Below are 228,260 nucleotides of genomic sequence, written 5' to 3'. Positions count from 1 at the left end.
CGCGGTGTGACCGCGGTGCTCGGGCCGACCAATACCGGCAAGACCCATTATGCTATCGAGCGCATGGTCGCGCACGGGACCGGCGTGATCGGCCTGCCGCTCAGGCTGCTGGCGCGCGAGGTCTATACGCGGGTGGTGGAGAAGGTCGGGGCGCAGAATGTGGCGCTGGTCACCGGTGAGGAAAAGATTTCGCCGCCGAATGCGCGTTTTTCGGTCTGCACCGTCGAGGCGATGCCGCGCGAGACCAAGGCCGCCTTCGTCGCGATCGACGAGGTGCAGCTCGCCGGCGATCTTGAGCGCGGCCATATCTTCACCGACCGCATCCTGCATCTTCGCGGCCGCGAGGAAACGCTGCTGCTCGGCGCGGCGACGATGCAGCCGATCCTGCAGCAGCTCCTGCCCGGCATCACGATCGTCGAGCGGCCGCGGCTTTCGCATCTGTTTTATGCCGGGCAGAAGAAGATCACCCGGCTGCCGCAGCGCTCGGCCATTGTCGCCTTCTCGGCCGACGAGGTCTATGCCATCGCCGAGCTCATCCGCCGGCAGCGCGGCGGCGCGGCGGTCGTGCTCGGGGCGCTGAGCCCACGCACCCGCAACTCGCAGGTGGCGCTTTATCAGGCGGGCGATGTCGAATATCTGGTGGCGACCGATGCGATCGGCATGGGCCTCAACCTCGATGTCGATCACGTCGCCTTCGCCCAGGACCGGAAATTCGACGGTTACCAGTTCCGCAATCTCAATCCGGGCGAACTCGGCCAGATTGCCGGGCGCGCTGGTCGGCACGTGCGCGACGGGACCTTCGGCGTCACCGGACAGGTCTCGCCCTTCGACGAGGAGCTGGTGCAGCGCATCGAGGGGCACGAATTCGACAACGTCAAGGTTTTGCAGTGGCGCACGACCGAGATGGACTTCTCCTCGATTCAATCCTTGCGGACAAGCCTCGAGGCAGGGCCGCGCGTACCGGGTCTGACGCGGGCGCTGCCTGCGGTCGACCAGCAGGCGCTGGAGCAGCTGTCGCGCTATCCCGAGATCATCGGTCTTGCCGACAGGCCGGCCCGCGTCGAAAAACTCTGGGAGGCTTGCGCGCTTCCCGACTATCGGCGTATCACCCCGGCACAACATGCCGATCTTATCTCCACCCTCTTTTCCGATCTCGTCCGCTATGGCACGGTGAACGAGCAGTTTCTCGCGGAGCAGGTTCATCGCTCCGATCGGACAGATGGGGAAATTGACACGCTTTCGGCGCGAATCGCGCAGATAAGGACCTGGACCTACGTTTCGAATCGGCCTGGTTGGCTTGCCGATCCGACACATTGGCAGGAAAAGACGCGGGAAATCGAAGATCGATTGTCCGATGCGTTACATGAGAGGTTGACGAAACGCTTTGTTGATCGCAGGACATCTGTGCTCATGAAGCGCCTGAGAGAGAATGCGATGCTGGAAGCTGAAATCAGTGTGAATGGCGATGTCTTCGTTGAAGGACATCATGTAGGGCAATTGAGCGGATTCCGTTTCACGCCGGTGGCGGGAACGGACGGACCGGATGCCAAGGCGGTTCAGGCTGCGTCGCAGAAAGCGCTCGCGCTCGAATTCGAGGCCCGCGCGGCGCGAATTCACGCCGCCGGCAACAGCGACCTGGCGATCGGGGCGGACGGGTTGATTCGTTGGATCGGCGACCCGGTGGCGCGGCTTTCGGGCAGTGATCACATCATGCGTCCGCGCGTGATCTTGCTCGCCGACGAGCAGTTGACGGGCAATGCCCGCGATCATGTCGCCGCCCGCATCGAGCGCTTCGTCAATCATCATATCAGCACGGTGCTGAAGCCGCTCGACGATCTGTCGCGCGCCGAAGACCTGCAGGGTCTCGCCAAGGGGCTGGCCTTCCAGCTCGTCGAGAATCTCGGCGTGCTGTTCCGCCGCGACGTCACCGACGAAGTGAAGTCGCTCGACCAGGAGGCCCGCGCCTCCATGCGCCGCTACGGCGTGCGCTTCGGCGCTTATCATATTTTCGTTCCGGCACTGCTGAAGCCGGCGCCGGCCGAGCTCATCACGCTTCTCTGGGCGCTGAAGAACGACGGTTTGGACAAACCGGGCTACGGCGATCTCATTCCGGTGCTGGCTGCCGGCCGCACCTCCGTCGTCACCGATCCGAGCTTCGAGCGAATGTTCTACAAGCTCGCCGGCTTCCGGTTCCTCGGCAAGCGTGCCGTGCGCATCGACATCCTCGAACGACTTGCCGATATCATCCGTCCGCTGCTGCAGTGGAAGCCCGGTCAGAGCAACCGCCCGGAGGGCGCCTATGACGGCCGCCGCTTCACGACGACGACGGCGATGCTGTCGATCCTCGGTGCGACGCTCGAGGACATGGAGGAAATCCTCAAGGGTCTCGGCTATCGTGCCGATGCGGTGAAGGCGGAAGAGGCATCGGCCCATCTTGCGACGCAGGATGCGGCCTCAGTGCCGGCTGCCACTGAAACGCCTGCGGACGAGACAGCCGAAAAGGCCGATCACGACGACGCCGACGGGGCGGCGGAAGAGACTGCTGCCGAGCCATCCGCGGCCGCGGCGGTTGCGGCTGTTGTCGACACGGCTGTGACCGAAGCGGTCGAAACCCCCGCTCCGGCCGAAGCCTCGGCTCCGACGGAGGCTGCATCCGCTTCCGAGGAAGTGGTGTCGACGTCTGGGGAAGCGGTGTCCGCTCCCGAGGAAGCCGTGCCTGCTTCCGGGGAAGCCGGCGAGCCGGTGGAACCGAAGCCGGTTCTTCTTTGGCGTCTCGGCGGCCGCAACGACAATCAGCGCCAGGCGCGCGGCGGGCATGGCGAACGCCGTGGCGGCCAGGGCGAGCAGCGCAGTCAGAACCAGGAACGCGGCGACCGCAATCGCCGGCCGGGCGGTGGTGAAGGCGGCGAGGGCAATCGCGGCGGCGAAGGCCGCGATAATAATCGTCACAATCGCGGCAAGGACGGCGGCAATCGCGATGGCGCCCGGCCGCAGCAGGCAAGAGGCGACCGCAACAACCAGCCACGGGGCGACCAGCCGCGCGGCGACCGGCAGGACCGTGGCGATCGCAAGGACCGCGGTGACCGCAACGATCGTAACGACCGCAACAACAATCGCGGCGGTTCGCAGCCGCTGCGCTTCGAGGCGAAGCCACCCCGCAAGGAGAAGCCGATCGATCCGGATTCACCTTTCGCCAAGCTCGCGGCTCTCAAGGAGCAGATGAAGAAGTAATCATGAGCGGGGAGACACAGCCGACAAGCGGTTCGCGCCAGCGCATCGACAAGTGGCTGTTCTTCGCGCGCATGGCGAAGTCGCGGTCGTTGGCGCAGAGCCATGTCCAATCGGGCCATGTGCGCATCAACGGCGAGCGTTGCAATCATCCGAGCCAGATGGTCAAGCCGGGCGACCGTGTCGAGCTGACGCTGGAGCGGCGGGACGTGGTTCTCGTCGTGCGCCTCGCCGGCGAGCGACGCGGGCCGTACGAGGAGGCTCGCCTGCTCTACGAGGACCTCTCGCCGCCGCCCGATGAGGCAAAACGTCTCACGCCCTACGAGCAGGCGATCCGGGCGACCGGCTCCGGCCGTCCGACCAAAAAGGAAAGACGCGCAATCGACAGGCTGATGTCGGACGAGGATTAGAAAACTCTCTCTGCTGTGGCTGCTTTTGCAGATCGTTTATCCTTGAAATCCGGCGCCAAAGCCGATAGGTCACTGACAACCTGCCGGAAGCGTGCTTGCCTCCCAAGCCTGTCCACGCTTTTCCTCCGGCACGGGGATAGGCGCGACGTTCCAGGTTGGCCGGCCCCATCCGCATGGAAATCCTGGAGTTCTTCATGACCTATGTCGTGACCGACAATTGCATCAAGTGCAAATACACCGATTGCGTGGAAGTCTGCCCTGTCGACTGCTTCTATGAGGGCGAGAATTTCCTCGTCATCCATCCCGACGAATGCATCGATTGCGGCGTCTGCGAGCCGGAATGTCCCGCCGAGGCGATCAAGCCCGATACCGAGCCGGGTCTCGACAAATGGCTGAAGATCAATACCGAATATGCCACCATCTGGCCGAATATCACGGTCAAGAAGGACCCATTGCCCGAGGCCAAGGAAATGGATGGCGAGACCGGAAAATTCGAGAAATATTTCTCCGAAAAACCCGGCTCCGGCGATTGAGACTGCGCCCACATTCGGTCGCCGAATTCGGGCGGCCGCGGCGCAAAACGTTTTAAAAGCTGCGTGAGGCATATGGGTGACATGTGTTGCCCGCATGACTCAAGCGAAGCAAATTATTGATTTCCTCATATTTTTATGATAGGTTTTGTCTACTGTTCCATTTGTGGCATGACGCATGCCCAAAACCATCACGAAAGCAAAACAAATCCGTACGCGGTTTCCGTGACATATCAACGCTTTGAGCGCCGGGTCCCAAGTCGTGCGCGAGAAGTTCTTTGCTTTTGCCCGATGGGATCAGAGTGAAGTCACCCGACGGATACTACCGTCTCACCCGGGCCTGACTGACCCGGCTCCGGCCGCCGCCGGAAGCGTAACAGGGAGTTTTTGAATAGAATGACGACTCAGCAGAAAAAGCCTTCTACAGCACGCCATGGCTTCAAGACCGGTGAATCGATCGTCTACCCCGCTCACGGCGTCGGTACCATCACCGCCATCGAAGAGCAAGAAGTTGCCGGCATGAAGCTCGAACTTTTCGTTATCGATTTCGAAAAGGACAAGATGCGGCTGAAAGTTCCGGTCGCGAAGGCGATGAGCATCGGTATGCGCAAGCTTTCGGAAACGGATTTCGTCGAGCGTGCATTGAAGGTGGTGCAGGGCAAGGCGCGCGTCAAGCGCACTATGTGGTCCCGCCGCGCCCAGGAATATGATGCCAAGATCAATTCCGGCGACCTGATTTCCATCGCTGAAGTCGTGCGCGATCTCTATCGTGCCGAAAACCAGCCCGAGCAATCCTATTCCGAGCGCCAGCTTTATGAGGCTGCGCTCGACCGCATGGCGCGCGAAATCGCCGCCGTCAACAAGATGTCGGAAACCGAAGCCGTCCGCCTCGTCGAGACCAATCTCAACAAGGGTCCGAAGCGCGGCAAGGTGATCGAAGAAGACGATTCGCAGGACGAAGCCGCCTAAGGCGATCCTGTTTTCCCATCCAAAAAACCCGGCCTTCAAGCCGGGTTTTTTTATTGGAACTTTTTCCCGACTGCCGCGTTTAACACACGTAATTGCGGACTGCTCGCCGGGCGCTGCCTCGACGGGCGAGTTGCTATTCCGTCAATGTTCGATGAGGAGCGGATCATGCCTTTTCAATATTGCCCATCCGGCAACGTGAAGAAACAGGTCCAGCCCAGCCGTCTTAACGGCACATGATGTGAAATAGGGCCTCCCTCTGAAAAGTCCAGGGGCGAGGTTTTTATGCATTCAGAACCCCTTTCAATCCGGACAGCGATGTTCCGGGGGGTGAGTTTTATTGTTCATTTAGGGCGAGAGGCCTGTTTCAGGAGATCGAAATGAAGAACATGTCTGCAGATCGGCGCATGATCAAAATCGCGATGGCCGCCCCTTATCTCGCCCGTCAGGAAGAACACGATCTGGCCATCCGCTGGAAGGATCATGACGATCGCGGCGCGCGCAACCAGATCGCCATGGCTCATATGCGCCTCGTCATCTCCATGGCGGGCAAGTTCCGCAATTTCGGCCTGCCGATGAGCGACCTCGTGCAGGAGGGGTATGTCGGCCTTCTGGAGGCCGCCGCCCGCTTCGAGCCGGAACGCGATGTGCGCTTTTCCACTTATGCCAGCTGGTGGATCAGGGCTTCGATCCAGGATTATATCCTGCGCAACTGGTCGATCGTGCGCGGCGGCACGAGCTCGGCGCAGAAGGCACTATTCTTCAATCTGCGTCGTCTGCGCGCCAAGCTCGCCAAGGGTGACACGCAGCTGACGCTGCAATCCATTCACCAGGAAATCGCCGCGGCGCTCGGCGTCAGCCTCGCCGATGTACAGACCATGGATGCCAGGCTTTCCGGCAACGACGCCTCGCTGCAGGCGCCTTCGGTCTCCGGCGATGCCGAGAGTGCGGAGAAGATGGACTTCCTCGTCAGCGACGATCCACTGCCGGACGAGCAGGTTTCCAACATGATAGACGGCGAACGCCGCCGCGTCTGGCTCGCCTCGGCGCTGAAACATCTCAACGAACGCGAGATGAAGATCATCAGCGCCCGGCGTCTGGCGGAAGACGGTGCCACGCTCGAAGAACTCGGGGCCGATCTCGGCATTTCCAAGGAACGTGTGCGGCAGATCGAAAGCCGGGCGATGGAGAAGCTCCGCAGTGCGCTCGTCAGCGCCGATCCGCATATGGCCGCCTACGCCTGAATCTAAAACAACTCCAGGAAAACCGCTTCGCACTTTTTCCGGAGTTGTTTTACGCATGTCGTTCTCGCAAAACGGCTGACAGTTTTGCGCGACATATTCCCTCCAGCAGCACAGACTGCCCGGCGCCAGCCGGGCTTTTTTTACTCGGCGATGATTTTGACGCGATCGCCGGGTGAAACGGCTGCACCCGTGGGCAGGGCGTTGATGAGTTTGAAGAGATCGAGCTTGCGGTCGGTGCCCATCATGCGGGCGGCGAGCGTCGAGATATTTTCACCCGGCCGGACGGTGACGACGCGGATGCGCAACGGCTTCAGCGAGGCCGCCTCTGCCGGCGTCATGCGCCGGAAACTCGCACGCAGGACATTGGCCGTCGGCTCAAGGGCGTCGCTGCCTTTCGGCACGGCGGTCAGGAAACGGAAGATCTGCGCATTGTTGCGGATCACGGTGACATCGAAATCCCAGCGGTCGGCGCTGGCGCGCGCGGTCGCTGCTTCCATGCCGTTGATGGTGATCGGCTGAATGGTCGACGGGTCGAGGCCGGTCACCCAGCCGCTGGAGATATAGTTGGTGAGGCTCTGGTTCTGATTGTCGGCGACGCCGTCGAAGCGGACGGCGATGTCGTTCGGGCCGGTCGCCATCACGGCTTCGACCTTGTTGTCGATGTGGAAATCCGGCGGCACGTCGAAGCGGATGCCCAGGCCGCCGTGCAGGAAGGTCTGACCGCGCACATAGCCTTCTTCCGGGCTGTCGCCGTAGAGCAGGCCGTCTATGCCGTCGAGATAATAATCGCGGCCCTTGTCGCCGACCGCGCCTTCCTGGCCGAAGGCGCGGGCATGGGCGCGGGCAAGCTCGATGCGTTGGGCGGAGTTCGGGTGGCTCGACAGGAAGTCGAGGCTCTGGTCGGCTTCGGGATCGACCGACATGAAGCGGCTATAGGCCGCCATGGAATCGAGGAAGCGGGCGGCGGAATACGGATCGTAGCCGGCTTCGCCGAGCATGCGCACGCCGATGACATCGGCCTGCAATTCCTGCTGGCGGGAGAAGGCGGCGAGCCGCAGCTTGCCGCGGGCGAGCGCCTGCTTGCCGGCGATGTCGCTGGAGAGCACCTCGGCGACGACGCGGCTGGCGATGACCTCAGCCTCTTCGCGCTTCTGCCGCTCGATGCCGTGATTGGCCGTCACATGGCCCATCTCGTGCGACAGCACGGCGGCGACCTCAGAGGCGTCGTTGGCCAGGGCGAGCAGGCCGCGAGTGACATAGAGATAACCGCCCGGCAGGGCAAAGGCGTTGATGGCAGGAGAATTCAAAATGGTGATGCGGTAGGACTGGCTCGGATTTTCCGACACCGCCGTCAGCGCGCCGGCGATGCGGGCGACGAGGCGCTCGGTCTTGGCGTCCTTGTATTCGCCGCCATAGCTTGCCACGATGCGCGGATGCTCACGGGCGCCCATCGCCGCGCGCGGGTCGTTCTTCTGTACCTCGTCGACGATCTGCGGATTGGAAGAGGGGGAGACTGTCGGCTGATAGGATTGCTCGATCAGCGGCTGGCAACCAGTCATTCCCATAGTGATGGACGAAAGCAGCATCAGGCGACGCGCGAAGCGCCGCGGCGCGGAGATGGCATCACTGGAAAGCGCGGGCGATTTCCACGTCGTCAAGCTATCCAGTCTGGTTCTCCGCATCATGTCGCTATATTGCCGGTTTACCGCAGGTTCGGACCGACCGTGGCAAGGAGAATTCAACGGGTGCGCACCCCTGATCTCGCGCTGCACAATCGGCCGATACAAGTCCTTGCTGTAGCTGATTTACGCATCGGTTGCATAGCGAGACTCTGTTTAAATGTGGCGCCGTTGCATTTTGGCAAGCCTCGGGCAGTGAGGCCTCCCTTCGCTCGGATGAAATTATGGCGAAAGTTCCGTCACAAAGCGGAGATTCGTCCATGGCGCGGAAAAAGAACGGACCGATTGAAGTAACCGGCCCGTTGGCGGCAGTCGTGCGAGAAAATTGCAACCCCTGATCATTGTCTTGCGGAAAGAACGCCTTTTGATGAAGTATTCCGCGTGTACGATTCGGGTTATTCCGCGGCTTCCGCCGTCGTCGCTTGCGGCATCTTCGCCTCGCCGGCGCGGGGCAGCTGCACAGGTTTCAGCATGATAGCAGCCACAAGGCCGATCAGCGCGATGGCGCAGGCAGTCATGAAGAGCGGCGAGAAGGCGGCGGCATAGAGATCGGCGACGGCCTGGCGGCTCGGCTCGGGAAGGGCAGCCATCATCTTCGGCGTCAGCTGTTCGATATCGGCGACACCGGGAATGGAGACGCCGACCTTGCCGAGCCCGGTGGCGATGATGGCGCCATAGATGGAAATGGCGATCGACGCGCCGCCCATGCGCGACAGTGTCACCGAGCCGGTGGCGGCGCCGACGTCGCGCGCCGGTGCTGCATTCTGGACGCCGATGATGGGAACCTGCTGGGCAAGGCCGATGCCGATGCCCTGCAGCATCATGATCGCGCCGATGAAGGCGATCGGCGTTCCCGCATGGACCTGCGACAACAGCGCAAAGGCGGTGGCGCTGCAGGTGAGGCTGGCGATGGCGAAGGGCTTGTAGCGCCCCGTCTTCGAGATGATGCGGCCTGCCGTCAGGGATCCGCAGACGAGGCCGCCGGTGAGAAGAATGAAGAGCAGACCGGCAGCAGAGGGCGACAGGCCGGTGGTGGTCTGCAGGAAGAGGGCGAGATAATTGACCATGCCGATGGCGATGGCGCCGCCCATGATCGAGATCACCAGCAGCAGGCTGAAGGTCGAATTGCGGAAGAGCTGCAGGGGAACGATCGGCTCCGGCGCGCGGCGCTCTGTGAATACCCAGGCGACGGCGCAGACAACGCCGAAGGCGACGATGCCGATACTCTGGGGTGAGATCAACGCGCCGAACAGTTCGCTGCTGTCGGTAGCAAGCACAATGCTGGTCGTCGTCAGTGCGAGCAGGAGCGCACCGGCATAGTCGATCTTAGGGCGGCGATGCGGTTTTCGGTACGGCAGCATGAAGGCGAGACCGGTGAGCACGATGAAGCCGATCGGCACATTGACGAGGAAGATCGACCGCCAGCCGAAGAGATCGCTCATCGTGCCGCCGAGCACGGGCCCGATCGCGCCTGAGGCCATCAGCACGAGGCTGGAATAGCTTTGATAGCGCGCCCGCTCGCGCGGTTCGAACAGATCGGCGTTGACGGCGAAGATCGACACCATGATGCCGCCGCCGCCAAGACCCTGCAGCACGCGGGCGGCAATCAGCGTGTTCATCGAAATTGCAAGGCCGCAGACCGCCGAGCCGACGGTGAAGATGGTGATCGCCGTCATCATCACATATTTGCGGCCGAAGAGATCGCCGAGCTTGCCGTAGACCGGCATGACGGCGCTCAGCGACAGGAGATAGGCCGAGCCGATCCAGCCGAAGCGCTCGAGATGGCCGAATTCGCCGACGATCGTCGGCAGCGCCGTGGAAACGATCTGATTATCCAGCGTCGCCATGAACATGGCCGTCATCAGGAAGAAGAAGAGGATGAGCCGGCGACGAGGATCCGTCACGAGCGGCGCAGGCGCGAGTTGCATGTCCATGGGAGCATCATTCCGGGTTTGCCGCTCTTTTATGTGCTAACAGCATATATCTGTCAATGGCACATTAATGACATTGGCATATTCAAATTCCGAAACGGCTCTGTTATAGTTCCGTGATGAGCGACGTGCTGACCAAGACTCCCACGCAACCGGTAGAGCCGGATGAGGAAAACGTGCCTCGCATCGGTCGGGCCATGGGTCGTATGCGGTTGATGACCGGACGACGGCTGATCGGCCGGCTGGCGATCCAGAGCGCCGCACCGGGTCTCGAGCTTTCGCATCTCGATGTGCTCGATGCGGTCCGCCGGGCGCAGCCTGCCGGCGAGGTCACGGTCGGCATGATCGCGGAAATGCTGCGCATCGACCCGTCACGGGCAAGCCGGGTGGTGGCCGAGATGGTCGGGCGAAACGTGCTGCGCCGTGAGGCTTCGCAGGCCGATGCGCGGCGGATTGTCGTCGTCATGACCGAGGTCGGCCAGAATTTGCTTGCCGAGATCGTCGCGCAGAAACTGGCGATCATCTCCGAGATCGTCTCCGACTGGCCGGAGCAGGATATCGAGCGCTTCGCAGCGCTTTTCGAGCGTTTCATCGGCGGTTACGAGGCGGTCTTCCTATCGCGTGACAAGGATACGCCGGGCTAGAGCAATTCCAGCAAAAGTGTGCAGCGGTTTTGCGTTCGGAATTGCGTCAAAACAAAGAGATAGAGCATTTTCGTGAATCGAAGAAAAACGGAAATGCTCTAGCGCATAATCGTGAAAAGAAGACGCACGGCGCTGTAAAGCAAACGACGCCGATCGCTGGCGCCCCTTCCCCTCGACCCCCGGTTTGCGCTAAGGGCAATGCCCATGAGCCCATCCACCTTCACCATCCTCCTTGGCGGCGAACTCAGCCTGACGGAGCGCCTGCGCCATGCCGTCGGCGACAGCCGGTTCATCGCGGCCGATGGCGGCATGCGGCATGCGCTGGCACTCGGCATTACGCCGGAGCTCTGGGTCGGCGATTTCGATTCGACGCCTGATGATCTCGAAGGTGCATTTCCCGATGTGCCGAAACAGCCCTATCCCGCAGCAAAGGCGGCCACCGACGGCGAAATCGCCGTGTCGGAAGCGATCGCGCGCGGCGCGCGGCGGCTGATCCTGGCCGGCGCGCTCGGCGGCGAACGCTCCGACCATGCGCTTCAGCATCTGCTGTCGGCCGTCAGCCTGGCGGAAGAGGGCTTCGATGTCCTGCTGACCTCGGGCAAGGAAGAGGCCGTGCCGCTGCTTGCCGGGACGATCGAGCTGGATCTTCCCAAGGGCAGTCTGTTTTCGGTGCTCGGGTTCAGCGAGCTGACCGGGCTTTCCATCGAGAATGCGCGTTATCCGCTGGCCGATTTCCATCTGCCTTTCGGCTCGTCGCGCACCATTTCCAACGTCGCGGAAGGCAAGGTTTGCTTTTCGCTCCGCAGCGGCCGGGCGATCGTGCTCGCCCGGCCCTATGATCTTTCCGGAGTCTGATTTTTGGCCCCTCCCATTCTGAAACTCGACGATATCTTCCTGAGCTTCGGCGGCGCACCGCTTTTGGCGGGGGCTAGCCTGCAGATCGAGCCCGGTGACAAGATCTGTCTCGTCGGGCGCAACGGCTCGGGAAAATCGACGCTCTTGAAGATCGCCGCCGGCCTGGTCGAGGCGCAGTCCGGCGAGGTCTTCCGCCATCCCTCCGCGACGGTGCGTTATCTCGAACAGGCGCCTGACTTTGCCGGCTTCAACACGGTGCAGGCCTATGCCGAGGCCGGTCTCGGGCCGGGCGACGACCCTTATCGCGTCACCTATCTGCTGTCTCATCTCGGACTGACCGGCGAGGAGGATCCCAAAAATCTTTCCGGCGGCGAATCGCGTCGGGCCGCCCTTGCTCGCGTGCTGGCGCCGGAGCCCGACATTCTGCTGCTCGACGAGCCGACCAACCATCTCGACCTGCCCACAATCGAATGGCTGGAAGGCGAGCTGCAGAAGACGCGCAGCGCTTTGGTGCTGATCTCGCACGATAGACGTTTCCTCGAAAAGGTCTCGACGGCAACCGTCTGGCTCGACCGCGGCACCTCGCGCCGGCTCGACAGAGGCTTTTCGCATTTCGAGGCCTGGCGCGACCAGGTGCTGGAGGCCGAGGAGTTGGAGCAGCACAAGCTCGGCAAGGCGATCGAGCGCGAGGAGCACTGGCTGCGTTATGGCGTGACGGCACGGCGCAAGCGCAATATGCGCCGCCTCGGCGAGCTGCAGACGATGCGCTCGCAATATCGCGGTCACAAGGGGCCGCAGGGCACCGTTCAGGCGACGGCTTCGGACGCGCAGGAATCCGGCAAGCTGGTGATCGAAGCCGAGAAGATCACCAAGAGCTTCGGCAAGAGGGCCATCGTCACGCCCTTCTCGATCCGCGTGCATCGCGGCGATTGCATCGGTCTGGTAGGGCCGAACGGCGCGGGCAAGACGACACTGTTGAAGATGCTGACCGGGCAGCTTTCGCCCGATAGCGGCACGATAAAGCTCGGCACCAATCTGGAGATCGCGACACTCGACCAGAAACGCGAGGATCTCGATTCCGAGGATACGCTCGCCAACTATCTGACGGATGGGCGCGGCGAAAACCTGCTCGTCAACGGCGAGCAGCGTCATGTTACCGGCTATATGAAGGAATTCCTGTTCCAGCCGGAACAGGCGCGTACGCCGATCAGGAGCCTTTCCGGCGGCGAGCGCGCGCGGCTGATGCTGGCGCGCATCCTCTCACGCCCGGCGAACCTCTTGATCCTCGATGAACCCACCAACGACCTCGATATCGAGACGCTCGACCTCCTGCAGGAAATCGTCGCCGGCTTTCCCGGCACGGTCATTCTCGTCAGCCACGACCGCGATTTCCTCGACCGTACCGTCACTTCGACGATCGCACCCGCCGTGCCGGATGCGCCTGACGGACGCTGGATCGAATATGCCGGCGGCTATTCGGACATGCTTGCGCAGCGCAAGGGCGCGCTCGAGGAGCGCAAGCGGGCAGAGAAGGCGGCGGAGAAGCCGAAGACGCAGGAGGCAGCGCCCTCCGCAGGGAGTGCCAAGAGCAAGCTCTCCTTCAAGCAGAAATTCGCGCTGGAAAATCTGCCGAAGGAAATGGCGAAAGCCGAGGCCGAAATCGCTAAGCGCGAACAGGTGATGGCCGATCCCAATCTTTTCACGCGTGATCCCGCAGCCTTCAACCGGCTTGCTGGCGAGATGGAGAAATTGCGCGCCAGCCTGACCGACATGGAGGAGGAGTGGCTGGAGCTCGAAATGTTGCGCGAAGAACTGGAAGGCTGAGCTTTGCAAACTTGTCGGCTCACCTTTCCTTGATTGGCCAATGTATCGCTGCGCGGCATAGGGTGCGCTCCGGCAGCAAATCCAAGTGTTACAGCGTCCTTTTTGCGCATCTGAAAAAACGCGCGGCGCTGTAGGGATATTGCCGATCGCAAGGGCGACAAGGAAAAGTCATATGTCTCGCAAGCCTCATTCCAGAATTCTCATGGCACTTGCCGCTGGCGGCCTCGCCGCGCTTGCCGCATCGCAGGCCGTACAGGCACAGGATAGCAACCGTGTTCGCGTTCGCGGCGCCATCGAAAGCCTCAGCGGCGATAAGCTCGTCGTCAAGACGCGCGAAGGCAGCGATGCGACGATCACGCTGAAAGTCGGTTGGAAAGTCGGTGGCGTCAAAAAAGCCTCGGTCGAGGATATCAAGCCCGGCGATTTCGTCGGCGTCGCCTCGCTCCCGAAAGGTACTGGTCCGGATGGCGCGATCGAGGTGCTGATCTTTCCGGCGTCGATGAAGGGAACCGGCGAGGGCAATCGCCCCTGGGATGCGCAGCCGAACAGCCAGATGACCAACGCGACCGTCAGCAATGCCGTCAAATCCGTCGACGGACACACGATCACGCTGACCTATCAGGGCAAGGAAAAAACCATCACGATCGCCGAAGCGACACCGATCGTGACCTTGGCACCGGCGACCAAAGATGATCTGAAGAGCGGCGCCGGCGTCATCGTCACCGGTGAGAAGGCGGCGGACGGCAGCATCTCGGCCAGCCAGGTGGCCGTCGGTCTCAATGGCATCACGCCGCCGATGTGATCGGCCGGCTTAGAGCGCCGGCGCCGGGACGGCAGCAGCGCCTGCACTGGCGCTGGCGCCGGTCTGGGCGACAGGCGGTTCCTCGGATTTTGACGGCAGCGCCTGCAGATGCAAGACGCGCGGCTTCAGCGCCTCGAGATAGGCCTCGGAACGGCCGATATAGATCATGCCGCTTTCAGGCAGTGTGGTGAGCAGTTTGGCCATGGTTTCCTGCCATTCCGGCTCCATGCCTTCCAGCACTTCGTCGAAAATGATCCAGCGCGGGCGCACGAGCAGCAGGCGGGCGAAACCGATCGCCTTCTGCTCGTCGCTGTCGAGCAGCTTGTCCCAGCGGGCGCGGGTATCGAGCCTTGCGATCAGCGAATGCAGGCCGGCCTTTTCGAGAGCCGCCTCGATATCCGCCTTCTGATAGGCATCAGCACTTTCGGGGAAGGCCAGCGCCTCGCGCAATGTGCCGCCGGGAACATAGGCGATCTGCGGAACGAACAGCATGTCGTCGATCGGCGGCAGGCCCATCGTGCCGCTGCCGCACGGCCAGAGGCCGGCCATCGCCTGGAACAGCAGCTTGCGGTTGACGCTGTGATCGCCGTTGATCATGATCTTTTCGCCGGCCTTGATCACGACATCGGTTTCACGCAGACGGAAGCCGCCGCATTCGTCGATCTCTTCGCCGATCTTGGCGACGATGACGATATCCTTCAGCGTCAGCGTGTCGGCCGCGGTGTTTTCATAGGCGATGCTGTCCTTGAGGTCGAAGTCCTCTTCCATGTCGACCAACGCCTGGCGGAAATCGGTGACGCGCATCAGCGTGGCCCGCCATTCGGCGATCGGGCCGAAATTGGCGACGTACCAGCGCAGCGCCGTATTGACCTGATTGAAGGCGCCGACCGACATCATCAGCTGGCCGAGGGTGAGGCCGCCGGAGAAATAGGCAGGGGCGGCGACGATGATCGGGATGACGATCACCAGCCAGCCATAGCCGGCCGAAACCCAGGTGAGGTTGGTATTGGCCATGGCGAGCCGCTTGACGACCCTCAGCACCGAGCTGATGTCGGTGTTGATGCGCCGGCGCTCATTCTCCTCGCCGCGGGCGACGGTGATAGCCGGCATGTTTTCGTTGGCGTGCATCAAGGTGAAGCGAAGCTCGGCCTCCTTCGAGAAACGGTCGGCATTGAGCTTCACCAGCTTGCGGCCGACGACCTGGCTCAGCACCGAGGCGGAAGCGGCATAAAAAATCGCCGCCCAGACCATGTAACCCGGAATGGAGAAGCTGTGGCCGCTGATCCGGAAGATGAAGCCGCTCGAAAGCTCCCAGAGCACGCCGATGAAGCTCACCAGAAGAATGGTCGATTGCAGCAGGCCGAGAACCAGCCCTGTCGTGCTTTCGGCGAGATTGCGGGAATCCTCGTGCAGGCGCTGGTCCGGATTGACGCCGATCAGGCCGCTGGAGGCGAGCCGCAGCGCCCGCTTGCGCTTCAGCCACTGATCGACGAGATCGCGCGACAGGCCCTCGCGCATATAGAGCGCGGTCATCTGATTCAGCCAGGCTTGCAGCACGTTGAGCAGCAGCAGCGTGCCGGCGATCATCGCAAAGATTTCAAGCTGGTGGAAGAACTCGCCGAGGTCGCGGCGCTCCAGCGAATCGTAGAAGGGCGCATTCCATTCATTGAGGATGACCTGGCCGTAGGACGTCGCCAGGATAACAAGGATCAGCACGGTCGCCAGAAACAGCACCTTGCCCCGCACTTGCGAATTCCAGAACGCTGAGAACATCACCCCGAGGCGATATGTCAGGCTGAGATCATACCCTACCCTATCCTGCCTCCGGATTCCTGGCCTCCCCTCGGTCTTATCTGCCATTACGCTTTTCCAAATCGCCCATGCCCCTATTATTAACATGGTGGCGTTACCGGTCTATCAACAGATTCTATCAGTCATTAAAGTGTGATGATGCTTGCACGAGCTGCGCCTGCATGCATTCGCCATTGATTCGCGGTCCGACTGGAGCTAATTAAAGTGCTCCGTGGTGATTTGGCCGGCCGGCTTGCAGCCACGTTAAAAAAGTCGCTAAAGGGCCGCGTGCGGACCGGTAGCGATTTTTTTCGCCGCCGGTTTTTTATTTTTGATCGAGTGACCGCAATGCCCATCAAGATCCCCGATACGCTGCCCGCCTTCGAAACCCTGGTTCAAGAGGGTGTGCGGGTGATGACCGAGACGATGGCGATCCGTCAGGACATCCGTCCGCTGCAGATCGGGCTGCTCAACCTCATGCCGAACAAGATCAAGACCGAGTTGCAGATGGCCCGCCTCGTCGGCGCCTCGCCGCTGCAGGTGGAACTGTCGCTGATCCGCATCGGCGGCCACAAGGCGAAGAACACGTCCGAAGACCATCTGCTTTCCTTCTACCAGACCTGGGAAGAGGTGAAGCAGCGCAAGTTCGACGGCTTCATCATCACTGGGGCGCCGATCGAGCTTCTGCCCTATGAGGACGTCACCTATTGGGCGGAAATGCAGCAGATCCTCGACTGGACGGAAACGAATGTCCATTCGACGATGAACGTCTGCTGGGGCGCGATGGCGGCGATCTATCATTTCCACGGCGTTCCGAAATACGAGCTGAAAGAGAAGGCCTTCGGCGTCTACCGCCACCGGAACCTGAAACCTTCCTCCATCTATCTCAACGGCTTTTCCGACAATTTCGAAGTCCCGGTGTCGCGCTGGACCGAGGTGCGCCGCGCCGATATCGAAAAATCCGAAAGCCTGGAGATCCTGATGGAATCAGGTGAGATGGGCGTCTGCCTCGTGCACGAGAAGAAGGGCCGGCGGCTCTACATGTTCAACCATGTCGAATATGATTCCACCTCACTGTCCGACGAGTATTTCCGCGACGTCAATGCCGGCGTGCCGATCAAGATGCCGCACAACTACTTCCCGCATAATGATCCCGCACTTGCGCCGCAGAACCGCTGGCGCAGCCATGCGCATCTTCTGTTCGGCAATTGGATCAACGAAATCTACCAGACGACGCCCTTCGATGTGGAGGAGATCGGCACGGATCTCTGAGTGTGGCAGAGCGGATGCCGCAGCGTCACCGCTGCGGCATTTCTTTCTGATCCCACGGTTGCGGTTTGGAGCAAATGCGGGCAGGTTCCGCTCCTAAAGCGCGTCGCGATCTTTCAGATTCGCTCTCCGCGCTTTAAGTCTTTGTTTTTACGCATGTCGTTATCGCAAAACCGCTGTACACTTTTGCGCGACATGCTTAAACCCCAGGAATAGAACGGACGGTCGATCATGTCGGATAAGTTGGAGCGGGAAGTTTTCGGACAGACGAAAGCAGGCGAGACGGTCTATCGCGTCGAGATCAAGGGCGGCGGGCTGACGGCCAAGATCATCACCTGGGGGGCGGTCATCCAGGATCTGCGCCTTGAGGGACATGAGGCGCCGCTGCAGCTCGGCTTCGACGACTTCGACAGCTACCCCCTCCATTCGGCCTATTTCGGCGCGACACCCGGCCGCTGCGCCAATCGTGTCGGTGGCGGTAAATTCACGCTCGACGGCAAGGACTATCAGCTGGAGCCGAATGAAAACGGCGTGACGCATCTGCATGGCGGCAGCGACAATATCGCCAAACGCAACTGGACGATCGTCGAGCATGACGTCGACCGCGTCGTGCTGAAGATCGTCGATCCCGATGGCCGCGCCGGCTATCCCGGCAATTGCACGATCCAGGCAACCTTCCGGGTGCACGGCAACGGCGAACTGTCGGTGACTTACGAATCGACCAGCGATCAGCCGACGCTCGCCAATGTCTGCCAGCACGCCTATTTCAATCTCGATGGCCGTGAAGATGCGCTTGGCCACGACATCATGATCGCTGCCGATCACTATCTGCCGACCGACGAGAGGCAGGTGCCGACCGGTGAGATCCGTTCCGTCGCGGGCACCGAATTCGATTTCCGCGAGATGGCGCCGATGAAGCGTTTCGTCGGCAGCGAGCAAGCTTTGTACGACCATAATTTCTGCCTGTCGCCCGAGCGCACCGCCAAGCGCAGCGTCGCGCTCGCCCGCAGTCTCTATTCCGGTGTGTCGCTGGAAGTGCGCAGCACGGAGCCAGGCGTGCAGTTCTATGCCGGTTTCAAGCTCAATACCGGGGCGCCCGGCCTTGGCGGGCGTAAATACGGTCCCTTCGCCGGCTTCTGCCTGGAGACGCAGGTCTGGCCGGATGCCATCAATCACGAAGGTTTCCCGAATGCGGTGCTGCGCCCCGGCGAAGTGCTGCGCCAGGAGACGGACTATATCTTCACCAAGAGCTGACGGTCTTTTCAGACGCACGGCTGTCAGATTTGATCGCTATGAACCTCTCCGGTCCCCGGGGAGGTTTTTTCTTGTCGGCGTGCGATTCCGTCTTGCTGATTGGTTCTAGATAGGTTCTATTACGTGCCTATGGATAGAACCAGTCTGATAGCGGAGCTGAGCAGCCGCGGCCTGCGTGACCAGGCGTTGACCGGCCCGCTCTACAAGCGGCTGGCGCAGGCGCTGACCGGCCTCATTCAGGAAGGCCTGCTGAAGCCCGGCACGGCGCTGCCGGGAGAGCGCGACCTCGCCGAGGCTCTGAAACTTGGTCGTGTCACCGTGCGCACGGCCTATCGCGATCTGATGGCGTCGGGCGCACTGGAATCGCGCCACGGAAGCGGTACGTTCGTCTCGAGCAGGGTGGAACGCATGGAGCAGTCGCTCTGGCGGCTTTCCTCCTTCTCCGCCGACATGCGCTCGCGCGGGCGCCTGCCGGCTGCGCGGGTATTGTCGCGGGCGGTCAATAGGCCGTCGCCGGAGGAATCCTTCCTGCTCGGTCTCGGCGGCGACGAGCCGGTGCTGCGGCTCGACCGGCTGCGTCTCGCGGACGGCCTGCCGCTGGCGATCGAACGCGCCGTGGTGCCGATCAAATTCCTAGGCGACGACGCCGGTGGCGAAGGATCGCTCTACGATGCGCTGACGGCCAGCGGCCACCGGCCGGTGCGGGCACTGCAGCGGTTGACGGCGGTCACGCTTGATCCGTCCTCGGCGGCGATCCTGAACGTCAACTCGGGCGCGCCGGCGCTTCTGATCGAACGCGTCTCGCGCCTGGAAGACCAGCGCGTCGTCGAATACACCCGCTCGCACTACCGCGGGGACGCCTATGATTTCGTTGCAGAATTGAGAATCGGAGATGACCTATGAGTGAGAACCAGTCGCTGATGCTGCAGGAAGCCGGCCAATCGCCCGAGGTGGTGGCCACCCTTCTCGAAAAGGAAAAGCCGGTCTTTGCCGAGATCGCCCGGTTGTTTTCGTCGGCCCGCCCGAGCGTGGTGACGACGGCGGCGCGCGGCTCCTCGGACCACGCCGCCACCTTCTTCAAATATCTCTTCGAGATCACCTGCGGCGTTCCGGTCGCATCGGTGGGTCCGTCGATCGCTTCGGTCTATGGTGCCGCGCTGCACCTGAAGGGCGGCGTCCACTTCACCGTTTCGCAGTCGGGGGCCAGCCCCGATATCGTCGCGCTTCAGGAAGCGGCGAAGAAGGGCGGGGCGACGACGATCGCCGTCGTCAACGTCATCGACAGTCCGCTTGCAAAACAGGCCGATATCGTTCTCGGTCTCAATGCCGGCACGGAAAAGAGCGTCGCGGCGACGAAGTCCTTTATCGCCTCCGTCGCCGCCCTGTCCGGGGTGACGGCCGCGATCGGCGGCGCGTCAGACCTGCAGGCGGCACTCGGCAAACTGCCGGAGGCGCTTTCGGCAACCGCCGGGATCGACACGGCGGCAGCCGAAGACGTTCTCTTCAACGCGACCTCGCTCTATACGGCCGGCCGCGGCCCCGCCTTCGCGATCGCGCTCGAAGCGGCGCTGAAGGCCAAGGAAACCTCCGGCCTGCATGCCGAGGCCTTTTCGCTGGCGGAACTGATGCACGGTCCGATGCGCCTGGTGCAGCCGGGCTTTCCGATTGTCGCCTTTGCGCCCGACGATGCGGCCTTCGCCAACAACAGCCAGGCCCTGGAGCGTTTGCAGAAGCTCGGCGCCACCACCGTCGGCTTCTCGGCACAGCCGCTTTCCGGCATCAATCTGCGCGTGCCGACGACGGGCAACGGTCTGGTCGATCCGCTGGTATCGCTGCTCGTCTATTACCGACTGATCGAGTCGGTGACGCGCCGCAAGGGCTTCGATCCCGACAGGCCGGCGAACCTGCTCAAGGTGACGGAGACGGTCTGATGGCCCGCAAGATCTTCCTCGGCGCCCGCATCTTCGACGGCGAACGCTTCCATGACGACAAGGCGCTTCTCGTTGCCGACGGCCGTGTCGAAGCCATCGTCGGGAGAGGCGATCTGCCGGATGGCGAGACGGTAACGCTTGCCGGCGGTGTCCTGTCGGCCGGCTTCATCGATGCGCAGGTCAATGGCGGCGCCGGGCGGATGCTGAACGACGAGCCTTCCGCCACCTCGATGGAGATCATCGCCGGCGGGCACCGGCCGTACGGCACGACGTCGCTGCTGCCGACGCTGATCACCGATACATCGGAGGCCTCCATTGCCGCGATCGAGGCGGCCAAGGAGGCGGTGAAAGCAAAGCGCGGCGTTGCCGGTCTGCATCTGGAAGGCCCGCATCTGGCGCCGGCGCGCAAAGGCGCGCATCTCGCTGAACTGATGCGGCCGGTCGAGGATCGCGACGTCAAAGCCTTCATCCAAGCGCGCGAGGCGATCGGCACGCTGCTCGTCACGATCGCCGCCGAGCAGGTGACGGTTGCCCAGGTGCGCGAACTTGCAGAAGCCGGCGTCACGGTCAGCATCGGCCATTCCGATTGTTCGAGCGAGGCGGCGGAGGAACGTTTCGATGCCGGCGCGCGGGGCGTCACGCATCTTTTCAACGCCATGAGCCAGATGGGGCATCGCGCGCCGGGTCTCGTTGGCGCCGCGATCGATCATCCCTCGGTCTGGTGCGGCATCATCGCCGACGGCCATCACGTCGACCCGAAAGCCTTGCGCACGGCGTTGCGTGCCAAACGCGGCGAAGGCAAGCTGTTCTTCGTCACCGATGCCATGTCGCTCGTCGGGTCCGAGAAGGACTCGTTCACGCTGAACGGGCGCACCGTCCGGCGCGAAAGGGGCGGCTTCTGCTCGAAGCTGGTGCTTTCCGATGGGACGCTGGCCGGTTCCGACGTCGACATGATCTCGACGATCCGTTACGGCGTCACCTATCTCGACCTGACGCTCGCCGAGGCTTTACGCATGGCGACCCTTTATCCCGCGCGTTTCCTGAGGTTCGCCGATCGCGGCCATCTCTCACCGGGCGCGCGCGCCGATCTCGTGCATCTCACAGATGCGCTTGCCGTCACCGCCACCTGGCTTGGCGGCGAGGCGGCCTGAACTCAAGGAGAAGCGGGATGACCGACATTACCGATGCCTATTTCGCCAATCTGATCGGCCGGCTGGAGGAACTGAAGCAGGCGCTTGCCGAGCCGATGGCGCAGGCAGCGGCAGTCATCCTCGATGCTGCCCGCGGCGACAAGCGCGTCTATGTCTTCGGTACCGGCCATTCGCACATGCTGGCGGAAGAGGTGCATTATCGCGCCGGCGGGCTCGCCTTCACCGTGCCGGTGCTCGTCGGCTCGGCCATGCTGCATGAGGGTGCGGTCATCAGCTCGGTCTATGAGCGCACACAGGGCCTAGTGCGGCCGATGTTGGAACGTTACGGCATGCAGCCGGGCGATGTCATCGTCATCGCCTCCAATTCGGGCGTGAACGCCGCGCCGATCGAGGCCGCCGATTATGCGCGCGAAATCGGCGCAAAGGTGATCGCCATCACCTCGATCGCCTATTCCTCGGCGATCGCCAATGGCCGCCGGCGGCTCGCCGACGTCGCCGATGTGGTGCTCGACAACGGGCTGCCGCCGGGTGATGCCGTTATCGATCTCGAAGGCACGGGACTTCGGGTCGGGCCGGTCTCGACGGCGGTCGGGGTAACGGTCATCAATGCGATCTTCGCGGAGGTCGCCTCGGAACTTTCGAAATCAGGCGATGCGCCGGTCTATCTCAGCGCCAACATGCCGGGTGCTGCCGAGATCAACCAGAAGCTCGTGCGGAAATACCGGCCGCGCAACCCGCATCTTTGATATTGGCGGATACAAAAAAGGCCGGTCGGAACCGGCCTTCTGTAGAGATGCAAACCAGGGATCAATCCTTGGCGCGTTCGACGTAGGAATTGTCTTCCGTGGCGATGACGACGCGGGTGCCGGCATTGATGTGCGGCGGCACCATGGTGCGCACGCCGTTCGACAGCATGGCCGGCTTGTAGGAGGACGATGCCGTCTGGCCCTTGACGACCGGTTCCGTCTCGGTGATTTCGAGCGTGACATGGCGCGGCATCTGGATCGCCAGCGCAATGCCTTCATGCATGGACAGAACGCAGGTCATGCCTTCCTGCAGATAAGCCTTATCGTCACCCATCGTCTCGACATCGACGACGACCTGATCGTAGTTTCCAGGGTTCATGAAGTGAAAGCCTTCGCCGTCCTCGTAGAGGAACTGATGGTTCACGTCTTCGACGAAGGCGCGTTCGACCTGTTCGGTGGTGCGCCAGCGCTCGGAAACCTTCACCCCGTCGACGATGCGGCGCATGTCGACCTGGGTGACCGGCGTGCCCTTGCCCGGATGAAAGTTCTGGGCGGTGAGGACGACGTAGAGCTTGCCGTCGACGTCGAGAACGTTGCCCTTGCGGACTGAAGAGGCGATGACCTTGACCATAAGACTTCCTTGTAACTCGGCTTTCGGCGTCGTAGAGGACTGTCGAGCCTCCAAGACGGAAATATTTTTCTTTGGGGCGCAACTAACCTAAAATCCGGGAAATAGCCATCCCCATACCGGCTTCTCCGGCGAAGAAAGCTTGGAATGAACTCTTCGGCCAAAGCGTCCCCCTGGTGGACCCCGTCCGTGCATGCCGATCGCCGTGCCTTTCTGCTCGGGCGCAATGCGATCCAGGCGGCGTTGCGCGGTTTTTTTGCGCGCGAGGATTTCATCGAGGTGGATACGGCGGTGCTGCAGGTCTCTCCGGGCAACGAGGCGCATCTGCACGCCTTCGCCACCGAAGCGCTGACGACGGACGGGCAGAAGGCGCCGTTCTACCTGCACACTTCGCCGGAATTCGCCTGCAAGAAGCTGCTTGCGGCGGGCGAAGAACGCATTTCGTGTTTTGCCCATGTCTATCGCAATCGCGAGCGCGGGCCGCTGCATCACCCCGAATTCACCATGCTCGAATGGTATCGGGCCGGCGAAAGCTATGAGAGCCTGATGATGGATTGCGTGCGGATCCTGGCGCTTGCGGCCGAAACCGTGAAGACCGGGACCCTTGCCTATCGCGGCGGCGAGAGCGATCCCTTCGCCGGGCCGGAGCGGATCAGTGTTGCCGAAGCCTTCGAGCGGCATGCCGGCATCGACCTTCTCGCCTCGGTCGCCGCCGACGGTTCGACCGATCGCGATCATCTCGCCGCCGAGATGAAGCGCGTCTGCATGCGTGTTGCCGATGACGATGGCTGGGCCGATCTTTTCAGCCGGGTGCTGGTCGAAAAGATCGAGCCGCATCTCGGCTTCGGCCGTATCACCATCCTCGACGAATATCCGGTCTCGGAGGCGGCACTTGCGCGTCCCTCGGCGCGCGACCCCCGGGTTGCCGAACGTTTCGAGCTCTATGCCTGCGGGGTCGAGCTTGCCAACGGCTTCGGCGAGCTGACCAATGCTGGCGAACAGCGGCGGCGCTTCGAGGTCGAGATGGCCGAGAAGGCGCGTGTCTACGGCGAGACCTATCCGCTCGACGAGGATTTCCTCGCTGCGCTGTCGCTGATGCCTGAGGCAAGCGGCATCGCGCTCGGCTTCGACCGGCTGGTGATGCTGGCGACGGGCGCAGCGCGCATCGATCAGGTGCTCTGGGCGCCGGTTGCGGAGTACGGAAGATGAATGCCGTCAAGCCGATCAAGAGTGTCGACGATCTCGTGAAGGCGGGGCTTGCCGCGCCGGCCGATCGCGCGGCGCTCGAGGCGGTTGCCGCGCGTTACGCGATCGCCCTGACGCCTGTCGTCACCAGGCTGATCGATCGAGCCGATCCTGATGATCCGATCGCACGGCAATTCGTGCCCGATGCCGCCGAACTCACGGTCGCGCCCGAAGAACGCGCCGATCCGATCGGCGATCATGCCCATAGCCCGGTCGAGGGCATCGTCCATCGCTATCCCGACCGCGTGCTGCTCAAGGCCGTGCATGTCTGCCCGGTCTATTGCCGTTTCTGCTTCCGACGCGAAATGGTGGGGCCGCAGGGCCTCGGCACGCTCGATGCGGCGGCGATGCAGGCAGCCTTCGACTATATCAGCAGCCATCAGGAAATCTGGGAGGTCATCCTCACCGGTGGCGATCCGCTGGTGCTTTCCCCGCGCCGGCTCCGCGAGATCATGGAGGTGCTTGGGGAAATCGCGCATGTGAAGATCGTGCGTTTCCACACCCGCGTTCCCGTCGTCGATCCCGGGAAGATCGATGCGGCACTGATCGCGGCGCTGAAGGCGAGCGGCAAGACGGTTTATGTGGCGCTGCACGCCAATCATGTCAGCGAACTGACGAGCGACGCGCGCGCGGCCTGCGCCCGTCTCGTCGATGCCGGCATCGCCATGGTCAGCCAGTCGGTGCTGCTCAAGGGCATCAACGACGATCCCGACGTGCTTGCAGAACTGATGAAGGCTTTCGTCGAAATCCGCGTCAAACCCTATTACCTGCATCATCCTGATCTGGCGCCCGGCACCGGTCATTTCAGATTGACGATCGAGGAGGGGCAGAGGATCGTCGCCGCGCTGCGCGGGCGGATTTCCGGCCTCTGCCAGCCGACCTACATCCTCGATATCCCCGGCGGGCACGGCAAGGCCGTCGTCAGCGGAAGCACCGTTCGGGCGATGGGTGAGGGATGTTATTCCGTCTCGGACTATCGCGGCGGCGAGCATTCCTACCCGCCCGCCGATTGACATGAAGCGGTGCTTTCCGTGTCATTTCTGTACTCGTGAGGCCCGAAATCGCGTCGAGCGCCGACGACAAGTCGGCTTTAAAGAATTGGAATATAAGAGATATTTTCACCTTTGGCTCCGGGATCGCTAAAATCCTAACTATGGGCAACAGTCATATTTAACCAGACAAATTAGCGGAATGTTCTGTTTTCCGCACTAAAAGAACGCTCATGACAAGGCGATGAACGCCGGTTCGGGATCATGAGAATCTTGGAGTGATGGGATGAATACGACAATCCGCGACCTCGTAGCCAAATTCGGCAAGCTTCCTGTCGCGATCGACCAGGTCGCCGACGACGCCGATCTTTATGCGGCAGGTCTGACCTCCTTTGCCTCAGTACAGCTGATGCTCGGCCTCGAAGAGGCGTTCGACATCGAATTTCCCGACAATCTCCTGAACCGCAAATCTTTCGCGAGCATTTCGGCCATCGCCAAGACCGTCGATCTCATCCAGGACAGCCGGAAGGTCGCCTGATGAACTTCCCCGTCAAGATCATGCAGGACGGTCTTGTCGCAAGGGTCGCTCGTGTCGCCGAAATCGCGGCCAAACATGCCGATGCCGTCGATCTCGAAGGCCGTTTCCCTCGGGAAGCCGTGGATGCGATGAAGGCCGAAAGGCTGCTCGGCATCCAGGTGCCGCGCCATCTCGGCGGTGAATCCGCCTCGATCACCGAGATCGCCGAATTGTGCTCGATGCTCGGCCAGGCTTGCGCGGCAAGCGCCATGGTCTTCGCCATGCACCACATCAAACTGTCGAGCCTCGTCGAACACGGCGCCGACAGCGAATGGCATCGCAGTTTCATGCACGCCATCGCTGCCGACCAGCTGCTGATCGCGTCCGCGACCACCGAAGGCGGTATCGGCGGAAACCTGCGCAACAGCATTTGTGCGGTCGAAGTCGACGGCGATACCTGCCGCCTCGAAAAGGACGCGACCGTGATTTCCTACGGTTCGCATGCCGATGCCATCCTCATCACCTCGCGCAGCCATCCGCAGGCAGCGTCCTCCGATCAGGTGCTGACGGCCTTCCTCAAGGACCAGTACACGCTCGAGAAAACGCATGCCTGGAATACGCTCGGCATGCGCGGCACCTGCTCCGACGGCTTCCTTTTCAAAGGCGAAGCGCCGGCGCGTCAGATCCTGCCGAAGCCTTTCGCCGAGATCGCGGCGCAATCGATGCTCGCCTCTTCGCACCTGTTGTGGAGCGGCGTCTGGTACGGCATCGCGGTCGATGCGGTCGCCCGCGCCCAGGCTTTCGTGCGCGCCGCCGCCCGCAAGGCGCCGGATGCCCAGCCGCCGGGTGCGTTGCGCCTTGCCGAAGTTTCGAACCTGCTGCAGATGGTCAAATCCAATGTGGTTGCCGGCTTGAAGGCCTATGAGGATGCCAAAGCCGATAATGACAGGCTGTCCTCGATGGGCTTTGCCGTGGCGATGAACAACGTCAAGATCGCCTCGTCCGAGACGATCCTGGAGATCGTCAACCATGCCATGCTGATCTGCGGCATCATGGGTTACAAGAACGGCACGCCCTTCAGCCTCGGACGCCATCTGCGCGACGCGCATTCCGCGCAGCTCATGATCTCGAACGACCGCATCCTCGGCAATACGTCGAGCATGCTTCTTGTCCACAAGCAGGACACTAGCCTACTGGGGTGACAGTCATGGATATGCAGACCTCGTTTCTCGACCGGCTTTTCGAAGCCGGCCTGCTGATCGATACGGGCATCGACGGGCTCTATGGTCGCAGCGGCCAGTTCGAAGAGGTGATCGCTGCCTTCGAGCGCCTGATCGACAAGGTCGGTGGCGCCGACGGTGCGGAGGCCATGCGCTTTCCCCCCGGCATGAACCGCGCCTTCTTCGAAAAGAGCGGCTACATGAAGAGCTTTCCGCAGCTTGCCGGCACGGTGCATAGCTTCTGCGGCAGCGAACTCGATCATGTCAGCCTGCTGCAATGCATGGAAGTCGGCGAGGACTGGACCAAGGGGCAGGAGGCGACCGACATCGTGCTGACGCCGGCAGCCTGCTATCCGCTCTATCCGACGATCGCCAAGCGCGGCAACCTGCCGAAGACCGGCGGCCTGTTCGACCTGCAATCCTATTGCTTCCGCCACGAGCCGTCGAAGGATCCGGCCCGCCAGCAGCTGTTTCGTATGCGTGAATACATCTGCATGGGCACCGAGCAGCACGTCACCGATTTCCGCCAGCGCTGGATGGATCGCGGCGTCGAGATGATGAAGACCGTCGGTCTCGACGTGACGATCGATATCGCCAACGATCCGTTCTTCGGCCGCGCCGGCAAGATGCTCGTCAACAATCAGCGTGACCAGAACCTGAAGTTCGAACTGCTGATCCCGATCACCTCGACCGCCAATCCGACCGCCTGCATGAGCTTCAACTACCATCAGGATGCCTTCGGCACGAAATGGGGTCTCAATCTCGAAGACGGCAGCGTCGCGCACACGGCTTGCGTCGGCTTCGGACTGGAACGCATCGCGCTTGCGCTGTTCCACCATCACGGGCTCGACGTGAAGGAATGGCCGGCCAGTGTGCGGAAAACGTTGTGGGGCTGAGCCGGTCGATGACATCGGTATTTTCGGGTATCGACCCGGAAACCTATCGGGCGCATGCGCTGCATGCCGGCGAGCGCGCCTGGCCGGAAACCAATTGCTATGCCGATCTCTGGATCGAGGTGCTGGCATCATCGGGTGTCGCGCCTGAGGCGATGCTGGGTTTTACCCTGACGCAGGATTTCGAGGGCGACCAGTTCACCTTCTTCAAGGTGCCGCTCGAAGACCTCGAAGCGCTCTACGGCATCCGCGCCACCGAACTTGCCATCTATGACCGTGTCGAACGGCACGTCGAGGTACAGATCGCGCGGGGTCGTCTCTGCCTGATCGAGATGGATTCCTTCTACATGCCGGATACGCGCGGCACCGCCTACCGGCAGGAGCACGGCAAGACGACGGTTGCGATCAACCGGCTGGACATTGCGGCCAAGCGCGTCGATTATTTTCACAATGCCGGTTATTTCCGCCTTGAAGGCGAGGATTTCGACGGGCTGTTCCAGCTGCACCTGACGGAAAACGATCCGCCGTTCCTGCCCTATACCGAATTTGCGCGGTTCCCGGAAAAGCCGGCGGATGAAGCGCATCTGCGGGAGACCGCGCGGCGGCTCGTGGGCATTCATTTTGCCCGGCGCCCCGGCGAAAATCCGATCCGCGCCTTTGCAACCGTCTTTCCGCAGCAAGTGGAAGCGGTGGCGGAACGGCCGTTCGGCTTTTTCCACAAATACGCCTTCAACACGCTTCGCCAGGTGGGCGCCAATTTCGAGCTGGCGGCCGATCACCTCACCTGGCTTTCCCCCGATGAATTCGCTGAAGCCGCCGAGCATGCCCGGCGCATTTCGGACGCGGCGAAATCCGTGCAGTTCCAGCTTGCCCGCGCCATTGCCCGCAGGAAGTTCGAGCCGCTGCAGGCAGCCCTTGATCCGGCCGCCGATGCATGGGATGCCATGATGGCGTCGCTTGCGGGGCGAATCTGAAGCCGGAGATCTGACCATGCGGGGGCGTTTGGCAAGCATCGGTTCCGAGGAAAGTCTGCTTTCCGAAGGCTGGAACCTCATCCTGACGGAGCCGGGCGCCTGCGCGGTGCCGCACGACATTCACCTTTCCGCGCAGTTCATTCCCGCGCCCGTTCCCGGCACTGTCGCCGCGGCACTCGAAAGGGCCGGTCTCTTCGACCGGGAAAATCCTGAGCCGCTGAACACCAGAGATGCCTGGTATCTTTGCCGGCTGTTCGATGCCGAACCCGGCGAGGCGATCCTGCGGTTTGCAGGGCTTGCCACACTTTGCCATGTCTTCCTCAACGGCCAGGAAATCCTCTTTTCCGAAAGCATGTTCACGGCGCACGAGATTCCGGTGACGCTGACGGGCGGCGACGAGCTGGCGCTGTGTTTCCGGGCGCTCGGCCCCCGCCTGTCAGAGCCCGGCCCGCGCGCCCGCTGGCGGCCGCAGATGATCACGCCGGCGGGTCTCAAGAATTTCCGCACGACGCTGCTCGGCCATATGCCGGGCTGGTGCCCTGACATTCATGCCGTCGGGCCATGGCGACCGATTTCGCTGGTGCGGCGCAATCCCGTCTCGATCGACAATGTCTCCATCCGCGCCGTGTTGGACGAGAGCGGCGTCGGCCGCCTCAGCGTCTCCCTCCACAGCAATGCCGAAGAGCCGGCAATGCTGCTGCGCTGCGGCGGCATGGAGCAGCCCTTCGAGAAGATCGGCGACAATCATTACTCGGCTATCCTCAAGCTTCCCGATATCGAACCCTGGTGGCCGCATACGCATGGCGTCCCGCGTCTCCATGAGCTGACGCTCATTTCCGACGGCGTGGAATATCCGCTCGGCACAACCGGCTTCCGGCGGATCGACGTCGACCGCGGCGCCGATGGCGACGACTTCGCACTCACCGTCAACGGCGAACGCATCTTCTGCCGCGGCGCGGTGTGGACGACGGCCGATATCGCGCGGCTGCCGGGCGGGCGGGCCGATTATGAGCCGTTCCTGCGGCTTGCGGCGCAAGCCGGCATGAACATGATCCGCATCGGCGGCACCATGGCCTATGAGACATCAGATTTCTTCGCGCTCTGCGACGAGCTCGGCCTGCTCGTCTGGCAGGATTTCATGTTCGCCAATTTCGACTATCCGCGCAACGACAAAGCCTTTCTCGGCCATGTGCATGCGGAGGTCGAAGAATTCCTGCACGGCGTCCGGGCGTCGCCTTCGCTCGCCGTGCTCTGCGGTGGCAGCGAAGTCCATCAGCAGGCGGCGATGCTCGGCCTGCCCATGGAATTCTGGAGCGGGCCTGTTACCGATGAGGTCATCCCGGCCATTGCTACGCGCATGCGTCCCGACGTGCCCTATGTGCCGAACTCGCCCTATGGCGGAGCGATGCCCTTTTCACCGAATGCCGGTATCGCCCATTATTACGGCGTCGGCGCCTATATGCGGCCGCTTGCCGACGCGCGCCGTGCCGACGTGCGGTTTGCGTCCGAAAGCCTCGCCTTTGCGCATGTGCCGCAGCAAAGGACGCTGCAGCGTCATCTCGATGTGCCGGCTGTCCATAGCCCGCTCTGGAAGGCCCGGGTGCCGCGCGACCGCAGTGCCTCCTGGGATTTCGAGGATGTTCGCGATTTCTACCTGCAGCTTCTCTACGGTTTCGATCCGGCTGAGCTGCGCCGCGAAGATCCGGAACGCTATCTCGATCTCTCCCGCGCCGCGACCTGCGAGGTGATCGAGGAGACTTTTGCTGAATGGCGGCGCAAGGGCTCCGCCTGCAATGGCGCACTCGTCTGGACCCTGCAGGACCTGCTGCCCGGCCCCGGCTGGGGGGTGATCGATTCCACCGGAGAGCCGAAGCCGGTCTGGTATGCGATGCGCCGTGCATTCCGGCCGGTTCAGGTGGTCTTCACAGACGAGGGAACCAACGGTCTCGACGTGCATGTTCTGAACGAGACGGATGCCGCACTCGACGTGGAACTCGAAGTCGCCTGCCTGCGCGCGGGAAAACAGCAGGTCGTCAGCGGCAGCCGGGCCTTCAAGCTGGCGGCAAGGGACACGGAGCGTCTGGCCTGCACCGCACTGTTCGGCGCCTTTTTCGATACGACCTATGCCTTCCGTTTCGGGCCGCCGTCGCATGATGCAAGTGTCGCACGCCTGCGCTCGCTGACAGACGGCGCCATTCTGGCGGAAAGCTTTCACTTTCCCTGCGGACGGGGAAAGGCGCTGCATGACGCAGCTATCGAAGCAACACTCGGCAGAGACGGCGAGGATTGGTTCGTCGATCTGAGGACCGACCGGCTGGCGCAATCGGTGCATATCGACGCCGAAGGCTACCGCGCCGACGACGACTGGTTCCATCTCGCTCCCGGCGCATTGCGGCGCGTGAAGCTTCATGCGCTCCCTGGCGCGGAGAACGATATCCCGCCTGCGGGCGAGATCAGAAGTTTAGGCAGTTCGCATCGCGTCGCGCTCTAGAAAAGAGATAGAGCATGCTGTCGTCCGAAAACCGCGCAGACTTTTCGGCATCATGCTCTGGGGGTGACGCCCCCGCCAATGACGATGCCGATCCATTGAGAAAGACCGTGATTTGAGAACGATATACCGCTTTCTCCGTGCCCACCTCCTGCAGCGGCTGATCCCACGCTCGCCTCTTGCCTTCAATCCGCGCAAGCCGGTGGAAATCGTCGGCTATCTCTCGATGGCGGTCGGCGTGGGCGAATCGGCAAGGCTTTGCGCCGGCGCTCTGTCTGAGGTGGGGCGGGCGATATCGCTCTCCGATGTCAGCACGCATCCCGACGCCAATGCCTTCGCCGGATGGACGCCGTCGCCTCTCGCCACCGAGCCGCCGGGAAGCCGGATCTGGCACCTCAATCCGCCGATGCTGCCGCGCGCCATCCTGAAGAAGGGCGCTGGAAATTTCACCCACGCCTTCAATATCGGATATTTCGCCTGGGAGCTTGAAGTCGCGCCGGCGGAATGGCGCAATGCGATGCACTACATGAATGCCGTCTTCGTGCCGTCCGAATTCACCCGCCGGGCGATTGCGCCGCTCACAAAGGCGCCCGTCATCGTCGTTCCGCATCCGGTGACCGAGGCGCCGGCGACGGAAGGCATGCGGGAGAGGTTCGGCATCGAGAAGGACGCTTTTCTCGTCAGCTTCATCTTCAGCGCCGGCTCCTCGATCAACCGGAAAAATCCGCGGGCCGTCATCGAGGCCTTCAGGATATTTGCCGCCGAATGCCCAAGCGCCTTCCTGTTGATGAAGGCCAGCGGTGATGTGAACAAGGATGAAGGCCTGCGGGAATTGGTCGATTCGGTCGCCGGCAACAGCCGGATCAGGATCGTCACCGACAGGTTGTCGAACGCCGATATCAACGGCCTCATCCGTTCTTCCCAAGCCTATCTTTCGCTGCATCGTTCTGAGGGTTTCGGGCTGACGGTTGCCGAGGCGATCATGCAGCGCACGCCGGTTATTTCCACGGCTTGGTCGGGAACAGTGGATTTCTGCGATCCTGATAATAGCTGGCAGGTCGCCTCTCCCCTCATTCCTGTGGTCGACACCCACCCGGAATTTGCCGGGCTCGAAGGCGCGGTCTGGGCCGATCCCTCTCCGCAAGCGGCGGCCGCGCATCTCCGGGATATCTTCCGCGCGCCCGAGCTTGCACGGGAGAAGGCCGAGAAGGCGCGGGCGTTTCTGCTGCGATACCTCGCGGAGAACAGCTATGACAAGGCGCTCCAGACGCTGGCGGCGATGCAGGCCAGCTAAGCTGAGGTCGCTACTCCGCTTTATTTTAACATTTTCGCATTAGAGATGGCGGGTAGCCTGCTTTAGGCCGATCCTGGCGGATGGATAGATGTCGAAGGGTATTATCGCAAATTCGGTGATGAATGCGGCGGCGGGCATGCTGCTGCTTCTGACGGGCTTCGTGTCCTCGATCATAACCGCGCGGCTGCTCGGGCCGGAAGCCAACGGCATCGTCGCTTTTTCCCTCTGGCTGGTGGTCACGGGCGCCTCGATTGCCGAGCTCGGCTCCAGCATCACGCTCTTGAAGACCCTGCCGCAGCTTTCGGCGGAAGGTTACGACGCACGCCGCCGGCGGGGGTTTGCCGCCATCCTCGTCAGCTTCATGATGTTTTCGACCGTCGCGCTGTTGGCGCTCTATGCCCTGTTCTTCCTGACTTCCGAGAAGATGCACTGGGCGGAGACTGCGCCGTCCGTCGCTCTGGTCACCGGCGTGTTGTTCTTCATCCAGGCGATCGGATCCTTCGTCAAATTCTACCTGATCGGCGAAAAAAAACTCGGCGCCTTCTTCAAGCTGACGGTCGCCGTCTCGATCGTGCAGCTTGCCGGTGTTGCCGCCGGCGCCGTTTTCTATGGCGTCGAGGGCGTTCTCGTCGGTTATGCGCTCGGCCAGCTCGTGCTGTTTTTCGCCACGCTGCCGATCCTGCTGGCGCGGCGCGACTGGTGCGGGGTCTCGCTGAAATATCTAGCCTCCTCCTCCGTCATCCTGTCGATCCAGTTCATCATCGATTCGATCTTCCTCAACCGGCTCGAACTGCTCTTCCTGCAGCAATTCTGGTCGGTGGAGATGGTCGGCTATTATGCCGTCGGCCTGTCGATCGCCAATATCGCCCTGCAACTGCCGATCCAGATGACCGGCAGCCTGCTGCCCTATTATTCCGAGCGGCGCCACAACAGCGACGATTCGACCTTGCCGGTCGAGGTTTTTGCCGCGGTCACCCGCAGCATGGCCTATATCGTGCTGCCGATGAGCCTCGGGCTTGCCGCGATCTCCAGCGAACTGGTGCTGGTGGTGTTCGGCGAAGCGTTCCGCCGCAGCGGAACGGTGGTGGCGCTGCTTGCGCTGGTCGCGCCCGCCTATACTTTCATGCAGATCCTCAGCCTCTATCTGCTGTCGATGGACCGGGCCCGCTCCCGCCTCAAGATCAGCGTGATAGGTGGCCTGCTGATGGTAGCGGGTTGTTTACTGATCGTACCTAGGCTTGCCGCAGAAGGTGCCGCATTCGTGCGCATTCTCGTCTTCGTTGCAATGTCGGTGATGATGATCAGACAGACAGGATTCGGATCCCAGCTCTCGAGTCTCTACACAAGCCTGACGAAGGTGATGCTCGCCTCCGTGCTCTGTGCTTGTGGAGCGATCTCCGTGCTGGAATTCGTCCAGGGTCCGATCGGCCTCGTCGCCGCGATCATCGCCGGCACATTCTGCTATTTCGCCGCACTGCGCGTGTTGCGCGCCGTGCCGGCCGAGGATGTCGAGGTCATGCGCGCCATTCTCGAGAAGATGCCGCCCGTGCTGCGGCGGCCTGTGGGACACGCGATCAATTTCATCGCGCCGCGGCTTCCCGGCGATCCCGACCGCGCCAAGGTCGCGCCGGGCGAATTTTCGCTCGACCCGGCCGAGGGCGCCGGACGCAGCGCTGCCCTGCCTGTCGTCTTCGCCGGCACGATCGGGCTGTTCATGCCCGAAAATCCCGAGGTCAACAAGCGTTCGGCCGCCGTGCTGTTCGTCAGCCCCTGGGGTTTCGAGGAAATGTGCAGCCGCAAATTTTTCCGCGTCGCGGCCGAGCATTTCGCCGATATCGGCATGCCGAGCCTGCGCTTCGACTATCGCGGCACCGGCGATGCGCTCGATTTCGGGGCGCTGCCGGCACGGCTGGAAACCTGGGAAAATTCGATCCGCGCCGCCGCCGCCGAGCTGAAATCGCTCTCCGGCTGCGACCGCATCATCCTCATCGGACAGGGCCTCGGCGCTACGCTTGCCCATCGCATCGGCGCCTCGATCGAAGGTGTCGACAGCCTCGTCATGCTGGCGCCGGTGCTGAGCGGCCGGGCCTATCTGCGCGAACTCAACATGTGGTCCAAGATCATCGATGCCGATCTCGGCCTCGGCAAGGAGCATGTCCAGACCGCGAAGGTGCAGATTGCCGGGCTGGTCATGCCCGAGGAGATCGCCGCCGAACTTGGCAAGCTTAACATCGCCTCGCCGCAGGGGCTTGCCGCGTCGCGCTATCTGATCCTCGAGCGTCCCGCCAGGGCCGATGATAGCGGCTTTGCCGATGCGCTGAAGGCGCTTGGCGCCGACGTCGAACAGACGGTTTTCGAAGGTTATGACGAGCTCGCCACCAATCCGCTGTTTGCCAAGACGCCGACCGGTGTCGTCGAGCGGTTGAGGGCCTGGCTGGAGGCGACGACGACGGAGACATCCGCCCCCCACTCGCCTGATGTGATCGAGAGCCCGCCGCTTGCCGGCGAGGGTTTTACCGAAACGCCGGTGCGTTTCGGCAGCCACGATCATCTGGTCGGCGTCGTCAGCCGGCCGCTCGGCGAGATCAAGGGCAATGCCGTACTCTTCCTGTCGACGGCCTATGACCGGCATGCGGGCTGGGGACGCACGACGGTGGATATGGCGCGCGAACTCGCCCGCCAGGGCGTCGTTTCGCTGCGCTTCGATTCCGCCAATGTCGGGGACAGCCCGCCGCGGCCGGATGCGCCGGAACAGGTGCTTTATTCGGATACGCAGACCGCGGATGCGGTCGCCTCGCTCGATCTGCTCGAAAGTATCGTCGCCGGTCCGATCATGGTGGCCGGCCGATGCAGCGGCGGTTATGTCGCCTTCCGCGCCGGCGTCACCGACGAGCGCTTGAAGGCGGTCGTCTCGATCAATCCCTTCGTCTATTACTGGGACCCTGAGATACCGGTGCGCAAGGAGCATGTCGTCTCGGTTCCCCGCAGCCTCGATGATTACGGTCAGCGCCTGGCGCGGATCGACACGCTGAAACGGCTCATCAGCGGTCAGGTGGATGTGGTGTCGGCGGTGCAGAATATCGTCATCGCCGGCGGCCGGCGTCTGTCGCCGTGGATCGCGCCGCTGCTCGAGCTGCTTCCCGACCGGCGCCATATTGCCCGCGAAGTTCGGCATTCCTTCGCGCTGTTTACCAAGCGCAAGGTGCCGCTGACGCTGATCTACAGCGAGGGTGATGTCGGGCTCGACCACGTCTATTTCCATTTCGGGCCGCGCGGCGCCAAGCTTTCCCGCTATCCGAATGTACGGCTGCTGATGCTGCCGGATGCCGACCACAATCTGACGCCGCCGCAATCGCGCAAATTCGTGCTCGACGAGATCATCCGCTTAGCGATGGCGTGAGGGATTTTAGGATCAGATCCGGTCGGCGGCGGTGACGTTCAGCGACCGATAGAGATCGATGTAACGCCCGGCAACGATGTCCCAGGAATAGCCGCGGGCGGCGTCGAGAAGCTTGGTTCGGACGACGTCCGGTTGGCGTGCGAGAGCGTCATAGGCCGCTTCGATAACTGTCGCGGCGGTCTCTGGATTGGTGAAATCGGCAAGCCGGATGACTGGATGCCGGCCGGCAAGCGTGGTAAAGGCGTCGTTGGCGTTCAGCACCGGCAGCAGGCCGGCGCTCATCGCCTCCAGCGCCACCAGGCCGAAACCTTCATATTCCGAGGCGGAAGCAAAGAGCGAGGCCTCGGCGATGATGCGCCGGATGGCGCCGTTGTCGGGTGAGACGTGCAGGGTGACGCGGCCGGAAAGCTTGCGGTCTTCGATCGCGGCTTCGACATCGGCCCGGTTCAGGTCGGATTCGGCCCCGACGATGTCGAGATGCCATTCCGGGTCACGGGTCTTCAGCACGCCCATTGCATCGAGCAGGTGGTCCAGCCGCTTGTTCACCGAGAACCGCCCAATGGTGACGACGCGGCGTTTTGGCCGGCGCGAAGCGGCGTCGGCGAACTTGCCGATATCGGCGCCGTTTTCGATCAGCAGGCTATCGGGAACGATTTCGGCAAATTGCTTGAGGTCGGAGGCGCTGCAGCAGACGACGCGCCGATAGGCCAGCGCCGAAGCGCGAGTCAGCGTCCGGAACCAGATCTTCTTGATCGTCGCGTATTTCCTGGTGTGGAAGAAGCCGCCATGGGTGGTGACGATCATCGGCTTGCCATGCAGTAACCGGCCCCAGGCGAGCGCATCGAAGAAGAAGTCGATGGCATGGACATGCACGAGATCGGCATCGCCGAGATGGCGGAAAACCTGCGGCGCCAGCGGATAACGGCTGCTGCCGGACCAGGGAATGCGCACCACCTCGATGCCGTTGATATTCTCGCGCGGCGGCAGCCTGTCTTCAGGCGCGGTGAACAGCGAATCGAGGGTGACGACGCGGACGCGATAACCGCGGCGCACGGTCTGGCGGCCGAGATTGGCGACGACGTCTTCCAGGCCGCCACGGTTGGGTAGGAACTGGCGCACGATATGGACGATCAGCGGCGCCGTTTCCGGCTGCAGCCTCTCGCGCACCGTATCTGCCTCGACGATCGCCATTTTCCACCTATCGCTGCGCACGCCGCCTCATGTCGAGGCGGGACTCTTATAGCAACGAGCAGATATCTCAGGCGTTAAGCTGCGGTTTAAGCGGTATCCTGAAAGGCGATTCTTCGCGAAAAAGGTTAACCGCCTCTGACGGAGATCAGAAGGCCTTGAAGGTCAGCGTCGTCAGCGAGCGGACGATGCCTGATATATTGGCAATGTTGTCGTTGATGAACTTGCCGATATCCTGGCCTTCCTCGATATAGACCTTCAGCAGCAGGTCGTAGTCGCCGCTTGTGGAATAGAGCTCCGAGACCAGTTCGGTCTGGTAGATGGCGTCGGCGACCTCATAGGTCTTGCCGGGGGCGCATTGGAGCTGGACGAAGATCGGCTTCATGGGGATTTCCTGCAAAGTTGTTTGGCCGGCATAATGGTCGAAAGCGCCATGCCGATGCAAGCCGTTCGTCACGCCGCCGGGTTGGCGGCGGCTTCCGCGACGATCCAATCGCGAAAGGCGGCAAGCGGCGCATAGTCGGCACGCTCTCTGGGAAAGGCGAGATAATAACGCTCGCGGCTCTCCATTTCACGGTCGACGGCGGCGACGAGATCGCCGCGCCTGATCTCCTCCTGCATCAGGAATGTCGGCAAGAGGGCGACGCCGAGACCGGCGATCGCCGCCTGCGCGGCGGTGGCGAACTGGTCGAACAGCATGCCGTGGACGTTTTCGAAGGAAACGCCGTTGCCGGCAAACCATTGTTCCCAGGCATCCGGGCGCGTCGTCAGGTGCAGAAGCGGAACGGCAAGCAGATCCTGCGGCCCGGAGATCGCGTATTGCTTCAGAAAATCCGGACTGCAGGCCGGTACCGTGCGCTCGGACATCAGAAAGGCGAGTTCGGCGCCCGGCCAGTGCGGGTGGCCGAAATGGATGGCGGCGTCGATCGAATCAAGTCGGAAATCGAAGGGCGAAAGCCGGGTCACCAGATTGATGGTGACACCGGGATTGGCAGCGAGGAAGCGGCCCAGACGCGGCGCCAACCAGCGGGTGCCGAAGGTCGGCAGGATGGCGAGATTGAGCGTGCCGCCATGCGGATTGGCGCGCAGGTTCAGCGAGGCGCTCGATATGCGCCGCAGCGCCTCGCGGATTTCGCGGGCATAACTGTCGCCGGCCAGCGTCAGTCGCATGGTCTGGCGCTCGCGCAGGAAGAGCTCGACGCCGAGCTGCTCCTCCAGCGCGCTCACTTGGCGGCTGACGGCGCTCTGCGTCAGATCGAGTTCGCGCGCGGCCGCCGTCACGCTGCCGGTGCGGGCAACCGCCTCGAAGGCGGCGAGATGTGAAATCGACGGCAGAAAACGCCTTGAAGCGAACATGTTCATTCCATTTCAGAATGAGCTATTTCCGAATTGTCGATATTTCCGGCTTTGTGGCTGAAGTAAAGAGGTTCATCCTGCAAAAACGGAATGAGCCGGAGTTCTCAGATGCCGCAATCCTTCGTGTCCACAGACCGTATCCGCTCCCTGTTCACTGAAGCGATGTCGCAGATGTACCGGGCGGAGGTGCCGCAATATGGCACGCTGATCGAACTGGTGGCGGATGTGAATGCCGGCTGCCTTGAAAACGATCCTGATCTGCGTGAGCGTCTGACCCAAGCCGGCGAGCTGGAGCGCATCGACGTCGAGCGCCACGGCGCCATCCGGCTCGGTACGGCAGAGGAGCTTTTTACCATCCGCCGCCTGTTTGCCGTCATGGGCATGCAGCCGGTCGGCTATTACGATCTCTCGGTCGCAGGCGTGCCGGTTCACTCCACCAGCTTCCGGCCGATCGACGAGGCGGCGCTCAACGTCAATCCGTTCCGGGTCTTCACCTCGCTGTTGCGATTGGAATTGATCGAGGACGAGGGACTGCGCGTTGAAGCCGAAGCCATTCTGGCCGCGCGGCGCATCTATACGCCGCGTGCCGTCACGCTGGTCGAGCGTCACGAGCAGAATGGCGGCCTGACCGAGGCGGAAGCGCGGGAATTCGTCGCCGAGGCGCTTGAAACCTTCCGCTGGCACGGCGAGGCGACGGTCAGCGCCGAGACCTATAAGCGGCTGCACGATGCGCACCGGCTGATCGCCGACGTCGTCAGCTTCAAGGGACCGCACATCAACCACCTGACGCCGCGCACGCTCGATATCGACGCGGTCCAGGCCCGCATGCCGGAACGCGGCATCACGCCGAAGGCCGTCATCGAAGGGCCGCCGCGCCGTCATTGCGATATCCTGCTGCGGCAGACGAGTTTCAAGGCGCTGGAGGAAACGATCATCTTTTCCGGTGACGCGGATGCAGTTCAAGGGACGCATACCGCCCGTTTCGGCGAGATCGAACAGCGCGGCGTGGCGCTGACGGCCAAGGGCCGGGCGCTTTACGACCGGCTGCTCGCCTCGGTTCGCGGCGAAGTGCAGGTCGGCGCCGGCGGCGCCAAGGCCGGCGCCTATGACCAGGAACTCGCCGAGCGCTTCAAGGCGCTGCCGGACAGCTGGGATGAGCTGCGCAGGCAAGGTCTGGCCTTCTTCCGCTATTCAGCGACGCCTGCGGGCATTGCTGCGGCAGCTGGGGGCACGCTGCCGAGCGATCCTGAGGCGCTGATCGCCAAGGGTTATCTTGCCTTCGCACCGATCGTCTATGAAGACTTCCTGCCCGTCAGCGCGGCCGGCATTTTTCAGTCGAATCTCGGCACCGATCAGCAGCAGAATTATGCGACGCATTCCAACCGCGATGCCTTCGAAGCGGCGCTCGGCGCCACCGTTCAGGACGAGCTGGCGCTTTATGCCGAGCGCCAGGCGACCTCGCTGGAAGCGGCGATGGAAGCGCTCGGTCTCGCAGGCCCGCAGTTGAAGACCGTTGCCTGAAATGCCGGCTTCAACACCTGGCTTTATGGGTTAGAGTAGCGCAATTTCGATCCGATCGGACCAAACCATGCTGAATGATCCGCGCTCCCACGGCCTCTGGGAAAAGACCGCCCCCGAACCGCCGGCCACCACACCTCTCGAAGGCGTGGTCTCGGCCGATGTCGTCATCGTCGGCGGCGGTTACCTCGGTCTCTCCTCCGCCCTGCATCTTGCCGAAGCCGGCTCGAAGGTGGTGTTGCTGGAGGCGAAGGAGATCGGTTTCGGCGGCGCCGGGCGCAATGTCGGCCTGATCAATGCCGGCATGTGGGTGATGCCTGACGATCTGCCCGGCGTGCTCGGCCCGGTGCATGGTGAACGGCTGCTCGATCTGCTCGGCAATGCGCCGAAACTGGTCATGGCGCTGATCGACAAGCATGGCATCGCCTGCGAACTCGAACGCAACGGTACGCTGCATTGCGCCGTCGGCGCCGACGGGCTGAAGGAGATCGAGGAACGCGCGGCGCAATGGTCTGCGCGCGGCGCACCCGTGACGCTGCTCGATGCGGCGGAGACGGCCAAACGCATCGGCAGCGATGCCTATACCGGTTCGCTGCTCGACAAACGTGCGGGAACGCTGCAGCCGCTTGCCTATGCTCGCGGCCTTGCCCATGCCGCCGTCAAGACCGGGGTCGCCATTCATACGTCAAGCCCCGTCATCGCAACGGAGCAAAACGGCAGCCGCTGGATCGTGAAGACGGCAAACGGCGCGGCCAGCGCGGACTGGATCATCGTTGCAACCGATGCCTACAGCACCGGTCCTTTCGAGCAGGTGCGCAACGAACAGATCTATCTGCCCTATTTCAATTTCGCCACCGCGCCGCTCGGCCATAATCTGCGTCAGTCGATCCTGCCGGGGCGGGAAGGCGCATGGGATACCAAGGAAATCCTCTCATCCTTCCGCATGGACCAGGCCGGCCGTCTCGTTTTCGGCAGTGTCGGGGCGCTGCGCAATACCGGGCTTGCCGTACACAAGGGCTGGGCGAAACGCGCATTGAAGCGGCTCTTTCCTGTTATCGGCGATGTCGAATTCGAGTGTGAATGGTATGGCCAGATCGGCATGACCGACAATGCGCTGCCGCGCTTCCACAAATTCGCGCCTGGGGTTGTCGGCTTTTCGGGTTACAATGGCCGCGGCATAGCGCCCGGCACGGTCTTCGGCCGGACGCTGGCGGAGCATATCCTTGGCCGGCTCACCGAAGCCGATCTGCCGCTGCCGCTGACTTCACCGACCGAACCGAGCTTCCGTGCGCTGAAAGAAATATGGTACGAAGCCGGCGCTCAGGTCGCCCATTTCGCCGATGCCCGCTTCTGAGAAAATAAGATTGGAACCACGACAATGACCATCGCCGTCCTCGATCTCGCCACCGAAACCGCCAAGCTGCTCGCCGAACTCGGCGTCGATGCCGGCCGCTATCACGGCGGCACGCTGTCCGTCACCTCGCCTGTTACCGGCAAGGAAATCGGCAGGCTCAGGGAAGCTTCCGTTTCCGAGACGAAAGCGGCGATCGAAGCGGCGCACCAGGCCTTCCTCGAATGGCGTGCCGTGCCGGCGCCGAAGCGCGGTGAACTGGTCCGCCTGCTCGGCGAGGAACTGCGCGCCTCCAAGGCGGCCCTCGGCCGCCTCGTCTCGATCGAGGTCGGCAAGATCACTTCGGAAGGTCTGGGCGAAGTGCAGGAGATGATCGACATCTGCGATTTCGCCGTCGGTCTTTCCCGCCAGCTCTACGGCCTGACGATCGCCACCGAGCGCTCCGAGCACCGGATGATGGAAAGCTGGCATCCGCTCGGCGTGGTCGGCATCATCTCCGCCTTCAATTTCCCGGTCGCCGTCTGGTCGTGGAACGCGGCGTTGGCGATGGTCTGCGGCAATTCCACCGTCTGGAAGCCTTCGGAAAAGACGCCGCTGACGGCGCTTGCCGTGCAGGCGCTGTTCGAGAAGGCGCTGAAGCGTTTCGTCGCCGAGGGCGGCACGGCGCCTGCCAATCTGTCAACGCTGATCATCGGCGGGCGCGATGTCGGCGAAGTGCTGGTCGACCATCCGAAGATCCCGCTCGTTTCCGCCACCGGCTCGACGGCCATGGGCCGCGCCGTCGGTCCGGGCCTGTCGCAGCGTTTTGCCCGCGGCATTCTCGAACTCGGCGGCAACAATGCGGCGATCGTCTGCCCGAGCGCCGATCTCGACCTGACGCTGCGCGGCGTTGCCTTCTCCGCCATGGGTACGGCCGGCCAGCGCTGCACGACGCTGCGCCGTCTGTTCGTGCATGAAAGTGTCTACGACCAGCTGGTGCCGCGCCTGCAGAAGGCCTATGGCTCCGTCACCATCGGCAATCCGCTGGAGAGCGGCACGCTCGTGGGACCGCTGATCGACGGCCAGGCTTTCGAGAAGATGCAGGCAGCGCTTGGCGAGGCGAAATCGGCCGGCGGCACGGTGACCGGCGGCGAGCGCGTCGGCAACGGTTTGACCGATGCTTTCTACGTTCGCCCGGCGCTTGTCGAAATGCCTGATCAGACCGGCCCGGTCGAACACGAGACCTTCGCGCCGATCCTCTATGTGATGAAATACAGCGATTTCGACGCGGTACTGGCGCTGCACAATGCGGTGCCGCAGGGACTGTCGTCGTCGATCTTCACCAATGACATGCGCGAGGCCGAAACCTTCGTCTCCGCCCGTGGTTCGGATTGCGGCATCGCCAACGTCAACCTCGGGCCGTCGGGTGCCGAGATCGGCGGCGCCTTCGGCGGCGAGAAGGAGACCGGCGGCGGCCGTGAATCCGGTTCGGATGCCTGGAAGGCCTATATGCGCCGCGCCACCAACACGATCAACTACGGCAGGACCCTGCCGCTGGCGCAGGGCGTCAAGTTCGACGTCGAATAGGCGGTTGCAAGGGGAAAGGCGGCGCCTGCCGAGCGTCGCCTATTGGCCGGATAGAGATTTATTCCCGGGTAATATGAAATATTTAGTCAAGATATTGTGATTGCTTTTCTGCGAACACGAAACTTGAAATCGTCAGTCAAGAAAAATATACGCCTCCTACCACCCTCGGGAGCCGGGGTGGACATTGCCATGGAGGCCATCATGAATATCGCTCTTAACCGTTTCTCCCGCGCATTTGCGCTTGCCGCTTCGCTTCTCTCCGCCACCGCGCTTGCAGGCAGCGCCAATGCGCAGGGGACCGAAGGCCTGGTCGTCTACAATGCCCAGCACGAAAGCCTGGGCCGCGAATGGATCGACGCCTTCACCAAGGAGACCGGCATCAAGGTCACCATGCGCCAGGGCGGCGACATGCAGTTCGCCAACCAGATCATTCAGGAGGGCGATGCCTCTCCGGCTGACGTATTCCTGACCGAGAATTCGCCGGCAATGTCTCTGGTCGATGGCGCGGGCCTCTTTGCCCCCATCGAAAAGGAAACGCTGGATCAGGTTCCGGATCAGTATCGCCCCGCCGACGGCATGTGGACCGGCATTGCCGCCCGCACCACGGTTTTCGCCTATGACAAGACGAAGCTCAGCGAAGACAAGCTGCCGAAGTCGCTGCTCGATCTTGCAGATCCGGCCTGGAAGGGCCGCTGGGGCGCGTCGCCCGCCGGCGCCGACTTCCAGGCCATCGTCGCCGCCCTGCTGCAGCTCAAGGGCGAAGACGCCACCAAGGCGTGGCTGAAGGGCCTGAAGGACAATGCCACGCCCTACAAGGGCAACAGCGTCGCAATGAAGGCCGTCAATGCCGGCGAGGTCGAAGGCGCAGTCATCTATCATTATTACTGGTTCGGCGATCAGGCCAAAACCGGCGAGAACAGCAAGAATGTTGGCCTGCACTATTTCAAGAACCAGGATCCGGGCGCTTTCGTCAGCGTTTCGGGCGGCGGCGTCCTGAAGTCCACGCAGCATATGAAGGAAGCCCAGGCTTTCCTGAAGTTCATCACCAGCAAGGCAGGCCAGGCCGTGCTCAAAGACGGTACGTCCTATGAATATGCCGTCGGCAAGGATGCGTCCTCCAACGACAAGCTCACTCCGCTTGCCGATCTCAACGCGCCGAAGGTCGAAGCTTCGACCCTCGACAGCAAGAAGGTCGTGGAGCTGATGACGGCCGCCGGTCTGATCTGATTTTCTGCCGCAGCCTTCCTGCGGCCAAAACTATTGCTTTTGGCTCAAGAAAACCTTAGGGCATGACGAAATCCGGCAACCGCTCTTGAAAGCGGTTGCCTTCCTTTTTCAGCGTGTGAAGGCATTGGCCTTGCTGCAGGACAACAGATTGCTCGCATCCGGCAACGCGGCGCCGGTCGCGCCGAAGGCCGCGCGAATGGTTTTGCTGCGCGGGCGCATGCCGCATGCATCCGTAATGCTTCTCGCCACCGTCGTCGCGATCTTCAGCCTCGTGCCGCTCGGCTTCATCGGCTGGGTAACCTACGATGTCGGCTGGGAAACGGTGAAGGCCCTGGTCTTCCGCCCGCGCGTCGGCGAACTCCTGGTCAATACGGTTCTGCTGGAATCGATCACCATTCCGCTGTCGATCGCCCTTGCCGTGACGCTCGCCTGGCTGACCGAACGGACGGACATCCCTTTCCCGCGGCTCTGGGCCTGGCTTGCAATTGCTCCGCTCGCCGTGCCCGCCTTCGTGCACAGCTATGCCTGGGTCAGCCTCGTTCCCGGCATGCGCGGCCTGCAGAGCGGCGTCTTCGTCTCGGTCATCGCCTATTATCCCTTCCTCTACCTGCCGGTCGCCGCAGCATTGCGCCGTCTCGATCCGGCCATCGAGGATGCCGCAGCCTCTCTGGGCCTCAATCCCTGGCGGGTGTTTTTCCGCGCCGTGCTGCCGCAACTCAGACTCGCCATCTGTGGCGGCTCGCTGCTGATCGCGCTGCATCTGCTGTCGGAGTACGGCCTGTTCGTGATGATCCGGTTCGACACGTTCGCGACTGCCATCGTCGACCAGTTCCAGTCCTCCTACAACAGCCCGGCCTCCAATATGCTCGGCGGCGTGCTCGTCGCCTGCTGTCTTTTTCTGCTCGGCTTCGAGGTGCTGGTGCGCGGCAACGAACGTTATGCCCGCGTCGGTTCCGGCTCGCCGCGTCCGGCGGACCGCCGCCGGCTGGGCTGGTTCGTGGTGCCGGCCGTTTTGCTGCCCATCATCCTGGCGGTGCTGACGCTCGGCGTGCCGTTGGTGACGCTTGGCCGCTGGCTCTATCTCGGCGGCGCCGACATCTGGCGCATCGAAGTCGGTAGCGCTTTCCTGCAGACAATTGTGCTTGCCATTGTCGGCGGCGTGCTGGCGACGATTGCCGCGGCACCGATGGCCTGGCTTTCGGTGCGGGCGCCCGGCCGGTTCCAGCGCGTGCTCGAGGCCTGCCATTATTATGTCGGCTCGCTGCCGGGCGTCGTCGTGGCGCTGGCGCTGGTGACGATCACCGTGCGTCTCGTGCTGCCGCTCTATCAGACCTTCGCCACGCTCATTATCGCCTATGTGATGCTTTTCCTGCCGCGTGCCATGGTCGGGCTGCGTGCCAGCATCGCCCAGGCTCCGGTGGAGCTGGAGCGCGCCGCGATGGGCCTCGGCCGCACGCCGGGCCAGGCGGTACGGCAGATCACCATGCGGCTTGCAGCACCGGGAGCTGCTGCCAGCGTGGCGCTCACCGCACTTGGCATTACCAATGAACTGACGGCGACACTGATGCTGTCGCCCAACGGCGTCGATACGCTGGCGACGAAATTCTGGTCGCTGACCAGCGAGATCGATTACGTCTCGGCTGCACCCTACGCCTTCATGATGGTGGTTCTGTCGCTGCCGCTCACCCTGACACTCTATACCCAATCGAAACGGACCGTCGGCCAATGACGCTGCTTACGATCGAAAACATCAGCAAGCGCTATGGCCCCGTGCAGGCGCTGAAGGATATTTCGCTCGACGTCTCGGCGGGCAGCCGCACCGCCGTCGTCGGCCCGTCCGGTTCGGGCAAGACGACGCTGCTGCGCATCATTGCCGGCTTCGAGCAGCCCGATGTCGGCCGGGTGACGCTGGATGGCGAGGTGCTGGCAGACGGTGCGGCGACAGTACCGGCGCACAAGCGCGGCATCGGCATCGTCTCGCAGGATGGCGCACTGTTTCCGCACCTGAGCGTTGCCGAGAATATCGGCTTCGGGTTTGAGCGCGGGGCAGCCGATCGCGACCAGCGCATCCTCGATCTGCTCGATATGGTCGAGCTCGACCGCGGCATGCTGGTGCGGCGCCCGCATCAGCTGTCCGGCGGCCAGCAGCAGCGCGTGGCGCTCGCCCGTGCGCTCGGCCGCAAGCCGCGGCTGATGCTGCTTGACGAACCTTTCTCGGCCCTCGATACCGGGCTGCGTGAGAATATGCGCAAGGCGGTGGCGCGCGTGCTGCAGGCGGCCGGCATCACCACCATTCTCGTCACCCATGATCAGGAAGAGGCGCTGACCTTTGCCGATCAGGTGGCGGTGCTCAGGGAAGGACGGCTGATCCAGGCCGGGTCGCCGCAATCATTGTATCTGCATCCGCGCGATCGCGAGACGGCGTTGTTTCTCGGCGATGCCGTGCTGCTTCCTGCCATCATCCGCAACGGTCTTGCCGATTGCGCCCTCGGCCACGTTGCCGTCGAGGGCAGCCGGCAGGGCAAGGCGGAGATCATGCTGCGGCCCGAGCAGATCCGCGTCGTTGCCGATGATAGCGATCGCAGCTACGGGGGCCGTGTCGTCGAGGTGGAATTCGGCGGCGCGGTCTGCACCGTTGCGGTTTCGCTGGACGGCGTTGCCCTGCCGCCGATCCTGATCAAAACCTCGAGCGTTGCGCTGCCGGCGCGAGGCGACCTCGTTCGTCTCGATATCGCAGGCAAGGCGCATGTCTTCGAGAGCTGAGTGAGAGACCCGGAAATCAATTTCGATTACCGGGATTATGTTTTAGCCGAACTTGCGCACCACTTCTTCCGGCTCGATCCCTTCGAGCCAGCCGCCGGTAAAGCCGGCGCGCTCGAGCCCGAGGCGGAAGACCGGCGATTGGCGCATCAGCTTCCAGATGAAGTCGGAGCGCTCGTTCTCGATCGTCATGACGACAAGACCCTGATCGATGCCGACGGTGCGGTCGTCGACCCAGCCTTCCGGCCGCTTGGTCTTGACCGTCGGATTGAAGCCGCCGGGAAAGCCGCCTTCCAAGAGCAGGTTCGGATAGGTAGTCAGAAGCGCCTTGGTGCCGTCGAGAGCGGCCTGCTTGTCATAGGGCAGGCAGGCGAGGGCGGCCCAGGGCGCAATCGTACCGTCATCGGGGCCGAGCGGGGCGCCGCGGGCGGCATAACCCAGAACCTTCGGCTGGCGGCCGCCGCGCATGCGCCGTGTCGGCGGCGGACCGTCGCAGGCGGAAAATCCCCATATATTCCTGTTGTAGCCGACGAACTGGCCGGGATTGCGCTCGGCATAATCACGCTGGACATTGATGACAACCTGCGTGTTGCGGAAATAATCCCAGTTCCGCTCCGCCATCGGCTTGTCCCGAATGCCGCGGAAATCGATCCAGGCGTGCGAGAAGAGATGGATGAACAGCGGCCCGGCATAGAGATAGGACTGTTCGCCGTGCAGCATCCAGGAATAGCTTGACGTAAAGGCATCGTAGCATGATTGCGGGATGGGGTGCGTCGGCGAGCCGAGCGCCAGCGCATAGAGGATGATCGCCTCATCGAAGCCGTGATAGCGCCAGCGCAGGAAGCCGGAAGAGGGCTTCCAGCCCATGGCAATGGTGTCGCCCTTGTTCAGCGCCCAGCGCCAGTCGACGCGCTCGTAGATGAAGGTGGCGAGCTCCCGGATTTCGGTTTCCGTCTCGTCGTCTTCGCGATTGAAATATTGCGCTGCCGTCAGGATGCCGGCGACGAGCAGCGCCGTATCGATGGTCGAAAGCTCGCTGTTCCAGGCGCGGTGGCCGGTATCCATGTGCAGGAAGTGGTAGAAGAAGCCGCGGTGGCCGGTCGCGTGGCGCTCTTCGCCCTGGCGCGCTTCGGCAAAGAAACGCAGCGTATTGACCGTGCGCTCGGCTGCTTCCTTTCGGCTGATCCAGGAGCGCTCGACACCGACGGGATAGGAGGAGAGCGCAAAGCCGACGGCTGCGATGCTCGCCGGCACGCCGCCGATCGAGGTATCGGCCACCAGGCCATTTTCGGGGTTGGAGTATTTCAGAAAGTACTTGAATGCCGAATGCTGCAGCCTGTCGACCAGTGCTGCATCAATGTCTTCAATCCGTTGCAGCATAGGCTCCTACCCAACTGTTGCATCGCCCCATGCTCAACATGGTGGCCGTCCCCGGGCAAATCAAACCTTTTTGATTCGTAGGGATAAGAGAACACAAATGGGCGGAACTGGTCGTTAATAATATTTGGTGAAATAATATCTAGCAGAAGTCATATAAGCGCTGCAGCAAAAAGCAAGGCCCGCTCCGGGCCGGCACAGGTTATTTTCCCGCAATACTTGTTCTCTCCGGCGCGCCTTGAAAGCGGCCGACGAAGCCTTGGGGCGCTATCGTCCGACCGCATAGGCCTGCATTAGGCGTGGGGTCGCTGCGGCGCGCATCAGTCCGTCGGCATCGCGCCGCGCCGCGGTCAGCCGGCCGATCGTCCATTCATCGGCCACCGTCAGCTTGTGGCCCCTGCGGGCGAGCGCCGCGAGCACATCGGTGCCGAAATTCGCTTCCACCATCAGGCTGCCGGGCTCGCGGGTGCGGGGATAGAAGGAGCTCGGGAAATGCGACGTGTGGAAGAGCGGCTGGTCGATCGCTGCCTGCAGGTTCAGCTTGTGGTGCACATGCCGCAGGAAGAAGGAGAGCTGCCATTGCTCCTGCTGGTCGCCGCCCGGCGTGCCGAAGGCAAGCGTCGGACGGCCCTCGTAGAAGCCGAGCGAAGGCGTCAGCGTCGTGCGCGGCCGTTTGCCCGGGGCAAGCGAGGTCGGCAGGCCTGATTTCAGCCAGAACATCTGGGCGCGGGAATTCAGGCAGAAGCCGAGGCCGGGCACGGTCGGCGAAGACTGCAGCCAGCCGCCGGAGGGCGTGACGGAGACCATGTTGCCGTCGCGGTCGATCACGTCGATATGCACGGTGTCGCCACGCTTTTCGGAAAGATGCGCCATGGTCGGCTCGTAGACGGTGCCGGTCCTGGAATCTTCGCCGAGCATCTTCATCGTCAGATCATGCTGCGCCTCGAAGCCGGGCACGATACCGGGGCGAAGATCGAAGCTGGCATCCGCACCGACGAGTTTGCGGCGCTCGACGGCATAGGTCTCTGATAGTAGATGCGCGACTGGTACCTCGGAAAAATCCGGATCTCCGTAATAAACCTCGCGGTCGGCGAAGGCGAGCTTCATTGCCTCGGCGACGGTATGGACGAAATCGGCGCCGGCCGGGTCCATCGCGGCGAGATCGAAACCCTTGAGGATCGATAGGGTCTGCAGGAAGACCGGACCCTGGCCCCAGGGGCCGGTCTTGGCAATCGTCCAGCCGTGATAGTCATAGGTCAGCGGCCCCTCGATCGTCGCCGACCAACTCGCCATGTCGTTTGCAGTCAGCACGCCCTTGTGGCGGCTGCCGCTCGCATCCATCACCTCGGCGGTCTTGAGATAGTCGTCGATCGTCTCGGCGATGAAGCCGCGATAGAAGGCGTCGCGGGCCGCTTCCACCTGCGCTTCCCGGCCGCGTTTCGTCTCCGCTTCGGCTATGACACGCTTCCAGGTTTCGGCAAGCACCGGGTTCTTGAAATTGGCATGTGCCGCGGGGACTCTGCCGCCGGGCAGCCAGGTCTCGTAAGAGGTCGGCCATTCCTTCTCGAAGAAAGACGCCAGCCCTTTGATGGTGGCGGAAACACTAGGCAGCAGGGGATGGCCGTGCTCGGCATAGTAAATCGCCGGTTCCAAAACCTCGCGCACGCTCATCGAGCCATAATCGCGCAGCATCAGCATCCAGCCGTCGAAGGAGCCGGGGATGACTGACGCAAGCAGCCCGTCGCCGGGAATGAGTGTCAGGCCTTCCCCAGTATAGTGCTCGATGGTGGCGCCGGCGGGGGCCGGTCCCTGCGCGCAGATGACCTCGACCTTGTCCTTCCTCTTCGAATAGATCACCGCCGGCAGGTCGCCGCCCGGGCCGCAGAGATGCGGCTCGACGATCTGCAGCACGAAGCCCGCTGCCGCTGCGGCATCGAAGGCGTTGCCGCCCGTTTCGAGAATGCTCATGCCGACCGCCGAGGCGATCCAGTGCGTCGAGGTGACGACACCGAACGTGCCGAGGATTTCTGGACGGGTCGTGAATGCGGTCATGCGGAATGTCCTTTCCGGGAAATCAGATCTCGTTCGGATCGGTCGAAGCTCAGGCGCGCGCGGAGAGGAAGACCTGCGGCTCGAAGGCAAAGTCCTTGTCGAAGGGATAGGTCGGATGCTGCTTGCGCAGCCGCGGCAAGCGCTCGACGAACTGGTCGACGACCCCGGTCGACAGCGCCATCAGGTTCGGATTGGCGATCGGCGCCAATTCCGGCGAGAGATAGCCCGACTTGACGACAATAATCCTTGCCTTGTGCGGATCGAGGCCGAGCCGGGTGAAATCGACGATATTGTGATAGGGCCGGCGTTTGGCGCAGAGCACGAGATCGATGCCGCCGGTGGAAACCACTGCTTGGCGGTCCGTCGGATCTGCGGTCTCGTGCAGGAATTTGACCGTGAAGCGGGCGGTAACCGGCTTGCTGCCCTTGGTGTCGAGCGAGGCGCCGACGCCGAGCTCCCGTTCCGCGCCGATGCCGGCGGCATAACAGGCCTCGGTCGCCGCCTTGTCGGTGATGCCGGCGAAGATGACGCCGGCAGCACCCCTGGCGATCAGTTCGGCCAGCACATCGGCCCGGTCCCCGACGCCGCCGCCTGTGGGGTTGTCGCCGGATTCGGCAAGCACCACCGGGCCGGTCGGGCTTGCGATGGCTCTCGCGACACATTCCTCGACCGAGCCGGTTTCACAGCCGAAGACGAAATCTTCGCGCGCATCCCAATAGGCCTTGCCGAGACGTTTGGCCTCGCGCGTGAGCACGGCGCGGTCGGTGCCGGTCAGGATGGCGGCGGCCGTGGCACGCGGTTCGTCGGCCCAGACATAACCGACCATCAACGATGCATCCCAGATGCCGTCGATCGCATCGATGCCAGGCAGAAGCGCATAGAGGCTCTTAGCCGGCTCATCGACGGTGCTGGTGCGCTCGCCTGGTAGTACGACCGGGATCGGTGCCCAGAGGATGACCGGCCTCTCGCCGGTTTTCAGGCTCTTGACCAGCATGGAGACCGAGCGGCGCATCGTCTCCTCGACATCGATATGCGGCGCGGTGCGATAGGTTGAATAGATGTCGAGCGCATCGATGATGCGCTGGGTGACGTTGCCGTGCAGGTCATAGCTGGCCGAAACGGTGCAATCCTCGCCGACCAGCGCCCGGGCCGCGCTGATCCAGTCGCCCTCGGCATCCTCCATGCCCTCGACATACATGGCGCCGTGCATGGCGAGATAGAGGCCGTCGAGCGGCAGCAGCGGCTTCAGGCGCTCGAGGAATTCACCCTTGAAAGCCTCGTAGGTGGCGCGCGCAACCGGCCCGCCGGCGATGGCGCGGGCATGGATCGTCGGCAGGAACTCGGCGTCGTAGTCCCCGAGGAAAGCGAAGTAGGGTGATGCCAGCAGCGCCTCGCCACGCACCACGCGGAAATCTCTCTCCTCATTCAGGACGGGGTTGTATGTGCTGCATTCGATATGAATGCCACCGACGGCGATGCGCATGAGGAACCTCGGTTGGTGTGGGGAGCAATCAGGACGTTATGGGGCTGGCACCCCGGTTCGAGCCCCGGCGTCGACGCGCTGGGTGCGGATCGGTGTCGCTCGAGGGAGTTGGTGCTGCGATAAACTGACCATTCGAGATCCGATCCGAAGACGCGTCCTTTTGCTTCGACAATAAGTTTACAAACGAACCAATCAACCAAAATAAATTACAATTTAAAGCCGACGTCGAGGTGGAAGATGCCGATATCGGTGAGCCTCCGGCCGACTCGGTTTTTTCCGTCGGATGCCGCGGGCCGATTGCTGCCGACAAAGCAGTCGCGGCGCCATAAGAAAAAATCCCACTTCGGATTCCCGAAATTCCCTCGCTTCGTGAGGTCGGCGAAGCATTTGCTGCTGCATCAGGATTTCAAGATGCAATCTGGATTCGGAGAAGCAGGAGTTTCGGAGCCGATATGGTCCCTTGCCGTGCCTGGCACAAAGGCGCCTATCGCGGCGCTATGCAAACATTTAATTTTCTGGGAAAACTGGAGCGGGCGAAGGGATTCGAACCCTCGACCCCAACCTTGGCAAGGTTGTGCTCTACCCCTGAGCTACACCCGCTCAATCCGCATCGGTCCGGGGTAGTTGTTGGACCGTGGGCGCCGCCTTGTGGCGACGGGCGCTATATGGCCTAACGGATTTTCAAATGCAACAGGGAAATGACGAAGAGGCGAAGAAAAATTCTGCTGCGCGCAGAGGCCGAGTGAAAAGGCCGCAAATGTGGGGGTAGAGCGTCGGTGGCGAAGATTGCCAAATGACGTGGGCGGACTTAATCAGGGGCCTCGACTTTTCCCTCCTGCAATGGATTGCCCGATGCCCGAAAATACCCCGAAGACAAGAGACGAATTGTTTGCCTTTCTCGACGGGCTCGGCATTGCCCACAAGACGGTCGATCATGCGCCTGTCTTCACCGTGGCCGAATCGGTTGCTCTGCGCGACGAGATCCCCGGCGGGCATACCAAGAACCTCTTCGTCAAGGACAAGAAGGACAGGTATTTCCTGCTGACCGTGGAGGAAAATGCCGAGGTCGACCTCAAGCAGGTGCATAATTTGATCGGCGGGTCCGGCCGGGTCTCCTTCGGCAGGGCAGAGAAGCTGATGGAATATCTCGGTGTCGTTCCAGGAGCGGTCACCGCCTTCGGCGCGATCAACGATACGGCAGGGAATGTCACATTCGTGCTCGATGCCGATCTGATGGGCGAGGAGATCGTCAACTGCCATCCGCTTTCCAATGATGCGACGACCTCGGTTGCGAGCAGTGATCTCATCCGTTTCATGGAAGCGACCGGACACAAGCCGCTTGTCTTGAAAGTGACGTCCTGACATACGATTTTAGCGCTAAAGCGCGTGAGGATCTTTTCAGTTCGCTTGCCGCGCTTTAGCCTTTGGTTTTGTGCATGTCTTTATCGCAAAACCGCTACACTTTTGCGCGACATGCTTTAGCAAAGACGCCGGCAGGATCGGCGCGGCGGGAGACACCTATGAGCGGCAGCGACAACCCCTATAACGGTTCCTTCGGAAATCAGATGACGGCGACGACAAGCTTCGGCGCAGCGCCGGCACCCGCGGCTGCGGCCGGCAGCTACATCACGGACACGACGACGGCGAATTTCGGCAAGGACGTCATCGAGGAATCGCGCAAGCAGCCGGTGCTGGTCGATTTCTGGGCGCCTTGGTGCGGCCCGTGCAAGCAGCTGACGCCGGTATTGGAAAAAGTGGTCAATGAAGCCAAGGGCCGTGTCAGGCTGGTCAAGATGAACATCGATGACCATCCCTCGATCGCCGGCCAGCTCGGCATCCAATCGATTCCCGCCGTTATCGCCTTCGTCAACGGCCGCCCCGCCGACGGCTTCATGGGTGCAGTGCCGGAAAGCCAGATCAGCCAGTTCATCGACCGTATCGCCGGCCCGGCCGGTGCCGACGAGGCGGCCGAGATCGAAGCCGTGCTGACCGAAGCGGCAGAATTGCTGGCCGCCGGCAATATCAACGAGGCCGCCCAGCTCTACGGCGCGGTGATGCAGGCCGATCCCGAGAACGCCAGGGCGCTGGCCGGCATGGCCGAATGCATGATCGCCGCAAACCAGCATGAGCGGGCGCGCCAGGTGCTGAGCGAGCTGCCGGAAGAGCTTTCGAAAGACGCCGGCATCCAGGCGGTGCTGAAGAAGCTCGAACAGATCGAGGAAGCGCGCAAGCTCGGCGATCCCGTTGCGCTCGAACGCGACCTGGTTGCCAATCCCGACGACCACGAGGCGCGGCTGAAGCTCGCCAAGATCCTCAATGTCGAAGGCCGGCGCGACGAAGCGGCCGAGCACCTGCTGCTGATCATGCGCAAGGACCGCGCCTTCGACGATGACGGCGCCCGCCGCCAGCTGCTGCAGTTCTTCGAGGTCTGGGGGTTCAAGGATCCGGCGACGGTTTCCGCCCGGCGCAAGCTTTCGGCGATGCTGTTCTCCTAAGTTTAGGAGATCTGCCCTTGCGTTTTCGGGCGGGGGCACCACATTCTCGTCAGAACGGGCATGCCCGTTTACAAGAATGCGGGACGGTTTCATGCAAGTCGGTAATGCCAGATACCTGAAGCCGGGCGATCTGCCTGATACGATCGCTGTCTTCCCCCTGACCGGTGCCCTCCTTCTGCCGGCCGGGCAGCTTCCGCTCAACATTTTCGAGCCGCGTTATCTGGCGATGCTGGATGCGGCGCTGACCGGAAACCGGCTGATCGGCATGGTGCAGCCGGCGCTCGGCGAACACGAGGACAAGGGCGGCGAGCCCAGCCTTGCCGCCGTCGGCTGCCTTGGCCGCATCACCTCCTTCGCCGAGACCGGCGACGGGCGCTATATCGTCTCGCTGACGGGCGTCTGCCGCTTTCGGCTGCTGGAGGAGAAGACGACCAGCGATCCGTTCCGCACCTTCCGTATCGCCCCGTTCATCGCCGATCTCTCGGCTGCGAACGAGGAGGAGGCGGTCGACCGCGCAGCACTTCTGACCGCCTTCAAAGCCTATCTCGATGCCAACAAGCTGGAGGCCGACTGGGAAAGCGTCGAGCGGGCGAGCAATCTGACGCTCGTCAATTCGCTGGCGATGATGTCGCCGTTCGGGCCGGCTGAAAAACAGGCGCTGCTGGAGGCGCCCGATTTGAAGACGCGGGCCGAAACGCTGATCGCCATCACCGAGATCGTGCTGGCGCGGGTCTTCGGTGACTCCGACACGGTTCTGCAGTAGGTTTCGGCCATGGACGAAAAACTCAGCCGCGTCGATCCGAAACTGCTCGAACTCCTGGTCTGCCCGCTCTCCAAGGGGCGGCTTTCCTATGATCGCGAACACAATGAACTCGTTTCGGAAAAGGCGCAGCTCGCTTATCCGATCCGCGACGGCATTCCGATCATGCTGGTGTCCGAAGCCCGCCGCCTCGACGAATAGCGCCTCTCACCAGAGCATTTTCGTTTTTTCTTTGAATCACGAAAATGCTCTGTCTCTTTGTTTTCACCCAATTCGCTGCAAAAGCGCTTCGCGCTTTGCCTGGCAAGACCGCTGCCCACTTTTGCTGGAATTGCTCTAGCGTCTTTAAATCGTCTCCCCAGCCAGCAAGCGCGGGTTGTCCTTGGCCGTCGTGCCAGCCGCCTGGCCGATGAAGAAGGATTTGAGGCGCGGCAGCCGGTCGACGATGCCGAGGCCGATGTCGCGGGCGATGCGGATTGGCGTCGCGTCGTTGGAAAACAGCCGGTTCAAAACGTCAGTCGTCATGCCCATGCGGAACGTGTCGAAGCGCCGCCAGGTCTGGTAACGCTCGAGAATATTGATCGAACCGATATCGAGGCCGAGGCGATCAGCCTCGACAATCGTTTCGGCGAGTGCCGCCACATCCTTGAAGCCGAGATTGAGGCCCTGCCCGGAAATCGGGTGAATGCCGTGGGCGGCGTCACCGGCCAGGGCAAAACGCGGTGCGACGAAGGCGCGGGCCAGCGTCAGGCCGAGCGGAAAGGCGCGCTTATCGCCGATGACCTTCAGCGTGCCGAGCTTGTGGCCGAAGCGGCGTTCGAGCTCTTCCTCGAAGACCAGATCGTCGGCGGCGACCAGCCGCTCTGCATCATGCGTCCGCTCCGTCCAGACCAGTGAGGAGCGATTGTTCTTGAGCGGCAGGATGGCGAAGGGGCCGGCCGGCAGAAAATGTTCCTCGGCGCAGCCGTCATGCGGCCGCTCGTGTTCGACCGTTGCAACGATGCCGGACTGGCCGTAGTCCCAGGTGACGGTCTTGATGCCGGCGAGATCGCGTAGCGTCGAGCGCACGCCGTCGCAGGCAACCAGCAGCCGGCTCTCCAGCGCGCTGCCGTCCGAAAGCGTGACGGTGACATGGGTGTCGTGGGTCTTCAGCTCGGTGGCGCCAAGCCCGTGGCGGATGTCGATGTCGAGCCGCTCGCAGACGCCGCGCAGCGCTGCGACCATCGCAACATTCGGGATCATGTGGGCGAAGGGCCGGCCCTCGGCCACTTCGCCGTCGAAGGTCAGAAACACCGGCCGCACCGGATCGGAGGTCTTGGAGTCGGTGACGATCATTTTGGTGATCGGCTGGGCTTCCGGCTCGATCTCGTTCCATATGCCGAAGACCTCGAGCATCTTCGCTGCCGCGGCGATGACGGCGGAAGCGCGCGTATCGTTTTTCCAGACATGCTCGGGCGCCGCCTCGACGACGGCGACGTTCAGATGGGGTGCTGCCTGTTTGACCGCGACGGCAGCGGAAAGGCCGACATAGCCCCCGCCCACAACCAGCATATCAAGCATCGCGCCGCTCCCGTACCTTGTGCCTCAGATGTGATCTATATAGATCATCGCAACTTCACTTCCTACCGCCGGGAGGCATACAAAATGACGCGCGAGACATCAGGGCCTTCGGCAATGGAGACGCTGCTTTCGACGCTCGACCTTGAGCCGATCGAGGTCGATATCTTCCGGGGGCGCAGCCCGCAGGCCGGCTGGCAGCGGGTCTTCGGCGGCCAGGTGATCGGCCAGGCGCTGATGGCAGCGCAACGCACCATCGAGGGCGAGCGTTTCGTGCATTCGCTGCATGCCTATTTCATGCGCCCCGGCGATCCCTCGGTGCCGATCATCTATCAGGCGGAGCGGATCCGCGACGGATCGAGCTTCAACACGCGGCGTGTCGTTGCCATCCAGCATGGCAGAGCAATCTTCGCGCTGTCGGCTTCCTTCCAGATCGAGGAGCCGGGCTTCGACCACCAGATCGCAATGCCCGAAGTCCAGATGCCGGAGGCGCTGCTCGGCGAACAGCAGATCAAGGAGCAATATCTCACGCATGCGCCGGAGGCGATCCGAAAATATTGGCAGCGCGAGCGGCCGATCGAGATTCGTCCCGTCTCGCTGACGCATTATTTTTCCGACAAGAAGCTCGACCCCAAACAGGACGTCTGGGTGCGCGCCACCGGCCCGGTTCCGGACGACCGGCTCTATCAGGCGGCAGTGCTTGCCTATCTCTCGGATATGACGCTGCTTGATACCTCGCTCTATGCACACGGCACGTCGATCTTCGACCAGAGCCTGCAGGTGGCGAGCCTCGATCATTCCATGTGGTTCCACAGACCCTGCAAGCTCGAAGACTGGTTGCTCTATACGCAGGACAGCCCGTCGGCTTCGGGCGCCAGAGGGCTGACCCGGGGCAGTCTCTTTACCCGATCGGGTGAGCTGATCGCCTCTGTCGCGCAGGAGGGTTTGATTCGGAAAAAGGCAAATGAATAAATAATGTGCATCTTTGAAAATTTGCGCTTTATTTGTGCGCTTATTGGCCGATCATTTGCCTGTTTATTGGCATAAATTAATATAATTGTTATTTTTCAATAAGTTATATCTCGTCACGAATCTGGCACGTCCTTTGAATGTATATCGCCGGTCGCTGTTCAGGAACGTCAGCGGCAAGGAGAGTCGGCTCCGTGCCGAGGATAACGAAGGATGGGAAACCAGATGAAAATTGTGATGGCTATTATCAAGCCGTTCAAGCTCGATGAGGTCCGCGAAGCTCTTACGGCGATCGGCATTCAGGGGCTGACCGTGACCGAAGTGAAGGGCTATGGCCGCCAGAAGGGGCACACCGAAATCTATCGCGGCACCGAATATGCAGTCAGCTTCCTGCCGAAGCTCAAGATCGAAATCGCGGTTGCATCGGAACTCGTCGACAGGGCCGTCGAAGCCATCGCGGCCTCGGCCAAGACCGGCCAGATCGGCGACGGCAAGATTTTCGTCTATTCGATCGACCATGCCGTACGCATCCGTACGGGCGAAACCGATTCAGAAGCGCTGTAAGCGGCAGATCAAGGAGCCTTTTCCAATGTCAATTTCGAAGTTTTCTTCCAGCTTTGCGCTGATTGGCGCAGCAACGGCCGCGCTTCTGGCGCCGGCTGTCGCTTTCGCGCAAGAAGCAGCGCCAGCCGCTGCCGCTGCTGCTGCTGCTCCTGCCTTCACCATGGACAAGGGTGACAATACCTGGATGCTCGTCTCCTCGGCGCTCGTCCTGCTGATGACCATCCCCGGCCTTGCGCTTTTCTACGGCGGTCTCGTCCGCGCCAAGAACATGCTCTCGGTGCTGATGCAGGTCTTCATGATCACGGCCGTCGTGGCGCTGATCTGGGTGACCTATGGCTATTCGCTCGCCTTCACCGACGGCGGCTCGCTGAACAGCTTCGTCGGCGGCTTCTCCAAGGCGTTCCTCGCCGGCGTCAACACGTCGTCGCTCGCCGAAACCTTCTCGAAGGGCGTCGCCATTCCGGAATACACCTTCATCGTGTTCCAGATGACCTTTGCCTGCATCACGCCCGGCCTGATCGTCGGCGCATTCGCCGAACGCGTCAAGTTCTCGGCCGTCATGCTCTTCGTCGTACTCTGGGTCACCTTCATCTACTTCCCGATGGCGCACATGGTCTGGTTCTGGGGCGGCCCGAGCTCCTACACCTCGCCGGCCGGCCTGATCTTCTCCTACGGCGCAATCGACTTCGCCGGCGGCACGGTCGTTCACATCAATGCCGGTATCGCCGGCCTCGTCGGCGCCATCATGCTCGGCAAGCGCACGGGCTATAAGAAGGAAATCATGGCTCCGCACTCGATGACGCTGACCATGGTCGGTGCCTCGCTGCTCTGGGTCGGCTGGTTCGGCTTCAACGCCGGCTCCAACCTCGAAGCCAATGCCTATGCCTCGCTTGCCTTTATCAACACCTTCGTCGCAACGGCTGCCGCCGCTGTGTCCTGGTGCATCGTCGAAACCCTCACCCGCGGCAAGGCTTCGATGCTGGGTGGTGCTTCCGGCGCCGTCGCCGGTCTCGTTGCGATCACCCCGGCGGCAGGTTTTGCCGGCCCGATGGGCTCGATCGTTCTCGGCCTTATCGTCTCGCCGGTCTGCTACTTCTTCGTCGACGTCGTGAAGAACAAGTTCAACTACGACGACAGCCTTGACGTCTTCGGCGTGCATTGCGTCGGCGGTATCCTCGGCGCGCTCGGCACCGGTATCCTCGTCAATCCGGCGCTCGGCGGTGCAGGCATCGTCGATTATTCCACAGCCGATTTTGCTGCCTCCTATGCCGGGACGGCAACCCAGGTTCTGGCCCAGGCTAAGGGCGTGCTGACGACGCTGCTGTGGTCGGGCATCGGCTCGGCGATCCTCTACAAGATCGTCGACGTCGTCATCGGCCTGCGCGTCACCGTCGAAGCCGAGCGCGAAGGTCTCGACCTTTCGACCCACGGCGAAGCCGCCTACCACTCTTCCTGATCACAGGGTTTGCGGCGCCGGCAGAAGGGCGCCGCTGCACAGCCCGTCGCGGCCTATCTAGAGCTTTTCCGGGTTAGACCCGGAAAAGCTGCCATAGACCGCATTTGGCCCGGACCTTCCAAGGTTCGGGCCTTTTTTCATTTGCCTGCTCGGAATGCACGTCCAGGGATGCATGGTTAACATCGCTTTAACCCGGCTCTGATTAGGTAGAGCGGACGCATTTTGGCAAGGCGAAGCTTCGGTGATTCGCCTGCCCTCAGGCATTGGACGGGTTAGACACATGGCAAGAAGCACGTCGCCGGCGATGGATGGCCGTCCGGATCGGTTCTCCTTCTCGGCATTTATGCTGCGGCAGATCCAGGCGCTCATCGGCTTTGCGATCTTTCTGTTGCTGGCACTCTGCGTCGCGGCGCTGGCGACATGGAATGTCGCCGATCCGAGCTATTCCTATGCCACCGCCAACCTGCCGACGAATATCCTCGGTTACAGCGGGGCTGCCTTTGCCGATATCGTCATGCAGTTCCTCGGCCTCGCCAGCGTCGTTTCGATGCTGCCGATCGTCGCCTGGGCGCTGACGCTGATCTCGGGCCGCCGCTTCAGCCGTATCCCCGCCCGTGCCGGCGCCTGGCTTGCCGGCTCGGTGCTTTCCTCCGCCGTCATCGGCTGCTTTCCGCCGCCGCTCACCTGGCCGATCCCGAACGGCATCGGCGGCGTCGTCGGCGATATGATCCTGCGTTTTCCCGCACTCTTCGTCGGCACCTATCCCACCGGCACTTTTGCCATGGTCGTCGGCTGCATCTTTGCAGCACCCACCGCCTGGATGATGCTCTTTGCGTCGGGTCTCGTCGGCCGCAGCGAAGCCGAGGAAGAGACCGAGGAAGATTACGTCGGCACAACAAGCAAGGCCCGCGTCGTCGGAGATGAGGACGAGGACGACGAGTCGCGCTGGGTCGCTCTCAGCGGTGCGATGACGCATGCCTGGTACATGAGCCAGGGCCGGCTGCGCCGGCTCTTCGGCATGGGGCCGCGCAAGCGCCGCCAGGGCGATTTCGAATCACCCTATGATTTCAACGATGACGAGTTCGGCACGCTGAACGAACCGGTGCGCGCCAAGGCGCCGACTGTCCGCGGCGAGCGCATGGAACCGTCGATGGAGCCATCGATCGGGGCAAGGGCGACGTCACCGCGGCGCATCGTATCCGCGCCGTCGCTTTCCGTCGATGACGACGATGACGACGACGATCTGCCCTTCGATGCCGACATGCCGCCGCGCCCGGCCGATATCCTCCCCGACGATGATGACGACGACTGGATGATCCGCGCACCGGCCAAGGCGGCCGGCAAGCCGGAACCGCGCGTCGTTCCCGTGGTCGCGCGTCCGAAGCCCAGCGCCCGCATCGAGCGGGAGGCGCAGGGCTCATTCATTCGTCCCGAGGGTTTCCAGCTTCCCTCGATGCATCTGCTCGCCGAACCGAAAAATGTCGTGCGCGACTCCACGCTTTCGGCCGATGCGCTGGAGCAGAACGCCCGGATGCTCGAAGGCGTGCTCGAAGATTTCGGCGTCAAGGGCGAGATCATCCATGTCCGCCCCGGTCCCGTCGTCACGCTTTACGAACTGGAGCCGGCCCCCGGCATCAAGTCGTCGCGCGTCATCGGTCTTGCCGATGATATCGCCCGCTCGATGAGCGCCATTGCCGCCCGCGTTGCCGTCGTGCCCGGCCGCAACGCGATCGGCATCGAATTGCCGAACCAGACGCGCGAAACCGTCTATCTGCGTGAACTCATCGCCTCCCGGGATTTCGAAGGCAGCAAGGCGAAGCTCGCCATGGCGCTCGGCAAGACGATCGGCGGCGAAGCCGTCATCGCCGACCTTGCCAAGATGCCGCATCTGCTCGTCGCCGGCACCACCGGCTCGGGCAAGTCGGTCGCCATCAACACCATGATCCTGTCGCTGCTTTACCGCATGACGCCGGAACAGTGCCGGCTGATCATGATCGACCCGAAGATGCTCGAACTCTCCGTCTATGACGGCATCCCGCATCTGCTCTCGCCTGTCGTCACCGATCCGAAGAAGGCGGTCGTCGCGCTCAAATGGACCGTGCGCGAGATGGAAGAGCGCTACAAGAAGATGTCGAAGATCGGCGTGCGCAACATTGACGGCTTCAACAGCCGCGTCGAGCAGGCCTTGTCGAAGGGCGAGGCGATCTCGCGCACGGTGCAGACCGGCTTCGACCGCCATACCGGCGAGGCAATGTACGAGACCGAAGAATTCGACCTCAGGCCGATGCCCTATATCGTCGTCATCATCGACGAGATGGCCGACCTGATGATGGTTGCTGGCAAGGATATCGAAGGCGCCGTGCAGCGTCTGGCGCAGATGGCGCGCGCCGCCGGCATCCATGTGATCATGGCGACCCAGCGCCCGTCGGTCGACGTCATCACCGGCACGATCAAGGCGAACTTCCCGACCCGCATTTCCTTCCAGGTGACCTCGAAGATCGACAGCCGCACCATTCTCGGCGAACAGGGCGCCGAACAGCTGCTCGGCATGGGCGACATGCTCTACATGGCGGGCGGCGGGCGTATCCAGCGCGTCCACGGTCCGTTCGTTTCGGATGTCGAGGTGGAAGAGATCGTCTCCTATCTCAAGACCCAGGGCTCGCCGCAATATCTCGATGCGATCACCGCCGATGACGACGAGGATGGCGATTACGCCGGCGGTGGGGGCGGCCCGGCCGGCACATCAAACCTTTCGGATTCGGAAGATCCTTACGATCAGGCCGTCGCCATCGTGCTGCGTGACGGCAAGGCCTCGACCTCCTACGTCCAGCGCCGGCTCGGCATCGGCTACAACCGGGCCGCCTCGCTGATCGAGCGGATGGAGAAGGAAGGCATCATCGGGCCGGCCAACCACGCCGGCAAACGCGAAATTCTCGTTCCCACCGAAGGCGACATCCTCGACCGCTGAAATAATCGGCATATATTTCCGATAGGGCCGCTTTTGCGGAAACCTGACGGCATCGAAGCCGTTACCTCTGGCGGGCCGATCGCAACGCCTTGAAGACGCCGCCTTTCGGCAGCATGCAGATCGCATAAAGGAGATTTAGATGAGTCACTCCGATACCTTCCTCTCCGGTCTGGCGATGACGCGCCGCGATCTGCTCGGCGCCTTTGCCGTCGCTGCGATGGCGAGCGCCATTCCCCTCGGTGCTTACGCGCAGGCGGCAGCCCCCGCCTCCGGCACCGCGCAGGCGATCGCCGATCATTTCTCCGGCGTCACGACGATGCAGGGCGAATTCGTGCAGTTCGGCCCGCGCGGCGAGCAGACCGGCGGCAAGTTCTTCATCCAGCGTCCCGGCAAGCTGCGCTTCAACTATGACGACCCGTCGCCGATGCGGGTGATCGCCGACGGCAAAAACGTCGCCATCGGCAATACGAAGCTGAAAACCTGGGATCTTTATCCGCTCTCCAAGACGCCGCTCAGCCTGCTGCTGGCGCAGCATATCGACCTGTCGGCCGGCATGGTGAAGGGCGTGAAGGAAGAATCGGACCTGACGACGATCGCGCTCGGCAACAATACGGTGTTCGGCAACTCGACCATCACCATGATGTTCGACCCGAAGACCTACGACCTGCGTCAGTGGACGATCACCGACAATCAGGGCAAGGACACGTCGGTGATGATCTTCAACGTCAAGACGGGCGTGCAGTTCGACGATCGCGTGTTCCGCGTGCCCTATGAGACCATTCCGGGCACGCCTCAGTCCCGCGACTGAGCTTTTCGGTTGATCACCGGCCGCTCTTGCACGCGACCGGTTCCCTCGCGTCCGCCTTTGTTTTAAAGCCCTTTCATGAAAGCGTGAGAGGGTATGGGGCATGAGCTTTTCGATCACCACCTGGAACATCAATTCGGTGCGGCTGCGCATGCCGATCGTCGAGCAGCTCGTACTTAAGCACAGGCCGGATATTCTCTGCCTGCAGGAAACCAAGGTGCCGAACGAGCTGTTTCCGGCGGCACCTCTGCGGGCGATGGGCTACGACCACATCATCATCCACGGCCAGAAAGGCTATCACGGCGTGGCGATTGCCTCGCGCCTTCCGCTGACGGAAGATCACCGGCAGGATTATTGCGGGGTCGGCGATGCCCGCCACATCTCGGCGATCGTCGAGCGCGGCAATCGTCGTATCCGGCTGCATAATTTCTACGTTCCGGCCGGCGGCGATGAGCCGGATCGTACGATCAATCCGAAATTCGGCCACAAGCTCGATTTCATCGAGGAGATGAAGCAGCTGAAAGCCAATGGCGAGGCGAATACGTCGGCGATCCTTGTCGGCGACCTGAACATCGCGCCGCTCGAGCATGATGTCTGGTCGCACAAGCAGCTCTTGAAGATCGTCAGCCATACGCCCGTCGAGACCGACGGGCTGCTCGAGGTGATGAAGCGCGGCGGCTGGCACGATCTGATGCGCCAGCATGTGCCGGAAAGCGAAAAGCTCTATACCTGGTGGAGCTACCGCGCCAAGGACTGGGAGGCTGCCGATCGCGGCCGTCGTCTCGACCACATCTGGTCGTCACCGGATCTCGGGCCGCATCTCAAGCGCATCGAAATCCTCAAGGAGGCGCGCGGCTGGGACCGCCCTTCCGACCACGTGCCGGTGACGGCACATTTCGATTTCTGATGCAGCGCTCTAACGCGGATCAGCTGAAGCGGTAGAACTGGCTTGCGGCCTTTGCCGCAAGTTCGGCGAGATTGTCGCGGATGCGGTTCTCGATCAGCCGGGCTGCGTCCGGATATTCTTCGATCAGCCGGTGGAAGAGGGCACGGGTGATGCGGATGATGCTGGTGTCTTCGCGCGCTACCGCGGTGAACTTGCGCTCTACGAGCGTCACCAGCGCCAGCTCGGAAACCAGGGTTCCGGGACCGGCGATCCCCTCTGTCCTCTGCATGCCGTCGCTGCTCGTCGCGCTCAGCTCCAGGCTGCCGCTGAGGATGACATAGGCACTCTCGGCGGGTGAGCCCTGGCGAAACAGCATCTGGCCGGCAGCGATCATGCGCCGGTCGGCGCCGAAGGCGATCAAGCGCAGCTGATCCTCGCTCATGTCCTTGAACAGAGGAAGCTGCGCGAGCAGGTGGATGTCGTCGGTCAGCGCCATGCGGGCTTTTCGCCTTAGAGCCATTCCAGCAAAAGTGCCTGGAGGTTTTACGTGAAACGTTTTTGCCGGGAATTGCGTGAAAACAAAGAGATAGAGCATTTCCGTGGTTCGGAGAAAACGGAAATGCCCTAGGGTATGATCTTGTAGCCGCCGTTTTCCGTCACGAGGATTTCGGCATTGGAGGGATCGCGCTCGATCTTCTGGCGCAGCCGGTAGACGTGGGTTTCCAGCGTATGCGTCGTCACGCCTGAGTTATAGCCCCAGACCTCTTCGAGAAGCACGTCGCGGGTGACGACCTTCTGCTCGGCGCGGTAGAGATAGCGGATGATCGCCGCTTCCTTTTCCGTCAACCGGATCTTCTGGCCGTTGTCGGTGGTGAGCAGCTTCTGGCTCGGCTTGAAGAGATAGGGGCCGACGGTGAAGGTCGCGTCTTCGCTCTGCTCATGCTGGCGCAGCTGCACACGGATGCGCGCGAGCAGCACGGCGAAACGGAAGGGCTTGGTGACATAGTCGTTGGCGCCGGCTTCGAGGCCGAGGATCGTGTCCGAATCGGTATCGTGGCCGGTCAGCATGATGATCGGCGCCTTGAAGCCGCCCTTGCGCAGCAGCTTCACCGCTTCGCGGCCGTCCATATCGGGCAGGCCGACATCCATGATCAGCAGATCGACGGGTGTCGAGCGGGCGGTCGCAACACCCTTGCCGGCATTGGCTTCCTGCAGAACCGAAAATTCCTCATACAGCGACAATTGCTCCGTCAGGGTCTGACGAAGGTCGTCGTCGTCATCCACCAGAAGAATGGTGCGTGCGGTCATGCCGTTGCGTCCTCATGTTAAGTTCCCTAGTCCTACGCCAAATTCCTGGTTTGGCAAGGATCGGGCGGCGGACTGTTGCCGCACAGGTTTTCATATGATTTCAATTGGAGTCCCAGACAATCCAAGACATGCGAGAAAAATGGAAAAAACAAGGCGGGAGCCGGGGATGATGCCGTCGACGATCGTCGTGCGGCCCGCGCCGGGAAAGAAGAGCCGAGCCATCGTCCGGCTCGGCGCGATCACCGTGCCTGCGGCGATCGGCCGGTCCGGCCGCACCGTGATCAAACGCGAGGGCGACGGCGCCACGCCGATCGCCGCGATGAGGCTGCTCTCCGGTTTCCGGCGTGGTGAGCGGAACGGCCGGCTCGCCACGTCCCTTCCCATCCGCCGCATCCGCCCCGACATGCTCTGGTGTGATCAGCCTGACAATGCCAGCTACAACCGCCTCGTCAGAGCGCCATTTGGCGCAAGCCATGAGGAGATGCGGCGCAGCGACGGGCTCTACGATATCTGCCTGGTGATGGACTGGAATATTTCCTCGCGAGCCCGTTATCGCGGCTCGGCGATCTTCTTCCATCTGATCCGGCCAGGCTACGAGCCGACTGCCGGCTGCGTGGCGGTGAGTCTGCGCGACATGCGCCGCCTGCTGCCGCACATTCGAAAGGGAACGATTGTCCGGGTGCTCTGATTGTCTTCCGGATGCGGCTGCCTATATGCTTTCCGTGACCGAGCGCTCCGGCTGAAAAGCGTTCCGGGACGTCCGCGCATGCGCGGGCGCAATTCATGCCTCGTCCAATTCTTCAAACTCCCGGAGATATATTGTGACCGCTCAACCCATCATCACTTTCCATGACGGACATTCCATTCCCCAGGTCGGCCTCGGCGTCTGGCAGACGCCGCAGGAGATCGCCGCTCCCACCGTGCGCACGGCGATCGCCGCTGGCTACCGCCATATCGACACGGCGTCCGGTTACGACAACGAAGAGGGCGTCGGCGAAGGCATCCGCTCCTCCGGCCTCGACCGCAAGGATATCTTCGTCACCACCAAGCTCAAGAATACCGACCAGGGCTTCGACAATGCGCTGCGCGCTTTCGACGGCAGCCTGAAGAAGCTCGGCTCCGACTATGTCGACCTCTATCTCGTTCACTGGCCGTCGCCGCATCGCGGCCTTTATACCGAGACCTGGAAGGCCTTCGTGCGCATCCGCGAAGAGGGCCGCGCCCGCTCGATTGGCGTGTCGAATTTCAATCCTGAGCATCTCGATCGCATCATCGGCGAGACCGGCGTTGTTCCGGTCATCAATCAGATCGAGCTGCATCCCGACTTCCAGCAGAGGGCGGCGCAGGAAGCGCACAAGAAGCTCGGTATCATCACCGAATCCTGGAGCCCGCTCGGCCAGGGCAAGTTCATCACCAATGCCGTTATCGGCGAGATTGCCGGCAAACATCGGAAGACGCCGGCCCAGGTCATCATCCGCTGGCACATCGACACCGGCCTCGTCGTCATTCCGAAGTCGGTGACGCCGTCGCGCATCGAGGAGAATTTCCAGGTGTTCGGCTTCAAGCTCGATGCCGACGACATGGCGGCGATCGCCAGGCTCGACAGCGCCGGCGCCCGCATGGGACCGGACCCGCTGACGGCAACCTTCTGACCGTCTTTGCGCTCATCAGAGCGACTGCACGCCTTTGTGCGATGTTCTAAGTCAGCCGATCAGCGGCCGCCCCTGAGGAGAGATCATCCGGGGCGGCGATGGCCTTCCTGTCAATAATTGCAGTTCGAGGATCCGTTGGTCGGCGTAAAGCCATGGTCGCAGCTATCGTTCAGGCGCTGCGGCCGTCCGATCGAGCCGGTATAATAATCGTTGAAGGCGCGCGTCGGATACCAATAGCCGTTCGAGCTCTTGATATAGCCGGAGCGGGGGCTGCTATAGCCCCGATATCCGTTGAGATAGGGTATCTTGCTTTGCGCGATCGGGTGCAGCAGGCCGGAAGAGGCCACGACCGGCGGTATCGTCGGATGGATCGGCGCGGCGGCGCCGGCGTCGATCGATGCCTGCGATGCAAACACGATCAGGCTGGCTTGCAGTAAGCTCCGTACTATTTTCCGCCTCATGGCCAGTACCCCGATGGCGCGGTGTTCGCCGGAGCCTGAATGGTATCAGTCGCGTATCGCGCTCTATATCAATGAGGCCACAGGCGTTGCCGGATGTCGATTGCCCGAAAGGATGAAATCGGAAAGAGGGCCACGCACAAACGGGCTCATCCGCTCAATCATAACTATCGGCGAGCGAAGCAGAGGCGCCATGAAATACGAAACCGCCCGATGCATCCGGAGCGCATCGGGCGGCTTTCACTCATTTCTGTCGGATGACAGATCAGTTCCACTCGCGGATATCGACGAAGTGACCGGCGATCGCGGCAGCTGCCGCCATTGCCGGCGAGACGAGATGCGTGCGGCCCTTGAAGCCCTGGCGGCCTTCGAAATTGCGGTTCGAGGTCGAAGCGCAGCGCTCGCCCGGCTTCAGGCGGTCATCGTTCATGGCAAGACACATGGAGCAGCCCGGCTCGCGCCAGTCGAAGCCGGCGGCCTTGAAGATCTTGTCGAGGCCTTCGGCTTCCGCCTGTTCCTTGACGAGGCCGGAGCCCGGAACGATCATCGCGTCGACGGTGGCGGCCACCGTCTTGCCTTCGACGACCTTGGCGACTTCGCGCAGATCCTCGATGCGGCCGTTGGTGCAGGAGCCGATGAAGACGCGGTCAAGCGTAATGTCGGTCATCTTGGTGCCCGGCTTCAGGCCCATATAGTCGAGCGCGCGCCACTTGGAGGTGCGCTTGGTCTCGTCCTGGATATCGTCGGGGTTCGGCACGATGCCCTGGACGGAGATGACGTCCTCGGGCGAAGAGCCCCAGGAGACGATCGGCGGCAGGCTGGCGGCATCGAGCACGACGACGCGGTCGTAGTGAGCGCCTTCGTCGGTCTGCAGCGTCTTCCAATAGGCGATCGCCTGTTCCAGCGCCTCGCCCTTCGGCGCGCGGGGCTTGCCCTTGATGTATTCGAAGGTCTTTTCATCAGGCGCGATCAGGCCGGCGCGGGCGCCGCCTTCGATCGTCATGTTGCAGATGGTCATGCGGCCTTCCATCGACAGCGAGCGGATCGCTTCGCCGGCAAATTCGATGACGTGGCCGGTGCCGCCAGCGGTGCCGATCTCGCCGATGATGGCAAGGATGATGTCCTTGGCGGTGACGTGCGGCGGAAGCAGGCCGTCGACACGCACCAGCATGTTCTTCGCCTTCTTCTGGATCAGCGTCTGGGTCGCCAGCACATGCTCGACCTCGGAGGTACCGATGCCATGCGCCAGCGCGCCGAAGGCGCCGTGCGTCGAGGTGTGGCTGTCACCGCAGACGATGGTCATGCCGGGCAGGGTGAAGCCCTGTTCCGGACCGACGATATGGACGATGCCCTGGCGTTTGTCGCTTGCCGAATAATATTCGACGCCGAATTCGGCGGCGTTGGTGGCGAGCGCCTCGACCTGGATGCGGCTTTCCTCGTTCTTGATGCCGAGATGGCGATCAGGCGAGGTCGGTACGTTATGGTCGACGACGGCGAGCGTCTTTTCCGGCGCGCGAACCTTGCGGCCGGTCATGCGCAGGCCTTCGAACGCCTGCGGCGAGGTGACTTCATGGACCAGATGGCGGTCGATGTAGAGAAGACAGGTGCCGTCTGCCTGTTCGTCGACCAGATGATCGTCCCAGATCTTGTCGTAGAGGGTACGCGGTGCGCTCATGGCGTTAAGTCCGTTTTTTGGAAGCTTTGGAAAATCGAGAATGCGGATCAGGCTCCGCGGCCGTCATTCGATCAACGAAGTCGGCTGTTGAGCGCACCGGACACGCACGCAAAAAACCGCGCCGGCAGGCGATAATGGTCCTGCAGCACGAAAATATGCGCGCCTGTGCATCTGAACTTGGATTCCATGGCGCTGGATATAGCGATTTTTGATCGAAACGGCAATTCGAATCGTGAGGCGGCTAGAGCGGTTCAGCTTTTCATGGAAATCGGAGAACCGCTCTAGGTTTTTATTTTTACGCAATTCCCGGCAAAAGCGCTTCGCGCTTTGCCTGGGAGAACCGCTGCGCACTTTTCCTGGAATTGCTTTAGCGCCGCGGCATCTGCTTCATCTTCTTCTCGATCCGCCGCAGGAAAAGCGACAGACCGATCGTCAGGAGCAGGTAGATATAGGTGACGATCGAATAGGTTTCGAAGAAGCGGAAGGAGCCGGAGGCATAGACCTTGCCCATCTGGGTGATGTCGGCGACGCCGAGAACGGAGACGAGCGACGAATCCTTCACCATCGAGACGAAGTCGTTGGAGAGCGGCGGGAAGATGACCCGGATCGCCTGCGGAAAGACGACGAGCCGGAAGCGGCGGTAGCGCGACAGGCCGAGCGACTTGGCCGCCTCGATCTGGCCGATATCGACCGACTGGAAGCCGGCACGGAAGATTTCGGCGATGAAGGAGGAATAGCCGATCATCAAGGCGAAGATGGCGCGCCACATCAGCGACAGGTCACGCACGAGGATCGGCTCGGCAACACCTGATTTCACCAGGGGCGTGATTGCGAAGTTATAGGCTGCAACAAAACCCGGCGCGCCAACAAAGGCGACGTAGAAGAGCAGCACCAGCATCGGGATGCCCCGGATGATCTCGATGTAGAAACGAGCGATCTGGCGCAGCACGAGGCTGTCCGCCAGGCCGAGCAGCGCAATACCGAGGCCAAGCACTGTCGCCAGCACAAAGGCGACGAGCGTCACGAACACGGTAATGCCGGCGCCGTTGACCACGGTCCGGAAGACCTGCGTGTAAATGTCGTTGGTGATGATGACGGCGGCGAGGACGATGCCGATCAGGATAAGGACGACCAGCCACCAGGGGCGGTCGTCCTTCCCGTGTCGCGCGGACGGTGGTAGTGCCATCTGCGATCGCTCGGGGATTATTCGCCCATCTTGTAGTCGAGGAACCACTTCTTGTTCAGCGCATCGAAGGTGCCGTCCGCCTTCAGCGCGGCAATGGCGGCATTGACGGGAGCGACGAGATCGGAGCCCTTCGGGAAGATGAAGCCGAAATCCTCGGTGCCGAGCGGTTCGCCGACCACCTTCAGGGCGCCGTTCGAGGAATCGACATAGCCCTTGGCAGCGACGCTGTCGGTAAGGACGAGATCGACGTCGCCTGTTTTCAGAGCCTGCACGGTTGCCCCGAAGGTTTCGAAAAGCTTGATGCGCGGGTTCTGCTCATTGCCGTCGAGGATTTCATAGACGGCAGTGTAGAAAGGCGAGGTTCCGGGCTGGGCGCCGATCAGGCCGTCGTTGAGGGCGGCAAAGGACTTGGCGTCGGTGAAGCGCTTCTCGTCGCCGCGCACCAGCATGAACTGCTGCGAGCGCAAATAGGGGTCGGAGAAATCCACCTTCTGCTTGCGGTCTTCCTTGATGGTGATGCCGGTCATGCCGATATTGTATTGGCCATCGGACACCGCCTGGATCATCGCGTCCCAGCTGGTGTTCTGATATTCGACCTTGAAATTCAGCCGCTTGGCGATCTCGTTCATCGCATCATATTCCCAGCCGATCGCCTTGCCGGATTTCGGGTCGACGAATTGCAGCGGCGGATAGGCATTCTCGGTGACGACGACGACGCTCTTGCCGCCGAGATCCGGCAGCTCGGCGGCCGATGCGGCGAGGGGCAGAAGAGCAAGGGCGGCGAGGCTCGCAAGAACGGTACGACGAAACAACATTGAATGGTTCCCAAAAATTGAACGGCAAAATTGTCACGGAAGATAGGCCCGAGGCAAGGCCGCCGGCTGCGTGACCAAGCAAAAAATAGAAAAGGCGACCCGAAGGCCGCCTTTCCAAGCGAAGAATTTTGCTTCAAGCAAAGAATTTTGCGTGGCGCAAATCTTATTCTGCTGCCGGCTCCGCTGCAGCGGCTGCTGCTTCTGCGGCGGCCTTTTCAGCAGCGGCCTTGGCTTCCGCAGCTTCGGCTGCTGCCTTCTCGGCGGCGAGCGCCTGAGCGGCTGCGACCTTCTCGGCTTCGATGCGTGCCTTTTCCTCGGCAATGGCGGCGCGCTCGGCGTCGTTGAGCTTGCGGGCGCGGACGCCGGTGTCTTCAACGATACGGGCAGACTTCCCGCGACGGTCGCGGAGGTAATAGAGCTTGGCGCGGCGGACCTTACCGCGGCGAACGACGTCGACGCTTTCGATCATCGGCGAGTAAACCGGGAATACGCGCTCGACGCCTTCGCCGTAGGAGATCTTGCGGACCGTGAAGTTTTCCTGCAGGCCGCCGCCGGAGCGGGCGATGCAGACGCCTTCATAGGCCTGAACGCGGGTACGGTTGCCTTCCGTGACCTTCACGTTGACGCGGACGGTGTCGCCCGGGGAAAATTCGGGAAGCGTGCGCTTGGCTTCGATCTTGGCGGCCTGTTCGGCCTCAAGCTGCTGAATGATGTTCATCGTCTTAACCTTTGGTTCTTCTGAAACAGCCAGAGCGCTCGACACTGATCCTTTGGAACTGGCCTCAGGACTTTGCCCTTAACGGGCGGGAGCGGGTTCGCCATTCTTTGTTTGCTGGCAGACGGGGATAACCCCATTTCCGCGTGCGCCAATACACGAAAGACCGGGGCTTGTCATCCCTCGCACGACATTTTTGTGAAGGGGAGGGTGGAATCAGCCGCTTTTCTCGGCTTTAGCCCTTTCGAAGAGGTCCGGCCGCCGCTCCCGCGTCAGCCGCACCGCCTCTTCGTATCGCCATTTGTCGATGGCGCCATGGTTGCCCGACGTCAGGATGGAGGGGATTTCCCGGCCTTCCCACGCCTGCGGCCGGGTGTAATGGGGATGTTCCAGCAGCCCGCCTTCGAAGCTTTCGTGCAGGCCGGAAAGATCGTTGCCCATGACACCGGGCAGGATGCGGATGATGGCATCGAGCAGGATCAGTGCGGCCGGCTCGCCGCCTGACAGCACATAGTCGCCGATCGAAACCTCTTCCAGTCCACGCGCCTCGATCACCCGCTGGTCGACGCCCTCGAAGCGGCCGCAGACGATGATGATGCCGTCGCCGGACGCAAGCTCGCGCACGCGTTCCTGTGTCAGCGGCCGGCCGCGCGGGCTCATCAGCAGCCGCGGACGGGCATCATTTTCCGAGGTGCTGTCGATGGCGCGGGCAAGAACGTCTGGTTTCAGCACCATGCCGGCGCCGCCGCCGGCCGGGGTGTCGTCGACGGTGCGGTGCTTGTCGGTGGCGAAATCGCGGATCTGCACCGCGTCCAGCGACCATTGCCCACGCTCCATAGCCTTGCCGGCGAGCGAGAAGCCCAGATGCCCCGGAAACATTTCCGGATAAAGTGTCAGCACGCTCGCCCGGAAGGCCATCACTTCTTCTTTTTCGGCTTGTCCGCGGTGAATTTCGAAAGCTCTTCGGGATCGTCGACCAGTCCTGCCGCCAGCGGATCGATCAGCAGCGTGCCGGCCTCGAGGTCGATCTCCAGCACCGAAACTTCGGAGAAGGGGATCAGCACCGGGCGCTTGCCCGGGCCCTTGAGCTCCAAGAGATCGCCGGCGCCGAAATCGAAGACGCCGGTGACCGTGCCGTAGCTGACACCCTTGTCGTCAAGTGCTTCGAGCCCTTCGAGATCGGCGTAGTAGAACTCGTCGTCCTCCAGCTCCTCGTCCGGCAGGTTGTCGCGCTCGATATAAAGTTCAAGGCCGTTCAGCGCCTCGGCGGCATTGCGGTCGTTGACGCCGCGGAAGCGGACGACGACGACATTCTTGGTCTCACGGATTTCGAGGACTTCGAAGCTGCGGCCGTCCATGCTGTGCAGGTGGCCGTAGTCGCCAAGGGCGCCGGGATCGGCCGTGTAGGCCTTGGCGCGCACCTCTCCCCGGAGGCCTTGCGCACCGCCGATCGTTGCCATCAGAACGGGGTTTTCAAGCTTTGTCATGGGTTCCTTCATGTGAAGCCGGAAGACAGGTTTCTCATAAACGAAGTGTGGGCGATTGGAAACGAAAACGGGCGGCATGTCGCCATGCCGCCCGTTAGAAAGGGGGGGTCCCGATTATTCCGCGGCGTCGGCGGCAGCAGCGGCGGCGTCAGCGATCTTCTGAGCCTTTTCTGCGGCGCGTTCCTGGGCGCGCTTGCCGGGCTTTGCCTTCTCAGGGTTGTTCTTGGCTTCGCGCTTGGCAACGCCGGCCTCATCGAGGAAACGCAGAACGCGGTCGGTCGGCTGGGCGCCGTTTTCGATCCAGTGCTTGATGCGCTCGGCGTTGAGCTGAACGCGCTTCTCGTCGTCCTTGGCGAGCATCGGGTTCCACGAGCCGAGGTTTTCGAGGAAGCGGCCGTCACGCGGGCTGCGCGCATCGGCGAGAACGACGTGGTAGTACGGGCGCTTCTTGGAGCCACCGCGGGCGAGACGAATTTTCAGTGCCATGTTCTTTACTCCTTAGGCTTTTCTTGACCGCTTCATGGGCGGTAATGACTATCGGGCTGCGGCGCTCTGTTCAGCGTGATCCGCAGCGATCTGCTCATGATGCCGGATGACTTCCTTGATGACGAAGTTCAGGAACTTCTCGGCGAAATCCGGGTCCAGATGCGCATCTTCGGCAAGCTGACGAAGACGAGCGATCTGGTATTCCTCGCGCGCCGGATCGGCCGGCGGCAACTTGTATTTGGCCTTCAGCACGCCGACCTCTTTGGTGCAGCGGAAGCGTTCGGCCAGAATGTGGACGAGCGCCGCATCGATATTGTCGATCGACTGGCGGTAGCTCGAAAGCTGGGCTTTGACGTCTGGATCAATCATGGGGCAGGCGATCCTTTCACTTCTTCTTGGGCAATCCGGGCAGGCCCGGGAAACCACCACCGAGGCCCGGCAGCTTTGCGCCGCCAAGACCGGGCAATCCGCCCGGCAAGCCTCCGCCTAGACCGGGCATACCCCCACCCGGCTTTCCGAGACCCGCGGCTTCCGCCTGCTTCTGCAGCGCTTCAAGCTGCTTCGGGTCGATATTCGAGAGATCGGGCATGCCGCCCATACCGCCGCCAAGTCCCATCTTGCCGGCAAGGCCGCCCATCATCTGCTTCATCATGCCGCCTTTGCCCTTGCCGCCCATCATCTTCATCATGTCGGCCATTTGGCGATGCATCTTCAGAAGCTTGTTGATGGCGGCGGCATCGGTGCCGGAGCCGGCGGCGATGCGCTTCTTGCGCGAATGCTTGAGCAGGTCGGGGTTGGCGCGCTCGGCTTTGGTCATCGACTGGATGATGGCGATCTGGCGGCCGAAAAGCTTATCGTCGAGGCCGGCTGCGGCCATCTTGTCCTTCATGCCCGCCATGCCCGGCATCATGCCCATGATGCCGCCCATGCCGCCCATCTTCTGCATCTGGCGCAGCTGATCGGCGAGGTCGTCGAGGTCGAACTTGCCCTTGGCCATCTTGGCGGCCATGGCGGCCGCCTTTTCGGCGTCGATATTCTCCGCGGCGCGCTCGACGAGCGAGACGATGTCGCCCATGCCGAGGATGCGGTCGGCGATGCGGCGGGGATGGAACTCCTCGAGCTCGCTCATCTTCTCGCCGACGCCGATCAGCTTGATCGGCTTGCCGGTGACGGCGCGCATCGAAAGGGCGGCACCGCCGCGGCCGTCGCCGTCCATACGGGTCAGCACCAGGCCGGTGATGCCGACGCGTTCGTCGAAATTGCGGGCGAGGTTGACGGCATCCTGACCGGTCAAGCTGTCGGCGACCAGCAGGATTTCATGCGGGTTCGAGCGCTTCTTGATGTCGGCCATCTCGACCATCAAGGGCTCGTCGATATGGGTGCGGCCGGCGGTATCGAGGATGACGACGTCATGGCCGCCGAGTCTGGCCGCCTGCACGGCGCGGGCAGCGATATCTGTCGGAGACTGGCCTGCGATAACAGGGAGCGTGTCGATGCTCGCCTGCGCGCCGAGCTGGCGAAGCTGCTCCTGGGCTGCCGGACGGCGCGTGTCGAGCGACGCCATCAGCACTTTCTTCTTATCGCGCGTCGACAGGCGATGGGCGATCTTCGCCGTCGTCGTCGTCTTGCCGGAGCCCTGCAGGCCGACCATCATGACGACGACGGGGGCGGCCGCATGCAGGTCGATGCCCACCCCTTCGCCGCCCAGCATCTCGATCAGTTCGTCATGGACGATCTTGACGACCATCTGGCCGGGCTTGATCGACTTCAGGATCTCGGCGCCGACGGCCTTTTCACGCACGCGGTCGGTAAAGGAACGTATGACGTCGAGCGCGACGTCGGCCTCCAGCAACGCACGGCGAACCTCTCGCAGCGCTGCGGAAACATCGGCTTCCGAAAGCGCGCCACGGCCTGTCAGTCCATTCAGAATGGATCCAAGACGGTCCTGGAGGTTTTCAAACATCGGCTCTTCCTTGATACGTTTCGGGCGGGTTCGATATGCCCGGAAACGTCGTGCTTTTCCTTGACGAAAACAAGACGCAAAGCCAAAAAGCACCCGAGGGCGCATCGCGCTGTCGGGTGTTGACCTCCGGGATATCAGGGTCCCGGTCGGCGGCTCGGAGTCATCAGGCTCGTCGCGGATTGGGCGCGATAAACAGGAAAGCAGTGGGAAAGTCAAGGCGAATGCGTCGAATGACCGCGTGGCGGGCTTGTCGGAAGCGCTGCGACCTGGCGCGAGCGATTAAAATTCCGGCCGACAGTCCAAATTCGCGATATAGGCCAGTTGCAAAATATTCCACTTATGATTCTACTTTCTACTTAAGTGCATCCTGTAAAATGATTCGTAAATATCCTTGATGCCGAATGATTCGGCGGAGATATCGAATGATAAATCCTGATATTGAGAGCTGGGCGCTGGCACGGGCTCACCATATTGTCCTGAATGAAGGCCTGAACCTTGCTAAGGCGGCACAGGACCTGGACCGCAAACGGTCCCGCTCGCTGGTCTACGAGCTGAGAAAAGTCATCACCGCCGCTATCGTCGAAGCACATGCGGCGTCTTTCGATTCCGACGGTGCGCGGCGTTAAAGGCTGAACTGCCTCGAAAGGGCAGCCGGCGGCAAACCTGCCCGGCACTCACCCACTGGTAATTCCTTCGCATTTCCGCCATATACAGCGGAAAGACGGACGGAATGATATCATGAGCGCAACGGTCGAATTCGCGAGGATGAACGGGCTTGGCAACAAGATCCTGGTCGTCGACATGCGCGGGCGGCCGGATAAGGTGACGCCGGCGGCGGCGGTCGCACTCAATGCCGATCCGCAGACCGAGTTCGATCAGATCATGGCGATCCATGATCCGAAGGCCGACGGCACCGATGCCTTCATCGATATCCTGAATTCCGACGGCTCGAAGGCGCAGGCCTGCGGCAATGGCACGCGATGCGTCGTGCAGGCGCTTGCCGCCGAGACCGGCCGAAAGGCCTTCACCTTCCAGACGGTTGCGGGCATCCTCAATGCGGTCGAGCATGAAGACGGCACGATTTCCGTCGATATGGGCCGGCCGGTCTTTAATTGGGACAGGATCCCGCTGGCGGAAGAATTCCACGATACCAGCCGCATCGAACTGCAGATCGGCCCGATCGACAATCCGGTGCTGCATTCGCCGTCGGCGATGTCGATGGGCAATCCGCATGCGATCTTCTGGGTCGACAGAGACGTGATGTCCTATGATCTCGCCCGTTTCGGACCGCTGCTCGAAAACCATCCGATGTTTCCCGAGCGCGCCAATATCACGCTGGCGCAAGTGACCTCACCGACATCCCTGACGACGCGCACCTGGGAGCGCGGTGCGGGATTGACGCTTGCCTGCGGCTCGGCCGCCTGTTCTGCCGCCGTCAGTGCTGCGCGCACCGGCCGTACCGGCCGCACTGTGACGATCAATGTGGCGAGCGCCAAGCCGCCGGCCACGCTTTCCATCGAATGGCGCGAGCGCGACGACCATGTCATCATGACCGGCCCGGCCGAATGGGAATGGTCGGGCAGGCTCGATCCGTCGACGGGTCTCTGGTCGCGCGAGGATACCCGAGAGGCGGAGGCGCAGTGAGCGGCGTCGAGGTCATTACCTTCGGCTGCCGCCTCAACACATATGAATCCGAAGTGATGAAGGCGCAGGCTGAAAAGGCCGGGCTCAACAATGCCATCCTGGTCAATACCTGTGCGGTGACCGGCGAGGCCGTGCGCCAGGCACGCCAGGCGATCCGCCGGGCGCGGCGCGACAATCCGCATGCCCGCATCATCGTCACCGGCTGTGCCGCGCAGACGGAAAAACAGACCTTTGCCGAAATGGCGGAGGTCGATGCCGTGCTCGGCAACGAGGAGAAGCTGACCAGCGCCTCCTATCGCAGCCTGCCGGATTTCGGCGTCTCGGCCGAAGAGAAGCTCCGCGTCAACGACATCATGAGCGTCAAGGCGACGGCGCCGCAGATGGTCAGGCATATCGACGGCCATGTGCGCGCCTTCATCCAGGTGCAGAACGGCTGCGACCATCGCTGCACCTTCTGCATCATCCCCTATGGCCGCGGCAATTCCCGCTCGGTGCCGATGGGGGCGGTCGTCGACCAGGCCCGCAAGCTCGTCGACGGCGGCTATTGCGAGATCGTGCTGACCGGCGTCGACGCCACCAGCTATGGCGGCGATCTGCCCGGCGCCCCGACGCTCGGGCTTTTGGCGAAGACGCTGCTGAAGCAGCTCCCCGATATCCGCCGCCTCAGGCTTTCCTCGATCGACAGTATCGAGGCCGATGCCCATCTGATGGATCTGATTGCCGACGAGCCGCGCTTCATGCCGCATCTGCATCTCTCGCTGCAGCACGGCGACGACATGATCCTAAAGCGCATGAAGCGCCGGCATTTGCGCGCCGATGCGCTGCGTTTCATCGAGGAGGCACGCCGCCTTCGCCCCGAGATGAGCTTCGGCGCCGATATGATCGCCGGCTTTCCCACCGAAACCGAAGAGATGTTCGGCAATGCCGTGCGGCTGGCCGAAGAGGCTGATATCGCCCACCTGCATGTTTTCCCCTACAGCCCGCGTCCCGGCACGCCGGCCGCCCGCATGCCGCAGCTCGACCGGTCGCTGGTCAAGGATCGCGCCGCCAGGCTGCGCGCCACTGGACATAGGCTGCATCAATCCCATCTCGACGGCATGATCGGAACCCGGCAATGGCTGCTTGTTGAAAACAACGGCCTGGCGCATACGGAAAACTTCACGCTGGTTGCCGCGCCCGGCCTTCGTCCCGGCGAACTTGTGCCGGTCACGATCACCGGCCACAATGGCAAGCATCTCGACATGCAATTGACGGCCGCTGCCGCGGCCTGACTTTCACGGAATCCCCATGGCGCTCAGTTTTATCAAAAAGGTCTTCACCTTCGGCAAGCCGGCTGAAGAGCCTGTGCCTGCAGCCGTGGAAAAGGAGCTGGGGCCGCGTTCGCGCGACGAAGATCTGCCGGTTGCTGACGATTGGGTGGTGACCGAGGAAATGGATACGGCCGGCGGGCCGGCTGCCGATATTGACGAGGCCGGGATCGAGGCGCCGGTTGCTAAAGATGATGTCGAAGCCGCAATTCTGCCCGCCGCCGACCGGTTGAGCGACATGGGCGTCGTGCCGCTTTCATTGCTGGAAGCCGAGGCGGAGGCCGCGCAAGATACCCCCCCTACCCTGCCGGGCGTCCCCCCCACAGGTGGGGGGACTGAACGCGCGGATACCGATCGCCAGGCAATCGATGGCGAAGATCAGGCTAATACTGCCTCACAGGATTCAGAGGATGCGGCGGAAGACATCGCCACGAGTCTCCCCCCATCTGTGGAGGGGATGCCCGGCAGGGTAGAGGGGGAGGCCGCGGATCGCGACATTTCAGCCGAAACGCCCCTCCCGTCACCGGAGTTGGTCGAATCGGCGCAGTCTGACCCCATCCTCCCAAAAGGCTTCGCCACCGGCCCGAAGATCGCCGAACCCGAGCCCGTTGTCCTCCAGCCGAGGCTCAGCTGGTTCCAGCGCCTGCGCAACGGGCTTGCGCGCACCTCCTCGCAACTGACCGGCCAGATCGCCGCGCTCTTCACCAAGCGCAAGCTCGATGACGAGACGCTGCAGGATCTCGAAGACCTGCTGATCCAGGCCGATCTCGGCGTCGAGACCGCGCTGCGCGTCACCGACACACTCGCGTCCGAGCGCTATGGCAAGGACGTCACCGGCGAGGATGTCAGCCGGATCATGGCGTCCGAAATCGCCAAGGTCCTGAAGCCGGTCGCCAGGCCGCTGCAGCTCGACCTCTCGCACAAGCCGCATGTCATCCTCGTCGTCGGCGTCAACGGCACGGGCAAGACGACGACGATCGGCAAGCTGGCGGCGAAGCTTTCCGGTGCCGGGCTGAAGGTGATGCTGGCCGCCGGCGATACTTTCCGTGCGGCGGCGATCGAGCAGCTGAAGATCTGGGCCGAGCGGACCAATTCCGAATTCATCGGCACCAAGCTCGGCGCCGATGCCGCAGGCCTTGCCTATGATGCCTTCGAACAGGCGAAGGCAAAAAAATGCGACGTGCTGATCGTCGATACCGCCGGCCGCCTGCAGAACAAGGCCGAGCTGATGGCCGAACTCGAGAAGATCGTGCGCGTGCTCGGCAAACTCGATCCCGATGCGCCGCATACCGTGCTGCAGACGCTCGATGCCACGACGGGGCAGAATGCGCTCAGCCAGGTCGAGATCTTCCGCAATGTTGCCGGCGTCAACGGGCTGATCATGACAAAGCTTGACGGCACGGCGCGGGGCGGCATCCTCGTCGCCATTTCCGCCAAGCACAAGCTGCCGGTCTATTTCATCGGTGTCGGCGAAGGTGTCGACGATCTCGAGCCGTTCGAGGCCGAGGATTTCGCGCATGCCATTGCCGGACTTGGGCAATGATGCCACAGATATGCCGCCGAAAGCCTGCAAGGCACGGCCGGCCCGCAGGTTTCCAGGAAGAACAGGTTTGAAGAAGGCATGAGCACCGAAAGCGATATCACCCCGACCGCGGCTGACCGGCATCACCCGCTGCTGAAACTGGCGCTGGAACTCGGACCGCTGCTGATCTTCTTTTTCGCCAATCTGCGCGGCCAGTGGCTGGTGGAGAAGTTTCCGGCGCTTTCCGAACTGGGTGGACCGCTGTTCGTGGCGACCGGGCTCTTCATGGCGGCGACGATCATCTCGCTGATCGTTTCGAAGATCGTGCTCGGCCATCTGCCGATCATGCCCTTTGTCTCCGGCATCGTCGTCGTCATTTTCGGCTCGCTGTCGATCTGGCTGCAGAACGAGACCTTCATCAAAATGAAGCCGACCATCGTCAACGCGCTCTTCGGGGTGGCGCTGCTCGGCGGGCTTGCCTTCGGCCGCTCGCTGCTCGGCTATGTCTTCAATGCCGCCTTCCAGCTCGATGCCGAGGGCTGGCGCAAGCTCACCATCCGCTGGGGCATCTTTTTCCTCTTCCTCGCCGTGCTGAACGAAGTCGTCTGGCGCAATTTTTCCGACGGCACCTGGGTCGCCTTCAAGGTCTGGGGCACGATGCCGATCACCATCATCTTCACGCTGGCGCAGATGCCGCTGGTGCTCAAGCATAGCATCAACCTGGAAACGGACGGCGAGAAGTGAGTGCGGCAGACGTTGAATATCGTGTGAAACACCAGACCTACTGGTTCGTCGCCTGCCTTGCGGTGCTGATCGCCCAGATCGTCGCCGAATATATGATGGGCCGCGTGCCGATCTGCGCCTGCGGTTATGTCAAACTCTGGGAGGGCGGGGTCAATACCAGCGGCAATTCGCAGCACCTGTCGGACTGGTACACGCCGTCGCACATCATCCACGGCTTCCTGTTCTACGGGCTCGGCCATCTCGTCCTGCGCCGCAAGCCGCTGGCGGCACGACTGCTGTTGGCGCTGTTCATCGAATCCGGCTGGGAGCTGCTCGAGAATTCACCTCTCATCATCGACCGTTACCGCACGGCGACGATCGCCCTCGACTATTACGGCGACAGCATCCTGAATTCGGCGATGGATACCGTCTTCATGTGCGTCGGCTTCTTCTTCGCATCGCGCGCGCCGGTGGCACTGACGGTGGCGATCGCCATCTTCTTCGAAATTTTCACCGGCTATGTGATCCGCGATAATCTGACGCTCAATGTGGTGATGCTGATCTGGCCAGTGGAGGCGATCAAGGTCTGGCAAAGCGGGCTTTAATGCTTCTTTGTCCCGGAAAGACCCCTCGCTAGGAAACCGGCTTGCCCAATGCCTTTTCCATCGCCGGAAACAGCCCTTCCTTCAGGCTGACATCGTCGAACGGGCCGACGCGCTTGTAGAGAATCGTGCCGTCGGGGGCGACCAGGTAGCTTTCCGGAATGCCGTAGACGCCCCAGTCGATCGCCGCCTTGCCGTTCGGATCGATGCCGATCGCTTGGTAGGGATTGCCGAGCTCACCGAGGAAACGCAGGGCGTTGTCGCTCTGGTCCTTGTAGTTGATGGCGACGATGTTCAGCCGTCCGTCTTTTGCCAGTTCTTTCAAAACAGGATGTTCGTCGCGGCAGGGAATGCACCAGGAGGCGAAGACGTTGACGAGGGTGAGCTTGCCCTTGATCGCTGCATCGGTCAGCGCCGGCAGGTTGGCGCCATCGAGTGGCGGAAGGTTCAGCGTCGGCGCCTTGGTGCCGATCAGGGCGGAAGGGATTTCGGTGATGTTCTTGCCGTGAAAATCCTGGTCGTAGAGCATCTTCGCGGCAGTTGCCGCAATGCCGCCGAAGACGATCAGCGGCAGAAGCGCCAGCACGAAGCTGCCGCGCCCTCGCTGCTTGGCGGGCGGGATTTCCGGCGTCTCGCTCATTGCCCGTCCCCAGTGCGTGCCGAGCGGCGGCGAATGCCCGCGGCTTCGAGGCTCGCGAGTTCCCGGCGGCGCGCCCGCCCGTCGGCCCAGGTCCAGAGCGTGACGGCGACCGTTACGAGGGCTGCGAAGCCGTAGGAGGCGTAGACGTAGAAGGCGTGCGTCAAGTCTGTTCCTCGCGGCTGGCCATGCGGGCGGCGAGGCGGCGCTGGGCGGCGATGCGGCGGCGCCAGATCTCGTTCCTCATCGCCATGATATGCAGGGTGAAGAAGAGCAGGGTGAAGGCGATCGCCATGACGAAGAGCGGCCGCAGGAATTCCGGATCGATCGCCGGGCCGTCGAGACGCAGCACGCTTGCCGACTGATGCAGCGTGTTCCACCATTCCACGGAGAATTTGATGATCGGGATGTTGACGAAGCCGACGAGGATGAGCACGGCGCTGACGCGTGCGGCCTTCGACGGATCGTCGATGGCGCGGCTGAGCGCAATCAGCCCGAGATACATCAGAAAGAGAATGAAGACGGAGGTCAGCCGCGCATCCCAGACCCACCAGGTGCCCCACATCGGCTTGCCCCAGAGCGAGCCGGTAACGAGGGCAAGCAGGGTGAAGGCGGCGCCGAGCGGGGCTGCTGCCTTGGCCGAGACATCGGCCAGCGGATGGCGCCAGACGAGCGTGCCGATCGCCGATATGCTCATGATCGTGTAGCACATCATCGAAAGCCAGGCCGAGGGCACATGGATATACATGATGCGCACGGTCTCGCCCTGCTGATAATCGCCCGCGGTGGCGAAGCTCAGATAGAGGCCGACGATAAAACAGAGGGCGGTGATGCCGGCCAGCCAGGGAATGGCGCGCGCCGCCAGCGCCAGAAACCGCGTCGGGTTGGCGAGATCGCTGAATTTGCTGATGGCAAGGCTCGTTTCGTTCATGACCGTTCCTTACCTTGATCCGGCTTTTCCCGCAATCGAATGGCTGGTCAATCCGCCGTGTTTCGCAGCGCCAGGGCAGCGGCGGCCGGACCGATAACGGCAAAGAAGAGTGTCAGCGCGATCAGGATGAGAAAAGGCGGCAGGAAGGGGGCCGGATCTTCGACCGCAGCATAGGTGGCGCTGACGCCGAAGATCAGCACCGGGATGGTCAAGGGTAGCACGAGGATCGAGACCAGCAGGCCGCCACGGGGCAGCGCCACGGCGACGGCGGCGCCGACGGCGCCGATGAAGGTGATGGCCGGCGATCCCACAAGCAGCGTCAGCATGGTCGCACCGATCGCCGTCTCGTCCATATTCATGAAGAGGCCGAGCAGCGGCGAGGCGATGACGAGCGGCAGGCTGGTGGCCGTCCAGTGGGCGAGGCATTTGACCAGCACGGTAAGGACGAGCGGCGTTTCCTGCATCAGCATCAGGTCGAGCGATCCGTCGTCGCGCTCGGCCTGGAACAGGCGGTCGAGGCCGAGAAGGGCGGCAAGCAACGCGCCGATCCAGACGATGGCGGGACCGATGCGCGACAGCAGCTTGAGATCAGGACCGACGCCGAAGGGAATGACGGCGACGATGGTCAGGAAGAACAGCACGCCGATCAGAGCACCGCCGCCGGCGCGGATCGAGAGCTTGAGGTCGCGGAGGAAGAGGGCGGTCATGCGGGGCGCTCTGAAGAGGTGTGTTGAAAAGACCCCTCCCCAACCCCTCCCCACAAGGGGGAGGGGCTAAGTTGCGGTGCGCGGCAGTGGCCAAAAGCAAAGATCTGGCAGGCTGTTACCGTCCCGCTGACTGCAACGATGAGGTTTGCATCGGACGGCGCGGCAAAGTAGCCCCTCCCCCTTATGGGGAGGGGTTGGGGAGGGGTCTTGCCCTCAAACTCTGACAAATACCCACAGACCATCATCCCCATACCCCATGATCCACGCCGGCAAAGCCCGTCATCTTCATTTGCTGCACATTCTCCAGCCCCAGCGGCTGATGCGTTGCCGCCAGCACGATGCCGCCCTGTGCCAGATGCGCTGCGATCAATTCGGCCAGCAGCCGGTCGGCGCTGGCATCGAGTGCGGCTGTGGGTTCGTCGAGGATCCAGACGGGGCGGTGGGCGACGAGCAGTTTGGCGAAGGCTATCCGGCGCTGCTGGCCGGCGGAGAGATAACCGAAGGGAAGGTGGGTGATTCCTGAGAGGCCGACGGCCTCAGCGGCTTCTTCAAGCGGGAGGCCGGCAGTGCCGGGGTGGCCGAGAAAGGCTCGCCAGAATTCCAGATTCTCTGCAACTGTAAGTTCATTCTTCATCGCGTTTCGATGGCCAAGGTAGTGGCTGGCTTCGCCCGGATGCCGGTCTTTCCAGCCCTCTCCGTCGCGGAAGATGACGGTGCCTTTTTCCGGCTTGAGAAGGCCGGCGATGACACGCAGCAAAGTGGACTTTCCCGATCCATTTCTGCCCGTCAGCACAAGCGCCTCGCCGGCTGCCAAGTGAAAGGAAATGTTAACGAAAATCAGATCCTCACCGCGCCTTGCGGCCAGATTTTCGGCGGTGAGATGCATACGTCGGGTCTTTCCTGGTTTCGGCTTCCGGAGGGGTCAAAAAATGTCCGGTTTTGACTGCGTTCGGGTATGGCAAGTTTTTAGGAAATTATCTATAAGACCTGCAACCACGCCAGCGGTCGGCGTGAATTTCATCCTTGCGCCGAACTTGGAGCGTCTGTTCCACGTGCGGACAGCGGAAATGGCCGTACCCGCATCCTGATGTGCATTAAGTGCATAGGCGTTCGCACGACTGTGTTGGCTATCAGAAACGGGGTCTCTCGTGTCTAAATCTCTTGACAGTTTCAATTGTCGTTCCACGCTTTCCGTGAACGGAAAAGACTATGTCTATTACAGCCTGCCCAAGGCTGAGGCAAACGGTCTGCCCGGCGTCTCGAAGCTTCCCTATTCGATGAAGGTGCTGCTCGAAAACCTGCTGCGCTTCGAAGACGGCCAGTCGGTCACCAAGGAGCACATCCTGGCCGTCGCCCAATGGCTTGATAATAAGGGCGCGGTCGAAAACGAAATCGCCTATCGCCCGGCGCGCGTGCTGATGCAGGACTTCACCGGCGTTCCCGCCGTCGTCGATCTTGCCGCGATGCGCGACGCGATGGTGTCGCTCGGCGGCGATCCCGAGAAGATCAACCCGCTCGTTCCCGTCGATCTCGTCATCGACCACTCCGTCATTGTCGACGAATTCGGCACGCCGCAGGCTTTCGCGAGGAATGTCGAGCTGGAATACCAGCGCAACGGCGAGCGCTACCGCTTCCTGAAGTGGGGCCAGCAGGCCTTCAAGAATTTCCGCGTCGTGCCTCCCGGCACCGGTATCTGTCATCAGGTCAATCTCGAATATCTCGGCCAGACCGTCTGGACCAAGGAAGAGGACGGCGAGACGATCGCCTATCCCGATACCTGTGTCGGCACCGACAGCCACACGACGATGATCAACGGTCTCGGCGTTCTCGGCTGGGGTGTGGGCGGTATCGAAGCGGAAGCTGCGATGCTCGGCCAGCCGGTCTCGATGCTGCTGCCCGAAGTCATCGGCTTCAAGCTGACCGGCAAGCTCAAGGAAGGCGTCACTGCAACTGACCTCGTTCTCACCGTCGTGCAGATGCTGCGCAAGAAGGGCGTCGTTTCCAAGTTCGTCGAATTCTTCGGCCCCGGTATGGACAATATGCCGCTCGCCGACCGCGCGACGATCGGCAATATGGGCCCGGAATATGGCGCCACCTGCGGCTTCTTCCCGGTCGACGGCGAAACCATCAACTACCTTACCATGTCCGGCCGCACGCATGACCGGATCGCTCTCGTCGAAGCCTATTCGAAGGCCCAAGGCATGTGGCGTGAGGGCGACGGTTCCGAGCTCGTCTTCACCGACACGCTGGAACTCGATCTTAGCGACGTCGTGCCGTCGATGGCCGGCCCGAAGCGTCCGGAAGGCCGCATTTCGCTCGAGAACATCGCGACCGGTTTTGCCGGCTCGATGGACACGGATTACAAAAAGCCCGGCCAGCTCAACAACCGCTATGCGGTCGAAGGCACGGATTTTGATCTCGGCCATGGCGACGTGGCGATCGCCGCCATCACGTCCTGCACCAACACTTCCAATCCGTCAGTGCTGATCGCCGCCGGCCTTCTTGCCCGCAACGCCGTTGCCAAGGGCCTGAAGACGAAGCCGTGGGTGAAGACCTCGCTGGCACCGGGAAGCCAAGTCGTCGGCGAATATCTCGCCAAGTCGGGCCTGCAGGCCGATCTCGACAAGCTTGGCTTCAACCTCGTCGGCTTCGGCTGCACCACCTGCATCGGCAATTCCGGCCCGCTGCCGGCGCCGATCTCGAAGACGATCAATGACAAAGGTCTCATCGTTTCCGGCGTTCTTTCCGGCAACCGTAACTTCGAAGGCCGTATCTCGCCCGACGTGCAGGCGAACTACCTCGCATCCCCGCCGCTTGTCGTCGCTTATGCGCTTGCCGGCACGGTGCAGAAGGATCTGACCAGGGAGCCGATCGGTGAGGACCAGAGCGGCAACCCGGTCTATCTCAAGGACATCTGGCCGACTTCGAAGGAAGTCCAGGAATTCATCCTGAAATACGTGACCCGCGAGCTCTACGAATCCAAGTACGCCGATGTCTTCAAGGGCGACGTCAACTGGCAGGCCGTCCAGGTTCCGCCGGGCCAGACCTATGCCTGGGACGACAATTCGACCTATGTTCAGAACCCGCCCTACTTCGTCGGCATGGGTAAGAAGGGCACTGGCGTTTCCGACATCAAGGGCGCCCGCGTTCTCGGCCTGTTCGGCGACAAGATCACCACCGACCATATTTCCCCGGCCGGTTCGATCAAGGCGGCATCGCCGGCAGGCGCCTACCTGCTCGGCCACGAGGTCGCCGTTGCCGACTTCAACCAGTACGGTACGCGTCGCGGCAACCATGAAGTGATGATGCGCGGCACCTTTGCCAATATCCGCATCCGCAACCACATGCTCGGCCCGAACGGCAAGGAAGGCGGCTACACCATCCACTACCCGTCGAAGGAAGAGACCTCGATCTACGACGCGGCGATGCAGTACAAGGCCGAGGGCGTGCCGCTGGTGATCTTCGCCGGCGTCGAATACGGCAACGGCTCCTCGCGCGACTGGGCTGCCAAGGGTACCAACCTGCTCGGCGTCAAGGCGGTGATCGCCCAGTCCTTCGAGCGCATCCATCGCTCGAACCTGGTCGGCATGGGCATCATTCCCTTCGTCTTCGAAGAGGGCACGACCTGGCAGAGCCTCGGCCTCAAGGGCGACGAACTCGTCACCATCGAAGGTCTGGAAAAGATCAAGCCGCGCGAGAAGAAGATCGCCAAGATCACCTATGGCGACGGCACCGTGAAGGAAGTTCCGCTGCTGTCGCGCGTCGATACGCTCGACGAGGTGGTCTACCTCAACAATGGCGGCATCCTGCAGACGGTTCTGCGCGATCTCGCTGCCTGATTTTTAAGAGACTCGACTGATAATGGCCGCCGGAGAGCAGTTTCCGGCGGCTTTTCTTTGCGGCGACAGTAATTTGGCCAGCTCACGATGATTTGTTTTCCGCGGGTTCCGGCAGCGCTGCGTCTCACCCGTTCGTGACTTTTCGTTTGGACCCGGAAGGATTATTCGTACGTTCATATGTCAGAGCCTCCGGTTCCAACACGCCGTCGGCGCTGAAAAAGAGGTGCAGGTGAATGTCCCCCCGTTTTTTGATTCCGCTGATCGCCGGCGTTGTTCTCTCAGGCCCCTTGCAGGCCGAAGACGGCACGCCGAAAGGTGTCGTCGAACTGTTCACGGCGCAGGGCTGCTCTTCCTGTCCTCCGGCTGATGCCGCTTTCCGCAAGCTGGTGAACCAGGGCGATGTCATCGCGCTCGCCTATCATGTCGATTACTGGAACTATCTCGGCTGGGCCGATACGCTGAGCTCCAAGGAAAACACCGAGCGGCAATACGGCTATGCCAGAACGATGGGCCGCAGCAACGTCTACACGCCGCAGGCCATCGTCAACGGGCGCGGCCATCTGGCCGGCGCTGATCTCAACGGCATCAACGGCAAGATCGACACCTATAGCAGCGAAGGCAACGGGCTGACCGTCCCGATCAGCGCGGCGATGCGCGGCGACGAGCTGGAGATCAAGATCGGCGCGGGGCAGGGCAAAGCCAATGTCGTGATGGTCTATTTCGACAAGGAAAAGACGATCGACGTCGAAAAAGGCGAAAACAGCGGGAAGAAGCTGTCCTATCTGCACAGCGTCACCAATGTCGAAACGGTCGGTATGTGGGACGGCAAGGCGACCAGTCTGACGCTGCCGGCGAGCGTCCTGCAGCGGCCGCAGCTCGAAGGCTGCGCGATCCTGCTACAATCGGCGACCGACAACGGCGATCCGGCTGCGATCCTTGGCGCGACCGTGGTGATGGCTGGAAAAAACATCTGAGATTTCATCCGGTTGCGGATGAAGTACCGGGCGGCCCGGCTGAGCGTATTCGGGGCTGGGGTTAAGGTCGATACGCTCCGCCGGGCCCTTTGGCGCGCTGGCGCCAAACCGGGGATTCATAATTCTCCTGCAAATGAGGCGCTGTTTTGACTGAAATGCGGCGCTGCAGAGAAAGCGTTAGCGCTATCAGACTGCGGCCGAATGTGACGGGCGGTACTCTTGCAATTTGCGGCGGGTCGGGCACACTGTCACTCTCCTGTCACAAGCGGAGGCCTTGGGAGACCTGATGACAGATCAGCCGGATTTGCGACACGGCGAAAGCCGTTCCGTCGACAATAGTTCCTCAGTCGTCGTCGATCTCAGGGAATACAAACAAAGCAAGGACCCGCTTCCGGTGACTTTTCATCGGCGCGAACTGGACGCGATCCTGTGGATCTACGGCCGCATGGTCGGCGACGGCGAATGGCGCGACTACGCGATCGATCACCTGAAGGACAAGGCGGTCTTCTCCGTCTTCAAGCGCTCCGGCGAAATGCCGCTCTTCCGCATCGAGAAAAATCCGAAGATGGCGGCCAAGCAGGGCGCCTATTCGGTGATCAATATCCACGGCACGATCCTGAAGCGCGGTCACGAGCTGAATCAGGTGCTGAAGGTGTTCGACAAGGCCCTGAAGCTCGTCGACAAGTAGGCCGTATCAGCCGGCAAACAGCGTGCCGGGATAGGTGGACGGATCCGGAGCGGTTGTCATGCCTTCGCCGAGGGCGCGCTGCATGACCATCGTATCCAGCCAACGGCCGTGCTTGTAGCCGGTGCCCCTCATCAGGCCAACCTCCACGAAGCCTGCCTTGAGATGAAGCGCGATCGAGGCAGGGCTGGCACCGCCGATGACGGCGGTCATTTGACGGAAACCGAGATCGGTGCAGCGGTTGATCAGTTCGGCCATCAACAGTTTGCCGACGCCGCGTCCGCGCGCCTCAGGGGCCAGATAGATCGAATCCTCGACCATCCAGCGATAGGCGGGGCGCGTGCGAAAGGCCGAGGCGTAGGCATAGCCGAGCAGACCTCCGTCGGCATCGACGGCGGCGATATAAGGATAGCGCTGGCTGACGATCGCCGAAAAACGCTGCGCCATCTCGGCCTCGGAAGGCGGCACGATCTCATAGCTCGCCACGCCGTTCAGGACGGATTCGCGATAGATATCGGCAATGGCGGGAATGTCGGCTTGCGAGGCATCGCGCAGGAGGAAGGACATTTCGGGGGCTGGTCCATCGGAATGAGAGGGCTTACCTAAAACCACTGCTGCGAAACCGGCGCAACAAAAAAGGCGGCCGAAGCCGCCTTTTCGATCTCAGTCCGTCCTGCTTATTTGCGGTTGCCCATGAACTGCAGCAGGAACATGAAGAGGTTGATGAAGTCGAGATAGAGCGTCAGTGCGCCCATGATCGCCTTGCGGCCGGCGACAGCGACGTCATCGGCTTCCAGGTACAGTTCCTTGATCCGCTGTGTGTCGTAGGCGGTGAGGCCTGCGAAGATCAGAACGCCGAGCACCGAGATCGCGAACTGCACGGCCGACGAAGCCAGGAAGATGTTGACCAGCGAAGCGATGATCAGGCCGAACAGACCCATGATCAGGAACGAGCCCATCGCCGACAGGTCACGCTTCGTCGTGTAGCCGTAAAGCGACAGCGCGCCGAAGGAGGCGGCGGTGACGAAGAAGGTCTGCACGACGCTCTGGCCGGTGTAGATCAGGAAGATCGACGAGAGCGACAGGCCGACAAGCGCGGCATAGATCGCGAACGTCGTCTGGGCGGCGCTCACCGTCATGCTATGGATCCGGAAGCTCAGGAAGAACACCAGAGCCAGCGGCGCCAGAATGACCACCCACTTCAGCGGGCTCACATAGATCGCCTGGCCGAAAGCGGTCAGTTCGCCGTTGGCGAAAGCGAATTGGAACGACAGATATGCGGCCACACCGGTGATCGCCAGACCCAGCGCCATCAGGTTGTAGACCTTGAGCATATAAGCGCGCAGGCCTTGATCAATCATCTCGCCGGTCTGAGCGCGGCTTTGATAGTTACGAAGATCAGCCATAGTTTCCTCTTACAAGCTCCGATGGAGATACGGTGTCGGGGTTTTCGACCCGGGCGCCGCTGCGGAGCTCCAGCATGCCTGCGGATAATATGAGGCTTTCGCCCCTCGCAAACAAGAGCCTTGCGAGGGCTCGGCCGGTTAAATCGCCGTAAGGTGAAGGGTTTGGGTGCCGCTGCCGGCTCAAAGCTCGCGCAAGACAGGTGCCGCTTTCTGCCCGAGGATGCGCCAGGTGCCGATCAGGCCGATGCCGACGGTCAGGACGAGCGCGGTCACCAGCGTCAGCCCTGCGACGTCGGGCAGAAAGGTCGAGGGCAGGCGCATGATGCGGGCGACGATGAACCAGGCGGCGACGCCGCCGGCGATCAGCGCGAAGATTGCGGTCGCGAGCCCGAGGATCAGATATTCGTAGCTGAAGGCGCGGATCAGCATGGCGCGGGTGGCGCCGAGCGTCTTCAGCACCACCGCGTCATGGGTGCGCGCCCTGTTTCCGGCGGCAAGCGCGCCGGCAAGGACGAGGATCGAGGCGATGAGGGCGACGGAGGCCGCGGCGCGGATCGCGGTCGCCAGCTGCGCGACCAGCTGATTGACGATATCGATCGCATCCTTGACGCGCACGCTGGTGATCGTCGGATAGGTGTTGGTGACGGATTTCAGGATCGCCGCATCTTCGGCCGGTGTCGAGGAGGGATCGGTCAGGGTCGCCAGCCAGGCATGCGGGGCGCCGCGGAAGGTGTTCGGCGAGAAGACCATGACGAAATTGATCGACAGCGATTCCCATTGGACGCGGCGCAGATTGGCGATCTTCGCGGTGATATTGCGGCCGAGCACGTTGACGGTCACCTTGTCGCCGATCTTGAGGCCGAGTTCATGGGCCTCTTCCGAGGAGAAGGAGACGAGCGGCTCGCCGCTGTAATCCTTGTCCCACCAGCTGCCTTCGGTGAGGGCGGCGTTTTCAGGCAGAGTGTTGGCATAGGTGATGCCGCGGTCGCCGTTCAGCACCCAGCGGCCGGCCGCCGGCACGTCCATCTTGGTGACGTCCTCGCCGTTGAAGGCGACGATCCGGCCGCGCAGCATCGGCACTTCGACGAGCTTTCCCTGCGGCGCCTGCGCCTGGACGAGATCGCGGAAGGCGTCGACCTCGGCGCTCTGGATATCGACGAAGAAGAAGTTCGGCGCACCCTCGTTCATGCGGCCGGTCAGCTGCTGGCGCAGGTTCCCGTCGATCAGGGTCAGCGTCACCAGCAACGCCAGGCCAAGGCCGAGCGAGAGCACGACCGAGGGCGTCAGTGCGCCGGGGCGGTGGATGTTGCCGATCGCAAGCCGCAGCGCCGGCGAATTGACGCGCGGGCTGCGGCGCGCAAGCCAGGCGATCGCTGCTGCGACGAGGCGCAGGACGACGAAGGCGAAGACGATCGCGCCGACGAAGACGACGGCGATGAAGCGGTCATAGGCGGTGAGGACGGCGAGGCCGGCGAGAGCGGCCATGAACAGCGCGGCAAGCAGGATATAGGGCCAGGACGGCAGGCGGCGGGCTTCGAAGCCCTGCTCGCGAAAGAGTGCGGTCGCCGGCACTTCGCGGGCATGGCCGAGCGGCAGGATGGCGAAGGCCAGCGTCGTCAGGATGCCGAAGAGCGTCGCAAGCAGTAGGGCGCCGGGATAAAGGGTCGGCGTGGTCGAGACCGGCAGGAATTGCGCCAGGAACTGCGCGGCGAAGATCGGCGACAGGGCGCCGATGATCAGACCGATCAGGATGCCGCCAAGCGCGATGATAGCGATCTGGAAGAGATAGATCAGCACGACGACCTGCGCCGGCGCGCCGAGACATTTGAAGGTGGCGATGGTGGTGCGTTTGGCATCGAGGAAGGCGCGCACGGCATTGGCGACGCCGACGCCGCCGACGATCAGCGCGGTGAGACCGACCAACGTCAGGAACTGCGAGAAACGGGTGATGTTTTCGGTGAGCGAGGGTGCGGCGCGGTCGCTGGTGCGGATCGCCCAGCCGGCGGAGGGGAATTCCTTGGCGGCACGCGCCTGGATGCCCGACATCGCGGCCTTGTTTTCCAGCCGGATCTTATAGGCATGCTCGACCAGGCTTCCCGTCTGGATCAGCCCGGAGGCTTCGAGCGCCCGGCGGCTGACGAGCAGGCGCGGCGCAAAGCCGAAACCTTCCGACAGCGCATCCGGCTCGGTTTTAACAGTGCCTGTTATGCTGAGCTTGACATTGCCGAGCAGCAATTCGTCGCCGACCGCAAGGCCGAGCCGATCGAGAAGCAGCGGCGCTGCGACCGCGCCATAGGTGCCGCCCTGGCCTGAAAGCAGGGCTGCGAGCGGATAGTCCGGCTCGGCGACGAACTTGCCGTAGAGCGGGTAGGCGTCGTCGACCGCCTTGACCTCGACCAGCGCCTGGTCGGAACCGTCAGGCTTGCGGGCCATCGAGCGCAGGCCCGTCGAGACCGACACCGTGCCCAGGCCTTCGAGGAAACCCAACTCCTGAGGCGTGGCTTCGCGGTTGTTGAGCTCGAAGCGGACGTCGCCCGCCAGCAGCTCCTGCCCCTGCGAGGCGATCGTGTCGGTGATCGACTGCGAAACGGAATTGACGGCGGCGATCGCGCCGGTGCCGAGGGCGATGCAGGCCAGGAAAATGTAGAAGCCGCGGATGCCGCCGCGCAGCTCGCGCAGCGCCAGGCGAAAAGCGAGCGACACGCGCGGTGTGATGATCCTCATGCGATCGCAGCCTCGCTGCGGCGGGCGGCGCTGTCGCCTTCGATCCTGCCGGAACGGACGCGGATCTGGCGCGAGCAGCGGTTGGCAAGCGAGACGTCGTGGGTGACGAGAAGCAGGGTCATGCCGCGTTCTGCCTGCTTGGCGAACAGAAGGTCGGCGATCTGGCGGCCGGTCTCGGTGTCGAGATTACCGGTGGGCTCGTCGGCGATCAGCAAAGCGGGCGAGGGGGCGAGCGCCCTGGCGATCGCCACGCGCTGCTGTTCGCCGCCGGAAAGCTGACCGGGATAATGGTTCAGCCGTTCACCGAGGCCGACCGAATTCAGCTCGCGATGGGCGATCTCGAAGGCGTTGCCGACATTGGCGAGTTCCAGCGGCACGGCGACGTTCTCCAGCGCTGTCATATTGGCGATCAGGTGGAAGGACTGGAAGACGATGCCGATGTTGCGGCCGCGGAAATCCGCCACCTGATCCTCGCTCAGCGCGTGGAGCGGCGTGTCGTTGATGTTGATTTCGCCGCTGTCGAGCTTCTCCAGACCGGCAAGCACCATCAGCAGGGTGGACTTGCCGGAACCGGACGGGCCGACGATGCCGACGGATTCGCCGGCCGCGACATCGAGATCGATGCCCTTCAGCACATGGACGGAGGCGGCCGCACTGCCAAGGGTGAGATCGGCACCCTTCAACTCGATGATGGTTTTTGCCAACAGAAATCGCCCTATATAATCCGTAATCGAATGGCCGCATAACAGCACTTCGCCAATCTAGGGAAGCCAGGATGAGATTTAAAGTTGCCGCGCTTCAATTCACCGTCATCGCCGTTTCGCTGATCTTTGCCGCTGCAGCCAATGCCCGGACGATCAATCTCGTCGGTTTTGGGGACAGTTTGATGGCGGGCTATCAGCTGCCGCCCGGCGACGGTTTTCCGGAAAAGCTGCAGGCGGCCCTGAAGGCAAAGGGTCTCGACGTCACCATTGCCAATGCCGGGGTCTCCGGCGACACGACGACGGCAGGTCTTGCGCGCATCGACTGGTCGGTGCCCGACGGCACCGATGGGGTCATTCTCGAGCTTGGCGCCAACGATGCGTTGCGCGGCGTCCCGCCGGAGGAGAGCGAGAAGAATCTCGATCAAATGATTACCCGGCTAAAGGAGCGTGGGATTGCCGTGCTGCTCGCCGGTATCATAGCGCCGCCGAACATGGGAGCGGATTATGCCGCACGATTCAATCCGATCTATCAGAAACTCTCGGAAAAACATAAGCTTCCACTCTATGCCTTCTTTCTTGACGGCGTCGCGCTGGAGGCTGGGTTGAAGCTCGACGACGGCATGCATCCAAATGCGAGAGGGGTCGACGTCATGGTCGAAAAGATGGAGCCTGCTGTCACAAATTTCGTCGAAACGATTTCTTCTGTGAAGAAATAGGGGCTTGCGCGGTTGTTGATTGCGTGATTCCGTGTGAGCACCTGCAAAAGATTCGGGGAGTGCTCGTGATGCCGAGACTGTTTACCGCCCTCGAAATTCCGCGCAATGCGGCGATGAGCCTTTCATTGCTGCGCGGTGGCCTCCCCGGAGCACGATGGATCGATGTGGAGAATTACCACATCACCCTGCGCTTCATCGGTGATGTCGACGGCCGCACGGCCGATGAAATCGTCGAACGCCTCGACCGGATCGACCGGCCGGAATTCCAGTTCAGGCTCGAAGGTATCGGTTCCTTCGGCTCGAAGAAACCACATTCGGTCTGGGCCGGCGTTTCGCAATCGCCTGAAATGTATGCCCTGCAGGGTGAGATCGAGCGCATCTGCCAGCGCATCGGCCTGCCGCCGGATCCGCGCAAATTCACGCCGCATGTGACGCTGGCCCGGCTCAAATCCTCGCGGCTCGACGATGTCGTGCAATATCTGGCGGGTCGCGGCAATTTCCATACGGCGACCTTCACTGCGCCGCGCTTCGTGCTGCTGTCGTCGCGCGAATCGGTCGGCGGTGGTCCTTACCTCACCGAGGAAGTGTTTCCGCTGCACGAGGCGCGTTCGACGCCCAGCGTTTCGAGCAGACTGCTGCAGCCGGCCAAGAGCCTGGTATAGACCAGCTCGAAACCTTCCGGGCCGCCATAATAGGGATCGGGAATATCCTCTCCCGTTCTCAGCGCGATCTCACCAAAGAGATGGATGTTTGCCCCAGGTCGTGCGCTCTTGCCGAGCGCCGCCAGATTTTGCCGGTCCATGGCCAGGATCAGGTCGAAATCCGAGAGGTCGCTCGGTCTGATGCGGCGGGCGCGCTGTCCTGATATATCGATACCGTGGCTTTTCGCGGTGGCGATCGAACGCCGGTCGGGCGGCTCACCTTCATGCCAGCCGCCGGTGCCGGCCGAATCGACCGTAAAATGGCCGGTCAACCCTGCTTCGGCGACGAGCTGACGAAGAATTCCCTCCGCGAGCGGAGAACGGCATATATTGCCCATGCAAACGAAGAGGATGCTGATGCGTTTCATCGGTAAACCTGTCGACAGATGAGAGGACGATCGCATGAAAATGGAAAAACTGGAACGGACGGCGGTCGAGGCTGAGCTGGCCGGGCTTGCAGGCTGGGCGCTCAACGATGCGGCCTCCGCGATCTCGAAGACATTCAAGTTTTCAAATTTCATCGAGGCTTTCGGATTCATGGCGCAGGCAGCACTCGCCGCCGAGAAGCTCAACCACCATCCCGAATGGTTCAACGTTTATTCCCGAGTGGATGTGACGCTCAACACGCATGATGCCGGCGGACTGACGGAGCTGGATTTCAAGCTCGCCAAAGCCATGGAGAAGGCTGCGGCGCGACGTGTCGTTTGAAAGTGGGGCCGATTGAAAGCCGGTCCGCCATCACCATATGTTCGCTTGGACGAAAGGGATGCAGGGATGGACGAGGTTAAATTCGGGGAAATCCTCTTGCCGGGCGACGACGACACCCAGAGCCGGCGCGAGAAGACCGTAAGGCAGAAATTCTGGCCGACGTTCCGGCGGGCGGTGCGACAGATCCCGTTCTCGCGCGATGTGGTCGCCGGTTTCTATTGCGCGCTCGATCCGCAAACGCCGACCAAGGTGCGCGGCGTGCTGCTTGCAGCGCTCGCCTATTTCGTCATGCCGATAGACATGATTCCCGATGTTTTCGCCGTCATCGGCTTTTCCGACGATATCGCCGTGCTCTCGGCTGCCTTCGCCATGGTGCGCGGCCATATCCGGCCCGGCCATTACGAAGCGGCCGACCGCGTTCTCGCCGACCGGCCGGAAGCGATGAAGACGATCTAAAGCGCCGCACGGTTTTGGGCGATATGCGTCAGGCGATTTCGCGTTCCAGCACCTTGCGAAGCTTGCCGAAAGCAAGCCGGATGCGCGATTTCACCGTGCCGAGCGGCAGCCCGGTTGATTCGGCGATCTCCGAATGCGATTGGCCGAGGAAGAAGGCGGCGCGCAGCATGTCGCGCTGCTCCTCCGGCAATTGGCCGACGGCGGCGCGTATCTTGGCGTCGCGATCGTCATTGGCGATGATGTCTTCCGCGCCGATCTCGGCCGGCGGCTGCAGGGCCGGGTCGGTCTCATCGAAGATGCGGGTATTGGTGCGGCGCTGCAGGTCGATGCGGCGATTGCGGGCAATGCGGAAAAGCCAGGTCGAGAGTGAAGCTCGCGTCGCATCGTAGAGATCTGCCTTGTGCCAGAGCACGATCATGATCTCCTGCACCAGTTCCTCGGCCTCGCCCGACGTCATTTTCTGGCGCATCAGCCAGGCCTTCAGGCGGGGGGCGAAATAGTCGAACAGGATGGAAAAGGCCTGCTGGTCCCGATCCCTGGCGACGGCCTTCGCGAGGGCAGCGAAACGCTGTCTTTCCTCGGCATCCATGTCTCCTCACGAGCCCCCTGCGGCGAAATTTCGTCTCGGATTTCCAAGTCTTAATGAGGTACAACGGAAATGGGAAAGGTCAAACTCTTGCCTGAATCTTTGTGTCTTAAATTCAGCCGAACGGACGGCCAGTGCCATCGGGGCACCGTGTCGCGGCCGATACCGTCAAAGGGTCGAAAATGACATTCGAGCTGAAATGACACAGGCAAATACAAATCGCAGCTATTGTTGACCATTTGGTAACCTGAATTAAGTCAAAATAAAGCAGATCGTGATTATGCGGCGCCCGCTATGATCGCTTCGGGCCTTGAATCGCAAGAACCGGCAGGAATCCATGTTTGTAAAAAGTATCGTATCCGCTCTCGCACTCACCCTTGTTATGGCCGGAGTTGCGACAGCGCAGCAGGCCGCGCCGAACCGCATCCAGCAGTTCCAGGCATGGGGCGCCTACTCCTACAAGTCGGGCAACAGCACCGTCTGCTACGTGCTGTCCGTTCCGACGGCAAAGCAGCCGGCAAGTGTCGACCATGGCGACAACTTCTTCATCGTCTCGCAGCGTCCGGGCCAGAACATCTCCTATGAGCCGCAGGCGATGATGGGCTATACGGTGAAGGAAAATTCGAAGATCAATGTCGTCATCGACAACAAAACCTTCGTGATGTTCACCAAGGACAAGGCCGGCTGGGTCGAGAATGCCGCGCAGGAGCCGGCCCTGGTCGCCGCGATGAAGACCGGCCATTCGATGACGGTGAATGCCGTCTCGCGCAAGGGCACCGGCACCTCCTACAGCTATTCGCTCTCGGGCATCTCGGCGGCGCTGAAGCAGATCGAAAGCTGCAAGTAAGCAGCGTTTCGTCGACAGAGTTCAAAAGGCCGGCCTTGCGCCGGCCTTCGTTATTTCCATCTATAGAAGACTCCGAGCCGTCTGCCTGTGCGACCACTAGAGCAATTCCAGGAAAAGTGCGCAGCGGTTTTCCGTCCGGAATTGCGTAAAAACAAAAAGTTAGAGCGGTTCTGCGCTTCCATCAAAAGCTGAACCGCTCTAAGTATTCAAGAGTAGTCCCGATCGCGACACGGGGCCATCCCGTCGGTGGAATAGTGCGTGCTGCCGCAAGCCTCCATAATCACGACAGCAGGAGGTAGTGCTGCCATGAACTGGCGGATTGCTGACGCGAAACTTCTCATGCCCCGCCATCGACGCACCATGAATCTGGAAAACAGTTTTTGCGAGATCCACCGATCTACCCCTATCATCGTATCTTTCGTCACGGTTCCCGTCCTTTCCGCTCGTGGGCTTTCACCCACTATTCTGGCACATCGCGATGCCGTCTGAAGTGGGTGGCGACCCCATCTTGTTCCGGCCCCAAAGAGCCGCCGTCCTCGGTGTCACGGTTCCGGTTGGTCGAGACCCTGGGCAGCATGCCACGATGGCAGTCGTTTTGAGTCTAGAGCATTTTCGTTTTTCTTCGAATCACGAAAATGCTCTATCTCTTTGTTTTAACGCAATTCCGGACGCAAAACCGCTGCACACTTTTGCTGGAATTGCTCTAGTCCCTCAACAATCCGCCTGCAGCGGTCACCGCTTCGGGTGTGTCGACGTCCAGATGTGCCGCGTCGCCGATATCGACGTCGATGATTGGCAGACCGGATGTCTCGGTGATATGCCGTGCGCCGACGTCGCCCTCAAGCCGGAAGATGGCTGCGCGCAACGAATGCGGCAGGATGACAGGATTGCCGCGCTTGCCACGAGACACCGCGCGAACGATGGCGCGACCCTCGCACTCGCGAAAGGCGGCAATCAAAGCATTGAGATCAGCAGCTGAGACGAAAGGCATATCGGCCAGCATGACCAGAACGCCATCAGCATCGCGCGCGTCCTTGGCGGAGAAACCGGCAATCAGCGAACTTGCCATGCCGGATCCGTAGTCAGGATTTTCCACAGCCGTAATGGCAAGCCCCGAGAGCGCGGCCTCTATCTCTGCTCTGCGATGTCCCGTGACGACCGCAACAGATGCCGCATCTGACTCGAGGGCCGTCATGGCAGAGCGCCGGACCAACGGCAATCCCCCAAATTGCGCCAGCAGCTTGTGCGCGCCGCTTTCACCCATCCGGCTCGCCTTTCCGGCCGCAAGAAGCACAATGGCGACGCATGCCTCTGCATAGCGCCGCTCGCGCCCGTCACGCGGCCGCGGCCGGGTCTCAATTTCCGACAACAGCCCTCCGACACCCAGGCCGGTCACATCGGCGCTATCGGGCTTTTCGCCCGCTAGTATACGGTGCAGCATCCAATCGAAGCCGTTCTCTCTTGGGCTGCGCGCGCAGCCCGGCGCGCCGACGACATAGGTCTCGCCGATGCGGCCGAGCACCATGAGATTGCCGGGATCGACCGGCATCCCAACGCTGAGCACTTGGCCTCCCGCCCGACGGATCGCCTCGGGAATGACATCCGCTTCGTCGATCACCGCCGAAGCGCCAAAGACGATTATGAGCTTCGGCGGCTTGTCTTCGATAGCGATTACCTCCTTAATCGCCCCGGCCAACGCATGGCGCTCATGCGACACACGTTTCTCCCGGAAAAGTCGGTTTCCGAAAGCAGCCAGCCGCCGCCCCAGTATTCCGGCCGTCTTGTCCATCACCGAGGTTTTCAGCGACGGAAGCTCGGTCGCGATCAGAGAGACGGCGTGCTCTAGAAAGGGCTTCATCTCGAAGGCCGTTCCGTTGCGCAACGCCGCGCATGCGGCCTGCACCTTGGAGTCCGGCACGGCGAGCGGAATGATCTTGAACGTCGCCACCATGTCGCCAGCATTGACCAGCGAATGATCAGCAAGACAAGCGACGGTAATGGCAGGGTCAACGCGGTTCACCCGATCGACAACTTCCTTGTTCACAATGAAGAGGCCGCGTGCCCTGGCATAGACATTGACGCGCCCAGTCGCGGCTTCCGAAAAGCACAAGCGATCAGACCTGATCGCTTGTGCCAGACGTAACGCAGCCTCATCCTCGCTGAGATCGCCATCCTCGATGCGGGCGGCGACGATCCGCTCGATTCCCGCCCGAGCGAGCCTTACGATATCGTCTACCGCGACGGCTTGGCCTTTCTGAAGCGTGCCATCCGGCAGCTTGATCGAATGGGCAAGAACCAATCCCTCGGCTTCGGCGACGGGGAACTCGCCGAACTTCATCGTTTGTCACCCTTCGGTGAGGTCGCGTCGCGCGAACGCAGCGCCTCGATGACCTGCGCCAATATCGCAACGGCGATCTCTGCCGGACTTTCAGCGCCGATGTTGAGGCCGATCGGACTGTTGATCCGCGCAAGCTCGGCACCGGCAAAGCCTTCTGCTTTCAACCGCTCCAGGCGCGCAGTATGGGTCTTCGTGCTGCCGAGGGCGCCGACATAGAAACAGCCTGTGCGGATTGCTTCGGCGATTGGGAAGTCATCGATCTTTGGATCATGCGCTACAGCGACAAGCGCGGTGTGAACATCGAGCTTACCCTTCTTCAGTGCATCCACGGGCCAGTCTACCCTTAGATCGATACCAGCAAAGCGCTCGGGGGTGGCAAAAGCAGTGCGGGGATCGATAATCCTCACGTCGAAGCCTGCAAGTGCCGCAAACTGCGCCAGCAGCTGGCTGATGTGCACGGCGCCAATAATGACGATCCGTGGAGGCGGAAGATAGACATTCAGGAAGAACAACTTGCCATTCGCTTCGACGATCCCCGAGCGGCCTGAACGGAACACACTGGCAATCGCCGCGGTGATCGCACCATCGAACCCGTCGCCCTCTGCGACAAGGCGATGGGTGCCTGTCTCAAGATCGGTGACTAGCACCACGGCGACCCGGGAAAGCCGGGCGGCGTTGAGACGGGCCAGATGGGTGACATCCATTAACCGAGCCTTTCGACATAAACACGGATGCGACCGCCACACGAAAGACCGGCACGCCAGGCCGCTTCGTCGGCAACGCCGAATTCCAGCATCTTCGCCTTGCCGTCGCCGATGACGTCGATTGCTTCAGCGATCACTGCAGTTTCGACGCAGCCACCTGAGACCGAGCCTTCGAAATTACCTTCTCTGTCGATCGCAAGATGGCTGCCGACCGGGCGTGGCGCCGAACCCCAGGTTTCTATCACGGTCGCAATCGCGACGTCGCGGCCGTTCATCTTCCACTCTTCTGCCGTCATCAGCGGATCAAGCACGAGAGACGTTTTGCTCATAGCAAGCCTCACTTTTTGTCGAGCAACGCCGCAGCACGGTCGCAGGCAGCTAACGGCGCAGCTTCTCGCCAATCGTTCCTGTAAAGGCGGCAACAATGACAATGAAACCGATGATGACGGATTGCAGCGACCCGTCTATCTGCGCAAGATTCATCCCTACGGACACGATCGTCACAAGCAAGGCACCAAGGATCGGGGCCTGCACGGAACCGACGCCGCCGCGCAACGAGGCCCCGCCGACGACAGCGGCTGCGATGCTGTTGAGCACGAGGCTCGTTCCCAGGTTCGGCTCGCCGGATCCCGTTCCGGCAGTCATCATCAGCCCAGCCAGGGCCGCGATCGCACCGCAACCCGAATAGGCGAGGAACAGGTGCAGCTTGACATTCCTTCCGGCAACCATGGCTGCTCGAGCGTTATCGCCGATCAGATAGAGTATCCGGCCGAACGTCGTTCTGGTCAGGAGCAGGTGCAAGAGCGCAGCAAGTGCAATCGCCGCCACCAGCGGGGCCGGTAGCCCCAGAGGCCGGGACTGATTGAACACATATGTGAACGCCTCGGGGACGCCGAACACCGGGAAGCCGTTTGAGATTGTCGTTGCCAGACCGGTGAGGATGCTCATCGTCCCGAGCGTGACGACAAAGGGATTGATTTCGAGATAGGCGATCAGAAGCCCGTTCACAGCGCCGATGGCGCAGCCAATCGCGAGCGCCACCAGCACCGCGGTCGCGATCGAGACCTGCGCGTGCTCCGGCATCGCCACCATGACCATACAGGAAACAACCGAGACGAGAGAAACATTGGCTCCGACCGAAAGATCGAACCCGCGGCAGATCAACACCAGGAGCTGGGCTGCGGCCAGCATGAACAGAAGTGATGTCTGCTTGAGCAGGTTCTCTAGGTTGGCAAAGGATGCCATGGCGGGTTGCAGAAGCGCGAATAACGCAAACAGTGCCAGGATCACTATCGGCATGCCTAGGGCACGGATCGGGCTCGACGGGATCAAATCAACCGCTTTCATAGATTTGTGCTCCGCAGGCGTTTGAAGTTGTCGAGCGCGGCCGCTGCAATGACGATCGTGCCAACGAGGATCACCTGATAGCGGCTGTCGACGCGAATGAGATTCATGCCATTGGCAATCACCGATAGAAACGACGCGCCCAGGATCACCATCGACAGGCGCCCGGAGCCGCCTTTGAGAGAAACGCCCGCCAGGATGGCGGCGGCAATACTGTCTAGCATCATCGAGCTTCCAAGCGTCGCCTCGCCCGAGCCGACACGTGCGGTCAGAAGCAGCCCCGTCGCCGAGGCCAGAAGACTGCTCAGTCCGTACGCGAGAATGATATGGAGCGGCACGTTTACACCGGAGAAATGCGCGCCACGCTCATTGCCACCGACGGCATAGAAGCATCGCCCCGTTCTGGTCGAGGTGAGCACATAGCCGAGGATCGTCACGATGACCGCAGCGATTAGCAGGACAATTGGTACGCCGTGAATGCGACCGCGACCAATCGTGTCGGTGAAGATTTCCGGAAGCCCGTAAAGCGGCGTGCCGCCCGACAGATATTCGGCAAGGCCAACTGCGATCGACATCGTACCGATGGTGACGATGAATGGAGGCGCGCGCAGGATCGCAACGCAGACGCCGTTCGCCAGACCGATCAGGCCGGCGATCAGCATGCCGGCAACGCAGCCGAATACGATGCTGGTGATGGTGAAGTCCGGCAGGACGTCGAGGAAATGGACAATCGACAAGGTGCTGATGACGCTTGTCAGGGCGATGACGGCGCCCACAGATATGTCGAAGCCGCCGACTACGATGACGAGCATCTGGCCGGCCGCGATCACAGAGAGATAGGACGTATTGCGCAGGATGTTCATGATATTCTCGAACCGAATGAATTTGGGTTCGATCATGGCAAACAGCAGACATGTCGCCGCAAGTAGAAGGGGAAGAGCAGGGGGGGTGCCGAGCTTGCCCCGGAGTGTTCGGTTTTGAGCGAGAGTGTTCACCAAATTACTCCCTTCCCAGGGCGTTCGCCTTCGATGGCATGGGGCCGGTTAACCGGATGGTCAAAGAACGATGTCAGCAGCGCCTCTTCAGAGATGTCGTCGCCTTCCATTTCCGCCACGATCCTGCCGCTGCGCATCACCAAAAGACGGTGAGAGATATGGATGACTTCGGCCATGTCGGACGAACAGACCACAACGGCCTTGCCGGCTTCCGTCAGTTCCTTGATGAAGTTGTAGATTTCGACCTTGGCTTGCACGTCAACGCCAACTGTCGGCTCGTCGAACAGATAGATATCGAGCTCACGTGAAAGCCCCCGCGACAGCAGGACCTTCTGTTTGTTCCCACCGGACATGCTCTCGATCGGCGCCTGCACACTGCGGGCTTTGATATTGAGCCGGTTGATGATGCGCTGGGCGAAATCCCGTTCCGAACGATGGCGGATCCATAGGTTGCGTTTTGAAAAAGCGCTGTCATCAAGGGCGGCGATCGTTGCGTTCCAGCCGAGGCTCTGGCGCATGGAGAGCCCTTCGGTCGCCCGGTCGGACGGGAAATAACAGAGTTTGCGGCCGAGCATGGCGTTCGGCATCGGGCTCACCACCGGCTGGGCGCCGAGCGTGATCGTGCCGTCGGTGATCTTTTCCAGGCCGTAGATTGCCCGGATCAATTCGGACTTGCCGCAGCCGGCGAGGCCAGCGATCCCTAGCACTTCGCCACGGCGGATCTCGAAATCGACCTGGTCGACCAAGCCGTTGGCGGCGGTGAGATTTTTGACCGCCACGGCGGTCGAGGAGACGTTCCGCGCGATCTTCGGGTAGAAGCTCTCGAAACTCCGCCCGGTCATCGACTTGACAAGCGTCGAATGGGTTATGTCCTCACGCGCGAGGGTGCAAATGTTATTTCCGTCACGCAGCACGGTGACCCTATCGGCGAGGCGATCGATTTCAGCCATGCGATGGGTGATGTAAACGATCCCAAGCCCCCGGTCGCGCAAGGACCCGATTAGGTCGAACAGCGCAGCAGCCTCCTGGTCGGCGAGCGAGGCCGTCGGTTCGTCGAAGATTATCACCTTGGCATCGTGCAGCAGCGCCTTGGCGATCTCGACCATCTGCATATGAGCACGCCGCAGGGTAACGATCCTGGTGTCCGGATCGAGCGGGAAGCCGAGCTTGGCGAGGATGGCGACGGTCGCCTTGCGCATGGCGGCCTTGTCCAGCCGGCCGAAGCGCATCAATTCGCGTCCGAGGAAGATATTTTCGGTGACGGTCATTTCGGGGATCAGGCTGAATTCCTGAAACACGGCGGAAATGCCGGCATGCTGCATCCTGGCCGGCGTGACACCCTCGACCGTCTTGGAAAGCAGTTGGTACTCGCCTTCATCGGCCTGCAAGACGCCGGCCATGATCTGGATCAGGGTCGATTTCCCGGCACCGTTTTCGCCGAACAGGACATGGACTTCGCCGGCTTCAAGGTCGAAATCGACGCCCGACAGGGCTGCAAAGGCGCCGAACCGTTTGACGATGGCCCGCATCGAGAGGATGGGGCTGGGCGATACGGGCCGCTCCGGGCCCGTATCGCTCCTATTGTCCGTCTTCATCAACATGACCATCAATCGACCGAATAGACCGGCTTCCAATCGGCAGGCGCAAAGGAACGGGTCAGGTCCATACTATCGATATTGTCCTTGGTCACAATGCTCATCGCCGGATTGAGATGCTTGTAGTGCTCCTTCTTTTCAAGAATGCGGACAGCGAGGTCCACGGCGATGCGGGCTTCCATCACCGGCGATTCCGTGACGGTGGCGCTGACTTCGCCCTTCTTCACGAGATCGACGATGCCCTCGTTGGAATAATAGGAGGCAACCGTGATATCCCGGTCGACGCCGGCTTCCTGCAGCGCCTGCTTGGCGACTTCGGCGGTGACCGCCGTGCCGTAGATGATGCTGATATCGTCATAGGTCTGCAGCGCATCCTCCACCAACTGCAACTGGATGCTCTTGCCGGTGTCGCCATACTTGGCGTCCAAAAGGTCGATTTTCGAGCCTTCAATGCCGCGCTTGACGCCCTCGGTCGAGGCTTCCGCCCAGCCCGATCCCTGCGGCCCGGGGAAATGCAGCAGCTTGACGTGGTCGGCATTGCCCTTGAACTTGTCGGCGAGGAATTTCGCGCCGGCTTCGGCCGCGACATCGTAATTGGCGTAAATCTTGGCGTCGGCCACGTCGCCCTGCAGCGGATTGATCACGCCGACCTGGACGATGCCCTTTGCCTTGCCCTCGGTCATGCTCTTGGCGAGACCAGCTTCCGAAATCGCGCCGATGACGATGGCGTCGACGCCGAGCGCCACGCAGTCATTGTACTGCGCCACCTGCTTGGCAGCTTCGGTGTAACCGCCCGCCTGAAAGATCGTTGCCTTGATGCCGAGCTGTTTCGCCTGGTCGGCGATACCGTAGTCGACGCCGACCCAATAGCTGTCCTTCATATGCGGGAACAGCACGCAGATGTGCCATTTCTTCGACGCCTTATCGAGGCCCTGATAGGGAACGGTCTTGCCGGAGACGACATCCGTCACGTCGAACGGCCAGATATCCCCGGCATAGGACAGAGTGGGGTGGAAAAGTGCCAGGAGACCTGACAACATCACCTTATTCATACTTGTGCGTTTCATGTGTTCCACCTATTTTATTTTGAATTATATTTATGTGCATCAATTTTCACTAAGCGTGCGGAAAGTATAAAATGCCTTCCCTGGCATTCGCACGTCAAAGTGCGGTTGACGAATTCGATACCGTCATCACCATGTGCAACGCTTGCTAGCCTAGCAGAGAGCCCGTGAAATACATCATTGCTGCGCGAACAAACTCTGGTTCGAATGCGCACAGCCGCATGGGCCGGTAGGCCCGGTTTGGCCGTCTATACTGTCCGGATTTATGAATAGATATACGCGCGCGTGAGATTTACCTATCAACAGGCGGTGTATCGGCCGATCTGCAATTTTCGGTACTGAAGTTGGGCTCCAATCGCCGTTCAGGCGGCGGAAATGGCCGTCCATATGCCAAGATCGCCGAGATTTAATGCGCATAGCGACAAGACACCAAGCAAATACATGTTATCGTCGGGGCAACAAGAATGGGAACAATATCGGTGAGACCGGCAAAGCCGGCCGCCGCCTTCGCACAGGAGGATGAGGCAATGCTGTTTTCGACGGCCAATTCCAGTTCGCTGGCTCGCGGAAGCTATTGGCAGGATGTTATCTCCAATACTTATTTCCCGCTCGACCTCAAATATCGTGACGAGGATCGGTTCACCGGCGATCTGCAATGCTGGTCGATGGGGAATTTATCGCTGTCGCGGATCAAATGCGAGGCGATCCTCTATAAGCGCCACGAGCGCCAGATCGTCGCCGAACGCGAAAAGAGCTTCCTGGTCACCATTCCGGATATTGCCAGCATCAACTTTGCCCAGGACGGGCGCGAGGTTTCCTGCGCACCTGGAGGCTTCGTGCTCGAACGCGGGGATGCCCCTTACGAGTTCAGTCATCCGGGCCCGAATGCGGTATGGGTCCTGAAAGTGCCGAGCTCGACGCTCCGGGCCCGTGTCGGGCCGCCGGAACGGCTTACGGCGCTTTCCTTCGATGCCACCAAGGGCGTCGGCGCCTATTTTGTCGATGCAGTGCGGTCGAGCGCCCGCCGCTTGAACGAGATGGACGGGACCGCGCATGAAGTGGTCGGCCAGCATCTGGTCGATTTGCTGTGTATGGCGATCCAGGGCGACGAGCGCGTGCTCAGCAGCAATCTCAGCTCCGTCCGGTCGGCGCATCTCTTCCGGGCCGAGCAATTCATCCGCAACCAGCTCCACAAGCAGGAACTGCTGCCCCAGGACATCGCTGATCGCTGCGGGATCTCGCTGAGATATCTGCAGCGGCTGTTCACCGACAGCGGAAGGTCGATCTGCGAATGGATCCGCGAACAGCGGCTTCTGATGTGCGATGAGGAACTACGCAAGAAGAGTTCGCAGCTGACGATTTCGGAAATCGCCTATAATTGGGGCTTCTCCGACCAGTCGCAGTTTTCCAAGCATTATCGGTCTTATTTCGGCCGCTCGCCGAGCGAGGCGCGCCTGCAATATCGGCAGAACGCCATCTGTTGACCATGATACCTAGCTGACCGCCTGCCGGCGGTCCCCTGCCAAAATCGAAATTCTGCATGCAAGCGGCACAGGTTGCGCCAGCGATGGCAGACGCTTGTCCATTGAAAGGAAGATAAAATGGAAAATATCCGCGTTGCGGTGGATGTCGGCGGTACGTTTACCGACATCTGCATCCTCGACGAAACGACAGGCGAGATCCGCATCGAGAAGACATCCTCGACGCCGGATCCGATCGACGGGATCATATCCGGCGTGGAACATGCCAAGGTCGACCTTTCGCAGGTCTCGATGTTCTCGCATGGCACGACCGTCGCCACCAATGCGCTGATCACCCGCCGACTGCCACGCACCGCCATGATCTGCACCGAGGGCTTCCGCGACGTGATCGAGATCCGCCGCGCCAACAAGCAGGATCTCTGGGATGCCTATAAGGATGTCGCCAAGCCCTATGTGCCGCGCAAGGACCGCCTGACGGTTTCCGAACGCGTCGATGCGGCCGGCAAAGTCGTGACACCGCTCGATGAGGAGGATGCACGGCGGGTGGCGCGCATCCTCAAGCGGCGAGGCGTTAAGGCGGTGTCGGTCTGCTTCATGAACGCCTTCGTCAATGGCGAGAACGAGCGCCGCATGCGCGCCATCATCCGCGAGGAGATCCCCGGCTTGCCCGTCTCGATCTCATCCGAAGTCATGCCCGAGATCTTCGAGCATGAGCGCTTTTCGACGACGGTGGCCAATGCCGTGCTCAGTCCTGTTGTCGTCGACTATACGACGAGGCTCGGCGACAGTCTGCGCAGAAAGGGTTACAAACGCGACTTGCTGCTGCTGCACACCGGCGGCGGCGTGATGACGCCGAAGAGCGTGCAGGATTTCGCCGCCCGCCTTGCGGGCTCGGGCATCGCCGCCGGCGCTATTGCCAGCCGCTATATCTCGACGCTCTGCGGCTATCCCAATTCCATCGGCCTCGACATGGGCGGCACCTCGACCGACGTCTCCATGGCCTATGAAGGCGAATCCCGGATCAGCAAGGACTGGTATATCGAGTTCGGCTATCCGATCCGTTTTCCGAGCATCGAAGTACTGACGATCGGCGCCGGCGGCGGCTCGCTGGCCTGGCTCGATGAGGCTGGGTCGCTCCGCAACGGTCCGCAGTCCGCCGGCTCCCAGCCAGGGCCGGCCTGCTACGGCAAGGGCAATGTCGTGCCGACCAACACCGATGCCAATGTCGTGCTCGGCCGGCTCGGCACCAGCCTTGCAGGCGGCAAGCTGACTCTCCGTCCCGAACTTGCGGAAGAAGCCGTCCGCACCGGCGTTGCCGAACCCTTCGGCATCGATCTCCACACCGCGGCGGAATCGATCATCCAGGTCGCCAATGCCAATATGGCAAATGCCGTCCGGCTCATCTCGATCAGCCGCGGTTACGACCCGCGCGATTTCGCTCTGGTCGCCTTTGGTGGCGCGGGTGCCCTGCATGGCGCGGCGGTCGCCCAGGAGCTGGCCATTCCCGTTGTCATCGTGCCGCCCAATCCCGGGGTGACATCGGCGCTGGGCTGCCTGCTGGTCGATATCCAACACGATTTCTCAGACAGTTTCATGGCCGATGCGGCTGCGACGAAGCCCGAGGATATCGAGGCAGCCTTCCAGCGGCTGGAGAAGGAAGCCCTGGAGCGCCTTGAGCATGAGGGCGTGGCGCACAAGGACATCGTGATGCAGCGCAGCGTCGAAATGATGTATCAGGGCCAGTGGCGCTCACTTGCCGCATCTGCACCGACCCCCATCGTCGACGTCAAGGCGCTCGTCGAAGGCTTCCATCGTGAGCATGAGCGCGAATATAATTTTCGCCGCGACGATGCGCCCGTAAGCCTGTTCCGCGTCGCCCTCAAGGCAATCGGCACGGTGCCGAAGGCGCAACTTTCCGAACACAAGCCCAGCATGGAAAAGCCCGGACCGCGGTCCCGGCGCGCGGTCTGGTTCGAAGGCGAGCCGCACGACACGCCGATCTTCGAACGCAACGACCTGCCGGCCGGCTTCACGATCGCAGGCCCGGCGATCGTCGAACAGTTCGACTCGACCGTCGTCGTGCCGCCCAACACCACGGCAGTGGTGGATAAATATCTCAACATTCTCATTCACCTCTAAGGAGACCCACGATGAACAACGTCGACAAGTTGGACGGGCTCGATCCCGTCACCTTCGAGGTGCTCAAGAATTCCTTCATCACATCGGTCGACCAGATGGCCGAACAGATGCTGAGAACCTGCTATTCGTTCGTGATCTACAATCGCGATTTTTCCAACGGACTGCACGACGCCGAAGGCAATTCGGTGGCCCAGGGCACGCAGGATATCGCAGTGCATGTTGGGACCCTGCATTTTACCTGCAAGGAAGTGATTCGCGCCTTCGAGGGCGACATGCTGCCGGGCGACGTGTACGCCATCAACGATCCCTATGCGGGCGGCACCCATTTCAGCGACGTCCGCCTGATCCGGCCGATCTTCGACGAGGATGAGCTGATCGGCTTCAGCCAGTCGAACGGCCACTGGTCGGATCTCGGCGGCAGCGTGCCGGGCTCCTTCGATGTCTCGGCCAAGGATATGTTCCGCGAGGCAGTGCGCATCACGCCGGTGCGCCTGTTCAATGGCGGCCGCTTCTGCAGCGATGTCGCTAATCTGATCGCGGCCAACACCCGCGATCCGCGCTCCATCATCGGCGATATCCACGCCCAGTCGCAGGCCACCCACGTGGCGGAACGCGACCTGTTGCGGCTCGTCAAGAAATATGGCCGCAAGACGGTTACCGACGGCATGGCCGCCGTTCAGGATTATGTCGAGCGCGCCATGCGCCAGCGCATCGCCGCCCTGCCTGACGGCACCTGGGAAACTGTCGACTATATCGACCGCGATCCGGCCGCGGGCGAGGGCATGATCCCGATCCGCATCAAGATGACGATCAAGGGCGACAAGGTCTATTACGATTTCACCGGCAGCCATCCGACCATCGGATCGATCTACAATTCCGCGCCGGGCGCCACCTTCTCGGCGGTGGCCGCCGGCATGAAGACCTTCTTCCCGGATCTTCCGCTCAACAGCGGCTTCTACCGCATTTTCGAGATCGTCAGCCCGCCAAACAGCGTCGTCAGCGCCCAGTGGCCGGTCGCCGTCACGGGCTTCCTGATGCCGTTCGAGAAGATCATGAACTCGATCTTCGAAATGTGGTCGAAGATCATCCCGGAACGGGCGATCTCTTGCTCGTTCAATCTCGAATATCTGCTCACCGGCGGCCATGATCTCCGCCATGCCGAAAAGCCGATCTTCATGTTCTACGACTGGCTTCCAGGCGGCTGGGGTGGCCGCAACGGGCTCGATGGCTGCAATGCCACGACCGCCTGCTTCGGAACCGGCCTGATGGCCCAGCCTGTGGAAGGCCAGGAGCGGGTCAACCCCGTCCTGACCACGCGTTTCGAGATCAAGCAGGACTCGGCCGGGCCTGGCAAATTCCGCGGCGGTGTCGGTGTCGAGAAGACCTCCATCCTGCTCGAAGCCGAGAAGTCGGTCATTTCCTATATCTGCGACCGCGAGAGGGCGGTGGTCTGGGGCACGCATGGTGGTCTGCCATCCATGCCGCATGGATTGACCATCCGCCGCGCCGGCGAAGAGCAGGATGAATGGCTCGGCTCGGTATTTTCCGACGTGCCGCTTCGCACGGGCGACATTTTCTCTCGGCCGACGGCAGGCGGCGGCGGCTTCGGCGACCCTCTGGAGCGCGATCCCGAAAAGGTACGGAAGGATGTGGAAAACGACTATGTGTCGATAGATCGGGCCCGCAAGGATTATGGCGTCGTGCTTACGGTCGTCGATGCGGACCTCGCCGAATATGCAATCGATCTCGGGGCGACGGAGCGCGAACGGGCTTCCATTCGCGCCGCGCGCAGGGGCTGGGCCGCCACCGATCCGGCAATCGTGTCGGAGATGTACAAGTCCGGCCAGATCGATGTGCTCGATGTCGTCAGGCACTATGCCGTCATCCTCGATTGGGGCAATGGCGCCGAGCTTCCCGAGACCACTCGCCAATTCCGCGAAATGCACGAAAAGCGGACAGTCTCACACTGGAAGTAAGCATCGTGCCACGGCGCCGTCTCCCGAGCGCTGTGGCTTTTCGAATGGATCGAATACCGGTTGAGGGTGAAGTCGGCGGTTACGGATGGGAAATCCCGGATGACGACAAGAGAGTTCATATCCGCAACGAGCGTGGACCAGGCGGTATCAGCGCTGGCCGACCATGCCGGCGGCGCGAAGCTGTTGGCCGGGGCGACCTGGGTGATGCGCGCGCCGCTCCGCGGCGAATATCTGCCGAGGGCGGTGATATCGATTTCCGGCATCGCCGAACTCGGCGAGATCAGAATTGGGCCTGATCGCCTATCGATCGGTGCCTGCGTCAGCCATGCCCGTCTCGCCGACGCTCTTGCCGCGACCGATGAATTCGGAGGGCTTGCCGATGCCGCGCGCCTGTCGGCCAATCCGGCCATTCGGTCGGTGGCCACGGTGGGCGGCAACCTCTGTGCGGCAGGTTTTGCGGCTGCCGATCTCGTGCCGGCGCTGCTCGGTCTCGAGGCGACGGTCGAATACCGCTCCGTGGTCAGCGCCTTATCGATGGGCATGGAGGAATTTCTCCGCATGCGGACGACGCTTGGACCGGGGCTGGTCACCCGGATACATGTGCCGCGTGGTAAATTCCGTTCGGCGCATGCCCGCCTGCCCTTGCGCAAGGCGGGCGACTATCCGGTTGCCATCGTCTCCGTGAAGACGGACCGGCATTCCGACGGCTCTTTCCATGGCGTGTGCATTGCGGTCGGCTCTGTCGAGGCGACGGCGCGCCGTTGGCACAGGCTCGAAGCCTCGGTCGAGGGGCAGGCGCTGGCGCCTGTGGAGATCGGCACGCTCGCCGAGGAGATGTCAAAGGAGTTTTCAGGCCGCGGCGGCATCGAGGCGCCCGGCTGGTACCGCATCCAGGTTCTGCCGGTGCTGGTGCGCCGCGCCTTCGAAGACCTCGTCGGACAGGAGACCAATTGATGGCCATCCTGTTGAACGTCAATGGTGAGGCGCGTAGCTATCACGGCGATCCGATGACGCCGCTGGTCGATGTGCTGCGCAACGACCTGCTGCTGACCGGCGCCAAGTCGGTCTGCGGCGAAGGCTTCTGCGGCGCTTGCATGGTGCATGTGGAAGGCCAGCCGACGGTCTCCTGTCTTTGCCCTGTCGGACTTGCGGCGGGCCGAAGCGTGGCGACGATCGAGAGCCTCGCGGTCGATGGCGTGCCCAATTTCATCCAGCAGGCTCTCGAAGACCTCGATGCCGTCCAATGCGGTATGTGTTTTCCGGGCATGGTGATGACGCTGACCTCCTTCCTCGACCAACATCCAGATGCGGACCGCACGACGATCAAGGCGGCGCTGTCGGGCAATATCTGCCGCTGCACGGGTTATGAGCGGATCGTCGATGCCGCCCTTGTGGCGGTGATGCACAAGGAGCGCCCGGAATGAATATGGCAATTCCTCCCATGGGCGCGGTGATGAATCTCGCTCGGCGTGATGCCCGCGACAAATTGAGCGGCCGGACGCGCTACACGATCGACCAAGCCGGGCCGGGCACCCTGCAGGCGGCCATTCTGCGGTCGGAAATCGCTTCGGCGCGGATCCTGCGCGTCGATGTCTCGAAGGCGAGGACCATGCCCGGCGTGCGGGCAGTGGTCACCGCCGAGGACGCCCCTGGAAAGCACGGCATCGGCGTCATCGACCACCCGCTGTTTGCCCGCGACGTCATCCGCTATTTCGGCGAGCCAATCGCCGCTGTCGCTGCCGATACGCTCGACCAGGCCCGGGCGGCGGCGGCGGCCATCGAGGTGGAGATCGAGCCGCTCGCACCGATCTTGACCATAGCCGACGCGCTGGCCCCCGATGCGCCCCTGGTGCATGCCGATTGGAAAAGCTACGAAGTGCAGCTGGATGGCGTGGCGCGAGCGGGTAATGTCGCCTGGGAAGCCAAGGTCGTCCGCGGCGATACCGACGCCGCCTTTGCGCGGCCCGATGTCACCATCGTCGAGAGCTGTTACACCGTCGGTCGCCAAAGCCATGTGCCGTTCGAACCGCGTGCCGCGATCGCCACCTTCGAGGACGGCCGGTTTCACATCATCGCTTCGACGCAGGTGCCGTGGACGGTGCGCAAGGTGACGGCCGAAGTTCTCGGCATTCCCTCATCGCAGGTGCGCGTGACGGTGCCTCCCGTCGGCGGCGCTTTCGGTCTCAAATTCGATTGCACGATCGAGCCCATGGCGGCGCTCTTGGCGAAGAAGACAGGCCGTCGCGTCGCCGTGATCAATTCCCGCTATGAGGAAACAATCACCTGCCTCTGCCGTGAGAATGCGGACATCCGCATCCGGTCCGCCGTGACCAAGGACGGCGAGATTATCGGGCGCGAAGCGACTGTGCTGATGGATTGCGGAGCCTATGGCGGTGAGCAGATCTTCCTGACGACGATGACCGCGCACACGCTGGGCGGCAACTACAAGCTCGGCTCGGTGCGCCTCAACAGCCGCGTGGTCTACACCAACACCGCACCCAACGGCGCCTTCCGAGCTTGCAACGGCGTCTACAACACCTTCGCGCTCGAACGGCACACTGATGAGATTGCCGTGGCGATTGGAATGGACCCGCTCGAATTCCGGCGGCGCAACGTGCTCGGTGATCAGGACATCGGCGCCACCGGCCAGGTGTTCGAAGGTGAGGTCCTGCGTCCGATGTTGGAGCGCATGGAGGCCTTGAAGGCGAGCCTGCCCTCGAAAGCGCCGCTTGCCGCCGGCAAGCTTTACGGCCGTGCGACGACGGTCGGCACATGGTTCATCTTCGTCGGCCCGTCTTCGGCCACCGTCAATCTCAATGCCGATGGCAGCGCGACGCTCGTCACATCAGGCGTCGAGATCGGCTCCGGCACGATGGTGCAGTCGCTGCCGCAGATCGTTGCGGCCGAACTCGGCATCCGTCCGGAAGAGGTGGTGGTCAAGGCGGCGGACACGGATGCGGCCGGGTTGGATCTCGGCGTTGGCGGTGGCCGGACGACAGTCTCGATCGGCGCGGCGAGCCTCAAGGCCTGCGAGGAAATCCGCAACAAGATCCTGCCGGTCGCCAGCGAAATGCTGCAGACCCCCACAGACCAGCTGACGCTCGCCAATGGCCGCGTGGAAATCGCCGGCCGCAAGGGGGCGGGAATGACGATCGCCAAGGTCGTCGAGCGCGTTCAGCAAGTTTCCGGACCAGTCTCGGGAACCGGCGCCTTCACCAAGCCCGGTGTCCAGGCAATGGCGGGCTGCGCCATGGCGCATTTCATCGACGCGATCGACATTCCGGTATTCGCTGTTCACGATTGTGAGGTGGCAGTAGATTCACAGACTGGGCACGTCGAGATACTCTCCTATCAGGTGGTGCAGGATGTCGGCAGGGCGCTCAATCCACGTGCGATCCACGGCCAGATCCAGGGCGGGGTAGTACAGGGGCTCGGCTATGCGCTGCACGAGGAAGTGACCATCGACGAGCAGGGACGCATCGCCCAGTCCGGTTTTGAAACCTACCGGCTGCCGTTGGCCCAGGACGTCGTGCCCGTGACGATCGATCTTTACGAGGGCGCGCCGTCGATTGGCCCGCTCGGTACAAAAGGTGCCGGCGAAGTGCCGATCCTCAATGTCGGCGCCACGGTTGCCTGCGCTGTGGCGAATGCCACCGGCAGGAGCGTGTGCAGGCTGCCGCTCACGCCACCGCGCGTGCTCGAGTTGATAACCGGAGTCAATCCGCCGCTCGATCTGGCCCATATCAGCAGCAGGTGGCCGGAAAATACCATCTGGTAAAGCCGTTTCCGCTCGTGCCCTGCCAACGCTCGAAACTGCTAAGAATGGCCTGGGAGGCCGGTCATGAACGATCAAATCGCTCGCATATCCGACATAGACGTGGCGCACCATCTCCACTCCTATACCGACGCACGCCGCCATGAGAACGAAGGGCCGCTGCAGATCTCCCGGGCGGAGGGTATCTACGTCTTCGATCCAGAAGGTAGGCGTTATATCGAAGGCATGGCCGGCCTATGGAGCGTTGCTGTCGGCTTCAGCGAAGCGCGACTTTTGCGTGCTGCTGCCGAACAGATGGCCGTATTGCCCTATTATCATACCTTCACGGGACGGACGAATGCCGCGGTGGCGAAACTAGCCGAAAAGCTGATCAGCATAGCGCCGGTGCCGATGTCCAAGGTTCTTTTCACCAACTCCGGCTCTGAGGCCAACGATACGGCCATCAAGCTTGTCTGGTACCGCGCCAATGCGCTCGGCATGCCGAAAAAAAAGAAGGTCATATCACGGCTGAAGGCCTATCATGGGGTGACCGCGCTGAGCGCAAGCCTCACCGGCCTCCCCAATAACCATCTCTCGTTCGACCTCCCTTTTGATTGTATACTGCACACGTTGACCCCGCATTACCGGGCGGGCTCGAACGAAACCGAAGAAGCTTTCGTCCAGCGATGTGCTGCCGAACTTGAGGCTTTGATCTTGCGCGAAGGCCCCGAAACGATCGGCGCTTTCATCGGCGAGCCGGTGATGGGGGCGGGCGGGGTCATCGTGCCGCCGACCGGTTATTGGAAAGCGATGCAGGATGTGCTGGCCCGCCACGATATTCTCCTTATTGCGGATGAAGTGATCTGTGGCTTCGGCCGCACGGGCAGCATGTTCGGTTGCGAGACCTACGACATCAGACCCGATATCATGACCGTGTCAAAGCAGTTGTCGTCCTCCTATCAGCCGATCGCCGCTGTACTCGTCAACGACAGGGTCTATCAGCCTATTGCGGATGAAAGCCATCGGATCGGCGTGTTCGGGCATGGATACACCGCCAGCGGTCATCCCGTCGCAGCCGCCGTAGCGCTGGAAAACTTGCGGATCATTGAGGCGGATCGTCTTGTGGAAAATGTACAGGCGCTTGCCCCGTTGTTTGGCGCGTGCCTCGATGAACTTGCCACACGGCCGGGCGTGTTCGAATCCAGGAGCGTCGGGCTAATCGGCGCATTGGAGTTCGAGCCGCGCGACGGACAGGCACAAGGCGTAATCGGAACGCAGTTCAGCCGAGCCCTGCTGGAAAGCGGTCTTATTTGCCGGAGTATCGGCGATGCCATAGCGCTTTGTCCGCCCATGATAATAACCGAAGATCAGATTAAGGTTATCTTCGATACATTTGCTCAATGCCTTGATACATTCGGTCAATAAACCGCGCGCGGGTTCCAGTCGTTAGGCGGCGGCCATCACGCCACGCTTAACAGCGCCTTGTAAAATTCAAGTTCTTCATACGTTCACGTCTACCGTATGAATTTGAACCGTTCTAGTTCCGGCCCCCACTCACCGACGCCTGCGCGAATAGTGTCCCATCTCGTGTTGTGCGACGCGACGAGCGAGTTCCCATGCTTTCATAATTAGCAGATAGTTAGCCAATTTATCGAAGTTGCCACCGGTTCGAATATGTTCAAGAGCGACAATCAAATTCCTGAATTTCGAGCGAAAGCAACATCTCTTCCGGCGGTCGCAACGACAAACACAGTGTGGCTCGCGCCGCGAACGACTACCCAATCGGATGTCTAGCTAACGCTCTCCGCGATCCTTCAGACTCGCCTGCCCGTTTTAGGTCCTTGGTTTCCGCATGTCGTTTACGCAAAACCGCTGCACACTTTTGCGCGACATGCTTTGTAGTGACGCGCGAGCAAAATGATGCTAAAGGCCGCGCAAACAGCGGACAGATCGCGATGTCAGTCGCCGTCCGCCATCAATTTCTGCCAATGTGCCGTCATGCGCCCGCAAGTCTTCCGGATCAGACCCTGAAGTCCGCGGCTTGCGAAACGGTTACGTGTTCGAATTCAGGATGAAAGACTATGTCCGTGATGGATGCGATCGTCGTCAACAAGCCCCAGGCCGCGCGCCTCTCTTCCGGTGTCGAGAAGCCGTCGCTGATCGGGCTGTCGCGCGAGGAGATGGCGGCAGCACTCCGGGAAAGGGGCGTGGCCGAGAAGCAGATCAAGATGCGCGTCGCGCAGCTCTGGAACTGGATCTATGTGCGCGGCGTCTCCGATTTCGACCATATGACCAATGTCGCCAAGGACATGCGGGAGATGCTCAAGCAGCATTTCACCATCGAGCGTCCCGAGATCGTCGAGGAGCAGGTCTCCAATGACGGCACGCGCAAATGGCTGCTGCGTTTTCCCGCCCGCGGCGCAGGCCGCCCGGTCGAGATCGAAGCCGTCTATATTCCGGAAGAGGGCCGCGGCACGCTCTGCATCTCAAGCCAGGTCGGCTGCACGCTGACCTGTTCCTTCTGTCATACCGGGACACAGCGGCTGGTGCGCAACCTGACGGCCGAGGAAATTCTGTCGCAGCTGCTGCTTGCCCGCGACCGGCTCGGCGACTTCCCGGATCGCGAAGCGCCGCAGGGAACGATCATGCCTGCCGAAGGCCGTAAGGTCAGCAACATCGTCATGATGGGCATGGGTGAGCCGCTGTATAATTTCGATGCCGTCAAGCAGGCATTGCTGATCGCCACCGATGGCGACGGCCTGTCGCTGTCCCGGCGCCGCGTGACGCTTTCCACCTCGGGCGTCGTGCCGGAGATCTTCCGCACCGGCGAGGAGATCGGCGTCATGCTGGCGATTTCGCTGCATGCCGTGCGCGACGACCTGCGCGACATTCTAGTGCCGATCAACAAGAAGTATCCGCTGAAGGAATTGATCGATGCCTGCCGGGCCTATCCCGGCCTTTCCAACGCCCGGCGCATCACCTTCGAATATGTGATGCTGAAGGACGTCAACGACAGTCTCGAAGACGCCAAGGGGCTGATAAAGCTGTTGAAGGGCGTGCCGGCGAAGATCAACCTCATTCCGTTCAATCCCTGGCCGGGCACCAATTATCAGTGTTCCGATTGGGAGCAGATCGAGAAATTCGCCGATTTCATCAATTCGGCAGGGTATGCCTCGCCGATCCGCACACCGCGCGGCCGCGATATTCTTGCCGCCTGCGGCCAGCTGAAATCGGAATCCGAACGCATGCGCAAAACCGAGCGTCTGGCCTTCGAGGCGATGATGATTGCCAATCACGGCGCCGACGACTGATCAGCAAGTTTGATCCTCGCTACAACTCTCCTGCATTGATTTAAGCATGCGCTTTTCCTAATAGTGCCGCCAAAATCATTCAGGAGGACACCCATGCGCCCGATTCTGCTCGCTCTTGCCGCCACTTTGGCCCTTTCCCTGCCCGCAAAGGCTGACAATGTGACGGTTGCCGTGACGGCGATCGTCGAGCACCCGGCGCTGGATGCAGCCCGCAAAGGCGTTCTCGATGCGCTGACGGCTGCCGGCTACAAGGAAGGCGAGAACCTGAAATTCGTGTTCGAGTCGGCGCAGGGCAATCCGGCCACCGCTGCCCAGATCGCCCGCCAGTTCGCCGGCGACGAGCCCAATGTCATCGTGCCGATCTCCACGCCCTCGGCCCAGGCGGTCGTTTCCTCGACGCGTGACATTCCGGTCGTCTTCACCGCCGTCTCCGATCCGCTCGGCGCCCAGCTCGTCAAGAACATGGACAAGCCCGGCGGCAACGTCACCGGCCTTTCCGACATGTCGCCGGTGGCCGAGCATCTGGCGCTGATCAAGGAAATCGTGCCGAACGCGAAAACCATCGGTTATCTCTACAATTCCGGCGAAGCGAATTCCGTTTCGCTGCTCACTGTCTTGAAGGCCGAGGCCGAAAAGGCCGGACTGACGGTTGTGGAATCGGCCGCCACCAAGTCGGCCGAGGTCCAGGGCGCAGCACGCGCTCTCGTCGGACGCGCCGATGTGATCTACGTCCCGACCGACAACACGATCATCTCGGCGCTCGAAGGTGCTGTCGCGGTTGCCGAAGAGAGCAAGCTGCCGCTCTTCACCGCCGATACGGATTCGGTTTCGCGCGGTTCGATCGCCGCCCTCGGCTTCAACTATTACGATGTCGGCAAGCAGACCGGCGACATCGTCGTGCGGGTGCTGAAGGGCGAAAACCCCGGCGACATCGCGGTCAAGACCGCCGCCGGTAGCGACCTCGTCGTCAACAAGGCCGCAGCTCAGAACATGGGCGTCACCCTGCCGCAGAGCGTGCTTTCGCGCGCCAACAAAGTCATCGAATAATCGGCCATAATTTCATCGGCTTATCCGCATTCAGCCGCCCCCGTTTGCACGGGGGCGGCTCCCTGTATTAAAAGGCTCCGGTTTCGCGACGGGCGGAACGGACACAAAAAGGGGCTGAAAGCCTTGAGCCAAATCGCATTCTGGGGAGCCGTCGAGCTCGGCCTGGTTTATTCCTTCGTCGCTCTCGGCGTTTATCTCGCTTTCCGCGTTCTCGACTTTCCCGACTTGACGGTGGACGGTTCCTTTCCGCTCGGTGCGGCGGTGACCGCCGTGCTGATCATATCAGGCGTCAATGCCTGGCTCGCGGCGCTGATCGCGATGGCGGCCGGTGCCGGCGCCGGCATGGTGACGGCGCTGCTCAACGTGCGCTTCAAGATCCTCAATCTGCTCGCCTCGATCCTGACGATGATTGCGCTGTTTTCCGTCAATCTCAGGGTGATGGGTAAACCCAATGTCGCCCTTATCAATGCCGATACGATGATCAGCCCGTTCTTCGGCCATGGCCTGCGTGATTTCTACGTGCGGCCGCTCTTCGTCGGCGTGCTCGTGATCGTCGCGCTCATCCTGGTCTGGCGCTTCCTGGAAAGTGATGCCGGGCTTGCCATGCGGGCGACCGGCGCCAATGCAAGGATGGCCCGCGCCCAGGGCGTCGATACCAACCGGCAGATCTATCTCGGCATGGCGATCTCCAATGCGCTGGTCGCCTTCGGTGGTGCGCTGTTTGCTCAGACGAACGGCTTTGCCGACGTCACCTCAGGCGTCGGCACGATCGTCGTCGGGCTTGCCGCCGTCATCATCGGCGAGACGTTGCTCGGGCGGCGCGGTCTGCTGATTGCGTTGATCGGCTGCGTGCTCGGCTCGATCCTCTATCGCATCGCGATCCAACTGGCGCTTTCGAGCGATGTCATCGGCTTGCAGGCATCCGACCTCAATTTCGTGACGGCGGTGCTGGTGACCGTGGCGCTCATCCTTCCCCGTCTTCGCGGAGGTGCCGCATCGTGATCAGCGTCAAGGACATCAAGGTTGTCTTCGGGCGCGGCACGCCGCTGCAGAAGCAGGCGCTGAACGGCGTCAGCCTGACCATCGAGCAAGGCTCCTTCGTCACCGTCATCGGCTCCAACGGCGCCGGCAAATCGACATTGCTCGGCGTGCTCGCCGGCGACGTCATTCCGAGCGAAGGGCAAGTGCTGATCGGCAAGCACGAGGTCACACGCAAATCGACGGCGGCGCGCGCCGGCCTGGTGGCGCGTGTCTTCCAGGATCCGCTGACGGGAAGCTGCGGCGCCTTGTCGATCGAGGAAAATCTCGCTCTGGCGGCCCGGCGTGGAGAGAAGCGCGGACTTGTATCGGCGCTCGGCAGCAAGCGGCGCGACTATTTCAAGGAACGGATCGCCGAGCTCAATCTCGGTCTGGAGAACCGCCTGAAAGACCGCATGGATCTGCTCTCCGGCGGGCAGCGGCAGGCCGTTTCTCTCGTCATGGCGACGCTGGCGGGCTCGGAAGTGCTGTTGCTCGACGAACATACGGCAGCACTCGATCCTGGGATGGCTGAGTTCGTGATGAACCTGACGCAGAAGACCGTTGCCGAGCGCAAGCTGACGACGATGATGGTGACGCACTCGATGCGGCAGGCGCTGGATTACGGCCACCGCACGATTATGCTGCATGGCGGCGAGATCGTTCTCGATGTGGCGGGTGACAACAGAAAGAACCTGCAGGTCGAGGACCTGATCGCCATGTTCCGCAAGATGCGCGGCCAGACGCTCGATGACGATGCGTTGCTGATCGGCTAGCTAACGCCGACAGCGTGCGGATCGCTTCGCGACCGCGGGATCGGCTGATTATCTGGCCTGGGTGAGCAGGATCTTGGCAGCGAAGATCGAGAAGACGCCGGCGAAGGTATAGTCCATGCCGCGCAGCACCTTCCTGTTGTTCTGCAGCCAGGAGGCCAGCCAGTCGGCGGCAAAGACCACGCCGGCATTGACCGGCATACCGATCAGGATGAAGCAAAGCCCAAGGAAAAGCAGCTTCTGCGTGACGGCGGGATCGCCGGCGCTGACGAATTGCGGCAGGAAGGTCATGAAGAAGATGATGACCTTGGGGTTCAGAAGATTGACCCAGAAACCCGACGAGATGTTCGAAAGTGCGGTGCCCTTCTGCTCTTCGACCTTGGCGACGGTGAGCTTGGAGCCGAAGCGGATCGCCTGTAGCGCCAGCCAGAACAGATAGGCAGCACCGCCGGTCTTCAGGATCAGGAAGGCGGTCGGTGAGGCGGTGATCAGCGCCGAAATGCCGAAAGCGACCAGCATGGTGTGGACGACGATGCCGAGGCTGGTGCCGACGACGACGAAAAGGGCCGCTTTCCTGCCCTGGGCCAGCGAACGGCTGATCGACAGCGTCATGTCTGGACCCGGGGTCGCCGCCAGCAACAGCGTCGCGGCGGCAAAGGCCAAAAGGGTCGGCAGGCTGGGCAGGAAATCCATGACACACTCTGAAAGCCGGGAAGATCGAAGGATTTCTTACCCGGCTTTCAGAAAATTACCAATCAAACCTTCTAATAGCGCCGATCACTTCTGTTCCAGGTAGGCCTTGAACTTCTCCGCATAGTCCTTGTGCCAGCGTGACAGCGGCGGACGGTTCTCGATGATATCGCCGGCGGCCCAGGCCATGCGGCGTTCGTCGACCGGGCGCGCCACGTCATTGTCGGGGCAGAGAATATAGAAATCGCCGCGTTCTAGGCTCTCGACCATGAAATCGACCGTCTGCTCCGGCGTCCAGGCGGCGGCCGGTTTTTCCGAGCGGTCGCCCTTGGTGAGGCCGGTGAAGACGAAGCCGGGAATGAGAAGATGGGCGGAAATCTTCCCGCCCTCGATGTTGCGAAGTTCATGCTCCAGCGCTTCGGTGAAGACTTTCACGCCTGATTTGGAGATGTTGTAGGCGGGGTTGCCGGGCGGCGTGGTGATGCCCTGCTTGGAGCCGGTGTTGATGATCAGGCCGGGCTCGCCATGCGACAGCATTTTCGGACCGAAGGTGCGGGTGCCGTTGATCACGCCCATCAGGTTGACGGCGAAGATATGGTCCCAGTTCGCCTGCGGGCTGAAGATCGAGGTTTCCGGGCCGATGCCGGCATTGTTCATCAGCACGTGCACACGGCCGAAACGCTGGAGCACGGTGCGTTCGAGCGCTTCCAGGGATTCCTTGACTGCGACGTCGGTCTCGACCGCCATCACATTTTCCTCGCCGGCAATGGCCTTGAGTTCGTCGGCGGCATGGGCCAGCCGATCGCCGCCGAGATCGGCGATCGCCACGCTCATGCCGCGTCCGGCGAAATATTTCGCCGCGGCAAGGCCGATGCCGGAGGCGCCGCCGGTGATGACGGCAACATTGGACTTCTTGAAAATGTCTTGAATATTGGTCACGGGCAGCCTCTCCTCGAGCATTGTTCGGACGCTGGCGAATATGGTAGTTTCGATGTGCAAGTCAAACCTGCGAGGTACCCGCGCGTGGCCAAGGTCGTGTCCATCAGAATCGATGATCACATGGAAGAATTTATCGGCAATCAGCTCGATCAGGGAACTTATGGCTCTGCAGACGAGGTGATCGACGCCGGTTTGAGGCTTTTGCAGCGCGAGGCGGAGCTTGCAGCAATCGAGGCAGCCATTATCGACGGTGAGAAATCCGGCAAGCCACGGCCTTTTGATTTTGATGCTTTTATCGAGGGAAAGCGAGCGCGCCGCAGCCGCCAATGAAAACGCTTGTTCTCTCGCCAGCCGCTGCCGACGATATCGACAGGATTTATGACTATACCGAAGAGGGGGGCAGGATCAAGCGGAGGACTATATCCTTGCACTCCGGGATGACTGCGGGGCGCTTGCAGCACAGACAAAGCGTGGCCGCAAAATCATTGGATTGAGGAGCGGCTACACCGCTCTGGCGTTTCGCTCGCATTTCATCATTTACGCTGAGACCGAAGAAGCGTTGATAGTTATTCGCATCCTGCATCGGCGCATGAATATCGCGGCCCATCTCTAAACTGGGCTTGTGGTGTCCGGCTTGCCCTTGCGTCACGCGCCAATCTCGCTAAAAGTGCCGCGATACCGGGTTTTCGCCGGCCTTTTATGCAACGGACCTCATCATCATGGCATCATACAAAGACGTGAAGAAAGTCGTTCTCGCCTATTCCGGCGGTCTCGACACCTCGATCATCCTGAAGTGGCTGCAGACGGAACTCGGCGCCGAAGTCGTCACCTTCACCGCCGATCTCGGCCAGGGCGAAGAGCTGGAGCCGGCGCGCAAGAAGGCCGAGATGCTCGGCATCAAGGAGATCTATATCGAGGATGTGCGCGAGGAATTCGTGCGCGATTTCGTCTTCCCGATGTTCCGCGCCAATGCCGTCTACGAAGGCGTCTACCTGCTCGGCACGTCGATCGCCCGGCCGCTGATTTCCAAGCATCTGATCGATATCGCCCGCAAGACGGGCGCGGATGCGATCGCCCACGGTGCGACCGGCAAGGGCAACGACCAGGTCCGCTTCGAACTCTCCGCCTATGCGCTGAACCCCGACATCAAGATCATCGCGCCGTGGCGCGACTGGGCGTTCAAGAGCCGCACCGACCTGCTTGCCTTTGCCGAGCAGCATCAGATCCCGGTTGCCAAGGACAAGAAGGGCGAGGCGCCGTTCTCCGTCGACGCCAACCTTCTGCATTCCTCTTCCGAGGGCAAGGTTCTCGAGGACCCCGCTCAGGAGGCGCCGGAATATGTGCATATGCGCACGATCTCGCCTGAGGCTGCGCCCGACAAGGCGACGGTGATCAAGGTCGGCTTCCGCAAGGGCGATGCGGTCTCGATCAACGGTGTCGAGATGTCGCCGGCGACGCTGCTCGCGACACTTAACAATTACGGCCGCGACAACGGCATCGGCCGTCTCGATCTGGTCGAGAACCGCTTTGTCGGCATGAAGTCGCGTGGCGTCTACGAAACACCCGGCGGCACGATCCTGCTCTCGGCGCACCGCGCCATCGAATCGATCACGCTCGACCGCGGTGCTGCCCATCTCAAGGACGAGATCATGCCGCGTTACGCCGAGCTGATCTATTACGGCTTCTGGTTCTCGCCGGAGCGCGAGATGCTGCAGGCGCTGATCGACAAGAGCCAGGAGCATGTCGAAGGCGAAGTGACGCTGAAGCTCTACAAGGGCAATGTCATGGTCATCGGCCGCGAGAGCGAAAAGTCGCTCTATTCCGACAAGCTCGTCACCTTCGAGGACGACCAGGGCGCCTACGACCAGAAGGATGCGGCCGGCTTCATCAAGCTCAATGCGCTGCGCCTGCGCACGCTCGGCAAACGCAACCTCGCGAAGTAATCACGCTGCGCCTTCGAATTCGACAGGAGCCCGCCGGCATGCCGCGCGGGCTCTTTTATTGCGCCGCGATTCGCGCGGCATCGACATCCACACACAGCCTGACATTGCCGCGGCGCGGTCCCCAGCTTTCGGCGGAGAGCGGCAGGCCGACAAGCTCCGATATGCGCGCTGCCGCTATGGCAGGATCAAGCCGCATTGCCTCTCCGCGATCCGTCACGGCAAAGCCATCGTCGGCCTGATCGAGGCAGGTCACCGCCAGCCCGGCGCTGACCGTGATACCGCCGCGCTCCAACGCCAGATCGGGGGCAATGGCGTCGCGCAACACGCCGAGATCGAGCGGGGCGAGCCTGAGGCTACCCTGCCACTCGTTTGGCGCGTTGGTGGGATCAACGACTTTGATGCCGGGCAGGGCGGAAATTTCCCCTTTGAGGGGGCCCGCGCCGTGCCGGGTGGTATAGCAGCGCGTCGCATATGTTGCGTTGAGCTCGGTGATGCCGGCCTCGGCTGATATAGCGAGCATGTTTGAGAGCCCGGTATTCGAGCGGGTGACATGGGGAAAGCCGCCGCCATCCTGATCGAGCAGCAAACCTTGGGCGGCCTCGAAGATCACAGCGCCGCGCTCGCACAGCCGTCGGTCGGGCCAGAGCGTGACGCGGTCGAGATAGGCGGCGCAATCGGCCTCGAAGCGGGCGATGGTGGTTTCGTCAGCCAGTGCGGCGGCAAGTTCCGCGGGCAAGGCGGTGATGCCGAGCGCGGCAAGCCGGACCGGCACCCAGGCGTCGCGGATGGAGACCAGGCGGTCGTGCAGATCGGGGCGGAACAGATCTTTCGTCGACAGGGCGAATTCCGGGCGCAGATTGCGCTCGACGGTCTCGCCGAAGCCGAGGCCGCAACTGCCGTGACGGGCGGCGCCGCGCGCCAGCTCCAGGGCCTGATTGATGATGATGTCGAACGGCGTCGTCACCGAGGCGCGCGGATCGCTGCTGATGTCGGGCTTGACATCAAGCGCATCGAGGGCCGCCAATTCGTCGAGCAGCAACATCGGATGGGCGACGAAGAAGCGGCTGAAATGGCTGGCGGCCCCGGCAAAGCTGCCGGAGCCGATATGGTGAAAGACATGGCGGGCGCCGGCCTCACCAACCACCGTGTGGCCGGCTTGCGCACCGCCGTTGCTGCGAACCACCACGGCCGCCGGTGTCGCCGCGGCAAGGCGATCGACCATCAGTCCCTTGCCTTCGTCGCCGTAAAGCGCGCCGATCACGGCCTGTGCTTGGGTACTCATTATTCCGCTCCTCAAAAAGGGCGCCCGAAGCGATCGCGCCGGGGCTCTTGGAATATCTGATTTAGAAGAAAGGCAGCAGACGCCGCTTCGGGCGTTCGCCGATGGCTTTAGCGACGACTGCGGCTGCCGCACCGGGCCAGCTGGCGGCCACGTCGCCGGGGTCGCGACCCTCGGTGATCTCGATGATCGACACCACCAACTCGGCAATACGCCTGTAATCATCGAGCACGAAGGTGCGGCCGGGCAGCAGCTGCTGCCAGCTCGCGAGCACCCGGTCGAGCCTGGTGGCCGCATAGCCTTCGCGGATGACGATGTGGAAGACTTCGTAGGATCTCTGCGCCATCGCGAGGCATTCCCGGGCGCTCAGACCGCGTGGCGCTTCGATGCCGAAGATGCGGGCGATCTGATGGGCGGCCAGGCCATTGTGCACCGGCTCGTCGCCGATGGTGAAGAGATAGCCCTTGCGGCCGCGTCTTTCGAAGGCATCGGTCGAGGTCTTGAGAGCCGCCAAAAGATGGGCGGCGCTGTAGCTCTCGCCGTCATTGCCGCCGCCATTGCCTTCCAGCCACAAGGCGCGGATCTGGCTGGCAAGCGAGATATCGGCCTCGAACTGGGTGGCCTGCAGAGGTGCGGCATCGGTAAACGCATCTCCGACCGCCGCCACCATGATGTGCGGATCGGATACCGGGCGGCGGTCGTAGATCTCCGATGTCAGGGTGATGAGCCCGCCGCGCATCAGCTCGTGGGCGATCATGCCCATCGAGCCGGTCACATCAGAAGCCAGAATGATCGGGGTCGATTGCGGATTGTAGGCGCTGTCGCGGCTCTCGCGGGTGGCAAAACGCGCCGGGTCGAATTGCGGATCGATGCCGGTGGCGCCAAAGACTTCGGACCGGCTGCGGCCATCCACATGGCGTGCATTGTAGGCGGCCCAGTCGGCCGTGCTGAAACGTCCCATACCCATGGCGTCACTCCTTTTGCTTTTGCCCTGGCGATTCGGCGTGGGCGTCACCCGCTGCCGTTCGATGTCCATGATATAAACTTGCAAAGTGCATTTTGCAAGTTGCTATTTGCAAATTGTTATTTTTATGGTTGGCCGCTATGAGAGCCGGAACATGCAAGCGGGGAGATGCTGATGGCAGAGGCTGAATTCGCACGGCCGATCGTGACGCTCGACATCGTCCTGCTGACGCTGCACGAGGGGCGGTTGTGCGCGGCGCTGCTGCCGCGGTCCGCCGAGCCGTTTGCCGGCGTTCCGGCGCTGATCGGCGGCTATGTGCATACGGACGAGGACGTCGATGCGGAGGCAGCCGTGCGGCGCATCCTCAAGGTCAAGGCCGGGCTCGAGGGCATATTCTTCGAGCAGCTCGGGACCTTCGCTTCGGCGCGGCGCGACCCCCGCGACTGGTCGGTGTCGATCGCCTATTTTGCCCTGGTCCCACGGGGAGCGCTGACGGGCGGCGCCGGCCCCCTCGAATTACGGCCGGTCGAGGCGGTTGGCGAATTGCCCTTCGACCACAATGCGATCGTCACCGCCGCCCTGGAACGGCTGCGCGGCAAGGGCGCATATTCGACCATTCCGGCGAGGCTGCTTCCGGAGATCTTCACCATGTCGGAACTGCAGGCAATTTATGAAACGGTGATGGGCGAACGGCTGGACCAGAGCGCTTTTCGCCGCAAGATCAACGATCTCGATCTGCTTGAAACGGTCGAGGGCGAAAAACGGCAGACCGAGCGGGCGCGGCGACCGACGACGCTCTATCGGCTGAAGACGCCATTGGCCCTGTTCGACAGGAGAATCTGAGCGAAATATTCGCTTCGCCCGGAAGCTGGCACTGGCGGCATCTCCCTTTTCGCCGCGGTAGACGGCCTTGACGGATACCAATCTTGACGGATGGCTGGGATCGCTTACTCTGCCGTCATCATCCTCCGGAGCATTTCCATGACGCAGTCTTTGCTCTTCGGCGCCTTTCTGGCGGCGCTCTTTTACGTGCTCATTCCGGGACCCGCCTTCCTGCAGCTGCTCGGCATCGGCGCCGGGCAGGGCCGCAAGGCCGGCGCCTTCTTCATGATGGGGCATCTGGTCGGGGATCTCATCTGGTCGTCGCTGGCGCTGATCGCGATCGTCGGCGCAAAGACGATCGGAACCTTCGTCTTCGACCTGCTCGGCCTTGCCTGCGGTTTCTACCTCGCCTGGATCGGCTGGAGCGCCGTCAATGCCAAGCCGAAAGCGGAGGGGCAGGCGCTTGTTGTAGTCGAGCGGCCGTTTCGCCGCGGTCTGATCTTCGGCGTCACCAATCCGAAGGGTTATCCGGTGGCGCTCGCCACCTTCACCGCACTCGTTGCAGGCTCGGCCGGCGCGCTCGATTTCGAGGCGTTGCCGGTGCTGCTCGGCGTGTCGTTCGTCGGTTTCGTGACGGCCGACATCATCCTGATCGGTATCATTGGTGCCGGTACGGTGCGGCGCTTCTATCGCGCCCATGAGCGGCTGATCGTGCGCTGCTCCGGCGTGCTTTTCATGGGATTTGCCGCCCAGGCGCTCTGGCACGCAACGCCCGGCCTGCTCGGTTGGCGCAAGGCCTGATCTAGACTTTCGGCATCATGCTCCGATCAGCCATCGAGGAAATTGACGATCGATTTCAGCGTCTGGACCTCGTCAGCATCGCCGATCGACATGGCGACCTGCAGCTGGTTCTTGTAATAGTCGAGGAAATTGAAGCTGGTGCCGTCGGTGACGCTGGAGAGATCGATGACGTTGCCGAGCGGATCGATCGCATGCATCGGCAGCGGCTCGGAGATCGCGGCGTAGGTGTTCTGATCGATCAGGCCGCTGTCGAAACTCTGGCGCGCGTAATTGCGCAGTTCTCCAGGGCTGACCGCGGTGAAATCCGGCCCTTCGTCAACATTGTCTTCGATCTGGAACGAGGCCGGGGCCGGAGCTTTGGTCTCGATTGCAATATCAGAGGTCTTCGAATTTTTTGCGTTATTAGGATTGTTTTTAAACAGCAAACTCTGAGAAGACCGCACAGAAAAAATTTCCATGGCGCATGTCCCCTTACAAGAAGAACATCGGAAAACTAGCGCCTGCGCGTGATTCGCGTCAATCGTTAACGATTGGTTAATTTTCACGTATCAATTGTTGTCCACCAGATTTGGCAGGCGCCCGCCAAATTCGGCGGGCGAGGCAAAAGGTCCTTGTCGGCAACATACCAATTCTACGGCAGCCCGCCTATATTGACGATCCATCTGCATGCCAAAAGGAATTCTCCGATGCCCTCTCCACATGATTTCAATCCGGCGCTGGTGACCTGGGACGGTCTTCACGGCCTGCCGCGTTTCGATGCGGTTGATGACGGTGATTTTGCCGCCGCCTTCGAAGCCGCGCTTGCCGCGCATGAGAAGGAGATCGACGAAATTGCCGGAAACGGCGATGCGCCGACTTTCGAGAATACGGTCGTGGCGCTGGAGATTGCCGGCGATGCGCTGTCGCGTGTCTCGGCGCTGTTCTGGAACAAGGCCGGCGCGCATACCAATGATGTGATCCAGGCGCTGGAGCGGGAGATCTCGCCGAAGATGTCGCGTCACTATTCGAAGATCGGGATGAATGCAGCGCTTTTTGCCCGCATCGACACGCTCTGGGAGAATCGCGAGAGCCTTGGCCTGACGCTCGAACAGACACGCGTGCTGGAACGCCACTGGAAAGGCTTCGTCAAGTCGGGCGCCAAGCTCGAAAAGGCCGAGCAGGAAAAACTCGCCGCGATCGATGAAAAGCTTGCCGGCCTCGGGACGCAGTTCGGCCAGAACGTCCTGGCCGACGAAAAGGCCTGGGCACTGGTACTTTCGGACAGCGCCGAGCTCGAGGGCCTGCCGGAATTCCTTCGTGACGCGATGGCGGCGGCAGCGCGCGAGCGTGGCGAAGAGGGCAAATATGCGGTGACGTTGTCACGCTCGATCATCGAGCCGTTCCTCACCTTCTCGGAGCGTCGCGATCTGCGCGAGCAGGCTTTCAAGGCGTGGGTGGCGCGCGGCGAAAATGACGGCGAGACGGACAACCGCGCGGTCATCAGGGAAATGCTGGCGCTGCGTCATCAGGTGGCGACGCTGCTCGGCTACGGCAATTTCGCCGAGCTGAAGCTCGACAACACGATGGCGAAGACGGCGGATGCGGTGAACGGCCTGCTCAAGGCCGTCTGGGCGCGGGCGGTGAAGCGCGCCGGCGAGGAGGAGACCGATATCGCCGCGTTGATCGCCGAAGAGGGCCGGAACCACGAGGTGATGCCCTGGGACTGGCGCCACTATGGCGAAAAGATCCGGGCGCGGAAGTTCGATTTCTCCGAGGCCGAGCTCAAGCCTTATCTGCAGCTCGAGAAGATCATCGAGGCTTGCTTCGACGTGGCCGGCCGGCTGTTCGGCATCCGCGCCGTCGAAAAGAAGGACGTGGCCGCCTATCATCCGGATGTCAGGGTGTTTGAAATCAGGGACCGCGAGGACCGGCTGGTTGCCCTGTTCCTCGGCGATTATTTCGCCCGCGGCTCGAAACGTTCCGGCGCCTGGATGAGCTCGTTGCAATCGCAGCACAAGCTGGAACTCAAGAACGGCCGCCACGGCGAGCTGCCGATCATCTACAATGTCTGCAACTTCGCCAAGCCGGCGGAAGGCAAGCCGGCGCTGCTGTCGCTCGACGACGCGCGCACGCTGTTCCACGAATTCGGCCACGCGCTGCACGGCATGCTGTCGAACGTCACCTATCCCTCGGTCTCCGGCACCGGCGTTTCGCGCGATTTCGTCGAGCTGCCGTCGCAGCTCTACGAGCACTGGCTGACGGTGCCCGCTATTCTGAAGCGCTACGCCGTTCATGTCGAAACCGGCGAGCCGATGCCGCAGGCTCTGCTCGACAAGGTGCTGGCCGCCCGCACCTTCAATGCCGGCTTCAACACCGTCGAGTTCACCTCGTCGGCGCTTGTCGATATGGCGTTTCACACGAGAACGACCGTCGAGGACCCGATGGCGGTGCAGGCGGAGGTGCTGGCCGAGATCGGCATGCCGAAGTCGATCGTCATGCGCCATGCGACGCCGCACTTCCAGCACATCTTCTCCGGCGGTTATTCGGCCGGCTATTACTCCTATATGTGGTCGGAGGTGCTCGACGCCGACGCCTTTGCCGCCTTCGAGGAGACGGGCGACGCCTTCAACGGCGAGATGGCGCGCAAGCTCAAGGAAAACATCTATTCCGTCGGCGGCTCGGTCGATCCGGAGGACGCCTACAAGGCCTTCCGCGGCAAGCTTCCGAGCCCCGATGCGATGCTTCTGAAAAAGGGACTTTCGACCTTCGAGGAATTGACAGGCAGCGACGCCTAAGACAATTTGATGACACGCTACGATGCGGCGGGGCGAAAGCCCTGCCGCAGCTTTTGCGCGTTTCCCCCTTTCGCAAGCGCAAAAAAAACTGTATGGACGCCCCAAACTAATAGGCGCGTCCTCAAGAGCGTGCGCCCCAGCCTCAGAGATTTCACAAATGGCACTTCGCAATATCGCGATCATCGCGCACGTTGACCATGGCAAGACGACCCTGGTGGATGAGCTTCTCAAGCAGTCCGGCTCGTTCCGCGAAAATCAGCGCGTCGCTGAACGCGTGATGGACTCGAATGATCTCGAAAAAGAACGCGGCATCACCATTCTCGCCAAGGCGACTTCGGTCGAATGGAAGGGTGTTCGCATCAACATCGTCGACACCCCCGGCCACGCCGACTTCGGCGGTGAAGTCGAGCGCATTCTCTCGATGGTGGACGGCGCGATCGTTCTCGTCGATGCCTCGGAAGGCCCGATGCCGCAGACCAAGTTCGTCGTCGGCAAGGCACTGAAGGTCGGCCTTCGCCCGATCGTCGCGATCAACAAGATCGACCGTCCCGACGGCCGCCACGAAGAAGTCATCAACGAAGTCTTCGACCTCTTTGCAAACCTCGACGCGACCGACGAGCAGCTCGACTTTCCGATCCTCTACGGTTCGGGCCGCGACGGCTGGATGAACGTCAATCCGGAAGGCCCGAAGGATCAGGGTCTTGCACCGCTTCTCGACCTGGTGCTCAAGCATGTTCCGGAGCCGACCGTCGAAGAAGGCCCGTTCCGCATGATCGGCACGATCCTCGAAGCCAACCCCTTCCTCGGCCGTATCATCACCGGCCGCATCGCATCGGGCTCGATTAAGCCGAACCAGGCCGTCAAGGTACTCGGCCAGGACGGCAAGCTGATCGAAACCGGCCGAATTTCCAAGATCCTCGCCTTCCGCGGCATCGAGCGCACGGCGATCGAAGAAGCACATGCGGGCGACATCGTCGCGATCGCCGGCCTCTCCAAGGGGACCGTCGCCGATACCTTCTGCGATCCGGCCGTCTCGGAAGCCATGAAGGCGCAGCCGATCGATCCGCCGACGGTCACCATGTCCTTCATCGTCAACGACAGCCCGCTGGCGGGCACCGAGGGCGACAAGGTCACGAGCCGCGTCATCCGCGACCGTCTCTTCAAGGAAGCAGAAGGCAACGTTGCCCTGAAGATCGAAGAAGCCGAAGGCAAGGATTCGTTCTACGTGTCCGGCCGCGGCGAACTTCAGCTCGCCGTTCTCATCGAAACCATGCGTCGCGAAGGCTTCGAGCTTGCCGTGTCGCGTCCGCGCGTGGTGATGCACAAGGATGAAAGCGGTCAGCTTCTGGAGCCGATCGAAGAAGTCGTCGTCGACGTCGACGAAGAACATTCTGGTGTCGTCGTGCAGAAGATGTCGGAGCGCAAGGCCGAAATGGTCGAGTTGCGGCCGTCGGGCGGCAACCGCCTTCGCCTGCGTTTCTACGCACCGACCCGTGGCCTGATCGGCTACCAGTCGGAACTGCTGACGGATACGCGCGGCACGGCGATCATGAACCGCCTGTTCCACGACTACCAGCCCTACAAGGGTGTGATCGGTGGCCGCGTCAACGGCGTGCTGCTCGCCAACGCGGCCGGCGAAGCCGTCGCCTATGCCATGTTCAACCTGGAAGATCGCGGCCCGATGATCATCGAGCCGGGCGAAAAGGTCTATGCCGGCATGATCATCGGCATCCATTCGCGCGACAATGACCTTGAAGTCAACGTCCTGAAGGGCAAACAGCTCACCAACATCCGCGCCGCCGGCAAGGACGAAGCGGTGAAGCTGACCCCGCCGATCCGCATGACGCTCGATCGCGCGCTCTCCTGGATCCAGGACGACGAGCTGATGGAAGTGACGCCGAAGAACATTCGCCTGCGCAAGATGTATCTCGACGCCAACGACCGCAAGCGTTTCGAAAAGTCCAAAGCGGCTCTCTGAGCGCTTCATGCTGGGCAGCCCGGACGTGCAGCCGGGGTATAGCGACATGCGTAAGGACAAAATGCTTTAGAGACAGCGTTTTAAAACCCCGGCCTTCGAGCCGGGGTTTTTTATTGTGCGCCGCGCTGATTCCGTCTTGTGACAATCGTTAAAAAAGCGTTAAATTTTATCTGTCGTCCACATATCAAGTCTGTGGGCAATCGATCACGATGCGCCGGCCGCATATGGTTAATTGCCTTTGGCAGGGCCAGAGTAAACGTTATGAAGACGTTGTCGATCGATGTCCGGCGGGCCGAACCGCACGATGCCCGCGCCATATCGGAAACCCACAGGCTCGCCTGGCAGCATACCTATGCGGGCATCATTCCGCATCGGGCGCTGACGCAGATGATCGAGCGGCGCGGCGAAAACTGGTGGCGCAAGGCGACCCGCGGGCCGGCAACGCTGCTGGTTCTCGATGTCGCCGGAACGGTCGCCGGCTACGCGACACTGGGCCTCAACCGCGCCCGCGCTCTGCCGCAGGAAGGCGAGATTTACGAGCTTTACCTTCGCCCTGAATATCAGGGCATCGGCCTTGGCCGAATGCTGTTCGGGGAGGCGCGCCGGCTCTTGAAGTCGCTCGGCTGCAAGGGGCTGGTCGTCTGGTGCCTCGAGGAAAACGAGACCGCCGGCCGCTTCTACCGCAATCATGGCGGTGTCGATTTCTGCGAAGGCATGGAAAGTTTCGACCACAAGCAGTTGAAGAAGATCGGCTTCATCTGGAGCTGATCGGGCCGGTTGGCGCTCGCTATCTCCTACAGCAGGTCGCATCAAACTTGATACATTTGACGTGCTTTAGGTCTTGTTTTTACGCATGTCGGTGTCGCAAAACCGCGGCACTCTTCTGCGCGACATGCCTGTTCCAAAGATTCGACTTCTTTGCGCCGGTGCCATCACGCATTGGTGATCTCCAATGTTGCGTTGCCACATGAAACTGATTATCTGGCTGCGAGCAATTCAACTTCGCGGGAGTTTCCTATGCGCATCGATGCCATTTCAATCGGTAATAACCCACCTGAGGACGTCAACGTTATCGTCGAGGTTCCAGTTGGCGGCCATCCCATCAAGTATGAGATGGACAAGGAAGCCGGTACGCTGGTGGTCGATCGTTTCCTCTATACGCCGATGACCTATCCGGGCAATTACGGCTTCGTGCCGCACACACTGTCGGAAGACGGCGACCCGATCGACGTCCTGATCGCCAGCACCCGTCCGCTGGTTCCCGGCTGCGTCATCAATGTGCGCCCGATCGGCGTCCTGAAGATGGAAGACAATTCCGGCAAGGACGAGAAGATCATCGCCGTGCCGTCGCCGAAGCTGACGCTGCGCTATGAGAAGGTGAAGGATTACACCGACCTTCCTGAGATCACGCTGAAGCAGATCGAGCACTTCTTCGAGCACTACAAGGATCTGGAGCCCGGCAAGTGGGTGAAGATCTTCGGCTGGGGTGACTCCAAGGAAGCCGGCCAGCTTATCCTCGAAGCGGTCGAGCGCGCCAAGAAGACGAAAGGCTGATTGTTCAGCCGAAAAGTGCTTCGAGTTTTTTTGCCAAATCCTCCGGGTCGCCGTCGATCCGGAGGATTTTTTTGCGCGCGGTGTCGCCGGCAACGAGGCTGATGGACGATTTGGGAATGCTGAGAGATTGGGCGACGAGAAGGATCAGCGCCTTGTTGGCCTTGCCCTTTTCCGGCACGGATATGACGCGCGCCTTCAGATGGGATTTGCCCTCGCCATCGACCTCGATGCCATCGATCGCGTCACGCCCGCCATTCGGCGTCAGCCGGACGACGAGGCGCAGTTGATTACCGAAAAGGCTCCAGGGACGGCTCAAGCGACCAGCGGGTACAGCGTCGTCCAAAGCAAGGTGCGCAGGAAGAAGATAATCAGCAGCAGGATGATCGGCGAAATGTCGATGCCGCCAAGGTTCGGCAGAAAACGGCGGATCGGCTTCAGTACCGGTTCAGTGACGTTATAGAGGAACGTGCCGACCGAGTTGACGAACTGATTGCTGGAATTGATAACGTTGAACGCATAGAGCCAGGAAAAAATGGCGCTACCAATCAGGATCCAGGTGTAAATATTCAAAGCCAAATCAATGGTTTGAAACAGCGCAAACATCGTCGTCTCCAATTCGTTGTTGACAGACATGTAGACATTGGCGACTAAACGAGCAAGTGCCGTGTGGAGACGCACGGTGAATCATGTTTAACGGGCGGCTTTGCAGCTATTCCGGCGCCCGTCTCCTCGGAAAACACCCATGTCGTTTTCGCCCACCGGAGACCGTTTTGCCGCGTTCCGGCATTCGTCCTACACGCGGTTCTTCTTCGCGCGTTTCCTGCTTTCCTTCTCGCAGCAGATCGTCAGCGTCGCCGTCGGCTGGCAGATGTACGATCAGACGGGCAGCGCGATCTATCTCGGATTGATCGGTCTCGTGCAGTTCCTGCCGTCGCTGCTGCTTATCCTCGTCACCGGTTCGGTGGCCGACCGCTACAATCGCCGGGCGATCGCCGCCCTCTGCTCGCTGGTGAGCGCACTCTGCACGCTGGCGCTGCTGGTCATGACTTTGATGGGAAGCTTTACGCCGTTGCCTGTCTTCGCGGTGCTTTTGATCTTCGGCATCGAGCGCGCCTTCATGTCGCCGGCGGTACAGTCGCTGGCGCCCAATCTCGTGCCGGAGGAGGCACTCTCCAATGCGATCGCCTGGAATTCGTCCTCCTGGCAGCTCGCGGCAATCTCCGGGCCGGTGCTCGGTGGCCTGCTCTACGGTGTCAGTGCATCGACCGCCTATACGGTGGCGGTGATCTTTTCCATGCTCGGTGCCGCCCTTCTCTACATGATCCCGAAACCGGTGCAGAAGACGACCGGCGAGACCAAGAGCTGGGCGATGATCCTCGGCGGCTTCAGTTTCATCCGCGCCGAAAAGGTGGTGCTCGGGGCGATCTCGCTCGATCTCTTTGCCGTGCTGCTCGGCGGGGCCACGGCACTGATGCCGATTTTTGCGCGTGATATCCTTACCCTCGGGCCCTGGGGGCTCGGACTGCTGCGCGCCGCACCCGGCCTGGGCGCCATCGTCATGGCGATCTTCCTGGCCGCCTATCCGCTCAAACATCGCGCCGGCGTCTACATGTTCATCGGCGTCGCCCTGTTCGGCGTCGGAACGATCATCTTCGGCGTCTCGACCAACACGGAGGTCTCGATCGCGGCGCTGGCGCTGATGGGGGCGGCCGACATGGTGTCGGTCTATGTCCGCGAGAGCCTGATTGCGCTCTGGACGCCGGATCAGTTGCGCGGCCGCGTCAATGCGGTCAACATGGTTTTCGTCGGCGCCTCGAACGAACTCGGGGAATTCAGGGCGGGCACGATGGCATCGATCTTCGGCGCGGTGCCGGCGGTCGTTATCGGCGGCATCGGAACGCTTGCTGTGGCGGCGATCTGGGCTTCGAGTTTTCCCAAATTGCGCAGGATCGATGCGCTCGACGCGCCGACGGCATAGTCGGAAATCGATTGGGCAAAAGACTATGCGCGTAGCGCGACGGAAGACGTCGCCTTCGCCGCCTTGCCCTCGAAGACGATATCGAGGAATTCGGTCAGCCAGGCTCTCAGCGGCGCGTCGAACAGCATGCGGCCTTCGAGGTGTTCGCGGCCCTGCTGGGCGTTCGGCAGAATGAAGCGATGGGCGCCATGCACGACCCAGCGGTGCATCATCACCCGGGTGAGTTCGGCATGGAACTGCAGGCCCCAGGCATTGCCGTCGTAGCGGAAGGCCTGGTTCGGGTAGGCATCGCCTTCGGCCAGCAGATCGGCGCCGTGCGGCAGTTCGAAACCCTCGCGGTGGAAATGATAGACCATCTTCGGCCAATGCATCAGCAGCCGGCCCTTCTCGGTCGGGTGCAGCGGATACCAGCCGATTTCCGTCGAGCCGTCGGCGTTCGACTGCACCTTGCCGCCGAGCTGACGCACCAGCATCTGCGCGCCGAGGCAGATACCGAGATAGGGGCGTTTTTCCCGCAGCGGAATGTCGATCCAGTCGATTTCCTTCTTGATGAAGTCATCGGGATCATTGGCGCTCATCGGCCCGCCGAAGACGACGGCGCCGGCATGGTCTTCGAGCGTCGTCGGAAGCGGCTCGCCGAGAACCGGGCGACGGATATCGAGGCGGTAGCCCTTTTCGACGAGCAATTGGCCGACACGGCCGGGGCTCGACCGCTCCTGATGCAGGACGATAAGGATCGGGCGTTTGTCGCGGGGCCCGCTTGGGTCAGTCGGCATCGTCTTGCGCAACCTGAACATCAGTCACCCTGGCGGCGGCCTCCTGCCGCTTCTGGATGCGCTCGCGGGAGGATACGCCGAGCAGATCAGCGATACGCCAGATCACATGGTCTTCCATTTCGCTGCGTTCGCCATCGGCATAGACGATGTCCCAGAGAATGCCGATCAGCTCCAGCCGTTGCTCGGTGTTGAGATGGCGCTTCAGGTCGGCGGTGAAGCGATAATAGTCGACGGCCGAGCTTTCAGCTTCGAGGCCGGCGGCCATCAAAGCATCGAGCTGTTTGCCGTCGAGCGCATATTGCTCCTTCAGGAGCTTGCGCAGCCGCTTCTTTTCGCTGGCCTTGATCTGGCCGTCGGCCTCCATGACCTGCATGCAGAGCGCTGCCACTGTGATGCGCACATCATCCGGCGCGAAACCCTTCTTCGGACGGTCGGCAGTGAGATTCTGGAAGAATGCCTGAAAGCGTTCGAACATACGGTTTTCATTCCATTTCAGAAAAGGCGGAGCCGTGTCTTGGGTTCCGGTTCCACCCTGGGGTCGCGAACGCCGGGATCATCCGGCAGTCCGCCAAAGAAAGGCTTTGCCTCTTTCGGTGCAGGTGCCTTATCGCCGACGGCCGGTTCGACAGGCTTCTGTTTTGCTGGTGTCGATGCCGGGCGCACCGCCTCGGCAATCGTCGCGGCGCGCTCCAGCTCGATGATGCGATGATCGTTGACCGGGCTTTCCGGCCTGACGTCGCGCAACGGCGGCAGGGTCTTCAAGGCGGTTTCGATCGTGGCAGGCGCCGCACCGTCTTCGAGCGGACCCTCGATCTGGCCGAAGGGCGCCTTCCACTCGAAGGCGTCGAGGCGGCCGGTCACCGGTGACACCGGCAGCCATGTGTCGGAGACGAAGCCGTCCGCCACCCAGGCCGGATCGCGCGGCGCCTTGAGCGCCTGGGCCAGCCAGTGGCGCACACGGCCCTGGTCTCCGGTTTCGGCTTCCTCGATATCGGCAAGCAGCAGGAAGGCGGCTTCACGCGGCTGCATGCGGGCTGCCGCTTCCGCCTTGGCGCGGGCTCTTGCGAATTCCCGGGCGTCGAGTGCTGCCTGGGCGACGACGAGAAGGGATTCGACATTGTTCGGGCGCAGCCCCTCCAGCCGTTCGGCACGTTTCAGCCGGTCGAGCGTGGAATCGCCGCTGCGCGCCCTGACATAGGCCTGGCCGATCTCGGGATGCGGTGCCGATTTCCATGCCTGTTCGAGGATCGAGGCAGCCTTGCGCACGCCGCCTTCGCGAAACAGCGCCTTTGCGGCAATGAGGGCGGCCGGAATGAAATCGGCGGCAAGCTTCAGCGCCTGCAGGGCGTCGTCGCGGGCACCCGTCGGGTTGCTTTCCAGCTTCTCGCCGGCGCGCGCCGTCAGGAGGACGGCGTGCAGACGGTTGGCTTCAGGCTTTTCGACGACCCGGGCGGCCTTCTGCTGCTCGAGCAGGCGGAGCGCGTCGTCCCAACGGCCGGCCTGGCTGCGATATTCGAGCGTCGCCTGGGCGGCCCAGGGCAGATAGGGCGCGTTATCGGCCGCCTTTTCGGCATATTGGCGGGCCGCTTCATTGGCCCCGAGCCGGCGGGCTTCCAGATAGAGGCCGCGCAGGCCGAGCTCGCGCGTTTCGGGATCGTTGGCCATGGCCTCGAATTTGGCGCGTGCCTCGTCATGGCGGCCCTCGATCAGGGCGGCCTGGGCCTCGAGCAGGTTGATCAGTGGTTCCTGATCGGCGCGGATCAGGCCACGCGAGCGGGCGGCCATCTTACGGGCGAGCAGGGCATTGCCGGCGCCGGCGGCGATCAGGCCGGTCGACAGTGCCTGATAGCCGCGGTCGCGCTTGCGGGCGCGGAAATAACGCGTCACCGAATGCGGCGAGGTCCAGATCAGGCGGACGAACCACCAGGCGATCATCACGGCGGCGATCAGAGCGATGATGGCGCTGGCGGCGACGATCAGCCTCGTCTGATAGATCTTGCCCTCCCAGATCAGCGAGAGATCGCCGGGGCGATCGGCGAGCCAGGAGAAGCCATAGGCGAGAAGCAGCACGAAGAGGGCGAAGACGACAAGACGGATCAACATGGTCTCACCCTTCCTTACCGGTGCCGGACACCGCTTTCGACAGCGCCCCGCCGACCAGTTCCTCGACGCGGATACGCGCTTCGAGCGATTGCTTGAAAGCGGCGGATGCCTGCTTGCCTATGGCCGGCAAAGAGTTCCATTCGGCGGAAGCGCCTGGCAGATCGCCGTTCTTCACCTTCTCCTCCATGCGGGCGGCGATCGCTTCGACGCTTTCGCCCTCGATATTGCCGACGGGACGGACTGTTACCAACGACTTTGCGCTCGACATCAGCCGGTCCGACCAACTCTGGTTCGGATCCGGCTGGTTGACGGCTTCGACGATCGCGGTGGCGACATCGGGAGCCTGCCGCACGAGTTCGGTGCGCGAGGGAATGCCGGTCTCGGCAAAGGCCCGAAGGTCGGCGACGGCCGGATCGTCGGGTGCGACGCCGGCGAAGGTATCGAGCTCGGCCAGGAACGGGCCGCCGCGATCGATCGCCGCCTTGAGGGCGGCCGCGGCGATCGCCTTGGCGACGGCGACATCCTCGCGCGGTTCGTTCAGCTTCTTTTCGGCCTCTTCCAAGCGCTTGGCGATATCGGCGCCGTTGGTCGTCTGCTGCTCGGATGACTGGGCAAGCGTCGAGCGCAGCTGATCGACCTGACCGGTCAGTTCCGCAATCTTCTGGTTGAGTGCCTCGACGTTACCAGAATCGGCCGGTGCGGCGACTGTGGGGGCCTTCGCTGCCGTTTCCAGCGCAGCGACGCGCTTCTCAAGCTCACCATTATCCGCGCTCCCCGGATTGGCGGCAAGGTTGGCGACAGCCTGTTTCAGGCCGTCGATCTCGCCGGCAAGATCGGCCGTCTCCGGCGAGGTCGTCTGCGGCGCGGAGGAGCCCGGGAGGTAACCGGCATACTGGATAGCGCCGGCGCCAAGCAGCGCCACGAGGCCGCCGAAGATGCCGGCGGCAATGAGACCGGAGGTGCCGGCGTTCTTCGGCGCTGGCTGTTCGGGAGGAGGGGTGAAGGAAGGTTCCGGAGCTGCCGGTTCCTCCTCCGGCGCATCCATCGCAGGCTTCTCTTCATATTCGGCATGCGACGCAGTCTCGGTTCCGGGCGGCAGGCCGACATCGGCCGCAGCGGTGCTGTCGGCGTCGGCGGTTTCATTGTCTACCGGTTTTTCGGTATCGGCTGCAGCGGCGAATTCCTGTGCATCGAGGTCGATCGTGACCGGCTCGTCGGCGCTCTTCGAATGGCGTGGCGGGTTTCCCGATACCATGAGGTCCTCTTTATTCTGCATTGCAACGAAACTAGACAGTGATGCCAGTTAAGGGAAGAGGTTAGATCAAATTTGGGCGGTTAGAGCCTTTCCTGGTCAGATTGAATCATTCTGTTGGCTCAAACGGAGTCGGATGCTCGACCGGCCGGCGCGCGTCGTAGCCCAGCTCTACGGCCAAGCCGGCCGGTCGAGCAGGCGGCCCGTTTCAGCCAACCCGAAGGGCCGGGCATCTTTGCGCCAGGATCAGAGGCGATCGGCTCGGACGTACCTTGGGGTATGCCCTTCGCCAATCGCCTCTGCCCTGACGAAAACCTGCTCCGGCAGAATGCTGCAATCTGACCAGGAAAGGCTCTAAAGCCTTCAAAGCAGCGACAAAAGGCTTTTCTCATCCGGCATCGGCGAAATCGTTACGTTTTTTCGGAGCGCCCCCGGAACGGCCTCCGCGACCGCCTCGCTAAGGCACAGGAGGCGAATTGCGCTGCGCTTCGGCAGGGCCGACCACGGCTCCGGCAGACGAAAGAAATCCACGGCCGTCTGGCGGGAATAGAAGAGGATGGCGTCCGGGTAACCGTTAGCGAAGATCGCGTCGATCTCGGCGGGATCGGGGGCGGCCGGCTGCATGCGGTAGCATTCGGCGACGGAAAAATGGATGCCGAGCTCGCGCAATCTTCCTTCAAAAGTCTCGGCGCGCGGGGTGCCAGCGAGGTAGAGCAGCGTGCCCGGTTTATGCGCCGCGACGAGATCGGCGAGATCACGACCGTTGCCCTGGGATGAGGCGACCGATCGGAAGCCGAGGCTGCGCGCTTCTTCCGCCGTCGTTTCCCCCACCGCGAAAAGCGGGCGGGCAAGATGCGGACGAAGTTTCTCACCGAGAGCGGAGAGGACCCTGATGGCCTCGGCGCTGGTCACCGCGATTGCGCCGCTGGTGGTTGCAAGCGCGCCGGCGGCGGCGGCACTGTCATGGACCGGCCAACGCAGCGGTAGCAGCAGCGGATCGTGGCCCATATCGCGCAGACGTTGTGCGGTTGTCGTCGCCGAATGGGCGGGGCGGGTGACGAGCACGCGCATGGCCGCGTCAGTGCCAGTCGTCGAAGAACGCGCTGCCGGCCCTTGCGCGCACGTCCTGGCCGGCGCGGGTGCCGAGTGCGGCCGCATCGCGGCGGTGGCCGTCGGTCGTCACCGCATGCTGGCTGCGGCCATCGGGCGTGATGATGAGGCCGGAGAACCGGATCAGGTCGCCTTCGCAGACAGCATAACCGCCGATCGGCGTGCGGCAGGAGCCGTCGAGTGCGGCGAGGAAGGCGCGTTCGCAGGAGACGGTGTCGAAAGTCGGCGCGTCGTTGACCGGCGCCAGCAGATCGTCGACCCTGGCATCGCCGATGCGGCTTTCGATGCAGATCGCCCCCTGCGCCGGCGCCGGCGGGAAGGTGTCGGGATCGAGGATATCGGTCAGTACGTCGACCTTGCCGAGGCGTTTCAGGCCGGCAAGCGCCAGCAGGGTCGCATCCACCTCGCCCTCTTCGAGCTTGCGCAGGCGGGTTTCGACAAGGCCGCGGAAGGTGATGACGTTGATGTCAGGCCGCATGCGGCGGATCAGCGCCTGGCGGCGGAGCGATGAGGAACCGACGGTGGCGCCATGCGGCAGGTCGATCAGTTTGCGCGCGGTGCGGCCGATGACGGCGTCGCGGATATCTTCGCGTGGCAGGTAGGCGGAGAGATAAAGCCCCTCGGGCAGCTTCGTCGCCATGTCCTTGGCGGAATGCACGGCGAAATCCAGCTCGCCGGCGGTAAGCTTCTGTTCAAGTTCCTCGGTGAACAGGCCCTTGCCGCCGATCTCGGCCAGCGACCGGTCGGTGATGCGGTCGCCCTTGGTCGTCAGCACGATGATCTCGAACATTTCCTCGGGCAGATGATGCGCCGCCATCAGCCTGTCGCGAGCCTCGTGCGCCTGGGCAAGGGCCAGCGGGCTGCCTCGCGTGCCGATCCGGAAAGGTTTTGTTTGCATCCGCTCTATTCCGTTGTTACCGGAGTTCTCGTAAACGGGTTTCCATCCCATCGCAATCAACGAACAGGCTTCATGGTTCCCTTTCTGCGCATCCTTGGCATCGAAACGAGCTGCGACGAGACCGCCGCCGCGGTCGTCGAGCGCGATGCGGAGGGGCATTCCAACGTGCTGTCGGATGTCGTGCTTTCCCAGCTCGACGAGCATAGCGCCTATGGCGGCGTGGTGCCCGAGATCGCCGCACGCGCCCATGTCGAGGCACTGGACGAGCTGATCGCGGAGGCGCTGAAGCGCGCCAATGTGTCGCTCGACGAGGTCGATGCCATTGCCGCCACCTCCGGGCCGGGGCTGATCGGCGGGCTGCTGGTGGGGCTGATGACCGGCAAGGCGATTGCCAGAGCCGCCGGCAAGCCGCTTTATGCGGTCAATCATCTCGAGGGCCATGCGCTGACGGCGCGGCTGACGGATGGGCTTGCCTTTCCCTATCTGATGCTGCTCGTCTCGGGCGGCCATACCCAGCTGATCCTGGTGCGCGGCGTCGGGCAATATGAGCGCTGGGGCACGACGATCGACGATGCGCTGGGTGAAGCCTTCGACAAGACGGCAAAGCTGCTCGGCCTGCCCTATCCCGGCGGACCGGCGGTGGAGCGGATGGCGCGCGACGGCAATGCCGATCGTTTCGACTTCCCGCGGCCGCTGGTTGGCGAGGCGAGGCTCGACTTCTCCTTCTCCGGCCTGAAGACGGCGGTGCGGCAGGCGGCACAGGATATCGCGCCGCTCAGCGATCAGGATGTGGCGGATATCTGCGCCTCGTTCCAGAAGGCGATTTCGCGGACGCTGAAAGACCGTATCGGCCGCGGTCTGCAGCGGTTCAAGACGGAATTCCCTGCTCCTGGCGAAGAGCCGGCGCTCGTCGTTGCCGGCGGTGTCGCCGCCAATCTCGAACTGCGCGCCACATTGCAGGCGCTGTGCGACAAGAACGGCTTCCGTTTCGTCGCGCCGCCGCTGCATCTCTGCACCGACAATGCCGTAATGATCGCCTGGGCAGGACTGGAGCGGATGGCCACAGGTGCGGCGCCTGATACGCTCGACGTGCAGCCGCGCTCGCGCTGGCCGCTTGATTCCAGGGCGGAGACGCTGGTCGGTTTCGGAAAAAGAGGGGCCAAGGCATGAGCGAAAACATCGCCGTTGTCGGATCGGGGGCTTTCGGCACGGCGCTCGCCGCCGTCATCGCCCTTGCCGGCCGCAGCGCCGTGACGCTCGTCGGGCGTAATCCGGCACTGATGGAAGATCTGAAGAGCGAACGGCTGCATGATGCTGTGCTGCCCGGCATTTCTCTGCCCGATACGCTGGAATTTTCCGCCGAGGCGGATGCGATCACCGGCGCCTCCATCGTGCTTTTTGCGATGCCGTCGCAGGCGCAGGCCGATGCGGCGCGGCAATATGGCCCCTATCTTGCCAAGGATGCTGTGGTCGTCACCTGCGCCAAGGGCATCGAGCGGGCGACGGGCAATCTTCTGACCGACATGTTGGAACGGGAACTGCCGGACCATTCCGTCGCCGTGCTCTCGGGCCCGGGTTTTGCCGCCGATATCGCCAAAGGCCTGCCGACGGCGATGGCGATCGCGGCTGATGACATCGAGACCGCGGAGCGGCTCGCTCAGGCGATATCGGGCCGGACCTTCCGGCTCTATGCTTCCAACGACCGGATCGGCGTGCAGCTCGGCGGCGCGCTCAAGAATGTGCTGGCGATCGCCTGCGGTATCGTCGAAGGCCGCGGCATCGGCGATTCCGCGCGTGCGGCGCTGATTGCGCGCGGGCTTGCGGAAATGTCGCGTTTCGTCGTCGCCAAGGGCGGCCAGGCGGATACGGTGCGCGGGCTTTCCGGTCTCGGCGATCTGGTGCTGACGGCGACGAGCCATCAATCGCGAAACCTGCGCTTCGGCATCGCGCTCGGGCGCGGTGACAAGACCGATCCGCTGCAGGGCGCACTGGTGGAAGGCGCGTTTGCCGCTTCCATCGCCGCGCGGCTTGCGGCGGAATTGAAGGTCAGCATGCCAATCACCGATGCCGTTTCCGCGATCATCGACGGCAGGCTCGATATATCAGAGGCGATCGAGCAGCTGATGACGCGCCCGATCACCACCGAATAGGAGACAGACATGCTTTTCGCCCTTCTCTGCAAGGACAAGCCGGGACATCTGAACGTGCGCATGGAGACGCGTCCGACACATATTGACTATCTGAACGGGCTGAATGCCGAGGGCACGTTGAAGATCGCCGGCCCGTTTCTGGATGACGAGGGCAAGGCCTGCGGCAGCCTGATCATCGTCGAAGCGGAATCGAAGGAGGCGGCGCGTGCGCTTGCCGATGCCGACCCTTACGCCAAGGCCGGGCTGTTCGAAAGCGTCGAGGTCAAGGCCTACAACTGGGTCTTCAACAAGCCGGAGGCGTGAGCATGGCGCACTGGCTTTATAAATCCGAGCCCGCCTCCTGGTCCTGGGAGCAGCAGAAGGCCGCCGGCGAAAAGGGCACGGAATGGACCGGTGTCCGCAACTATCTGGCGCGCAACAACATGCGGGCAATGCAGATCGGCGACAAAGGCTTCTTCTATCATTCCAATGACGGGCTGGAGGTCGTCGGCATCGTCGAAGTCGCGGCGCTGTCGCATCCCGATTCCACCGCCAAGGATGATCCGAAGTGGGATTGCGTCGATATCCGCGCCGTCATGGACATGCCGAGACCGGTGACGCTGAAGGATGTCAAGGCGAGCGAGAAGCTTGCCAAGATGGCGCTCGTCACCTCGATGCGGCTGTCGGTGCAGCCGGTGACCGAGGAGGAATATCTCGAAGTCTGCCGCATGGGCGGGCTGGACAATCCGCCGCGTTGAAAACCGATCCGCAAGCCTTCATCCGCGCCAATACCAGCGTGATGGCGCCGCCGCACGTGCCGGAGATTTCGCTCCATCTGGCAAGCGAGGCGCATGAGCTGTGGCTGAAGACGGAGGAGGAGCTGGAGGCGATCGGCCTGCCGCCGCCCTTCTGGGCTTTCGCCTGGGCGGGCGGGCAGGGGCTGGCGCGCTACATCCTCGATCACCCGGAAACGGTGCGCGGCAAACGCGTGCTCGATTTCGCCAGCGGCTCCGGCCTCGTCGGCATTGCGGCTGTCATGGCCGGCGCCCGGGAGGTCACGGCCTGTGATATCGATCCCTGGGCGGGAGCCGCGGTCCGGCTGAATGCCGAGGCGAATGGCGTTCCTCTCGGATTTACCGGCGCCGATCTGATCGGGCAGGCGATCGATGCGGATATCGTGCTTGCCGGCGACGTGTTTTACGACCGCGCGTTCGCCGATGCGCTCGTTCCCTGGTTCGCCAGGCTGGCGACCGAGGGCAAGCCGGTGCTGGTCGGTGATCCCGGCCGCAGCTATCTGCCGAAAGATCGGCTGAAATTCTGCGCAGCCTATGAGGTGCCGGTGACGCGGGCGCTGGAGGATAGCGAAATCAAGAAGACGACGGTGTGGCGGTTCGGCTCCGGTTCCTAAAATACTCTAAGGCCGGATGACGCAGACATTGGCCTCGTAGGCGCAAGGATCGTCCTGGACGGCGACATCGATGACCTTCGCCTTCGGGGCCTGCGGCTCGGGCTGTGCCGCCGCGTAGTAGCCGTAGCCGCCGACATAAGTTCCGCCATCGACCTGATAGGCATAGGAAGAGCCGGCATAGGTGCCGTCGTCGCCAGTCGGCGCCGCGCCTGTGACGATGATGAGATTGCCGCGGCCCAAGCGATGTGTCGCCGGCGAGGAAAACCGTGTCAGCATCGGCATCCCCCTACCGGATCGGTGGCCGAAAGCGTGGTCGACACGGATGCCGCGATCTCGCCAGCTTGCGCGTTCGCCGAGCAGCAATCCGTTGTGGAAGGTGTGGCGATGGCCGGGAAAGCGATCATGGCGGCGCTCGCCGGCGGCGGCCGGAAGTGCGACAAGCGCGGACAGGGCAATCAGGGTGACGACGGACAGACTGCGAAACATGGGCGCCGGCCTCCGAAAATCCAGTCGTAAACAAATCGTTAACGCCAGATTGCGCCAAAAGCCGGAGCTTGTCCATGTGCCGGGAAAGAACGAGATAAATATTGAGCGTAAAAGGTCAGTTTTATGAAGGGGGGTTCAGTTTCTTGTGAAGGCGCAGAATCTTCTAATCGTTTGTTTTTAGCCAAGTGCCGGCAAAATGGCGTCGCACCTGGTCTGGGAAAACCGCTTCGCATTTTCCTGGAGTTGCTCATGCCGGCAAACTTCCCGGCAACCCGAATCGATTAAATTAGAAGCAGACAGCGATTGTGCTTGTCGTCGGCGTTTCCGGTGATTAAACGTCGCAATTGATGCAACGCACACAGAGGATTTTGTCATTCGTGTGGTTGACTGAGCATGCTCCGAAATCCGGGAGCGCAGAGAAGCCGCCGCGAGGTTCTGATGGCGAACGTGACAAATAACCGGCCCCTGTCGCCGCATTTGCAAATTTACAAACCTATTCCCACCATGGTCATGTCCATCGTCCACCGGATTACCGGTGGGGCGCTTTATGTCGGCACGCTGCTGGTCGCCTGGTGGCTGATCGCGGCGGCCAGCGGCCAGGGCTCCTATGACTGGGCGAACTGGGTGCTCGGCAGCCTTCTCGGCAAGCTCGTGCTGCTTGGTTATACCTGGGCGCTGCTGCACCACATGCTCGGTGGTTTCCGCCATTTCATGTGGGATCTCGGCTACGGCTTCGAGAAGGAATTCTCGACCAAGCTCGCCATCGCCAATGTCATCGGGTCGCTCTGTCTGACCGTGCTGGTCTGGGTGATCGGCTTCCTCATTCGCTTCTGAAGGTCCTCTCATGGATATGCGCACCCCCCTCGGCAAGGTTCGCGGGCTCGGCTCCGCCAAGGACGGCACGGACCATTTCTGGCGTCAGCGGCTGACGGCTGTCGCCAATGTTCCGCTCATCCTCTTCTTCCTCTTCTTCATGCTCGCCTATGCCGGCGCGCCCTATGCGGATGTGGTTCGCGCCCTGTCGAACCCCTTCGTCGCCGTCGTCATGGGGCTGATGGTGATCTCCGGCGTCATCCACATGAAGCTCGGCATGCAGGTCATCATCGAGGATTACGTGCATGGCGAGTTCGGCAAGATCGCGCTTCTGATGCTGAACACCTTCTTTGCGATCCTGATCGCCGGCCTCTGTCTCTTCGCCATTCTGAAAATTGCATTCGTAGGATAAGCTCGATATGGCACCGACTTCACCCGCCCAGAACGGCAAGGCCTACAAGTATATCGATCACTCCTACGACGTGATCGTCGTCGGCGCCGGCGGCGCCGGCCTGCGCGCCACGCTCGGGATGGCCGAGCAGGGTTTCCGCACCGCCTGCATCACCAAGGTGTTCCCGACCCGCTCGCACACGGTCGCGGCCCAGGGCGGCATCGCCGCCTCGCTGCGCAACATGACGCCGGACAGCTGGCAGTGGCACCTTTACGACACCGTCAAGGGTTCCGACTGGCTCGGCGACGTCGACGCCATGCAGTATCTCACCATGGAAGCGCCGAAGGCGGTCTATGAGCTGGAACACTACGGCGTGCCGTTCTCGCGCAACGAGGAAGGCAAGATCTATCAGCGCCCGTTCGGCGGCCACATGCAGAATTACGGCGAAGGCCCGCCGGTACAGCGCACCTGCGCCGTCGCTGACCGTACCGGCCACGCCATTTTGCATACGCTCTACGGCCAGTCGCTGCGCAACAATGCCGAATTCTTCATCGAGTATTTCGCGCTCGACCTGATCATGTCGGAAGACGGCAGCCGCTGCACCGGCGTCGTCGCCTGGTGTCTGGATGACGGCACGATCCATCGCTTCGCCGCCAAGATGGTGGTGCTGGCGACCGGCGGCTACGGCCGCGCCTATTTCTCGGCAACCTCTGCCCATACCTGCACCGGCGACGGCGGCGGCATGGTGGCGCGTGCCGGCCTGCCGCTGCAGGACATGGAATTCGTCCAGTTCCACCCGACCGGCATCTACGGTTCGGGCTGTCTGATCACCGAAGGCGCGCGCGGCGAAGGCGGTTACCTCGTCAACTCCGAGGGCGAACGCTTCATGGAGCGCTACGCACCTTCGGCCAAGGACCTGGCCTCGCGCGACGTCGTTTCGCGCTGCATGACGCTGGAGATCCGCGAGGGCCGCGGCGTCGGCAAGAACAAGGACCACATCTTCCTGCATCTCGATCATCTCGATCCAGCGGTTCTGCATGAGCGGCTGCCGGGCATTTCCGAGAGCGCCAAGATTTTCGCGGGCGTCGACGTCACGCGCGAGCCGATCCCGGTTCTGCCGACCGTTCACTACAATATGGGCGGCATTCCCACGAATTATTGGGGCGAAGTGCTGAACGCCGACAGCGCCAATCCGGAACGGATCATCCCCGGCCTGATGGCCGTGGGTGAAGCCGGCTGCGCCTCGGTGCACGGCGCCAACCGCCTCGGTTCCAACTCGCTGATCGACCTCGTGGTCTTCGGCCGCGCCGCGGCGATCCGCGCCGGCGAGGTGATCGACCGCGCAGCGCCGATCCCGCATCTTAACGTCGCAGCCTGCGACAGGATCATGGACCGCTTCGACGGTCTGCGTCACGCCAGCGGCGGCACGCCGACGGCTGATCTGCGCGAAAAGATGCAGCGGGCCATGCAGGAAGACGCCGCCGTCTTCCGCACGCAGGAATCGCTGGAATCCGGCTGCCGGCGCATTTCGGCGATCTGGGGCGAGATGCAGGACATCAAGGTCACCGACCGTTCGATGGTCTGGAATTCCGACCTCGTGGAAACGCTCGAATTGCAGAACCTGATGGCCAACGCCATCACGACGATCTACGGCGCCGAGGCCCGCAAGGAGAGCCGCGGTTCGCATGCGCGCGAGGATTATAACGAGGGTGCATTTGCCGGCCGCGACGACGTCAACTGGCGCAAGCACACGCTTGCCTGGGTGAACGAGGCGGGCGACGTGAAACTCGACTACCGGCCGGTTCACACCGAGCTCATCGCCGAAGGCATCGATCCGCATAAGATCGAGCCGAAGGCTCGCGTGTACTGATCTCAAGAGGAACCTGGTATGGTTGAACTCGCTCTCCCCAAGAATTCTCAGATGCGCGAAGGCAAGGTCTGGCCGAAGCCGGCGGGTGCGACGAACACCCGCGAGTTCCGCGTCTACCGCTGGAGCCCGGATGACGGGCAGAACCCGTCGATCGACACCTTCTACATCGATGTCGACGATTGCGGGCCGATGGTGCTCGACGGCCTGCTCTACATCAAGAACAAGATCGACCCGACGCTGACGCTGCGGCGCTCCTGTCGCGAGGGCATCTGCGGCTCCTGCGCGATGAACATCGACGGCACCAACACGCTTGCCTGCACCAAGGGCCTCGATGATATCAAGGGTGCGGTGAAGATCTATCCGCTGCCGCACCTGCCCGTCGTCAAGGATCTGGTGCCCGACCTCACCAACTTCTATGCCCAGCACCGTTCGATCGAGCCGTGGCTGAAGACGGTGTCGCCGGCGCCGGCCAAGGAATGGAAGCAGAGCCACGAGGACCGTCAGAAGCTCGACGGTCTCTATGAATGTATCCTCTGCGCCTGCTGCTCGACCTCCTGTCCGAGCTACTGGTGGAACGGCGACCGCTATCTCGGTCCGGCCGTTCTGCTGCAGGCCTATCGCTGGCTGATCGATTCCAGAGACGAGGCGACCGGCGAGCGTCTCGACAATCTCGAGGACCCGTTCCGCCTCTATCGCTGCCACACGATCATGAACTGCGCGCAGACCTGCCCGAAGGGCCTCAATCCGGCCAAAGCGATCGCCGAAATCAAGAAGATGATGGTCGAGCGCCGCGTTTGATCAGCATGCATGCCGACGGCGGAATAGACGGCTTCGATCCCGAAGCCGTCTTTAAGTCCGACCGCGGCTGGCTTTAGCGCGGGCGCAATCCTTTCTGGAGAGCTCGTTCGATGATTATTCCGAGACATTGCGGGATTTCGGCAGTGATCCGCAGAGAGATCAACGCGCGCAACACCTTGCTGACAAATTCTATGTGCAGGAAGTTTTGCAGCGGGACAGTTGAACTGTATCGTTTTTCGGTTAGTTGTTGTCACGGGCAATTTATGCAGCCCGACTTGATTAACCAAAGCGAATTACGATAATCGGACTTGTCTCACGCCCGTTTCTCTGCGGCGCTAGCCGAATTCAGGAGTATGATGATGCAGTTGCGATATGCGATGACAGGTCTGGTGGTGGCTCTCGCGCTAGCCGGTTGTCAGCGTACGGCATATGATTACAGCTCCAGCCCGAATGCCGGGCCGGCGCCGTTGACGGCGCAGCCGGTGCCCTCGGTGCAGGGCGGGCAGCTGCCGCCGGTCAACAATTCGCAGTTTCCGGCGGCACCGACGGCGACGCCGGCATCGCTGCCGGGTGCTCAGACCGGCGCAATGGCGGCGAATGCGCTTGACGTCACCAAGGAATCGATGGTCGGAAGCTGGCGTGTCAACGGCAGCTGCGACATGTTCCTGACGCTGACCAATCTCGGCAGCGGTTCACGCGGCGGTACCCGCGGCTGCGTCGGCGAGCTGACGGCGATGGGTTCCTGGGAGGTCTCCGGCAAGCAGGTGCTGCTCAAGGATCGCTCGGGCAACCAGCTCGGCAGTGTCTACAAGACGGCCGACAACCGCTTCGACGGACAGACGAGCACAGGCCAGCAGATCAGCCTCAGCCGGTAAAGAAACCGGCGCGGTAAACGATCCGGCGGGTCTCCGCCGCTGACTGACAGGCGGACATGCCCTCATGCAACCAATGCCGGATTATGCGCTCAGCGTCTGCGAACAGCTTAAAGCGCTGACCGCATCGGGTGCGCTTCAGGTCGATTCCGCCCAGATGGACGTGGCAAAGAGCCTCGACCGGGTGCTTGCCGGACTGAAGCAGCGGCGGCCGGCGGCAAAATCGAGTGCGCTGGGCTGGCTGTTCGCCGCCAAGAAAAAATCCGCCGACGGCACCAAGGGGCTTTACATCCATGGTAGCGTCGGCCGCGGCAAGACCATGCTGATGGACATGTTCTTCTCGATGGCGCCGTGCCGGAAGAAACGCCGGGCGCATTTCCACGAATTCATGGCGGATGTGCACAACCGCATCGCCGCCCACCGGCTGAAGCTCAAGAACGGCGAAACCAAGCAGGCCGATCCGATGCCGCCGGTCGCCGCAGCGCTTTACGAGGAAGCGGAACTGCTTTGCTTCGACGAATTCACCGTCACCGACATCGCCGATGCGATGATCCTGTCGCGGCTGTTCTCCGAGCTTTTCGCGCGCGGGTGCGTGCTGGTCGCGACTTCGAACGTCGAACCCGACAATCTCTACACGGATGGTCTCAATCGCGGCCTCTTCCTGCCCTTCGTTGCCCTGCTCAAGCAGCATGTCGATGTCGTCACCCTGGATTCGCCGACCGATTACCGGATGGAGAAGCTGAACAGCCAGCCGGTCTATCTGGTGCCGATCAGCGAGCACAACGACATGGCGATGGATGCGTCGTGGACGCAGGCGCTGCATGGGCGCAAGGCGCAGCCGCTGGATATTCCGATGAAGGGCCGCCACATCCATGTGCCGCTCGCCGTCGACCGCATGGCGCGGTTCTCTTTCGCCGATCTTTGCGACAAGCCGCTCGGGGCGGCCGACTTCCTGGCCATCGCCCGGCGTTTCGATATTGTCTTCGTCGATCACATTCCCTTGCTCGGGCCGGAAAAGCGGAACCAGATCAAACGGCTCATCATTCTGGTCGATACGTTCTACGATCATGCCGTGCGGCTCTACATTTCCGCAGCCGCCATGCCGGAGGAACTGCTGGTGCAGCGCCGGGGCACCGAGGGCTTCGAATTCGACCGCACGGCATCGCGCCTGTTCGAGATGCGCAGTGCCGAATATCTTGCGCTGCACCATGAAAAACGCGCCGCAGAGTAACAACTCGGTGACAGAATATCTTACGTTTACGTAAGAATTTTTGTATCTAAACGATTGAAAACGCTGCATCAAAATTAATGGTTTGCCATTTTTTGGCTTTGGGTCTATGCGATTGCGTCATTGGGCGGTGCCTTGCTGCGCGCTGCTCGACGAATTTGATCGCAAAGGAAACAGCGAAATGGCGCGTAACAAGATCGCACTCATTGGTTCTGGCATGATTGGTGGCACGCTGGCGCACCTCGCCGGCCTGAAGGAACTGGGCGACATCGTCCTTTTCGATATTGCGGACGGCATTCCTCAGGGCAAGGGTCTCGACATTTCCCAGTCGTCGCCGGTCGAAGGCTTCGACGTCAATCTGACCGGTGCGAGCGACTATTCCGCGATCGAAGGCGCCGACGTCTGCATCGTCACCGCCGGCGTCGCCCGCAAGCCGGGCATGAGCCGCGACGATCTTCTCGGCATCAACCTCAAGGTCATGGAGCAGGTCGGCGCCGGCATCAAGAAATATGCGCCGAACGCCTTCGTGATCTGCATCACCAATCCGCTCGACGCCATGGTCTGGGCGCTGCAGAAGTTCTCCGGCCTCCCGGCCAATAAGGTCGTCGGCATGGCCGGCGTTCTCGACTCCTCGCGCTTCCGTCTTTTCCTCGCCAAGGAATTCAACGTCTCCGTCCAGGACGTCACGGCCTTCGTGCTCGGCGGCCACGGCGACACGATGGTGCCGCTTGCCCGTTACTCCACCGTCGGCGGCATCCCGCTGACCGACCTCGTCACCATGGGCTGGGTCACCAAGGAACGCCTCGAAGAAATCATCCAGCGCACCCGTGACGGCGGCGCCGAAATCGTCGGCCTTCTGAAGACCGGCTCCGCCTATTACGCTCCGGCCGCCTCGGCGATCGAAATGGCCGAATCCTACCTCAAGGACAAGAAGCGCGTTCTGCCCTGCGCTGCTCATCTTTCCGGCCAGTACGGCGTCAAGGACATGTATGTCGGCGTTCCCACCGTCATCGGTGCCGGCGGCGTTGAGCGCATCATCGAAATCGACCTCAACAAGACCGAGAAGGAAGCCTTCGACAAGTCCGTCGGCGCCGTCGCCGGTCTCTGCGAAGCCTGCATCAACATCGCGCCTGCCCTCAAGTAGTCGATGGGCTGAACTAATCGAAATAGGGATAGACCCATGAACATTCATGAATATCAAGCCAAGGCTCTGCTGAAGGGCTATGGCGCGCCGGTTGCCGAGGGTGTGGCTATTCTCAAGGTCGAAGAGGCCGAGGCTGCCGCCAAGTCGCTTCCCGGCCCACTTTACGTGGTCAAGAGCCAGATCCATGCCGGCGGCCGCGGCAAGGGCAAGTTCAAGGAACTGTCGCCGGAGGCCAAGGGCGGTGTACGGCTCGCCAAGTCGATCGACGAAGTCGTTTCCCATGCCAAGGAAATGCTGGGTCATACGCTGGTGACGGCGCAGACCGGCGAAGCCGGCAAGCAGGTCAACCGCCTTTACATCGAGGACGGTGCCGACATTGCCCGCGAACTCTATTGCTCGCTGCTGGTCGACCGCTCGGTCGGTCGTGTGGCTTTCGTGGTGTCCACCGAAGGCGGCATGGACATCGAAGCTGTCGCCCACGACACGCCCGAGAAGATCCAGACGATCGCCATCGATCCGGAAGCCGGCGTGACGGCTGCCGACATTGCCACGATCTCCAAGGCTCTGCAGCTCGAGGGTGCTGCCGCCGAAGACGCCAAGTCGCTCTTCCCGGCATTGTACAAGGCCTTCAACGAGAAGGACATGGCGCTGCTCGAGGTCAATCCGCTGATCGTCATGAAGGATGGACATCTGCGCGTTCTCGACGCGAAGATGTCCTTCGACGGCAATGCGCTCTTCCGCCACGACGACGTCAAGCTTCTGCGCGACGAGACCGAAGAAGACGCCAAGGAAATCGAGGCCTCGAAGTGGGACCTCGCCTACGTCGCGCTCGACGGCAATATCGGCTGCATGGTCAACGGTGCCGGTCTTGCCATGGCGACCATGGATATCATCAAGCTCTACGGTAAGGAGCCGGCTAACTTCTGCGACGTCGGCGGCGGCGCCGGCAAGGAGAAGGTTGCTGCGGCTTTCAAGATCATCACCGCAGACCCCAAGGTCGAAGGCATTCTCGTCAACATCTTCGGCGGCATCATGAAGTGCGATGTCATTGCCGAGGGCGTGATTGCCGCGGTCAAGGAAGTCGGCCTCAAGGTTCCGCTCGTCGTGCGCCTTGAAGGCACCAATGTCGAGCTCGGCAAGAAGATCCTGAACGAGTCGGGTCTGGCGATCACGGCGGCTGACGACCTGGACGATGCGGCCAAGAAGATCGTCGCGGCGATCAACGGCTGAGAACGATCATGGCCTTCCAGTCCACGCCCTCCGCTGCTCATTTCCGTCTCAACGCCTTCGCCGGCGCATGGGAAGGGGAGGAGTGCATCGCGGGGTCGGCGTGGACGAGTGAAGGCAAGGCCAGTGCGGAGCTTTCCGGCGAGACGCTGTTCGGCGGGTTTTTCCTCGAACAGCGCTATCGCCAGACGCGCGATGGTGCAGTTTCGTTCGAGGCCCGAAATGTTTTCGGCTTCGATGCATCGGACCAGAGCTACAAACTCTACCAGTTCGATACCGCAGGTTTTGCGCCGCCCATGCCGGCTTCCGGCGCGTGGAACGGCAATGAACTCGTGCTGATGAAGACTTCGCCGCGCGGCAGACAGCGCACCGCATTCACTTTTGAAAATGAAGACTGCTACCGGATGGGCGTCCGCTTTTCGCCTGCAGGCAGCGATACTTGGCAGGAGGTCGTCAGCGGCATCTATCGTCGCACGTCCCCCACGTCTTCCAACCTCTCCTAAACAAAGGCCTCGCATGTCCATTCTCGTCAACAAAGACACCAAGATCCTTGTTCAGGGTCTGACCGGCAAGACCGGCACGTTCCACACCGAACAGGCGCTCGCCTACTACGGCACGCAGATGGTCGGCGGTATCCACCCGAAGAAGGGCGGCGAAACCTGGGCCGGCTCGAAGGGCGAAAGCCTGCCGATCTTCGCAACCGTTGCCGAGGGCAGGGAAAAGACCGGCGCCAATGCATCCGTCATCTATGTTCCGCCGGCCGGTGCAGCCGATGCGATCATCGAGGCGATCGACGCCGAGATCCCGTTCATCACCTGCATTACCGAAGGCATCCCGGTCATGGACATGGTGCGCGTCAAGGCCCGCCTCGACCGCTCCAAGTCGCGACTGCTTGGGCCCAATTGCCCGGGCATCCTGACGCCGGAAGAGTGCAAGATCGGCATCATGCCGGGCTCGATCTTCCGCAAGGGTTCGGTCGGCATCGTGTCCCGCTCGGGCACGCTGACCTATGAGGCCGTCTTCCAGACATCGAACGAAGGTCTCGGCCAGACGACGGCCGTCGGCATCGGCGGCGACCCGGTCAAGGGCACCGAGTTCATCGACGTCCTGGAATTGTTCCTGGCCGACGAAGCCACGACCTCGATCATCATGATCGGCGAAATCGGTGGTGCGGCTGAAGAAGACGCAGCCCAGTTCCTCAAGGACGAGGCCAAGAAGGGTCGCAAGAAGCCGATGGCCGGCTTCATTGCCGGTCGTACGGCGCCGAAGGGCCGCACCATGGGCCATGCCGGTGCTGTGGTATCCGGCGGCAAGGGCGATGCGGAATCGAAGATCGCGGCGATGGAATCGGCAGGCATCAAGGTGTCGCCGTCTCCGGCCCGCCTCGGCAAGACGCTGGTGGAAGTCCTCAAGGGCTAAAACCACTTAAAGACCCCGGGCGGAGGAACGGCATCTGCGCCTTTCCGCCCGGCCTTGACGGTAAGAGACATGCAGATGCGCCGCGGACAGGCGGCAATCGAATGCGGCAGCCGGCGATCGAGCCGGCAAATTCATCAAAGTCAGGAGGCGGGCGGAAGCGTCCGCGTAAAACCATGGCACGGCAAGAAGCCAACGAGCAATTTCAGATCACCTCGTTTCTGGATGGCGCCAATGCTGCCTATATCGAGCAGCTCTACGCCCGTTATGAAGACGATCCCAACTCGGTCGACGATCAGTGGCGGTCCTTCTTCAAGGCACTGGAAGACGATCCGAACGACGTGAAGAAGGCAGCCAAGGGCGCTTCCTGGCGCAGGAAGAATTGGCCGCTGCAGGCAAGCGGCGATCTCGTCTCGGCGCTGGATGGCGACTGGGGCATCGTCGAGAAGGTCATCGAGACCAAGATCAAGGCGAAGGCCGAAGCTGCCGGCCAGCCGGCGAGTGCTGGCGACGTGCTGCAGGCAACGCGCGATTCCGTGCGCGCCATCATGATGATCCGCGCCTATCGCATGCGCGGCCACCTGCATGCCAAGCTCGACCCGCTCGGCATCGCCGCTTCGGTCGACGATTATCGCGAACTGTCGCCGGAGAATTACGGCTTCACGGCCGCTGATTACGACCGCAGGATCTTCATCGACAACGTGCTCGGCTTGGAATATGCCACCATCCGCGAGATGATCGATATTCTCGAGCGCACCTATTGCTCGACGCTCGGCGTCGAATTCATGCATATCTCCAATCCGGAAGAGAAGGCGTGGATCCAGGAGCGCATCGAAGGACCGGACAAGGGTGTGGCCTTCACGCCGGAAGGCAAGAAGGCGATCCTTGCCAAGCTCGTCGAAGCCGAAGGCTACGAACAGTTCCTCGACGTCAAGTTCAAGGGCACGAAGCGTTTCGGTCTTGACGGTGGCGAATCGCTGATCCCGGCGCTGGAGCAGATCCTCAAGCGCGGCGGCCATCTCGGCCTCAAGGAAGCCGTATTCGGCATGGCCCATCGCGGCCGCCTGAACGTGCTCTCCCAGGTCATGGGCAAGCCGCACCGGGCGATCTTTCACGAGTTCAAGGGCGGCTCGGCCGCTCCCGACGAGGTCGAGGGCTCTGGTGACGTCAAGTACCATCTCGGCGCCTCCTCCGACCGCGAATTCGACGGCAACAAGATCCACGTTTCGCTGACGGCGAACCCGTCGCATCTCGAAATCGTCGATCCTGTCGTCATGGGCAAGGCCCGCGCCAAGCAGGACATGAATGCCGCGGTCTGGGACGGTGACATCATCCCGCTTTCCGAACGCGCCAAGGTTCTGCCGCTGCTGATCCATGGCGACGCGGCTTTTGCCGGCCAGGGTGTCATTGCCGAAATCCTCGGCCTTTCCGGTCTGCGCGGCCACCGCGTCGCCGGCACCATGCATGTGATCATCAACAACCAGATCGGCTTCACCACGAACCCGGCCTTCTCGCGCTCGTCGCCCTATCCGTCCGACGTCGCCAAGATGATCGAGGCGCCGATCCTGCACGTCAACGGCGACGATCCGGAAGCGGTCGTCTACGGGGCCAAGATCGCCACCGAATTCCGCATGAAGTTCCACAAGCCTGTGGTGCTCGACCTGTTCTGCTATCGCCGCTACGGCCACAATGAAGGCGATGAGCCGTCCTTCACGCAGCCGAAGATGTACAAGGTGATCCGCGCCCACAAGACCGTGCTGCAGCTCTACGCGGCCCGTCTCGTCGCCGAGGGCCTGCTCACCGAAGGTGAGGTCGAGAAGATGAAGGCCGATTGGCGCCTCCACCTCGAGCAGGAGTTCGAAGCCGGCCAGCAGTACAAGCCGAATAAGGCCGACTGGCTGGACGGTGAGTGGTCGGGCCTGCGTACGGCCGACAATGCCGATGAGCAGCGCCGCGGCAAGACCGCTGTGCCGATGAAGACGCTGAAGGAGATCGGTCGCAAGCTGTCGGAGATCCCGGCGGGCTTCAACGCGCATCGCACGATCCAGCGCTTCATGGAAAACCGCGCCAATATGATCGCCACCGGCGAGGGTATCGACTGGGCGATGGCCGAAGCGCTCTCCTTCGGCGCGCTCTGCGTCGAAGGCAGTAAGATCCGTCTGTCCGGCCAGGATTGCGAACGCGGCACCTTTTCGCAGCGCCATTCCGTGCTCTACGATCAGGAAACCGAAGAACGCTACATCCCGCTTGCCAATCTCTCGCCGACGCAGGGACGCTACGAAGTCATCAATTCGATGCTTTCGGAAGAGGCCGTGCTCGGTTTCGAATACGGCTATTCGCTCGCCCGCCCGAATGCGCTGACGCTCTGGGAAGCGCAGTTCGGCGATTTCGCCAACGGCGCGCAGGTGGTCTTCGACCAGTTCATCTCGTCGGGCGAACGCAAGTGGCTGCGCATGTCGGGCCTCGTCTGCCTGCTGCCGCATGGCTATGAAGGTCAGGGTCCGGAACATTCCTCGGCCCGCCTCGAGCGTTTCCTGCAGCTTTGCGCCGAAGACAACATGCAGGTCGCCAACGTCACGACGCCGGCGAACTACTTCCACATCCTGCGCCGGCAGCTGAAGCGCGACTTCCGCAAGCCGCTGATCCTGATGACGCCGAAGTCGCTGCTGCGCCACAAGCGGGCGGTCTCGACGCTTGCCGAAATGGCCGGCGAATCCGCCTTCCATCGCCTGCTCTGGGACGATGCCGAGGTGATCAAGGACGGCCCGATCAAGCTGCAGAAGGACAACAAGATCCGCCGTGTCGTCATGTGCTCCGGCAAGGTCTATTACGATCTTCTCGAAGAGCGTGAAAAGCGCGGCATCGACGACATCTATCTCCTGCGTGTCGAACAGCTCTATCCGTTCCCGGCAAAGGCGCTGATCAACGAGCTGTCGCGCTTCCGCAATGCCGAGATGGTCTGGTGCCAGGAAGAGCCGAAGAACATGGGCGCGTGGTCGTTCATCGACCCCTTCCTCGAATGGGTGCTCGCCCATATCGACGCGAAGTACCAGCGCGTCCGCTACACCGGCCGTCCGGCCGCCGCCTCGCCGGCAACGGGCCTGATGTCCAAGCATCTGTCGCAGCTCGCCGCATTCCTCGAGGATGCATTGGGCGGCTAAAACAAGGGGGGCGCAATGGCTTATTTCTTTCTGAGACTGCTGCCGCCGCGCCCCACTTTCCCGCATGACGGGACCGGGGAGGAAATGGCGGCGATGAAACGCCATGTCGAATACTGGCATCGGCACGCCCTTGCGGGATCGGCTGTTATAGTCGGTCCCGTCTTCGAGGGTGAAGGCGCCTGGGGCATGGCGATCGTCGAAGTCGAGGATCAGCCGGCGGCACAGCTTATTGCCGACGGCGATCCGATCATCGCTTCCGGTTTCGGTTTCCGTTTCGAAATTCTGCCGATGCCCTCGATCATTTTGCGGCCGCCCGCCGTCTGAAACGCATAAACGAAAACACACGAAATCAGGATCTGAACAATGGCCACAGAAATCCGCGTTCCAACTCTCGGTGAATCCGTCAGCGAGGCAACCGTCGGCACCTGGTTCAAGAAGGTCGGCGACGCCATCAAGGCCGATGAGCCGATTCTCGAGCTTGAAACCGACAAGGTGACCATCGAAGTTCCGGCACCGGCCTCCGGCACGCTTTCGGAAATCGTCGCTGCCGCCGGCGAAACCGTCGGGCTCGGCGCACTGCTCGGCCAGATCGCCGAAGGTGCTGCCGCTGCCGCCGCGCCGGCTGCTGCTGCACCGGCCGCCGCGCCTGCCCGGCCAGCCCCGGCTGCTCCCGCCCAGCCGGCACCGGTTGCCGCTGCGGCGGCATCGTCGGCGAGCGCTTCCGTCTCCACCATGCCGCCGGCCCCGGCGGCTTCGAAGATGCTGGCCGAAAACAACCTCTCCGCCGACCAGGTCGACGGTAGCGGCAAGCGCGGCCAGGTGCTGAAGGGTGATGTCATCGCCGCCGTCGCCAAGGGCATTTCCGCTCCGGCGGCCGCACCCGCCGCTCCTGCCGCTGCGCGTGGCCCGTCGACGGTCGAGGATGCCTCGCGCGAAGAGCGCGTGAAGATGACGCGTCTGCGTCAGACGATCGCCAAGCGCCTCAAGGACGCGCAGAACACCGCCGCCATGCTGACCACCTACAATGAGGTGGACATGAAGGCGGTCATGGATCTGCGCAACAAGTACAAGGACATTTTCGAGAAGAAGCACGGCGTCAAGCTCGGCTTCATGGGCTTCTTCACCAAGGCGGTGACGCATGCGCTGAAGGAATTGCCGGCCGTCAACGCCGAAATCGACGGCACCGACGTCATCTACAAGAATTACTGCCATGTCGGCATGGCCGTCGGCACCGACAAGGGCCTCGTCGTTCCTGTCATCCGCGACGCCGACCAGATGTCGATCGCCGAAATCGAGAAGGAGCTCGGCCGTCTTGCCAAGGCAGCCCGTGATGGCTCGCTCTCCATGGCCGATATGCAGGGCGGCACCTTCACCATCACCAATGGCGGCGTCTACGGTTCGCTGATGTCTTCGCCGATCCTGAACGCACCGCAGTCCGGCATTCTCGGCATGCACAAGATCCAGGAGCGGCCGGTGGCGATCGGCGGCCAGGTGGTCATCCGTCCGATGATGTATCTGGCGCTTTCCTACGATCACCGCATCGTCGACGGCAAGGAAGCGGTCACCTTCCTCGTGCGTGTCAAGGAAAGCCTCGAAGATCCGGAACGTCTGGTTCTCGACCTCTAAGGAGCGTTTTCGATGCGGAACCGGATCATGCGAGCGGCGCGCCTTCTTCTTTGCGCTGCCGCCGCGCATGTCCCGGTCTCTGCGTCGGCGGCCGGCTGGGACGTTGGCAAGGCAAGCAGCAATTTCGAGCTGGCGGCACTCAGCGACGCCGAACTTTCCGGACGGTCGATCGGCGTGATCCATATGGGGAATGTCGAGCTGACCTCCGGACGCATCGTCGCGGCCGACCCGCTCGCGCAGCCCGATCGTCCGCCGCTCGCCAGGACGGTTGCGCCGGGCGAATATCCGGTGACGCTCTACCAGGCCTTCGGGCGCATCGCGGTCGCCAGCATGCGGTTTGCCGAGGGCAAGCCGGATCATTGGGAGCTTGCGGTCCTGCCCGGGCAGGATCCGGCGACGCTGAAGGACGGCGAGATTTTCGGCTATCCGGTCGATGCAGGTCTCGGTTGCTACATGGATGCGGAGACGCTTCCTCTGATCGGTGAACGCGAAGCGCAGCTGCAGGCGCAGAAGCCTGACGCCGACATCAATTACTACGACGATGTGCTGGCCTCGGATCTCGATGCCAACAAGGGCACCTATGCACTGCACCGGCCGGTCGCCGGCAAAAAGGGCAATGTCGCGGTGTTCTGGAGCGGCTGGGGTGACGGTTTCTATCCGGTTTTCTGGGGGCTCGACAAGGACGGCCGCGCGCTGGTGCTGCTGACGGATTTCAGCGTGATCGCGAATGCCGACGGACGAAGGGAGCCGAAGCTGCAATGAGCGGTGGGATCGGTATCACGATGGGGCGGAAGGGTGTGGCTGCAATCGCGGCGGCCGCATTTTTCGGCGTTCCTGTGACCGCCTTCGCCGCCGCCTGCAAGCAGGAACGGGCCGTCTATGTCGATCGCGACGGTGCCTATGAATTGCGATTTGCACCGTTGAATTCTCCATCCGCCGCCAGCAACCAGTTCAAGGTCCGCGCGCTCAGGACGGCAGTCGTGATGGAAGGTTATGTCATGCCATCGGAAGATCCGGTGCGTGCCATCGGCATCCTGATGTTCAATTGCCCCGAGGGCGACGCCACCGGCGCCGATCTCAATGCCTGCACGGTCTGGCAGGGCGCCGTCTACGGCATGGATGCCGAGGGTGAGCTGGACAATCTGCAGCCGGAAGGCGCTGCGGCGGCTGAAAAGCTCGTGCTTCCCGGCCTTGGTCCTGCCATTCGCGAATCCAGCGCCTGGGGCGAGGGCAAGGCTTCCGTGGCGCCTTGGGACGTGCTTGTTTTCAAGGAGTGTGCGACATGAGCGATGCACCTGTTGTTCTCGTGACCGGCGGAAGCCGAGGCATCGGCGCTGCGGTCTCGCGCCTCGCCGCGCGCCAGGGCTGGCGTGTCGCGGTGAATTACGCCTCCAACCGCAAGGCCGCGGATGCCGTCGTTGCGGCGATTGCAAAAGGCGGCGGCGAGGCCGTGGCGATTGAGGGCGATGTCGGCAAGGCTGCAGATATCGTCTCGATGTTTGCGGCCGTCGACCGGCATTTCGGCCGGCTCGACGGGCTCGTCAACAATGCCGGCGTCGTCGACTATCCGCAGCGGGTCGACGAGATGTCGGCGGAGCGGATCGAGCGCATGCTGCGCATCAATGTGACCGGCTCCATGCTCTGCGCCGCAGAGGCGATACGCCGCATGTCGAGCCGGCACGGTGGCGAGGGAGGCGCGATCGTCAACGTCTCGTCGATGGCGGCGATCCTCGGTTCGGCGACGCAGTATGTCGATTATGCCGCCTCGAAGGCGGCGATCGACACGTTCACCGTCGGGCTGGCGCGCGAGGTTGCAGCCGAAGGCATCCGCGTGAATGCCATAAGGCCAGGCATCATCGAAACCGACCTCCATGCTTCCGGCGGCTTGCCCGACCGGGCGCGCGAGATGGCGCCGTCGGTCCCGATGCAGCGCGCGGGTACGCCCGATGAGGTGGCGGATGCGATCCTCTATCTTCTGTCACCTTCGGCTTCCTATATAACCGGCGCGATCCTCAATGTGAGCGGCGGCCGCTAGAGCGACGGGGCAAAAACAGCATGCAGTATATTCTCGAATTCCTTGGCCTGATGGCCGTCTTCTCGATCTTCATCGTCGTGCCGGGCGCCGATTTCGCCGTCATCCTGCGTCAGAGCATCGTGCATGGACGCCGCGCCGCTGTCATGACCGGGCTCGGCATGGGCTTCTCGCTGCTCTTCCACATCAGCTACACGATCCTCGGCCTCGGTCTCATCGTGTCGAAATCGCTGATGCTGTTTGCGATGATCAAATGGGCTGGTGTCACCTATCTCGTCTATCTCGGCATCAAGTCGTTCCGCGAGCCTGGCTTCAAGGTGAGGGATATCGAGGTGACGGCCGAAGACCGCGAGCCGGTCTCGATGCTGAAGTGCCTCGGCATGGGCTTCATCACCAATGCGCTGAACCCGAAGCCGGTGCTGTTCTTCCTGTCGCTGTTTTCGACGCTCGTGCATCACGATACGCCGGCGCTGATCCAGTTTTCCTACGGCATCGGCATGGCGACGGCGCTGGTCGCCTGGTTTGCCGGCGTCTCCTATTTCTTCACGGTCAAGACGATCCGTGACCGCTTCATCGCCAGCGGCAAATGGTTCAACCGCGTCACCGGAGCGGCGCTCGTCGGCTTCGGCTTCCGCCTCGCATTGTCGCGCGCGGCCGATTAAACGAAAAATCCAAAGGGAAAGAAGCAATGTCCTACGATGTGATCATTATCGGAACCGGCCCGGGCGGCTATGTCTGCGCCGTCAAGGCTGCCCAACTCGGCCTTAAGGTGGCCGTCATCGAAAAGCGGGCGACCTATGGCGGCACCTGCCTGAATGTCGGCTGCATTCCGTCGAAGGCGCTGCTGCATGCCTCCGAAATGTTCCATCAGGCCGGCCACGGCATGAGCGCGCTCGGGATCGACGTCCCGGCGCCGACGCTTAACCTCGGCAATATGATGGCGCATAAGGATGCGACGGTGAAGGCGAATGTCGACGGCGTCGCCTTCCTCTTCAAGAAGAACAAGATCGATGCCATCAAGGGCACCGGCAAGATCGTCTCGGCCGGCAAGGTTTCCGTCACCGCCGAAGACGGCACGGTCCAGGAGATCGAAGGCAAGAGCATCGTCATCGCCACCGGCTCCGACGTCGCCGGCATTCCCGGCGTCCAGGTCGAGATCGATGAAAAGACCATCATCTCGTCCACCGGCGGCATCGCGCTGGAGAAAGTGCCGGAAACGCTGATCGTCGTCGGCGGCGGCGTCATCGGCCTCGAGCTCGGCTCGGTCTGGTCGCGCCTCGGCGCCAAGGTCACTGTCGTCGAATATCTCGACACCATCCTCGGCGGCATGGACGGCGAAGTATCCAAGCAGTTCCAGCGCATGCTCGCCAAGCAGGGCATCGATTTCAATCTCAGCGCCAAGGTGACCGGCGTCGAAAAGGGCGACAAGGGCGCCAAGGTCACGTTCGAGCCGGTCAAGGGCGGCGACAAGGTGACGCTCGACGCCGAAGTCGTGCTGATCGCCACCGGCCGCAAACCCTATACAGCGGGTCTCGGTCTGGAAGAGGCCGGCGTGGCGCTCGACAATCGCGGCCGCGTCGAGATCGACGGTCACTTCAAGACTAATGTCGACGGCATCTATGCGATCGGTGACGTGGTCAAGGGTCCGATGCTGGCGCACAAGGCGGAAGACGAGGGCGTGGCGCTTGCCGAAATCCTCGCCGGTCAGCACGGCCATGTGAACTACGAGGTCATTCCGAGCGTCGTTTACACCCAGCCGGAAATCGCTTCGGTCGGCAAGACCGAGGAAGAGCTGAAGGCGGCAGGCGTCGCCTACAAGGTCGGCAAGTTCCCCTTCACCGCGAACGGCCGAGCCCGCGCGATGTTGGCGACCGACGGCTTCGTCAAGATCCTTGCCGACAAGGAAACCGACCGGGTGCTCGGCGGCCACATCGTCGGCTTCGGCGCCGGCGAGATGATTCACGAGATCGCCGTACTGATGGAGTTCGGCGGTTCGTCGGAAGATCTCGGCCGTACCTGCCACGCGCATCCAACAATGTCGGAAGCGGTGAAAGAGGCCGCGCTCGCGACCTTCTTCAAGCCGATCCATATGTAATCTTACATATTCGTAACAAAGCATACAGCCGCTTGCCGGAAGGCAGGCGGCTGTTTTAGTTGTTGCGTATCGTAGAATTCAGCATCCGCGAAGGTCCAGAAAATGCAGCAGCCGTCCATCATAAGTTACAGCCTGAGCCAGCGTTTTCTTCACTGGGCGGTGGCGCTGCTGATCTTCTTCAACCTGCTGTTTCCCGACGGTATGAATATCTGGCGTCGGCTGATGCGCAGAGGCCAGGTACCGACGCCAGAGCAGATTTCGTCGGCGAATATCCATGCCTATGTCGGCATCGCCATCCTGCTGCTTGCCGTCCTCAGGCTCGGGCTGCGTTTTACCAAGGGCGTTCCAGACGAGGTCGCACAGGAGCCGGCGATCTTCCGTCTTGCAGCGAGGCTTGCCCATGCCGGCCTCTACATCCTGATCTTCGCGATGCCGCTTTCCGGCATCGCCGCCTACTATTTCGGTATCGATCCCGCCGGTTCGTTCCACGCGGATATCCTGAAGATCATTCTCTGGGCGCTGATCGCGGCGCATGTCGCCGGCGCCCTTGTTCATCAGTTCTATTGGAAAAGCAATGTGCTGCGCCGCATGACGCTCGGGTGATCGCCGGCGGGCTGGGTTCACTTGCTGCAACTGATCGATCAGGCGGCAATAATCGGGAGTTCGACTTGGCTATCGTTGGTTCACAACGCTTCCCGTTCCATGGAAAAGACGCCTTCCCACCGTCACCCCAGTTTCCTTGGAATGCCGAGAAATCCGATGTGAAGATTATAACCAGATTCCCGTGGCCATACCTGTCTTGCCAGACGAGTTTGCGAGTCAAATCATTCCCGTCATCGTCGTCGTTCGGCTCGAACAGGGAGCCCGTGACGGCTTGCCCTTTATCGAAGAACACGTAGCTTCCCGTTATCTTGCTGTCTGTGACACTTGAAACGAAGGTCGTCTCCGCCTCTGTCATGACGCCGCCCGACAGGAGCTGTCCGCAATACGTCCCCGCCGGCAAGCGATGGTCCTCAGTGGCGGTGGCGATGCATGAGATACTGCAAGCGGCCAGAATTGCGACCATTCGCAAATGGCTGATAATTTTCAATTTGTGCTTCCGCGGTGACGATAAAGAGCCGGCCTGATTAATGGTTTCCATCTCCGGCGAAAGCAATTGGTTTTCGGAATCAAAGTTCACTTCAAAGGTGCTGTCAGTCTTTAGTTTACCGCGGTAACGGTAAAGCCCTGCTGGCGCAGCAGTTCGATGACGCCGTCCTTGCCTGGCAGGTGCAGGGCGCCGACGGCCATGAAGACATTGCCGCCGTCGAGAATGGGGGCGGCGCGCTCGGCCATGACCTTGTTGCGGTCGAGGATGACGCGCTGTTCGAAGGCGGCGTAGTCGTTGCTTTCGTCCTTATTCTCCGGCGTCACGGTCTTCAGCATCGGCATGGTCATGCCGATGTCGCCGGAGAGATAGAGGTCGGTCATCGTCTCCACCACATCGCTCATCTTGTCGCCGAGCTCCAGCGTCTCGATCAGCGATTTCAGATGGAATTCGATCGGCAGGTCGGCCATGGCCTGGATCTGTTCGACGAGCGTTTCCAGCCCCTTGACCTGTTTGCCCTGAGCAGCGGCGTCGGTGGCGATCTTCTGGTCGAGGAACTGCACGCCTTTTGCCTTGCGGGCGATTTCGCAGGCCGGCAGGGCGACGGCGCTCGAGATCATCCACGGCCGCATGCGGGAGACGGCACCGAGCGGGATGCCACGCTGCTTCAAGCCGGCTTCGAGGCGCTTGTAGTCCTCGGGAGAAAGCAGCTTGTCGATCGTCGTACCGTCGGTGAACATCGTCAATTCAGGCTTTGCGAGCAAGGCCGCGGTCGCTTTGCGCTCATCGAGGATCTCGTCGGATTCGATGATGATCGTATTTGCCGCATCATGGGCGGCCTGGGCGCGCGGCGGCAGGGCCAGCACACGCGGATCGGTGACATGCATGCTGCCGAGCAGCCACGAGGGTGCAAGTCCGGGCTTTTCGATTTTCCAGAAGATGCCCTTGCCGTTCGGCGTTGCGTCGGCTTCCTTCACCGCCTCGGCATAGCGGGCGGGATCGTTCTGCTGCAGCTCGACTATCAGGTTGCGGCCGGTACAGGCCGCGTCTTCGGCCGCCGCCGGCCTGGCGGCCAGGAAGGCGACAAACAGCGCGGCAAGAAGCAGCATGTGAAAGGCTGCAATCAGCCAGAGCAACAGATTGGCCGGCACTGCGAGGTAAGACGTCCGGCGGCCGATTGATGTCGTCATGATGGGTGTTCCGATCACATGCTCTATAGGCTTCATGCTCTACGCCCGGCTTGCGGATATTCCTTTAAGAGAATGCCTTAACGAAAGCTTAAAGCGCATCACATTCAATCCGGTGCATGCGATGCGCTTTAAGCTTTAGGTCTATAGTTTATGCATGTCGTTGTCCCAAAACCGCTGCGCACTTTTGGGCGACATGCATTAGGCGCGCGGATGCGCCCGATCATACACTTCGAGCAGCCGCGAGGCATCCACCCCGGTATAGACCTGCGTTGTCGAAAGGCTGGCATGGCCGAGCAGTTCCTGGATGGTGCGCAGATCGCCGCCGCCGGCAAGCAGGTGGGTGGCGAAGGAGTGGCGAAGCGCATGCGGCGTCGCCGTCTCCGGCAGGCCGAAGGCGCTGCGCAGCTTCTGCATGGCGCGTTGGATGATCGCCGCCTGCAGCTTGCCGCCGCGGGCGCCGCGAAACAGCGGCTCACTGCTTTCGAGATGATGGGGGCAGAGCGTGCGGTATTTCTCGACCGCGTCGAAAACCACCGAGAGCAGCGGTACCAGCCGCGTCTTGTTGCCCTTGCCGGTGATGCGCAGCGTTGTCGCGCCCTTCTGCAGGTCGGCGGGAACGAGGTCCAGCGCCTCGGAGATGCGCAGGCCGCAACCGTAAAGCAGGGTCATGACAGCCGCATCGCGGGCGGCGATCCAGGGTTCGTCGTGGAGCTGGGCTTCGTCGCTGACGACGGTGATCGCCTGGGTGTCCGAGAGCGGCTTGGGCAGTGATTTCGGCTGCTTCGGCGAACGGATCGCAGCAGCACCGGCGGCATTGACCAGGCCCTTCTTTTCGAGATGGCGCAGCAGCGAGCGAAGGCCGGCGAGATTGCGGCCGAGCGAGCGCGCGCCGGACCCCTGTTTGCGCCGCGCTGCGAGGAAGGCGCGGAAATCGGCGGGGCGCAATTCCCTGATATCGCCAAGTGTCGCCGGGCCGGCGAGATGGCCGGTCAGAAAGGTCAGGAACTGGCGGGTGTCGCGTTCATAGGCATCGAGTGTGTGCTCGGAAAGACGCCGCTCGCGCGCGAGATTTTCGAGCCACGCGGCCCGTTCCGCCATCAGGCCGGGATCGGCGATTACAAGCAGTTCATTCACGTCGCTGGCCTTGAATTTGCCTTCAAGTCCGCCAATTTGAAGCAGGAACGGTTATGAAATTGCTAATGCCGGCCAAACCTTTGTCATCCCTGGATCATATTCTACTGCGATAGTTTTATACCCCATAGACAGGATCTTTCATGGCACGGCGCGATTCCATGACGGCTTTCGGACAGCTCGCGGAAGCGATCGCACTCGTTTCACAGGGAAAGCCTGGTCATATCGTCGACACGCTGATTGCCGAACGCGGGCAGAGGATTGTGAAAAATCCACTCTGGCCGCTCATGCGGCCGTTCCTCTACACGCTGCTGCGCTATAACAAGGCGCTCGAATTCGCCAATGCAGTCGCCAAAATGCCAGGTTTCCAGTCGTTCGAATATCTGAGCGACGTGCTGAAACTCGACATCGGCATCGTCAATGGCGAACGCATCCCCGATGTTGGCGGTTTCATCCTCGTCAGCAACCACCCGACCGGCATCGCCGACGGTGTCGCCGTGTTCGATCTCCTGAAAGCGCGCCGGCCGGATATGATGTTCTTTGCCAATCGCGATGCGATCCGCGTCAATCCGCGCTTTGCCGAGATGATCATTCCCGTCGAATGGCGGGAGGAATACAAGAGCAAGCTGAAGGCGCGTGAGACGCTGCAATTGACCAACCACGCGGTGCGGGAAGGCAAGGCGACGGTGCTCTTTCCCTCGGGCCGCATCGCCTACTGGGCGAACGGCCGGCTGAACGAGCGCCCATGGAAGAACTCGGCCGTCGGGCTGGCGCGCAAATACAATTTGCCGATCCTTCCCGTCCATATGACGGCGCGCAATTCCGGCCTGTTCTACTGGCTGGCGAAATGGTCGACGGAGCTTCGCGACATGACGGTCTTTCACGAGTTGCTGAACAAACGCGGCGACCGCTTCGATTTCGTGATCGGCAATCTCATTCCGGCCGAACATCTGGACGGCGACCTCAACGAGGTGACGAAGGCGCTGGAGAAACATACGGTGCACGACATGGCTGGGGATGGCGACGCGATCTTTATGCCGGTCGGCCAGCCGGCTGCGGCGGTGAGCCGCGAGCTCCCGGTTCCTGCAGCCTAGATTCCCGCCACGATCATGACAATCGATATCCATATGATCCGCGATCGATTGCCGCGGGAAATCGCAGATCTCGAAAGCGCGGCCCGGCAAGAGGGGTATCGCCATATCACCCGCCTTGTCGACGAATGGGCGGCTGGCGATATCAGGTTCGAGCGCGACGGTGAAAGATTGCTTAGCGCCTATGTTGGGGAGGCGCTCGCCGGCATCGGCGGCATGACCGTCCAAGGCGCCATGTCAGGGGCGTTGCGGATGCGGCGTTTCTACATCAGCCCTGCAATGCGCAGGCGCGGCATCGGCCGGATGCTGGCCCCGGCGCTGCTCGAGCATGCGCGGTCGTCCTGCAGCATCGTCACCGTTCATGCGGGAAACGATGGCGCGGCGAAATTCTGGGAGTCGCTCGGATTTCCGGCCAACGGACGGGACGGACACACACATCGTCTCGATCTGCACGGGTCGAGCCTCACGCCCCGATCTCCTTGAGGCGGATCGTCTGACGCGCCAACAACCGCTCGACATCGGCAATATCGAGCGCCGAGAGCCGGGCGCCCGGTTTGCGCAGGGTGGCGGATTTGATCACGCCGCGCTTGGCAAGCACATATTTGCGCGAGGCAAGGCCGATGCCCTGCTGCTGTTCGTAGCGGGCGAGCGGCAGATAGGCATCGAAGATCGCATGGGCACGATCGGGATTTCCGGCGGCATAGGCTTCGACGACGCCGACCATCATCTCAGGATAACAGAAGCCGGTCATGGCGCCGTCGGCGCCGCGGCCCATCTCTTCGGGCAGGAAAAGCCCGCCATTGCCGCAAAGGATGGAGATGCGCCGCATGCCGCCCTTGTCGCTAGCGGCGCGAAGTGCAGTGATCTTCGAAAGACCCGGCCAATCCTCGTGCTTGAGCATGACGCAATTCGGCACCTGGTTGACGATGCGCTCGATGACCTGGGGCGCGATCGTCACATTGGTGGTGAGCGGATAATCCTGCAGCACAAAGGGCGTATCGTTAAGGGCCTCGCCGACCGACTGGTAGAAGGCGAAGGCCTGGTCGTCAGTCTTGACGGTCCAGGGCGGCGCAACCATGACGCCGGCAGCTCCCACTCCCATGACCGCTTCGGCAAGTTCGCGCATCGGCGCAAGTCCCGGCGCCGAGACGCCGACGACGACGGGAAGACGGCCGCCCAGCCGCTTCAGCACCCGTTCGACCACGATCCGCGATTCCTCGGCGGTCAGCTTCGAGGCCTCGCCGAGCTGGCCAAGCACCGTTAGGCCGGTGACGCCGGCGCCCTCGTAGAAATCGACCATGCTGTCGATGCTTTCGAGATCGAGCGCGCCGTCATCGGTGAACGGGGTTACGGCGATCACATAGACGCCCTTGGCATCTTCGGTCAGTCTGGCCATTGGTGCTCTCCACTTCCGCGGCCGAAGAACAGCGCTTCGGCTTCGAATAAGATTTTCCGGCAATCTATGCGGCCAATCGCTTGCCCGGCAACCTTTTCGTTCGGGATACGGGCGATCTCGGCAAAGGAGCGCAATCACATTCTCCGCCGGAGACGCCGCCTTGTCTTTGCGGTTCCAATTCCGTCGATTTGCGGGCATGGTCTCGCCCGATGAGCACAGATTCGTCCGATCTCTTTGGCGCGCTTTTCGAGGCACCGCCCGCGAACCGAACGGTTCCCGTGCTGGTGCCGATGCCGGCGCCCAAACCCTATTCCTATTCGGTGCCGGATGGCATGGCGGTCGAGCCCGGCTCGGTCGTGCAGGTGCCGCTCGGGCCCCGGCAGGTGATCGGCGTCGTCTGGGACGGCGGCGAGGACGGTGTCGATCCGAAGAAGCTTAGGCCGATCAGCCATGTCTTCGACTGCCCGCCGCTCTCCCGGGAAATGCGCGATTTCATCGACTGGGTGGCGACCTACACGCTCTCACCGCCCGGCCTCGTCGCTCGCATGGCGCTGAGGGCGCCGAACGCCTTCGAGCCGGAACCGATGGTGGAGGGATTGAAGCTGGTCGGCGGCGAACCGGATCGGATGACGCCGGCGCGCGCCCGGGTGCTCGACACGGCCTCCGACGGCCTTTCCTGGACACGCAGCGGCCTGGCGCACGCGGCAGGCGTCTCGACGAGCGTCGTCGACGGGCTGATCACGCTCGGCATCTTCGAGACGATATTCCTGCCGCCGCCGCCTGTTGTGGCGATGCCTGATCCCGATTTTGCTGCCGCGCGCCTCGAAGGGCCGCAGAAGGCGGCGGCCGAAGAGATCGTTGCCGACGTCCGCAAGGGCGAATTTTCGGTGTCGCTGATCGACGGGGTGACCGGTTCCGGCAAGACCGAGGTTTATTTCGAGGCGATTGCCGAGACGCTGAAACGCGGCAAGCAGGTGCTGATCCTGCTGCCGGAAATTGCGCTGACGGCAAGTTTCATGGAGCGTTTCCAGGACCGCTTCGGGGCAAAACCGGCCGAATGGCATTCCGATCTGGCGCCGCGTATGCGCGAGAAGGTCTGGCGCCAGGCGGTGACCGGCGAGGTGCGCGTCGTGGCCGGTGCCCGCTCGGCGCTCTTCCTGCCCTTCGAGGATCTCGGTCTGATCATCGTCGATGAGGAGCACGATCCTGCCTACAAGCAGGAGGATCGCGTCTTCTACAATGCCCGCGACATGGCTGTGGTGCGCGGCCGCATCGGCGATTTTCCCGTCATTCTGGTATCGGCGACGCCGTCGGTGGAAAGCCAGGTCAACGGACAGAGTGGCCGCTACAGCACCGTCCATCTGCCGACGCGTTTCGGCGATGCAGCGCTGCCGGACCTGCATCTCGTCGACATGCGCCGGCACGCGCCGGAGCGCGGCGGCTTCCTGTCGCCGGTGTTGATCCGGGCGATCGGCAAGACGGTGGAGAAGCGGGAACAGGCGCTGCTGTTTCTCAACCGGCGCGGTTATGCGCCGCTGACGCTCTGCCGGGTCTGCGGCCATCGGTTCCAATGCCCGCAATGTTCGAGCTGGCTGGTGGAGCATCGCTTCCGCAAGCAGCTGCAATGCCATCAATGCGGCCATGCCGAGCGCACGCCGGAAGCGTGCCCGGAATGCGGCACGCTCGACCATCTCGTTGCCTGCGGGCCAGGCGTCGAGCGCATCGCCGAGGAGGTGGAGCGGCATTTCCCGGAGGCGCGGACGATCGTTCTCTCCTCGGATATCATGGGCGGGGTGAAGCGGCTGCGGTTGGAGCTGGACGCGATCGCCAAGGGCGAGGCGGATATTGTCATCGGCACCCAGCTCGTCGCCAAGGGGCACAATTTTCCGCTGATGACGCTGGTCGGCATTGTCGATGCCGATCTCGGGCTTGCCAATGGCGATCCGCGCGCGGCCGAACGCACGTTCCAGCTTTTGTCGCAGGTGACCGGCCGGGCCGGCCGCACCGGCCTCAAGAGCCATGGGCTGCTGCAGACTTATCAGCCGCAGCATCCTGTGATGCAGGCGATCGTATCAGGCGATTCCGACGCCTTCTACGAGCGCGAAATCACCGAACGCGAACGCGCCGTATTGCCGCCCTTCGGTAGGCTCGCCTCGATTATCGTTTCGGCCGAAACCCGCCATGACGCTGAAAACCATGCGCGCGGCATACGCAACGCCGCGCCGCAGGTGTCGGGCATCTCGGTGCTCGGCCCGGCCGAAGCGCCGCTCGCGCTGGTCCGCGGCCGCCACCGCTTCCGCCTCCTGGTGCACGGCCGGCGGAACTCCGACATGCAGGGGTTCCTGCGGGCGATGCTGTCGCAATCGCCCAAGGAGCGCGGATCGGTGCAGGTGCAGCTCGATATCGATCCGCAGAGTTTTCTCTAAAACATCACGCCGCCATTTCCTCCCTTTCTGGCGCATGCCATAAAACACTGATTCATCCGGGTGATTTGGGGCTGACGCATGGAGTTTTATTTTCCGACCGAGCTTGGCGAGCAGCTTGCCTTTTGCTCTGCCGCTTTCACGGCGCTCGCCGGCTTCATCATGATGTTCGCGCCGGGCCATACTTTCCGTCTTCTCGGTCTGCAGGCGCAGGAGGGGCGGCCGGAAGGTTTTGGTGAGGGACGCTCGATGGGCGGTTTCTATCTCGGCTTCGGCCTCTCGGCGATCATGCTCGCCCAGGATTGGATCTACATGGCGCTCGGCGCCTCTTTCGCGATGGCGGCCTTTGCCCGCATCATCTCGATCCTGTCCGATAAGGGGAGTAATATCGTCAACTATTTACTCCTGGTTGTGCAAATCGCTTTGGCCGCGCTACCGCTGCTCTACGCTTTCGGTTTCATCCAGACTTGACTCTCGCTGCCGGCAGACGGCTTCTGCGGCCTGCTTTCAGGCCATTGCGCAATTTTGCGAACAGAAATTCATGTGAAAGGCGTATTCGGGCATTACGCGTGTTGCGAGTCCGAACATCCTATGTTAGACGGACCCCGAATTTCGGAAGAAGCAAGAGGCTTCTCTTGTGATTTCTGGGGGAAATCAAAACGAATTCAAGATCATAGGTTCGGCGCCCGCCGAGAGCCGGATTTTGGGTTGAAATCAGGGAAATTTGTGCCAGTGGCAGACACGTCCCAGCTTACATCTGGTGTTGCCGAGCGCTATGCCTCGTCGCTTTTCGATCTGGCGCTCGAGCAGGGCGCCGTCGATAGCGTAACCGCCGATCTTGACCGTTTCCAGGCGATGCTGGATGAGAGCGCCGATCTGAAGCGCTTCGTCGCAAGCCCGGTTTTCTCCGCTGAAGACCAGCTGAAGGCGATCGTCGCCATCAGCGAGAAGGCCGGCATCAGCGGCTTCTTTGCCAATTTCCTGAAGGTCGTGGCGCGCAACCGCCGCCTGTTCGCCCTGCCGGGCATGATCAAGGCCTTCCGCATCATCGCCGCGAACCATCGCGGTGAAATCTCCGCCGAGGTCACCTCGGCGCATGCGCTGTCGCAAGCGCAGGAAACCGAATTGAAGGTGGCACTCAAGAGCGTTACCGGCAAAGACGTGACGATTGCCGTCACGGTTGATCCGTCAATTCTTGGTGGTCTGATCGTGAAGGTCGGGTCCCGTCAGATTGATACGTCTCTTCGTACCAAACTCTCTACCCTTAAGCTCGCATTGAAAGAGGTTGGCTGATGGATATCCGCGCCGCGGAAATTTCCGCAATTCTCAAAGACCAGATCAAAAATTTCGGCAAAGAGGCAGAAGTCTCGGAAGTCGGCCAGGTTCTCTCCGTCGGTGACGGTATCGCTCGTGTCTACGGTCTGGACAATGTCCAGGCCGGTGAAATGGTCGAGTTCCCCGGCGGCATCCGCGGCATGGCTCTGAACCTTGAATCCGACAATGTCGGCGTCGTTATTTTCGGCTCCGACCGCGACATCAAGGAAGGCGACACCGTCAAGCGGACCGGCGCCATCGTCGACGTTCCGGTTGGTCCGGAACTGCTCGGCCGCGTCGTCGACGCGCTCGGCAATCCGATCGACGGCAAGGGCCCGATCAACGCGACGCGTCGTTCGCGCGTCGATATCAAGGCTCCGGGCATCATTCCGCGCAAGTCGGTTCATGAGCCGATGTCGACCGGCCTCAAGGCCATCGATGCGCTTATCCCGGTCGGTCGCGGCCAGCGCGAGCTCGTCATCGGCGACCGCCAGACCGGCAAGACCGCGATCCTGCTCGATGCCTTCCTCAACCAGAAGGCCATTCACGACAACGGTCCGGAAGGCGAAAAGCTCTACTGTGTCTATGTCGCCATCGGCCAGAAGCGCTCGACCGTCGCCCAGTTCGTCAAGGTGCTCGAAGAGCGCGGCGCGCTGAAGTATTCGATCATCGTTGCCGCCACCGCTTCCGATCCGGCTCCGATGCAGTATCTGGCACCGTTTGCCGGCTGCGCCATGGGCGAATATTTCCGTGACAACGGCATGCACGCGCTGATCGGTTACGACGACCTTTCCAAGCAGGCCGTTTCCTACCGTCAGATGTCGCTGCTGCTGCGCCGCCCGCCGGGCCGTGAAGCCTATCCGGGCGACGTTTTCTACCTGCACTCGCGTCTCCTCGAGCGCGCTGCGAAGATGAACGACGACCAGGGCGCCGGCTCGCTGACCGCTCTTCCGGTTATCGAAACGCAGGGCAACGACGTGTCGGCCTTTATTCCGACCAACGTCATCTCGATCACCGACGGCCAGATCTTCCTTGAAACCGACCTGTTCTATCAGGGCATCCGCCCGGCCGTGAACGTCGGTCTCTCGGTCTCCCGCGTCGGTTCCGCGGCACAGATCAAGGCGATGAAGCAGGTTGCCGGCTCGATCAAGGGCGAACTCGCCCAGTATCGCGAAATGGCCGCCTTCGCCCAGTTCGGTTCGGATCTTGACGCTGCGACGCAGCGCCTGCTGAACCGTGGCGCGCGCCTGACCGAACTCCTGAAGCAGCCGCAGTTCTCGCCGCTGAAGACGGAAGAGCAGGTCGCTGTGATTTTTGCAGGCGTCAACGGCTATCTCGACAAGCTGCCGGTTGCTTCGGTCGGCAAGTTCGAGCAGGGCTTCCTCTCATATCTGCGTTCGGAAGGCTCTGCCATCCTCGACGCGATCCGCACGGAAAAGGCAATCAGCGACGATATCAAGGGCAAGCTCACCGCTGCTCTCGATAGCTTCGCAAAGTCTTTCTCGTAATCAGGCCCTAAGTTAGGACGGATCACGGATGCCTTCACTTAAGGATCTGAAAAACCGGATCGCCTCCGTCAAGGCGACGCAGAAGATCACCAAGGCGATGAAAATGGTCGCCGCGGCGAAGCTTCGGCGTGCGCAGGAGGCGGCCGAGGCCGCGCGTCCCTATTCGCAGCGCATGGGTGCGGTTCTGGCGAACATCGCCAAGGCCGTCACCGATGCGGACGGCGCACCGACGCTGATGACCGGCACCGGCAAGGACCAGGTTCACCTTTTGGTGGTCTGCACGGCCGAACGCGGTCTCTGCGGCGGCTTCAACTCGCAGATCGCACGTTTTGCACGCGACCATGTCCGCAGGCTGCTTGCCGAAGGCAAGACGGTGAAGATCTTCACCGTCGGCAAGAAGGGTTACGACATCCTTCGCCGCGAATTCGCTTCGCTGATCATCGAGCGCAAGGAGTTGCGCGACGTCAAGAAGATCGGCTTCGAGAATGCCGACCAGATTGGCAAGCGCGTCATCGAGATGTATGACGCCGGCGAATTCGACGTCTGCACGCTGTTCTATTCCGAGTTCAAGTCGGTGATCAGCCAGATCCCGACGGCGCAGCAGCTCATCCCGGCTTCGACGGGTGCGGTGCAGAACGAAGATGCCGCCCATGCAGGCGCCGTCTACGAATATGAGCCGGATCCGGCATCGATCCTCGAAGATCTGATCCCGCGCAACATCTCCGTCCAAATCTTCCGCGCGCTCCTCGAGAACGTCGCAGGCGAAATGGGCGCCAAGATGAGCGCTATGGACAATGCGACGCGTAATGCCGGTGAGATGATCAATAAGCTGACGCTGAGCTACAACCGCCAGCGTCAGGCGCAGATCACCAAGGAACTCATTGAAATCATTTCGGGCGCGGAAGCGCTCTGAGGCTAGGAAAAGAGGGTCAGAAAATGGCTGAGGCAGCTACCCCCAAGATCGGCTCTGTCGGCAGAGTCACCCAGGTTATCGGCGCCGTCGTCGACGTTGCGTTCGAAGGCGAACTGCCGAAGATCCTGAACGCGCTGGAAACCACCAATAACGGCGTCCGTCTGGTTCTCGAAGTTGCGCAGCACCTTGGTGAAAACGAAGTCCGTACCATCGCGATGGACTCGACCGAAGGTCTGGTCCGCGGCCAGGAAGTCGCCGACACCGGCGCTCCGATCCTGGTTCCGGTCGGCAACGAGACGCTCGGCCGCATCATGAATGTCATCGGCGAGCCCGTCGACGAAGCAGGTCCGCTGGTTACCGCTCACAAGCGCGCCATCCACCAGGATGCGCCGTCCTATGTCGAGCAGTCGACGGAAGCGCAGATCCTCGTCACCGGCATCAAGGTCGTCGACCTTCTCGCTCCTTATGCACGCGGCGGCAAGATCGGCCTCTTCGGCGGCGCCGGCGTTGGCAAGACCGTTCTGATCATGGAATTGATCAACAACGTCGCCAAGGCGCATGGTGGTTACTCGGTTTTCGCAGGCGTCGGCGAACGCACCCGCGAAGGCAACGACCTCTATCACGAAATGATCGAATCGAACGTCAACAAGCATGGCGGCGGCGAAGGCTCGAAGGCGGCACTTGTTTATGGTCAGATGAACGAGCCGCCGGGCGCCCGCGCCCGCGTCGCCCTGACCGGCCTGACGGTCGCCGAACACTTCCGCGACCAGGGCCAGGACGTTTTGTTCTTCGTCGATAACATCTTCCGCTTCACCCAGGCAGGTTCCGAAGTGTCGGCTCTGCTCGGCCGCATCCCGTCGGCCGTCGGTTATCAGCCGACGCTCGCAACCGACATGGGCCAGATGCAGGAACGCATCACCACGACGACGACGGGCTCGATCACCTCGGTTCAGGCCATCTACGTTCCGGCCGACGACTTGACCGACCCGGCGCCGGCAACCTCGTTCGCGCACCTTGACGCAACGACGGTTCTGTCGCGCTCGATCGCCGAAAAGGGCATCTATCCGGCCGTCGACCCGCTCGACTCCACCTCGCGCATGCTCGACCCGATGGTCGTCGGCGAAGAGCACTACGAAGTGGCCCGTAAGGTCCAGTCGACACTGCAGCGCTACAAGGCCCTGCAGGACATCATCGCCATCCTTGGCATGGACGAACTGTCCGAAGAGGACAAGATCGCTGTTGCCCGCGCCCGCAAAATCGAGCGTTTCCTGTCGCAGCCGTTCTTCGTCGCCGAAGTCTTCACCGGCTCGCCGGGCAAGCTGGTTGCTCTCGAAGACACGATCAAGGGCTTCAAGGGCCTCGTCAACGGCGAATATGATCACCTGCCGGAAGCCGCCTTCTACATGGTCGGCTCGATGGAAGAAGCGGTCGAAAAGGCCAAGAAGCTCGCAGCTGCTTGATGAGCGACGCGCTGGACGAGATATTCTGCTGCGACTCCCTGAAAGGGGTCGTGGCGGCTCTTCCGGAGCCGGCAGCGCCGACCATCTATCGCGCCGATAACGGCGTGCTGATGATGGTGGTGGGGCTGATCCAGAGCGAGGAAGGCCTCGGTTATCTCGACCAAGCGATAATGCACTGCCCGTTCTGCGGGACTAAATTGCAAGATGCGAAAGCCATAGCCGAGAAGGTAAGTCACTGATGGCTGACAATTTCAACTTTGAGCTCGTTTCGCCGGAGCGTCTGCTGCTGTCGGAGATGGTGACCGAGGTCGTCATTCCCGCGACTGAAGGCGAAATGACCGTGATGGCGCACCATGCGCCGACGATGACCACGATCAAGCCGGGCGTCGTGAGCGTGCGTTCGGCTTCCGGCAAGAAGCAGGACTATGTGGTGTTCGGTGGTTTTGCCGATATCCTGCCGACCGGCTGCACATTGCTTGCCGAGTCCGCCGTTCCGGTCGAAGAGCTCCACAAGGACGAACTGACCCGCCGAATCGAGGCCGCCCGCAAGGAACTCGAACATGCGGAGCTGCACGAGCACAAGTCGAAGCTCGAGCACTTCATCATGGAAATGACGCATCTGAGCGGCATCGTCCAACAGGATTGATCGGCAACCGACTGCGACGATCAAAGGCGGCTGCAACAGCCGCCTTTTTTGTGTTCATTTATCTGTCGGCATACGGCAGGGAGCGCCCATCGGGCGGCGCCAGGACCGCTTATCTCTGGCAGCGATGGCGGGGATATCTCAGAAGCCGGTGCCGCCGCGCAGCTCGATAGCGATCGTCTTGAGCAGGATCTTCAAGTCGAGCAGCAGGCTGAAATTCCTGACATAATAAATATCGCAGGCGATGCGGGCGCGGGCTTGAAGCGGTCGCGCCGTCGGGCCGCGCCATCCGCGTGTCTGCGCAAGACCGGTAATGCCGGGACGCATGATGTGGCGGTGATGATAGTCGGGCACCAGTTCTTCGTAGAGCCGGCCGGCTGCCCGCATGTTGATGGCGTGGCAGCGCGGGCCGACCAGCGACATGTCGCCCCTGAGGACGTTCAGAAGCTGCGGCAGTTCGTCGATATTGGTCTTGCGGAGCACCGCACCGATGCCTGTCACCCGGCTGTCGCCCTTGACCGTCTGTTGGATGCCACTCGGATCGCAAGCTTCGGCGCGCATCGTTCGGAACTTGAAGACCGTGATTTTCTGGCCGTTCAGTCCCCAGCGAATCTGGCGGAAAAGCACTGGCCCGCCGTCGTCGAGCTTGATGAAGAGCGCGATCGCCAGAAAAAACGGCGCCAGCACAATGAGGGCGCTGACCGAGGCGACGACGTCGATCAAACGCTTCACGCTGAGCTGCACAGCCATCTTTCTTTCAACAAGGGAAAAGCTATCGGGCTGGCGAATGTTGGAATTCGCGATAACCAGGGACCTGGTTTTGTCCTGACGCTGAGACGGGTCGAAGCGTGAATTCGTCTTCGAAGTAAAAGCATTCATTACGCAAGGCCCACAAGTTTAGATGCGATACTGAACTGCACAGAGACAGATACATGGTCACGTATCGTTTGTCATCGGGATAAATAAGAATTCCGTAACCCTAAAGAAACCAAAAATGGGAGTATTGCGCGTTAACCTTAATGCCTCTAGTTGAGGTGTCGGGAGATTTATACTTTGAAAGGAGTAGCCCGATTGGATTGGCGGGATGTCAGGCGGTTTCCGACAGTGATGGCCGGTTTTTCCAGCAGGGTGTAGCTGAGGTTTGCAACCAGCAGCACAAGCGCTGCCGCCAGACCGCAGGACTGCAGCCAGCCGATGACGACATTTTCCGAGGCAGCGCCGAACGAGCCCGGATCGAGCCTCTGGATCGATATCAGGATGATTTCCTGCCAGATATAGATGCCGAAGGAGATCCTGGCGATGTAGCGGACAGGAGCATTGTCGAGCAGCCTGCCCAGGTATTGCGAATGGCAGAGCGAAACGAGCGCCGTTGCGATTGCCAGCGGAAAAACCGGGAAGCCGTAGGGGATTTCGAGCCAGCCATAAGCTTCGGGGGTGCCGCCGGGCGATATGACGAGGCGGTAGCCGGCAATGGCGAGGGCCAGCAGCGCCGCGGCATCGAACCAGGCGGAGGGCCTTTTGGGGAGCGCGACCTCGACCCCGGCGGCCAGCGCGCCGAGGGCGAAGATGGCGAAGAAGCCGATCGGATTATAGCGCGGCATCCATTCCTTCGCCCCGCCCTGGAGGCCGTATTGCCAGCCGCGCCCGATGTCGTCGAGCGGAAACAGGGTGAGGATCAGCAGATGGGCCAGGAGCACGCCTGTGATGACGCAAAGCCAGGCGAAGCGGGCGAGCAACGGACGCTGCCTGAGGACGGGCAAACGAAACAGCAGGACAAAGCAGAGCGGCAGCAGCACATAGCTGGTGACCTCGAAGGGAATTGACCAAAGCGGGCCGTCGCCTTCGACAGGAAAGAAGGTGCGCCAATGCCACTGGCTCATGAACAGCAGCCCGGAGAGGTAGCGGAGCGCGAGCTCCGGCGTCAGCGGCAGGGCCAGCAGCGTCAGGCTGAGGGCGAAGCTGATGGTCGCGGCGAACCAGAAGCCCGGAGCGATGCGCGCCGCCCGGCGGATCGTGTAATGCCGGAGGCTCGGCATGTTGCTGCCGTCGTCGAGCGCGCGCCAGAAGGGATGGGCAAGAAGAAAGCCGCTGAGCACGAAAAAGATGGCGACGCCGAAATTGCCGAAGCGGAGGATGTTTGCGGTTGGCCCCAGTTCGTCGGGAATTCTGCGCATATCCAGCCGCAGCGCGAGATGATGGGCAAACACCAGCAGACAGGCCGTCGCGCGCAGAAAGTCCGCCCCGGCCAGTCTCTGCTGTTGTCGCATCTTATCTCCCGCCCTGCCCGGAGCATGATGCCGAAAAGCGTGAGCGGTTTTCGGACGACATCATGCTCCGGGTCTCAGACTTTGCAGCGGAAAGCTGCGACGGGCAAGGCAGGCGTTGGGCTTAGTCGAGAAGTTCGTTGGTATAATAGGTGGAAAAGTCCGGCTTCTCCTTAAGCGCGGCGCCATTCGCGTCGACCAGAATGCCATTCTCGAGCAGGAAGCCGCCGAGGGCCTCGGCCTTTGCCGGGTCGAGCTTACCGATCACGCCGGCCTCGGATTTCAGGAAGTGCCCCTCGATCAATGCCTTCTGAGAGGCTTTTACCAGGTCCGTATTCATCAGTGCGCCGTTGCTTCCGGAGATCAGCAGGTCGCAGGCTTCGTCGGGATGGTCGACGGAGTAGGCATAGCCCTTTCGCGTGGCCTGGATGAAGGCGCGGGCGTGTTCCCGGTTTGCCGAGAGGTAGGCGTCGCTGGAGACGATGACCGTCGTCTGCTCGTCGGGAATGCCATAATCGGAATAGTGGAAACGGCCGATCTTCCGGTTTTCCAGTTCGGCGGCGATGCCTTCCCAGGTGTAGATCTCCAGCGTGAAATCGATCGAGCCATTGTCCAGCGCCTCGTAAGCGGAGGTGCCGAGGGTGACGGTCTTGACCTCGCCCTTGCCGCCGTCATTGCGGATCATCGCGGAGATCAGCGCGCTCTCCCAGGTGCCGCCGAAGCCGCCATAGGTCTTGCCGTCGAGATCTCTAGGGCTCTTGATGTCGTCGCGTCCGCCCTTGAAAATCAGCCGTGCGGTTTCCGTCTGGACGACGCCGTAGACCATCTTCACGTCACCGCCGCCGGCGCGCTGGGTCAGGGTCTCGATCTCGCTGCTGATGCCGAAATCGGCAACGCCGTTCGATACCAGCGTTCCGGCGCTGGTATCGGTGAAGGGAAGAATTTCGACATCGAGTCCGGCCGCCTCATAGAAGCCCTTGGCCTTGGCGACATAGATGCCGATATGGTTGGTGTTGGGCGTCCAGTCGAGCGCGATGCGGACCTTTGCGGGCGCCGATTGGGCGAAGGCGGTGCGGCCGGCGAGGCTTGCCGCGATGGCGGCGACGATCGTCTGGCGGCGGGTGAGAAGCAGCATGGTGACCTCCTCAGGTCTCTAGAGCATGATGCCGAAAAGTGTGAGCGGTTTTCGGACGACATCATGCTCTAACTCTTTAAATTAGAACAGGATTCGGATTTTAGGCCGGCCGGCCTAAAATCATCCTGTTGCAGCGGATGAAGCAGGGTTTGCAGGATTTCGGTTTCAATCGCCTGGGCCGCCGGCGAGCCGAGGTCGGCGATGCTTCTCGGGCGGGGCAGGGGAACGCGGAATTCGCGGATGATACGCGCCGGACGGGCCGAAAGCACGTAGATCCGGTCGGAGAGGAACACCGCTTCGCGAACGTCGTGGGTGATCAGCAGTGCCGTCCAGCGGTGTTCGGTCCACATGCCCTGCAGCCATTCCTGGATCTGCGTGCGCGTCAGCGCGTCGAGCGCGCCGAAGGGCTCGTCGAGCAGCAGCATGTCCTGGGTCTGGACGACGGTGCGCAGCAGCGCGGCGCGCTGGCGCATGCCGCCGGAGAGTTCGGAGGGATAGTGGTGTTCGAAGCCGGCAAGACCGAAGCTCTCGAACAAAGGCGCCACAATGGCGCGGGCCGCGCGGCGGCTCATGCCTTTCACCTCGAGGCCGAGTGCCGCATTGTCGATGATCCGGCGCCAGGGCATCAGCGCATCGCGCTGCGGCATGAAGGCAAAGGAATGCGGCGCCTGTTCCAGCGGCACGCCGTTGAAAAGCATGGTGCCGGAATCGGGGCGCAGCGCCTGCGTCAGCAATCGCAGCACCGTCGATTTTCCGGAGCCGGACGGGCCGACGATCGAAACGAACTCGCCGTCTGCGACGCTGAGCGAAATATCGCCCAGCACCTTCATGCCGTCGAAGGACTTCGAGATATTGCCGAGTTCAAGCATTGTTTTGTTCATCGCCGCCGCTCCCCGGACGGCTGCCAGGGCATGACCAGGCGCTGGATCAATAACGTCAGCCCGAAGAGGCAGAGTGTCAGCACGGCGCTGACGACGACGGCGGCGAGCACCAGATCGGGGCGGAAATTGTTCTTGGCGTTGAGGATATAGATGCCGAGGCCGCGGGCGGCGCCGGCATATTCGGCAAAGATCGCGCCGACGACGGCATAGGTGATCGAGATCCTGAGGCCGGCGAAGAAATAGGGCAGCGCCGAGGGAAACCGTGCCAGACGGAAAATGCGCCAGCGGCTCGCCTTCATCGAGTTCAGCAATTCGGCGATGTCGCGGTCGGTCGATTCATAGCCCTGCAGCAGGGCGACGAGCAGTGGAAAGAAGGTGACGAGGGCCACCAGCAGGACCTTCGGCAACAGGCCGAAACCGAACCAGAGGACGACGAGGGGGGCGATCGCCACCAGCGGCAGGGTCTGACTGGCGATGAAGATCGGCAGCAATGCCCGGCGCATGAAGGGCATGAAATCCATCAGGATCGATGAGACGAAGGCGAAGGCCAGCGACAGCGCGAAACCGCCGAGTGTCGCACCCAGCGTCGGCCAGGTGTTTGATATCAGCGCCTCGCGGTTCAGCCAGCCCTGGATGACGATGCGCGACGGCGCCGGCAGGATGGACGGTTTGATCCCGGAGAGATCGACATAGAGCTCCCAGGCTGCCAAAAAGGCGCAGCCGGCGAGCAGAGCGGGTATGCTCCGGTAGAGAGCCGCGCGGAGCGCGGCAAGACGCGAATCCGATGGTGGTAGCGTTGTCATCAGCGTTCGATCAGGCTTTCGTCGGGCTATTGGCTGACACCGTGATATCGAGGGTCACATGTCCCTCCGGGTCGCCGAAGCGATAAAAGGCTTCACGAATGGTTGCAAAGACGGCACCGGCATCGCCCGAGAGCCTGGTGCAGAAATTTTTGGCGCGGTCGAAGGTACCGGAGCGTTTCAGGAAGTCGATGCAGCCATAGATCTCGTCCATATGGGTCCCGGTTCCCATGACATAGAGCGAGAATTGCGCAGCGGTCGGCTGCCCGGTTTCGGCAGTGGTTTCTACGGCGGCAAGTCCTGCCGTTATACGGTCGGCAAGCGGTTCTGCCTGACCGAGGGCGGGGTTGACCCCGCAGATGGCGTCGTCGGGCTCGCCGGGGCAGCCGCGTGAAACGGCGGCGGACAGCACGCAATGCTCGCCGGTCCGGGCGGCGGCGGCGAAAAGATCGTGCATGGCGGCGAAGAGAATGTCAGGCGGGCCGACCAGCAGTGTGGAGATGTCGTCGGTCTCGATCCGCAGCCGGTCGCGATAGGGATCGAGCGCCTTGACGGCATCGAGAATGATGCCGACGAAATTGCCGGACATCGGATAGAGTGACACTTGTGCGCCTGAAAACATCTGAACCTCGCTCCGCTGGCATTACCCAGATCAGCTTTGAAGGGTCCGGAAGCCTGCGCCTCGCATCTCAGCCCCGGCAATACGGAGCTCCCCTGTTAATCGGCGCGGAAACTACCACCGGGGTTTTCTTCCCGCAACCGCAAAAATTGCCAACCCGTCCGCATGGTCGGGATGAGGCTGGCATGATCGGAAAACACCCGGACGGAAGTCCTGTCCGGGTGTCCCCAGAGGTTCCGTACCTGCCGGGAACGGAACCGGAGCCCTTCGTTTCAGGCGGCGATATCGGCGTAGGGATGATCGCCGCGCGCGGCAATGAGCGCCCGTGTCCACCATTCCAGCCGCGCCATCATCCGGTCGAGCGTGTGCAGAGCGTCGCTCGGATCGTCAAGCCGTCCGGCGACGTCGAAGCGGCTCCACGGCGCGGAAAAGCTGACCGAATCGCGGACGGTGACGGCATGGAGTTCCGCAAAGACGAGCCGTAATTGCTCGACCGCGCGCAAGCCACCGGAGATGCCGCCATAGGAAACAAAGGCGACCGGCTTGCCCTGCCAGGGCTCGAAAAACAGATCGATGGTCGATTTCAACGCGGCGCTGAAGCTGTGATTGTATTCCGGCGTGACGATGATGAAGGCGTCGGCCATGCCGAGCCGCCCGGCGAGCCTGTCGATTTCGGGGTGCGCCATGTCGCGGTCGGGCGGCAGCGCAAAATCCAGTGGATCGATGATGTCGATATCGAATTGCGGGAAGCGGACGAGCTCCTGCGTCAGCCATTTGACCACCCGGTCGCAGATGCGGCCCTTTCTTGTGCTTCCGTAGATCACCGCCAGCCTGATGGATGTTTTCATGCGCCGCTCCTTCTCGCGATTGGGCTTTACGATTGCTGGAGCAAGGCTTATAAAACCTCAACTAATCTTGAGGTCAAGAGGGCAATGGATACAATTCCGGCAACGCCGCTCGGCAAGCTGCTGACGGTCGGCGAGGTGGCGGAGCGCAGCGGCCTGGCCGTCTCGGCGCTGCACTTCTACGAAACCAAGGGGCTGATTTCGAGCATTCGCACCCGCGGCAACCAGCGCCGCTACGGGCGCGATGTGCTGCGCCGGCTCGGCATCATCAAGGTGGCGCAGCGTGTCGGCATTCCGCTTTCGGAAATCCAGGCGGCGTTCGAATCCCTGCCGCAGGGGCGTACGCCCACGATCGCCGACTGGCAGAGCCTGTCGGCACTCTGGAAAGACGATCTCGACGCGCGAATCAGGCGGCTGAGCCTGCTGCGCGACCGTCTGACCGGCTGCATCGGCTGTGGCTGCCTGTCGATTGAAAGCTGTCCGTTGCGCAATCCCTGCGACCGGCTCGGCAAGGAGGGACCGGGCGCGCGGCTTCTGGAGACCGAAAACTAAACCCTGGTCTTCCCCGGGAAAGATCGACGCCTGCCTTTCTTTCGGTCGGCGCGCTCATATGTTAAGGGCGAGTGGCGCAACCGGCGGCACTGTCCGCGAGGAGGACGGCTCGTGTTTCATCCCAGACTGTTCGAAAATCGCAATGTCGTCGTGACCGGCGCCGGCCGCGGCATCGGTCTCGAAGTCGCCCGGCAGTTTCTCGACTGCGGCGCGAAGGTGATCGTCCATACCGGGCGCAAGCCGGGACGGGACCTGCCGGATTTTCTGCTGACGGCTGAATCAGAAAGACGGGCGCTGCTGCTGCATGCCGATTTCTCTGCCGTCGGCGGGGCGTCGCAATTTGCAGAAGATGTTCTCGCTTTCTTCGACAGGGTGCACGTGCTCGTCAACAATGCCGGCACCATGCTTGGCCGTTTCCCCGCCGCCACGCTGACCGATGCGGAATATGAGGCGGTCATACGGCTGAACCAGACGTCGGTGGTGGCGCTGACGCGCGCATTGCTGCCGGCATTGAAGGCGGCCGAGGGCGCCGCCATTGTCAACACCGTCTCGATTTCGGCGCTGACCGGCGGCAGCCCCGGCTCCTCGATCTATTCGGCCTCGAAAGCCTTTGTTGCGACCTATTCCAAGGCGCTTGCCCGCGAGCTTGCCCCGGATGCAATCCGCGTCAACTGCGTCTCGCCGGGAACGATCGAGACGGATTTCCACGAGCGCTATTCCTCCCGCGAAAAGCTGGAGCAGACGAGAAAATCCATCCCCCTGCAACGGCTCGGCACGGCGGAGGATTGTGCTCCCGCCTATCTTTTCCTGGCGGCTCCCTCGCTCTCGGGCTACATCACCGGCCAGGTGATCGAGATCAATGGCGGTCAGCTTATCTGCTGATTTGCTTGGACCTTTTTTGGCATTTCGTCATTTTGACGAATTCGATTGTGCGAATATGCTATTGTGCTGATCTACCCATCGCCTCCCTTCGAGATACCGAATGCCGTTGCCCAAACCCAAGCCGGGGATGACCGGCCAGGAATTGCACACACTCGCTGGAAAAGCCCATGAAGCGACCGACCTGTTGAAAGCGCTGGCGCACCAGACCCGACTGCTCATCCTCTGCATATTGGCGAGCGAGGAGCGGACGGTCAGTGAAATCGAACATATTCTCGGCATACAGCAGGCAATGGTCTCGCAGCAGCTGGCGCGTTTGAGGCTCGAAGGCCTGGTCAATACGCGCCGCCAGGGCAGGCTGGTATATTACAGCATCGGCAATGTCAGCGTGCTCGCCTTCCTCGAATCGCTGTTCGATCTTTTTCCGATTGCAGAAAACTTTTAAAGCACGTCGCGCAAAACTGTGCGGCGGTCTGCGATAGTGACATACGAGACAATAAAGACCCAAAGCGCGAGAAGCGAATCTGAAAGATCGCGACGCGCTTTGGCGACCCGCCCTTGCGGAGCACGGCTGCTACGTCGAAGATAAGGCCGGACGCGAAATGTCGCGGGAGACCGGATGATCGACAAGCTGGAATTCTTCATCGCCCTTGCCAATGAAAAACATTTCGGCCGCGCCGCCGAGGAGTGCGGGATTTCGCAGCCGACCCTTTCGGCCGCCATCCGGCAGCTTGAGGATCAATTGGGCGTCATGCTGGTGCAGCGCGGCTCCCGGTTCCAGGGGCTGACGCCGGAGGGGCAGCGCGTGCTCGAATGGGCCAGGCGCATCGTCGGCGACGCCCGCACCATGCGCGAGGAAATGCGCGCCGCCCGCCGCGGCCTTTCCGGCCACATCCGCCTCGCCGCCATTCCGACGGCGCTCGCCATGCTGTCGCGCATCACCACGCCGTTTCAGGAACGGCATCCCGGCGTGACCTTCTCGATTGTCTCGCGCAATTCGCTGCAGGTGCTGAGCATGCTCGAAAACCTCGAAATCGATGCCGGCATCACCTATCTCGAAAACGAGCCGCTCGGCCGTGTCACGAGCGTTCCGCTCTATGCCGAGCGCTATCATCTGATCACGGCTGCAGGCAGCCCGTTGTCGGATCGCGACAATGTGACCTGGAAGGAGGTCGGCGATCTTCGGCTCTGTCTATTGACGGCCGACATGCAGAACCGCCGAATCATCAATCGGCACCTGACGGAGGCAGGCGCAACCGTGCATCCGACCCTCGAATCCAATTCGATGATCGTGCTGTTCTCGCATGTTCGGACCGGACGCTGGGCGAGCATCATGCCGCGCAATGTCGCCAAATCTTTTGGTTTTCCGGTGGAAATCCGCATGATCCCGATCGTCGAGCCGGAGGCGCATCATCTGGTCGGCCTTGTTGCGCCTTATCGCGAACCTTTTACGCCGCTCGTGTCGGCCTTGCTGCACGAAGCCAGAGTGCTCGTGCAGGACGAGGAACTTTGATAGGAAAAACCTATCAATCGACGTGATAGCGTTATTGATCGCCAGCGGCTTCCTTGAGATGCTGCCCGAGGAATAGCACTCAGGCTGGAGGAGGCCGCCATTCCGCAACGAGCAAGCCGTCGGGAGGGCTGCCTTATGACCATTCATATCGCCGAAGGCGATATTGCCGCGCGCACTCGTGCCATCATCGCCGATCTTCGCTTCCTCGAAGGGCCGCTGCTTCCCATTCTGCACGGGGTTCAGGAAGAATTCGGCTATGTGCCGCGGGAAGCCGTTCCTGTGATCGCGGAGGAACTGAACCTCTCCCGCGCCGAAGTGCATGGCGTGGTGACCTTCTATCATGATTACCGCGACCATGCCGCCGGCCGGCATGTGCTGAAGCTCTGTCGTGCCGAGGCCTGTCAGTCGATGGGCGGAGATGCGGTGGCCGAGCGCGTCAAGACGCTGCTCGGCATCGATTTTCACCAGACGACGCTCGACGGCAGCGTGACGCTGGAGCCGGTCTACTGTCTCGGGCTCTGCGCCTGCGCCCCGTCGGCGATGCTCGACGGCGAGGTCTATGGCCGGATCGACGACCAGATGGCGGCGGAACTCGTTGCGGAGGCACGCCGATGACGGTCAGGATATATGTTCCGCGCGATGCCGCAGCGCTGGCGCTCGGGGCCGAAAAGGTGGCAAAGGCGATTGCCCAGGAGATCGCCGCCCGCGGCCTCGATGCCGAGATCGTGCGCAACGGCTCGCGCGGAATGTTCTGGCTGGAGCCGCTTGTTGAGGTCGAAGTCGCCGGCAAGCGCATCGGCTACGGACCGGTGAAGGCTGGGGATGTGCCTGCTCTGTTCGACGCCGGGATCTTCAATGGCGGCGATCATCCGCTCTGTCTCGGGGAGGTTGAAGACCTCCCGTTCCTGAAAGGACAAACCCGCCTGACCTTCGCCCGCTGCGGCGTCATCGATCCGCTCTCGCTGGCGGATTACGAGGCGCATGCCGGCCTTGCTGGCCTTCGCCGCGCCGTTTCGATGGCATCAGCCGATATCGTCAAGGAAGTCACCGATTCCGGCCTGCGCGGACGCGGCGGTGCGGGTTTCCCGACCGGCATCAAATGGAAGACCGTCCTCGATGCTGGCGGCGACCGCAAATATATCGTCTGCAACGCCGATGAGGGCGACAGCGGCACCTTTGCCGACCGGATGATCATGGAGGGCGATCCCTTCGTGCTGATCGAGGGCATGGCGATCGCGGGACTTGCCACCGGCGCCACCAAGGGCTTCGTCTACACGCGTTCGGAATATCCGCATGCGATCGCTGTGATGACCGCGGCCATCGGCATCGCCCGGCAGGCCGGGATACTCGGCCTGTCGGTGCTCGGCTCGGGCCGCGTCTTCGATATGGAGGTACGCACCGGCGCCGGCGCCTATGTCTGCGGCGAGGAGACAGCCCTGCTGAACAGCCTCGAAGGCAAGCGCGGCGTCGTGCGCTCCAAGCCGCCATTGCCGGCGCATAAAGGGCTGTTTAACTGTCCGACCGTTATCAACAACGTGATCTCGCTCGCTTCCGTGCCCGTCATCATGGAGAAGGGCGCCGCCTTCTATCGCGATTTCGGCATGGGCCGCTCGCGTGGCACGATCCCGCTGCAGATTGCCGGCAATGTGCGATATGGCGGTCTTTACGAAACAGCTTTCGGCCTTTCGCTCGGCGATATCGTCGACAGGATCGGCGGCGGCACGGCAACGGGACGACCGGTCAAAGCCGTGCAGGTCGGCGGACCGCTCGGGGCCTATTTCCCGCGGGCGCTGTTCGACACGCCGTTGGATTACGAAGCTTTCGCCGTCAAAGACGGGCTCATCGGTCATGCCGGCATCGTCGTCTTCGACGAGACGGCCGACATGCTGAAGCAGGCGCGTTTCGCCATGGAATTCTGCGCGGTGGAAAGTTGCGGCAAGTGTACACCCTGCCGCATCGGCTCGACGCGCGGCGTCGAGACAGCCGACAAGATCGCGCAGGGCATCGAGCCGGAGAAGAACCGGGCGCTGCTGGCCGATCTCTGCAATACGATGAAATTCGGCTCGCTCTGCGCACTCGGCGGCTTCACCCCCTATCCGGTCATGAGCGCCATGACGCATTTCCCGGAGGATTTTTCGCCGGCGCCGATGGTGGAGGCGGCTGAGTGATGTCCTTCAAAGTTACAGCCGCACGCCCTGACTTGCTCAATTCCATATCCGTACAGGAGGCCGACCATGTCACTCATCCATGAAATCGACTACGGCACTCCCGCTTCGAAATCCGAAACCATGGTGACGCTCACTATCGATGGGCAGCAGATCAGCGTGCCGGAAGGCACTTCGATCATGCGCGCCTCGATGGAGGCCGGCATCCAAGTGCCGAAGCTCTGCGCCACCGACATGGTCGACGCCTTTGGCTCCTGCCGGCTCTGTCTCGTCGAGATCGAGGGCCGCGCCGGCACACCGGCCTCCTGCACGACGCCGGTGGCGGCAAACATGGTGGTGCACACCCAGACGGGGCGGCTGAAGGACATCCGCCGCGGCGTGATGGAGCTTTATATCTCCGACCATCCGCTTGACTGTCTGACCTGCGCGGCCAACGGCGATTGCCAATTGCAGGACATGGCCGGCGCCGTCGGCCTGCGCGACGTCCGCTACGGCTACGAAGGCGACAACCACGTCAAGGCGCGCAACAACGGCGATATCAATCTGAAATGGATGCCGAAGGACGAGTCCAATCCCTATTTCACCTATGATCCCTCCAAGTGCATCGTCTGTTCGCTCTGCGTGCGTGCCTGCGAAGAAGTGCAGGGAACCTTTGCGCTGACGATCGAGGGACGTGGTTTCGGCTCGCGCGTTTCATCGGGCGCGCACGAAAATTTCATCGAATCCGAATGCGTCTCCTGCGGCGCCTGTGTCCAGGCCTGCCCGACGGCGACGCTGACGGAGAAGTCGGTGATAGAGATCGGCCAGCCCGAGCATTCGGCCGTCACCACCTGCGCCTATTGCGGCGTCGGCTGCTCCTTCAAGGCTGAGATGCGCGGCGAGGAACTGGTGCGTATGGTGCCGTGGAAAGACGGCCAGGCCAATCGCGGCCATTCCTGCGTCAAGGGTCGCTTTGCCTACGGCTATTCCACCCACAAGGACCGCATCCTCAACCCGATGATCCGCGAAAAGGTCAGCGATCCCTGGCGGGAGGTGAGCTGGGACGAGGCCTTCGCGCATGTGGCGTCGGAGTTCCGCCGGATCCAGTACCAATACGGCCGCGAGGCGATCGGCGGCATCACCTCCTCACGCTGCACCAATGAGGAAACCTACCTGGTGCAGAAGCTGGTCCGCGCCGGTTTCGGCAACAACAATGTCGATACCTGCGCCCGCGTCTGCCATTCGCCGACCGGCTACGGTCTCGGCCAGACATTCGGAACTTCGGCCGGCACACAGAATTTCGACAGCATCGAGCAGTCGGATGTCGTGGTCATCATCGGCGCCAATCCGACGGATGGCCATCCGGTCTTCGCCTCGCGGCTGAAGAAGCGGCTGCGCCAAGGGGCCAAGCTCATCGTCATCGATCCGCGCCGCACCGATATCGTCCGGTCGCCGCATATCGAGGCTTCCTACCACCTGCCGCTGAAGCCGGGCACCAATGTCGCGGTCATGACAGCGCTGGCGCATGTGATCGTCACCGAAGGGCTTTATGACGAGAGGTTCATCCGCGAGCGCTGCGACTGGTCGGAATTCGAGGACTGGGCCGCCTTCGTCGCCGAACCGCAGCACAGTCCCGACGAGACGGAAATCTTCACCGGCGTGCCGGCGGCGGATCTGCGCGGTGCGGCAAGACTCTATGCCAAGGGCGGCAATGGCGCGCTCTACTACGGCCTCGGCGTCACCGAACACAGCCAGGGCTCGACCACGGTCATGGCGATCGCCAATCTGGCGATGGCGACCGGCAATATCGGCCGTCCCGGCGTCGGCGTGAATCCGCTGCGCGGCCAGAACAACGTGCAGGGTTCCTGCGACATGGGCTCCTTCCCGCACGAACTGCCGGGCTACCGGCACATTTCCGACGATGCGACGCGCGATATCTTCGAAAAGCTCTGGGGCGTGAAAATCAACAATGAGCCGGGCTTGCGCATTCCGAACATGCTGGATGCGGCGGTCGACGGCTCGTTCAAGGGGCTTTACGTTCAGGGCGAGGACATTCTCCAGTCCGATCCCGATACCAAACATGTCGCGGCCGGGCTCGCGGCGATGGAATGCGTCGTCGTGCAGGACCTCTTCCTCAACGAGACCGCCAATTACGCCCATGTCTTTCTGCCGGGCTCGACCTTCCTCGAGAAGGACGGAACCTTCACCAATGCCGAGCGCCGCATCAACCGCGTGCGTAAGGTGATGTCGCCGCGCAACGGCCTTGGCGACTGGGAGGTAACCCAGAAGCTTGCCCAGGCGATGGGGCTCGACTGGAATTATGCCCATCCGTCAGAGATCATGGACGAGATTGCCGCGACGACGCCGAGTTTCGCCCTGGTGTCCTACGACTACCTCGAGAAGATGGGCTCGGTGCAGTGGCCGTGCAACGAGAAGAACCCGCTCGGCTCGCCGATCATGCACGTCAACGGCTTCGTGCGCGGCAAGGGCAAGTTCATCCGCACCGAATATGTGGCGACCGACGAGCGCACCGGCCCGCGCTTCCCGCTGCTGCTCACCACCGGCCGCATCCTCAGCCAGTACAATGTCGGGGCGCAGACGCGGCGGACCGAGAATGTCGTCTGGCATGCGGAAGACCTTCTGGAAATCCATCCCCACGACGCCGAGCAGCGCGGCGTTCGCGATGGCGACTGGGTGAAGCTCGGCAGCCGCTCCGGCGACACGACGCTCCGGGCACTGATCACTGATCGTGTGGCGCCCGGTGTGGTTTATACGACCTTCCATCATCCCAATACGCAGGCGAACGTCATCACCACCGATTTCTCCGACTGGGCGACCAACTGCCCGGAATATAAGGTGACGGCGGTGCAGGTTTCGCCCTCCAACGGGCCGAGCGACTGGCAGTTGGAATATGACGAGCAGGCACGGCAAGCGCGCCGCATTGCCGGCAAGCTCGAGGCCGCGGAGTGATGATGCGGGGGCGGCTCTGTCAGCAGGAACGCGCATCATGACCTTCACCGTCACCGCCGCCGCTCCCGAAACCGCTCGCCGCAATGGCATTATGCACACCGGCTCTCGCATCGTGCCGGAAGAAGTGCCGATCGCTTTTTCCTATGGCGGCAGTTCGCATGCGGTGATGATGGCAACGCCTGCAGATCTCGAGGATTTTGCCGTCGGCTTCAGCCTGACCGAAGGGATCATCACTGAGCGGGCCGAGATATCGGGCATCGAGGTCATCGAGGGGGAGCAGGGCATCGATGTGCAGGTAAGCCTTGTCGACGATGTCGCCGATCAGCTGCGGGCACGGCGTCGCAGCATGGCGGGGCCGGTCGGCTGCGGGCTCTGCGGCATCGAATCGATCGAGCAGGCGGTGCGGCCGGTGCCCGATGTCTCGGCATCGCCGCTGTCGCTGTCGCACGCGGATATCGTGCGGGCCGTTTCGCTTTTGAACGAGGCGCAGCCGCTGCATCGCGAGACGCGGGCGGTGCATGGCGCCGGGTTCTATCTTCCCGGCAGGGGATTGATGGCGGTGCGCGAAGATGTCGGCCGGCACAATGCGCTGGACAAGCTCTGCGGCGCCATCATCCGCGCCGGCAAAAGAGGCGGGGACGGCGCCGTCGTCGTCACCAGCCGGCTTTCGGTCGAAATGGTGCAGAAGGCGGCCATTCTCGGCAGCCCCGTGCTCATCGCCATTTCAGCGCCGACGGCGCTGGCCATCCGCACGGCCGAAGAGGCCGGCATGACGCTCGTCGCTTTGGTGCGCGGCGAGGATTTCGAGATTTTCACCCACCCGCACCGCATTTCGCCCGGAAACATCGCCGATGTCGCATGAGACCAAGACCAAGCTCGTCTATATGGCAAACCAGATCGCCACCTTCTTCAAGAGCCAGCCGGCAAACGAAGCCGTGGAGGGGGTCGCCAACCATATCAACAAATTCTGGGAGCCGCGCATGCGGCGGCAATTGTTCGAAATTCTGGAGAATGAGGAGAACGGCCTGGATGCGTTGGTGCTACAGGCTGCTCCTCTGATCCGAAAGCCGGAGCCGGCAACAAACCAATTCCGGTAATCAGGATCGGCGCATGCGGGGGAAGACGGAGATCAGAACTCTTCCCAGCTCTGGACGGTCGCTGCCGCCGCACCATGCGCCTTTGCGACACGTGAGACGAGGTGCAGCGCCGGGGAGCCAGCCTGTCTCTCCTCATGCCTTATGTCGGGCCGGCCAGCGGTCTGAGGTTGGCCCGGCAGCCGGAACCTCGCCAGCAGCACGCGCAGCGTCTCGGCTTCCCTGGCAAGACTGTGGCTGGCGGCGGTGCTTTCCTCGACCATGGCGGCATTCTGCTGGGTTGCCTGATCCAGCGTGTTGACCGCCTGGTTGATTTCCTTGAGGCCGGTCGCCTGTTCTCTGGAGGCTTCGACGATGGCGGCGACGTTGCCGTCGATATCGCCGACCTGTGCGACAATCTCCTCGAGCGCCTTGCCGGTCTGGCCGACGAGGCCGACGCCGTTCTTGACGAGGTTGCTCGACGTATTGATCAGTGCCTTGATTTCCTTGGCCGCCTTGGCGGAGCGCTGGGCAAGCTCTCTGACCTCCTGGGCGACCACCGCGAAGCCCTTGCCGGCTTCGCCGGCGCGGGCCGCCTCGACGCCGGCATTCAGCGCCAGAAGGTTGGTCTGGAAAGCGATTTCGTCGATGACGCCGATAATATTGGTGATCTCGAGCGAGGACTGCTCAATCTGGTCCATGGCGGCGACGGCGTTGCGGACCACGACACCGGACTGTTCGGCGCCCAGCTTGGTCATGGCGACGAGGCGGCCCGCCTCATCGGCCCGGCGGCTGGAATCGTTGACGGTGGTGGTGATTTCCTCCAGCGCGGCTGCGGTCTCCTCGATCGATGCGGCCTGCTGTTCGGTTCGCTTGGAGAAGGAATCGGCCGATCCGCCGATCTCGCTCGACCCGGCGGCGATCGCGCTGGCATTTTCGCCGATCGTCTTCATCGTCTCGGCGAGACCTTTGACCGCGGTATTGAAATCGTGGCGCAACTGCTCCATCGACGGGACGAAGGATGTATCCACCGTCCTGGTCAGATCACCTTCTGAAAGCTGCCGCAACGCGACGCCGAGCAGGGAAATCGCGCTCATGCGTTGGGTGACGTCTGTTGCGAACTTCACGACCTTGTAGACCTTGCCGTCGGCATCGACGATCGGGTTATAGGCCGCCTGGATCCAGATTTCGCGGCCACCCTTGCCGAAACGGACGAATTCATTGGCGATGAACTCGCCGTTGGCGAGGCGCCGCCAGAAGATGCCGTAATCCTCGGTGCTGACATAGGCGGGGTCGCAGAAGATGCTGTGATGCTTGCCTGTGATCTCGGCCAGGGAATATCCCATGGCGTTGCAGAAATTCTCATTTGCGGTCAGGATCTCACCCTTCGGGGTGAATTCGATCACCGCCTGCGAACGCGAGATCGCCTCCAGCTTGCCGGCATCCTCGACCGCCTGCTTTTTGGCGGCAGTGATATCGGCGGCGAATTTCACCACCTTGAACGGTTTTCCGCCCTTTGAAACGGGATTATAGGACGCCTGGATCCATATCTCCCGGTTGCCCTTGGCGAGACGCTTATAGGCGCCGGCATCATATTCGCCGCGGCCAAGGCGGGCCCAGAAGGCGCGATATTCCGGGGTCGCCGTGTAGGCCGGCTCGCAGAACATGCTGTGATGTTTGCCGATGATCTCGTTCAGGCGATAACCAAGCGCGTTACAGAAATTCTCGTTCGCCGTGAGGATATTTCCATCGAGATCGAATTCGATGATCGCCTGCGATTTGGAGATGGCGTCAAGAATGTATTTCGAATCGGAGGTAAGACCAAACATTCCTGTTCCCTCTGAGGTGCACAGCGTTTGCCGTTTCGGCTGGAGAAGCGAGAGGACGGGCGAGATATTCCGGTGCCGGGAAGAACCGATGGCCGGTTATCGTTCCCTCTGCGCCGGATTTGTCACCCGTATGCTTCCCGACCATGGTGAGGGAACGTGGTTAATATTACGTATAAAAGAAATTGCTAATAATACTGAGTTGATACAGCAAGTTTGCTTGATGCGGCAATAAAAAACCGCCCGGTGGGGCGGCTTTCAAGTTGCGAATGATAACGGCCGATCAGGCCGCCAGTTCATCCGTCTCGTTTTCCTTGAACATCTTGGCAAGGTTCAGGAAGCAGATCATGCCATTTTCGGAAGCGATGATGCCTTCGCAGTAGGCGCGATCGAAGGACGCGGTCACTTCGGGCACCGGCTGGACCTGGCTGGACGAAATGGTGAGAATATCCGAGACGCGGTCGACGAGCATGCCGATGACCATGCTGTGAACTTCGGCGACAACAATGGCGCTACGCTCGTTGGCGACGGTGCTCTTCATGCCGAGCTTGTAGGCGAGGTCGATGATCGGGATCACTGAGCCGCGCAGGTTCATGACGCCGATGACATCAGCCGGCGAATGCGGGATCGGCGTCGAGGGCGCCCAGCCGCGGATTTCGCGGATGGTCGTTGTCTTGACGCAGAATTCCTGATCATGCAGGCGGAAGGCAATGATTTCGAGCGTATCGCCGCTGAAGCTAGTGGAATTGATCGTGGCCATAGAATTCTTCCCAACTGTCGTAAGCCAGGGCAGAGCGGGTGCGCCACCATTGGCGCTGACGAGCCCTGCCTTCACACCACGCGATGGCTTTGCTTTCGGCGAAGCATCGTTACGGTTACGACGACATTAGCGAAAGAGTGTTGCCCAAATCTAAATCGGGAACGGGATTGCGAAGGTTTTCAGCCCCGATTTACTTCAGCCTATGGTCTTTTCGATCTGCAAGACCGCCCAATCGACCTGTTCTCTCGTGATGACCAGTGGCGGAGCGAGGCGAATCGTGTGGTCGTGGGTATCCTTGGCGAGAAGGCCGCGCTCCTTCAGCGCATGGCAATATTGCCGTGCGCCGCCGGCTTCGGGTTCCAACTCGATGGCCATCATCAGGCCGCGGCCGCGCACGTCCCTGACAATGTTCGAGCGGATCGATCTCAGGCCTTCGAGAAAATAGTCGCCCATGACAGCGGCATTCTCGATCATCCCCTCCTCGACGAGCACTTTGAGGGCGGTGCGCGCCACCGCGCAGGCGAGCGGGTTGCCCCCGAAGGTCGAGCCGTGCTGGCCGGGTTTCAACACGCCGAGAACCTCGGAATTCGAAAGCACTGCCGACACCGGGTAGAAGCCGCCGGACAGTGCCTTGCCGATCAGCGTCACGTCGGCCTCGATGTCTTCGTGTTCTTCGGCGAGCAGCTTGCCGGTGCGGCCGAGGCCGGTCTGGATCTCATCGAGGATGAGGGTGACGTTGTTATCAGTGCAGAGCTCGCGGATACGGGTGAAATAACCGGCCGGCGGGATGAAGACACCGGCTTCCCCCTGGATCGGCTCGATCAGGGCGGCCACAGTATTGCCGTTGATCGCAGCCTCGAAGGCCTCGGCATCGCCGAAGGGAATGGTACGAAAGCCCGGCGTGTAGGGGCCAAAGCCGGTGCGGGCGTCGGGATCTGTGGAGAAGCTGATGATGCTCAGCGTCCGGCCATGGAAATTATCGGCGCAGACGATGATCTCCGCCTTGCCATCAGGCACGCCCTTGACCTCGTATCCCCATTTGCGCACCGCCTTGATGGCGGTCTCCACGGCTTCCGCGCCTGAGTTCATCGGCAGGATCTTGTGCGAGCCGGTCAGCGCCGCAAGCTCTTCGTAGAGATAGGCGAGCTGATCGTTGCGGAAGGCGCGGGAGGTGAGCGTCAGCCTGCCCGCCTGCTCGACCATAGCGGCGAGGATCTTCGGATGGCAATGACCCTGGTTGACGGCCGAATAGGCCGAGAGGCAATCGAGATAACGGTTGCCGTCGGTATCCCAGACATGAACACCTTCGCCACGTGTCAGCACCACGTCGAGCGGCTTGTAATTGTTGGCGCCGAGCCGCTGTTCCGTGGCGATCAGTTTTTCCGAAGTGTTCATGGTCGTTCTCTCCCTTTTACGTCGCCTTTTATGCTGCACGTGTTGGACGATCGAAGATGCGGCGGCCGAAGAGGCTTGCCGTCAGCTCCACCAGGATGCGGGCGCTCTTGCCGCGATCGTCGAGAAACGGATTGAGCTCGACGAGATCGAGCGACGAGACGAGGCCGCTGTCCGACAGCATTTCCATCACCAGATGCGCCTCGCGGAAGGTCGCGCCGCCAGGCACCGTCGTGCCGACGCCGGGGGCAATCTCGGGATCGAGGAAATCGAGGTCGAGGCTGACATGCAGCAGGCCGTTCGCCTTGGTGACGACATCGAGGATCTCGCGCATGATGGCGCCGATGCCCTGCTCGTCGATCGCGCGCATGTCGAAGACGTTGACGCCGTGTTCATGGATTTCCTCGCGCTCACGCGCATCGACGGAACGGATGCCGACCTGGAAGACATTCTTCGGATCGACGAAGGGACGGTCCTTCGGCAGGATCTCGGCGAATTCGGCCTCGCCGCAGAAGAAGGCGACGGGCATGCCGTGAATATTGCCGGAGGGCGAGGTGGCTGGAGAATTGAAATCGGCATGGGCATCGAGCCAGAGCACGAAGAGCGGGCGGCCTTTGCTGGCGGCATAGCGGGCCATGCCGGAGACGCTGCCCATGGAAAGGCTGTGGTCGCCGCCGAGAATGAGCGGGAAACGGCCGGAGGCGGCGACATCATGGACGCTGTTTTCGAGGGCACGCGTGAAGGCGCCGACGATCCTCAGATTGTGGGCCTTCTGATGGTTTGGCAGGTCCATCGCCGGCACGATTCTGACATCGCCGAGATCGGCGACGTCATGGCCAAGCTCGATCAGCGTCTGGTCGACGCCGGCGATACGCAGCGCCGCGGGACCCATGGCGGCCCCTCTGCGGCCGGAGCCTTCTTCCAGCGGTGCGCCGATAAGGGTGACAGATCGCGATTGGGCATTCATGTGGAGGGCTCCGTGTTGAGGCCTGTTTCGGCCGATAGTGGGATAAAGGGTTGACGGCAAAAAGATGGAAAAGTGCCAGAAATGGATTATGATTGCGCAAATTGATAAACCTATTTTGACAAAGTGATCGGCGTGGATGATCTCGATACCGAACTTCTGAGTGCACTTCGTCATAATGCCCGGATATCCGTCTCCTCGCTGGCGGCGCTGACGGGCGCGTCGCGGGCAACGGTTGCCGCCCGGATCGACCGGCTGGTCGCCAGCGGCACCATCGTGGGCTTCACTATCCGCACTGGCCACGAGACGCGGTCGGCCGGCGTGCGCGCCATCGTCATGATCGAAGTGCTCGGCAAGCTTGCCGACCGGGTGGCCGACCAGCTGCGGGGCCTGCCGCAGGTGCGCGCGCTGCACAGCACCAACGGCAAATGGGATTTCGTCGCCGAGCTGGAGGATCGCGACCTTGCCTCCTTCGACGAGACGCTGCGCCGCATCCGGCTGATCAACGGCATCAATTCGACCGAGAGCAATATCCTTCTCAAGACAAGCAAGACAGGTTTTTAAGCCGGCTCAAGGCTGATTCAGGTCGTTCAAAGCCGCTGCGACGGGTATCAGTATTCCCGCTCGTAAACGATGCCCGCTTCGCCCTCACCGTTACCCCCGGCCGCGCCGCGCAGTTTGACGCCGCGGCCGACGTCGAGGTTGATCACCGCCTTGGCGCCGGCCGAGCCGCCCTGCTGCAATTCGAAATAGGTGCGGTCATTGAGATAGCGGCCGACGCTGACGCTCGTCTGGCCCTTGGAATCGGTGCTGATGTCGAGATCGTCGACGCCGAGCTGGTTGCGCAGGCCTTCGAAAAGCGAGGTGGAGCGGTTGCCGGCCAGCTGGCTCACGGCGTCGGCGAGCTGGGCGATTTGCACCGGCGAGAGCTTCGACATCGACTGGCCGAAGATCAGCTGCGCCAGCACTTCGTCCTGCGGCAGCTGGGGCGAGGAGGAGAAAGTGATGGCGGGGTCGGTGGCGAGGCCCGCGACATCGACGGTCAGCGTCGTCGAGCCGGAGGTTGAGGTCGCCTCCATATCGAGGGCCGGCGTCAGGTCGCCGGCAAAGGTGATCCGGCTTTTGTCGGTGAAATCCATACGGCGGTTGAGAATGGTCAGGCGCCCGCGACGCATGGTGAAACCGCCGGTCACGATGGGTGCAGCCGCCGTTCCGCCGATTGTCACGCGGCCACCGAGCTCGGCATCGATGCCGCGGCCGCGCACGAAGATATGCGAGGGCGCGTCGATTTCGAGATCGAGCGTGATCGTCGAGGATTTTTCGCCGGGTTTCCGCTCGCCGTCTTCTCGGAGCTGCGCAAGCACCGCTCGCGGCGCATTCTTGTGCCGGATGTCGATTTCACTGAGCGAGGTCGGCAATTTTTCCGGAACGGTAATCGAGGTCTTGTCCAGCCGAAGCTTGCCGCTCAGCGTCGCGCTCATGATCGGCCCACGCAGGCCCAGCGTTCCATTGACGGTGGAAACGACAAGGGTTCCGTCGACATAGACCGCCTTGTCGAGCTTGATCGAAATGTCGGCGGGAAAGCCGCCGGCCGGCTGGATGCCGATGGTGCCGCTCGCCGAGATCGTGCCGCCGCCGCCGAGAGTGCCGTTGAGGCGCGATATCACGGCCTGGCTGCCGTTGAAGGTCACTGCCGCCGTAAGATTGTTGACGGCAAGATTGCGCCGGACGTCGACGAGCTTCGCGCCTGAGGTCGAGACAGTGCCGTTGATGACGGGGACTGCGGCCGTTCCGCCGATCTGCAGGTTGACGGTGGCGACGCCGTCGGCGACAAGACCTTGTGCGGCAAGCGGGGCGCCGAGCACGGCGAAGGGAAGATTGCCGTTGAAGCGCATGTCGATGGCGCGGTTGCCTGTGATCATCACGCTGCCGCCGCCCTTCAGCGACATGCCGGCGTCGCCGGCAAGGCTGGTATCGACGGTCAGTTTGTTGCCGGCAAGCTTGCCCGAGGCGCCGATGGTGAGCGGCGAAAGGCCGGCGCCCTTCGTCTGGCTCGTCGCCGCATTCTTCCAGTCGACCTTGAAGTCGACGGACGGCGCCGATAGCGCGCCAGTGGCCTTTGCGGTCGCCGAGACCGCGCCCTCGGCGCCAAGACCGGGAACAAAGCCATTGGCGAGGCTGGCCGGGACGTTGGTGGCGTTCGCCGTGACGTCGACCGAGCGGATCGAGGTGCCGGCGATCGAAAGATTGCCGGTGGCTTTCAGCGCAATGCCGCCGCCACCGCTGAGATCGGCATCGAAATCGAGCCTGTCGCCGGCATATTTTCCCGTCGCCGCCAGTGCCAGCCGGGAAAGACCGGCAGCCTTGGTGTGACTGGTCGCGGCATCCTTCCAGTCGAGCTTGAAATCGACGATCGGATTTGCCGGCGTTCCCGACGTCACGGCGTTTGCCGAGAGCGTGCCCTCGGCACCGAGACCGGGAACGAAGGCATTGGCGATTTTGGCCGGCAGCGCCGGGATATCGGCATTGATCGAAAGGTCCCGGATCGCCGTTCCCGCGATAGTGACGCCGCCCGTCGCCTTGGCCAGAACGCCATCCTTGCCGGCGAGATTGGCGTCGAAATCGACCCGGTCATTGGCGAACTTGCCGGATGCCGCGGCACTCAGACCCGAAAGGCCGCTGCTCCTGGTCTGGGCGGTGGCGGCATTCCTCCAGTCGAGCTTGAAATCGACGGCCGGCTTTGGAAGCGCTCCAGACGCGGATGCCGTTCCCGAGACGGTGCCCTCTGCGGCAAGACCGGGGACGAAGCCGTTGGCGAGGCCGGCGGGCAAGTTGGAAAGATCGGCCTTGACGTCAAGGGCTTTAACCGAGGTGCCCGATATCGCAACGTTGCCGGCGGCCTTCAGCGACAGACCGTCCTTGCCGGCGAGATTGCCGTCGAAGTCGAGCCGGTTGTCGGCGAAGCGGCCGGATGCGGCAAGCGCCAGACCTGAGAGATGGGCGCTTCTGGTCTGGCTGGTTGCAGCATCCGTCCAGTCGAGCTTGAAGTCGGCTTTCGGTGCGGCGGGTGTGCCGGCGGCCGACACAGTGCCCGATATCGTGCCGCCGGCCGCCAGATCGGGAACGAAAGCATTGGCGAGGGCGGCCGGAACCTTGGCGATCTCGGCATCGACCTTGATGTTTTCGACCGTCGTGCCGGCGAGGGCGACATTGCCCGTGCTCTTCAGCGAGAGGCCTTCGTCGCCGCTGGCCGCTGCGTTGAAATCAAGCTTGTTGTCGGCAAATTTTCCCGATGCGGTCAGACCGAGAGCGGCAAGGCCGGCACGTTTCGTATGGCTGGTCGCAGCGTTTTTCCAATCGAGGTCGAAATTGGCGGTCGGAGCGGCAAGCGAGCCTGCGGCCGAGACCGTTCCGGAGATCGCGCCTTCGGCGGCGAGATCGGCGACGAAGCTGTTTGCGATATTCGCCGGAACATTCGCCAGTGCGGCGTCGACCTTGACGTTGCCGATCGTCGTGCCGGTGATGGCGACATTGCCATTTGCTTTCAGCGACAGGCTGTGGGCGCCTGATATCGCCGTGTCGAAATCGAGCTTGTTGTCGGCGAATTTTCCTGATGCCTTGACGGCGAGGCCGGCAAGGCCGGCGCGTTTCGTCTGGCTCGTCGCAGCGTTTTTCCAGTCCAGATCGAAATTGGCAGTGGGAACAGCGAGCGAGCCGGAGGCCGCTACCCTTCCTGAGATCGTCCCTTCGGCGGCGAGATCGACCACGAAGCTGTTTGCGATGCTTGCGGGAACATTTGCCAGCGCGGCGTCGACCTTGACGTTGCCGATCGTCGTGCCGGTGATGGCGACATTGCCGTTTGCTTTCAGCGAGAGGCTGTTGGCGCCTGATATCGCCGTGTCGAAATCGAGCTTGTTGTCGGTGAATTTTCCGGATGCCTTCAGGCCAAGATTCGCAAGGCCGGCGCGTTTCGTCTGACTCGTCGCGGCATTCTTCCAATCGAGATCGAAATTGGCCGTGGGCGCAGTGAGAGAACCGGAGGCCATCACTTTTCCTGTAATCGTGCCTTCGGCGGCGAGATCGGCAACGAAACCATTGGCGATGCGGGCGGGCAGGTTGAGGATATCGGCGTCGACATCCAGCACCGGTGCCTTGGGGTCGGCAAGCGCGACATTGCCGGCGGCCTTCAGCGACAGGCCGTCCTCACTGGCAACCGTGGTGTCGAAATCGAGTTTGTTGTCGGCAAATTTGCCGCCGGCGGCAATACCGAGCGGCGCCAGCCCGGCGCCCTTGGTCTGGCCGGTTGTCGCATCCTTCCAGTCGAGCTTGAAGTCGGCCACGGGTGCTGCCGGCGTTCCGGTCACGGCAATCGTTCCGGAGATCGTGCCGCCGGCGGAAAGGTTCGGCACGAAACCATTGGCGAGGGCTGCCGGCAGTTCGTGGATGTCGGCATTAAGCCTCAGCGTCTCGCCGGCGGAACCGGTGACGCTCACCGAGCCGGTGCCGGTCTTCAGCGTCAATCCGTTCAGGGTGGCGGTACCGCCGCTGATCGTGACCTCAGTTGGTGCGGCCAGTTCGACCGGGATGTTGCGCGGGCTTGCCGAGAAGCGGTTGAGGTTTACCGCGATCGTGCCGCCTGGTGCCTGGATATTGCCGGCGGCCAGCACCGGATGGCCGTCATAGGCGGCACTAAGATCGAAATCGGTCTGGTTCTGCTGCTTCGTGAAACCGAGCGAAAGGCCGGCGAGCCTGTTTTCTCCGGCAGTCACCGCGTCGGCCTTGACCGTGCCGTTTGCCGCAAGGGCGCTGAGATCGCTGACCGTGACATCGAATTCCGGCTTGACGATCGCAAGCCTATCGCGGCGGATCGAGCCCCCCGATGCAAGCAGCTTGAGTGCAATCTTGCCGCTGTCGCTCTCGACACCGAGCGAACCCTTGAGATCGCCCTCAATCTTTTGTCCGCCGAGTGCGGCGAGGAGGCCGACATTGGGGAAGTCGAAGGTCAGTGCGCCTGTCGGTTCCAGGGCGGGTGAGAATTCCAGATTGCCGGTCAGCCGGTTGCCGCCGATATCGGCGGTCAGCGCCGGAATGCTCGTCTTGCCGTCCTGAGAACTGATATCGCCGTTGATGCTGATCGGCTGGCCGTCGATCGTGCCGGTGGCGGCGATCTTGCCTTGCGGTGCCTTGGGATCGGCGAGGCCCGACAGGTCGATATTGAGGTTGCCGAACTTGCGGTCGGCCATCTCAAGGCTGGCAGCCTTGAGATTGGCCGTCACCGAGATTGCCGGGATCTCGCCGCCAAGTCTCAACGCATAAGCCGCCCCGCCACTGGCGCCTGTGACGAGTTTGCCGATGTCAGGCAGCCGGCCGGAGAGGTCGGCATTCAACATCTGGCCGTCGAGCGCGACGTTGCCGGCGGCTTCCAGCGTGCCGGATTTCAGGACGAGGTTGGACAGCGCGAATTTCGACGGGATGGTGCCGACCACCTGGCTTTCGAGCGAGATCGGTCCGTCGAACCTGCCTGTAACCGCGGCCGGCAGGGCTGCCGGTTCGACGGTGAGCTTGAGGTTGCCGGTCAGCGCCTGGTCTGCCAGCCGATAGGAGCCGTTGAGGCTGCCGTTGATATTGGCGCTTTCGACCGTGGTGCCGTTGAAGCCGATGCTGCCGGGCGAGATCTGCAGCGGCGAAGCGATCGTGACGGGGCCCTGGACGGCGCGGTTGAGGTTCGGCTCGGCAAAGGTCATGTCGCCGGCAACGAGGCGCAGCTGGACGCTGCCGGAACGGGCGGCGAGATTGAAGGCGTCGCTCTTGGCCGTCAGCTTGACGTTACCGATATCGGCCTGCGGCAGGGTTGCGGTGTCGAGCGAGCCGCTGACGTTCAGCCGGGCCGCCTGCGCATCGCCTGTCAGCGCCAGGTTAAGGCCCGATATCAGGAAGCGCGCTTCGCCTTCGGCGAGCGGCCAGCGAAAATCGACAGGCCCGGACGTGCCGAGTAGATTGGCGTTCAGGCTGTTGTTGCCGGCCGGATCAAGGGTGCCGGACGCGGCGATCACGACGCTGCCGGTGGCAATATTGCCGGTCTGGATATCGATCTTGCCGTGGTCGTCGAAGGTGGTGGCAAGATCGATATTGGTCTGGCCGGCAAAAAGCGGCCGGAATGGCGACGGCAGCAGCGAACTCAGGTCACCGCCGCCCTTGAGGTCGAGGTGGTGCAGTCCGTCTGCGGTGATCTGATGCCGGGTCTCGATTGCGGCACGCTGCTGCCCGTCGAGGGCGGCTTGCAATTTGCCTTTCCAATCGGATATCGGCCCCTGGCCGTCGAGATCGATGTTGACGGCGGGACTGTCCGGCAGGCCGAGAAAGCCGGCGACCAGCCCGCCCTTCGGCTCGGAAAGCTGCGCTTTCACCCGCAGCCGGTTTTCGGCCGGCGCGTAAGCGATGTCGGCGGCAAGCCGCGCATCCGGCACCGCGTGACGGCTGACATTGACGATCGCCTCGCCGCCATCGCCGTTTGCCGAAAGGCTGCCTTCGGCGGCGAGCGCGAAGGCGCGCCCGGCAAAGGGTTCGGCAAGTTTGATATCGGGCAGCGCGACACGATCGATGTCGACCTTGATCGGAAGAGTAAAGCCGCCGGAATTTTCTGCTCCGGGCCGCGAGGGCAGGGTGCGCACCGGCTTGCGCAGTACCTCGATCGCCTCGATCTCGAAGCGTTTGGCGTGGAAGGTGCCGGTCAGCAGCGCCAGCGGGTTCCAGTCGATCGCGATGCCGTGAACTTCCGCAAACACGCCCCTGGTGTCGGAGATGGTGATTTCGGCGGCGCGAAGCCCGCCGGTCAAAAGACCTTGCGGTTCGCGCACTTCGATCGTCATGTCGCGGTTGGAAAGCGTGGAGGCTATCTTTTCGGTGACGATACGAGCGCCGAAGGCGGTGAAGCCGAAGATCGCAAGTGCCGCGACAGCGAGAATCAAAGCGGCGCCGGCGACATAGCCGGTGAGCCGTATGACCCAGGTGACGATTTTTGCCAGCATTTGCATCGGTGCGGACACTACCCCGTTTTCATGACGGCCACAGATCGAAAAACGCAGCTAAACGGCAATTCTAGAAGGATTGACCGATGCCCGCATAGATTCCGTAATCTGTGCCACCTTCGTACTTGTTCAGCGGCATGGCAAAATCAAGCCGCAGCGGGCCGAAAGGCGTCGCATATCGTATTCCCGCACCGGCGCCGGCGCGGATATCGGAAAAACCCGGAAAGGTGCTGTCCGAGACGGTGCCGACATCGATGAAGGGCACGACGCCGATCGTATCGGTGATCTTGATGCGGGCCTCCAGCGAGCCGGTCACATAGGAGCGGCCGCCGGTGGCATCGTCATTGTCGTTATAGGGCGAGATTTCCTGATAGCTGTATCCGCGCACGGAGCCGCCGCCGCCGGCAAAGAAGCGCTGCGTGGCGGGAATATCCCCAATGCTGTCGCCGCCGATCAGGACGCCAGCGGCAACCTTGCCGGCCAGCACCACGCCGTCTTCCTGGCCGAACGGCAGATAGCCGGAGATCGAGCCCTCGAATGCCGCATAGGGCGTGGCATTGAAGATTTCGTAGCCAGGCTTTGCCGAGAATGTCGCGCGATAACCCTCCGTGGGGTTGAACTTGTCGTCGCGTGCGTCGCGATCATATTGGATCGGCAAGGTGAAGGTCAGATAGTCGTTCTCGCCGAAGGCGTCATCATCGCGCTCCCAGCTGACCTCGCCGCTCGCCGAGACCGTGTCCCGGTCGGTCAATTCGTAGGAAAGGCCGAGCGAGGCGGTGACGAGCGTCGCATTATAGGCATCCGGATTTTCGGTCTTGGCGACGATGCCGGCCTTCAGGGTGGCGGCGGGGAAGAAGGCACCGGGCTTGGTGAAAAGGATGCCGGCGGAATAGTCGAGACTGCCGACATCCGTGGTTTCGCCAAGCCGCGAGACCGATCCCTCGATCCGCAGCGTTTCGGCTTCGCCAAACAGGTTGCGGTGGCCCCAATAGCCCTGAACGCCGAAGCCGTCGGTGGTGGAATATTGCGCGCCAACGCCGAAATAGCGCCGCTTGCCTTCGGAAACCTCGATCGTCATCGGCAGGGTACCGTCCGGCGCCAGCGCATCGCCTTCGTGAATGGTGACGCTCGAAAAGACGCCGAGGGCGCGAAGCCGCTCGCCGGCTTTCTTCAGCGCTTCCGGGGAATAGGCTTCGCCCTTGTTCAGCCGGGAATAACGCTGGATGAAAGCCGGCTTGACGGTCTTTTCACCGGTGACGCCGACATCGCCGATCGGGGCGACCGGGCCACCTTCGGCAGCAAGGACGATATCGACGGTATCGCTGTTGTGATCGGCGACGACCTTGCGTTCGGTCAGCTTCGCAAAGGGCCGGCCCTCGCTCTTCAGCTGTTCGACGATCTTGTCGCCGGCCTTGATGATGGCAAGCGAGCCGGCCTGCGCGCCCGGGGCAAGATCGTAATCGGCAGGATTGTGGTTTGCGGCATCGCCGCCGAACTGGACCTCCCTGACCTTGAAAACCGGGCCGGGAGCAATGTTGACGGTGACGGGGATCGGACCGGACCGGTCGAATGTCGGATTGGGCGGCAGGTCGTCGATATTCCTGCCGTCGATGGTGATCGTCACCACGCCGCCATAACGGGCCTTTTCATACAGAGTGGCGATCAGCCGCTCACGGTCGTCGCGCGCCTTGACGACGATGCCGAGATCGCCGGACACCGGCAGTTTCTGGTCACCGAGGAGACGGGAACTGTTTTCCAGGGCTTCTTTGAGGTCGGGATCGGCGGTATCGGCTTTGAGGTCGACATGGTAGCGCACCGGATCGGGCACCTGTTGACCTTCCTCCTCCTCCTTGCCGAAAATGGTGATGCCAAAAAGCTTGAAGGCGTAAGCGTCGCCGATCAGGACCGGTGAGAACGCAGCTGCCGCTGCGACCACCATCATGGTGCCTGTTCGCCGATACGCAATACCTGTTTTCGGGCCTGTCCCTCTGATCCGCATCCGCCGCTTTTGGTTATGCCTACAATGAAGCTTCGTTGCCCAGCCGTGAACAGCTTAGCGGCAAAATCGCGCGGGGTGTACCATTTTAAATTGCCAACGCGCTAATTTAGCACAAAAAATCCCGGACCTGTGTCCGGGATTTACTGAGTTTGCCGATTGCCTGGCGCTCTCAGCGCGGGCAAGTATCGATGTAGCGGCGGCCGTAGCGGTCGCGATAGTAGCACTGGCCGGGCTGTTCGGCGACGCTGCCGATCAGGGCGCCGGACACGCCGCCAATAGCGGCGCCGACCGCCGCGCCACGAACGTTGCCGGTGACCGCGCCGCCGATGACGGCGCCCGATGCAGCGCCGATACCGGCGCCCTGCTGGGTCGGCGTGCAGCTTGCGATCGACAGGCCGATCAATGCGAGTATGACAACTTTCTTCATCTTTTCTCTCCGAGGTTGTTGCCCAGCGGGCAAAGGCCGTCCCTTTATTTTTTGTCAGGCTAGACCGAAAACTATGTCGGAAGAAAGGGTTGTCCACCGGTACGCCGATTTTTTTGCGATACCGGCCGTCGCCGTGCCTCACGCGATTGGCCAATTCCGTCGGATCTGGCGCATCAATTTCATCGATTGCGGCGGGCAGATTTTTTATCTGGAATCATTCAAAAAACTGGTCCTTTTGCCGCAGTTGATGGTAAAGCAAAGGGTAAGCATTGACGCGCGGACGTCCGGTCGGCAAGAACGGCCGCGCGATACTGGAGCATATGATGGATTTCGAAGCGTTTTTCAAAAACGAGCTGGACGGGCTTCATGCCGAGGGCCGTTACCGCGTTTTTGCCGATCTCGAACGTCACCGCGGCAACTTTCCGCGCGCGACGCGCCATACGGCCGATGGCCAAAAGGAAGTCACGGTCTGGTGCTCCAACGACTATCTCGGCATGGGCCAGCATCCGAAGGTGATCGAGGCGATGAAGAACGCCATCGACCACTGTGGTGCGGGTGCGGGAGGCACCCGGAATATTTCTGGCACCAACCACTATCACGTCATGCTCGAGCGTGAGCTGGCCGATCTGCACGGCAAGGAATCAGCGCTGATCTTCACGTCGGGCTATGTATCGAACTGGGCGGCCCTCGGTACGCTCGGCGCCAAAATCCCCGGTCTCGTCATCTTCTCCGACGCGCTCAACCATGCCTCGATGATCGAGGGCATCCGTTATGCCAAGTGCGACAAGGTGATCTGGAAGCACAACGACCTGGCCGATCTCGAAGCCAAGCTCAAGGCCGCCGATCCGAAGGCGCCGAAGCTGATTGCCTTCGAGAGCGTCTATTCGATGGACGGCGATATCGCCCCGATCAAGGAGATTTGCGATCTCGCCGACAAATACGGGGCGATGACCTATCTCGACGAAGTCCATGGCGTCGGCATGTACGGCCCGCGCGGCGGCGGCATTGCCGAGCGCGAGGGGCTGATGGACCGGCTGACGGTGATCGAGGGCACGCTCGGCAAGGCTTTCGGGGTGATGGGCGGTTATATCGCCGCATCGGCCGCCCTTTGCGATTTCATCCGGTCGTTTGCCTCCGGCTTCATCTTCACCACGGCGCTGCCGCCGGCATTGGCCGCCGGCGCCGTCGCCTCGATCCAGCACCTGAAGGTCAGCCAGTTCGAGCGCGCCCGCCATCAGGACCGGGTCCGCAAACTGAGGGCGCTGCTCGACCAGAATGGCATTCCGCATATGCCCAATCCGAGCCATATCGTGCCGGTGCTGGTCGGCGATGCGGCCAAGTGCAAGTGGATCTCCGACCTGCTGCTCGACAATTGCGGCGTCTATGTCCAGCCGATCAACTATCCGACCGTACCGAAGAAGACCGAGCGCCTGCGAATCACGCCGACGCCGCTGCATTCCGATGCCGATATCGCCCATCTGGTCGAGGCGCTGCATTCGCTCTGGTCGCGCTGCGCATTGGCAAGGCACGTCGCCTGATATTTTCATGATCGCTTGGGTTTGAACCGTCATTCAGGGCCTCCACCAGAGGCCCTGATGGCGTTCGATTTGCGCGCCAAGATCCCACCGCACATCCGCTTTACCCGGACAAGAGCATCCGGCGCTGCCGTTTTGAGAAACCGCGCCGGTCTCCGCGGCCGGGCATCTCGCCAGCCGGCTTGACTGACGCGGATCGATCTTTCTTTCTACACCTTCCTTGCTGCAGCCCGCGCCTCGATCCATCGCTCGAATTGCATGAGAAAACCTTTTCTCACTTGACATCGATGTTGGTAAAAGCTTTTCTCATGCCACTTCAGAAGGAGGAAGGTCTGAACATATCGGGAGGAAAAAGAGGCAGGATCACCATCCATGAGGTGGCGTCGGCTGCCGGGGTGAGCATTTCGACGGCGTCGAAGGCTCTCAACGATACCGGCCGGATGGGAGCGGAAACGCGCGAGCGGGTGAAGCGGATCGCCGGCGAAATCGGGTATCGGCCGAATGCGCTGGCGAGAGGTCTTCTCAGCAAGCGCAGCTTCACCATCGGGCTGCTGACCAACGACACCTACGGCCGTTTCACGCTGCCTGTCATGGCGGGAATTTCGGACGCTCTCGTCGATCATGGGGTTTCGGTTTTCCTCTGCGCCATCGAAGACGATCCGGCGCTAGCCCAGATCCATGTCGATGCGATGCTGGACAAGCAGGTCGACGGCATCATCGCGACGGGAAAACGCCTGGACAGACGTCTGCCCGTCGATCTGTCGAATTTGCTTGTGCCCGTCGTCTACGCCTTCACGGAGGGGACGCGGAACAGCGTTACCTTCCGTTCGGACGACGAACAGGGTGCTAGGCTGGCGGTGGAATGGCTCGTCAAGGCCGGGCGACGGCGGATCGCGCATATCACCGGGCCGGAGGAATTCTTTTCGGTGCGCGAACGGGCCGGCGCCTATCACGAGGTCGCAGGTCACCGCGAACCGGTGCTCTACGGCGTCTGGTCGGAAAGCTGGGGTCATGAGGCGGTCGAACAGCTTTGGAAGAGGCCGGGAGAAAAACCGGATGCGCTCTTCTGCGGCAATGACCAGATCGCCCGCGGCGCGGTGGATGCGTTGCGCGAGCGCGGCGTCAATGTGCCGCGCGATGTTTCGGTCATCGGCTTCGACAATTGGGAGATTGTCGCGGCGCAGACGCGGCCGCCGCTGACGACGGTGGATATGGAGCTGAAGGAGCTCGGGCGGCAGGCCGGATTGACGGTGCTGGCGCTCGCGGAAGGACGGCCTGTCGAGCCGGGTGTGCGGAAATTGCCGTGCCGGCTGATCGTCCGGCAGTCATGCGGGGGGAAAGCCCCCGGGGAATGAGCGTAAGGGAATGAGCAAAGGCGCAGGGAGATGCGCCATATCGGGAGGAGTGTCATGATCAAGCGTCTATTGGCGGCGACCAGCATCGCTACCTTGTGCCTGTTTTCGGCCGCGTCAGCCGCCGAGAATGTCGAAATGTGGGTTCGCACGGGGATCGGCGACTCCTTCAAGAAGGTGGTCGAGGCCTATAATTCCAGCCACGACAACAAGGTCGTGGTGACCGAGGTGCCGTTCTCCGAGCTGGTGCAGAAATATGCGACGGCAATTGCCGGCGGACAGGCGCCCGACGCCCTGTCGATGGATCTCATCTACAATCCTGCCTTTGCCGCGGCCGGCCAGCTGGAAGACCTGACGGACTGGGCAAAATCGCTGCCCTATTTCAACGCGCTGTCCCCGTCGCATGTCCGCCTCGGCACCTATCAGGACAAGATTTACGGCCTGCCGCTCTCTGTGGAAACATCGGTCTTCGCCTGGAACAAGGATCTCTACAAGAAGGCCGGTCTCGACCCGGAAAAGGCGCCGGCAAGCTGGGACGAAATCACCGCCAATGCGGAGAAGATCCGGGCACTCGGTGACGATACCTACGGCTTCTATTTCTCCGGCGGCGGCTGCGGCGGCTGCATGATCTTCACCTTTACGCCGCTCGTCTGGGGTGCGGGCACCGACATTCTGTCGGCCGACAGCAAGACGGCGACCCTCGATACGCCTCAGATGCGCAAGGCCGTCGACATCTACCGCAACATGGTCAAGAAGGACCTGGTGCCGGCGGGTGCCGCCAGCGACAACGGCGCGAACTTCTTGACCTTCACCAACGGCAAGATCGGTCAGCAAAGCCTCGGCGCCTTTGCCATCGGCACGCTGGTGACCCAGCATCCCGACATCAACTTCGGCGTGACCCTCATTCCCGGCGTCGACGGCAAGCCGTCGTCCTTTGCCGGCGGCGACAACTTCGTCGTCACCAAAGGCACCAAGAAGATCGACGTGGTGAAGGAATTCCTCGAATATATCTATTCGATGGACGGCCAGAAGATCATGGCTAAATATGGCAGCCTGCCGACGCGCGGCGATATCGCCGACAAGGTGCTGGAGGGTCTCGATCCGCGCATGCAGGTCGGCCTCAAGGCGATTGCCGTCGCCAAGACGCCCTATACGCTGCAGTTCAACGACCTGATCAACAGCGCCAACGGCCCGTGGGCAAGTTTCACCAACGCCGCGATCTTCGGCGACGACGTCGACGGTGCGTTTTCGAGCGCCCAATCGGAAATGCAATCGATCATCGATAGCGGCCAATAACTCTCCCTCGGCCGCGGCCGGGGAGCGGTGGCAGCTTCCCGGCCAATTTCAATTGACAGATGCGGAGCGTTTGATGACCGGTTCCGGTTCAGAGACACTATTGCCTCGGCGCAGGCGACGGCGCAGATCGAACTGGCGCGGCCTTGCCTATATCGCGCCTGCCATGGCGCTGGTCATCGTCTTCTTCATCATGCCGGTTGTCTTCACGGGATGGATGAGCCTGCACAACTGGCCGCTGATGGGCGCGTCGCGCTGGATCGGCTTCAACAACTATTACCGCATGATCAACGACACCCGTTTCATGACGGCGCTGAATTTTACCGCCTATTACACCGTGATCGTCACCATCGCGATCTTCGCCGTCGCCTTTCCGCTGGCCATTTTCGTCGAAAAGGAACGGCAGTTCGTCAGCGCCTATCGCACGATCATCTTCCTGCCCGTCGTCGTCGGCCTTGCCACCGCCTCGCTGCTCTGGGTCTGGCTTGCCAATGTCGATAGCGGCTTCATCGGTCCGGCCTTGAAAGCGCTCGGTCTCCTGGAAAAGAGCCCCAATCTGCTTGCGACCTTCGACACCGCCTTCCTGACCGTCGTGGTGATGGTCGTCTGGAAGATCGCAGGCTTCACCATGATCATTCTGCTGACCGGGCTGCAGGCCATTCCATCTGAGCTGACGGAGGCGGCCCGCATCGACGGCGCCGGCCGCTGGCAGCGTTTCCGGCATCTGACGCTGCCGCTGATGCGCAAGACGATCGCACTGGCGCTGATCGTCTCCGTCACCGGTTCGATCCTCGCCTTCGACCAGTTCTACATCATGACGGCGGGCGGACCGCAGAACAAGATGATCTCGGTGGTCTACTACATCTTCAACCAGTCCTTCGTGTCGTTCAATCTCGGTTACGGCGCGGCACTCTCGATTGTGCTTCTCGCCATCCTGATGGCCATCAGCATCGTGCAGCTCTGGCTGCTGCGCGTCGGGGAGGAGCGTCCATGAGCACCTCAAGGGAACGTCGCGCCCGCAAGGCGATCCGGACGAAATCGGCCTATCATCTCACCGGCATCGTCATCTCGATCTTCTTTCTCGCGCCCTTCGTGATTACGCTGCTCGCCTCCTTCCGGCCGGGCGCCGAGGCCAGCCTGCCGCCTCTGCCGCCATGGCCGACCTCAGGCGTCAGCTTCGATGCCTATGCGCTGCTCGATACGTTCGGCGCCGGCATCTGGCGGCACATGATCAATTCGCTGTTCGTTTCGATCGCCACCGTGGTGCTGACCGTCGCCGTCAGCCTGCTCGCCGGCTACGGTTTCTCGCGGTATCGCTTCCCGATGAAGAATGCGCTCTTCGTGCTGATCATCGCGACGCTGATGATCCCGTTCCAGTCGATCCTGACGCCGCTCTTCATCATCCTGGCAAAGCTCGGCCTCAACAACTCGCTGCTCGGGCTGACGCTCGTCTATGTAACGCTGCAATTGCCCTTCTCGGTCTTCATGATGCGCAACGCCTTCGATGCGGTGCCGAAGGAGATCGAAGAGGCCGCGCGCATCGACGGCGCGCGCGACCTCAGGCTCTTGGTCCGGGTTCTGTTGCCGCTGGTGCTTCCCGGCGTCGCGACGGTGGCGATCTTTGCCTTCCTCAATGCCTGGAACGAGTTTCTGGCCGCCCTCGTGCTGCTTTCCAGCAACGAGAAATACACTTTGCCGGTGCTGATGACGGCGGTTCGCGCCGGACGGCTCGGCGCCATCAACTGGGGAGCGGTGCAGGCCGGTGTCGTCGTCATGACGATCCCCTGCCTGATCGTCTTCCTGCTCCTGCAACGCTACTACATGCGCGGGCTGATGGCCGGCGCGGTGAAATGATCCTAGAGAAAGTCGAGCCCATGACCAAATCAGCCAATGACCGCCAGTTTCGTCCCGTCGCCGTTCCCGATGTCGAGCTCGGCGGCTTCTGGGGCAAATGGCAGGACGCCATCTGCAATTCCACTGCCGAAACCCTGCTCGACCGCTGCGTCGAGGCCGGCATGCTGAAGGCGATCGACGTCAACCAGCCGAGCCCCGGTGTCGTCATTCCCATTCAGCCCTGGGGCGGGACGACGCAGATGTTCTGGGATTCCGACCTCGGCAAGTCGATCGAGACCATCGCCTATTCGCTCTATCGCCGGCCGAATCCGAAGCTGGAGGCGCGCGCCGACGAAATCATCGACATGTATGAGAGACTGCAGGACAAGGACGGCTATCTGAACGCCTGGTTCCAGCGCGTCGAGCCCGCCCGCCGCTGGACCAACCTGCGCGACCATCACGAGCTCTATTGCGCCGGCCATCTGATGGAGGCCGCGGTCGCCTATTATCAGGCGACCGGCAAGCGCAAACTGCTCGACATCATGTGCCGCTTTGCCGATTACATGATCAAGATCTTCGGCCATGGCGAAGGCCAGATCCCCGGTTATTGCGGCCATGAGGAAATCGAACTGGCGCTGGTCAAGCTCGCCCGTGTCACGGGCGAGCAGAAATATCTCGACCTGTCGAAATACTTCATCGACGAACGCGGCTCCGAGCCGCACTTTTTCACGGCCGAGGCCGCTCGCGACGGCCGGAGCGCCGCCGACTTCCATCAGAAGACCTATGAATATGGCCAGGCGCACCAGCCGGTGCGCGCGCAGACAAAGGTCGTCGGCCACGCGGTGCGCGCCATGTACCTCTATTCCGGCATGGCCGACATCGCCACCGAATATAAGGACGACAGCCTGACGGCGGCGCTGGAAACCCTCTGGGACGATCTAACCACCAAGCAGATGTACATCACCGGCGGCATCGGGCCGGCGGCGTCCAACGAAGGTTTCACCGACTATTACGATCTGCCGAACGCCACCGCCTATGCCGAGACCTGTGCCTCGGTCGGCCTGGTGTTCTGGGCAAGCCGCATGCTCGGCCGCGGTCCAGACCGGCGCTACGCCGATATCATGGAGCAGGCGCTTTATAACGGCGCGCTGCCCGGTCTTTCCACAGACGGCAAGACTTTCTTCTACGACAATCCGCTCGAAAGCGCCGGCAAGCACCACCGCTGGAAATGGCATCATTGCCCCTGCTGCCCGCCGAACATCGCCCGGCTGGTAACCTCGATCGGCTCCTACATGTATGCCGTTGCCGATGACGAAATCGCTGTGCATCTCTATGGCGAGAGCACCGCGCGGCTGAAGCTTGCCAACGGCGCTGTGGTGGAACTCGAGCAGGTGACCAATTATCCGTGGGACGGTGCGATCGCCTTTACCACCAGGCTGGAGAAGCCGGCGACATTCGCGCTGTCGCTGCGCATTCCCGATTGGGCGGAGGGTGCTACCCTCAGCGTCAATGGCGAGATGCTCGATCTCGATGCCAATATCCGCGACGGATATGCCAGGATCGATCGCGAATGGGTCAGCGGCGATCGTGTCGCCTTCTACCTGCCGCTGGCGCTCCGCCCGCAATATGCCAATCCGAAAGTGCGCCAGGATGCCGGCCGCGTCGCCTTGATGCGCGGCCCGCTCGTCTATTGCGTCGAGACGACCGACAATGGCGACGATCTCAACGCCATCGTCCTGCCGCGCGAGCTGCCGGCCGCCGAAACCGTCGTGCTGAAGGATCTCAACGATGCGGTCGCCCTCGATCTCAAGGTCGAGCGCGAGGAGACGTCGAATTGGGGAACGCCGCTCTACCGCAAGGCTCCGGCCGAACGGCAGGTCGCTACGGCGCGTTTCGTGCCCTATCATCTCTGGGACAACCGCGCGCCCGGGGAGATGCTCGTCTGGGTCCAGTCGGACAAGTAGGTCGTTTGGGGATGACGAACGGTATGGCTAACAAGAGCGTCGTGCTCCAGGACGTGCGAAAAAGCTATGGCAATCTGCAGGTGGTCCACGGCATCGACCTGACGATCGAGGAGGGTGAATTCGTCGTCTTCGTCGGCCCGTCCGGCTGCGGAAAATCGACGCTTCTTCGCATGATCGCCGGCCTTGAGGACGTGACCGACGGCGAGGTCGAGATCAAGGGACGGATGGTCACCGATCTCGATCCGTCCGAACGCGGCATCGCCATGGTCTTCCAGTCCTACGCGCTCTATCCGCATATGAGCGTGCGCGACAACCTGGCCTTCGGGCTGAAGATGGCGCGCACCAATGCCGCCGAGATAGAGACGCGGGTGAAGGCCGCGTCCGCCATCCTGAAGATCGACCATCTTCTCGACCGCCGGCCGGGCCAGCTTTCCGGCGGCCAGCGGCAGCGTGTGGCGATCGGCCGGGCGATCGTGCGCAAGCCCGATGTCTTCCTGTTCGACGAACCGCTGTCCAATCTCGATGCGGAACTGCGCGTGTCGATGCGCATCGAGATCGCCCGCCTTCACCGCGAGCTCGGCAACACGATGATCTATGTCACCCACGACCAGACGGAGGCGATGACGCTCGCCGACAAGATCGTCGTGCTGCGCGACGGCCGGGTCGAACAGGCCGGAACGCCGCGGCAGATCTACGAGGATCCCGCCAATACCTTTGTGGCGGGTTTCATCGGCTCGCCGAGGATGAACCTGTTGAATGCCCGTTGGGGTGAGGGCGCCCTGGTGGAGGTCGCCGGCCGACGCATCGAAAGCGGCCTGCCGCCGGCAGACAGGCCGGTGGGCGCCGCGGTGACGCTCGGTCTGCGGCCGGAGCATCTGAAGGTGGCATCCGTGCCGTCGGGCAGCCTGACGGCCAGGGTCGATTTTTCGGAGTATCTCGGGGGAACGCAGTATCTTTATTGCCAGCTTGCCGATGGCCAGTCGCTCACCGTCGAGCATCGGTCACCGATCAGCATCGCGGCGGGCAAAGAGGTCAGCCTGCTGTTCGAACCATCGGATTGCCGATTGTTCGATGAGGGTGGCAACCGGCTGCGATAAGCGCGCGCTGGTGATGACAGGCGGTCGGCGCCACCTTCACCCGGCGACGGCGAGCTTCATCAGATCACCGGCCCTTTGCCGCGCCTGCCTGTCAGCGGCGAAGACATCGTCCATATCGGCTGCCGGCGGCAGGCCGGCCAGATAGTCCATGACCCTCTCGGTGATTTCGGCCATGGCGAGGAAGGGCAGCCGCCCTTCGATGAAGGCTTCGAGCGCCACTTCCTTGGCGCCGTTCAACACGGCGCCCTGAACGCCGCCGCGCGTCATCGCCAGGCGCGCCAGCCGCAGCGCGGGAAACCGCACCTCGTCCGGCGCCTCGAAATCCAGCCTGGCGAGCTTGGCGAAATCCAGCCGCTCGATCGGCAGGTTCGGCCGGCGCGGAAAGGACAGGGCATAGCCGATGGCCGTGCGCATGTCGGGCGCGCCGAGCTGGGCCAGCACCGACCCGTCGGTATAGCCGACCATGGAATGGATGATCGATTGCGGATGGAAGATGACTTCGATCTGTTCGGGCGTCAGGCCGAACAGATGCCGGGCTTCGATCATTTCCAGCGCCTTGTTGAACATCGAGGCGCTGTCGATCGAGATTTTCAATCCCATCGACCAGTTGGGGTGGGCGCGCGCGGTTTCCACCGTCACATCCGCCATCTCTTTGAGCGAGGCGGTGCGGAAGGGGCCGCCTGATGCCGTGAGGATGACGCGCTCGATGGCGTGGCGCTGGTTCTCTTCCAGCACCTGGAAAATCGCATTGTGCTCGCTGTCGACGGGGAGCAGCCGGCCGCCGCCTTGGCGGACGGCTGCGATGAAGAGATCGCCGGCCGAGACCAGGCATTCCTTGTTGGCAAGGGCGATATCGGCGCCGCGGCGCGCAGCTGCAAGTGTTGGCGCCAGGCCCGCGGTGCCGACGATTGCCGCCATCACCCAGTCGGCTTCGCGTTCGGCCGCTTCCATCAGGCCGGATTTTCCCGAGGCAACCGCGATGCCGCTGCCGGAAAGTTCGGTCTTCAGTGATTGGTAATGCCGGTCATTTGCCGTCACCGCCAGCCGCGCGCCTGATAATTTGGCCTGCCGGGCCAGCAATTCGACGTTGCCGTTGCCGGTCAGCACGGAAATTTCGAAGTTCTCCCGCCCACCCAGATGATCGACGACATTGAGCGTGTTCCGGCCGATCGAACCGGTCGAGCCGAAGATGCTAAGGCGCCGCGGCGCGGTTTTGCCGGTCATCATATGCAATTTCGCGAAAAATTTCTCTCGTAGGCTCAGGCTCTACTAGGCTTTGCAAGGGGCGGCAAGTGTGCGGTGCAGCAGATTTCTACCGCTGAGGGGTTTACAGAACAGCCGGCGGATGTGACCCTTATGACATTGCTCGAGGAATCGAGCTTCGCGGGCGGTCGGTGATGGCCGCATGGGCAATTCGGGGTGCTGCGGCGCCCAGGCACTCGGTGCCGCCGGCCTTCCGGCAAACATTAAATCGAGGATGAAACCGGGATGAGCGGCTTGGCCGTTATTCCTCATCGCGTTCGCTACGAGCGCTTTATGTGCGCGGCCGCTTCGGTTTTGGCTGCTGCAGCCACGTCACATCAAAACACGTTCTTATGTCATGACGATATTCAAAATAGCCTGCATTCTTTTGTCGATCCTGCCGTCACTCACTGCTGCTGCGAGGGCGGATGATCTGCTGATCTGGTCGCCGGCAAAACTTTCCGACCGGTCCTACAAGGCGACGATGGGTTTTCGCCTGCCCGCGGAATGGGAAACCAGCGCCGGCGCCGATATCGGGCTCGCCACGACCAAAGGCGGAGCCTTGCTGCCCGATTCCGGTCAGGCCATGCTCTGGGGCCGGATCGTCAGGACGAGTGTCACGCCGGCAGGCCAATCGCAGCGGGGCGCGAAAGTCAGTGTCGATACGCTGCGCGGCAGCGGCGCGCTGACCCTCAGCCGTTCACGCAGCTGGATCCTGTCCGATTCACTCGACATGCAATCGAGCCGGTCCATCAGTGTCCAATTTGACGCGGTCGATACCAGGCAGGCCTCGGTGACGGCGTCGCAGGCGCTGAAGCTGATCTATCCCTGGACGGGAACCTCGCTGTCGGCGGGCACAGGCGTCAGCAATGTCGGCGGCGACTTCTCGACGACGGTGGGGGTCAACCAGGCCATCCTGCCGAACCTCAACCTCGATGCCTCGGTGAACAATCCGTTTTCACCGGATGAGGCCGGCAGCGTCAACCTCCGCTATCGCGTGCAGTGGTAGCGTTGAACCAAACCGCACCGGTCGGCGTTTCCTCGGCAGATTCACGGAGAAACGGATCATGGTTTTCAAGGAACAGACATTTCACGGGCTCGAACCGGAAATAGAAACGGAAATCGCCAACCGCGCGTTGCTCGAGTCGGCTGTCGCCAATGCGCTGGCGATCGCCGGCGGTATCGATGCGGCGGATGTCGAGGTGACGATGGACGAAGATCAGGTGGTTCTGACGGGCACCGTCGGCACGGTCGGTGAGATCGAACGGGCGACTGCGGTCGCCAAGGCCGTCGAGGGTGTGCATTCGGTGCAGAATCGCATCCTGCTCGGCGGATCGTCGCTCGACGGCACGCATTAATCAGACTGCGGCCGCTCCGGGGCTGCCGATCACGAATATATCGATATCGTCGCCTATGAGGCTGCCCGTTGATCAACCAGCGAAGCGTTCGACGAGGAAGGACGAGCCGGCCAGACGATCCGTCTTCTGCATGGCGCCCGACCCCTGCGGATGGTAGGCGATGGTGAGCAGCACGGCGCTGATGGCAATATAGCCGATGGCCAAAAGAGTCATCTTGATACGCATGATGAATACTCCTGTTTCTTCGCGATAAACGCGGCTAAACTTGCGAAGTTCCTCATGGCAAGGTCAGGTAAAAGCCCGGCCGATTGAATCAGCCGGGCTATCCTGCACAGGTTGCCTCATCGGCAGATCCGGGTTTCCTGGACGACCGTGTGGCCATGGCGGCGGATCTTCTCCGTTTTGGTGAAGCAATCACGCGACACGCGCTGCGACATCCCATAGTGGCGGTTATACGGACGGTGGCGGTAATAGGGGCGTTCCGAATCGCCGTAATAGGGGCGTGCATTATCCGTGGTGATGGTGACACTTGCCGCCTCTGACGGCATTGCGGAGAAGACGGACGCCGCAGCGAGCGTACAGGCGAGGATGAACTGTTTCATGACGAGCCTCTCTTTCTGAGTTGGTCCTGTTCTGAGTTAGTCCTGGGATCAACTCGCCGGAAGCGCTGTCGGTTCAATCACATAGAGTTACCGATTGTGTCGACGAAGAAACCTTTGCGGCCGCGGATCGTTAGCGCTGGGGAAAGACGGAGGCACCGCTCATGGGACCGATTGCAAGGATCATCGCCATCGTCGCCGGGCTTGCCGGCGGCACGGTGTTTTCGCAGGCGCCGGAATTTGCCCAGCAATACCGCCAGCGGATCGGCGGAGCGGTCGACGAATTGCGTGTCATCGTCGAGGATTTCAACCGGCAAGCGGCCGACCATCATCTCGATCGCCAGCAGGCGCTTACCGCCTATGCCCAATCCTCCGACGATTTCCTGCGCGACCGCGGCGTCTCGATGCAGAGCACGATCTCGCGCTACGAAACGCTGCTGTCGCAGCAACTGAAACTCGGCACCGCCGCCCCGGTCGCCAAGCCCTTCGTGCTGTTGCTGGGCAATGCCGATGACGTCGTTTTTGCCAATACCTGGCGGGATTTCGTGCCTGGTGTTCCTGTCAGTTTCGCCGGTCTTGTCTGGGGCGCGATTGGTTTTGCCGGTGGGTGGGGCGTGACGGTGCTGCTGGGATTGGGGGCACGACGCGTTGGGCGCGGACGACGAGCCTATCGTCAGGTGTCATGAGCCAATACGGGAGGTCAGGCGCCCTGCTGCCCATCTTAAGACGAGATCGGTCATTCCATTCCTCCCGCCGCATGCGGGGAAGCAGACGACTTGAAGCAAGCGGCCGCTGCGAGATGCTCTGCTAGCTCAATGAAGAACGGAGATGGCCGTTACGCCAGCTTCATCCGCGGCGCGAATAATCGCCGCCCTCAGTTGCTCAGGTTCAGCGTTGCCCTTCACGACGTCCAGACAGATTTCAATAGCAGCAAGGAACTCCTTACCGTCGTCGCACGGGAACTCGTACATGAGCGCGTTGGCGGCCCCCACGGCCGTCCTGACGGAGAAAAATCTGTCGGGGTCCTCAAAGAGAAGAATGACTGGATCGAATTCGATCGAAGTGTCCCATTCCATTACACAATACTCCCGATGGGATGGCATATTGTTAACAGTGCAAGGGGCGTGCCACTGCATGCGACGGTTTATTCAAAGGCTGGCGTGGCACCGACGGAAGGCGGCACAATGCATCCTGAATGGGGATGTTCACAGCCAAGGGATCCTTGAAGGCGCAAGGCGATCGGAAGAGAAATCGATGTCAGCCGAAATGAAGCCGGTTATTATGACTAGTTTCCGTATATGCAGAAACCCCTTGTGAGGCACATATTGTTTTCGTATATACAAAATCTATGAAGATCACTTGGGATGAACTGAAGCGCCAAACCAACATCGCCAAGCATGGCTTGGACTTCGCTGATCTATCGCGTGAGTTCTTCCTCGACTCCAAGGTCGGACCGGCAAAGGGCGACCGCTAAAGAACCATCGGAGAGTTGAACGGGCAATGGTCATCGCTGTGATCTTCCGCCCCCTTGGCTCCGAGGCCATCTCGGTAATCTCTATGCGGCCCGCAAGCTCGAAGGAAAGGAAGGCATGATGACTATCAAGTATTCCTCGAAACGGCCTTTAACCCCTAAGGAAGAGGCTGAAATCCAGAAGATGATCGCATCCGACCCTGACAACCCAGAACTGACCGAGGAGCAGATCGCTGGCCTTAAACCCTTCAGCGAAGCTCTTCCTGAGTTGGCCGAATCCATCAGGAAGAACTTGGGCGGCCGGCCAAAGTCCGATAACCCTAAGGTCGCCGTGAGCATTCGGCTTGATCCGGAAGTCGTCGATGCCTTCAAGGCGAAAGGCGAAGGCTGGCAAAGCCGGATAAACGAGACGCTGCGAAAGGCGGTAGGACTATAGCCAGGCCATTAGTCGAGGCGTCTGAGCGTTAGGCGGCCACATGGACGTTCGCTGGGTGTCTAGCGGGCGGGCTCCTTGAGCAGAGCTAGGATGGCGGTGAAGGTGTTGCGCAGCATGTTGCATGGATTTGCCGCTACCTCGTTGAAATGCCTGGATGTGAAGGGAAGCGCTTGCAACACGAATGCAAGATGCGAAATGGATTGTGTGGTCGTAAATAATTGAAATTTATGGTGATCCCGACGCGATTCGAACGCGTGACCCCCAGATTAGGAATCTGGTGCTCTTTTTGGGGCATACCAGTCCATACCGATCTGAGCCCCTACTAAGAGTCATCCGCCGACTAGGCGGATTCCGTCTTGGTATACGAGCCGTTCGGACCAGCGACCCCAACATCTGGCGGTCCGTTCGGCCCGTATACAAAACAAAAGCCGGGCCCATAGGCCCGTCATTATCGTCTCGCTTGCGAGACGCTTCGGCTTTAGCTTGGTCACTGTGAGCGCAACCGCGACATAACCTGAATGGACAAACGTAGAGAGTTGTCGTGCTGCGGCAGCCGCGGGAGTTCGGGCGAGGGCTAGATTGCTCGAACGACGAGACGACTGATAGGTGTGGGATCAGGCAGGAGCCGCGCGTTTGGTTTTTATCCAACGAACGCCCACTCCATAGAAGCGTTTTGTCGCCGCGTCGCTCCACCCGAGGAACTCGACGTGGTTCCGTTCGTAGTAGCCCTGCAACGTCTCTGACGATTCAGCCCAATGGTCACCACGCTCCAGAGCCTTCACGGTTGCAACGGACAACCCGGTCTCGTCTGCGATGACTTTTTGCGTCTTGTTCAGGAGGGCTCTAGCGGCTGGAAAGGATATCCCAACCTTTTCGGCCTGGAATTGTGATTGCTCCTCCTGAAGGCTTGCCTGATCAGGCGCGATCCATTTTGCGCCGGCACCGCGGACCTCGGTCCCGATCTTGGCTTCTCCCAGAAACTCAATGCCACGGGAAATGTAAAAGTCGACAAGCGTTAGATTGAGATCGAACATGGATTCCGACGTTTCGGCTGTCGAAATGTACCGTCTTGTGACGCCCGATAGATCGGCGGCTTCTTGCTGTGAAAACCCCGTTAAAGCACGTGCGATTCTGAGTGCTTCCGGTGGAGCAGGTAACCTCATTCATCCGAGAAGCCGCTCCGCAGAAAAATTGTCAACATTTACCGTATGGGGTCTTTTAATATCCAAATGGGAGTCTATAAGGATTCCTATAGGATTAAAAAACATCCGAAATATGGAGGTCACGTTGGCAGCAAGTGATTCGGGCGTGTACGAGGTAACAGCCGGCGGATATCGGCGACTTGTCGAGAAGGGCCATAGGTTGATCGATGACGTGAGAGGTATCGGCCATCTTCCCGCTGGAATATCGCCATCCCTGAGCCGGGTCGTTGCAAACCGATCGGTGCACTGCTTGATGTCTGACGGGGTCGGTCACCCGAGACCGATAATCGATACGACGTCACAAACGATGTCTGCTGCTTGGGATGCGAAACTCGGACACGCGAGGACCATCTCGTATCGGCATCTGCGTGAACCTGGTGACGGGCAGTAAGGCTTCTAACGGTCTGTCCCTTCTCGGCCACCAAAGGCCCCAACTCGTCAAATTTTAGGAAGTCTCATGCCGAACCCTGAGTCTGGCAAGCGATCACGCGTGCCTTGGAATACGAGAACTCGCGAGTGGCGCTACGTCACTGTGCCGGTCTACATGGCGTATTGCGCCGTCGCCGCCGCATTGCGGCCTTGGAATGGTATAGAGCGGAAATTCATAGCGACGCTGATCTTTAAAGACGATTACTACCAACCGATCTACTCGCAGGCTGCCCAAGTCTTCGCGAGGGAAATTTGGAAATCGTCGGACTGGGAGACCTACATCTTCCAATGGTCGAGCTCGCCGTTTCGCGACCAGTCACTCGCTGAGAAAAACGGGCGTGCGATATTCTTATCGCCGCCGGGTTACCGGCTTACCGACGACGAGCGGCTGTTTTCGGATGCCGTGATCGAAATCGAGCCTCGTTCTCCAGAGCATGCAAGGGCTGCACTTCGGCGGGCCGGAATTCCGGTCGATGATGAACTCGTCGAGCTGTTGATTTCGGCACCGTGGTCAAGGCTGCATTCCGCCTTTCAGGACCGGCGTGGTCCGGTCCAAGGTTTGGAACGCCTTCGGCGCGAGACAGCTAGGCTCAAGGACGTCGAGTCTGCCAAAGTCCTACACGATGATTTTCCGACACTAGAACACATGCATGGCCTGGGTCCTGCGGTGGAATGGGGACTCAATCTCGCGAAAGACCTCGCAGATTACAAATCCGGGCTTATCGGCTGGAACGAAGTCGATGCCGGCGTCTTGCTTTCCGGGCCTCCAGGCATTGGGAAAACGCTGTTCGCGAGTGCACTCGCCAACTCGTGCAAAGTGCCGATCATCTATGGCTCGGTTTCTAAATGGCAGGAGGCCGGTGCTCTGGACGCGCACCTTAAAGCCATGCGCGCTTCCTTCAAACTAGCGCGCGACAAGGCACCATCTATCTTGTTCATCGATGAATTCGACACCTTGGGAAAACGTACGAACTCTGACCGGAACGCGGGCTACCACAACGGCGTGATTACTGGTGCACTTGAGCAGCTCGATGGCTTTGAACGTCGAGACGGCGTAGTTGTTGTTGCCGCATGCAACCATCCTCGGCTCGTCGATGCCGCCCTCCTGCGAGCAGGGAGGCTTGACCGGCATCTGGAGCTGACACTTCCCGACGGCCCCTCGCGCCGCGGCATCCTGAAATTCCACTCTGGAATCGAGCTGTCGGCCGCCGATGCGGAAGTATTCGAATTCTCCACCGAAGGGTTCTCGGGTGCAGACATCGAGCGGCTCGTCAGGGATGCAAGGCGGACGGCCCGCCGGCAAGCTGATTACTTCAGCGCGATCCATATTATCGATCAGCTCCCAACCCTTGAGAAGCTTCCTGAAGACTATCTCAGAGTGATCGCGGTCCATGAGGCCGGCCATGCCCTCGTCGGTCTTGAAATCGGGCGTGAGGTCTCAGGAATCACGATGTCGAAATGGCGAGTTAGCGGCGATAGACGGGTGCTTGGCACCGTCGAGACCGCGCTTTCGGAGGTGCAGGCGAGAACCAAAACAACTTACCTGGACACGGTAGCCATCTTCTTGGCGGGCATCTCAGCGGAAATGGAAGTCTTCGGGACCTTCGCTGATGGGGCATCAGGTTCAAATGAGGCAGACCTGAATAGCGCGACCGATCTTGCGACGATGATTGAGGGTACGACCGGTATGGGCCACACGCTCGCGGTGGAGGTTCCCGGTCC

210 protein-coding genes, 2 tRNA genes, 1 pseudogene and 2 riboswitches (2 of these 215 running past the window's edge) are annotated in these 228,260 nt (G+C 61.9%); of the genes and pseudogenes, 134 read left to right on the top strand and 79 right to left on the bottom strand.

All coding sequences use genetic code 11. The features are described 5' to 3' along the window. The 5 genes from QMO82_RS22245 to QMO82_RS22225 form a co-directional block, all read left to right on the top strand. Positions 1-3,231: the 3' portion of a helicase-related protein gene (locus QMO82_RS22245; protein WP_183608521.1), read on the top strand. Its footprint begins 36 nt before the window's first position; 3,231 of the gene's 3,267 nt are visible here — the last part of the coding sequence; its start codon lies beyond the left edge, outside the window; its stop codon occupies positions 3,229-3,231. Between the two features lie 2 nt (positions 3,232-3,233). Beyond that, the gene (locus tag QMO82_RS22240; RefSeq protein ID WP_183608522.1) at positions 3,234-3,638 is read left to right on the top strand and encodes an RNA-binding S4 domain-containing protein; all 405 of its coding nucleotides are present in this window, start codon (positions 3,234-3,236) and stop codon (positions 3,636-3,638) included. A 194-nt stretch (positions 3,639-3,832) separates the two neighbouring features. Further along, entirely contained in the window at positions 3,833-4,171 is a 339-nt protein-coding gene (gene fdxA, locus QMO82_RS22235) for a ferredoxin FdxA (protein WP_003567552.1), read from the top strand. A gap of 393 nt (positions 4,172-4,564) precedes the next feature. After that, a complete protein-coding gene (locus QMO82_RS22230; protein WP_007825443.1) occupies positions 4,565-5,137 on the top strand; it encodes a CarD family transcriptional regulator in 573 nt (190 codons plus the stop codon). Positions 5,138-5,514: 377 nt separating this feature from the next. Further along, positions 5,515-6,378, top strand: a complete 864-nt coding sequence (locus QMO82_RS22225) for an RNA polymerase factor sigma-32 (protein WP_012559312.1) — start codon at positions 5,515-5,517, stop codon at positions 6,376-6,378. 140 nt (positions 6,379-6,518) lie between these two features. Here QMO82_RS22225 and QMO82_RS22220 read toward each other — a convergent pair whose 3' ends face one another. Continuing rightward, positions 6,519-8,063, bottom strand: a complete 1,545-nt coding sequence (locus tag QMO82_RS22220; RefSeq protein WP_183608523.1) for a M48 family metalloprotease — start codon at positions 8,061-8,063, stop codon at positions 6,519-6,521. Positions 8,064-8,452: 389 nt separating this feature from the next. After that, on the bottom strand, positions 8,453-9,991 hold the full coding sequence (locus tag QMO82_RS22215) for an MDR family MFS transporter (protein WP_183608524.1): 1,539 nt from the start codon (positions 9,989-9,991) through the stop codon (positions 8,453-8,455). Between the two features lie 116 nt (positions 9,992-10,107). On the opposite strand from QMO82_RS22215, the gene QMO82_RS22210 reads away from it, so the two are divergent. The 4 genes from QMO82_RS22210 to QMO82_RS22195 all read left to right on the top strand — a co-directional run bounded on the left by QMO82_RS22210 (position 10,108) and on the right by QMO82_RS22195 (position 14,113). Beyond that, positions 10,108-10,632: a MarR family winged helix-turn-helix transcriptional regulator gene (locus tag QMO82_RS22210; RefSeq protein WP_183608525.1), complete on the top strand. Its 525-nt coding sequence runs from the start codon at positions 10,108-10,110 to the stop codon at positions 10,630-10,632. Between the two features lie 198 nt (positions 10,633-10,830). Then, positions 10,831-11,487 (top strand): thiamine diphosphokinase, encoded by a 657-nt coding sequence (locus tag QMO82_RS22205; protein WP_183608526.1) that lies wholly within the window; start codon positions 10,831-10,833, stop codon positions 11,485-11,487. Between the two features lie 3 nt (positions 11,488-11,490). Further along, entirely contained in the window at positions 11,491-13,311 is a 1,821-nt protein-coding gene (locus tag QMO82_RS22200) for an ABC-F family ATP-binding cassette domain-containing protein (RefSeq protein ID WP_183608527.1), read from the top strand. A gap of 172 nt (positions 13,312-13,483) precedes the next feature. Next, positions 13,484-14,113 carry a hypothetical protein gene (locus tag QMO82_RS22195; protein ID WP_183608528.1) on the top strand — a complete coding sequence of 210 codons (630 nt, stop codon included), beginning with the start codon at positions 13,484-13,486 and terminating at the stop codon, positions 14,111-14,113. A gap of 9 nt (positions 14,114-14,122) precedes the next feature. On the opposite strand, the gene QMO82_RS22190 is transcribed toward QMO82_RS22195, so the two are convergent. Next, a complete protein-coding gene (locus tag QMO82_RS22190) occupies positions 14,123-16,012 on the bottom strand; it encodes an ABC transporter ATP-binding protein/permease (RefSeq protein ID WP_183608529.1) in 1,890 nt (629 codons plus the stop codon). A 114-nt stretch (positions 16,013-16,126) separates the two neighbouring features. Then, a riboswitch (SAM riboswitch) is annotated at positions 16,127-16,204 on the top strand. 48 nt (positions 16,205-16,252) lie between these two features. Between QMO82_RS22190 and metA the strand changes: the two genes are divergently transcribed. The 6 genes from metA to QMO82_RS22160 all read left to right on the top strand — a co-directional run bounded on the left by metA (position 16,253) and on the right by QMO82_RS22160 (position 22,255). Next, entirely contained in the window at positions 16,253-17,176 is a 924-nt protein-coding gene (metA, locus tag QMO82_RS22185; protein ID WP_183608530.1) for a homoserine O-succinyltransferase, read from the top strand. Between the two features lie 228 nt (positions 17,177-17,404). Then, complete coding sequence (locus QMO82_RS22180) at positions 17,405-18,427, top strand: aldose epimerase family protein (RefSeq protein ID WP_183608531.1); 1,023 nt, start codon at positions 17,405-17,407, stop codon at positions 18,425-18,427. 129 nt (positions 18,428-18,556) lie between these two features. Next, complete coding sequence (locus tag QMO82_RS22175; protein WP_183608532.1) at positions 18,557-19,330, top strand: GntR family transcriptional regulator; 774 nt, start codon at positions 18,557-18,559, stop codon at positions 19,328-19,330. Next, positions 19,327-20,358, top strand: coding sequence for an SIS domain-containing protein (locus tag QMO82_RS22170; protein ID WP_183608533.1), 1,032 nt, complete (start codon positions 19,327-19,329; stop codon positions 20,356-20,358). The genes QMO82_RS22175 and QMO82_RS22170 overlap by 4 nt, the downstream gene beginning before the upstream one ends. Next, positions 20,358-21,509, top strand: coding sequence for an N-acetylglucosamine-6-phosphate deacetylase (nagA, locus tag QMO82_RS22165; protein ID WP_183608534.1), 1,152 nt, complete (start codon positions 20,358-20,360; stop codon positions 21,507-21,509). The genes QMO82_RS22170 and nagA overlap by 1 nt, the downstream gene beginning before the upstream one ends. 17 nt (positions 21,510-21,526) lie before the next feature. Further along, a complete protein-coding gene (locus QMO82_RS22160; RefSeq protein ID WP_183608535.1) occupies positions 21,527-22,255 on the top strand; it encodes an SIS domain-containing protein in 729 nt (242 codons plus the stop codon). A 61-nt stretch (positions 22,256-22,316) separates the two neighbouring features. On the opposite strand, the gene efp is transcribed toward QMO82_RS22160, so the two are convergent. After that, entirely contained in the window at positions 22,317-22,886 is a 570-nt protein-coding gene (efp, locus tag QMO82_RS22155) for an elongation factor P (protein ID WP_028758989.1), read from the bottom strand. A gap of 144 nt (positions 22,887-23,030) precedes the next feature. On the opposite strand from efp, the gene epmA reads away from it, so the two are divergent. From epmA to QMO82_RS22110, 9 genes are all read left to right on the top strand, one after another. Continuing rightward, on the top strand, positions 23,031-24,092 hold the full coding sequence (epmA, locus tag QMO82_RS22150) for an EF-P lysine aminoacylase EpmA (protein WP_183608536.1): 1,062 nt from the start codon (positions 23,031-23,033) through the stop codon (positions 24,090-24,092). Further along, positions 24,089-25,141 (top strand): lysine-2,3-aminomutase-like protein, encoded by a 1,053-nt coding sequence (locus QMO82_RS22145; protein WP_183608537.1) that lies wholly within the window; start codon positions 24,089-24,091, stop codon positions 25,139-25,141. The genes epmA and QMO82_RS22145 overlap by 4 nt, the downstream gene beginning before the upstream one ends. 262 nt (positions 25,142-25,403) lie before the next feature. Beyond that, complete coding sequence (locus tag QMO82_RS22140) at positions 25,404-25,655, top strand: acyl carrier protein (protein ID WP_183608538.1); 252 nt, start codon at positions 25,404-25,406, stop codon at positions 25,653-25,655. Then, on the top strand, positions 25,655-26,836 hold the full coding sequence (locus QMO82_RS22135) for an acyl-CoA dehydrogenase family protein (RefSeq protein ID WP_183608539.1): 1,182 nt from the start codon (positions 25,655-25,657) through the stop codon (positions 26,834-26,836). Before QMO82_RS22140 ends, QMO82_RS22135 begins: the two co-directional genes overlap by 1 nt. 5 nt (positions 26,837-26,841) lie before the next feature. Next, positions 26,842-27,750, top strand: a complete 909-nt coding sequence (locus QMO82_RS22130) for an amino acid--[acyl-carrier-protein] ligase (RefSeq protein ID WP_183608540.1) — start codon at positions 26,842-26,844, stop codon at positions 27,748-27,750. Next, positions 27,741-28,721, top strand: coding sequence for a DUF1839 family protein (locus tag QMO82_RS22125; protein WP_183608541.1), 981 nt, complete (start codon positions 27,741-27,743; stop codon positions 28,719-28,721). Before QMO82_RS22130 ends, QMO82_RS22125 begins: the two co-directional genes overlap by 10 nt. Before the next feature lie 16 nt (positions 28,722-28,737). Further along, positions 28,738-31,212 carry a glycoside hydrolase family 2 protein gene (locus QMO82_RS22120; protein WP_183608542.1) on the top strand — a complete coding sequence of 825 codons (2,475 nt, stop codon included), beginning with the start codon at positions 28,738-28,740 and terminating at the stop codon, positions 31,210-31,212. A gap of 112 nt (positions 31,213-31,324) precedes the next feature. Beyond that, positions 31,325-32,503: a glycosyltransferase family 4 protein gene (locus QMO82_RS22115; protein WP_183608543.1), complete on the top strand. Its 1,179-nt coding sequence runs from the start codon at positions 31,325-31,327 to the stop codon at positions 32,501-32,503. Positions 32,504-32,591: 88 nt separating this feature from the next. After that, complete coding sequence (locus QMO82_RS22110) at positions 32,592-35,903, top strand: alpha/beta fold hydrolase (RefSeq protein ID WP_183608544.1); 3,312 nt, start codon at positions 32,592-32,594, stop codon at positions 35,901-35,903. A gap of 12 nt (positions 35,904-35,915) precedes the next feature. On the opposite strand, the gene QMO82_RS22105 is transcribed toward QMO82_RS22110, so the two are convergent. From QMO82_RS22105 to QMO82_RS22095, 3 genes are all read right to left on the bottom strand, one after another. Beyond that, positions 35,916-37,094 (bottom strand): glycosyltransferase family 4 protein, encoded by a 1,179-nt coding sequence (locus tag QMO82_RS22105; RefSeq protein ID WP_183608737.1) that lies wholly within the window; start codon positions 37,092-37,094, stop codon positions 35,916-35,918. Between the two features lie 145 nt (positions 37,095-37,239). Then, positions 37,240-37,476 carry an Lrp/AsnC ligand binding domain-containing protein gene (locus QMO82_RS22100; RefSeq protein WP_097589936.1) on the bottom strand — a complete coding sequence of 79 codons (237 nt, stop codon included), beginning with the start codon at positions 37,474-37,476 and terminating at the stop codon, positions 37,240-37,242. 68 nt (positions 37,477-37,544) lie between these two features. Next, positions 37,545-38,453: a LysR family transcriptional regulator gene (locus QMO82_RS22095; RefSeq protein WP_183608545.1), complete on the bottom strand. Its 909-nt coding sequence runs from the start codon at positions 38,451-38,453 to the stop codon at positions 37,545-37,547. Positions 38,454-38,537: 84 nt separating this feature from the next. Between QMO82_RS22095 and QMO82_RS22090 the strand changes: the two genes are divergently transcribed. The 6 genes from QMO82_RS22090 to QMO82_RS22065 all read left to right on the top strand — a co-directional run bounded on the left by QMO82_RS22090 (position 38,538) and on the right by QMO82_RS22065 (position 46,872). Next, positions 38,538-39,968, top strand: a complete 1,431-nt coding sequence (locus tag QMO82_RS22090) for a VOC family protein (RefSeq protein WP_183608546.1) — start codon at positions 38,538-38,540, stop codon at positions 39,966-39,968. 67 nt (positions 39,969-40,035) lie between these two features. Next, positions 40,036-41,319: an FAD-binding oxidoreductase gene (locus QMO82_RS22085; protein ID WP_183608547.1), complete on the top strand. Its 1,284-nt coding sequence runs from the start codon at positions 40,036-40,038 to the stop codon at positions 41,317-41,319. Between the two features lie 24 nt (positions 41,320-41,343). Continuing rightward, positions 41,344-42,882, top strand: coding sequence for an aldehyde dehydrogenase family protein (locus QMO82_RS22080; RefSeq protein WP_283196547.1), 1,539 nt, complete (start codon positions 41,344-41,346; stop codon positions 42,880-42,882). A 201-nt stretch (positions 42,883-43,083) separates the two neighbouring features. After that, entirely contained in the window at positions 43,084-44,109 is a 1,026-nt protein-coding gene (locus QMO82_RS22075) for an iron ABC transporter substrate-binding protein (protein ID WP_183608549.1), read from the top strand. A gap of 148 nt (positions 44,110-44,257) precedes the next feature. Next, positions 44,258-45,838: an iron ABC transporter permease gene (locus QMO82_RS22070; RefSeq protein ID WP_183608738.1), complete on the top strand. Its 1,581-nt coding sequence runs from the start codon at positions 44,258-44,260 to the stop codon at positions 45,836-45,838. After that, positions 45,835-46,872, top strand: coding sequence for an ABC transporter ATP-binding protein (locus tag QMO82_RS22065; protein WP_183608550.1), 1,038 nt, complete (start codon positions 45,835-45,837; stop codon positions 46,870-46,872). The genes QMO82_RS22070 and QMO82_RS22065 overlap by 4 nt, the downstream gene beginning before the upstream one ends. Before the next feature lie 42 nt (positions 46,873-46,914). Here QMO82_RS22065 and QMO82_RS22060 read toward each other — a convergent pair whose 3' ends face one another. From QMO82_RS22060 to QMO82_RS22045, 4 genes are all read right to left on the bottom strand, one after another. Further along, positions 46,915-48,249 (bottom strand): glucoamylase family protein, encoded by a 1,335-nt coding sequence (locus QMO82_RS22060; protein WP_183608551.1) that lies wholly within the window; start codon positions 48,247-48,249, stop codon positions 46,915-46,917. A 264-nt stretch (positions 48,250-48,513) separates the two neighbouring features. Further along, complete coding sequence (locus QMO82_RS22055; protein ID WP_183608552.1) at positions 48,514-50,298, bottom strand: gamma-glutamyltransferase family protein; 1,785 nt, start codon at positions 50,296-50,298, stop codon at positions 48,514-48,516. A 49-nt stretch (positions 50,299-50,347) separates the two neighbouring features. Continuing rightward, entirely contained in the window at positions 50,348-51,781 is a 1,434-nt protein-coding gene (locus tag QMO82_RS22050; protein WP_183608553.1) for a M81 family metallopeptidase, read from the bottom strand. A 525-nt stretch (positions 51,782-52,306) separates the two neighbouring features. Then, a tRNA-Gly gene (locus tag QMO82_RS22045) sits at positions 52,307-52,381 on the bottom strand. Between the two features lie 252 nt (positions 52,382-52,633). Here QMO82_RS22045 and QMO82_RS22040 point away from each other — a divergent pair. From QMO82_RS22040 to QMO82_RS22025, 4 genes are all read left to right on the top strand, one after another. Continuing rightward, positions 52,634-53,143 carry a prolyl-tRNA synthetase associated domain-containing protein gene (locus QMO82_RS22040; RefSeq protein ID WP_183608554.1) on the top strand — a complete coding sequence of 170 codons (510 nt, stop codon included), beginning with the start codon at positions 52,634-52,636 and terminating at the stop codon, positions 53,141-53,143. A 158-nt stretch (positions 53,144-53,301) separates the two neighbouring features. Beyond that, positions 53,302-54,276, top strand: coding sequence for a thioredoxin (gene trxA, locus QMO82_RS22035; protein ID WP_183608555.1), 975 nt, complete (start codon positions 53,302-53,304; stop codon positions 54,274-54,276). 76 nt (positions 54,277-54,352) lie between these two features. Then, positions 54,353-55,039, top strand: a complete 687-nt coding sequence (locus tag QMO82_RS22030) for an LON peptidase substrate-binding domain-containing protein (protein ID WP_183608556.1) — start codon at positions 54,353-54,355, stop codon at positions 55,037-55,039. A 9-nt stretch (positions 55,040-55,048) separates the two neighbouring features. Further along, entirely contained in the window at positions 55,049-55,237 is a 189-nt protein-coding gene (locus QMO82_RS22025; RefSeq protein WP_003567459.1) for a Trm112 family protein, read from the top strand. A gap of 144 nt (positions 55,238-55,381) precedes the next feature. On the opposite strand, the gene QMO82_RS22020 is transcribed toward QMO82_RS22025, so the two are convergent. After that, a complete protein-coding gene (locus QMO82_RS22020) occupies positions 55,382-56,596 on the bottom strand; it encodes a ubiquinone biosynthesis hydroxylase (RefSeq protein ID WP_183608557.1) in 1,215 nt (404 codons plus the stop codon). An 84-nt stretch (positions 56,597-56,680) separates the two neighbouring features. Here QMO82_RS22020 and tesB point away from each other — a divergent pair, with 84 nt between their 5' ends. The 6 genes from tesB to QMO82_RS21990 all read left to right on the top strand — a co-directional run bounded on the left by tesB (position 56,681) and on the right by QMO82_RS21990 (position 64,262). Beyond that, entirely contained in the window at positions 56,681-57,565 is an 885-nt protein-coding gene (gene tesB / locus QMO82_RS22015; RefSeq protein WP_183608558.1) for an acyl-CoA thioesterase II, read from the top strand. Positions 57,566-57,775: 210 nt separating this feature from the next. Then, a complete protein-coding gene (locus tag QMO82_RS22010) occupies positions 57,776-58,126 on the top strand; it encodes a P-II family nitrogen regulator (protein ID WP_003543684.1) in 351 nt (116 codons plus the stop codon). A 25-nt stretch (positions 58,127-58,151) separates the two neighbouring features. After that, the gene (locus tag QMO82_RS22005) at positions 58,152-59,582 is read left to right on the top strand and encodes an ammonium transporter (protein WP_183608559.1); all 1,431 of its coding nucleotides are present in this window, start codon (positions 58,152-58,154) and stop codon (positions 59,580-59,582) included. Positions 59,583-59,862: 280 nt separating this feature from the next. Continuing rightward, complete coding sequence (locus tag QMO82_RS22000) at positions 59,863-62,550, top strand: DNA translocase FtsK (RefSeq protein WP_183608560.1); 2,688 nt, start codon at positions 59,863-59,865, stop codon at positions 62,548-62,550. A gap of 139 nt (positions 62,551-62,689) precedes the next feature. Then, the gene (locus QMO82_RS21995; protein ID WP_097617926.1) at positions 62,690-63,358 is read left to right on the top strand and encodes an outer membrane lipoprotein carrier protein LolA; all 669 of its coding nucleotides are present in this window, start codon (positions 62,690-62,692) and stop codon (positions 63,356-63,358) included. Between the two features lie 100 nt (positions 63,359-63,458). Beyond that, positions 63,459-64,262 carry an exodeoxyribonuclease III gene (locus QMO82_RS21990; protein ID WP_183608561.1) on the top strand — a complete coding sequence of 268 codons (804 nt, stop codon included), beginning with the start codon at positions 63,459-63,461 and terminating at the stop codon, positions 64,260-64,262. Between the two features lie 19 nt (positions 64,263-64,281). On the opposite strand, the gene QMO82_RS21985 is transcribed toward QMO82_RS21990, so the two are convergent. Beyond that, complete coding sequence (locus QMO82_RS21985) at positions 64,282-64,737, bottom strand: cyclic nucleotide-binding domain-containing protein (RefSeq protein ID WP_183608562.1); 456 nt, start codon at positions 64,735-64,737, stop codon at positions 64,282-64,284. Positions 64,738-64,865: 128 nt separating this feature from the next. Beyond that, the gene (locus QMO82_RS21980) at positions 64,866-65,549 is read right to left on the bottom strand and encodes a response regulator transcription factor (protein ID WP_003582964.1); all 684 of its coding nucleotides are present in this window, start codon (positions 65,547-65,549) and stop codon (positions 64,866-64,868) included. 166 nt (positions 65,550-65,715) lie between these two features. On the opposite strand from QMO82_RS21980, the gene QMO82_RS21975 reads away from it, so the two are divergent. Continuing rightward, positions 65,716-66,237 (top strand): L,D-transpeptidase, encoded by a 522-nt coding sequence (locus QMO82_RS21975; RefSeq protein ID WP_183608563.1) that lies wholly within the window; start codon positions 65,716-65,718, stop codon positions 66,235-66,237. A 133-nt stretch (positions 66,238-66,370) separates the two neighbouring features. Then, entirely contained in the window at positions 66,371-67,201 is an 831-nt protein-coding gene (locus QMO82_RS21970; protein ID WP_183608564.1) for an aldo/keto reductase, read from the top strand. A 110-nt stretch (positions 67,202-67,311) separates the two neighbouring features. On the opposite strand, the gene QMO82_RS21965 is transcribed toward QMO82_RS21970, so the two are convergent. The 10 genes from QMO82_RS21965 to ffh form a co-directional block, all read right to left on the bottom strand. Further along, a complete protein-coding gene (locus QMO82_RS21965; protein ID WP_183608565.1) occupies positions 67,312-67,662 on the bottom strand; it encodes a cell surface protein in 351 nt (116 codons plus the stop codon). A gap of 262 nt (positions 67,663-67,924) precedes the next feature. Then, complete coding sequence (leuC, locus tag QMO82_RS21960; protein WP_085738673.1) at positions 67,925-69,334, bottom strand: 3-isopropylmalate dehydratase large subunit; 1,410 nt, start codon at positions 69,332-69,334, stop codon at positions 67,925-67,927. Positions 69,335-69,701: 367 nt separating this feature from the next. After that, the gene (locus QMO82_RS21955) at positions 69,702-70,520 is read right to left on the bottom strand and encodes an amino acid ABC transporter permease (protein WP_183608566.1); all 819 of its coding nucleotides are present in this window, start codon (positions 70,518-70,520) and stop codon (positions 69,702-69,704) included. 17 nt (positions 70,521-70,537) lie between these two features. Continuing rightward, positions 70,538-71,335 (bottom strand): basic amino acid ABC transporter substrate-binding protein, encoded by a 798-nt coding sequence (locus tag QMO82_RS21950; RefSeq protein WP_183608567.1) that lies wholly within the window; start codon positions 71,333-71,335, stop codon positions 70,538-70,540. A 163-nt stretch (positions 71,336-71,498) separates the two neighbouring features. Beyond that, complete coding sequence (gene rplS / locus QMO82_RS21945; protein WP_028758031.1) at positions 71,499-72,053, bottom strand: 50S ribosomal protein L19; 555 nt, start codon at positions 72,051-72,053, stop codon at positions 71,499-71,501. 213 nt (positions 72,054-72,266) lie between these two features. Continuing rightward, positions 72,267-72,968: a tRNA (guanosine(37)-N1)-methyltransferase TrmD gene (trmD, locus tag QMO82_RS21940; RefSeq protein WP_183608568.1), complete on the bottom strand. Its 702-nt coding sequence runs from the start codon at positions 72,966-72,968 to the stop codon at positions 72,267-72,269. Next, a complete protein-coding gene (rimM, locus tag QMO82_RS21935; RefSeq protein WP_183608569.1) occupies positions 72,968-73,537 on the bottom strand; it encodes a ribosome maturation factor RimM in 570 nt (189 codons plus the stop codon). The genes trmD and rimM overlap by 1 nt, the downstream gene beginning before the upstream one ends. Before the next feature lie 114 nt (positions 73,538-73,651). Next, positions 73,652-74,023 (bottom strand): 30S ribosomal protein S16, encoded by a 372-nt coding sequence (gene rpsP / locus QMO82_RS21930; RefSeq protein ID WP_085738669.1) that lies wholly within the window; start codon positions 74,021-74,023, stop codon positions 73,652-73,654. Between the two features lie 48 nt (positions 74,024-74,071). After that, positions 74,072-74,392 carry a chorismate mutase gene (locus QMO82_RS21925; protein ID WP_037101839.1) on the bottom strand — a complete coding sequence of 107 codons (321 nt, stop codon included), beginning with the start codon at positions 74,390-74,392 and terminating at the stop codon, positions 74,072-74,074. Between the two features lie 16 nt (positions 74,393-74,408). After that, the gene (ffh, locus tag QMO82_RS21920; protein ID WP_183608570.1) at positions 74,409-75,986 is read right to left on the bottom strand and encodes a signal recognition particle protein; all 1,578 of its coding nucleotides are present in this window, start codon (positions 75,984-75,986) and stop codon (positions 74,409-74,411) included. Between the two features lie 401 nt (positions 75,987-76,387). On the opposite strand from ffh, the gene QMO82_RS21915 reads away from it, so the two are divergent. The 6 genes from QMO82_RS21915 (at position 76,388) to QMO82_RS21890 (ending at position 81,787) form a co-directional block, all read left to right on the top strand. Then, positions 76,388-76,612 (top strand): hypothetical protein, encoded by a 225-nt coding sequence (locus tag QMO82_RS21915; RefSeq protein WP_183608571.1) that lies wholly within the window; start codon positions 76,388-76,390, stop codon positions 76,610-76,612. A gap of 112 nt (positions 76,613-76,724) precedes the next feature. Beyond that, positions 76,725-77,630, top strand: coding sequence for a diaminopimelate epimerase (gene dapF / locus QMO82_RS21910; RefSeq protein ID WP_183608572.1), 906 nt, complete (start codon positions 76,725-76,727; stop codon positions 77,628-77,630). Next, positions 77,627-78,901, top strand: coding sequence for a tRNA (N(6)-L-threonylcarbamoyladenosine(37)-C(2))-methylthiotransferase MtaB (mtaB, locus tag QMO82_RS21905; protein ID WP_183608573.1), 1,275 nt, complete (start codon positions 77,627-77,629; stop codon positions 78,899-78,901). Before dapF ends, mtaB begins: the two co-directional genes overlap by 4 nt. Before the next feature lie 16 nt (positions 78,902-78,917). Beyond that, positions 78,918-80,480 (top strand): signal recognition particle-docking protein FtsY, encoded by a 1,563-nt coding sequence (gene ftsY, locus QMO82_RS21900; protein WP_183608574.1) that lies wholly within the window; start codon positions 78,918-78,920, stop codon positions 80,478-80,480. Between the two features lie 78 nt (positions 80,481-80,558). Further along, on the top strand, positions 80,559-81,203 hold the full coding sequence (locus QMO82_RS21895; protein ID WP_183608575.1) for a septation protein A: 645 nt from the start codon (positions 80,559-80,561) through the stop codon (positions 81,201-81,203). Next, positions 81,200-81,787 carry a DUF2585 domain-containing protein gene (locus tag QMO82_RS21890; RefSeq protein WP_183608576.1) on the top strand — a complete coding sequence of 196 codons (588 nt, stop codon included), beginning with the start codon at positions 81,200-81,202 and terminating at the stop codon, positions 81,785-81,787. Before QMO82_RS21895 ends, QMO82_RS21890 begins: the two co-directional genes overlap by 4 nt. Before the next feature lie 28 nt (positions 81,788-81,815). On the opposite strand, the gene QMO82_RS21885 is transcribed toward QMO82_RS21890, so the two are convergent. The 5 genes from QMO82_RS21885 to ccmA all read right to left on the bottom strand — a co-directional run bounded on the left by QMO82_RS21885 (position 81,816) and on the right by ccmA (position 84,945). Continuing rightward, entirely contained in the window at positions 81,816-82,424 is a 609-nt protein-coding gene (locus tag QMO82_RS21885) for a DsbE family thiol:disulfide interchange protein (protein WP_183608577.1), read from the bottom strand. After that, complete coding sequence (gene ccmD / locus QMO82_RS21880) at positions 82,421-82,588, bottom strand: heme exporter protein CcmD (protein WP_183608578.1); 168 nt, start codon at positions 82,586-82,588, stop codon at positions 82,421-82,423. Before ccmD ends, QMO82_RS21885 begins: the two co-directional genes overlap by 4 nt. After that, a complete protein-coding gene (locus tag QMO82_RS21875; RefSeq protein WP_183608579.1) occupies positions 82,585-83,352 on the bottom strand; it encodes a heme ABC transporter permease in 768 nt (255 codons plus the stop codon). Before QMO82_RS21875 ends, ccmD begins: the two co-directional genes overlap by 4 nt. A gap of 47 nt (positions 83,353-83,399) precedes the next feature. Next, positions 83,400-84,059 (bottom strand): heme exporter protein CcmB, encoded by a 660-nt coding sequence (gene ccmB, locus QMO82_RS21870; protein WP_062941327.1) that lies wholly within the window; start codon positions 84,057-84,059, stop codon positions 83,400-83,402. Between the two features lie 241 nt (positions 84,060-84,300). Continuing rightward, on the bottom strand, positions 84,301-84,945 hold the full coding sequence (gene ccmA / locus QMO82_RS21865; protein WP_183608580.1) for a heme ABC exporter ATP-binding protein CcmA: 645 nt from the start codon (positions 84,943-84,945) through the stop codon (positions 84,301-84,303). Between the two features lie 262 nt (positions 84,946-85,207). Here ccmA and acnA point away from each other — a divergent pair, with 262 nt between their 5' ends. The 3 genes from acnA (at position 85,208) to QMO82_RS21850 (ending at position 89,560) form a co-directional block, all read left to right on the top strand. Then, complete coding sequence (acnA, locus tag QMO82_RS21860; protein ID WP_183608581.1) at positions 85,208-87,898, top strand: aconitate hydratase AcnA; 2,691 nt, start codon at positions 85,208-85,210, stop codon at positions 87,896-87,898. A gap of 233 nt (positions 87,899-88,131) precedes the next feature. Continuing rightward, positions 88,132-88,872 carry a thioredoxin family protein gene (locus QMO82_RS21855; RefSeq protein WP_183608582.1) on the top strand — a complete coding sequence of 247 codons (741 nt, stop codon included), beginning with the start codon at positions 88,132-88,134 and terminating at the stop codon, positions 88,870-88,872. Positions 88,873-89,158: 286 nt separating this feature from the next. Further along, positions 89,159-89,560: a DUF2794 domain-containing protein gene (locus QMO82_RS21850; protein ID WP_097617951.1), complete on the top strand. Its 402-nt coding sequence runs from the start codon at positions 89,159-89,161 to the stop codon at positions 89,558-89,560. Positions 89,561-89,566: 6 nt separating this feature from the next. On the opposite strand, the gene QMO82_RS21845 is transcribed toward QMO82_RS21850, so the two are convergent. The 4 genes from QMO82_RS21845 to QMO82_RS21830 all read right to left on the bottom strand — a co-directional run bounded on the left by QMO82_RS21845 (position 89,567) and on the right by QMO82_RS21830 (position 94,391). Beyond that, positions 89,567-90,124: a GNAT family N-acetyltransferase gene (locus QMO82_RS21845; protein WP_183608583.1), complete on the bottom strand. Its 558-nt coding sequence runs from the start codon at positions 90,122-90,124 to the stop codon at positions 89,567-89,569. A 110-nt stretch (positions 90,125-90,234) separates the two neighbouring features. Then, entirely contained in the window at positions 90,235-90,963 is a 729-nt protein-coding gene (locus QMO82_RS21840; RefSeq protein ID WP_097617953.1) for a Bax inhibitor-1/YccA family protein, read from the bottom strand. 180 nt (positions 90,964-91,143) lie between these two features. After that, a complete protein-coding gene (locus QMO82_RS21835) occupies positions 91,144-93,687 on the bottom strand; it encodes an ABC transporter permease (RefSeq protein WP_183608584.1) in 2,544 nt (847 codons plus the stop codon). Next, on the bottom strand, positions 93,684-94,391 hold the full coding sequence (locus QMO82_RS21830) for an ABC transporter ATP-binding protein (protein ID WP_183608585.1): 708 nt from the start codon (positions 94,389-94,391) through the stop codon (positions 93,684-93,686). The genes QMO82_RS21835 and QMO82_RS21830 overlap by 4 nt, the downstream gene beginning before the upstream one ends. A 71-nt stretch (positions 94,392-94,462) precedes the next feature. On the opposite strand from QMO82_RS21830, the gene QMO82_RS21825 reads away from it, so the two are divergent. Both QMO82_RS21825 and thpR read left to right on the top strand, forming a co-directional pair. Next, a complete protein-coding gene (locus tag QMO82_RS21825) occupies positions 94,463-95,107 on the top strand; it encodes an arylesterase (protein WP_183608586.1) in 645 nt (214 codons plus the stop codon). A gap of 68 nt (positions 95,108-95,175) precedes the next feature. After that, positions 95,176-95,769, top strand: a complete 594-nt coding sequence (gene thpR, locus QMO82_RS21820; RefSeq protein WP_183608587.1) for an RNA 2',3'-cyclic phosphodiesterase — start codon at positions 95,176-95,178, stop codon at positions 95,767-95,769. Here the strand turns inward: thpR and QMO82_RS21815 are convergent. After that, complete coding sequence (locus QMO82_RS21815) at positions 95,676-96,176, bottom strand: low molecular weight protein-tyrosine-phosphatase (RefSeq protein ID WP_183608588.1); 501 nt, start codon at positions 96,174-96,176, stop codon at positions 95,676-95,678. The genes thpR and QMO82_RS21815 overlap by 94 nt on opposite strands. A 34-nt stretch (positions 96,177-96,210) precedes the next feature. Here QMO82_RS21815 and QMO82_RS21810 point away from each other — a divergent pair, with 34 nt between their 5' ends. Beyond that, positions 96,211-96,516, top strand: a complete 306-nt coding sequence (locus tag QMO82_RS21810) for a 4a-hydroxytetrahydrobiopterin dehydratase (protein WP_183608589.1) — start codon at positions 96,211-96,213, stop codon at positions 96,514-96,516. 66 nt (positions 96,517-96,582) lie between these two features. Beyond that, the gene (locus tag QMO82_RS21805) at positions 96,583-96,972 is read left to right on the top strand and encodes a YkvA family protein (protein ID WP_183608590.1); all 390 of its coding nucleotides are present in this window, start codon (positions 96,583-96,585) and stop codon (positions 96,970-96,972) included. Between the two features lie 28 nt (positions 96,973-97,000). On the opposite strand, the gene QMO82_RS21800 is transcribed toward QMO82_RS21805, so the two are convergent. Beyond that, positions 97,001-97,561, bottom strand: coding sequence for a sigma-70 family RNA polymerase sigma factor (locus QMO82_RS21800; RefSeq protein WP_183608591.1), 561 nt, complete (start codon positions 97,559-97,561; stop codon positions 97,001-97,003). 334 nt (positions 97,562-97,895) lie between these two features. On the opposite strand from QMO82_RS21800, the gene QMO82_RS21795 reads away from it, so the two are divergent. Then, complete coding sequence (locus QMO82_RS21795; protein WP_097610316.1) at positions 97,896-98,405, top strand: invasion associated locus B family protein; 510 nt, start codon at positions 97,896-97,898, stop codon at positions 98,403-98,405. 703 nt (positions 98,406-99,108) lie between these two features. Here the strand turns inward: QMO82_RS21795 and QMO82_RS21790 are convergent. The 7 genes from QMO82_RS21790 to torT form a co-directional block, all read right to left on the bottom strand. Beyond that, the gene (locus tag QMO82_RS21790) at positions 99,109-100,743 is read right to left on the bottom strand and encodes an NTP transferase domain-containing protein (protein WP_183608592.1); all 1,635 of its coding nucleotides are present in this window, start codon (positions 100,741-100,743) and stop codon (positions 99,109-99,111) included. Further along, positions 100,740-101,447 carry an XdhC family protein gene (locus QMO82_RS21785; RefSeq protein ID WP_183608593.1) on the bottom strand — a complete coding sequence of 236 codons (708 nt, stop codon included), beginning with the start codon at positions 101,445-101,447 and terminating at the stop codon, positions 100,740-100,742. Before QMO82_RS21785 ends, QMO82_RS21790 begins: the two co-directional genes overlap by 4 nt. Beyond that, positions 101,447-101,776 (bottom strand): XdhC family protein, encoded by a 330-nt coding sequence (locus tag QMO82_RS21780; RefSeq protein ID WP_183608594.1) that lies wholly within the window; start codon positions 101,774-101,776, stop codon positions 101,447-101,449. The genes QMO82_RS21785 and QMO82_RS21780 overlap by 1 nt, the downstream gene beginning before the upstream one ends. 49 nt (positions 101,777-101,825) lie before the next feature. Beyond that, entirely contained in the window at positions 101,826-102,794 is a 969-nt protein-coding gene (locus tag QMO82_RS21775; RefSeq protein WP_183608595.1) for an ABC transporter permease, read from the bottom strand. Next, complete coding sequence (locus QMO82_RS21770; RefSeq protein ID WP_183608596.1) at positions 102,791-103,654, bottom strand: ABC transporter permease; 864 nt, start codon at positions 103,652-103,654, stop codon at positions 102,791-102,793. The genes QMO82_RS21775 and QMO82_RS21770 overlap by 4 nt, the downstream gene beginning before the upstream one ends. A gap of 128 nt (positions 103,655-103,782) precedes the next feature. Then, positions 103,783-105,381 carry a sugar ABC transporter ATP-binding protein gene (locus QMO82_RS21765; RefSeq protein WP_246718333.1) on the bottom strand — a complete coding sequence of 533 codons (1,599 nt, stop codon included), beginning with the start codon at positions 105,379-105,381 and terminating at the stop codon, positions 103,783-103,785. Between the two features lie 11 nt (positions 105,382-105,392). Beyond that, complete coding sequence (torT, locus tag QMO82_RS21760; protein WP_183608597.1) at positions 105,393-106,448, bottom strand: TMAO reductase system periplasmic protein TorT; 1,056 nt, start codon at positions 106,446-106,448, stop codon at positions 105,393-105,395. A 461-nt stretch (positions 106,449-106,909) separates the two neighbouring features. Here torT and QMO82_RS21755 point away from each other — a divergent pair, with 461 nt between their 5' ends. The 11 genes from QMO82_RS21755 (at position 106,910) to QMO82_RS21705 (ending at position 121,946) form a co-directional block, all read left to right on the top strand. Then, on the top strand, positions 106,910-107,929 hold the full coding sequence (locus QMO82_RS21755; RefSeq protein ID WP_246718334.1) for a helix-turn-helix domain-containing protein: 1,020 nt from the start codon (positions 106,910-106,912) through the stop codon (positions 107,927-107,929). Between the two features lie 117 nt (positions 107,930-108,046). Then, positions 108,047-110,065: a hydantoinase/oxoprolinase family protein gene (locus tag QMO82_RS21750; protein ID WP_183608598.1), complete on the top strand. Its 2,019-nt coding sequence runs from the start codon at positions 108,047-108,049 to the stop codon at positions 110,063-110,065. A gap of 11 nt (positions 110,066-110,076) precedes the next feature. Beyond that, complete coding sequence (locus tag QMO82_RS21745) at positions 110,077-112,041, top strand: hydantoinase B/oxoprolinase family protein (protein ID WP_183608599.1); 1,965 nt, start codon at positions 110,077-110,079, stop codon at positions 112,039-112,041. 99 nt (positions 112,042-112,140) lie between these two features. After that, on the top strand, positions 112,141-112,995 hold the full coding sequence (locus QMO82_RS21740) for a xanthine dehydrogenase family protein subunit M (RefSeq protein ID WP_183608600.1): 855 nt from the start codon (positions 112,141-112,143) through the stop codon (positions 112,993-112,995). Next, positions 112,995-113,465 (top strand): (2Fe-2S)-binding protein, encoded by a 471-nt coding sequence (locus QMO82_RS21735; RefSeq protein ID WP_183608601.1) that lies wholly within the window; start codon positions 112,995-112,997, stop codon positions 113,463-113,465. The genes QMO82_RS21740 and QMO82_RS21735 overlap by 1 nt, the downstream gene beginning before the upstream one ends. Before the next feature lie 2 nt (positions 113,466-113,467). Continuing rightward, positions 113,468-115,819 (top strand): xanthine dehydrogenase family protein molybdopterin-binding subunit, encoded by a 2,352-nt coding sequence (locus tag QMO82_RS21730; RefSeq protein ID WP_210305821.1) that lies wholly within the window; start codon positions 113,468-113,470, stop codon positions 115,817-115,819. A gap of 63 nt (positions 115,820-115,882) precedes the next feature. Beyond that, positions 115,883-117,220: an aminotransferase gene (locus QMO82_RS21725; protein ID WP_183608603.1), complete on the top strand. Its 1,338-nt coding sequence runs from the start codon at positions 115,883-115,885 to the stop codon at positions 117,218-117,220. 656 nt (positions 117,221-117,876) lie between these two features. Next, entirely contained in the window at positions 117,877-119,106 is a 1,230-nt protein-coding gene (gene rlmN / locus QMO82_RS21720; protein ID WP_183608604.1) for a 23S rRNA (adenine(2503)-C(2))-methyltransferase RlmN, read from the top strand. Between the two features lie 93 nt (positions 119,107-119,199). Next, on the top strand, positions 119,200-120,153 hold the full coding sequence (locus QMO82_RS21715; protein ID WP_183608605.1) for an ABC transporter substrate-binding protein: 954 nt from the start codon (positions 119,200-119,202) through the stop codon (positions 120,151-120,153). Positions 120,154-120,276: 123 nt separating this feature from the next. Next, positions 120,277-121,155, top strand: coding sequence for an ABC transporter permease (locus QMO82_RS21710; protein ID WP_183608606.1), 879 nt, complete (start codon positions 120,277-120,279; stop codon positions 121,153-121,155). Then, the gene (locus QMO82_RS21705) at positions 121,152-121,946 is read left to right on the top strand and encodes an ABC transporter ATP-binding protein (protein WP_183608607.1); all 795 of its coding nucleotides are present in this window, start codon (positions 121,152-121,154) and stop codon (positions 121,944-121,946) included. The genes QMO82_RS21710 and QMO82_RS21705 overlap by 4 nt, the downstream gene beginning before the upstream one ends. A gap of 48 nt (positions 121,947-121,994) precedes the next feature. Here QMO82_RS21705 and QMO82_RS21700 read toward each other — a convergent pair whose 3' ends face one another. Further along, on the bottom strand, positions 121,995-122,636 hold the full coding sequence (locus tag QMO82_RS21700; RefSeq protein WP_183608608.1) for a LysE family translocator: 642 nt from the start codon (positions 122,634-122,636) through the stop codon (positions 121,995-121,997). A gap of 84 nt (positions 122,637-122,720) precedes the next feature. Further along, positions 122,721-123,572, bottom strand: coding sequence for an SDR family NAD(P)-dependent oxidoreductase (locus tag QMO82_RS21695; protein ID WP_183608609.1), 852 nt, complete (start codon positions 123,570-123,572; stop codon positions 122,721-122,723). Between the two features lie 84 nt (positions 123,573-123,656). On the opposite strand from QMO82_RS21695, the gene QMO82_RS21690 reads away from it, so the two are divergent. From QMO82_RS21690 to QMO82_RS21680, 3 genes are all read left to right on the top strand, one after another. Next, on the top strand, positions 123,657-123,902 hold the full coding sequence (locus QMO82_RS21690; RefSeq protein ID WP_183608610.1) for a type II toxin-antitoxin system ParD family antitoxin: 246 nt from the start codon (positions 123,657-123,659) through the stop codon (positions 123,900-123,902). A gap of 91 nt (positions 123,903-123,993) precedes the next feature. Further along, positions 123,994-124,185 (top strand): type II toxin-antitoxin system RelE/ParE family toxin, encoded by a 192-nt coding sequence (locus QMO82_RS21685; protein ID WP_183608741.1) that lies wholly within the window; start codon positions 123,994-123,996, stop codon positions 124,183-124,185. A 106-nt stretch (positions 124,186-124,291) separates the two neighbouring features. Continuing rightward, positions 124,292-125,515: an argininosuccinate synthase gene (locus QMO82_RS21680; RefSeq protein WP_183608611.1), complete on the top strand. Its 1,224-nt coding sequence runs from the start codon at positions 124,292-124,294 to the stop codon at positions 125,513-125,515. Between the two features lie 55 nt (positions 125,516-125,570). On the opposite strand, the gene QMO82_RS21675 is transcribed toward QMO82_RS21680, so the two are convergent. After that, positions 125,571-126,797, bottom strand: coding sequence for an adenylosuccinate synthetase (locus tag QMO82_RS21675; protein WP_183608612.1), 1,227 nt, complete (start codon positions 126,795-126,797; stop codon positions 125,571-125,573). A gap of 61 nt (positions 126,798-126,858) precedes the next feature. Further along, a complete protein-coding gene (locus QMO82_RS21670) occupies positions 126,859-127,761 on the bottom strand; it encodes a hypothetical protein (RefSeq protein WP_097617973.1) in 903 nt (300 codons plus the stop codon). 171 nt (positions 127,762-127,932) lie between these two features. Here QMO82_RS21670 and QMO82_RS21665 point away from each other — a divergent pair, with 171 nt between their 5' ends. Together QMO82_RS21665 and QMO82_RS21660 are read left to right on the top strand one after the other, a co-directional pair. Continuing rightward, on the top strand, positions 127,933-128,601 hold the full coding sequence (locus tag QMO82_RS21665; protein ID WP_183608613.1) for an NUDIX hydrolase: 669 nt from the start codon (positions 127,933-127,935) through the stop codon (positions 128,599-128,601). Positions 128,602-128,739: 138 nt separating this feature from the next. Beyond that, complete coding sequence (locus tag QMO82_RS21660) at positions 128,740-129,381, top strand: LysE family translocator (RefSeq protein WP_024320406.1); 642 nt, start codon at positions 128,740-128,742, stop codon at positions 129,379-129,381. A 26-nt stretch (positions 129,382-129,407) separates the two neighbouring features. Here the strand turns inward: QMO82_RS21660 and QMO82_RS21655 are convergent, their stop codons facing one another. Further along, the gene (locus QMO82_RS21655; RefSeq protein WP_183608614.1) at positions 129,408-129,839 is read right to left on the bottom strand and encodes a hypothetical protein; all 432 of its coding nucleotides are present in this window, start codon (positions 129,837-129,839) and stop codon (positions 129,408-129,410) included. Positions 129,840-130,067: 228 nt separating this feature from the next. On the opposite strand from QMO82_RS21655, the gene QMO82_RS21650 reads away from it, so the two are divergent. The 4 genes from QMO82_RS21650 to ppa all read left to right on the top strand — a co-directional run bounded on the left by QMO82_RS21650 (position 130,068) and on the right by ppa (position 135,687). Then, complete coding sequence (locus QMO82_RS21650) at positions 130,068-132,155, top strand: M3 family metallopeptidase (protein ID WP_183608615.1); 2,088 nt, start codon at positions 130,068-130,070, stop codon at positions 132,153-132,155. A gap of 157 nt (positions 132,156-132,312) precedes the next feature. Further along, positions 132,313-134,133: a translational GTPase TypA gene (typA, locus tag QMO82_RS21645; protein WP_125846072.1), complete on the top strand. Its 1,821-nt coding sequence runs from the start codon at positions 132,313-132,315 to the stop codon at positions 134,131-134,133. Positions 134,134-134,394: 261 nt separating this feature from the next. Continuing rightward, the gene (locus QMO82_RS21640; RefSeq protein WP_097617979.1) at positions 134,395-134,901 is read left to right on the top strand and encodes a GNAT family N-acetyltransferase; all 507 of its coding nucleotides are present in this window, start codon (positions 134,395-134,397) and stop codon (positions 134,899-134,901) included. 249 nt (positions 134,902-135,150) lie between these two features. Then, positions 135,151-135,687: an inorganic diphosphatase gene (gene ppa, locus QMO82_RS21635; protein WP_012559229.1), complete on the top strand. Its 537-nt coding sequence runs from the start codon at positions 135,151-135,153 to the stop codon at positions 135,685-135,687. 4 nt (positions 135,688-135,691) lie between these two features. Here the strand turns inward: ppa and QMO82_RS21630 are convergent, their stop codons facing one another. Continuing rightward, positions 135,692-136,003, bottom strand: a complete 312-nt coding sequence (locus QMO82_RS21630; protein ID WP_183608616.1) for a DUF167 domain-containing protein — start codon at positions 136,001-136,003, stop codon at positions 135,692-135,694. After that, a complete protein-coding gene (locus tag QMO82_RS21625) occupies positions 136,000-136,290 on the bottom strand; it encodes a YggT family protein (RefSeq protein ID WP_245433086.1) in 291 nt (96 codons plus the stop codon). The genes QMO82_RS21630 and QMO82_RS21625 overlap by 4 nt, the downstream gene beginning before the upstream one ends. Before the next feature lie 139 nt (positions 136,291-136,429). On the opposite strand from QMO82_RS21625, the gene QMO82_RS21620 reads away from it, so the two are divergent. After that, positions 136,430-137,665: an MFS transporter gene (locus tag QMO82_RS21620; protein ID WP_183608617.1), complete on the top strand. Its 1,236-nt coding sequence runs from the start codon at positions 136,430-136,432 to the stop codon at positions 137,663-137,665. 23 nt (positions 137,666-137,688) lie between these two features. Here QMO82_RS21620 and QMO82_RS21615 read toward each other — a convergent pair whose 3' ends face one another. The 6 genes from QMO82_RS21615 to hemC form a co-directional block, all read right to left on the bottom strand. Next, on the bottom strand, positions 137,689-138,453 hold the full coding sequence (locus QMO82_RS21615; protein ID WP_246718341.1) for a glutamine amidotransferase: 765 nt from the start codon (positions 138,451-138,453) through the stop codon (positions 137,689-137,691). After that, positions 138,431-138,916 (bottom strand): TerB family tellurite resistance protein, encoded by a 486-nt coding sequence (locus QMO82_RS21610; RefSeq protein WP_183608618.1) that lies wholly within the window; start codon positions 138,914-138,916, stop codon positions 138,431-138,433. The genes QMO82_RS21615 and QMO82_RS21610 overlap by 23 nt, the downstream gene beginning before the upstream one ends. 17 nt (positions 138,917-138,933) lie before the next feature. Beyond that, the gene (locus QMO82_RS21605) at positions 138,934-140,544 is read right to left on the bottom strand and encodes a heme biosynthesis protein HemY (protein WP_183608619.1); all 1,611 of its coding nucleotides are present in this window, start codon (positions 140,542-140,544) and stop codon (positions 138,934-138,936) included. Between the two features lie 4 nt (positions 140,545-140,548). Continuing rightward, positions 140,549-141,820, bottom strand: a complete 1,272-nt coding sequence (locus tag QMO82_RS21600; protein WP_183608620.1) for a COG4223 family protein — start codon at positions 141,818-141,820, stop codon at positions 140,549-140,551. 339 nt (positions 141,821-142,159) lie between these two features. Further along, complete coding sequence (locus QMO82_RS21595; RefSeq protein WP_183608621.1) at positions 142,160-142,867, bottom strand: uroporphyrinogen-III synthase; 708 nt, start codon at positions 142,865-142,867, stop codon at positions 142,160-142,162. Between the two features lie 7 nt (positions 142,868-142,874). Next, positions 142,875-143,804, bottom strand: a complete 930-nt coding sequence (hemC, locus tag QMO82_RS21590; protein WP_183608622.1) for a hydroxymethylbilane synthase — start codon at positions 143,802-143,804, stop codon at positions 142,875-142,877. A gap of 72 nt (positions 143,805-143,876) precedes the next feature. Here hemC and tsaD point away from each other — a divergent pair, with 72 nt between their 5' ends. Genes tsaD through QMO82_RS21565 form a run of 5 tightly spaced genes read left to right on the top strand, consistent with a single transcriptional unit; the run spans position 143,877 to position 147,341 of the window. Further along, on the top strand, positions 143,877-144,974 hold the full coding sequence (gene tsaD / locus QMO82_RS21585; RefSeq protein WP_183608623.1) for a tRNA (adenosine(37)-N6)-threonylcarbamoyltransferase complex transferase subunit TsaD: 1,098 nt from the start codon (positions 143,877-143,879) through the stop codon (positions 144,972-144,974). Then, positions 144,971-145,954: an NAD(P)H-dependent glycerol-3-phosphate dehydrogenase gene (locus QMO82_RS21580; RefSeq protein ID WP_183608624.1), complete on the top strand. Its 984-nt coding sequence runs from the start codon at positions 144,971-144,973 to the stop codon at positions 145,952-145,954. The genes tsaD and QMO82_RS21580 overlap by 4 nt, the downstream gene beginning before the upstream one ends. 9 nt (positions 145,955-145,963) lie before the next feature. Further along, entirely contained in the window at positions 145,964-146,257 is a 294-nt protein-coding gene (locus QMO82_RS21575) for a YciI-like protein (RefSeq protein ID WP_183608625.1), read from the top strand. A 2-nt stretch (positions 146,258-146,259) separates the two neighbouring features. After that, positions 146,260-146,691 carry an EVE domain-containing protein gene (locus tag QMO82_RS21570; protein ID WP_183608626.1) on the top strand — a complete coding sequence of 144 codons (432 nt, stop codon included), beginning with the start codon at positions 146,260-146,262 and terminating at the stop codon, positions 146,689-146,691. Further along, positions 146,688-147,341 (top strand): methyltransferase, encoded by a 654-nt coding sequence (locus QMO82_RS21565; RefSeq protein WP_183608627.1) that lies wholly within the window; start codon positions 146,688-146,690, stop codon positions 147,339-147,341. The genes QMO82_RS21570 and QMO82_RS21565 overlap by 4 nt, the downstream gene beginning before the upstream one ends. A gap of 6 nt (positions 147,342-147,347) precedes the next feature. Here QMO82_RS21565 and QMO82_RS21560 read toward each other — a convergent pair whose 3' ends face one another. Further along, a complete protein-coding gene (locus QMO82_RS21560; RefSeq protein WP_183608628.1) occupies positions 147,348-147,827 on the bottom strand; it encodes a hypothetical protein in 480 nt (159 codons plus the stop codon). A gap of 438 nt (positions 147,828-148,265) precedes the next feature. On the opposite strand from QMO82_RS21560, the gene sdhC reads away from it, so the two are divergent. From sdhC to QMO82_RS21465, 19 genes are all read left to right on the top strand, one after another. Next, positions 148,266-148,661: a succinate dehydrogenase, cytochrome b556 subunit gene (gene sdhC, locus QMO82_RS21555; RefSeq protein WP_003582820.1), complete on the top strand. Its 396-nt coding sequence runs from the start codon at positions 148,266-148,268 to the stop codon at positions 148,659-148,661. 10 nt (positions 148,662-148,671) lie between these two features. Next, the gene (sdhD, locus tag QMO82_RS21550; RefSeq protein WP_183608629.1) at positions 148,672-149,052 is read left to right on the top strand and encodes a succinate dehydrogenase, hydrophobic membrane anchor protein; all 381 of its coding nucleotides are present in this window, start codon (positions 148,672-148,674) and stop codon (positions 149,050-149,052) included. 7 nt (positions 149,053-149,059) lie between these two features. After that, complete coding sequence (gene sdhA / locus QMO82_RS21545) at positions 149,060-150,901, top strand: succinate dehydrogenase flavoprotein subunit (protein WP_183608630.1); 1,842 nt, start codon at positions 149,060-149,062, stop codon at positions 150,899-150,901. A gap of 18 nt (positions 150,902-150,919) precedes the next feature. Further along, positions 150,920-151,699 (top strand): succinate dehydrogenase iron-sulfur subunit, encoded by a 780-nt coding sequence (locus QMO82_RS21540; protein ID WP_088677571.1) that lies wholly within the window; start codon positions 150,920-150,922, stop codon positions 151,697-151,699. Positions 151,700-152,058: 359 nt separating this feature from the next. Then, the gene (locus tag QMO82_RS21535; RefSeq protein ID WP_183608631.1) at positions 152,059-152,574 is read left to right on the top strand and encodes a protease inhibitor Inh/omp19 family protein; all 516 of its coding nucleotides are present in this window, start codon (positions 152,059-152,061) and stop codon (positions 152,572-152,574) included. Positions 152,575-152,638: 64 nt separating this feature from the next. After that, positions 152,639-153,802, top strand: a complete 1,164-nt coding sequence (gene zapE / locus QMO82_RS21530) for a cell division protein ZapE (protein WP_183608632.1) — start codon at positions 152,639-152,641, stop codon at positions 153,800-153,802. A gap of 178 nt (positions 153,803-153,980) precedes the next feature. Next, positions 153,981-154,943, top strand: a complete 963-nt coding sequence (gene mdh, locus QMO82_RS21525) for a malate dehydrogenase (protein ID WP_003543522.1) — start codon at positions 153,981-153,983, stop codon at positions 154,941-154,943. Positions 154,944-154,979: 36 nt separating this feature from the next. Beyond that, the gene (sucC, locus tag QMO82_RS21520) at positions 154,980-156,173 is read left to right on the top strand and encodes an ADP-forming succinate--CoA ligase subunit beta (protein WP_183608633.1); all 1,194 of its coding nucleotides are present in this window, start codon (positions 154,980-154,982) and stop codon (positions 156,171-156,173) included. An 8-nt stretch (positions 156,174-156,181) separates the two neighbouring features. Next, positions 156,182-156,673 (top strand): DUF1579 family protein, encoded by a 492-nt coding sequence (locus tag QMO82_RS21515; RefSeq protein ID WP_183608634.1) that lies wholly within the window; start codon positions 156,182-156,184, stop codon positions 156,671-156,673. Between the two features lie 13 nt (positions 156,674-156,686). Beyond that, positions 156,687-157,589 carry a succinate--CoA ligase subunit alpha gene (gene sucD, locus QMO82_RS21510; RefSeq protein WP_183608635.1) on the top strand — a complete coding sequence of 301 codons (903 nt, stop codon included), beginning with the start codon at positions 156,687-156,689 and terminating at the stop codon, positions 157,587-157,589. A 173-nt stretch (positions 157,590-157,762) separates the two neighbouring features. Further along, positions 157,763-160,747: a 2-oxoglutarate dehydrogenase E1 component gene (locus QMO82_RS21505; protein ID WP_183608636.1), complete on the top strand. Its 2,985-nt coding sequence runs from the start codon at positions 157,763-157,765 to the stop codon at positions 160,745-160,747. A 15-nt stretch (positions 160,748-160,762) separates the two neighbouring features. Next, the gene (locus QMO82_RS21500; RefSeq protein WP_183608637.1) at positions 160,763-161,071 is read left to right on the top strand and encodes a YciI family protein; all 309 of its coding nucleotides are present in this window, start codon (positions 160,763-160,765) and stop codon (positions 161,069-161,071) included. A 39-nt stretch (positions 161,072-161,110) separates the two neighbouring features. Continuing rightward, positions 161,111-162,373, top strand: a complete 1,263-nt coding sequence (gene odhB, locus QMO82_RS21495) for a 2-oxoglutarate dehydrogenase complex dihydrolipoyllysine-residue succinyltransferase (protein WP_183608638.1) — start codon at positions 161,111-161,113, stop codon at positions 162,371-162,373. A gap of 12 nt (positions 162,374-162,385) precedes the next feature. After that, positions 162,386-163,135 carry a DUF4241 domain-containing protein gene (locus QMO82_RS21490; protein WP_183608639.1) on the top strand — a complete coding sequence of 250 codons (750 nt, stop codon included), beginning with the start codon at positions 162,386-162,388 and terminating at the stop codon, positions 163,133-163,135. After that, positions 163,132-163,659, top strand: coding sequence for a hypothetical protein (locus QMO82_RS21485; protein ID WP_183608640.1), 528 nt, complete (start codon positions 163,132-163,134; stop codon positions 163,657-163,659). Before QMO82_RS21490 ends, QMO82_RS21485 begins: the two co-directional genes overlap by 4 nt. Next, positions 163,656-164,408, top strand: coding sequence for an SDR family oxidoreductase (locus QMO82_RS21480; RefSeq protein WP_183608641.1), 753 nt, complete (start codon positions 163,656-163,658; stop codon positions 164,406-164,408). The genes QMO82_RS21485 and QMO82_RS21480 overlap by 4 nt, the downstream gene beginning before the upstream one ends. Positions 164,409-164,428: 20 nt before the next feature. After that, entirely contained in the window at positions 164,429-165,067 is a 639-nt protein-coding gene (locus QMO82_RS21475) for a LysE family translocator (RefSeq protein WP_183608642.1), read from the top strand. Positions 165,068-165,093: 26 nt separating this feature from the next. Further along, entirely contained in the window at positions 165,094-166,500 is a 1,407-nt protein-coding gene (gene lpdA / locus QMO82_RS21470; protein WP_183608643.1) for a dihydrolipoyl dehydrogenase, read from the top strand. A 102-nt stretch (positions 166,501-166,602) separates the two neighbouring features. Next, the gene (locus tag QMO82_RS21465; protein ID WP_183608644.1) at positions 166,603-167,103 is read left to right on the top strand and encodes a cytochrome b; all 501 of its coding nucleotides are present in this window, start codon (positions 166,603-166,605) and stop codon (positions 167,101-167,103) included. A 597-nt stretch (positions 167,104-167,700) separates the two neighbouring features. Here QMO82_RS21465 and QMO82_RS21460 read toward each other — a convergent pair. Both QMO82_RS21460 and QMO82_RS21455 read right to left on the bottom strand, forming a co-directional pair. Then, entirely contained in the window at positions 167,701-168,777 is a 1,077-nt protein-coding gene (locus QMO82_RS21460; RefSeq protein ID WP_183608645.1) for a TraB/GumN family protein, read from the bottom strand. Positions 168,778-168,975: 198 nt separating this feature from the next. Beyond that, positions 168,976-169,911 carry a tyrosine recombinase XerC gene (locus QMO82_RS21455; protein ID WP_183608646.1) on the bottom strand — a complete coding sequence of 312 codons (936 nt, stop codon included), beginning with the start codon at positions 169,909-169,911 and terminating at the stop codon, positions 168,976-168,978. Between the two features lie 140 nt (positions 169,912-170,051). Here QMO82_RS21455 and QMO82_RS21450 point away from each other — a divergent pair, with 140 nt between their 5' ends. Both QMO82_RS21450 and QMO82_RS21445 read left to right on the top strand, forming a co-directional pair. Next, complete coding sequence (locus tag QMO82_RS21450; RefSeq protein ID WP_183608647.1) at positions 170,052-171,002, top strand: GNAT family N-acetyltransferase; 951 nt, start codon at positions 170,052-170,054, stop codon at positions 171,000-171,002. Between the two features lie 15 nt (positions 171,003-171,017). After that, a complete protein-coding gene (locus QMO82_RS21445) occupies positions 171,018-171,482 on the top strand; it encodes a GNAT family N-acetyltransferase (protein WP_183608648.1) in 465 nt (154 codons plus the stop codon). Here QMO82_RS21445 and QMO82_RS21440 read toward each other — a convergent pair. Continuing rightward, entirely contained in the window at positions 171,463-172,395 is a 933-nt protein-coding gene (locus QMO82_RS21440) for a dihydrodipicolinate synthase family protein (RefSeq protein ID WP_183608649.1), read from the bottom strand. The genes QMO82_RS21445 and QMO82_RS21440 overlap by 20 nt on opposite strands. Before the next feature lie 209 nt (positions 172,396-172,604). On the opposite strand from QMO82_RS21440, the gene QMO82_RS21435 reads away from it, so the two are divergent. The 8 genes from QMO82_RS21435 (at position 172,605) to QMO82_RS21400 (ending at position 180,659) form a co-directional block, all read left to right on the top strand. Continuing rightward, entirely contained in the window at positions 172,605-174,821 is a 2,217-nt protein-coding gene (locus QMO82_RS21435; RefSeq protein ID WP_183608650.1) for a primosomal protein N', read from the top strand. A 78-nt stretch (positions 174,822-174,899) separates the two neighbouring features. Continuing rightward, complete coding sequence (locus tag QMO82_RS21430) at positions 174,900-175,289, top strand: DUF4345 domain-containing protein (RefSeq protein ID WP_183608651.1); 390 nt, start codon at positions 174,900-174,902, stop codon at positions 175,287-175,289. A gap of 255 nt (positions 175,290-175,544) precedes the next feature. Next, entirely contained in the window at positions 175,545-176,111 is a 567-nt protein-coding gene (locus tag QMO82_RS21425) for a F0F1 ATP synthase subunit delta (RefSeq protein ID WP_003589849.1), read from the top strand. After that, complete coding sequence (atpA, locus tag QMO82_RS21420; RefSeq protein WP_183608652.1) at positions 176,111-177,640, top strand: F0F1 ATP synthase subunit alpha; 1,530 nt, start codon at positions 176,111-176,113, stop codon at positions 177,638-177,640. The genes QMO82_RS21425 and atpA overlap by 1 nt, the downstream gene beginning before the upstream one ends. A gap of 28 nt (positions 177,641-177,668) precedes the next feature. After that, positions 177,669-178,553 carry a F0F1 ATP synthase subunit gamma gene (locus tag QMO82_RS21415; RefSeq protein WP_183608653.1) on the top strand — a complete coding sequence of 295 codons (885 nt, stop codon included), beginning with the start codon at positions 177,669-177,671 and terminating at the stop codon, positions 178,551-178,553. 23 nt (positions 178,554-178,576) lie between these two features. Continuing rightward, positions 178,577-180,013, top strand: coding sequence for a F0F1 ATP synthase subunit beta (gene atpD, locus QMO82_RS21410; protein ID WP_183608654.1), 1,437 nt, complete (start codon positions 178,577-178,579; stop codon positions 180,011-180,013). Further along, positions 180,013-180,252, top strand: coding sequence for a hypothetical protein (locus QMO82_RS21405; RefSeq protein WP_183608655.1), 240 nt, complete (start codon positions 180,013-180,015; stop codon positions 180,250-180,252). The genes atpD and QMO82_RS21405 overlap by 1 nt, the downstream gene beginning before the upstream one ends. Further along, positions 180,252-180,659, top strand: a complete 408-nt coding sequence (locus QMO82_RS21400; RefSeq protein ID WP_183608656.1) for a F0F1 ATP synthase subunit epsilon — start codon at positions 180,252-180,254, stop codon at positions 180,657-180,659. Before QMO82_RS21405 ends, QMO82_RS21400 begins: the two co-directional genes overlap by 1 nt. A gap of 138 nt (positions 180,660-180,797) precedes the next feature. Here QMO82_RS21400 and QMO82_RS21395 read toward each other — a convergent pair whose 3' ends face one another. The 7 genes from QMO82_RS21395 to QMO82_RS21365 all read right to left on the bottom strand — a co-directional run bounded on the left by QMO82_RS21395 (position 180,798) and on the right by QMO82_RS21365 (position 187,203). Then, positions 180,798-181,535, bottom strand: a complete 738-nt coding sequence (locus QMO82_RS21395) for a sugar transferase (protein ID WP_183608657.1) — start codon at positions 181,533-181,535, stop codon at positions 180,798-180,800. A gap of 167 nt (positions 181,536-181,702) precedes the next feature. Continuing rightward, entirely contained in the window at positions 181,703-182,923 is a 1,221-nt protein-coding gene (locus QMO82_RS21390) for an acyltransferase (protein ID WP_183608658.1), read from the bottom strand. A gap of 121 nt (positions 182,924-183,044) precedes the next feature. Continuing rightward, positions 183,045-184,055 (bottom strand): ABC transporter substrate-binding protein, encoded by a 1,011-nt coding sequence (locus tag QMO82_RS21385; protein ID WP_183608659.1) that lies wholly within the window; start codon positions 184,053-184,055, stop codon positions 183,045-183,047. A gap of 68 nt (positions 184,056-184,123) precedes the next feature. After that, a complete protein-coding gene (locus tag QMO82_RS21380) occupies positions 184,124-184,936 on the bottom strand; it encodes an ABC transporter ATP-binding protein (protein ID WP_183610653.1) in 813 nt (270 codons plus the stop codon). Next, positions 184,933-185,739, bottom strand: a complete 807-nt coding sequence (locus QMO82_RS21375) for an ABC transporter permease (RefSeq protein ID WP_183608661.1) — start codon at positions 185,737-185,739, stop codon at positions 184,933-184,935. Before QMO82_RS21375 ends, QMO82_RS21380 begins: the two co-directional genes overlap by 4 nt. Before the next feature lie 10 nt (positions 185,740-185,749). After that, positions 185,750-186,358: a YkoF family thiamine/hydroxymethylpyrimidine-binding protein gene (locus tag QMO82_RS21370; RefSeq protein WP_183608662.1), complete on the bottom strand. Its 609-nt coding sequence runs from the start codon at positions 186,356-186,358 to the stop codon at positions 185,750-185,752. Beyond that, a riboswitch (TPP riboswitch) is annotated at positions 186,349-186,462 on the bottom strand. It overlaps the preceding gene by 10 nt. Positions 186,463-186,627: 165 nt before the next feature. Continuing rightward, the gene (locus tag QMO82_RS21365) at positions 186,628-187,203 is read right to left on the bottom strand and encodes an NADPH-dependent FMN reductase (protein WP_180696446.1); all 576 of its coding nucleotides are present in this window, start codon (positions 187,201-187,203) and stop codon (positions 186,628-186,630) included. Between the two features lie 84 nt (positions 187,204-187,287). Here QMO82_RS21365 and soxR point away from each other — a divergent pair, with 84 nt between their 5' ends. The 9 genes from soxR to QMO82_RS21320 all read left to right on the top strand — a co-directional run bounded on the left by soxR (position 187,288) and on the right by QMO82_RS21320 (position 196,355). Continuing rightward, positions 187,288-187,752, top strand: a complete 465-nt coding sequence (gene soxR / locus QMO82_RS21360; RefSeq protein ID WP_183608663.1) for a redox-sensitive transcriptional activator SoxR — start codon at positions 187,288-187,290, stop codon at positions 187,750-187,752. A gap of 111 nt (positions 187,753-187,863) precedes the next feature. Beyond that, on the top strand, positions 187,864-188,634 hold the full coding sequence (locus QMO82_RS21355) for an SDR family NAD(P)-dependent oxidoreductase (protein ID WP_183608664.1): 771 nt from the start codon (positions 187,864-187,866) through the stop codon (positions 188,632-188,634). Between the two features lie 100 nt (positions 188,635-188,734). Then, positions 188,735-189,076 carry a helix-turn-helix transcriptional regulator gene (locus tag QMO82_RS21350; RefSeq protein WP_183608665.1) on the top strand — a complete coding sequence of 114 codons (342 nt, stop codon included), beginning with the start codon at positions 188,735-188,737 and terminating at the stop codon, positions 189,074-189,076. 174 nt (positions 189,077-189,250) lie between these two features. After that, on the top strand, positions 189,251-190,144 hold the full coding sequence (locus tag QMO82_RS21345; RefSeq protein WP_003589869.1) for a LysR family transcriptional regulator: 894 nt from the start codon (positions 189,251-189,253) through the stop codon (positions 190,142-190,144). Between the two features lie 135 nt (positions 190,145-190,279). After that, the gene (locus QMO82_RS21340; RefSeq protein ID WP_183608666.1) at positions 190,280-190,759 is read left to right on the top strand and encodes a formate dehydrogenase subunit gamma; all 480 of its coding nucleotides are present in this window, start codon (positions 190,280-190,282) and stop codon (positions 190,757-190,759) included. Then, positions 190,756-192,312, top strand: coding sequence for an NADH-quinone oxidoreductase subunit NuoF (locus QMO82_RS21335; protein ID WP_183608667.1), 1,557 nt, complete (start codon positions 190,756-190,758; stop codon positions 192,310-192,312). The genes QMO82_RS21340 and QMO82_RS21335 overlap by 4 nt, the downstream gene beginning before the upstream one ends. Before the next feature lie 66 nt (positions 192,313-192,378). Continuing rightward, complete coding sequence (gene fdhF, locus QMO82_RS21330) at positions 192,379-195,258, top strand: formate dehydrogenase subunit alpha (protein ID WP_183608668.1); 2,880 nt, start codon at positions 192,379-192,381, stop codon at positions 195,256-195,258. A 37-nt stretch (positions 195,259-195,295) separates the two neighbouring features. After that, positions 195,296-196,120 carry a formate dehydrogenase accessory sulfurtransferase FdhD gene (gene fdhD, locus QMO82_RS21325; protein ID WP_183608669.1) on the top strand — a complete coding sequence of 275 codons (825 nt, stop codon included), beginning with the start codon at positions 195,296-195,298 and terminating at the stop codon, positions 196,118-196,120. After that, complete coding sequence (locus QMO82_RS21320; RefSeq protein ID WP_183608670.1) at positions 196,110-196,355, top strand: formate dehydrogenase subunit delta; 246 nt, start codon at positions 196,110-196,112, stop codon at positions 196,353-196,355. Before fdhD ends, QMO82_RS21320 begins: the two co-directional genes overlap by 11 nt. A 32-nt stretch (positions 196,356-196,387) precedes the next feature. On the opposite strand, the gene QMO82_RS21315 is transcribed toward QMO82_RS21320, so the two are convergent. From QMO82_RS21315 to rocF, 4 genes are all read right to left on the bottom strand, one after another. Then, on the bottom strand, positions 196,388-198,160 hold the full coding sequence (locus tag QMO82_RS21315; RefSeq protein WP_183608671.1) for a PAS domain-containing methyl-accepting chemotaxis protein: 1,773 nt from the start codon (positions 198,158-198,160) through the stop codon (positions 196,388-196,390). Between the two features lie 280 nt (positions 198,161-198,440). Further along, a complete protein-coding gene (locus tag QMO82_RS21310; protein ID WP_088677608.1) occupies positions 198,441-198,917 on the bottom strand; it encodes a chemotaxis protein CheW in 477 nt (158 codons plus the stop codon). 195 nt (positions 198,918-199,112) lie between these two features. Continuing rightward, on the bottom strand, positions 199,113-200,312 hold the full coding sequence (rocD, locus tag QMO82_RS21305) for an ornithine--oxo-acid transaminase (protein ID WP_183608672.1): 1,200 nt from the start codon (positions 200,310-200,312) through the stop codon (positions 199,113-199,115). 28 nt (positions 200,313-200,340) lie between these two features. After that, positions 200,341-201,276 (bottom strand): arginase, encoded by a 936-nt coding sequence (gene rocF / locus QMO82_RS21300; protein WP_183608673.1) that lies wholly within the window; start codon positions 201,274-201,276, stop codon positions 200,341-200,343. 123 nt (positions 201,277-201,399) lie between these two features. On the opposite strand from rocF, the gene QMO82_RS21295 reads away from it, so the two are divergent. Continuing rightward, positions 201,400-201,837: an Lrp/AsnC family transcriptional regulator gene (locus tag QMO82_RS21295; protein WP_183608674.1), complete on the top strand. Its 438-nt coding sequence runs from the start codon at positions 201,400-201,402 to the stop codon at positions 201,835-201,837. Positions 201,838-201,884: 47 nt separating this feature from the next. Here the strand turns inward: QMO82_RS21295 and QMO82_RS21290 are convergent, their stop codons facing one another. From QMO82_RS21290 to QMO82_RS21280, 3 genes are all read right to left on the bottom strand, one after another. Then, positions 201,885-208,307, bottom strand: coding sequence for a translocation/assembly module TamB domain-containing protein (locus QMO82_RS21290; protein ID WP_183608743.1), 6,423 nt, complete (start codon positions 208,305-208,307; stop codon positions 201,885-201,887). Positions 208,308-208,371: 64 nt separating this feature from the next. Further along, complete coding sequence (locus QMO82_RS21285; RefSeq protein WP_183608675.1) at positions 208,372-210,300, bottom strand: autotransporter assembly complex family protein; 1,929 nt, start codon at positions 210,298-210,300, stop codon at positions 208,372-208,374. Positions 210,301-210,469: 169 nt separating this feature from the next. Continuing rightward, positions 210,470-210,727 (bottom strand): YMGG-like glycine zipper-containing protein, encoded by a 258-nt coding sequence (locus QMO82_RS21280; protein ID WP_065281468.1) that lies wholly within the window; start codon positions 210,725-210,727, stop codon positions 210,470-210,472. Positions 210,728-211,050: 323 nt separating this feature from the next. Between QMO82_RS21280 and hemA the strand changes: the two genes are divergently transcribed. The 7 genes from hemA (at position 211,051) to QMO82_RS21245 (ending at position 219,801) form a co-directional block, all read left to right on the top strand. Continuing rightward, a complete protein-coding gene (hemA, locus tag QMO82_RS21275; RefSeq protein ID WP_183608744.1) occupies positions 211,051-212,265 on the top strand; it encodes a 5-aminolevulinate synthase in 1,215 nt (404 codons plus the stop codon). A 374-nt stretch (positions 212,266-212,639) separates the two neighbouring features. Next, positions 212,640-213,617 (top strand): LacI family DNA-binding transcriptional regulator, encoded by a 978-nt coding sequence (locus tag QMO82_RS21270; RefSeq protein WP_183608745.1) that lies wholly within the window; start codon positions 212,640-212,642, stop codon positions 213,615-213,617. 54 nt (positions 213,618-213,671) lie between these two features. Next, positions 213,672-214,910 carry a sugar ABC transporter substrate-binding protein gene (locus QMO82_RS21265; RefSeq protein WP_183608676.1) on the top strand — a complete coding sequence of 413 codons (1,239 nt, stop codon included), beginning with the start codon at positions 213,672-213,674 and terminating at the stop codon, positions 214,908-214,910. 73 nt (positions 214,911-214,983) lie between these two features. Further along, positions 214,984-215,901: a carbohydrate ABC transporter permease gene (locus QMO82_RS21260; protein ID WP_097618038.1), complete on the top strand. Its 918-nt coding sequence runs from the start codon at positions 214,984-214,986 to the stop codon at positions 215,899-215,901. Beyond that, complete coding sequence (locus QMO82_RS21255) at positions 215,898-216,761, top strand: carbohydrate ABC transporter permease (protein ID WP_183608677.1); 864 nt, start codon at positions 215,898-215,900, stop codon at positions 216,759-216,761. The genes QMO82_RS21260 and QMO82_RS21255 overlap by 4 nt, the downstream gene beginning before the upstream one ends. A 20-nt stretch (positions 216,762-216,781) precedes the next feature. After that, positions 216,782-218,704, top strand: a complete 1,923-nt coding sequence (locus QMO82_RS21250) for a glycoside hydrolase family 127 protein (RefSeq protein ID WP_183608678.1) — start codon at positions 216,782-216,784, stop codon at positions 218,702-218,704. A gap of 23 nt (positions 218,705-218,727) precedes the next feature. Next, positions 218,728-219,801: an ABC transporter ATP-binding protein gene (locus QMO82_RS21245; protein WP_183608679.1), complete on the top strand. Its 1,074-nt coding sequence runs from the start codon at positions 218,728-218,730 to the stop codon at positions 219,799-219,801. A 36-nt stretch (positions 219,802-219,837) separates the two neighbouring features. Here the strand turns inward: QMO82_RS21245 and dxr are convergent, their stop codons facing one another. Next, positions 219,838-221,028 carry a 1-deoxy-D-xylulose-5-phosphate reductoisomerase gene (gene dxr / locus QMO82_RS21240; protein ID WP_183608680.1) on the bottom strand — a complete coding sequence of 397 codons (1,191 nt, stop codon included), beginning with the start codon at positions 221,026-221,028 and terminating at the stop codon, positions 219,838-219,840. A gap of 373 nt (positions 221,029-221,401) precedes the next feature. Here dxr and QMO82_RS21235 point away from each other — a divergent pair, with 373 nt between their 5' ends. Both QMO82_RS21235 and QMO82_RS21230 read left to right on the top strand, forming a co-directional pair. Then, positions 221,402-222,052 carry a hypothetical protein gene (locus tag QMO82_RS21235; protein WP_183608681.1) on the top strand — a complete coding sequence of 217 codons (651 nt, stop codon included), beginning with the start codon at positions 221,402-221,404 and terminating at the stop codon, positions 222,050-222,052. 58 nt (positions 222,053-222,110) lie between these two features. Continuing rightward, the gene (locus QMO82_RS21230) at positions 222,111-222,401 is read left to right on the top strand and encodes a BON domain-containing protein (protein WP_183608682.1); all 291 of its coding nucleotides are present in this window, start codon (positions 222,111-222,113) and stop codon (positions 222,399-222,401) included. Positions 222,402-222,473: 72 nt separating this feature from the next. Here QMO82_RS21230 and QMO82_RS21225 read toward each other — a convergent pair whose 3' ends face one another. Further along, a complete protein-coding gene (locus QMO82_RS21225) occupies positions 222,474-222,626 on the bottom strand; it encodes a hypothetical protein (RefSeq protein ID WP_183608683.1) in 153 nt (50 codons plus the stop codon). 116 nt (positions 222,627-222,742) lie between these two features. Next, positions 222,743-223,003 (bottom strand): hypothetical protein, encoded by a 261-nt coding sequence (locus QMO82_RS21220; RefSeq protein ID WP_183608684.1) that lies wholly within the window; start codon positions 223,001-223,003, stop codon positions 222,743-222,745. Between the two features lie 161 nt (positions 223,004-223,164). Here QMO82_RS21220 and QMO82_RS21215 point away from each other — a divergent pair, with 161 nt between their 5' ends. Beyond that, the gene (locus QMO82_RS21215; protein WP_183608685.1) at positions 223,165-223,686 is read left to right on the top strand and encodes a DUF2937 family protein; all 522 of its coding nucleotides are present in this window, start codon (positions 223,165-223,167) and stop codon (positions 223,684-223,686) included. 126 nt (positions 223,687-223,812) lie between these two features. Here the strand turns inward: QMO82_RS21215 and QMO82_RS21210 are convergent, their stop codons facing one another. Continuing rightward, positions 223,813-224,076, bottom strand: a complete 264-nt coding sequence (locus QMO82_RS21210; RefSeq protein ID WP_183608686.1) for a DUF982 domain-containing protein — start codon at positions 224,074-224,076, stop codon at positions 223,813-223,815. 272 nt (positions 224,077-224,348) lie between these two features. On the opposite strand from QMO82_RS21210, the pseudogene QMO82_RS21205 reads away from it, so the two are divergent. Beyond that, positions 224,349-224,593 (top strand): annotated as a pseudogene (locus tag QMO82_RS21205) (BrnT family toxin). After that, entirely contained in the window at positions 224,593-224,907 is a 315-nt protein-coding gene (locus tag QMO82_RS21200) for a BrnA antitoxin family protein (protein ID WP_183608746.1), read from the top strand. The pseudogene QMO82_RS21205 and the gene QMO82_RS21200 overlap by 1 nt, the downstream one beginning before the upstream one ends. Before the next feature lie 228 nt (positions 224,908-225,135). On the opposite strand, the gene QMO82_RS21195 is transcribed toward QMO82_RS21200, so the two are convergent. Beyond that, positions 225,136-225,227, bottom strand: a tRNA-Arg gene (locus QMO82_RS21195). Between the two features lie 294 nt (positions 225,228-225,521). Next, positions 225,522-225,941 carry a hypothetical protein gene (locus tag QMO82_RS21190; protein ID WP_283196546.1) on the bottom strand — a complete coding sequence of 140 codons (420 nt, stop codon included), beginning with the start codon at positions 225,939-225,941 and terminating at the stop codon, positions 225,522-225,524. Between the two features lie 625 nt (positions 225,942-226,566). Between QMO82_RS21190 and QMO82_RS21185 the strand changes: the two genes are divergently transcribed. Continuing rightward, positions 226,567-228,260, top strand: partial view of an AAA family ATPase gene (locus QMO82_RS21185; protein ID WP_283196545.1) — the 5' portion only. Its footprint extends 244 nt past the window's final position; 1,694 of the gene's 1,938 nt are visible here — the first part of the coding sequence; its start codon is at positions 226,567-226,569; the stop codon falls past the right edge of the window.

Source organism: Rhizobium sp. BT04 (assembly GCF_030053135.1).
Taxonomy (GTDB): Bacteria; Pseudomonadota; Alphaproteobacteria; order Rhizobiales; family Rhizobiaceae; genus Rhizobium; species Rhizobium binxianense.
The sequence above is the reverse complement of the archived record's forward strand: the minus strand, read 5'-3'. Positions and strand labels throughout refer to the sequence as shown.

Coding starts and splice junctions, on each gene's coding strand:
- QMO82_RS21405 (WP_183608655.1), top strand. CDS start 180,013: ATGAGCGACGCGCTGGACGAGATATTCTGCTGCGACTCCCTGAAAGGG.
- soxR (WP_183608663.1), top strand. CDS start 187,288: ATGGATACAATTCCGGCAACGCCGCTCGGCAAGCTGCTGACGGTCGGC.
- sucC (WP_183608633.1), top strand. CDS start 154,980: ATGAACATTCATGAATATCAAGCCAAGGCTCTGCTGAAGGGCTATGGC.
- rpsP (WP_085738669.1), bottom strand. CDS start 74,023: ATGGCACTGAAAATTCGTCTCGCCCGCGGTGGCTCCAAGAAGCGCCCG.
- QMO82_RS21975 (WP_183608563.1), top strand. CDS start 65,716: ATGATGCCGTCGACGATCGTCGTGCGGCCCGCGCCGGGAAAGAAGAGC.
- ccmA (WP_183608580.1), bottom strand. CDS start 84,945: ATGCATCTCACCGCCGAAAATCTGGCCGCAAGGCGCGGTGAGGATCTG.
- QMO82_RS21675 (WP_183608612.1), bottom strand. CDS start 126,797: ATGAGTACCCAAGCACAGGCCGTGATCGGCGCGCTTTACGGCGACGAA.
- QMO82_RS22020 (WP_183608557.1), bottom strand. CDS start 56,596: ATGCTTGATATGCTGGTTGTGGGCGGGGGCTATGTCGGCCTTTCCGCT.
- QMO82_RS21680 (WP_183608611.1), top strand. CDS start 124,292: ATGGCATCATACAAAGACGTGAAGAAAGTCGTTCTCGCCTATTCCGGC.
- QMO82_RS21805 (WP_183608590.1), top strand. CDS start 96,583: ATGGACGAGGTTAAATTCGGGGAAATCCTCTTGCCGGGCGACGACGAC.
- rlmN (WP_183608604.1), top strand. CDS start 117,877: ATGTCCGTGATGGATGCGATCGTCGTCAACAAGCCCCAGGCCGCGCGC.
- QMO82_RS21450 (WP_183608647.1), top strand. CDS start 170,052: ATGGCACGGCGCGATTCCATGACGGCTTTCGGACAGCTCGCGGAAGCG.
- QMO82_RS21220 (WP_183608684.1), bottom strand. CDS start 223,003: ATGAAACAGTTCATCCTCGCCTGTACGCTCGCTGCGGCGTCCGTCTTC.
- QMO82_RS21800 (WP_183608591.1), bottom strand. CDS start 97,561: ATGGATGCCGAGGAAAGACAGCGTTTCGCTGCCCTCGCGAAGGCCGTC.
- QMO82_RS22010 (WP_003543684.1), top strand. CDS start 57,776: ATGGGAAACCAGATGAAAATTGTGATGGCTATTATCAAGCCGTTCAAG.
- QMO82_RS21285 (WP_183608675.1), bottom strand. CDS start 210,300: ATGCGGATCAGAGGGACAGGCCCGAAAACAGGTATTGCGTATCGGCGA.
- QMO82_RS21340 (WP_183608666.1), top strand. CDS start 190,280: ATGACCATTCATATCGCCGAAGGCGATATTGCCGCGCGCACTCGTGCC.
- QMO82_RS21230 (WP_183608682.1), top strand. CDS start 222,111: ATGGTTTTCAAGGAACAGACATTTCACGGGCTCGAACCGGAAATAGAA.
- QMO82_RS22000 (WP_183608560.1), top strand. CDS start 59,863: ATGGCAAGAAGCACGTCGCCGGCGATGGATGGCCGTCCGGATCGGTTC.
- QMO82_RS21995 (WP_097617926.1), top strand. CDS start 62,690: ATGAGTCACTCCGATACCTTCCTCTCCGGTCTGGCGATGACGCGCCGC.
- QMO82_RS21875 (WP_183608579.1), bottom strand. CDS start 83,352: ATGAACGAAACGAGCCTTGCCATCAGCAAATTCAGCGATCTCGCCAAC.
- QMO82_RS21290 (WP_183608743.1), bottom strand. CDS start 208,307: ATGCAAATGCTGGCAAAAATCGTCACCTGGGTCATACGGCTCACCGGC.
- sucD (WP_183608635.1), top strand. CDS start 156,687: ATGTCCATTCTCGTCAACAAAGACACCAAGATCCTTGTTCAGGGTCTG.
- QMO82_RS21770 (WP_183608596.1), bottom strand. CDS start 103,654: ATGAACATCCTGCGCAATACGTCCTATCTCTCTGTGATCGCGGCCGGC.
- ppa (WP_012559229.1), top strand. CDS start 135,151: ATGCGCATCGATGCCATTTCAATCGGTAATAACCCACCTGAGGACGTC.
- QMO82_RS21385 (WP_183608659.1), bottom strand. CDS start 184,055: ATGCTGCTTCTCACCCGCCGCCAGACGATCGTCGCCGCCATCGCGGCA.
- QMO82_RS21575 (WP_183608625.1), top strand. CDS start 145,964: ATGCTTTTCGCCCTTCTCTGCAAGGACAAGCCGGGACATCTGAACGTG.
- ffh (WP_183608570.1), bottom strand. CDS start 75,986: ATGTTTGAAAACCTCCAGGACCGTCTTGGATCCATTCTGAATGGACTG.
- odhB (WP_183608638.1), top strand. CDS start 161,111: ATGGCCACAGAAATCCGCGTTCCAACTCTCGGTGAATCCGTCAGCGAG.
- tsaD (WP_183608623.1), top strand. CDS start 143,877: ATGGTTCCCTTTCTGCGCATCCTTGGCATCGAAACGAGCTGCGACGAG.
- QMO82_RS22050 (WP_183608553.1), bottom strand. CDS start 51,781: ATGCGCATCGCCGTCGGTGGCATTCATATCGAATGCAGCACATACAAC.
- QMO82_RS22065 (WP_183608550.1), top strand. CDS start 45,835: ATGACGCTGCTTACGATCGAAAACATCAGCAAGCGCTATGGCCCCGTG.
- metA (WP_183608530.1), top strand. CDS start 16,253: ATGCCCATCAAGATCCCCGATACGCTGCCCGCCTTCGAAACCCTGGTT.
- QMO82_RS21840 (WP_097617953.1), bottom strand. CDS start 90,963: ATGGCTGATCTTCGTAACTATCAAAGCCGCGCTCAGACCGGCGAGATG.
- QMO82_RS22110 (WP_183608544.1), top strand. CDS start 32,592: ATGTCGAAGGGTATTATCGCAAATTCGGTGATGAATGCGGCGGCGGGC.
- QMO82_RS22135 (WP_183608539.1), top strand. CDS start 25,655: ATGAACTTCCCCGTCAAGATCATGCAGGACGGTCTTGTCGCAAGGGTC.
- QMO82_RS21775 (WP_183608595.1), bottom strand. CDS start 102,794: ATGAAAGCGGTTGATTTGATCCCGTCGAGCCCGATCCGTGCCCTAGGC.
- QMO82_RS21235 (WP_183608681.1), top strand. CDS start 221,402: ATGACGATATTCAAAATAGCCTGCATTCTTTTGTCGATCCTGCCGTCA.
- QMO82_RS21375 (WP_183608661.1), bottom strand. CDS start 185,739: ATGACAACGCTACCACCATCGGATTCGCGTCTTGCCGCGCTCCGCGCG.
- QMO82_RS21480 (WP_183608641.1), top strand. CDS start 163,656: ATGAGCGATGCACCTGTTGTTCTCGTGACCGGCGGAAGCCGAGGCATC.
- sdhD (WP_183608629.1), top strand. CDS start 148,672: ATGGATATGCGCACCCCCCTCGGCAAGGTTCGCGGGCTCGGCTCCGCC.
- hemC (WP_183608622.1), bottom strand. CDS start 143,804: ATGCAAACAAAACCTTTCCGGATCGGCACGCGAGGCAGCCCGCTGGCC.
- QMO82_RS21345 (WP_003589869.1), top strand. CDS start 189,251: ATGATCGACAAGCTGGAATTCTTCATCGCCCTTGCCAATGAAAAACAT.
- QMO82_RS21895 (WP_183608575.1), top strand. CDS start 80,559: ATGAGCACCGAAAGCGATATCACCCCGACCGCGGCTGACCGGCATCAC.
- QMO82_RS22095 (WP_183608545.1), bottom strand. CDS start 38,453: ATGAACATGTTCGCTTCAAGGCGTTTTCTGCCGTCGATTTCACATCTC.
- QMO82_RS21365 (WP_180696446.1), bottom strand. CDS start 187,203: ATGAAAACATCCATCAGGCTGGCGGTGATCTACGGAAGCACAAGAAAG.
- lpdA (WP_183608643.1), top strand. CDS start 165,094: ATGTCCTACGATGTGATCATTATCGGAACCGGCCCGGGCGGCTATGTC.
- QMO82_RS22240 (WP_183608522.1), top strand. CDS start 3,234: ATGAGCGGGGAGACACAGCCGACAAGCGGTTCGCGCCAGCGCATCGAC.
- QMO82_RS21315 (WP_183608671.1), bottom strand. CDS start 198,160: ATGTTTGGTCTTACCTCCGATTCGAAATACATTCTTGACGCCATCTCC.
- QMO82_RS21825 (WP_183608586.1), top strand. CDS start 94,463: ATGAGATTTAAAGTTGCCGCGCTTCAATTCACCGTCATCGCCGTTTCG.
- QMO82_RS21250 (WP_183608678.1), top strand. CDS start 216,782: ATGACCAAATCAGCCAATGACCGCCAGTTTCGTCCCGTCGCCGTTCCC.
- QMO82_RS21265 (WP_183608676.1), top strand. CDS start 213,672: ATGATCAAGCGTCTATTGGCGGCGACCAGCATCGCTACCTTGTGCCTG.
- QMO82_RS21505 (WP_183608636.1), top strand. CDS start 157,763: ATGGCACGGCAAGAAGCCAACGAGCAATTTCAGATCACCTCGTTTCTG.
- QMO82_RS21535 (WP_183608631.1), top strand. CDS start 152,059: ATGCAGTTGCGATATGCGATGACAGGTCTGGTGGTGGCTCTCGCGCTA.
- QMO82_RS21850 (WP_097617951.1), top strand. CDS start 89,159: ATGACAGATCAGCCGGATTTGCGACACGGCGAAAGCCGTTCCGTCGAC.
- QMO82_RS21245 (WP_183608679.1), top strand. CDS start 218,728: ATGGCTAACAAGAGCGTCGTGCTCCAGGACGTGCGAAAAAGCTATGGC.
- QMO82_RS22170 (WP_183608533.1), top strand. CDS start 19,327: ATGAGTGAGAACCAGTCGCTGATGCTGCAGGAAGCCGGCCAATCGCCC.
- QMO82_RS22195 (WP_183608528.1), top strand. CDS start 13,484: ATGTCTCGCAAGCCTCATTCCAGAATTCTCATGGCACTTGCCGCTGGC.
- fdhD (WP_183608669.1), top strand. CDS start 195,296: ATGACCTTCACCGTCACCGCCGCCGCTCCCGAAACCGCTCGCCGCAAT.
- QMO82_RS21670 (WP_097617973.1), bottom strand. CDS start 127,761: ATGGGTATGGGACGTTTCAGCACGGCCGACTGGGCCGCCTACAATGCA.
- QMO82_RS21260 (WP_097618038.1), top strand. CDS start 214,984: ATGACCGGTTCCGGTTCAGAGACACTATTGCCTCGGCGCAGGCGACGG.
- QMO82_RS21835 (WP_183608584.1), bottom strand. CDS start 93,687: ATGAGGATCATCACACCGCGCGTGTCGCTCGCTTTTCGCCTGGCGCTG.
- QMO82_RS21255 (WP_183608677.1), top strand. CDS start 215,898: ATGAGCACCTCAAGGGAACGTCGCGCCCGCAAGGCGATCCGGACGAAA.
- QMO82_RS22140 (WP_183608538.1), top strand. CDS start 25,404: ATGAATACGACAATCCGCGACCTCGTAGCCAAATTCGGCAAGCTTCCT.
- QMO82_RS21980 (WP_003582964.1), bottom strand. CDS start 65,549: ATGACCGCACGCACCATTCTTCTGGTGGATGACGACGACGACCTTCGT.
- QMO82_RS22090 (WP_183608546.1), top strand. CDS start 38,538: ATGAGCCGGAGTTCTCAGATGCCGCAATCCTTCGTGTCCACAGACCGT.
- QMO82_RS21650 (WP_183608615.1), top strand. CDS start 130,068: ATGCCCTCTCCACATGATTTCAATCCGGCGCTGGTGACCTGGGACGGT.
- QMO82_RS21225 (WP_183608683.1), bottom strand. CDS start 222,626: ATGCGTATCAAGATGACTCTTTTGGCCATCGGCTATATTGCCATCAGC.
- QMO82_RS22220 (WP_183608523.1), bottom strand. CDS start 8,063: ATGATGCGGAGAACCAGACTGGATAGCTTGACGACGTGGAAATCGCCC.
- QMO82_RS22225 (WP_012559312.1), top strand. CDS start 5,515: ATGAAGAACATGTCTGCAGATCGGCGCATGATCAAAATCGCGATGGCC.
- rocF (WP_183608673.1), bottom strand. CDS start 201,276: ATGAATGCCCAATCGCGATCTGTCACCCTTATCGGCGCACCGCTGGAA.
- typA (WP_125846072.1), top strand. CDS start 132,313: ATGGCACTTCGCAATATCGCGATCATCGCGCACGTTGACCATGGCAAG.
- QMO82_RS21745 (WP_183608599.1), top strand. CDS start 110,077: ATGAACAACGTCGACAAGTTGGACGGGCTCGATCCCGTCACCTTCGAG.
- QMO82_RS21605 (WP_183608619.1), bottom strand. CDS start 140,544: ATGTTGATCCGTCTTGTCGTCTTCGCCCTCTTCGTGCTGCTTCTCGCC.
- QMO82_RS22190 (WP_183608529.1), bottom strand. CDS start 16,012: ATGTTAATAATAGGGGCATGGGCGATTTGGAAAAGCGTAATGGCAGAT.
- QMO82_RS21335 (WP_183608667.1), top strand. CDS start 190,756: ATGACGGTCAGGATATATGTTCCGCGCGATGCCGCAGCGCTGGCGCTC.
- hemA (WP_183608744.1), top strand. CDS start 211,051: ATGGATTTCGAAGCGTTTTTCAAAAACGAGCTGGACGGGCTTCATGCC.
- QMO82_RS22025 (WP_003567459.1), top strand. CDS start 55,049: ATGGACGAAAAACTCAGCCGCGTCGATCCGAAACTGCTCGAACTCCTG.
- QMO82_RS21435 (WP_183608650.1), top strand. CDS start 172,605: ATGAGCACAGATTCGTCCGATCTCTTTGGCGCGCTTTTCGAGGCACCG.
- QMO82_RS21925 (WP_037101839.1), bottom strand. CDS start 74,392: ATGATTGATCCAGACGTCAAAGCCCAGCTTTCGAGCTACCGCCAGTCG.
- nagA (WP_183608534.1), top strand. CDS start 20,358: ATGGCCCGCAAGATCTTCCTCGGCGCCCGCATCTTCGACGGCGAACGC.
- QMO82_RS22040 (WP_183608554.1), top strand. CDS start 52,634: ATGCCCGAAAATACCCCGAAGACAAGAGACGAATTGTTTGCCTTTCTC.
- trxA (WP_183608555.1), top strand. CDS start 53,302: ATGAGCGGCAGCGACAACCCCTATAACGGTTCCTTCGGAAATCAGATG.
- sdhC (WP_003582820.1), top strand. CDS start 148,266: ATGGCGAACGTGACAAATAACCGGCCCCTGTCGCCGCATTTGCAAATT.
- QMO82_RS21885 (WP_183608577.1), bottom strand. CDS start 82,424: ATGAGCGAGACGCCGGAAATCCCGCCCGCCAAGCAGCGAGGGCGCGGC.
- QMO82_RS21640 (WP_097617979.1), top strand. CDS start 134,395: ATGAAGACGTTGTCGATCGATGTCCGGCGGGCCGAACCGCACGATGCC.
- QMO82_RS21855 (WP_183608582.1), top strand. CDS start 88,132: ATGTCCCCCCGTTTTTTGATTCCGCTGATCGCCGGCGTTGTTCTCTCA.
- QMO82_RS21735 (WP_183608601.1), top strand. CDS start 112,995: ATGGCCATCCTGTTGAACGTCAATGGTGAGGCGCGTAGCTATCACGGC.
- QMO82_RS21580 (WP_183608624.1), top strand. CDS start 144,971: ATGAGCGAAAACATCGCCGTTGTCGGATCGGGGGCTTTCGGCACGGCG.
- fdxA (WP_003567552.1), top strand. CDS start 3,833: ATGACCTATGTCGTGACCGACAATTGCATCAAGTGCAAATACACCGAT.
- QMO82_RS21485 (WP_183608640.1), top strand. CDS start 163,132: ATGAGCGGTGGGATCGGTATCACGATGGGGCGGAAGGGTGTGGCTGCA.
- QMO82_RS22030 (WP_183608556.1), top strand. CDS start 54,353: ATGCGGGACGGTTTCATGCAAGTCGGTAATGCCAGATACCTGAAGCCG.
- QMO82_RS21795 (WP_097610316.1), top strand. CDS start 97,896: ATGTTTGTAAAAAGTATCGTATCCGCTCTCGCACTCACCCTTGTTATG.
- QMO82_RS21965 (WP_183608565.1), bottom strand. CDS start 67,662: ATGAGGCGGAAAATAGTACGGAGCTTACTGCAAGCCAGCCTGATCGTG.
- QMO82_RS21750 (WP_183608598.1), top strand. CDS start 108,047: ATGGAAAATATCCGCGTTGCGGTGGATGTCGGCGGTACGTTTACCGAC.
- QMO82_RS21700 (WP_183608608.1), bottom strand. CDS start 122,636: ATGGATTTCCTGCCCAGCCTGCCGACCCTTTTGGCCTTTGCCGCCGCG.
- QMO82_RS21595 (WP_183608621.1), bottom strand. CDS start 142,867: ATGCGCGTGCTCGTCACCCGCCCCGCCCATTCGGCGACGACAACCGCA.
- atpD (WP_183608654.1), top strand. CDS start 178,577: ATGGCTGAGGCAGCTACCCCCAAGATCGGCTCTGTCGGCAGAGTCACC.
- QMO82_RS21715 (WP_183608605.1), top strand. CDS start 119,200: ATGCGCCCGATTCTGCTCGCTCTTGCCGCCACTTTGGCCCTTTCCCTG.
- QMO82_RS22145 (WP_183608537.1), top strand. CDS start 24,089: ATGAATGCCGTCAAGCCGATCAAGAGTGTCGACGATCTCGTGAAGGCG.
- QMO82_RS21320 (WP_183608670.1), top strand. CDS start 196,110: ATGTCGCATGAGACCAAGACCAAGCTCGTCTATATGGCAAACCAGATC.
- dapF (WP_183608572.1), top strand. CDS start 76,725: ATGAGCGCAACGGTCGAATTCGCGAGGATGAACGGGCTTGGCAACAAG.
- ccmB (WP_062941327.1), bottom strand. CDS start 84,059: ATGACCGCCCTCTTCCTCCGCGACCTCAAGCTCTCGATCCGCGCCGGC.
- QMO82_RS21655 (WP_183608614.1), bottom strand. CDS start 129,839: ATGGAAATTTTTTCTGTGCGGTCTTCTCAGAGTTTGCTGTTTAAAAAC.
- QMO82_RS21465 (WP_183608644.1), top strand. CDS start 166,603: ATGCAGCAGCCGTCCATCATAAGTTACAGCCTGAGCCAGCGTTTTCTT.
- QMO82_RS21780 (WP_183608594.1), bottom strand. CDS start 101,776: ATGAGCAAAACGTCTCTCGTGCTTGATCCGCTGATGACGGCAGAAGAG.
- QMO82_RS21380 (WP_183610653.1), bottom strand. CDS start 184,936: ATGAACAAAACAATGCTTGAACTCGGCAATATCTCGAAGTCCTTCGAC.
- sdhA (WP_183608630.1), top strand. CDS start 149,060: ATGGCACCGACTTCACCCGCCCAGAACGGCAAGGCCTACAAGTATATC.
- QMO82_RS22075 (WP_183608549.1), top strand. CDS start 43,084: ATGAATATCGCTCTTAACCGTTTCTCCCGCGCATTTGCGCTTGCCGCT.
- QMO82_RS21660 (WP_024320406.1), top strand. CDS start 128,740: ATGACGCAGTCTTTGCTCTTCGGCGCCTTTCTGGCGGCGCTCTTTTAC.
- QMO82_RS21430 (WP_183608651.1), top strand. CDS start 174,900: ATGGAGTTTTATTTTCCGACCGAGCTTGGCGAGCAGCTTGCCTTTTGC.
- QMO82_RS22175 (WP_183608532.1), top strand. CDS start 18,557: ATGGATAGAACCAGTCTGATAGCGGAGCTGAGCAGCCGCGGCCTGCGT.
- QMO82_RS22105 (WP_183608737.1), bottom strand. CDS start 37,094: ATGGCGATCGTCGAGGCAGATACGGTGCGCGAGAGGCTGCAGCCGGAA.
- QMO82_RS21395 (WP_183608657.1), bottom strand. CDS start 181,535: ATGAATGCTTTTACTTCGAAGACGAATTCACGCTTCGACCCGTCTCAG.
- QMO82_RS21490 (WP_183608639.1), top strand. CDS start 162,386: ATGCGGAACCGGATCATGCGAGCGGCGCGCCTTCTTCTTTGCGCTGCC.
- mdh (WP_003543522.1), top strand. CDS start 153,981: ATGGCGCGTAACAAGATCGCACTCATTGGTTCTGGCATGATTGGTGGC.
- QMO82_RS21845 (WP_183608583.1), bottom strand. CDS start 90,124: ATGTCCTTCCTCCTGCGCGATGCCTCGCAAGCCGACATTCCCGCCATT.
- QMO82_RS21625 (WP_245433086.1), bottom strand. CDS start 136,290: ATGTTTGCGCTGTTTCAAACCATTGATTTGGCTTTGAATATTTACACC.
- QMO82_RS21540 (WP_088677571.1), top strand. CDS start 150,920: ATGGTTGAACTCGCTCTCCCCAAGAATTCTCAGATGCGCGAAGGCAAG.
- QMO82_RS21915 (WP_183608571.1), top strand. CDS start 76,388: ATGATTCGGCGGAGATATCGAATGATAAATCCTGATATTGAGAGCTGG.
- QMO82_RS21740 (WP_183608600.1), top strand. CDS start 112,141: ATGACGACAAGAGAGTTCATATCCGCAACGAGCGTGGACCAGGCGGTA.
- QMO82_RS21950 (WP_183608567.1), bottom strand. CDS start 71,335: ATGTTGTTTCGTCGTACCGTTCTTGCGAGCCTCGCCGCCCTTGCTCTT.
- QMO82_RS22055 (WP_183608552.1), bottom strand. CDS start 50,298: ATGACCGCATTCACGACCCGTCCAGAAATCCTCGGCACGTTCGGTGTC.
- QMO82_RS21810 (WP_183608589.1), top strand. CDS start 96,211: ATGAAAATGGAAAAACTGGAACGGACGGCGGTCGAGGCTGAGCTGGCC.
- ftsY (WP_183608574.1), top strand. CDS start 78,918: ATGGCGCTCAGTTTTATCAAAAAGGTCTTCACCTTCGGCAAGCCGGCT.
- QMO82_RS22230 (WP_007825443.1), top strand. CDS start 4,565: ATGACGACTCAGCAGAAAAAGCCTTCTACAGCACGCCATGGCTTCAAG.
- QMO82_RS21370 (WP_183608662.1), bottom strand. CDS start 186,358: ATGTTTTCAGGCGCACAAGTGTCACTCTATCCGATGTCCGGCAATTTC.
- QMO82_RS22215 (WP_183608524.1), bottom strand. CDS start 9,991: ATGGACATGCAACTCGCGCCTGCGCCGCTCGTGACGGATCCTCGTCGC.
- QMO82_RS21570 (WP_183608626.1), top strand. CDS start 146,260: ATGGCGCACTGGCTTTATAAATCCGAGCCCGCCTCCTGGTCCTGGGAG.
- rplS (WP_028758031.1), bottom strand. CDS start 72,053: ATGAACATCATTCAGCAGCTTGAGGCCGAACAGGCCGCCAAGATCGAA.
- QMO82_RS21400 (WP_183608656.1), top strand. CDS start 180,252: ATGGCTGACAATTTCAACTTTGAGCTCGTTTCGCCGGAGCGTCTGCTG.
- dxr (WP_183608680.1), bottom strand. CDS start 221,028: ATGATGACCGGCAAAACCGCGCCGCGGCGCCTTAGCATCTTCGGCTCG.
- QMO82_RS21955 (WP_183608566.1), bottom strand. CDS start 70,520: ATGGCACTACCACCGTCCGCGCGACACGGGAAGGACGACCGCCCCTGG.
- QMO82_RS21190 (WP_283196546.1), bottom strand. CDS start 225,941: ATGTTCGATCTCAATCTAACGCTTGTCGACTTTTACATTTCCCGTGGC.
- QMO82_RS21765 (WP_246718333.1), bottom strand. CDS start 105,381: ATGAAGACGGACAATAGGAGCGATACGGGCCCGGAGCGGCCCGTATCG.
- QMO82_RS21475 (WP_183608642.1), top strand. CDS start 164,429: ATGCAGTATATTCTCGAATTCCTTGGCCTGATGGCCGTCTTCTCGATC.
- fdhF (WP_183608668.1), top strand. CDS start 192,379: ATGTCACTCATCCATGAAATCGACTACGGCACTCCCGCTTCGAAATCC.
- QMO82_RS21280 (WP_065281468.1), bottom strand. CDS start 210,727: ATGAAGAAAGTTGTCATACTCGCATTGATCGGCCTGTCGATCGCAAGC.
- QMO82_RS22080 (WP_283196547.1), top strand. CDS start 41,344: ATGACCATCGCCGTCCTCGATCTCGCCACCGAAACCGCCAAGCTGCTC.
- QMO82_RS21790 (WP_183608592.1), bottom strand. CDS start 100,743: ATGAAGTTCGGCGAGTTCCCCGTCGCCGAAGCCGAGGGATTGGTTCTT.
- QMO82_RS21310 (WP_088677608.1), bottom strand. CDS start 198,917: ATGGCCACGATCAATTCCACTAGCTTCAGCGGCGATACGCTCGAAATC.
- QMO82_RS21620 (WP_183608617.1), top strand. CDS start 136,430: ATGTCGTTTTCGCCCACCGGAGACCGTTTTGCCGCGTTCCGGCATTCG.
- QMO82_RS22060 (WP_183608551.1), bottom strand. CDS start 48,249: ATGCTGCAACGGATTGAAGACATTGATGCAGCACTGGTCGACAGGCTG.
- leuC (WP_085738673.1), bottom strand. CDS start 69,334: ATGAGCGCACCGCGTACCCTCTACGACAAGATCTGGGACGATCATCTG.
- QMO82_RS22085 (WP_183608547.1), top strand. CDS start 40,036: ATGCTGAATGATCCGCGCTCCCACGGCCTCTGGGAAAAGACCGCCCCC.
- QMO82_RS21200 (WP_183608746.1), top strand. CDS start 224,593: ATGACTATCAAGTATTCCTCGAAACGGCCTTTAACCCCTAAGGAAGAG.
- QMO82_RS21815 (WP_183608588.1), bottom strand. CDS start 96,176: ATGAAACGCATCAGCATCCTCTTCGTTTGCATGGGCAATATATGCCGT.
- QMO82_RS21725 (WP_183608603.1), top strand. CDS start 115,883: ATGAACGATCAAATCGCTCGCATATCCGACATAGACGTGGCGCACCAT.
- thpR (WP_183608587.1), top strand. CDS start 95,176: ATGCCGAGACTGTTTACCGCCCTCGAAATTCCGCGCAATGCGGCGATG.
- tesB (WP_183608558.1), top strand. CDS start 56,681: ATGACGCGCGAGACATCAGGGCCTTCGGCAATGGAGACGCTGCTTTCG.
- torT (WP_183608597.1), bottom strand. CDS start 106,448: ATGAAACGCACAAGTATGAATAAGGTGATGTTGTCAGGTCTCCTGGCA.
- QMO82_RS21985 (WP_183608562.1), bottom strand. CDS start 64,737: ATGGCGCTGACCGACGACATCCACCTGCTCGCGCAGCTTCCTCTGTTC.
- QMO82_RS21560 (WP_183608628.1), bottom strand. CDS start 147,827: ATGTTTCGCAGTCTGTCCGTCGTCACCCTGATTGCCCTGTCCGCGCTT.
- QMO82_RS22130 (WP_183608540.1), top strand. CDS start 26,842: ATGGATATGCAGACCTCGTTTCTCGACCGGCTTTTCGAAGCCGGCCTG.
- QMO82_RS22005 (WP_183608559.1), top strand. CDS start 58,152: ATGTCAATTTCGAAGTTTTCTTCCAGCTTTGCGCTGATTGGCGCAGCA.
- QMO82_RS21990 (WP_183608561.1), top strand. CDS start 63,459: ATGAGCTTTTCGATCACCACCTGGAACATCAATTCGGTGCGGCTGCGC.
- QMO82_RS21460 (WP_183608645.1), bottom strand. CDS start 168,777: ATGACGACATCAATCGGCCGCCGGACGTCTTACCTCGCAGTGCCGGCC.
- epmA (WP_183608536.1), top strand. CDS start 23,031: ATGAACTCTTCGGCCAAAGCGTCCCCCTGGTGGACCCCGTCCGTGCAT.
- QMO82_RS21500 (WP_183608637.1), top strand. CDS start 160,763: ATGGCTTATTTCTTTCTGAGACTGCTGCCGCCGCGCCCCACTTTCCCG.
- QMO82_RS21440 (WP_183608649.1), bottom strand. CDS start 172,395: ATGGCCAGACTGACCGAAGATGCCAAGGGCGTCTATGTGATCGCCGTA.
- QMO82_RS21210 (WP_183608686.1), bottom strand. CDS start 224,076: ATGGAATGGGACACTTCGATCGAATTCGATCCAGTCATTCTTCTCTTT.
- QMO82_RS21390 (WP_183608658.1), bottom strand. CDS start 182,923: ATGCGACAACAGCAGAGACTGGCCGGGGCGGACTTTCTGCGCGCGACG.
- QMO82_RS21350 (WP_183608665.1), top strand. CDS start 188,735: ATGCCGTTGCCCAAACCCAAGCCGGGGATGACCGGCCAGGAATTGCAC.
- QMO82_RS22160 (WP_183608535.1), top strand. CDS start 21,527: ATGACCGACATTACCGATGCCTATTTCGCCAATCTGATCGGCCGGCTG.
- QMO82_RS21515 (WP_183608634.1), top strand. CDS start 156,182: ATGGCCTTCCAGTCCACGCCCTCCGCTGCTCATTTCCGTCTCAACGCC.
- QMO82_RS21415 (WP_183608653.1), top strand. CDS start 177,669: ATGCCTTCACTTAAGGATCTGAAAAACCGGATCGCCTCCGTCAAGGCG.
- QMO82_RS22205 (WP_183608526.1), top strand. CDS start 10,831: ATGCCCATGAGCCCATCCACCTTCACCATCCTCCTTGGCGGCGAACTC.
- QMO82_RS21785 (WP_183608593.1), bottom strand. CDS start 101,447: ATGGATGTCACCCATCTGGCCCGTCTCAACGCCGCCCGGCTTTCCCGG.
- QMO82_RS22100 (WP_097589936.1), bottom strand. CDS start 37,476: ATGAAGCCGATCTTCGTCCAGCTCCAATGCGCCCCCGGCAAGACCTAT.
- atpA (WP_183608652.1), top strand. CDS start 176,111: ATGGATATCCGCGCCGCGGAAATTTCCGCAATTCTCAAAGACCAGATC.
- QMO82_RS21665 (WP_183608613.1), top strand. CDS start 127,933: ATGGCAGAGGCTGAATTCGCACGGCCGATCGTGACGCTCGACATCGTC.
- QMO82_RS21730 (WP_210305821.1), top strand. CDS start 113,468: ATGGCAATTCCTCCCATGGGCGCGGTGATGAATCTCGCTCGGCGTGAT.
- QMO82_RS22120 (WP_183608542.1), top strand. CDS start 28,738: ATGCGGGGGCGTTTGGCAAGCATCGGTTCCGAGGAAAGTCTGCTTTCC.
- zapE (WP_183608632.1), top strand. CDS start 152,639: ATGCAACCAATGCCGGATTATGCGCTCAGCGTCTGCGAACAGCTTAAA.
- rocD (WP_183608672.1), bottom strand. CDS start 200,312: ATGAACACTTCGGAAAAACTGATCGCCACGGAACAGCGGCTCGGCGCC.
- QMO82_RS21610 (WP_183608618.1), bottom strand. CDS start 138,916: ATGTTCGAACGCTTTCAGGCATTCTTCCAGAATCTCACTGCCGACCGT.
- QMO82_RS21755 (WP_246718334.1), top strand. CDS start 106,910: ATGGGAACAATATCGGTGAGACCGGCAAAGCCGGCCGCCGCCTTCGCA.
- QMO82_RS22210 (WP_183608525.1), top strand. CDS start 10,108: ATGAGCGACGTGCTGACCAAGACTCCCACGCAACCGGTAGAGCCGGAT.
- QMO82_RS22180 (WP_183608531.1), top strand. CDS start 17,405: ATGTCGGATAAGTTGGAGCGGGAAGTTTTCGGACAGACGAAAGCAGGC.
- QMO82_RS21215 (WP_183608685.1), top strand. CDS start 223,165: ATGGGACCGATTGCAAGGATCATCGCCATCGTCGCCGGGCTTGCCGGC.
- trmD (WP_183608568.1), bottom strand. CDS start 72,968: ATGGCCTTCCGGGCGAGCGTGCTGACACTTTATCCGGAAATGTTTCCG.
- QMO82_RS21600 (WP_183608620.1), bottom strand. CDS start 141,820: ATGCAGAATAAAGAGGACCTCATGGTATCGGGAAACCCGCCACGCCAT.
- efp (WP_028758989.1), bottom strand. CDS start 22,886: ATGGTCAAGGTCATCGCCTCTTCAGTCCGCAAGGGCAACGTTCTCGAC.
- QMO82_RS21445 (WP_183608648.1), top strand. CDS start 171,018: ATGACAATCGATATCCATATGATCCGCGATCGATTGCCGCGGGAAATC.
- rimM (WP_183608569.1), bottom strand. CDS start 73,537: ATGACAAAGCTTGAAAACCCCGTTCTGATGGCAACGATCGGCGGTGCG.